Here is a 230,686-nt window from a genome sequence, read left to right on the forward strand (position 1 = left end):
TAAAAAAAGAAGAACTTTTTTATGATAATAATATTAAGAATTCAAATAAAAAGATTGAAGAAATTAATGAAGAAATAAAACAATCTGAATCACTTGATGCAATTGAAAAAATTGCAAGGGAAAAGTTAAATATGGTAAAACCAAATGAAATTATTTATATAATTCAAGATAGTGAAAAAAAAGAAGATAATAAATAAATTCTTTAATTGACATATATATTGTGGTGAATTATAATTTAATAAGTTGTATTATTATGGATAATAGGTTTTTCTAATTTTAAGGAGGAACAAAAAATTTATGGCTTTCGAAGTTGGTAGTGTTGTTGAAGGAAAGGTTACAGGAATTACAAATTTTGGCGCGTTTATTGAATTGTCTAATGGAAAGACGGGTTTATGTCATATTTCTGAGGTTGCAGATAATTATGTTAAGAGTGTAAAAGATCATTTGCAGGTTAATCAAGAAGTTAAAGTGAAGATAATTGGACTTGACGATAAAGGTAAAATGAATTTATCGATAAAAAAATCTGTAGAAAAATCAAATTCCAAAGCGAAGGCGCTAACAGATACTAAACGAAAAACAAATAATTATTCTAAATCTAATGAAAAATCAAATTATAAAAGCAACAAAAAATCTTTTTCTGCTAGACCTTCAAATGATTTTTCATCAAGAAATAAACCAAGAAAAGCTACAGGCTTTGAAGATTTACTTTCTGATTTTATCAAGGATAGTGATGATAAACAAAGAACCTTAAAGAAAAATATGAAATCAACTAGAAGAGGAAATGGTTTTAATGGAAAAAGGTAATAGTAACCACAAATATGCAGTAATTGATATTGGTTCAAATTCTGTAAGGTTGTTGTGTGCAAAAGTAAAAAATCAAAAAATAGTTGATTCGTATAAAAAACTTAGCATGACAAGAATGGGTTATAAGGTTAATGAAACTAAATTGTTATCAACTAAATCTATGGAACTTTCTTATAAAGCTATAAAAGAATATTATAAGAATTTATTGAAAGACAATTACAAGTTGGTAGATATTATTGCTACAAGTGCTGTAAGAGATTCATTAAATAAGAGTGAGTTTGTTAATATGTTTCAAAATATTGGCTTAAATATTAATATTATTTCTGGTAAAGAAGAAGCGCGTTTAGGGTATCTTGGAGTACTTTCAGGCATAGAGATTAATAATAAAAATATATTGATTATTGATATAGGTGGTGGATCAACAGAATTCATAGTTGGAAATAGTAGTGAAATATTATTTTCTGAAAGCATAGATATGGGTGCTGTAAGATTTAGCGAAAAATATATAGAATTAGAAATACCAAGTTTAAGAGAGATAAACAATCTTGAAGAAGATATTTTAGATAAGATAAATAATATATATGGAAAAATTATGGAGTTTAATCCTGAAATTTGTTTTGGAATAGGTGGAACTATTACAACTATGGGAGCTATTGATTTAAGCATGGAAAATTATGATAGCAATTTAATACATAATTACAATCTTAAATTAGAAAATTTGAATAAACAAATAGAAAAATTATCAAAAATTACTTTAGAAGAAAAGTATAAAATTCGAGGGCTTCAGCCTAAAAGGGCTGATATTATTTTTGCAGGTTCTAAAATACTATATCTTATTTTAAAACAGTTTAATTTTAATAAAATAACGATATCTGATTACGACAATTTAGAAGGAATATTAAAAGATAGAGGTTTAATTGTATAAAAAAGTAGCAAATAAGCAAATAATGTATTAAGTACAGGAAAGAATCGTTAAATATAAGATATTTATTTAAAAAGTATTAGTAATTCTATTGACAAAATACAGTTTTTCTTGTATTATTTATCATGTTGGTGTTGAAACGTATTCATTGTATACGTATCTTAATGCTACTATGGCCCAGTAGTTCAGTTGGTTAGAACGCTAGCCTGTCACGCTAGAGGTCGAGAGTTCGAGTCTCTTCTGGGTCGCCATATACGCCAGTGTAGCTCAATTGGTAGAGCAACTGACTTGTAATCAGTAGGTCGCGGGTTCGAGTCCCATCACTGGCTCCAAAAAATCTATTTCTTTAGGAAATAGATTTTTATTTTTTTGTTTATTGATTTGGTGATATACTTGTTTATAAAAGGTATATTATTTTTGATATTAACGAGGTGCACAATGAATAAACTCAATAAATTAATTGAACTTACAAGTATTAAGCTTCTATATTTAGAAGAAAAAGAGGAACTTTTAAGAAATAATTCTGAAAATGTCTCTACTAATAAAATTGACAAAAGGATATTAAAAATCGATTATGAATTCAATAATACTTTTTTTGATATAAAGAAAGAAAATAATATAAAAACTTTAGATGAACTTAAGATTAAATATTTTACTGAATTACAAGAATTAAAAAAAAATATTGATTTAATTATAAATATAGAGAAAAAAATAAATAAAATTAGTGCAAGTAATTTTTATAGAAGCAATTCAAATATAAGTAAAATAGATAAGGCACATAATGTTTATAAAAAAAATAAAAAATTTTAATAATGTGTTTATTCTTGTAAATGCAGGGTAACATATAAGTATCATAATAATAAGGAGGGGTTAAAAAATTAAAAGTTCATTTTGTTTCTTTTTTAAGAGATAAAATTGGATTTTATTATTTTTATGATACTAATAATTGGTAATTACCTAAAGGAGTTGGAGATATGAAAGTAAATGTAACTGGAAGAAATTTATCGCTAAGTGAGGCAATAAAAAATCATGTGGAATCAAAATTAGAAAAGTTTGATAAATTTTTTAGAAGTGATATAGAAGCACAAGTTACTTTAAGTCATAGTAAAAGAAAAAATAAAAACGTTCAAGTTATTGAGATATATATTCCACTTAAAAATGATGCAGCAATTAGGGTGCAAGAGGAATCAGAAGATATGTATGCTTCGGTTGATATGGCAATTGACAAATTGAACAAACAAATAGTTAAACATAAAACTAAACTAGAAAAAAGATATAGAGGACATGATACAATTAGATTTGAGCAAATTCCAACTTCGAAAGAAGAACAAGTTCTTGAAATTGTAAAAACAAAGAAATTTCCAGTAAAACCAATGGATCCTGAAGAGGCAGTATTACAAATGGAACTTCTAGGTCATGCATTTTTTGTATTTAGAAATGGTGATACTGAAGAAATAAATGTAGTCTATGCAAGAAAAGACGGAAAATATGGATTAATTGAACCTGGATTTTAATAGCAAAATTTTTTTAGAGATGCCTTTAAAGGCATCTCTTTTATGTTATAAAAAATAAATTAATTGAATTTTTTGTTTTTAATATGTAATTGTATTATAATAAAAATTGTAGTTAAATATATTTGGAATGAGAGGGCATAATGTATATAGAAGCTATTATTATAGGATTAATTATTGGTAAAATTAGAAAAGGTAGATTAGAAAATTTCGCAAATGTATATTTTAAGGGTCTTATTTTTATAATATTTTCTCTTGTTGTTGAAATTTCTCCTATTATTCTAAATAAATTTCATGTTTTATCAGAATATTATTACTTAGTTCCATTTATTTCAGTGATATTAATGATAATTGGAATTTTATTGAATATAAAAAAAAGTGGTATGAAATTTATTTTATTTGGAGCGATATTAAATATAGTAATTATGATATTAAATGGTTTTTATATGCCGATTAGCTATAAGGCACTCGAAATTGCTGGTAAAAAATCATTAATTTCGTATTTTGATAAAGAAATAATTATGGGATTTATCAATGCGGACCAACTTAGTGGATTAAAATTTTTCTTTAGTAAATTTATACCTATTCCCGCCTTTTATCCTCTTGCAAAAGTTATGAGCGTCGGAGATATACTTATTACAATAGGAATTATAATATTTGTACAAGCATCAATGATGAAATCTTCATTTGGGTTAAATAATAAAATGATTAGATTTTCATATAATTCAAGATTATAATAAATAAAGTTGAAAAAATCAGAATTTAGAAAAATTGAATTCTGATTTTCATAGTTTATTTATTTGTTTACACTTTTTACACAAATACGTAATTAAATTTCAATATAGTTCTTGTAAGGTTATGATATAATGATATTGGTAAATAATAAATAAATAATAAATAAATAATAAATTAATATATAAAGAGAGGATTTTGTTAATGGGAATAGTAAGTAAAATTATAAGTGGTTTCAATGATCGAGAAATAAAAAAATTATTTAAAACAGTAGATAAAATTGAAAAATATGATCAGCTAATGCAAAATTTATCAGATGAAGAGTTAAAAGACAAAACAATTGAATTTAAAGATAGAGTGAAAAAGGGTGAGAGTCTTGATGATCTTCTTCCTGAAGCATTTGCAGTAGTAAGAGAAGCTGCTGTTAGAACTCTTGGTTTAAAACATTATAGGGTACAGCTTCTTGGTGGGGTTGTTCTCCATAATGGTAGAATTGCCGAAATGAAGACAGGTGAAGGTAAAACTCTTATGGCAACTCTTGCAGCATATCTTAATTCTTTGGATGGAAAAGGCGTTCATGTTATAACTGTAAATGATTATTTAGCTAAAAGAGATAAAGAGTGGATGGGTAAAGTTTATAATTTCCTTGGTCTTACAGTCGCTTGTGTTATTCACGAAGTACAAGGTGAAGAAAGAAAAGCAGCTTATAGAGCTGATATAACATATGGGACAAACAATGAGTTCGGTTTTGACTATCTTAGAGACAATATGGTACTCTATAAAGAAAATAAAAATCAAAGAGAATTAAATTACGCAATAATTGATGAAGTTGATAGTATACTAGTCGATGAAGCTAGAACTCCACTTATAATTTCAGGTGAAGGTGCGAAATCAACTGATTTATATACACTAGCAGATAATTTTGCAAGAACTCTTAAAAATGAAATTGATTACACTATGGATGAAAAAGCAAAATCTGTAGTTTTAACTGACGAAAGTGGATTTGAAAAAGCTGAAAAATTTTTTGGTGTCACAAACTTAAGTGATCCTGAAAATATGGAAATTCAGCATCATGTTAATCAAGCCCTTAAAGCAAGAGTAATGATGAAAAGAGATGTTGATTACGTTGTAAAAGATGGCGAAGTTTTAATTGTTGATGAGATGACGGGTAGAATTATGCTTGGAAGAAGATATTCTAATGGTCTTCATCAAGCGATTGAAGCTAAAGAAGGTCTTAAAGTAAGAAAAGAATCTCAAACTCTTTCTACTATTACACTTCAAAATTACTTTAGAATGTATAATAAACTCTCTGGAATGACTGGAACAGCAAAAACAGAAGAAGAGGAATTCCTTCATATCTACAATATGGATGTTGTAGAAGTCCCAACTAATAAGCCAATAATTAGAGTTGATAAGCCTGATGTTATTTTTAAATCAGCATCAGGAAAATATAAGGCAGTTATTGAAGATATTATTGAAAAACATAGTACGGGTCAACCTGTTTTAGTTGGTACTATTTCAATCGAAACAAGTGAATATTTAAGTGGATTACTTAAAAAAAGAGGTATAAAGCATGAAGTGTTAAATGCAAAGCAACATGAGAGAGAAGCTGAGATAGTATCACAAGCTGGAAGATTTAATTCGGTTACTATAGCTACTAATATGGCTGGTAGAGGTACAGATATTGTTTTAGGTGGTAATCCAGACTTTATGACTGTAAAAGATATGCTTAAAATGGGATATGACGAAGAAATAATAAATTTAGCGACTAGTCCTTTAGAATATGATGATGAGAAAATTCATGAAGCAAGATCAACATATAATAAAATTTTAAAAGAACATAAAGAAATAACAGATAAAGAGGCTGAGAAAGTTAAAAGTATTGGTGGACTTCATATTATTGGAACAGAAAGGCATGAATCAAGAAGAATTGATAATCAGCTTAGAGGGCGTGCTGGTAGGCAAGGTGATAATGGCTCAACTCAGTTTTACATTTCCTTTGATGATGAATTAATGAGAATATTTGTAAGTGATAAAATAAAAGCAATGGTTGAAAAAATTGGAATGGACGACGAAACGCCTATAGAAGCTAATATTTTATCTAAATCAATTGAGGGTGCACAGAAGAAAGTAGAAGGTAGAAACTTTGGTATTAGAAAACACGTACTTCAATATGACGACGTAATGAATAAACAAAGAACAATTATATACAATGAAAGGGCAAAAGTACTTGAAGGTGAGGATGTAAAAGATCTTATTACTGGAATGATTGAAGAAATAGTTAAAAAGACTGTGGTTCTTTATACAGCTGAAGCTAAGTATCCTGAAGATTGGGATTTAAAAGGAATTACTGATCATCTACATCAATTTTTCTTAGCAAAAGATTATTTTGATGGAATAGATATTTTAGATATGACAACAGAAGAACTTGAAAAGAAATTATTAGAATATGCTTTTAATAAATACGAAGAAAAAGAAGAAGAAGTTACTTCAGAGAGAATGAGAGAACTTGAGAGATATGTACTTCTTAAAATTGTTGATTCTAAGTGGATTGATCATATAGATGCAATGGAACAATTAAAACAAGGAATTGGACTTCGTGCAGTTGGTAATGAAGACCCTGTTCGTGCTTATCAATTTGAAGGTTTTGATATGTTTAATGAAATGACTGAAAACATTCAAAGCGATACTGTTAGACTATTATATAATGTTAATGTAGAAACTGATACTACTAGAAAAAAAGTAGCTGTTATAACTAACGAAGGGCCCGTAGAAACTAAAAAACCGGTTAAAAGAGGCGTAAAAATTGGTAGAAATGATCCTTGTCCGTGTGGCAGTGGTAAAAAATATAAAAAGTGCTGCGGAGCCAATATAACATATTAAAATAAAGGGATTTTTAAAGTTTTAGAAGTGGTTTTTCCTTCTATTTAAGCTATAAAATACTAAAGAACGATATGAAAAAAAGTAGGGGCATATTATATGTCTCTATTTTTTAGAGGATACATATAAAGGGGTGAAAAGTTAGATGATACTATTTGAAAAATGCGTACTAGAAGCAAAAACACTTGATTCTAAACTTGAAGATTTGAGGGATTCACTTTGACATTGATTCAAAAGAAAATGAAATAAAAGAACTTGAAAGTAAAATGTTAAATCCAAAATTTTGGGATGATAATGAAAAAGCACAAAAAGTACTTCAAAGATCTAATAGTATAAAATTAAAAATAGATTTATATAATGTTCTTTTGGAAACACACGAAGATATAAATATTCTTATAGAAATGCTTTTAGAAGATGAAGAAGAAAATATGGTAAATGAATTAAATGAAAAAATAGAATATTTTAATAGTGAAATAGAAAAAAGTAAATTAGAATCATTATTATCAGGTGAATACGATCATTTAAATGCAATTCTATCTATTCATGCTGGAACAGGTGGGTTAGATGCTCAGGATTGGGCTGAGATGTTAATGAGAATGTACTCAAGATATGCTGATAAAAAGGGCTATAAAATTGAGATAATTGATTTAATTAGAGATACTGAAGCTGGTATAAAAACAGCAACTTTACTTATAAAGGGTTTAAATGCTTATGGTTTTTTAAAATCTGAAAAGGGAGTTCATAGGTTAGTAAGAATTTCTCCATTTGATTCTTCGGGAAAGAGACATACATCGTTTGCATCAATTGATATTATGCCAGAAATCGAAATGGATAATGAAGTATTAATTAATTCTCAAGATATAAAAATTGACACATATAGAGCATCAGGTGCAGGTGGACAGCATATAAATAAAACGGATAGTGCGGTTAGAATTACACATATTCCAACTGGAGTAGTAGTTCAGTGTCAAAATCAAAGAAGTCAGCATCTGAATAAAGAAACTGCTATGAAATATTTGATGGGAAAACTTATTGAATTAAAAGACATAGAGCAAAAAGAAAGAATTGAAGATATTCAGGGTGATTATTCTCAAATTGCATGGGGTTCACAAATAAGATCTTATGTATTTCATCCATATAATTTAGTAAAAGATCATAGAACGAATGTTGAAAATGGAAATGTACAGGCGGTTATGGATGGGGATATTAATCTGTTCATTGATTCGTATCTAGTGTATAAAATGAAGGAAAACCGAGGAGAATAGCATGAAGCTTATAATAAAAAAACTTAGTGAAGAATTAAGACTTAGAGTAAAACAAGTTGAAGATACCATAAATTTAATTGACGAAGGCAATACAATTCCTTTTATAGCAAGATATAGAAAAGAAGTTACTGGTGGCATAAGTGATGAAGTGCTTAGAGATTTTGATGAAAGACTTAAATATCTAAGAAATTTAAAAACAAGAAAAGAAGAAGTAATTAGATTAATTGACGAACAAGGAAAGCTTACTGAAGAGCTAAAGAAGAAAATTGAAGCGGCGAGTGTTTTAAATAAATTAGAAGATCTTTATAGACCATATAAACTAAAAAAAAGAACGAGAGCAACAATTGCAAAAGAAAAAGGATTAGAAAATCTTTCAAATATTATTTTAGATCAAGAAAATTCGCTTGAAGAAATTAGAGAGATTGCCAAAAATTATATATCTAAGGAAAAAGAAGTTGAAAATGTTGAAAATGCAATTAATGGGGCACTTGATATAATTGCTGAAAAAATTTCAGATAATGCAGATTATAGAGAATTTATAAGAAATTCATATATCAATAAAGGCATTCTTGAAACAAAAGCTGTAAAACTTGATGAGCAATCAGTTTATGAAATGTACTATGAATATAAAGAGCCTCTTATAAAAATAGCAAACCATAGAATTCTTGCAATAAACAGGGCTGAAAAAGAGAAATTTATAAAAGTAAAACTAATTTCCAAAGATGAAGAAATAATTGAGCATCTTTCAAAGAAAATTATTGCAAAAGAAAATTGTAGGGAATTACTAACTTTAGCTATTGAAGATTCATATAAAAGATTAATTGCTCCTTCTGTAGAAAGAGAAGTTAGAAATATGCTTTCTGAAAGAGCTGAAGAGGATGCGATAAAAGTATTTGCAAAAAATACAAAACCGTTATTTTTAATACCTCCAGTAAAAGATGCTATTACACTTGCTGTAGATCCAAGTTATAGAACAGGATGTAAACTAGCTGTTCTTGATAAAACAGGAAAATTACTGGACTACAAAACAATTTATCCAAATAAACCTCAAAACAAAATTGAAGATGCAAGAGTCACAGTAAAGGCATTAATAAATAAATATAAAGTAGATATTATTCCTATAGGAAATGGTACTGCTTCAAGAGAAACAGAAAAATTTATTGCTGATACAATTAAAGAAATTGATAGAAAAGTATACTATACAATTGTAAGTGAAGCGGGAGCGTCAGTTTATTCGGCTTCAAAACTCGCAACAGAAGAATATCCTGATATTGATGTTTCAATAAGAGGAGCGATTTCGATTGGTAGAAGATTACAAGATCCACTTGCAGAACTTGTTAAAATAGATCCTAAAAGTATTGGTGTGGGTCAGTATCAACATGATTTAAATCAAAAAAAATTAGATCAATCACTTACAAACGTAGTTGAAGACTGTGTTAACAGTGTAGGAATAGATTTAAATACAGCAACTCCATCACTACTTAAATACGTTTCAGGAATTTCTTATGCAATAGCAAAAAATGTTGTTCTTTATAGAGATGAAAATGGGAAATTCACATCGAGAAAAGAACTAAAAAAAGTTAAAAGATTAGGAGATAAGGCTTATGAGCAGTGTGCTGGATTTTTAAGAATTTTTGAAAGTGAAAATCCACTTGATAATACTGCAATTCATCCAGAGTCTTATGATAATGCTCTTAAACTTCTTAATGAATTAGGATATACAATTGATGATGTTAAAAATTCGAATTTAAATGATATTGAAAAAAGAATTACTGATATTGCACCTTTGGAAGTTAAAAAAGTGAAAAAAATTAGTTCGAGAGGTGGATTTGAAGCTTTAAGAGTTCTAAAAGAAAATAACAATTCGAAAAAAGATGAAGAACTTAGTAATATTAAAAGATTGGAAAATGGATATAAATTGCTTTCAGAAAAAGTAAACCTTGGTGTATTAACATTAAAAGATATAGTTGAAGAAATTAGAAAACCAGGAAGAGATCCAAGAGAAGATATGCCAAAACCTGTATTTAGAAGTGATGTACTTACATTAGATGACCTATCTGAAGGAATGGTACTTGATGGAACGGTAAGAAACGTTGTAAATTTTGGTGCCTTTGTTGATATAGGAATAAAAACAGATGGATTAGTACATGTTTCAGAATTAAGCAATAAATTCGTATCAAACCCAATGGCAATTGTATCGGTTGGAGATAATGTTACCGTAAAAATAATAAAAATAGATAGAGATAGAGGAAAAGTATCCCTATCTATGAAAATGTAAAGGTTAATCTTTATAGTATTTTCCTTGATATGAATCTCTTTTTGCTAATTCTTTATCTACTCCATTTAATATATACCGTTTATTAAGAATCCATTTAGGTTCAATTAATAAGTCTTTTGCACCGTCACCAGTAATTCGGTGAATAGAAATACTTGGATGAAGAATTTCAAGAGAGTCGCATATAAGATTAATATAATCGTCTTTTGACATAAATTCAAAAGGATGAATTTTATAATATGTTTCTAGATCAGTTTTTTTTAAAATATTAAGCATATGAAGTTTTATGCCATATGGTTTTAATTTTGAAACAAAATTTACTGATTCTAGAAACATTTTTTTGTTTTCAGTAGGTAAATTTGCGATTAGATGAACTACAGTTTTTATATTATTAGCTTTTAGAAGCTTATAAGACCTTAAGAAATCTTCTTTTGTATACATGGTTCTAAGTAATTTATGGGTTTTATTAAATTTTGTTTGAAGTCCAATTTCAACCCATAAAAAATGAGTTTTGTTAATTTCACTAAGTAATTTAATAACATTATCTGAAAGTTCATCTACTCTTGTTGCTATTACTATACCACTAATGTTATTATTGTTTAGTGCTTTATAATAAAGAGTTTTTAAATTAGTAATAGTATCATATGTGTTTGTGAAATTTTGAAAATATGCAAGGTATTTAGCATTTGGCCATTTATCCTCGTAAGATTTTATTTGCTTATTAATTTGTAGGTCTATGGAATCTTCTCTATTACCAGTGCCGGAAAATTCACCTGAACCAAGTTCTGAGCAAAATAAACACCCCTTGTTTGATTTTTTACCATCTCTATTTGGACATGTAAAATTTCCGTCTATTGAAAGTTTAATTACTTTTGTATTAAAAGTTTTTCGAAGTTCATAATTTAGTGAATGATATCGTTTATCTAAATAAAGCATTTTTTTATTCCTTTCCTAAGCTAATTCTAATAATGTTATTATATAATAAATTTTGGGGTATATAATATATTATTATGATAATATTTTGAAGGTGATATTATGATTACAAATTCAAATATATATGAAAAAGTTAATAATGATATAAAGAAAATTCAAGAAACTATATCAATTACTACTGATTTAAGTTTTTTAGTTAGTTTAATTGATACAGTTCCAAGTCCTCTTTATTTTAAAGATAATAAAGGTGTTTATAGGTACTGTAATGAATCTTTTGCTGAGTTTTTTGGTAAATCAAAAAAAGATATTATTGGTAAAAATGTTTATGAACTTCTTATTGACAGTGAAGCAATTGTTCATAAACTGATAGATAATGAGTTACTAAGTGAAAAAGGGAAAGAACTTTATGAAGATAAAATAACCTATAAAGATGGAAGTCTTCATGATGTACTATTCTATAAATCGAGCTTTGTAAATGATGTAGATGAAATTGTTGGTTTGGTAGGATTAATGGTTGATATTACTAAACAAAGAAAAAAAGAAGAAAAGATAGAGAAATTACTTAAGATAAAAGCTGCTATGCTTGAAATTAATCAAATTATGTTAAATGTAAATAATATGGAAGATTTGTTTGAAATAATTTTAAAAAAAATAGTTAAAATTATAAGTGCATCAGATTATGGAACAGTTTTTTTAAATAAAAATGATAAATTTTATAATATAGCGTCAGTAGGCTATAATGATAATTTATTAAATAATTTTTATTTGGATAAAGAGAAACTCTTCCTATATAAATCAACTGATGGTAAAATGGATGAATGTAAAATATCGAATAATATAAAAGGCATTAAAGATTTGGTTTTTCCAAAATTTGAAAAAGAAAATAGTGAATTTTATAATATATCGTCAGTTCTTTCAGCTCCTATAATAGTGGACAAGGAATTAATTGCTATTATTAATATTGATAGTATTTATAATAATATATTTGATAATCATGATCTTGAACTAATGAAATTAGTTAAATTTCAAATAGAAGTTGCTATTAAAAATTTCATGCTCTATGAAGAAGTTGTTAATTTATCAAAGTATGATAAATTAACGGGTGTTTTTAGTAGAAGATATTTGGAGGAGCATGTTGATCATATAGTTAAAAAATCAAGTAGATATAAAGAGAAATTTCTATTTGTTGTTTTTGATTTAAATGATTTAAAAATTATTAATGATAAATATGGACATGCTTCTGGTGACAAAGCAATAAATAAATTTGTTAAATTGATAAATGAGGTTATTAGAAAATCAGATATTTTTGCTAGGTTTGGTGGCGACGAATTTATAGGTGTTTTTTTTGAATCTAACAAGAAATTATTAAATGGGAAATTTATAGACTTGCAGAAAAACATTTATAAAAACTGTAGTGAGTATAGTTGTAATTTTAGCTATGGAATTAGTGAATATCCTAAAGACGGAGAAACATATGAAGAATTATTTAATAGTGCAGATAAAAAAATGTATAAAAATAAAAAGAAAATGAAAAGGAAAGTGAAATAATGTGTACAATAGTGTTTAATGAATTAAGAATATTGTTATGGATTCAGTATCATTTAAGAAGTGAATTTCTTGATAATGTAATGAAGTTTTTTACTACTATAGGAAACACGGGACTTGTCTGGATTTTTGTAGCAATTATAATGGTAGTAGTGAAAAAGACAAGAAAGAAAGGGTTTTTAGTATTACTAGCTTTAGTATTAAGTTATATTATTTGTAATCTGATATTTAAAAATATATTGATGAAACCAAGACCATTTGAAGTATACAAATATATCGATTTAATTATCAAAAAGCCTAGTGGATATTCATTTCCATCGGGACATACTTCTTCTTCAATTGCTGCAGCATATGTAATATATAAGAGTAGTTTGTTTTATAAAAAAATTAATTTAGGTTATTTGGCTTTTTTTGTTGCAATAATGATATCTTTTTCAAGACTATATTTATTTGTACATTATCCATCAGATGTTCTAGGAGGTATTCTTACTGGTATTATAGCTGGAGACCTTGCAATTTGGATTATGGGTAAATATGATTTAAGAAAATATAAAAAAATGTTATAGTGATTAAGGGAGGACTTATGAACCCTGTAATATTAATAGTTGACGACGATAATGAGATTAGAAAGCTTATAGATATTTATATGAAAAGCGAAGGTTATAATACTATATTAGCAGAAAATGGATTAATTGCACTTGAAAAGCTGAAAGAAAATTCAGTTGACGTAATAATTTTAGATGTTATGATGCCTATTATGAATGGTATAGAAACTTGTGTAAAAATAAGAGAAGATAGTATAACACCTATTATTATGCTATCGGCAAAATCAGAAGATCTGGATAAAATATATGGTTTAACTTCTGGTGCGGATGATTATTTGACAAAACCATTTAATCCACTTGAACTTACGGCAAGAGTTAAATCGCAAATAAGAAGAAATCAAATGAATAATATGACTAGTGAAGATGTGATAGAAATAGATAATCTTCATATTAACCTCTTAAATAGAGAAGTAAAAATAATAGGAGAACCTAGAGAAATAAAGTTAACACCAATAGAGTATGAAATTTTGGTATTGCTGGCAAAAAACAAAAATAGGGTGTTGACTAATAAAGTAATATACGAAAGTGTGTGGAATGAGGAATTTTATGGAGCAAAAAATTCTATAATGGTTCATATAAGAAAAATCAGAGAGAAGATAGAGAACGACCCTAAAAATCCAAAATTTATATCAACAGTTTGGGGTGTTGGCTATATGATTGAGGGATAGCAATATGAATGTAAATAAAAGAAAAACAAATCATTATTCAAAGTTTTTTAATAATTATAGGCAAAGCATAAGACTCAAAATACTAGTGATTGTATTTTTTTGCCTAATTGTAGGAGTAGTGTCCTATAGCTTTTTCTATGATTTAGTAGACAATATTACTACAGTTCCAATAGTTGATTATGTTGAAAGTATTAACAATATTGAAATGCTTGCTGTAAATACCTTTAATAAATTAGAAGATCAAGATTTTAATAGCTTCAATAAAGAAAAATTATTTAATGAGATAAAAAAATTATTAGTAAAACGACCGGAGCTTCCATTAATAGAAATTGTAGATATTTCTGGTAAAGTTATTATTTCAACGGATCCATATGAAACAAATAAATATATTAATATTGGAGATGTAATAGATAAAGTTAATTCGCAAAATAAAGCGGAATTTGATGAAAATGATTACACTGTTATGAAAACCTTAAAGTATGATGGAAAACTTGCTTATTATATTTATTCCGAAGTACCGGAAGGTAAAATTATTAAGATAAGTAATTCGGATAGTTTTATTCCGCTGATACTTAGTTTTTTAGTATCAATTGCTTTGTTTTTTTATTTAACAAATAAAAAAATGAAATATTTACTTAAAATAACTGAAGGAATTGAATATATATCTTCTGGAGATTTAGAATATAAAATTCCTGTACATGGTAAAGACGAACTTGCTAAGCTTGCTAGACGAGTTAATTTAATGAGTAAAAATTTAAAACAAAAGATTGAACTTGAAAGAAAGGCAGAAAATACTAAAAATGAACTTATAACTAATATATCTCATGATCTTAAAACTCCTTTAACGTCTGTTATAGGATATATTACCCTTATAAAGGACAAGAAATATACTACTAGTGAGGAATTTGATGAATACGTTGATATTGTTTATAATAAATCAGAAAGATTAAAAAAACTTATTGCCGATTTATTCGATTTTACAAAACTTTCTAATGTAGGCTTTAAATTAGAACTTGAAAAGATAAGTATTTTTGAACTAGTTGATCAGATTGTAGAAGAGTATAAAGATCTTTTTGAAAAACAGGAATTGAAGTTAAAAGTTACAGTTGAAGATATAAAAAAAGAGATTTATGCAGACCCAGTAAAAATAGTTAGGATGTTTGATAATTTAATTAGTAATGCTCTTAAATATAGTAATCCAAATTCGCTTGTTGAAATATGCGCAAAAGACAGTGAAGAAAATTTTATATTTTATGTTATAAATGATTCCCTAAATATGGATGAAGATAAAACTAATAAGATTTTTGATAGATTTTATAAAGTTGATGAGTCAAGAAATTCATCTAATCAAGGAAGTGGTCTTGGACTTGCAATAACTAAAAGTATTGTTAAACTTCATAATGGAGAAATAAAAGCTTTTTATAATGATGGAAAAATAAAAGTTATGATAAAGCTTCCATACTAATAAAAAAAGTTAATACATTAGTCACTTGACTAATGTATAATTTTTTTTATATACTTATTTTGTAAATATAATTGGATTGATTTAGCTTGCAAATAATGAAAAATACCCTATATAGATCTAATATAATTTAATAAAATATGGAGATGAGAATATGCTATTAATAAAAAACGGAAAAATAATTACTATGGAAGGTGAAATTTTAGAAAAAGCTTCATTACTTATTGAAGATGGTAAAATTAAAGAAATTGGACTTAATATTTCTGAGGAAGATGCTAAAGAAGTAATTGATGCAAGTGGAAAGTTAGTACTTCCAGGCTTTGTAGAGGCACATTGTCATCTAGGAATGTGGGAAGATGCAATAGGATTTGAAGGCGCAGATGGCAATGAAATGACGAATCCAATAACTCCAGAGCTTAGAGCAATAGATGCTATAAATCCTATGGATAGAACTTTTGAAGAAGCTTTAGAAGGTGGAGTAACTTCATGTGCAACAGGTCCTGGTAGTGCAAATGTTATTGGTGGACAATTTGCTGCTATTAAAACTTACGGAAAAAGAATTGATGATATGATAATAAAAGCACCACTTGCAATGAAATGTGCCTTTGGTGAAAATCCTAAAAGAGTTTATTCAGATAAAAAAACGTCGCCAAACACTAGGATGGCAATTGCATCTGAACTAAGAAATACTTTATTTAAGGCTTTTGAGTACAGAGATAAACTTGAAGAAGGTAAGAAAGATAGTTCTAAAAAACCAGGATTTGATTTTAAAATGCATTCTTTACTTCCTCTTGTAAATGGTGAAATACCTTTAAAAGCACATGCTCATAGAGCTGACGATATATTAACTTCTATAAGAATTGCAAAGGAATTTAATCTTGGATTAACTTTAGATCATTGCACGGAAGGTCACCTTATTGCTGATGAATTAGTTAAAGAAGGTTATAATGCAATTGTAGGACCTTCATTTGGGGATAGAAGTAAATTTGAACTTAAAAATTTAACTTTTGATACTCCAAGTATTTTATCTAAAGCAGGAGTTAAAATAGCAATAATGACGGATTCTCCAGTAGTACCACTTCAATATTTACCACTTTTAGCGTCCCTTGCAGTAAAGAATGGTCTTGATGAAATGGAAGCGCTTAAAGCTATCACAATAAATGCGGCTCAGATAATTGGAATAGACGATAAAGTTGGTAGTTTAAAGGTAGGAAAAGATGCAGATGTTGTAATATGGGATAATCATCCATTTGATATTATGTCAAGTGTAGAATACACAATAATAAATGGGAAAATTGTATATAATAAATAGTAGAAAATATAAGTGAGTGAGAGGTGTTTATGAACGATTTTGTTAGAGAAAAAAGCGATTATGAAATTGAAGGTTTACAAAGAAGTTTTATAAATAAGGTATTTTTATGGATGGCAATTGCATTATCTTTTACGGGAGTGGTTTCACTATATACAGTTAATTCTCCCTGGCTATTAAGATTTATTTTTAGTAGTAATATAACTTTTTCTGCACTTATAGGGCTTGAATTTTTTGCAGTATGGAAACTTACAAGAAGTTTAAGTACAATGAGTGCAGCAAAAGCATCAATAGGTTTGGTTTTATACTCTGTTTTAAATGGATTAACTTTATCATCTATTTTTTTAATGTATACGTCTAGTTCTATTGCTATGGTATTATTTATTTCAGCTGGAATGTTTGGATCAATGTTTATGATAGGTATGACAATAAAAGCAGATTTAAGTAAGATGAGATCAATTTTATTTATGGGCTTGATTGGTATAATATTGGCATCAGTTGCTAATATTTTTATGAGAAGTTCTTTTATGTATACAGCTATTTCTTATATTGGAGTACTTATATTTTGTGGTTTAACTATGTATGATGCATCTAAACTTAAAGCAATTAGCTTAAGAGGTATAAATAATGACGAATTAATGCAAAAATACGTCATTGCAGGTGCACTTATGCTATATTTAGATTTTATTAATTTGTTTTTATTTTTATTAAGAATCATGGGTAGAAGAAAATAGTAATAGTTAATATAAATATATGAGAATTAAATAAAAAATAATCAATAGAATTTATTTAGTAAATACAGTTATTAAGTAAAATTTCATTGGTTATTTTTTATTATATTCTAATGAAATGTTAATGAAACTTTTTTATCGTAGTATATAATATAAGAGGATTAGTATTTATAATATAAATTTAGTATACTTATCTAGTGAATGAATTTTAAATTTTGAGATTATAGAACATAATGTAAATATAAAACTGTTTTGAGGTGTTAAAGTGATAAAGATAATTACTGCTAGAGAAAAAGAAACATTTACTTTAGGTAGATGCATTGCAAAGGTATTAGAAAAGGGCGATATTGTTTGTTTAACTGGAGATCTTGGAGCCGGAAAAACAACAATTTCAAAATCTATTGCTAAAGAAATAGGAATAGACGAATATATAACGAGTCCAACCTTTACAATCGTAAATGAATATGAAGGTAAAGTTAAATTAAACCACTTTGATGTATACAGAATTTCTGATGTGGAAGAAATGTATGAAATCGGATATGAAGAATATTTTTTTTCAGATGCAATAAATATAATTGAATGGGCAAATTTAGTTGAAGAAATAATTCCAGAGAATAATATTTGGATTGATATAAGACTAGGTGAAGATTATAATCATAGAGTTTTTACAATAAAAAGCGGAAATTCTTTTGTGAAGGAAAAAGTTAATAAAATTCAAAACTTATGGAATGAATATAAAAATATGGAGGAAAGTAATGAAAATATTGTCTATTGATACATCAAGTATAATAGCAAGTGCATCTCTACTTGAAAACGATAAAATTATTGGAGAAATATCGATAAATAATCCAAAAACTCATTCTCAAAAATTAATGAGTATGATTAAAACATTGTTTGAATTAAGTGATATGAAAATCGAAAATGTTGATAGAATTGTTGTAGCAAATGGACCAGGCTCTTTTACAGGACTTAGAATTGGAATATCAACAGCTAAAGGATTGGCACATCCTCATAATATTAAAATTGCAGAAGTTTCTGCACTAAAAGGAATGGCATATAATATGGTTGATTTTGATGGAATAATATGCCCTATGATAGATGCAAGGCGAAATCAGATATATACTGCTATATATAGTTCTGAAAAAGATGGTCTTAAAAATGTTTTTGAAGATAAGTGTATATTGATTGATGAACTTATTGAATTGTTAAAAAAAGGACATAAAAAGATTGCTTTTTTAGGTGATGGTGTTAATTCTCATAAAGAAATAATAAAAGAAAATTTTGGTGATAATGCTATTTTTGTGAATGAAAATAACAAGTATCAACGCGCGAGTTCACTTGCCATAGCTTTTATTAAGGAAGGTATTGTTAGTAAAAAATATGACGAAGTATCAGCAATTTATTTAAGAAAAACTGAAGCTGAGACAAAATATGAACAAAATTTAACAAATAAAACACTTTAAGTATAAGTGTTTGTAATAATATTTCATAAGGGGACAAGGAAATGTCTAATATTGCTTTTAGAAAAATGAGAATTTCAGATATAGATATGGTATATCAATTAGAAGTTGAAAGTTTTTCAGTACCTTGGGGAGCAGAAACATTTGTTAGAGAATTAACAGAGAATAAATTAGCACATTATTATGTACTCCTTGATAATGATGAGGTTATTGGTTATGGCGGTATGTGGTTTATTGTTGATGAGGCACATATAACCAATATTGCTGTTAGAAAAAAAAGAAGAGGCTATGGATATGGGAAAAAAATAACAAGTTCTTTAATAGATGTTGCAAAAGAAAGTAATATGTTTAGAATTACTTTAGAAGTTAGAGAAAGTAATTCTATTGCAATAGGTTTATATGAAAAACTAGGTTTTATTTCAGTTGGAATTAGACCTAATTATTATCAAGATAATAAAGAAAATGCAGTTATTATGTGGAAAGAGTTATTGTAAGATTTACAAAAAGGAGGAAATAAAATTGACTAATGGTAAAAAATCTCGTAAGAATATTTTGATCGGAGTACTAATTGCAGCAGCTATTGTAGGATTTTTTGTTTTTGCGATAGTAAAAAGTAAAAATGGAGATTCTTCTATTGATGGTATTGTGTCTGTTAAAAAAGTAGTAAAACAAGACGTTGATTCAACAGTATTTACAAATGGAGTAGTTGTTGCAAAAGATTCTAGAACTCTTTATAGTGATTTGTCTGGTAAAATTACTAGTATTATAGGAAAAAAAGGTGATTGGGTAAAAAAGGGTGATATTCTTATAAAACTAGATTCAACAGATATTGAAAGAAATATTGAAGAGGCAAAAATTGCTCTTGAGATATCTAAAGAATCTCTTAGAGAATTAAATAAAAGTGGCAAAAGTAATTTTGATATTGCACTTAGAAATACTGAAAATGATCTTGAAGATGCAAAAAGAAACTATAATGACAATAAAAAACTCTATGAATCTGGTGCTATTAGTACAGCTGAATTAAATGCTGTTAAAAGCATTTATGAGAAAGCTAAAAATAATTATGCTTCAACTTTAAGAGAATACAAAGGGTATGGAAATGAATCAAAGATTAAAATTCAACAATTAAATATAAAATCAAATGAAATTAATTTAGAAAAATTAAATGAAATGCTTGAAAAAACGTATATTAAGGCTCCAATTGACGGGACTATAGTTGAGTTAAAATTGAAAGAATTTGATAATATAAGCCAAGGTACTCCATTATTAAAAATTGAAGATACTAAAGATTTAGTTGTAAAAACTAATATAAGCGAATATGATATTAATTCAATAAAACTTGGTCAAAAAGTTGTAGTGAAGAGTGACGGAACTTTAAAGGAATATAGTGGTAAAGTAAGCGAAATTTCTCCTAGCGCACAGTCGATTTCTAATGGACAGGGTTATGAAACAATTGTTCCTATTGAAATATCAATAGTTGGTGATATAAAAGGGCTAAAACCTAACTTTTCATCAAACGTAGAAATTAATACTGCGTTTGAAAAGGAAGCAAAAGTTATTCCTTATGAATCTATTTATACTTCAAAAGAAGGCGAAAAATATGTTTTTGTTGTAAATACAGAAGACACTCTATCTAAAAAAATGGTAAAACTCGGTATATCAGGGGATTTAGTTGTTCAAGTACTTAATAAAGATATTAATGAAGGAGATAAAATTGTGCTTAATCCTACAGATTCTTTGAAAGAAGGTAGCAAAGTTAAAGTTAGTGAGGCGATGAACTAATGATTAGGATAAACGAGCTTTGGAAGATATATGATACTGGAAAGATTAAGGTTCCAGCTCTTCGTGGAATTGATTTAACAATCGAGAAAGGTGATTTTATTGCAATAATAGGAGCTTCAGGTTCTGGAAAATCAACACTTATGAATATTTTAGGATGTCTTGATAGACCAACTAAAGGAAAATACGTTTTGGATGATGTTCAAACAGAAACTCTAAAAGACGAAGAATTTGCTCAAATAAGAAACAAAAAAATAGGTTTTGTTTTTCAATCGTTTAATTTAATTTCGAGAACGAGTGCACTTAAAAATGTTGAACTTCCACTTATATATGGGAAAGTGGATTCAAAAAAGAGACATGAATTGTCTAAAAAAGCTCTTGAAAGAGTAGGACTTCTTGATAGAATTGATCATAAACCAAATGAACTTTCAGGTGGACAAAAGCAAAGAGTTGCAATAGCAAGGGCTTTAGTTAGTAATCCTTCAATAATTTTAGCTGATGAACCCACAGGTAATCTTGATTCAAAATCTACAGAAGAAATAATAAGGATTTTTAAAGATTTAAATAATGAAGGTGCAACTATTATTATTGTTACACATGAACATGAAATAGCTGATCAGGCTAAAAGGATAGTTACATTTAGAGATGGAAATATTATTTCTGATGAAAGAAAAATTGATATTTTAGAAAAAATATAGGAGGAATATCTTGTGAATTTTTTTGAAAGTTTTGCTATTGCAATAAATGCAATAAGAATTAATAAAATGAGATCTCTTCTAACTATGTTTGGGATAATTATTGGAATCTCTTCTGTAATTGCAGTGGTTGCTCTTGGTAATGGAACAGAAGCAGCTATTGGAAAAGAATTTGAAAGTATAGGTGTAAAGAGGATATATATAACTACGGACTGGGATAAAGATATTTTAACCAAAGATTATATGAATCATGAAGATGTCAATGTAATAAAGAATGCACTTAAAAAAGATATTAAAGCAAGTTCAGTTTCCATTAATTTTAATGGCAGTGTTAACAATAAAACTACAAAAAAAGAAGTTAATGTATCAGCCAATGGAGTCTCTAGTAACTATCAAAAAATTGAAAATTTAAAAATTGTTAAGGGTAGATTTATAATTGAATCTGATATTAACTCGAAAAGATTTACTACAATTGTAGATGAGGGTCTTGCAAAGCAGATATTTGGTAGGACGGATGTAATTGGCGAAAAGCTTGTAGTGAAAAAAGGAACATCAAATTTAACATTTGTAATTGTAGGTGTTTATGAAGAGCCAAAATCAATGTTTAGTAATGCGTTTGGATATTCTCCGCCTAAAAATATTTATGTTCCATTTACCACTGTTGAAAAAGTATTAGGAATTGGCGATAGAGTTTATGGAATAGATATTAATTTGAATAAAGATGCTAAAGTTAAAGAAGTTATAAGTAATATAACGAATCTACTTGAGAGAAGACATAAAGTGATTGGTTCAGACAAATATAAAGGTTATTCGGCAGAACAAAATCTTGAATCCATTAGCAAAGTGTTAGGAATTCTAACTGCAGTTGTTGGTGCAATAGCAGCAATTTCATTATTAGTTGGTGGAATAGGTGTAATGAATATTATGCTAGTTTCTGTTACAGAACGAACTAGAGAGATTGGTATTAGAAAAGCACTAGGGGCTAGACATAAAGATATTTTAACTCAGTTCCTTGTAGAAGCTGTGATTATTTCAGCTATAGGTGGCATTATAGGTACATTGCTTGGAATATTGTTTTCTCATATTTTGTCGTCGTTTGTTAAAGTTCCACCGTCGACAGATATTAAGACTGTAGCTATAGCATGGTTGTTCTCTGCGGGAGTTGGAATAATATTTGGATTATATCCGGCAAATAAGGCTTCAAAATTGGATCCAATAGACGCTTTACGTTATGAATAAAAAAATATAAATATTGACAAAATCTAAACAAAGCAATATAATGTACAAGAAGCAAATAAAAAAATGTTAATGGAGGTATAAAATGGATTTGGAGAAAGATACTAGTGAAGTGAATAACGATATGGATTTTATTGAGATACCAGAAGAAGTTTTAGAAGAATTTAAAGAGGAAAATTTGCAGCCAAAGTTAAATATATTTGCTAGAATGGCTAAAATAATAACTTCGCCAAATGAAGTTATGGAAGATGTAAATAGAAAAACATATGTATGGATATATATACTTATATTTGCTGTAATAGCAGGAGCTATGTATTTTTTACAAATTGATGCATATAAAGATTTATTTTATAAGCAATTTGCAAAAAATCCAACAATTGATATGACTAATGCAGATGCAGTTGCTAAGATAATGAAAATATCTGTTATAAGTGGAGGCATAGGGTACTTATTATCTTTTGCAGTGATGGTTCCTTTATTTAAAGGTATAGTTTCTCACGTCTTAAGTATTTTTATGGGTTCAAAAGCTAAACTAAGTAAAAGTATTGGTGTTGTAATGAATGCTTACACAATTGTAGTAATAGGTGAAGTTCTTAGAACTGCATTAGTTTTAGTTACAGGAACAATTACATCTTCATTTTCACTTGCTATGATTTTACCAGCTTCTTCACAGCAAACAATTTTATATGCGTTCCTTGGAATGATTAGTCTATTTTCAATTTGGTATTTATATGTTTCTGTAAAAGGATTCAAAGTTGTTCATAAATTATCGACTGCAAAAGCTACTTTTGTGGTAGTTTCGCCATATGTATTATTATTTTTACTTTCAATTATTCCAATTTTATTAAAAAAATAGTTGCTTGTATTAGAAGTAAAATAAATAAATTTCAGTATTTGCAATCTATTGCATATAATACTTGGTTTTGAGTGTTTAAAATTATTAAATTAAATTGTATTTTAGGATATTGATAGATAATTAATCAATATCCTTTTTTATAATTGCTAAATAAGATATAATACTGTTATTATTAGGATAAATAAAAATAACAATTAAGAAGGGATTAACAGTGATTAATATGGAAAATAAAGATGTAATAATTATGTCAATAGAAAGTAGTTGTGATGAAACTTCATGTGCTCTTGTAAAAAATGGAAGAGAAGTTTTATCTAACATAATATATTCTCAAATAGATATTCATAAAAAATTTGGCGGGGTAGTTCCAGAAATTGCTTCTAGAAATCATCTAGAAAAAATAAGCCAAGTAATTGATGAGGCACTAGAAGGAGCAGATTTAACTTTTAATGATGTAAGGGCTATTGCGACTACCTATGGTCCGGGTTTAGTAGGAGCTCTACTAGTAGGAATGTCAAATGCTAAAGCTCTTGCATATTCATTAGGTGTGAAACTAATTCCTGTCAACCATATAGAAGGCCATATTTATGCAAATTTTATTGAGCATAAAGAATTAGAACCTCCTTTTGTATGTCTAATAGTATCTGGTGGTCATAGCCATCTTGTTTATATGAGTGATTACGGCAAATATGAAATACTTGGTAAAACTAGAGATGATGCGGTTGGAGAAGCATTTGATAAAGTTGCTAGAACACTTGGACTTGGATATCCTGGTGGTCCTAAAATAGATGCACTTGCTAAAAGTGGAAACCCGAATGCAATTGAATTTCCAAGAGTATATTTAGAAAAGGATTCGCTAGATTTTAGTTTTAGTGGAATAAAATCATCAGTCCTTAATTATATTAATTCGTGCAAAATGAAAAATATAGAAATTGTAAATGAAGATGTTGCAGCTTCTTTTCAACAAGCGGTTGTTGAAGTATTATCTGTAAAGCTAATTAGGGCTGCAAAATTAAAAAAAGTAAAAAATATTGTACTTGCTGGAGGAGTTGCTGCAAATTCAGGTCTTAGAAATTATTTGATTTCTTTAAGTAAAGAAAATGATTTGAAATTATATTTTCCTTCAATAGAATTATGTACTGATAACGCTGCAATGATTGGTTCAGCAGCATATTATGAGTATATAAGCGGTGCTGATGCAGATCTTAATCTTAATGCAGTTCCTAATTTAAAGCTTGGAGAAAAGAGATATGCTGGGTCAAAATAAGAAAAAAAATAGGCTTATGTTAACCAAATAATGATGTTTAAATTTTCTGAATTACCGGTTTGATTTGTGGATTAATCTGTGGACAATGTGGATAAAGCTTGTAATTATTTTATTTTCATAAAGTATATGTGGATAACTTTGCGAGTAATGTTTGTAAAATGTTAAAGTAAAATTCAAAAAAATGTTTAAGAATATAATTATGTGGTATACATAATAATGGCTAAAAATATTTACTATATAATTAAGAATTTCATTGTATTAAAGTTTGAGTAAGGAGTTATTATGAAAGTGAAAAAAAGAAATGTTTAATCTTGAACTTTAGAAAAAATAAAATGCCGATTACATAATTTTATATGTAATCGGCATTTTTAACGTTATAGTACTGTATGCAAATAGTCAATAATATTTTCAATAGTTTCAAATTTTTCAGCAACTTCATCTGGAATTTCTATATCAAATTCGTCTTCGATATTCATTACAATTTCAACTGCATCAAGTGAATCAGCATCTAAATCGCTGTGAATAGAAGTTTCATAAGTTATTAAATCAGGATCAGTTACATTAAGCTGCTCTACTATTATTTTTTTAATTATTTCAAACATTGTTATCTTCCTTTCTCTATTTTTTTGTACTGAATAGTTCATATAAATATTATATACAAAAATATTTATTTGTCTATATATTTATTATACTAATGATTCCCATTCTTCATATAATATATTTAAGTGCTGCCTTTTATCTTCAACCTCTTTAGAAAGTTTATAGGAAAGTTCATGATTTGAAAATATTTTTTCATCGCATAACTCTGATTCAAGGTCTTTTATTAGATTTTCGGTTATTAAAATATCGTTTTCTATAGCTTTAAGTTTATTTTTAAGTTTACTTTCTTCTTTCAGCTTTTCTTTTTCTCTTTTTCTTTCTTCTTTTATTTGAGTTTTTGTTTTAGTTTCTACTATAGGATTTTCTTGAAAATTATTCTCTTCTTTTTTCTTTTCTAAGTAGTAATCATAGTTGCCTAAAAACAAATTAATACCATTATTCGTTAATTCAAGTATTTTTGTGCATACTTTATTTAGAAAATACCTATCATGAGATATTGTAAGAACCGTTGCATTGTAGTTGAGTATTGCACTTTCAAGTGCTTCTTTACTTGAAATATCAAGATGATTAGTCGGCTCGTCAAGTAGTAGGAAATTTGAATTATTTAACATTAATTTTAATAGGGAAATTCTGCCTTTTTCGCCGCCGCTAAGGTTAGAAATTTTTTTAAATACGTCATCATTCTTAAATAGAAATGAACCTAAAAGAGTTCTAATTTGAGTAACAGAAAACATGGGTTTTAAATCAGATATTTCTTCTATTAGATTATTTTTTTCATTTAAGTTAAGTTGCTCTTGATCATAATATCCACATGTTACATTGTGTCCTATAGATATTTCTCCATCAGAACTAGTTAATGAATTTGTGAGTATTTTAAATAATGTAGTTTTACCAACCCCGTTAGCACCAATTATTCCAATTTTGTCACCCTTATATACATCAAAAGTTACAGAATTAAATATTTGTTTTTCGCCAAATGATTTTGAAAGCTCTTTGACTTTAAGAACATCATAGCCACTATCAGTTGTTGAAACAAGATTTAATTTGGTTTTTTCGTTAATAATTGTAGGTTTTTCTACTAGCTCTATTTTCTCTAATTGTTTCTCACGACTCCTAGCTCTTTTGGCAAGTTTTTCTGTTCCGTGCCCTTTAAAGCGCCTAATTATTTCTTCTTGTTTTTTTATATCTTTATCTTGTTTTTCAAATTCTCTTAATTTTGTAATATAAAGTTCTTTTTTAAATCTAATAAATTCCGAATAACTTCCTTCGTGTTCAAGGAGAGACTTATTTTCAAGTTCAAATATTTTAGTTACTACTTGATTTAAGAAAAATCTATCATGAGATATTAATATAACTGTTCCTTTATATTTTGAAATAAAGTTTTCGAGCCAAGTTACAGATTCAATATCGAGGTGGTTAGTAGGTTCGTCAAGAAGTAAAATATCAGGAGAAGAAAGAAGTAATTTTGCTAAATTAAGTTTTGATTTTTGTCCACCAGAAAGCTCATTTGCATTTCTAAAAAAATCTTCATCATTAAAGCCAATTCCTCTAAGTACACCTTTGATTTTACTTTCGTAACTATATCCTTCCTTTAAGGTAAATTCGTCAACTAGATTTGAATATGTTTCAAAAACATCCTTTGGAGGATCAAGGTTTTTTTGACCGTATTCTGAAATAGTATGTTCTAGTTTGCTTATTTTTTCTGCAATTGCTAAAATTTCTTTAAAAGTCGATTTACAGTATTCATAAAGAGTATCATTTATAGAAAATTTAAGTTCTTGCTCAAGGTAGCCTACAGTAAGATTTTTATTATAAAATATATCTCCACTATCATAACTAAGTTTATTTATTAGTATTTTAAATAAAGTAGTTTTTCCAGCTCCATTGTTTCCAATAAGACCGACTTTATCTCCCTCATTAATTGAAAAAGAAATATCTTTTAATACTGGAATTGTTCCGAAATTTTTTGTTAATTTACTGCATGAAATTGAAACCATATTAATGTCCTTTTTTATAATTATAATTAAACTTTTTAATGCTGTTTTATTATAATAATAGTTTTTTTTATTTACGTGATAAATTATACCACATATGAAAGATATGTGGTATAATTTGAAAAGAACCCCTTGCGAGGGGGGTTAAAACTGGTGATTTGGAGGTTTCTGTGGAAAAATTGTTAAAAAGTAGGAAAACAATACAGTTTCTTTTTGGATTTTTAACGTTATACGCTATTTATGTAAAAAATGTTAACTTAGGACTCATTATTGCTTTTGCTGCTATACTTGGAATTTTATTTGGAAAAGTGTTTTGTAAGTGGATGTGCCCAATTGGCTTTATTATGGAACTTATGACTAAGAACTTAAAAGATGATAAATTAAAACTTCAGCGCTATAATTACTTTAAAGTTGGTTGCCCAATATCTTGGATACAAGGATTTTTAAATAAACATTCAATGTTTAAAATAAAAGTGGATAGTAAAACTTGTACTTCTTGTGGAATTTGTGATGATATTTGTTATATAACAAGCGTTGATAAGAAAAAAAGCTTTTATAAAAATGGTAAAATGGATCCAGGAGTTGCATTTAACTGCGCGAGATGTATGGAATGTGTAGATAAGTGTCCTACTAATAGCATAAAATTTAAAATGTAATAAAGTTGTTTTAATGTAATAGTTAGATTGAATATGTAAAGTAAGCAGTGCAGTTCGTCTAAAGCTACGCTTTAGCCTTACCGCGTGCACTACGCACTATGCCAAAATATAAATAAGTTTCTTGGCTTCAGAGGAAGTTTTCTTCCACTGAAGGTTAGAAAGTATTATCCAGGGACTTTAGAATTCTTGATTTTCAACTTGAAAAGTTGAAAGCTTAGAATACTTAGTCATCGGATAAAATAATACGCTAATATGAGTAAACTCATTCGCTTCTTATTTATGTTTTGGTGTAAAGGCTTAAGCAGTGCAGTTAGTCTAAAGCTGTGCTTTAGCCTTACCGCGTGCATCCTGCACTATGCCAAAATATAAAATAATACGCTAATATGAGTAAACTCATTCGCTTCTTATTTATGTTTTGGTGTAAAGGGTTAAGCAGTGCAGTTAGTCTAAAGCTGTGCTTTAGCCTTACCGCGTGCATCCTGCACTATGCCAAAATATAAAATAATACGCTAATATGAGTAAACTCATTCGCTTCTTATTTATGTTTTGGTGTAAAGGGTTAAGCAGTGCAGTTAGTCTAAAGCTGTGCTTTAGCCTTACCGCGTGCATCCTGCACTATGCCAAAATATAAAATAATACGCTAATATGAGTAAACTCATTCGCTTCTTATTTATGTTTTGGTGTAAAGGGTTAAGCAGTGCAGTAAGTCTAAAGCTGTGCTTTAGCCTTACCGCGTGCATCCTGCACTATGCCAAAATATAAAATAATACGCTAATATGAGTAAACTCATTCGCTTCTTATTTTATATTTTGGCGCACTGCTTTCTTTGTCACAGATTTGACACTCTCTGTTACTGTTGGTATAATTTTTATATGATGTATAAATTAAAAAGGTGGAGTTGATTAGATGAGCGCAAATAAGATTTCAATGGCAGTTATTAAAAGATTACCTAAGTATCATAGATATTTAGCAGAACTTATTGATAAAGATATTAAGAGAATTTCTTCAAAAGAATTAAGTGAGATTATTGGATTTACTGCATCTCAAATTAGGCAAGATCTTAATAACTTTGGTGGATTTGGTCAACAAGGATATGGATATAACGTTGAAGATTTATATAATGAAATAAAGAAAATTATTGGGCTTACAAGAACGTATAATACTATTATTATTGGAGCAGGAAATTTAGGTCAGGCTTTAGCAAATTATACTAGCTTTGGCAAATTTGGTTTCAATTTGAAAGGTATTTTTGATAAAAATCCAAAAGTTGTTGGAATAACTATCAATGATATTGAAGTAATAGATGTTGAAAATGTAAAAGAATTTATTAAAAATAATGATGTTGAGATAGCATATATTTGTACAAGTAGATCAGGTGCTCAAGAAGTTGCTGATGTTTTAGTAGAAGCTGGTATTGAAGCAATTTGGAATTTTGCACCAGTTGATTTAGAAATACCTAAAGAAATAATTGTAGAAAATGTTCATTTAATTGATAATTTACTTACTTTATCATATTTTTTAAAGGATAATGATTAATAGTCAATATTACACTAAATAAGAAAAAAGCTATATTAATAATATTAATTATTAATATAGCTTTTTATAATTGATCTACTAAATGTGGGGGGATTACTTTGTACATTATATAGATTCAATTTTTAACTAAGAGTTCAGCATCTAAGAAAATATATTCGAGTAGTGATTTTTCTTTAGATTTAATTGTTAATGATGAAAATGTTTCGAGAGGATAAGCTTTTAGAATTTTTATATCGTTTATTTTAAATTCATGAGAATAAATTTTTGAGTTTATATTTAATTTTAAATAGAAATTATCATCTATTAAATAATCGGTGGTATATTCTTTTTTGGTAACTAAATTTGTTTTTGTTATTGTAAATTTTTTAACGGAGTTTATTTTGTTTTGATATAAAAGTTCTGTCTTATAATTTGAATTATAAGTGTTAATTTCAAGCACGTTTATTTTTAAAATATTTAGTATAATAAAAAGTAGTAGTAGTGATGATGTGATAATAATAATGTATCGAATTAAAATTTTAGGATTATCTGTATCGATTTTTTTTGTAAATTTCAAAATATCACCATTCTTTCACTAATATAACTTAATAATAATATTTAGACTACAATATACTACACTATTCTACAGTAAACTACATAGTAAAAAAAAATAAAACTAAGGAAATTTTTATAAATATAGAGTATAATGTAGGAATAGGGTAAGGTTGTGTATGGAGGTAATTATGAGAGAAGTAGTAATTGTAAGTGCAGTTAGAACTGGTGTTGGTTCATTTGGTGGAAGTTTAAAGAATATTACACCAATGGATTTAGGAGCAAAGGTAATCAAAACAGCAATTGAAAAAGCTGGAATAAAAGTGACTGACGTTGATGAAGTTTTATTTGGATCAGTACTTCAGGCTGGATATGGTCAGGGCGTTGCAAGGCAAGCTGCAATAAAAGCAGGATTACCTGTTGAAGTACCTGCTGCAACTGTTAATATGATTTGTGGATCGGGTCTTAAAACAGTTTCTTTAGCAGTTCAATCAATAATTTCTGGCGATAATGATATTGTTATAGCTGGTGGAACTGAAAATATGAGTATGAGTCCATATGTACTTAAAAATGCTAGATGGGGTCAGAAAATGGGTAATGGTGAAATGTATGATCCAATGGTTATGGATGGTCTTTGGGATGCATTTAATGACTACCATATGGGTATTACAGCTGAAAATATTGCAGAAAAATATAATCTTACAAGAGAAGCTCAAGATGAATTTTCTTACAATAGTCAACTTAGAGCGGCTAAAGCAAGAAAAGAAGGAAAGTTTAAAGACGAGATAGTAGCTATAGAAATACCTCAAAGGAAAAAAGATCCAATTATTTTTGATTATGATGAGTATATTAAAGAAAATGCAGATTTAGAAAAAATGAAAAAATTAAGAACTGCATTTAAAAAAGATGGAACTGTTACTGCTGCTAGTTCTTCTGGAATAAACGATGGTGCTGCTGCATTTGTAGTTATGAGTAAGGAAAAAGCTGATGAGTTAGGTGTAAAACCATTAGTTACATTAGTATCTCACGCATCTGCCGGTGTTGATCCAAGTGTAATGGGTCTTGGACCAATTCCTGCGACAAGAAAAGCTCTTAAAAAAGCTAATTTAACTGTAGAAGATATTGATTTATTTGAAGCTAATGAAGCTTTTGCTGCGCAGTCACTTGCTGTTATAAAAGATTTAGGATTAGATATAGAAAAAGTTAACGTAAATGGTGGCGCTATTGCAATTGGACATCCAATTGGGGCATCTGGAGCGAGAATATTAGTAACTCTTATTCATGAAATGCTTAAAAGAGAATCTACTTATGGAGTTGCAACTCTTTGTATTGGTGGTGGAATGGGAGAAGCAGTAGTTGTTAAAAGATAAAATATAAAAAATTAATTAAAAAGGTTTTGCGCTCTTTAGAGTGCAAAACCTTTTTTTTAAGAAACTTTTCTAATTTGTTTTATTATAATAAAAAAGTATATAAATATATATAATATTAAAATAATATAAAAATTGATTCTTAATTTACGTTATAGTAAATAATTATTGTATATAATATTTTGATGAGGTGGAAGATGATTAAATTAGTGGTATTTGACTTAGATGGAGTAATTACAGAAACTAGTGAACAACATTTTATTGCTTGGAAAACATTGGCAGATTCAAAAAATATTGTTATTGATAGAGAATTTAATGAAAGTTTAAAAGGTGTTTCAAGATATGATTCTATTGTGAAAATACTTAAATATGGAAATGTATTAGATGATTATTCTAAAGAAGAAGTTAAAAAATTAATGAAAATTAAAAACGATAATTATGTAAAACTAATTAGCAAATTTAATGAAGACAATATTAATGGTGGAGTAGAAGATTTATTTATATATTTTAAAAAAAATAATATAAAAATAGCAATAGGAAGTGCATCTAGAAATGCACCTTTCTTAATAAAAAATATGAAATTAGATGTTTATATTGATTATATTGTTAATCCGTTAAATTTAGATGGAAAACCGAGTCCAGATATATTTTTGGATGCAGCTAATCATTTTGGAATATCTCCCACTGAATGTATTGGCATTGAAGATGCTATTTCGGGAATTAAAGCAATAAATACTGCAGGTATGATTTCAATAGGCATAGGGGATAAAAAAATTCTTAAGGATGCTGATTATGTGTATGATTCAATTGGTGAAATTGATTATAAGGTTTTAGAGGAAATGGTTAAATAAAGTTCTAACTGAATAAATTTTAATGTATAATATAGTTAGTGATTTTATGCTAGCTATATTATATTTTGAGGTGAGTAAATGATAAAACAAGCTTTAAAAAAATTCATTAAAGAAAACTACAACAAACAAACACTAGTAGGCGAATTTTCAGGGCGTGATAGTGTTGGAGCTATTTTAAAGGCGTTTGAAAGTGAAGATATAAATTACGTTCTTCCAATAGCAAGTTTTTCTGGAACTGAATATGGAAATTTTGATGAGATATATTCAAATTATGAGCATTTATCTAAGAGAGTAGATAAATTGTATGGAGATAAAAAAGTATTATATCCACTTCTCGAGTACAATAGAGAAGATATTTGGTCTTTAATGAATGGAAGATTTATGACTGTATTGAATAAAAAATATGGATTCTATTCACATTGCATAGGTTGTCATTTGTATTTTCATTTAATAAAAATAAATTTTGCAAAATCTTTATCTGGAAAAATAATATCAGGAGAAAGAGAATCACATGATGGTAGATTAAAAATAAATCAATTAGGAATTACTTTAGATGCTTTTAAAAAGGTGATAAATAAATTTGATTGTGAATTAATTATGCCAATTAGAAATATTTCTGATGGGGACGAAGTTGAAAAACTTATTGGTTGGGACTGGAAAGAGGGAGAGGATCATCCAAAATGTGTTCTTAGTGGTAATTATAGAGATAAGGAAGGACATGCACTGATAAATAAAGTAAAGTTAGAATTATTTTTAAGTGAATATATAGAAGAAGTTGGTAAAATTATTGGAAGGTATTTAATTGAAGAAAGTAAGAATTTGAGAAAGATTAGTGATTTAAAAGAAGAGGTGAATGCGATTATATGAAGACAATAACACTTCTTTTAGATGGAGTAGGTGATAGAAGTTATAAAGAACTTGACTATAAAACTCCTCTGGAATATGCGAAAACACCAAATCTGGATAGAATAGCTAAAAATTCTCAGTGCGGTATTATGAATGTCCTTGAAGAAGGAAAAGCTCTTGGAACAGATTTAGCACATTTTATATTATTTGGATATACTCTTGATGAGTACCCTGGTAGAGCTGTTATAGATATGATTGGAGAAAAATTACATTGCCATGAGGAAAGTTTGATTTTAAGAATTTCATTTGCAAGTGTTATAAAAAGCGAAGGATTTTTAATTGAAGAGCGATTTGTAAAAGAAATTTCTAAGAAAGAAATAGAAACAATATGTAATAAACTTTCTTATAAAGAAGATGGTTATGAATTTAAGTTGATTCATTCTTATGATAGTCATGGATTTTTAATAGTAAAAAAAATAGATGGTGAAGTAGAATTATCTAGTAAAATATCAGATAGCGATCCATTTTATGAAAAACAATTTGTTATGAAAATAGAGCCGTTTGAGAATTATTCTCTAGAAAGTAAGTTTACTGCAAAGCTCTTAAATAAATATCTTATTAACTCATATAATATGCTTAATAATGACTATAAAAAAAATGCATGTAATTTTATTCTGACTAAGTGGGCAGGCTTTTATAAAAAACCAGAAAGTTTTTATAAAAGAAATGGTTTAAAGGGTTGCATTGTAGGTAAATCAAAGTTATTTAATGGAATTTCAAATATTACTTCCATGGATTATTATGAATACAAGAATTTTGATGAAGCAATTGAATTAGCTTTAACACTTGACTATGCTTACATTCATCTACATACAAAAAAAACTGATGAAGCTTCACATAAAAAAGATCCTTTACTAAAAGCTAAAGTTTTAGAAGAAATAGATAAAAAAATTAGTAGGTTGTTAGATTTTGAAGGATTGTTAATAGTTACAGCGGATCACAGTACTCCTTGCAGTGGAAAAATGATTCATTCGGGAGAAAGTGTTCCATTTATGGCAAAGGGAGAATTTATAAGAATAGATAAAGTAGAGAAGTTTGATGAAATAAGCTGTTTTAGAGGTTCAATTCATTTGTATGGAAAGAATTTTATGAACTACATTCAAAATGCAACAGATAGTGCAAACTTATATCATCTTAGAGCAGGTAATAAGAAAAAAAATTATATACCAAAAGAGGTAAATAAACTTATAGAATAAATATATTTTTAAATTTTAAGGAGCTTTGATATTGATATATATGCTATCTATTAATAGATGTATAAATTTTTTTTATAGTATAAAGTAAATTATTAAAAAAATTAATTGTTATTATTTGAATATATCATATAAAATTAAATAATCGTAGGCTTGACTATTTGATTTATTTATAAGTAATTGGAGAAAATAATGATATATGATATTCATGTACATCAAAGTGAGAATTCATTTGATAGTAAATTAAAAATTAAAGATGCTCTGCTAAGAGCAAAAAAAATAGGACTAGATGGAATTTGTTTTACTGATCACGATGATATTGGTCTAAGAAAGGATAAAGATAGAATAGAAAAGCTTATACTAGAATATGGTGTGAATATTATTGTAGGTGTAGAAATATTTACATTGGATGGCGATTTATTGTGTTTTGGAATTGATGAAATTCCAAAAGAACGTTTAAGTGTTAAGGAAACAATTAAATTTGTAGAGAAAAGAGGTGGTGTTTCTGTAGCGGCTCATCCCTTTAGAAATAGTAAACGTGGACTCAATGATAATATATATTTTAATAATATTAATGGAATTGAGGTCTTTAATGGAAGAACGGATGATCTATTAAATACTAAAGCTTTTAATGCATCAAAATTACTTAATAAAGCTATTCTTGGTGGAAGTGATGCACACACTGCTGAAGAAATTGGCAAGTATGCTACTAAATTTGAAAGTAAAATTAATTGTGAAGATGATTTTATAAAGGCTATTAAAGAAAATAAAACTACTGCAATATCTTTAAAAGATATTTTAAATACTAAAAAAATAATAAAAAAAATTATTTAAGTTGTAATGAAATTAAAAATCATTGCAACTTTTTCTATACTACTTATTAGGTATTATAGTATAATTAAATAGTAATAAAAATATGTATTGATGTAAGGATGATTAGCTTAGAAAAAAGATTAAATAATAAAATTAAAATAATATGATTGAGGAGGCAATATGATTAGTTTTTACTCTGAAATAGAAAATCTTGCCGTAAAATTACTTCATAAAATGGTGTCGTTTGATAAAAACAAAATAAAATATGCAAATAAAAACGAAAAATTTTCAGTGCTCGATCTTTTAATCTTAAATGAAGTTGGAGAAAATAAGTCAATTAGCGGGTTAGATCTATTAAAGAGGATAGAAATTGATAGAGGAATAGTTACTACATCTTTAAATCACCTTATAAATTTAAATTATATAATTAAAGAAAAAAATAATGAGGATAAAAGAAAATATAATTTGAATTTTACAAAAGAAGGTGTAAATATTTTTAATAAATTAAGTAAAAGACGTAGTGACACACTTGAGTTTGTTTTAAAAGATATGTCGGTTAATGAACAAAAAACCATTTTAAAATTTTTAAGTAAAGTGAATCAATTAACGGTTGAAAAATTTGATAGTTAAAAGAAAGAGTATATTACTATAAAATAAAAAATGTATAATATTATCGGATGATAATATTATACATTTAATAAATAAAAGTTATTATATTACTTAGCTTGTGGAGCGTCAACTGGACAAACATTAGCACAAGCTCCGCAGTCGATGCAAGCACTTTCGTCAATTACATAAATTGAATCACCAGCAGTAATTGCACTTACTGGACACTCAGCTTCACAAGCGCCACAAGATATACATGAATCATTAATTACATAAGCCATTTTAAATCCTCCTTATAAATATAAACAAATTGATTTACATAGAGAGTATATCTAAAACATTCAAAATAAACAATGGAAGAATAAAAAAAAATAAAGAAAACACCTAATTAGTAATGATTATCGTTATAATCAACTCTGACAGCGGTGCGATATTTTAATTATAATGTATAAAATAAGCTAGCTTATTTTTAATACATTATAATTAAAATATCATAGGGCTAAAAGCCCTTTACCAAGCGAATAGCGCGAAGCGCGGTAAGCACAGAGTGCGAATTCGCTAGGTAAAAGCACCGCGTGAATAAAGTAAGAATAAAAAATTGTATAGATAAATGAATTTCTTGGATTCAGAGGGAGTTTTTACTCCCACTGAATCTTAGAAAACATAATCCAGGGCCTTTTTAGAGTTCTTTTTCTCCCACTTTTTAAGAAGTGGGGATATTAGAACTCTAAGGCATCGGATAAATAAGAAAAACAGGGGGGGATTATTATGAAAGTATATGCTTTAGTTGGTAAAAGTGGAACTGGTAAAAGTCATAGGGCTATGAAAGTAGCATTTGAAAAAGATATTGATTATATAATTGATGATGGACTTTTAATAGAAGGAACAAAAAAAATTGCTGGAAGTTCTGCAAAAAGAGAAAATACAAAAATAGCTGCAGTAAAAAGAGCATTATTTTTTAATGATAATCATAGAGAAGAAGTGGTAAAAGTTTTAAAAAAAAATTTTGATAAAACTATATTAATTATAGGCACATCGATTAAAATGGTTGAAAATATAACTGAAACTTTAGAACTTACAAAAATAGATGAATTTGTTTTTATCGAAGATATATCTTCAAAAGAAGAAATAGAAAAAGCTCTTTCAGAAAGAGGCGATCATGGAAAACATGTAATACCGCTTCCGGCTATGGAAATTAAAAGCGATTTTTCTGGATATTTTTTAGATACATTTAAAACCGTTCTTAGAAGAAAAGATAACAGAATAAAAATTGGTGAAAAGTCGGTTGTTAGACCGACTTATAGTTATATAGGTAATTTTGTAATATTTAATAGAACAATTATTCAAATCATTGAAGGTGCATCTTTTGAAACAAATGGAATTGTAAAGATTATAAAGTCAAAAATTCGCAAGGTTGAAAATGGAATATTCATAGAAAGTGATGTTGTAAGTGAGTACGGATATAATGTGCTTGAAGTAGCTGAAAGACTTCAAAATACTATCAAATCAAGAGTAGAGTATATGTCTAATATCAATGTAACAGCTGTAAATATAGTTGTCAGACATGTTAAAACAAATGTTACAAAAAATTAATATTCTACATATTGTGCATTGTATTGTAAGAATATACGAAGAATTGAATGATTGTATACCATATGTAGAGAGATAATTTTGCAATAAAACTTTTAAAACTTCCAAAAAATAAAACTATTTACACAAATAATTTGATGTGTTAAAATAATTGTGTAAAAAAAAATGTTTTATTTTAACTTAAATTTAGGCATTTTCAATATGAATAGCGATTTTCTTCATAAGTATTATTTATAATATTTATGAAATATTTGTTGCAAAAACACATATATAAAGGGTTATATATGTAAGCGTTAAAAAAATGATTATTTCTTTTTTGTAACAAAAGAGAATTATTGAATTTTTATTGAATTCTAAGTTTATTAATTTCTAAAGGGAGTTGTTGAAATGAGAAAGTATATTGATGAAGTTTTTGGCCGTGTAAAAGCTAGAAATCCACATGAACCTGAATTTTTACAAGCTGTTGAAGAGGTTTTTGTATCACTTGAGCCTGTTCTTGAAAAACACCCAGAGTGGGTAAAGGCTAATCTATTAGATAGATTTGCTGAGCCAGAAAGACAAATTATGTTCAGAGTACCTTGGGTAGATGACAAAGGTACTCTTAATGTGAACAGAGGATATAGAGTACAATTTAATGGAGCTATTGGACCTTATAAAGGTGGACTTAGATTCCATAAATCAGTATACATTGGAATTATTAAATTCTTAGGATTTGAACAAATTTTGAAAAACTCATTAACTGGTCTTCCAATTGGTGGAGGAAAAGGTGGTTCAGATTTTGATCCTAATGGTAAATCTGACGGAGAAGTAATGAGATTTTGCCAAAGTTTTATGATGGAATTACAAAGACATATTGGACCTGATGTTGATGTTCCTGCTGGAGATATTGGTGTTGGCGGAAGAGAAATTGGATACCTTTATGGTCAATATAGAAGAGTTAAAAAAGTATTTGAAAATGGAGTATTAACTGGAAAAGGTTTAAGTTATGGTGGAAGTTTAATTAGACCAGAAGCTACTGGATTTGGAATTACTTATTTTGCACAAGAAATGCTTAAGACACAAGGTGAAACTTTTGAAGGAAAAACTGTTGCTTTATCAGGATTTGGTAATGTAACTTGGGGTACTGCAAGAAAAGTAACTGAATTAGGCGGAAAAGTTGTTACTTTATCAGGTCCAGATGGATATATTTATGATCCTAATGGTGTTAGTGGTGATAAAATTGACTACTTACTTGAACTTAGAGCAAGTGGAAATGATAGAATTAAAGATTACGCTGATAAATATGGTGTAGAATTCTTCGCTGGTGAAAGACCATGGGGAGTTAAAGTTGATGTTGTAATACCAACTGCTACACAAAATGAGATTAGAATTGATGATGCTAAGAAAATTGTTGCTAATGGAACTAAATTTGTTTGTGAAGGTTCAAATATGCCTACTACAAATGAAGCTCTTAAGTATCTTCAAGATAGTGGAATTATTGTAGGACCTGCTAAAGCTGCTAATGCTGGTGGAGTTGCTACTTCTGCTCTTGAAATGTCACAAAATAGTATGAGATTATCTTGGACTGAAGAAGAAGTTGATCAAAAATTACATGCTATTATGAAAAACATTCATGATGTATCTGCAGAAGCTTCTAAAGAGTATGGTTTTGGTTATGACTTAGTTGCTGGAGCAAATATTGCTGGTTTCTTAAAAGTTGCAGATGCTATGTATGCACAAGGAGACTACTAGAATTAAATAAATATAATATTTTGGTGCCCGTTTTACGGGAGAATAGGGAATAAAGTGAAAATCTTTAACGGTCCCACCACTGTAAAGATGAGTGATTTACAAATGCCACTGCTTAAGCGGGAAGGTGTAAACCATGTTGATTCTAAGTCAGGAGACCTGCCAAAAATATTTAACATGAATTAGGTAAGGTTCGTGATTCTCTTTTAAGGGGAATCACGAACCTTTTTTATATGATATAAAAGACATAGGGGGAATTATGTTAGAAAGTACATTAAGAAAAATAAAATCAGTAAATAAAAAAACTGCACTTAAATCAATTGAAAGAGTAGATAATCTTGTAAAACCCAAGGGTAGTCTAGGTATGCTTGAAGAAATCGTAGTTAAACTTTCCGCAATTCAAAACACAAAATTTCCTAAAATTTCAAATAAAGAAATAATAGTTTTCGCGTCTGATCATGGAATTTTTGAAGAGGGAGTTGCAATAACACCTAGAGAAGTTACATTAATACAGGCAGAAAATATGATACTTGGAGTTACAGGAGTATGCGCGTTAGCTAAAAATGCAAATTCGAAAGTTATAGTAGTAGATGTTGGTATCGATGCTGATGTTAAAAATAATAAAATAATAAATAAAAAAATCAGAAAAGGTACAAGCAATTTCACAAAAGGTCCAGCAATGTCTAGAGAAGAGGCAATTAGATCTATTGAAATAGGTATTGAAATTGCAAATTCAAGGATAGATTTGGGTGCGGATATACTTGGTACGGGAGAGATGGGAATTGGCAATACTACACCATCATCTGCAATTCTTTCTGTAATTGGTGGATATAAGCCCAGTGAGGTCACAGGAATTGGCGCAAATTTACCTCTCGAAAGACTTGAAAAAAAGATTGATGTAATCGATAAAGGCATTAAATTTAATAAGCCTAATAAAAATGATCCTATTGATGTTCTTTCAAAGGTAGGTGGATTTGAAATTGGAGCGATGGCGGGGGCAATGATAGGGGGTGCTTCTAGAGGAGTTCCGGTTATAGTAGATGGATTTATCTCATCAGCTGCTGCGCTTATCGCAATAAAATTAGAGCCTAAAGTAAAAGATTATTTATTTGCTTCACATTTTTCAAAAGAAAAAGGTGCATTTTTAGCATCAAAGGAACTTGGACTAAAAACACCACTTCATTTGGATTTAAGGCTTGGAGAAGGTACGGGAGCTGCAATTATGTTTAGCATTATTGAGTTTGCTCTAGCGATGAATAACAATATGGTTACTTTTGATGAAGGTGGCTTTAAATTATAGAAGTTCGTATAAGAAAACTTAGATAGTATACACAAGTATGTGTGTATGTCTAAGTTTTCTTATTTTTTTACATATATTTAAAAATTAAAATTTTTATAGAGTAATAGCACAAAAATATATATTGTTAATAGGGTATTATTATGATATTCTTATATTAAATTTATAAAAATTAAAATTATTATAGATTAATAAAAATCTTATTAAAGTCATATATGGTATTTTTGTTAGTTAAATTATTACATATTGAATATAAAGAGGTGAATGTTTTGATAAGAGAAACTGGTATAGCTATTAAAGATATTTTAAAGATGAAGTCTTTTGAAAAAAGTAATATTATTGCAGGTGAAGGTGGAATTAATAGGATTATTACTAGAGTTAATGTTATGGCAGATCCAGATATTTTAAATTGGGTAGATAAAGGTGAATTCTTATTAACAACAGGTTATTTTTTTAAGACAACCAAATTAGAAAATCAATTGAATTTAATTAGGGAAAGTAATTTTAAAAAACTTTCTGGTATGGGAATAAAAATTTTCCCTTATTTAGATAAAATGCCTGAAGAAATAATTAAATTAGCAAATGAACTTAATTTTCCAATTATTGAAATTGATTATGAAGTTCCTTTTACTGATATTATGACGCCGGTTTTTCAAGAAATTTTTAATAGACAATCATCGATTATTAATAAGGTTCAAATTGTTCATAAAGATACAATGAATGTACTTTTAAAAGGTGGAAGTATAAAAGATATAATTGGTAATTTATCCAAAACACTTGAAAATCCTATTGTTGTTGTAGATCATCATTTTGATGAAATTATTATTGACTCCTTAGGTGATAGTCAAATTTACAAAAAACTTGAAGATGACATCAATTTAACATTTTCAAAAAATAAACTTCGAGTAGATAAAAATAAAACTTCTCGAGACAAAATTAATATTGATGAAGATGATATTGATAGAATAATGGTACCAATAATGGTGAAAAACAATATTTATGGCCATCTAATTGCCTATGGCATGAAAAGTGACTTAAGCGATTTTGATGTTTTGTATATGGAATCAACTTCAACTGTAGTTGCAGTTGAATTTTTAAAGAGAATTTCTATTCAAGAAGTAGAAAACAAATATAAGGCAGAGTTCTTTGAAGATCTTATTTCATTTGATGAATTTAGAAAGAAGAAAGCAATTGAAAGGGCGAATTATTACAAACTAGACAAAGACGCTTCTTATTCTGTGCTTACGCTTAGACTAAGTAAAACAGAGTCAAGCATTGATTCTGATGAAGAATATAACCAAATGCTTGTAAAAGTAATGTATATGATAGACTTAATTTGCAAAAATGAATGCAATTCATATTTAACAGCGAATAAAGGAAAGAAAATAAATATACTTTTTATGTGGAAAAAATCTGAAGATTCAAATAAAAAGATTAATCTAATTGCTCAGATGATTAAAGAAAGTTTAAATGCTAAAGTTGCAAGCATTAAATTTAAAATGGGAATTGGAAGAGAAACAATGGGACTCGCTAATGTTTATAAAAGTCTTAAAGATGCCGAAAAGGCAGTAGATGCAACTAAAAATTATGTTGATGGTGATATAATTAATTTTGAGACTTTAGGAATTTATAAGATTTTTTGCCAAGATAATTTAAAAGAAGAATTAATAAGTTTTTATAAATCTACATTAGAACCTCTAGTTGAATATGATAGAAAAAGAGATACTGAATTAGTTAAATCGCTTAGAATTTATTTTGAAACAAATGGCAATTTAAAGAAAATGTCAGAAAAATTATTTACACACTACAACACCGTACTATATAGAATCAATAGAATACAAGAAATCACCAAAAGAAATTTAAACGATGAAATGGATAGATACGGCCTAGAAACATCAATGAAAATAATGAGAATCTTAAATTTATAAAAAAACAGCGGTGCAAAAAAACAATCAAAATACCTTGTAAGAAAAGCTTACAAAAGGTATTTTGATTGTTTTTTTATAGGGAGTGCATTTAAATGGAAATTTAAAATAATGTTATAATAAATATTTATTATAATAAATAATTTTGTAAAAAGTACACAACTATGTATACATAGTTGTGTACTTTTTAATTTTTTGCTATATTTACTCTTCAACTAATGCAACTGCCCTTATTGGCGAGCCAGAGCCATCTCTTATTTTAAGAGGTAAACCAAAATATAGGAATCTTTTATTTACGACTTTATCTAGATTGCACATATTTTCGGTGTTAGTAATATCGTATTCTCCACAAATTAAATGACCTGAAAAATCTAAATCATCTGGGTGATCAATTGCAGGAGCATCCACTCCAATGTTAACAATTCCAAGCTCTGCAAGATATTTAGCAGCTTCATAATTAAGTCCTGTATATTCAGTTTGCCATTTATCGCTTCCAAAATTTCTGTCAAAATGACCTGTATACATTAGTAGGATATCACCCTTACTTACAGTTTGGCCTGATTTTTTAATTGCAAGTTCAAGGTCTCTTGGTTCAATGGGACGGTTGTATCTTAAGTGTGACAAATCAATGCATATAGCACTTCCCCAAAAATACTCAAGTGGCATTTTATCTATTGTTTGACCACTTGGCTTATATTCCCAAACTCCATCTGAATGAGTTCCACCGTGTTCGCTAATTAGTAAATTTCGTGCAGAAAATCCTAGAGTTTTTGATCCAGTTAGCTTCATGTTATCTTCATGAGTCATATTGGTCATAATAAAAGTTGGTTGATGCATTGGAAATACAGACATTCCTTGGAAAATTTCTTGAGATAAATCAATTAATTTTAAAGCCATACAAATCTCCTTTCTATTGAAAAAAATATTTATTATCTTTTATAAGTTAATATTAAGTATATACTCTTAATTTATTAAAAAAAACTGATTTTTAATAAATTTATTGGGTAAGTAATAGTTGATGCAAAAATTGTGTTAAAAGTATCTAATAAAATTTAATAATAAAAATAGTATACTCTATAGTGTAGATTAAAATGTGCTCGATTTCAAATGAGCTATTAATAAATTAAAATTTTTAAGGAGGAACAAAAATGTCAGATGTTAAAAAGTATATTTTAGCTGTACCGAATTTTAGTAATGGTAGAGATGAAGATGTTATTGAAGCTATTGTGGATGAGGTAAGAAAAGTTGAAGGTGTAAAACTAATAAGTTATGAGCCAGAGCATGATTTTAATAGAACTGTTATTACTTGTATTGGTGAACCGGCTCCACTTAAAGTAGCTATGCTTAATATGGCGGCAAAATCTTATGAGTTAATTGATATGAGTGTTCAAAAAGGAACTCATCCAAGAATAGGTGCGCAAGATACTATTCCTCTTTATCCATTTAAAAATATTGAACTTGATGAAGTAAAGGAATTAGCAGAAGAAATAGGTAAAGAAATTTTTGATAAACATAAAGTTCCAGTGTATTTCTCGGGTGTAAATTCAAGAATTGATAAAAAGAAAGCTCTTGGATTTATTAGAAAAGGACAATATGAAGGACTTAAAGAACTTCTTAAAGATAAAAGTAATCCTGATTATGAAATGAGAAAACCTGATTATAGTACAAATGGTGAACTTGATGATAAAATGGGTGCAACAATTGTAAGTGCTGATATGGAAGGCTTAACTGCATATAATGTATTTTTAGATACTGAAGATTTATCAATAGCAAAGAAAATTGCGAAAGCAGTTAGAGGTCCATCAGGTGGATTTTCAACTGTTAAATCTGTAGGACTTAAATTCCCAGAACATAAAGGTGTAGTTGTTTCAATGAATATGTTTGATTGTGGAAAAACTCCTCTTTATAGAACATTTAATTTCGTTAAATCGGAAGCCGCAAGATATGGAGTTAATGTAACAGGTTCTGAACTTGTAGGACCAGTAAAATTAGAATATCTTCTTAATTCTTTAGAGTATTTCTTAGGTCTTGAAGGTTTTGATATGAATTCAATTATGGAAACTCATTTAATGGGATAATTTGAACTTAATAATTAACAGTGGAGGAATAAGATGAAAACAGATGTACAGATAGCACAAGAAGCAAAAATGCAACATATCGGAGATGTAGCAAGTAAAGTGGGTCTTAAGTTAGAAGATTTAGAATTATACGGTAATCATAAAGCTAAGATACATTTAGATGTAATGGATAGATTAGAAAAAGAAGAAGATGGAAAATTAATATTAGTAACTGCAATAAATCCAACAGCAGCAGGAGAAGGCAAGACAACTACAAATGTTGGACTTTCAATGGCGCTAAATAAAATAGGAAAAAGAACATTTACAGCACTAAGAGAGCCATCTCTTGGACCATGTTTTGGAGTAAAAGGTGGAGCAGCTGGTGGTGGATATTCACAAGTAGTACCAATGGATGATATAAATCTTCATTTTACAGGAGATATTCATGCGGTAACAACTGCAAACAACTTACTTGCAGCACTTATAGACAACCATCTACATCAAGGAAATCCATTAAATATTGATCCAAAAAGAATTGTTTGGAGAAGAGCAATTGACATGAATGATAGAGCTCTTAGAAGTATAACAGTAGGACTTGGACCAAAAGGAAATGGAGTAGTAAGACAAGATGGATTTGATATAGCTGTAGCATCAGAAATAATGGCTATTCTTTGCCTTGCAACAAGCATGAGTGACTTAAAAGAAAGATTAAATAAAATGATTATAGGTTATACTTATGATAAAAAACCTGTAACAGCAGGTGAGTTAGAAGCAACAGGATCGCTTGCCTTATTATTAAAAGATGCTATAATGCCAAACCTAGTACAAACTTTAGAAAATACACCAGCACTAATTCACGGTGGACCATTTGCAAATATAGCACATGGATGTAACTCGGTAGTAGCGACAAAAATGGCATTAAAACTTGGTGATTATGTAGTAACAGAGGCCGGTTTTGGAGCAGACTTAGGAGCTGAAAAATTCTTTAATATTAAATGTAGAGCAGCTTCACTTAAGCCATCAGCAGTAGTAGTAGTAGCAACAGTAAGAGCTCTTAAGAATCACGGTGGAGTAGCAAAAGCTGATTTAGGAAAAGAAAATATGAAAGCTCTAGCAGATGGATTTGAGAATTTAGAAAAACAAATAGAAAATGTGAGAAAGTTTGGAGTACCAGCAGTAGTAGCAATAAATGCATTTCCAACAGATACAAAAGAAGAATTGTCATATGTAGAAAAGAGATGTAATGAGCTTGGAGTAGATGTGGCACTTTCAGAAGTATGGGCAAAAGGCGGCGAAGGTGGAATTGCATTAGCTGAGAAAGTTGTAGAACTAGCAGAAAGTGGAAAAGCAGAATTCAAAGTACTGTATGATTTAAAAATGAGTGCAAAAGAGAAAATCGAAACTATTTGTAAAGAAATATACGGAGCAGATGGAGTAGATTTTACTACAAAAGCATTAAATGATATTAAAAAGTATGAAAATGATGGAATAGGAAGTTTACCAATATGTATGGCAAAAACACAATATTCTTTATCTGACAATCCAAAGTTACTTGGAAGACCAAAAGGGTTCAAGATAACAATAAGCGAAGTAAAAGCGTCAGCAGGAGCAGGATTCTTAGTAGCAATGACAGGTGCAATTATGAGAATGCCAGGACTACCAAGAGTACCAGCAGCAACAAAGATGGATATATTAAAGAGCGGAGAAATTATCGGCTTATTCTAAGATAAAGAAATGCTGGATTAATAGAGTGTGATACTAAAATAGAAGGAGGAAAATATAGTGAAATATGATGTAATATTAAAAAATGCACGTATACCTCAAGGTGAAGATACAATTGTAACAAATATTTTAATTAAAGATGAAAAAATCGCTGGCTTTTCAAATGATCTTGATTCTTTAGAAAGTAATCAGGTGATTGATGCTAAAGGATTACTTACTTTACCGGGTTGTATAGATTCACATACGCATTTAATGTCTCAAGGTTTTGATCATAGAGAAACAATTCTTTCTGGAACAGCAGCAGCTGCAAGTGGTGGAGTTTGTACAGTAATTGATATGCCTTGTTGTACAATTCCTTCAGTGAGAAGTGTAGAGCAACTTAATACTAAAGTTTCATTTTGGAGTAAACAAGCCTTAGTTGATTTTGCTTTATGGGGCGGAGTTACTGGAGAAGATGTTAGAGAAGGATTACTTGATAATGTTCAGAAGCAAGCAGATGCAGGAGTAGTTGCCTTTAAAGTATATATGACACCATCAGTTCCATCGTATCCAAGAGCTAATGATCCTGAAATGCTTGAAGCGTTTAAAGCTGTTGCTGAAACAGGACTTGCTGTTGGTATTCATGCAGAAAATTTTGCTATGTGTGATTTTTATGTTAAAAAATTCCGTGAAGACGGTAGAATGGATGCTCCTGCTTGGTCAGAAGCTAGAATGCCTCTTGCTGAAAAAGTAGCTATTCAATTAGGAATTAGTTTTGCTGAATTTACTGGAGTTAGACTTCATATTGTTCATATGGCTCTTGGTGAAGGTGCTGAGCTTGTAGCTGAAGCTAAGAAAAAAGGAATTGACGTAACATCTGAAACTTGTCCACATTATTTAACTACTAACTATAAAGAAGCTATGGGTGAATATGGTGCTCTTGCTAAAATTGCGCCTCCAATTAGATCAGAAGAAGATAATGATAAACTTTGGGAAGGGCTTAGAAATGGTAGCGTAAGTTTTGTTGCAACAGACCATGCTCCTTATGAAGTTAAAAGTGAAAAAGCAGGAAAAGATATTTGGACTGCATTCCCAGGAATCCCAGGTGTTGAAACAATGGTTCCAGTTATTGTTTCTGAAGGATATAATAAAGGAAGATTATCCCTTACTAGATTAGTAGAAGTTTTATCTAAAAATGCTGCAATTCATTATGGATTATATCCTAAAAAGGGTGCAATGTTCATTGGTTCTGATGCAGACTTTTCTATTATAGATTTGGATAAAGAATGGACAATTGACGCTGAAAAGCAAGTTACAATGGCTAAATACACACCACTACATGGAATGAAGTTAAAAGGAAAACCTTATATGACAATTATTCGTGGTAATGTTGTATTTAAGGGTGATGAAGAAGGAACGCTTCCTACTTATGATAATTATGACGTAGTATTTGATATTCCATCAGAAAATAGAAGTGCAGAGTTTAATGTAAGTTATAGAAAAGATCATGAAGATGAAGTTGTTGAAGAGTTAAGAGAAATAAAAGGAATAATGGTTAAACCTGGTTTTGGTACTTTTATTAAGAGACAAAGTATTCAAAAATTAGAGAGAACAATTCATTTCTAAAAAAATAAAAGAGATTATTACAGTAATAGCTTTAATAAATATTAGAGCTATTACATAAATTATTATATAATATAGAGGAGAGTATAAAAATGGCTAGACATGGTATAGTAGTTATTGATATGTTAAACGATTTTATTGGAGAGAAAGCTTCACTTAGATGTCCAGGTGGAGATAATATTATTGAGCCACTTCAAAGATTATTCAAATATGTAAGAGATAGAAATGCTAAAGGTAATGATGATATTCAACTTATTCACATTCATGAAGCGCATAGAAAAAATGATGCTGACTTTAGAGTTAGACCTCGTCATGCTGTGGTTGGAACTTGGGGATCTGATTTTATTCCAGCACTTGCTCCAGAAGGCGAAGAATATATTATTCCTAAAAGAAGACATTCATCATTTGCTCATACTGATTTAGATTTATATTTAAGAGAAGAAAATTTAGATACAGTTGTAGTTGTTGGTGTTTGGACTAACGTTTGTGTTCGTTCAACAGCATCAGATGCTCTTTACAATGCTTATAAAGTAATTACAATTGCAGATTGTTGTGCTTCTAAAACTGAAGAAATGCATGAATATGGTCTTAAAGATTTATCGATCTTTACAAAAGTTATGAATCTTGATGAATATATCGATGCTTGGGAAAAAGGCGAAGATCCATGGTTAGGTGGAGGAGACGCTGAGAATAAAGTAAAATAATAGGATAATATCTTCACTATAATTTAGAAAAGAATAAATCCTAAAAGGATGAAAATATGAAGAAAATTATTGTAGCAATTACTGGGGGCAGCTGTGTTATTTACGCAGTTGCTCTCTTAAAAACATTACAACAGATGAATATTGAAACGCATGTAGTTGTTTCAAAAATGGGAGAAAGCAACTTAAATTATGAATGTGATATGAATATTGGTGAAATTAAAGAAATTTCATCATATTATTATGACTATAATAATTTGGGAGCTGCTATTGCTAGTGGATCATTTAAGATAGATTCAATGGTTATAATTCCATGTACAATGAACACTTTAGGTGCTATTGCTAATGGACTTAGTTCTAATTTAATACATAGAGCTGCGGATGTTACAATAAAAGAGGGAAGAAAACTCGTAATAGTTCCTAGAGAAACTCCATTTAGTCCTGTTCATCTTGAAAATATGCTAAAATTATCAAAAATTGGAGTGACAATTATGCCAGCTGCTCCAGGTTTTTATCATATTCCTGAAACTATTTCAGATATTGTTGATATAATGGTAGGAAGAACTTTAGACCAACTTGGAATTGATAGTGAATTATTTAAGAGATGGGAGTAAGAAGTAAATAGGAACAAGGAGGTGAAAAAGTGGAGAAGCAAATGCTTAGGTCTTGTTTAAATAAATTAGAAGATAAATATGGAATGCTAAAATGTGATGTTCAAGTTGATCCTAAATTTGAACTTGGTGGTGTTCTTGAAAAACTTGGTAACACAAGACCAGTGCTATTTAATAATGTAAAAGGGAATAAGATGCCTGTTATAGGTGGAATGTTTGGAGATCGCGAGATGTTTTACGATTTTACAGGAACATCAAGAAAAGAAAGAATTTTTAAATATATGGATGCTCTTACAAATCCCATAAAACCAAAGTTGCTTTCTAGTGGACCGGTAAAAGAAAATATTATAAAAAGAAATATTGATCTTGGGAAATTTATGCCTATTCCTACTTTTCATGAGTATGATTCTTCGAGTTTTATAACAGCGGGTGTATTTGTTGTTAAAGACCCTGATACTAATAAAGTTTACACTTCTATAAGAAGGTTTCAGTATAATGGTGGAAATAATCTAAGTGCATTAGTAACATCACCTATGTTGTCGAATCAAATGAAAGAATTATTTAAACAAAAGAAAAAATTAGAATGTGCAGTTGTACTTGGTTATGATTATTACTTCTGTCTTGCATCTCAATACTCTTCTCAGCAGTATGGAGTGGATAAATATGAAATTGATGGAGGGCTACGCGGTGAACCACTTGAATTAGTAAAGTGTGAAACCATTGACCTTGAAGTTCCAGCTTATGCAGAAATAGTGCTAGAAGGTACAATATCATATAATGATGAAGTTATGGAAGGTCCTTTTGGAGAATTAATGGGTTACTACGGACAAGTTGCTAAACATCCCGTTATGAAAGTAAATGCAATACTTCATAGGAATAATCCTATACTTCAAATATCAGCACCGTGTAAAGAAGAACATTTGTCTAATGGAATTATTAGAGATATAGAAGTATATACTCATGTCAATAGATTAGTTGAATGTACAGATGTCAATGTTACTATTGGTGGTGGATGCAGATTTACGGCTTTTGTGAATATTAACAAGAAAACTGAAGGCGACGGTAAACAGGCATTGATTGGCGCTTTAAGTAGTTCAAAAGATATTAAACACGTTACAGTTTTTGATGAAGATGTAGATATTTTTGATTATAAGGATGTAGATGGTGCAATTGCATCAAGAGTGCAAGCTTCTAAGGATTTATTTATTATACCAGGAGCTATGGGTACAGGACTTGATCCGTCTCATTTAGTTGATGGAACTACTGATAAAGTCGGAATAGATGCTACAAAACCTCTTGGAGAAATATCAAAAGTCTTTGAAAAAACAGTAATTCCAGGTTATAAAGATATTGATTTAAAGAAATTCTTTCCAACTGTATCAAATTTAGATTGATATTAGTATAATACTATTATAAGGTTTTAAAATTATAGAGGTTGGAGGAGGTAAAAAGGTGAAGAAAGCTTTGGGTTTTTTTGAAATCAGGAGTATGGTAGCTGCAATATATGCCGCTGATGTCATGGTAAAAGCTGCAAACGTAGTTATAAAAGATTACAATGTAGTTGGATCAGGAGTAATTGCTGTTGTTGTCGAAGGCGATGTTTCTGCAGTGAAAGCTGCGGTTGAAAGCGCTGAGAGACTAGCTAGTCCTATGGCAGAAGTTATTTCAGTTAATGTTATTCCTCGTCCTGAAGAAGAATTAGATATTTTATTTGATGATAATTAGATAATTGCGAGGTGTATTATGGCAAATAGAATGACATCTATTATTATGAATAACATTGTAGATAAGTGCTTAGATTATAATAGAAAAGAAAATAATATAAGAGCAAATAAAGAAAATAGTACTCAAAATCATTTGTCAGAAAATGAGGTTAAAACTCTTTCAAGTTTAATAAATAAAGGAAAGACTGTTAAAGTAGTGAAAAATGATTCAAATAGTAAAGTGGCTACTAGATTAAATAAATCTGGTGTTATTAAATTAGAAGATATTATTGGGAAAAATAATAATGTTAAAACTTCAGGGTCCACAAATGAAAAAAGAAAAGTATCTGGAAAAGTAAATTTAGATGATTATTTAAAAAATCTAAAAAATAAATAAGTCCAGGAGGTGTATAATGACTTACAAAGGAGCTCTTGGTTTAATTGAAACAATTGGACTTTCTCCAGCAGCAGCTGCACTTGACGCTGCAACCAAAACAGCTGATGTTACATGTATTGGTGTTGAAAAAGTTATAGGTGTTGGTAAAGTAGTTAGTATAACTATTAATTTAGCTGGTGATGTTTCAGCAGTGCAGGCTGCAGTAGAATCTGGAGTTAATGCTGCTAATTTAGTTGGAACTGTTGTATCATCAAGAGTTATACCAAGACCACATTCAGATGTTGAAAAATTAATTTCAATGTTTGATAAATCAAAAGTTGAGAAAAAAGATGAAGAAAAAATAGAAGAGTCAAAAGAAAAGAAAGAAGTTAAGAAATCAAAAAAATAGAATTGTTTTATAGTTATTAATTTATAACATTTAGGAGGATTAATATGAGTCAAGCATTAGGATTAGTGGAAACTAAAGGTTTAGTTGGAGCAATTGAAGCAGCGGATGCTATGGTTAAAGCTGCAAATGTTACTATTGTTGGATATGAGAAAATTGGATTTGGTCTTGTTACTGTTATGGTAAGAGGAGATGTTGGTGCTGTTAAAGCTGCTACAGATGCTGGAGCAGATGCTGCTACAAGAGTTGGCGAACTTGTTTCTGTACATGTAATTCCTAGACCACACAGTGAAGTAGAAAGAGTAATTTTAGGAAATTTATAAAAATTACTTTAAAGGAGAATGGAAATGTCTAATATTGATAAGATGAGAAAAGCATTTGAAAAATTGGCATTTCCAGTCTATGATGGTTCACAGCTTAATGCGGAAAAAGTAGATATATTTTCCACGTTAAAAGACAAGAGAGTCACTGTAATTTTGACTGGAAGTGACACAGGTGTAGATGATGCACTTAAAAAATTTAAATTTTTAAAAGAAAAAGGTTTTTATATAACAGCTGTATTATCTAAAGCAGCAGAAAATATTATAACGAAAGAAAGAATTGAAAAAGAATTTATTCCAAATAGAATTATAAAAGGTGATAATTATGAAGGGCTAAAGAATTTAGTTTTAAATACTGATTATTGTATTTTACCTAATTTAACTCAAAATTCCTTGTCTAAGGTTTCTCTTGGGATTCAAGATGATTTAGTATCCATATTATTGTGGCAATATTTAGTATCTAATATAAAAACAATAATAAACACGGATGCAATATTTCATGGATGGTTTCCAATAGATGAAAATAAAAAAATGAAACAAGTTATGGAAAATCATTTGAAAAATATAGAAGATTTTGGAGCAATATTTGTAAATAATCAAGATTTTTTAGATTTTATAGATATTGAATATGAAGAAAATGATAATATTATAAATACATCAAAAAAAGAGATTAAAGAATCTAAATTGATAACAGAAGCAGCGATTAGAGATTTAGATAGAAATACTAGAGAAATTATTATCACTAAAGGAACGATTATAACACCTTTAGCAAAAGATTTAGCTAGCACTAGAAAGATAAAAATAATTGTCAGATAGGCTATAAATTTAAGGAGAGGTTATTTATGAAAACTGGAGTGATAATCGGAACAATAGTCGCAACAAGAAAAGATGATAGTATGGTTGGACATAAATTACTTGCTACTCAACAAGTGGATTTAAATATGAAGCCTATAGGACAAGTATTGATTGCAGTAGATGCAGTAGGAGCTGGAGTCGGTGATTATGTACTTTTTTCAACGGGTTCTGCTGCTAGAAATTCTGTTCAAAAACCTAAATCATCAATTGATGCGGCGATTGTTGGAATAATAGATGGAAAAGATATTCATTTTGATGTATTAGACGAAATAGGTGGTGATAAATAAGTGGATCCAAATATAATTAAAAAAGCAATGGAGTATAGAAGAATGATTGACGTTTTAATGGGCGACAATGAATTTGCTGACGTTGTTTTGATAAATGGTAATGTAATAAATACGATAACTAGAGAATCATATAGAGAAGATGTAGCTATTAAAGGTAAACATATTTTAGGTGTTTGTAATTCAGAAGGGTTAATAGGACCTAAAACTTTAGTGATAGATGTTTCAGGAAAATATATTTCTCCAGGATTTATGGACTCACATATGCACTTTGAAAGTTCAATGCTTACAATTTCTGAGTTTAGTAGATTTTCAATCCCTTCAGGAACAACTACTTTAGTTGCAGATCCTCATGAAATTGGGAATGCACTTGGACCAGTTGGAATGAAAGCGATGGCTGATGAAGCAGCTTTAGTTCCAAATCATGTAGATTTAGTAGTTCCAGCACTTGCACCAGACTGTCCTATGCTTGAGACAGCAGGTGTTGATATTAATTCGAAAGATATGGAAGATCTATTAAATTATAAACATATTATTGGAATTGGTGAACTTCAAGGTTTTAGTAATGCAACTCATGTGTATAATAATACACCAGAAATAATTACAGATTTAGTTGCATCAACTGCATATGCAAGAAGTATTGGAAAAACAGTTGATGGAAATGCACCAGATTTATTTGGAAAAGAATTAGCTGCACATATTATTTCTACTGGTGGTACTACTTCTTGTCATGAAACTACTGCAAAAGCTGAAAGCGTAGAGAAACTTAGACAAGGTGTTTATGTATTTATGCGTGAAGGTTCAACTCAAAGAAATATGGCTGAATGTATAAAAGCTATCACAGAAGAAAAACTTGATTCAAGAAGAGCGGTACTTGCTACGGATGATATGGTTTCTGAAGATTTAGAAAAACTTGGACATATGAATGAAATTCTTAAAAGAACAATAGCAGAGGGTGTTGATCCAATTGAAGCTATTCAAATGGTTACAATAAATCCTTGTACTTACTTTGGTTTCAAAGATAGAGGAGCTCTTCTTCCTGGTTATTTAGCTGATATTGCAATAATAAGTGATCTTAATAATATGGTTGTAGATGCTGTATTTATAGAAGGTGAGCTTGTTGCTGCTAATGGTGAGATGCTTATAGATATTCCTAAATATACTTACCCAAATACTGTTAAGAATTCAGTTAAGTTGTCGCCAGTAAAAGCTGAAGATTTAGAAATACATGCAGAGGGACAAAGTGCAAAAGTTAGAGTTATTGGTGTAATACCAGACCAAAACCTTTCTGATGCAGGAGATGCAAACCTTGTTGTTAAAAATGGTGTAGTTCAGCCGGATACAAAGCAAGATGTTCTTCCGATTATTTGCTTAGAAAGGTACGGTAGAAATGGAAACATCGGAAAAGGATTTGTTACTAATTTCGGACTAAGTTCAGGTGCAATTGCTGAATCAATTGCGCATGATACACATAATATACTGGTAACTGGAACAAACTATAAAGATATGGCACTTGCAGTTAACAGAGTTATTGAAATTGGCGGTGGAATTGCAATTTCTAACAATGGAAGAGTAGTAAATGACCTTCCGCTTCCTGTTGGTGGTCTTATTACTGATGAATTATCAGGACATGAAGTGAGTGAGAAAATAAGGGAACTTGAAGACGATGCATCTTCAAAACTTGGATGTAAAGTACATGCGCCCTTTATGCATTTATCTTTCCTTGGATTATCAACAAGTCCAAAATGGAAAATAACTGATAAAGGTATTGTAGATGTAGAAAACTTCCAAATACTTTCTCCGGTTTTTGAGTAATATAGCGTAATTATCAGAAAATTTGGATAAAAGTCACAAAGAAAAATATTCGCATTTAGATTAAAATAGAATCATAAGAAATTTATTTATTAAACTAGATGAATAATTAATCATTTATTCATCTAGTTTATAATAAAGATTTTGTCAACTTGTTATCTTTTTTTACGGAATAATTATTGTTAATAGTGTAACAAGTTGTAAAAATAAAAAATGGGGGTTCTTAAAATTATTTTTTTAAGAAAAACTAAAAAAATGGGGGTAAAAGTATGACAAGTGACAATGGTTTTTTTGAAAAGTTCTTTAAATTAAAAGAACACGGAACAAATGTTAGTACTGAAGTTATTGCTGGTTTTACAACATTTATGACAATGGCATATATTTTGATTGTAAACCCACTTACTTTGGCTGATGCTGGTATGAATTTTGGAGCAGTATTTACTGCTACAGCGCTTTCGGCAGTTATCGCAACACTAGTTATGGCATTTTTTGCTAACTTACCTTTTGTACTTGCTCCAGGAATGGGTCTTAATGCATTCTTCGCGTATTCAGTAGTACTTGGAATGGGTTATTCTTGGCAGTTTGCTTTAACAGCAGTATTTTTAGAAGGTATTATTTTCTTAATTTTAACTTTCTTTAATATTCGTGAAGCTATCGTTGATAGTATTCCAGAAAATATTAAGAAAGCAGTTTCAGTAGGTATTGGACTTTTTATTGCATTTATTGGATTAAAAGAAGCTGGTATTATTACAGCTAATCCTGCTACATTTGTACAATTAGGTGACTTAACAACTGCTGGACCTTTACTTACTTTAATTGGTCTATTTATTACAGGTGTTTTATTAGCTAAAAAAGTTAAAGGTTCATTATTTATTGGTATCGTAGTTACTACAATAATTGGATTCTTCTTTGGAGTAACTCATGCACCAAGCGCTATTGCGAGTGCACCACCAGCTCCAGTAATGTTTGCATTTGAATTTGATAAGGTATTTACATTTGATATGTTTATAGTATTATTTACATTCTTATTTGTTGATATGTTTGATACAATTGGAACTCTTATCGGAGTATCTACAAAAGCTAAAATGTTAGATGAAAACGGAAAACTTCCAGGAATTAAAATGGCTCTTTTCGCAGATGCTGTAGGTACTACAGTAGGTGCATGCCTTGGTACATCAACTGTTACAACTTATGTTGAATCAGCAGCTGGTGTTGCAGAAGGTGGAAGAACTGGATTAACTGGTTTAGTTGCAGCAGGTATGTTTGCGATTGCACTTTTCTTCTCACCATTATTCATTATGATTCCAGCACAAGCAACTGCTCCTGCACTTGTTTTAGTTGGATTATTTATGATGTCGCCTATCAAAGAAATTGATTTTGAAGACTTCACTGAAGCTATTCCAGCATTTTTAACAATTATTATGATGCCACTTACTTTCTCGATTGCAGAAGGTATCTTAGCTGGTATCGTTTCATATGCTATTCTTAAGCCTTTAAGTGGAAGAGGAAAAGAAGTTTCTGTAGTTACTTATATAGTTGCAGTATTATTTATATTAAAAATTATATTTAAGTAAATTTTATAGAGTTCTTATCTATTTTAGGTGAGAACTCTATTTTTGTATATTATTTGGTAATATAAATTAGTGATAGTTGTTTTATATTTGATTCTACTATTTTTAAAATTAGAGTTAAATTTAAGAAAATTAGTTTAATATAAAGAAATAAAGGAAGGATAATATGAAAATAAAAAAATTTATTAAAGCACATACGATTAATGAAGTTACAAAAGCTTTAGAAGAATTTAATGGTGAAATCCAAATTATTGCTGGTGGAACAGATTTATCAGTAAAAATTAGAGATGGAGAGAATGATAAAGCAGTTATCGTTGATATTAGTGATGTTAGTGATATGAATAAAATTGAATTTAGTGACAATAAATTGCTTATAGGAAGCGCAGTAAAATTTGCAGAAGTTGAAGAATGTATAGATATAAAAAATGAATTTAAAGGGCTTTGGGCAGCTGCTAAATCGGTAGGCGCACCTCAAATTAGAAATTTAGGAACAATTGGAGGAAATATTGCTAATGGATCACCAGCAGCTGATATCGTTCCGCCATTACTAGCTCTTAATGCGTGTGTTACGCTTGAAAGTAGTAATGGAAAACGTATACTAAATTTAAGAGATATTTATATCGGTAAAGGGAAAGTTGATATCAAGGAAGATGAAGTGCTTACCTTTATAACAATTGATAGAATTAAAGAAAAATATTATATAGAATTTGAAAAATTAGGACTTAGAAATGCACTTGCTATAGCAAGACTTTCTACTTCATTATATTTAGAAAAAGATGAAAATAACATTATAGAAAAAATTAGAGTTGCATCAGGTTCATTGGGCTTATATCCAATGAGGGAATTAAAGTTAGAAGAATTTATGGTTGGAAAAAAATTAGATAAAAATTTAATGATAGAGTCTGCTAATGTGTATTCGGGCATAGTATATGATCGTCTACATGAAAGAAGTACTTGTGAATTTAAAAAAGAAGCAGTTAAGGGTATTTTCTTAAAAGCAATTGAGAAGTGTTTGTAGTTTTTATATAAATAATTAAAGGAAAGGTGAATATGTATAATTTAAAAATTAATGTTAATAAGAAAGACTATGATATAGAAATTGATGATAATTTAAGACTTCTTGATTTACTTAGAGAAGAATTAGGTCTTATTGGTACAAAAGAAGGATGCGGTGAAGGTGAGTGCGGTGCTTGCACAGTTATTATGGACGGAAGAGCAGTTGATTCTTGTTTAGTTTTAGCTGCACAGTGTGAAGGAAAAAGTATATTAACAATCGAAGGTATGGAAGACATTGATGGTAATTTAGATCCTATTCAGACAGCATTTTTAAATAGTGGATCTGTTCAATGTGGATTTTGTACTCCTGGTATGGTCATGTCTTCAAAAGCGTTATTAGATAAAAATCCTAGTCCTTCTGAAAATGAAATTAAAGAAGCAGTTTCAGGAAACTTATGCAGATGTACTGGTTACACTAAGATATTAACAGCAATAGATGACGCTGCAAAAGAAGTGAGTAAAGGAAGTGTTAAAGATGAATAAATTTAAAACAATTGGAAAAAGCGTAGTTAGGCGTGACGCAAAAGATAAATTAAGAGGAAGAGCACTTTATCCTCAAGATATATATATGGAAGATATGGTTTTTGGATATACTTTAAGGTCTACAAAAGCACATGCAAAATTTAAAATGGATATAAGTGAAGCTGAAAAATATGAAGGTGTGCTTACAATTCTTGTAGCTAAGGACGTACTTAGCCATAATTCGCATGGAGTTGTATTTAAAGATCATGAAGTATTTTGTTCGAAAAAAGTTAGAAGAATAGGAGATCCATTAGCTTTTATAGTTGCGTCTACAGATGAAATTGCGAGAGAAGCTGCAAAATATATTAAAGTTGAATATGAAGAGCTTCCAGCAGTTTTTGATCCATATGAAGCGATGAAAAAAGATGCGCCTCGAGTTCATGATGATAAAGATAATTTAATATATCATTATAAATGTAATAGAGGTGATATAAAAAAAGGTTTTGAAGAATCTTTTATTGTGGTCGAAAATGAATATAAAACAAATTTTGCTGATCATGTATTTCTTCAAGTGGAGTCTGGGTTATCATATTTAGAAGAAGACGGAACACTGGTTGTAATAGCATCTTCTCAGTACCCTCATTTTGATAGATTAGAGGTGTCAGATGCTATTGGTATTGAAGAAGAAAAAATTAAAATAATTAATCCAGTTGTTGGTGGTGCTTTTGGTGGCAGGGAAGATATTACTTTACAAATACATCTTGCTTTAGCTACACTTAAACTTAAAAGACCTGTAAAAGCAACATTTACTAGAGAAGAATCGTTTTATGCTCATTCAAAGCGTCACCCAATAACAATGAAAGTGAAATCGGGTGTAGATAAAAACGGGAAACTACTTGCCTTCGAAGCTGAAATTGTTGGAGATACTGGTGCATATGCTTCTTGGGCAATCAATGTTATGAGAAAAGCAGGGATTCATGTAACTGGACCGTATTTTATTCCAAATGTTAAAGTGGATAGTTACGCTGTATATACAAATAATCCGTTTTCTGGTGCGATGAGAGGTTTTGGAGCTACACAAGTTCCAGTAGCATATGAACAGCAAATGGATATCCTAGCTGAAAAATTAGGCTTATCACCAGAGGAAATAAGAAGAAGAAACATGTATAGAAATGAATCAATTACTGCTAATGGACAAGTTCTTGTGGAAAGTGTTCCGCTTGACGAGTGTTTAGATAAAGTTGAAGAAGAAATGAGTAAAAAAGAATTTGTGAAAGATGAAAATTCTTCTATTAAGAAAGGAAGAGGTCTTGCTATAAGTTGGTATGGAACTGGTTATGGTAATGGATTTCCTGACGTATCAGTTGCAACTGTGGAACTTAGAGATGATGGAAATATTAATCTTAGAGTAGGTGCTGCAGAGGTCGGTCAAGGTGCCAGAACTATTATGCCTCAGCTCTGCGCTGAAGTTGTTGGTGTTAACCCTCTTAATGTGAATATGATAAGTTTTGATACAAGTACATTTGAAGACTCAGGAACGGCTGCTGCAACTAGACAAACTTACAATACAGGAAATGCTGTAAAACTCGCATCAGAATCTTTTGTAAAAAGAATATTTGAAGTTGCAAGAGATATTTTGGGATTAAATTCAACTGTCGGATTTTTTATAGAAGAAGGGGTCGTTTCACTTAAAATGCTTCCTTCTAAAAAAGTTTCTTTTAAGGAAATTGCTGAATATATGAATGAGAAAAATGAAATTCTGTCTGCTAGAGAAACATTTACTGCTCAAACTTGCCAAATGAATCCGGAAACAGGTGAAGGTGCACCTTACTGGCCTTATACTTTTAATGCATTTACAACTGAAGTAGAAGTAGATACAAGTACAGGACGAGTAGAAGTTAAAGAAGCATGGTGTGCACAAGACGTTGGAAGAGCTATTAATCCAAAGCTTTGTGAAGGTCAAATTGAAGGTGGTTATGTAATGGGTCTTGGTTACACCCTTTATGAAGACTTAAATGTAAAAAAAGGTGCAATCAAAAATAATAAATTTGCTAAATATATTATACCTACATCAATGGATATACCAAAAATAAATAGTTACTTAATTGAAGATCCTGAAAACACTGCTCCTTACGGTGCAAAAGGAATAGGTGAGCCTGTAATGGTACCTGTTGCTCCTGCTATTTTAAATGCAATATACGATGCGATTGGAGTTAGAATTTATATAATACCAGCTACACCGGATATAGTGCTAAAAGCCATTAAAGATGCTGAAAAAAATAATAATAATAACTAAATAGAAATTAAGATTTTCGTATAACTCCAATAATATGGTTTGGAGGTCTCTACCAGAAACCAAAAACTTCTGATTACGAAGAGTGCTGTCTTATGCATTCTTTGTAATCAGAAGTTTTTTATGTTATAAGCAAAAAAATAAGAAGGTGTATATTTCTTTATGTATTTAAAAATCATTACTCTTAACTTTGCCAACTTAAACAATTAAAATATTTAAAGTAAATGTTTACGATTTATTAAAATTAAGTATATATATAATAGGAGGAAAAAACTATGAAAAATGAAATAAAGAAAATAATTGATATAGCATCTGGAAGAAATAAAGCTGATTTAGTAATAAAAAATGCAAAAATAATAAATGTATTTACAGAAGAAATAATAGATGGAGATGTTGCAATTTCCAGTGGGAAAATTGTTGGAATAGGTGAGTATACTGGTATAGAAGAGATAGATTTAAAAGGAAAATACTTAGCTCCAGGTCTTATAGATGCTCATGTTCACATTGAATCTTCCATGGTAACACCAAGTCAATTTGCAAAAACGATTATTCCAAGAGGGACTACAACTATAATTGCAGATCCCCATGAAATTGGAAATGTATGTGGGCTAGACGGAATAAAATATATGCTTGATGATAGTAAAAACTTGCCTCTTGATGTTTATATAATGCTTCCTTCATGTGTTCCAGCTACGTCGTTTGAAAATTCTGGAGCTGTTCTATTAGCAGATGATTTAGAAAAATTAATTGATGATAAACGAGTTCTTGGTTTAGGTGAATTAATGGATTATCCTGCAGTTACAAGTGCAGAAAAAAATGTAGTAGATAAAATCAATTTAGCTAGAAATAGAGGTAAAATAATTGATGGACATGGTCCGATTCTTACTGAAAAAGATTTAAATGCATATGTTTCTGCCGGAGTAAAAACTGAACACGAATGTGAAACAGTAGAAGAAATGATTGAAAGACTTAGACTAGGAATGTATGTACTAATAAGAGAAGGTTCAGCTGCCAGGAATCTAGAAGCTTTAGTAAAAGGTGTTAATAAAGAGAATCTTAGAAGAGTAATGTTTTGTACAGATGACAGGCACCCTGATGATATATTAAAAGACGGTCATATTGATAACAATGTAAGATTAGCATTTCGCAGTGGAATACCCCTTATTTCTGCAATTAAAATGGCTTCACTTAACGCTGCAGAATGTTATAGACTTTATGATAGAGGTGCAATTGCACCAGGTTATAAAGCAGATATGATAGTTTTTAGTAATCTGAATACATTTAAAATTGAAAAAGTGTTTAAGGATGGAAAATTAGTTGCTAAAGATGGAAAATCATTGTTTAATGTAGAAAAAACAAATACAAGTAAAGTTACAGATACCGTGAATTTTATAGATGTTACAGAAAATGATCTTAAAATAAAATTAGATACAGGAATAGCAAGAGTGATAAAATTAATTCCACATTCTTTAGTAACAGAGAGTGTATATAGAAAAGTAGTAACTGAAAATGGATTTTTTAAATATCATAGTAAATTAGATATATTAAAACTAGTAGTAATTGAAAGGCATCATGCAACAGGCAATATTGGACTTGGGCTTGCAGAAGGGTTTGGTCTTATGGATGGTGCAATAGCATCTACTGTAGCCCATGATTCTCATAATTTAATAGTTATTGGTGACTGTGACATAAATATAGTTGAAGCAACAAAAGAAATAAAGAAAATTGGTGGAGGAATCGTTATTGTAAAAAACGGAAGAGTTATATATTCTCTTCCACTCGCAATTGGAGGTATTATGAGTGAAGAAAATATCGAAATAGTAAACAAAAAACTTAATGATATGCTTGAATTTGCATATAGAGAATTGAATGTAAGTAAAAATTTTGATCCATTTATGACATTAGCATTTTTAGCGCTTCCTGTAATACCAGAATTGAAGCTTACTGATGAAGGCTTGTTTGATGTTAATAAATTTGAATTTACTACTATAAATGTTGAATAATTTTACATTTACTTAATATTATAATGATTACAAATCTAAACTAATATTTAGTTAATTATGATATAATTAACTGAATATTAGTTGTTTTTGTTATATTTATTAATTATTGAGAGGTATTTATGAAATATTATTATTTGGATAAAGAAGTAATTGTAGAAAATTTAAAAAACTTTAATTTAAAGCATATATTTGAGTGTGGACAAGCCTTTAGGTGGAAATTAGAAGAAGATGAAAGTTATACATTTATAATAAAAAATAAAATTATTAATGTCTACGAGAAGGGTAATAAAGTGATTTTTAGAAATATTACTTTAGATGATTTTGAGAATTTATTAATAGATTATTTTGACTTGAAAACAGATTATGGTGTTATAAAAAAAAATCTAGAGAAGATTGATAATAATTTGAAAAAAGCGATTGAATTTGGCTATGGTATAAGAATTCTTAATCAAGATAAAATAGAAATGATTATAAGTTTTATTATTTCTGCAAACAATAGAATACCAATGATCAAAAGAGCAATTGAAAATTTAAGTGAAAAATTTGGAATTTACATAGGAAAGTACAAAGGTCGAGATTATTATCAGTTTCCTGATTTAGAAGTTTTAGCAAATCAAGATATAGAAAATCTTAGAGTTTCTGGAGTTGGGTTTAGAGATAAATATATAAGCAAAACTTCAAAAATGCTAGTGGAAAAAATAATTACACTTGAAGAAATTAAAAATTTACCAAAAGACGAATTAAAAAAAGAATTAACAAAACTTAGTGGCGTTGGTCCAAAAGTTGCTGATTGTGTTATGCTTTTTTCATTTAATAAGAGAAATTCTTTTCCAATTGATACATGGGTTAAAAAAGTTATGGAACATTTTTATTTGGGAGAAGATACTACCTTTAAAGAAATTGAAAAATATTCAAAAGATTATTTTGGTGAATTAGCGGGATATGCACAGCAATATCTATTTTATTATGCTAGAGAAAATAAAATATAGTTTTTTTTTATTTGTTTTGGGTATCATAATATAGAATAGATTTGGGGGAATTATAATGAAGATTTTTGTTGCAAGACAACCAATTTTTGATAGTAAACAAGATGTTTATGCATATGAACTTTTGTATAGGAATAGCGAAGAAAATAGAAGTAATATTGAATCACTTGATGGAGATAATGCTACTTCAAGCGTTATTACTAATTCTATTTTATTAGTTGGAATCGAGAATATGACCTATGGAAAAAGAGCATTTATTAATTTTACTAAAAAATTATTAATTGATGAAATACCAACCTTATTTTCAAATGAAATTGTTGTTGTTGAAATACTTGAAGATGTAATTCCGGATGAGTCAATAATTTCTGCAGTTAAAAATATGAAAGATAAGGGCTATTTGATTGCTCTTGATGATTTTGTTTTAGAATATGATTACTTAGAATTAATAAAACTTGCTGATATAATAAAGATAGATTTTATTCTTACGAGCAAAAAAGAAAGAAGAGAAATAATAAATAGATATAAAAAATACAATATTAAATTTTTAGCTGAAAAGGTTGAGACTATTGAAGAATTTAATGAAGCAAAAGAGATGGGATATTCATATTTTCAAGGATATTTCTTTTCTAAACCTACTATTATTACTTCAAATGACATAAAAACTATTTCTACAAGCTATAGCCAAATATTAAAAGAAGTTATAAAAGATGAGCCTGAATATGATTTAATATCAAATATTATAGAAAGTGATATTGCCTTAACATATAAACTATTAAAACTTATAAATTCACCAGCATTTTATACGTCAAAAAAAGTAACTTCAATTAGTAGAGCTCTTGTTATGCTAGGATTTAAAGAAATTAGAAAATGGATTTCTATAATTATGATGAGAGATTTAGGTAAAGATAAGCCAGATGAAATTATGCGTGTTTCACTAATTAGAGGGAAAATGGGCGAAGGACTTGCTAGGCTTTGCAAAATGAATAGCCGTAAAGATGAGATGTTTATTATTGGCATTTTTTCTATGATAGATACGCTTATGGATAGAACTTTATTTGATATACTAAGTGAAATGCCTTTTGAAACGGGTATAATTGAAGCTCTTTTAGGATATGATAATGAGCTTAGAAAGTTATTTAAAGTTATTTTGGCATATGAAGTGGGAGATTGGGATAAAATGCAAGAATATACTAGTAAATTGGGTATTGACGTTCATCAAATTCCAGACATATATTTTGAGGCTTTAAAATGGACAAACGAAATTTTTGAGGCATAAAAAAAGCTGTGGTACAGCTTTTTTTTATGCAAGTAAAATAGAATAAGTTGACTTTTAGCACTCTTTTTAAACGAGTGCTAAAAAAATGTTGAAAAAATTATTAATTTGCTTTATTATATAGTTGATAGAGAAATTAATTTCTTGAATTTGAATGGAATAATAGAAAGCTAGGGTATAGGATAAAAAAATAAATTTTTAGGAGGAATAGTATGAATATTAAACCATTAGGAGAAAGAGTAGTAATAAAAAAACTTGAAGCAAAAGAAAAAACAGAAAGTGGTATTCTTCTTCCAAGTCAAGCAAAAGAGAAACCACAAATTGCAGAAGTACTTGCAGTTGGACCTGGATTATTAGAAGATGGAAAAGTAGTTAAAATGGAAGTTAAAATTGGAGATAAAGTTATTTTTCCAAATTATTCAGGTACAGAAGTTAAAATTGACGGCGTGGAATTAATAATTATCGAGCAGTCAAAACTACTTGCAATAGTGGATTAGCAAATATAATATATAAATGAATTTCTTGGATTCAGAAGAAGTGTTAGAACTCTAAGGCATCGGATAAAAATTTAAAGTTGAATTAATAATAGAATTTTGGAGGTAAATATGGCAAAAGATATATTGTACGGAGAAGATGCAAGAAAAAAATTAGAAGCAGGTGTAGATAAATTAGCTAATACGGTTAAAGTTACTCTTGGGCCAAAGGGACGAAATGTTATATTAGATAAGCAATTTGGGTCACCTCTTATAACAAATGATGGAGTAACAATAGCTAGAGAAATAGAACTTGAAGATAAATTCGAAAATATGGGAGCTCAATTAGTTAAAGAAGTTGCTACTAAAACTAATGATGTTGCGGGTGACGGAACAACAACGGCTACAATTCTTGCACAAGCTATAATAAGAGAAGGATTAAAGAATATTGCAGCTGGTGCAAATCCTATGATATTAAAACATGGTATTGAAAAAGCTGTAGATATTGCAGTAAAAAATATTAAAAATTTAAGTACAATGATTGAGACAAAAGATGAAATTGCAGATGTTGCCTCAATTTCAGCGGGAGATAAAACAATAGGAACTTTAATATCTGAAGCAATGGAAAAAGTGGGTAAAGACGGGGTAATAACTGTTGAAGAATCTAAAACAATGGATACAGAGCTTGAAGTTGTTGAAGGAATGCAATTTGACAGAGGCTATTTATCACCGTATATGGTTACAGATACTGATAAAATGGAAGCGTCACTTGATAGTCCCTATATATTAATTACAGATAAAAAAATAACTAATATTCAAGATATACTTCCTATACTAGAGCAAATAGTTAAGCAAGGTAAAAAACTACTTATTATTGCTGAAGATGTGGATGGAGAAGCTCTAACAACAATTGTAGTTAATAAATTAAGAGGAACTTTTGATTGCGTAGCCGTTAAAGCACCAGGCTTTGGCGACAGGAGAAAAGCTATGCTTAAAGATATAGCTATTGTAACGAATGGTACTGTTATTTCTGATGAACTAGGTTATGAATTAAAAACAGTAACTCTTGATATGCTAGGGCAAGCAAAATCGGTTAAAATTAGCAAGGAAAATACTACAATAATTGATGGATTAGGAAATTCAGTTGATATTAAAGATAGGGTTGCTCAGATAAGAACTCTTATAGAAGAAAGTACATCAGAATTTGATAAAGAAAAACTTCAAGAAAGATTAGCAAAACTTTCAGGTGGAGTAGCTGTAATTAGAGTTGGAGCAGCTACTGAAGTTGAAATGAAAGATAAAAAACTTAGAATTGAAGATGCGCTTAATGCTACAAGAGCCGCAGTAGAAGAAGGTATTATTGCAGGTGGTGGAACAGCATTCATTATAACAATTCCAAAAATTGAAAAGCTTATTGAGAAACTAAGTGGAGATGAAAAAACAGGTGCAAAAATTATAAAAAGAGCTCTTGAAGAGCCTATTAGACAGATTTCGTTTAACGCTGGAATAGAAGGTTCTATTGTAGTAGAAAAAATTAAAACTTCTGAAATAGGAATAGGATATGATGCTCTAGAAGATAAATATGTAAATATGGTTAAAGCAGGAATTGTTGATCCTACAAAAGTTACAAGATCAGCTCTACAAAATGCAGCATCTATATCAGCAATGTTCTTAACTACAGAAGCGGCTGTTGTTGAAATAGCGAAGGATACTCCTGAAATGCCAGCGATGGGTGGAATGCCAGGGATGATGTAAGAAAAAAAATCAATGAAAAAACGCTTCACACCAAAATCAGGTGTAAGGCGCTTTTTTTTCATTGATTTTTTTTACCATGTAAGGTCAAAGTTAAGGAAGAAATGCTTCACGTCAGAAACAGACGTAAGGCGCTATTCTTCAATGATTTTTTTTTACCTTATAAACCAATTGTAAGTAAAAGGGACTGAAAAAACGCTTCACACCAAACCTAGGTGTAAGGCACTTTTTTTTCATTGATTTTTTTTACCATGTAAGGTCAAAGTTAAGGAAGAAATGCTTCACGTCAGAAACAGACGTAAGGCGCCATGAATTATTAATTAAATATTTGACAAATTTATAAATAAAGAATAATATAAAGATGAAAAGTGAATGCATTCATAAATGAATGTGTTCATAATCATCTTTATTTTTTTGAGGTGTTTATAATTATTAATTGTGACGAATATTGTAAAAAGGGTGATAATATGACGGGAAGACGTGAGAAAAAGAAGCGAGAGATAAAAGATAAAATAATTAAAGCTGCTGAAGTTGTTTTTTTTGAAGATGATTATGAAAAAATAACGGTGAGCGAAATTGCAAATAGGGCAGATATTGGTGTTGGAACAATTTATAATTATTTTAAATCTAAAGATGATATTTTTGTTTCAACTATGAAGACGATGTTTGATATAGACTATTCGGATATTAATATTAATAAGGAATTATTGAATAAGCCAAATGAAAATAATGAAGCGGTTGATTTAATAGTAAAATATAATTTTAAAATATTTTTAAAAATAAGTAAAATTCCAAAAGTAATTATAAAGAAACTTTTTCAAATTATGTTAAATGATGATGGAAAAACTAAAATTTTATCGGAACTTATAAAACTGGATTTCAAATATATTTATGAGATTGAAAAATTAATTAAATTTTCACAAGAAAAAGGAAAATTAAAATCAAATTTTGATGCATATTTAATGGCAGAAACGATTTACTCTATTGTAGGTATAAATTTTGCAATGTTTATGTATAATGTAAAAAATTTTGATGAAACAATGATTGATTTAGAAAAGAAAATTAGAATGGTTTTAAATGAATATGTAGCAAAATAAAAAAGGCATGGTGCATATATGGATAAGAAAAGTTTTATTAGAGTAAATAATTTAAAAAAAGAATATAAAATGGGTGACGTTGTAGTTGAGGCGCTAAAAGGAGCGTCGTTTGAAATTGAAGAGGGCGAATTTGTAGTTATATTAGGTCCAAGTGGATCAGGCAAAAGCACTTTACTAAACCTCATTGGTGGAATGGACAGTCCTAGTGAAGGGAGCATCATGCTTTCCCATAAAAATGTTACAAAATTATCAGAAAAAAAACTTACATCATATAGACGTGATGAAGTAGGTTTTGTATTTCAATTCTATAATTTAATGGCAAACTTAACTGCAAAAGAAAATGTTGAATTAGCTACTGAAATTTGTAAGAATCCACTCCCAATAAATGATGTTATGAAAAGTGTGAATTTATTGGATAGAATTGATCATTTTCCGTCTCAAATGAGTGGCGGAGAGCAACAAAGGGTTGCAATTGCAAGAGCTGTAGCAAAAAATCCTAAGTTGCTACTTTGCGATGAACCAACTGGGGCTCTTGACTTTAATACTGGAATTTCTATACTTAGTTTACTTTCAGATGTTAATAAAAAATACAATAAAACAGTTATGGTTATAACCCATAACTCTGGGATAGCAAAAATGGCTAATCGTGTAATTAAAATGAGAAGTGGAATAATTATTGATAATTATATTAATGATAAGCCGGTTTCTCCTGAAGGGATTGAGTGGTAATGAATAAATTAGATTTAAGACTTTTTAGAATGCTAAAAAATCATAAAGGACAATTCATCGCAGTCTCTCTTATTGTGATTATAGGATTATTTTCATATGTTGGATTTTCCATGGCAATGACAAATTTAAAAACAACTGTGAACTATTACTATGATGAAACAAATTTTGCTGATTTATTTGTAGAACTTGTAAAAATACCAAATAAAGAAATAACAAAATTAAAGAAAATAGATGGAATATCTGAAATAAGTGGACGAATTGTATATGATGTACCATTAGTTGTAAAAGAAAAAGATGAGAAGGTTCATGTAAGAATGATATCTGTAAATCCAGATAATAATCAAGTAAATAAGCTCTATAAAGTTAAAGGTGATTTAATTAAGGATGAAAAAAATGATGCACTTGTAATTCAAATGTTTGCTGAAGCTAGGGGAATAAATTTAAACAGTATTATAAAGGCTAAATTAAACGGAAAAGTAAAAGAACTTAAAGTAGCTGGAATTACAGCAAGTCCGGAATATATTTATTTAATAGAAAATGCTCAGACTTTAATTCCAGACTTAAAAAAATTTGGTGTTGTTTTTATTTCAAATAAATTAGCTGAAGATAGTTTTGGCATGCAAGGAAATAGTAATGAGTTATTAATAAAAGTTAAAAATAAAGAAGATATTCCAAGAATTAAAAAAGAACTAGAAGATAAACTTGATAAATTTGGAGTGAAAAGAGTATATGAAAGAAAAGAGCAACTTAGTAATAGTATGGTAGGTGAAGAGATAAAAGGTGGAGAAAAAAGTTCGAAAGCGATTCCTCTAATTTTTCTTGGTGTAGCTGCTGTTATTATATCAGTAATGATATCTAGACTTGTTTCTTCAAATAGAGTTTCAATTGGAGTTCTAAAAGCTATGGGATATTCTAATGCACAAATATTAATTCACTATACAAAGCTTTCAGTTATAATAGGACTCTTTGGTGCTTCTATTGGTATGATTGGTGGTACAATATTTTCTGGATTTATGGCGAAAATGTATACAACGTATTTTTTTAATATACCAATATTAAAAGCTAAAATTTATCCCAAATATATAATTCTTGGGATACTTCTTTCAATTACTTTTTGTATAATTTCCGGATTATTTGGAGCAAGAAAAGTAATAGGAATTCATCCTGCAGAATCTATGAGGCCTGAAGCGCCTAAGACAGGTAAAAGAATTTTAATAGAAAGAATAAATGCTATTTGGAAAAGAGTATCATTTACTCAGAAGATAGTGATAAGAAATATATTTAGATCTAAAAAGAGATTTTTATTTATAGCGATTGGAATTTCTCTAACTTACGGAATGACAATGCTTCCCTTAACAATGACTGAACAATTTTCTAGTATGTTTACAACGCAGTACGGAGAATTTCAAAAGGCTGAGTATAGTATAAATTTTAGAAGTCCAATAAATGAAAATAATATAATTGGGATAAAAGAATTAATTAATACAAAGGAAATTGAGCCGAAATTAGAATATCCTTTTGAGATAGTAAATGGATGGAAAGATAAAACTGTAGTGCTTGTAGGAGTTAGGACTAATACAAATTTATATGGATTTAAGAATACAAGAGGAGATAAAATAAGCGTCCCTAAAACTGGAATTTTATTATCACAGAATCTTGCAAAATCACTTGGGGTAAAAAAAGGTGACTATATTAAAATAAAAACTTTTGTTCCAGGAAGAGAGGATAAAAAGGTTTTAGTTAAGGATATTATAGAGCAGTGGCTTGGAATTAATGCATATATGAATATTGAAAATATGCAAGATTTATTCGTTGATAGAGGTATGATGACGAGCATAATGCTTAATTCTGATGATAATGTTAAAGGTAAATTAAAAAACTTAAACAATATAACTTCGATTCAATCTTTAAGTGATATATCAAGTGGATTTAAGGAATATATGAAATTTTCGATATTTTCAATTGGTATAATGCTAATATTTTCTGGTATTCTAGGATTTGCTATTGTTTACAATTCAACAATTATGAGCATAAATGAAAGACAATTAGAGTTTTCTTCACTTAGAGTAATGGGATTTCATAAAAATGAGATTTTTAGTATTATACTAAGAGAAAATGCCTATATGACAATTTTTGGCCTTGCTCTTGGTATTCCCTTATCTAAATTTTTCGTATATGGTTTAGCAGAATCTTTTAGTACGGATATATATACAATGTCATCTTATATCGCGCCGAATGAATATATAATTACTGGAGTATTAACCATTATATTCATTGTACTTGCACAGCTTGCGACTTATGGTAAAATACAAAAATTAGATTTTATTGAAGCTTTAAAAAATAGAACGGTATAGGAGGATAATATGTTTACTAAAAAAAGAATGATAATAATAGTGACTATAGTTATAATATTAATTTTGGGTGCAGTAGGTTATCTATCAATGAAGAAAGGAATTTCCGTAGATTTAGCAATTACGGAGAAAGGTGATGTTATTAAATCGATTGAAGAAACTGGAACAATAATTACTAAAAATAACAACACTATATATTCAAAAGCGAGTGGTCAAATTAGTGAAGTGAATTTTGAAATCGGAGATAAGGTAAAAAAAGGACAAATTTTAATTAAACTTGATACTGAAGACTTGTTACTTAAACTTGAAGGCATGAAAGCTACAAAAGAAGCGATGAATTATGAATATAAAGAAGCTCTAAAGGGTGCAGATATAGAGAGGGTGAATCAGCTTCTTACTAATGTAGAGAGCGCAAGAACGTCATATTTGGATTTGAAAAGAATTTATGAAAATAATTTAGTGCTTTATAATACTGGAGCATTAAGTAAGAATGATCTTGATTTGTCAAAGAGTTCATTAAGTAGAAGTAGTGATAATTTAAATTCAGCTACGGAAGAATTAAAACTGCTTAGAAAAGGTATATCAAAAAATGTACAAGAACGATATTTAAAGCAACTTGAAAATATACAGTATGAAATAGAAATATTAAATAATTCTATAAATAATAGTGAAATTAAAGCGTCTGAAGACTTTGTTGTAATTGAGAAGTACATGAGCTCTGGAGAATATTTGAATGTTGGCTCACCTATACTTAAGTATTCAAACGGAGAAGTAATAACAAGTGTAGATATACTAGCTAGTGAAAGTAGAAATATTAAAAGAGGAACAAAAGTATTTGTTACAGATGATAGTAATAAATTTAAATATGAGGGAAAAGTAACTAAGGTTTATCCAAGTGCTTTTACAAAAGTATCTGATTTAGGAATAGAACAAAAAAGAGTGAAAGTAGAAGTAACATTTCCCGAAATAAATGAATTTACTATTGGATATGATATTGATGTTGAATTTATAACAAATGAACTTACAAATGTTGTTAGACTACCTGATAGAGCAGTATTTGAAAAAAATAACAAAAAATATGTTTTCATTTCTAAAAATAATAAAGCTGTGTTAAATGAAGTAAAAATTGGACTTGAAGGAAATGATTACTATGAAATTATTTCAGGTGTAGCTATAGATGATTTAGTGATTCTTTCTCCAGCAAATGAAATAGAAGATGGAGTGCTTATATATAAAGAAAAGTAATAGTATACGAAAAAAATCCAATTAGAAATAATTTCTAATTGGATTTTTTTATCCGATGCCTTAGAGTTCTTTGTCCCCCACTTCTTAAAAAAAGTGGGGGACAAAGAACTCTAAAAAGGCCCTGGATTATGTTTTCTAAGATTCAGTGGGGGTAAAAACTCCCCCTGAATCCAAGAAATTCATTTATTTAACAGCTTTTTTAGGGTTAATAAAATCTATAACTACTCCTAGTAGATAAGAAAATAAAAACATATAACTTGTAAGAATAATAGTATATTTTAATCCAAAATAAATAACTAGTGCAGGTAAAAACGTTAATTTAATACCTCTTGAATATAAAAAAGATGAAATAGATCCGTCGGTAATACCTTTATTTTTTAAGTCTTTCATAAGAGGATACCAAGCATAAATAGGACCATGACTTAATGTTCCAAGAATTGTCATAACAATATACTGAGTATGTCTAGAGCTATTTTCAACCATTTTTTTAAATTTTTCTTCGTTAATTAAATTGAATAAAAACATAATAATAAGAACAATAAAAAGAACAGGAATTATGGATAAAAACAAATTAATAGAATAGTTAAATGCCTCTATAGTTTTCGATTTATTGAAAAAGAATAATGTGATGTATAAAATACTAACTAATGATAGCATTATCCATTTTATCTTACTAGATTTTTTATTTTTCATATTTTTTTTAGAGTTCATTTGCTTATTTAATTTCATATTATTTTCTTTTTTAATTTCATTTTTTTTATCCATTAGCCAATCACCCCCAAAGTTAAAACGGTTAATATTGCAATTATTATAGATAAAAGAGTACTTAGAATATTTCTAGTATAAGTAAATCTTTTCCCAAAAATTTCACTTTCAAGTGGCAGCTGAACTATACCTACAGTCACCCATGAAACGATAAAAGCAGTAATAGCAAAAAGTGATATATTTGCTAGGAGCATTTCTTTTCCTATCACATAACTATTTATTGCGTTTCCTGCTAATACACTTCCTAAAAGAGATCCGTAAATAGTATCTATAAAATAATTCCCAGTAAACAATTTAGCAAGAGCTTCAAAAGATATAAATGTTTTCATAATACCTATTAGAAACATAATACTAAGCATAGTTGGAATGTTTTTTACAAGAGCTTTACTAGTTTTTAAGAATATTTTTTTATATTGTTTTTTCTTCATAGTACCTCCAATAATTTATATAAATGGCGTATGCCGATAATAACACATATGCTTTATTATTGCAATACAATTTTACCAGAGGAGTATAGTTTAAACGTTTTGGATTCTATTAAGCAAAGTACAGAGAATCTTAAAGTTCGCAAATTATATTTTTTTAGCTTGACAATATAATAAAAGTAAAGTAATCTATAGATGAACACATGTTCATATGTAACAAAATATAAAACAAGAAGATTACAAAGGAGAAATTTATGAAAAATACAGGAATTGAAGTTTGTAAATCAAATATCATTCACAAAGATATTATAGAAAAAGTTGTAAAACATATGCCAAAAGAGGATGAAGCAATTAACCTTGCAGAGTTTTTTAAAGTCTTTAGTGATCCGACAAGAGTAAAGATTATTCATGCATTATTTCAATCTGAAATGTGTGTTTGTGATATATCGGCTGTACTTGATATGACACAATCAGCCATTTCACATCAACTTAGAGTATTAAAGTCCTCAAAGTTAGTAAAATATAGAAAAGAAGGTAAGTCAGTATATTATTCTTTAGACGATTATCATATTAGTGGTATTTTTGAAATGGCAGTTAATCACATAAAACATTCTAAAGGGAAATAAAGGAGGATGTTATGGAAAAAAAAGTTGTTATTTTAGATGGTCTTACATGTTCTAATTGTGCAGGTAAGATAGAAAAAGATGTGAAATTGATATCAACAATTGATAGTGCTTTTATTGACTTTGCTAATAGCAAGTTGATTTTTGAGAATGCCAAAGAACTATCAAAAGAAAATTTTGATAAAATAAAAGAAATAGTAAATAAATATGAGCCTGATGTTAATGTATTTTTTGAAGGAAATAAAAAGAAAGATGACGAAAATAAAGGTAATGTAGTATTAAAAAAAGAAAAACTTAGATTAATTATTTCTACAATTGTTTTTGTAGTTTCGCTCTTATATTTATACTTAGTAAAGGCTCCGAGTGAAATAGTAGAATTAGTATTATTTTTATCTGCATATATTATTTCTGGACAAAATGTTATTTTAAAAGCTTTAAGAAATATTAGACGAGGAAAAGTTTTTGATGAAAATTTCTTAATGTTAGTTGCAACTCTAGGTGCATTTTTTATAAAACAATACCCTGAAGGTGTTGCAGTAATGATATTCTATAATTATGGAGAATATTTTCAAAAGCTTGCGGTAAATAATTCAAGGAAGTCTATATCCAGTTTAATGAATATTAAACCTGAATACGCAAACCTTATAACAAGTAAAGGTCCAAAAAAAGTAGACCCAAGCGAAGTAAAACTGGGCCAATTAATAATTGTTAAACCAGGAGAAAAAATTCCTATTGATGGACTTGTAGTTTCTGGTAATTCAATGCTTGATACATCTTCAATTACAGGGGAATCTGTACCAAGGTCTATTGGTATGGGTGAGGAAATTGTGAGTGGAAGTATTAATTTAAATAGTGTCATAACTATAAAAACAAGTAAACTTTATGCAGATTCTACTGTGAGTAAAATAATTGAATTAGTTGAAAATGCTGCTAAAAATAAAGCGCCAACGGAAGAATTTATAAGTAAATTTGCGGCTTTCTACACGCCCATAATTGTAGTTTCGGCATTATTACTAGCTATTCTTCCACCAATTTTACTTGGAACAATGGACTTTAATGAATGGATATATCGTGCTTTAGTATTTCTAGTTATATCATGCCCATGTGCGCTTGTTGTTTCAGTTCCTCTAGGCTACTTTGGTGGAATTGGTGTAGCGTCTAAAAATGGAGTTCTTGTTAAAGGCGGCAATTATTTAGATGCATTAAATTCAATTGATGTGGTTATTTTTGATAAAACTGGAACTCTTACAAAAGGTGTTTTTAAGGTTGTTAATGTCGACATATTAATTGAAATGGAAAGAGAAGAATTTTTAAGATTAGTATCGCACACAGAGGCTTATTCAAATCACCCAATTGCTAAATCTATAATTGATAGCTATGGTCATAAAATTGATCATGCTATTATTGAAGAACATAATGAAATACATGGTAAAGGAATAAAGGCTAAAATTGAAGGAAAAGAAATTTTGGTAGGTAATGAAAAATTACTTGAAAGTAATAATATAGCTTTTGAAAAAAATAATGAAATTGGAACAGTTATATATGTAGCAATTGATGGCAAATATTGTGGTAGTCTCATTATATCAGATGAAATTAAAGAAGATTCAAAAACTACTATAGAAACTCTTAAAAAAATTGGAATTAAAAAAACAGTTATGCTTACTGGTGATAATGAGAATATAGCGAAAAAAGTTGCAAGTGAATTAGAAATTGATGAAGTTTATTTTGAATTACTTCCAGATGAAAAAGTTGAAAGAGTAAAAGAGATAAAAGATAAATTTTCTAATAAAGTAATATTTGTTGGTGATGGTACTAATGATGCACCAGTACTTGCACTTTCAGATGTTGGAGTAGCAATGGGGGCCTTTGGCAGTGATGCTGCAATAGAAGCGGCTGACGTTGTGTTAATGACAGACGAGGTAAGTAAATTAGTTGAAGGAATTAATGTTGCAAAAAGAACTAGAAAAATTGTTATAGAGAATATAGTCTTTGCCTTAGGTGTGAAAGGAGTATTTTTATTACTTGGTGCATTTGGTATGGCGACTTTATGGGAAGCCGTATTTGCTGATGTCGGTGTAACAGTTATTGCAGTTCTTAATACAATTAGAATTTTGAAAAAATAAATTATCGAACTTTAATAAATATATTATAGTAGTTTTATATAATATATTTATTTTTTTATTGACTTTGCTAAATAAGGGTATAAGATAAATGTTAAGAATTTTATTTATTTTTTTTAACATTTTTAGTATATAATAAAATTAATATAGTTATTCTTATTTAAGAAATAAGGTTGGGGGAGATTGGATGGATTTATTTAAAAAAGGCACTGATGAAAATTCAGAAAACAATGACAATTTAAAGGATTCTTATTTAAATGAAACAAACGAAATAAACGAAACAGAGGATACTTCAGATGACACTGAAGATATAAAATATTATTGGGAAGATGAAAAGTCAGACATGGTTGAAGATGATATTTTAAACGAAGATTTTTCGAGTGATAATATTGAAGATGAAGTTGATTTAAATGAAGAAGGCATTAGTTTTGAAGAAGAATTTAATGAAAGTAATCAATCATCAGATGAACTATTAATGGAAAATTCTATGAATGATCCAGAATTTAATGAAGAAATAATTCTTAGTCAAGAAAATGAAAAGACTGTAAACAAAGTTGATAATTCATCAGATAAGAAGTCTACAAAAGTAAAAAAGAAAAAAAAGATAAGAAAAAAGAAAAATGGTCGAAAAAATTCGAAATTTAGTATTACAAAATTATTTGGAAACGTAAAACTTAAAACTGTTATTAGAGTGGGACTCTCTCTTATGGTTCTGTTAATAGCAGTGCTTGGTTATTTTTCATATAATACTATTACAAATCTTAATAACGTTAGAATTCCATTAATAACTGCTAATGATAATTTACAAAATACTGTTCTTCAAATGAGAAAAGCAGAGAAAGATTTTTTGCTTAATGATCTGAAAAATGCAGATTATTTTGAAGTTGGTTCAAGTCAATATTTAAGTTCTTTTAAATTAAACTATGAAAAAGCGCAAAAATTGATTAAGCAAATTGAAGATTATCAAAAAATGGATAGTAAACTTGAAAACAGAAGTTACGCAGATGTTTCAAAAAGTTTAACTGAATATTTTGAATCAGTAAATAAACTTGCTGAAGCTTATAAAGTTAAAGGTTATGCTGATTTTGGTAAGGTAGGAACTCTTAAAGGCGTTTCTGATAATTTATTTAAAACCATCGAAAAATCAGATGTTTCTAATGAAATTATTAAACTTGCCTATGGCATTAGAATGGATGAAAAAGAGTATTTTTTAAGAAGCGATAAATCATACTTTTCTAAAATGAAATCTCAAAATAACACTTTAAAAACTATTATAAAAAATGATGCTGATATTCCATATAAAGATCAAATAAGACTTACTGCACTACTTGATGGATATTATTCAGAATTTAAAGATATTGTTAAAATTGATGAAGAAATTGGATATACTGATACTGAGGGTATAAGAGCAGATTATGCTAGCAAAATAAATAACCTTAATGGAGTTTTAAAAGCAAATCATAATTCTGTTGTTGAGGCAATTAATAAAGCTATTTTGGCTAGTATTAAAAGCATATTTATAATAACAGTAATAATAATTATTGCTTCAGCATTAATAGGAGTACTTATTCAAATTCTAATTATTAACCCTATTGTAAGTACTAGTGAGATTGTTGAAGATATAGCAGAAGGTGAAGGAGATTTAACACATGTTTTACCAATACTTGGTAAACACGAAATGGAAACTCTTAAAAAGGGAATTAACCTTTTTATTGAAAAAATTAGACTTATTATTGTAGATGTTCAGGATAGTGCAAATGTCATTGCAGATTCTTCAGGAGATTTATCTAAAGCTGTTGATGAGGCAAATAGAAGCATTGAAGTTATTTCAGAAGAAGTTGCTAATATTACATCTGAATTAGAGGGTAACTCAAGTTCAGTTGAAGAAGTAACAGCAGCAGTAGACGAACTTTCAAATAGTGCAATTGAGGTTAAATCAACATCAGATGAAATTAGTGAAAAATCAAAAGTAATGGTAGGTGCTGTTGAAAAGGGATCTGTTAAATTAGAAGAAGTTGTTGAATCGATTTCAAATGTTAAAGAAGTTTCAAAATTAGTGACTAAATCAATTGGAGAACTTGAAGATTATTCAAAAGAGATTGAAACAATTGTTGATATTATAACCGGAATTACTAAGCAGACAAGTCTACTTGCACTTAACGCCTCAATTGAAGCAGCAAGAGCGGGAGAGCATGGTAGAGGCTTTGCTGTAGTTGCTGAAGAAGTAAGAAAACTTGCAGATGAAAGTGGTTCTAGTACAAGTCAAATAGTTGGTTTAATTAATAAAATAAGACAAAAAGTTGAAGAAACTAGAAAAGGTATTGTAAATGAAGTTAAAGAAATAGATAAAACTTTTGAGTTTAGTGGAGTTGCAAAAGGTGAATTTGAAAATATTGAAGGCGTAGTTAAGGAAGTTTCATATGAAATTGAAAAGATTAACAGCTTAGCTGTTAAACAAGCACTTACAAGTGATCAAATTTCAAATGCAATGGATGAAATAGCAAAGGCAACTGAAAACAATGCTTTAAGTTCAAGAGAAATAAGTGGAAATGTTGAAGGACAAGTTGCAATATTTGAAGAAATAGGAGCGAGTTTAAATGAATTAACATCAATTGCAAATAACCTTAAAGATCATACTGATAAATTTAAAGTTTAGTATAATTACACACAAATGCAATGACTTTTAACTAAGTTGTTGCATTTGTATATTATATATAAAAAATATACCTATAAAACAGACTAAATTGTAGAAAATTTACATAGAAATAAAGTACTAATATAAATATACTAATAATATAGAAAGAGACAAAAGTCCTATATATATAAAAAAATAACTTTTGGGAAAGAAGTTAAAGGATTTTTATTTTAAACTATAATAAGATATATTAGTATACCCTGTTTATAAAATGTGACCCCCATATTTTGTTTAAGAATTTACTAAAATATTAAAAAATAAGTAAGTAGATGATGAAAGCTTTTTCAATATCTACTTACTTATTTTTCGTTTTTTCTAAGTATAAATATAGTGTTTTTTCTATTTCTATTAAATATTTAATTTCAGATAGAATATTTTTTTTGTTTTTTTTGAATTGCTTGATAATGTTATTTTCTAAAAATTCTATTGTACTATCTTTTTCTTTATAAAAAACCAGGTTAATAGATTTGATTACCATTAATTCCTTAAGCAAAGATTCATATTTGAACTCTAAGGATATAATTGTATCAATAAGTTCGTTTGTTTTAATATCATTGTTTAAATTTTCTAATAGGTTGAGATACGCAATAAGCGTTCTTATATTTTCAATCATAGAAAACAATGATTCTAAGTAATCAATTTCGACAAAATTAATTAAGTTTTGTATTTTTTTAATTGTTTTAAGTAATGAAAAGCAAATTTTTTTTGAAATTTCTTTGTTCGAAATAATTAAATTAGAGTAGCTTTTTTTTATATTTTCGGATAAAAAATTGATATTATAATTATTTACAAAATATCTTGTTTCAAGATTTAAATATTTTTCATATTTAATTAGAGCTTCAGAAGATTTTCTAATAAAATAATACTCTGAAAAATTACTATCTAAATATAAATTACTCTTTTGTAACATAGAAAGGACAATCATTTTTGATTTAATTGTTTTTAATTCTTTCAGAATTTGTTCACCTAGTAGCTTATTTGAATTTTCATTTAACTTATAAATTGTTTCTATATAAGGAACGATTTTATTTACAGATGTTGAAAGGTTCTCCATATTTGATAGTGTAAAGCTACTTTTAAGATTATTAAAATTAGTGTAAAAATTTTCGAGTTTTTTCATTAAATCTAAGTTTAATTTATTAATCATACAATCACCTATTATATATTACCCAATTATTTATAAAGTATGCTGATATTAATTAAAAATATAATTAATTAATAATATATATTATGGGTATACAGTTAATAATCTATAGTTGTAGTCGTTTTTTAAGGTTATTGAGTGGAGGTAGTAATGAAAAATAATGTATTTAAACTTAATATACAAAAAAAATTAATATTCGTTATTGGATCACTACTTGTAATTACTAATCTTATAGTTGGAATAATAAGCTACAATACAGCTAAAAGTGAAATTGAAAAAGCTGGTAAAATAAATATGATAAATACAGTGAATATGATAAAACAAATAATTGAACTTGAAAACTCTCAAGTACTTAGCGGAACAAAGACTCTGGAAAGAGCGCAAACTGATGTTAAAGAATACATTTTAGGTAAAATGGATGAGAATGGAGAAAGGCCAATCAATAAGAATATACTCTTAGGTAATTTGGGCTATGTATTCATTTTAGATAAAGAAGGAAATGAAATCGCTCACCCCTATATTGAAGGGGTAAATGTGTGGAATGCAAAAGATATGAAAACAGGAAAACAATTGATTGCAAGAGAGGTTATAAGTAAAGCCTATAGTGGTGGTGGATTTACTAGATTTTACTGGACACTTCCGTATTCAGAAAAAATAGGTGGAAAACTTGCCTTTTCAAATATTGATCCTTATTGGGGTTGGATTATTGTCGCAGCAGAATATGAAGAAGACCTAAATAAAGGATCACTTGTTATAATTAAAGTTATTTCTAACTTACTCGTTTTTGTATTTCTTTATACCTCGATTGCTGTAATATTATTTTCTTCTCATATTTCTGAACCTATTGAGCATATTACAAATGCAATAAAAAAAGTAGCTAACGGCGATTTAAATATTGAACCTTTAAAAATTAAAAATCATGATGAGACTGGAGATCTTAATAATTCTTTCGAATTAATGTTATTTAATTTAAAAAATGAAATTGATAAGAGAAAAACTGTTCAAATAGAACTTGAAACTTTAAACGAAAGTTTGGAAAAAACTGTAAAAAATAGAACGATAGATCTTAAAAAAAATAATAGTGAATTATTATTAACTAATAAGGAACTTGAAAATGCTATAAATGAATTAAAGCAAATGCAAAATCAATTAATAGAATCAGAAAAAATGGCAGCTCTTGGGAATCTTGTAGCAGGAATAGCACATGAAATGAATACGCCACTTGGCGTAGCAGTTACAACATTTTCTCATTTGGATAAAGAAAGTAAATTATTAGAAAAGTCATATAAAAATAATAAACTTAAAAAATCAGATATGACTAATTATTTTAGTATCTTTAGTGAAGCTTCTGAAATATTAATGTATAATATTAATAGAGCAGTCATGCTTATACAAAGTTTTAAAAGAATTGCAGTTGACCAAAATACAGAAGAAAAAATGAGTTTTAATATATATGAATATTTAAATACAATACTGCTAAGTCTTAAACATGAGTATAAAAGAAGAAAAATAGAATTTATTATTAATTGCGATGAAGAGTTAACTATTAATAGTGTACCAGGAGCATTTTCTCATATTTTCACTAATTTTATTATGAATTCAATTGTTCATGGTTTTAAAGATAGGCAAGGAGGTATTATTAATATTGATATCAAAGAAGAGAAAAATATATTAAAAATAGAGTATTCTGATAATGGTTCAGGCATAGAAAAAGAAAATTTAAAAAAAGTATTTGAACCTTTTTTTACAACGAATAGAGGTAATGGTGGAAGTGGGTTAGGATTAAATATTGTCTATTCAATTGTTACCCAGCAGTTAAAAGGAACTATAGTTGTTGAAAGTAAAAAAAGTATTGGTACAAAATTTATTGTTAGGGTTCCTATTAAAAGCTAGAAGTGATTGCTTGATTGGAGTTAATATGTTAGAAGAAATTTCAAAATATGAATTTATTGGTATATTAAAAAATGATAAAGAAAAAAAAGATATTGAATTTATAATGTATAATCATAATATACCTTATAAAATAGGTGAAGAAAAAGCTGATTTATATGTGGCTTATAAGTATAAAGAGCTAGGAAATATAATTTTTGAAAATTATAGAAAAAATAACTTAATATTCAAAAAAACTGTTGATGTAAGTTTCATTAAAAAGAGAGAACAACAAAGATATAAACATAAAAAGAAAAGTTATAGGCAATACTTTTTTTTATTACTATTACTTGGTTTGATTTTGCTTTTTTATAGAAGCCTTAGTTTACTTAATATTTTGTAAAAAATAATACCTATAATCGTTTGATTATAAGGTATTATTTTATGGAATATTTAGTAATAAGATCAATCATTTTGTCTTCAGAGATTACGACTACTAAGCAGTCGGTATAATCAGGATTCTTTGCAATGGTTTCAACGTACCTTACTGAAGAATTGTATCTAGCACCGCGCGACATATCACCCTTTAATGTAGCTAGACCATCTAATATTGTTCCGATACTATGACATACACAGTTAGTATCAATTAAAATAGCGCCATCTATTGAAGTTATAGATTTAATAATATTAGGGTTTAGTTCAATTGGTTTAACTAAAAAGCCTTGTGTTTTAAGTCTAGTAGCCTCAGATCGTGCATTACTTGAAATTACAATGATAGTTCCCTTTTCTTGTTTTGTTGCAGCGATTATTATTTTGTATAGATTTTTTATTTTTTCAAGCTCTAATTCTTTAAAAAGTTTACGAATTTGTTTTTTAAAATCTGTATATTTTATTACTTCTCTCGGTAGTGTAGCTCTATCATGAGAAACATTCATCATAGAAACATCCATATGATTTAAATTCCACGTTTGATAATTGGTAAATTCAATAATAAATATATTTTCATCAGAATAGTTATAGTTTTTGTTAATTCTGCCAATCCCCTTAATGTGTTTGGTGTCAGATATTAAATATAGATCGTCTCTAGTTATTTCAAGAAGTTTTCTAACATGTCTATAATTATTTTGTGAAAACCTATCATTAAATTCCATTATTAATTCAATACTCTGATGCATTGATTGTTTTTTAAGGTTACTAGAATCTGTAAAAATTATTTTACCTTTTATTGGTTTTCCCTCATAGTTTAACGAAGAAATTTTATTTAAATTATTATATATATTAATTGAACTTCCAGAGTATCCCAAAATTTGAAGCATGCTTATTGCCGAATGCTTTAAGGTTTCTTTAAAGTCAATCATGGAATCATAAGATTTTCTTTGATAATCATATAATAATTTGTTTATATCGCGAATATACTCATTACATACAGCGCCGAGAAAAGATTTAGGTATTGGATTAAGTATATTTTTTAAATGATAATATGAGTCAAATACGTCTTTATCAAGTAGTGTTACTATCGAAGTAAGAACATCTTCAATTAAATGAAAGTCGCTAATAAGTACAACTTTGTCTTTATATACATTATTGTTATTGAAATAAGACTCAGTAATTGGCATCATTAAATTAGTGTTTTTTTCAAGTGTATTTGTATTAATGATTGAATTTTGAAGCGAAAAAGCTTCCAAATCATTGTCGTTAAATAATTTTGATTTAATTTTATTTAGTGGAATAGTATTGTATTTAACTCCATTTTCATAAACATAGTAAAATATAAAAACTTCTGGATTTAGTTCTTTATCTAAACTATTGAAAGTTCCTTTCGCATATAAACGAATAAAACGAAGTAATTTTCGTAAGATGTCATCAGAATGTTTACTAATCATAGTATCACCTACCTTGAGTTATTATACTATAATTATACCACTATATTTTAGATATATTCATTAAGCTAAAGACTAAATTTTTTAGCAAATAATTTGATTACTTTTTCTTTATCGTATTCGTTAATAGTATATGATATGCTTATTTCTGAAGTAGTTACTTGATAAAATTCAATATTGTTGTTTGAAAGAGTTTCGAACAGAGCTGAAGCTACTCCAGACTGACTAATCATACCAATTCCTACTACACTTAGTTTTACAACTGATGATTCCATGATGTAATCTATAGTAGGAAATTCTTCAAGAAGATTGCTAATGATTTGTCTAACTTTAAATTTTTCATCTTCTCTTGTTGTAAATGATACATTTACAAATCCATTATAAGGTGCAGTTTGGCTGATCATATCTATATAAATATTTTCATTTGCAAGTTTACTAAAAATATTTGAAATATTTTTGCCTTCGAAAGGTACTAAATTTAATGAAACCATTAAGCAATCCTCATCAATAGTCATTCCTGTTATTAATTTTCTTTCCATATCTTCATCCATCTCCTTAATTAAAGTTCCAGTAGAATTGGAACTGCTTTTTTTTACATATAATGGTACATGATATTTATGTGCCATTTCAACAGCTCTAGTTTCGAGTACTTTTGCTCCTCTTGAAGCAAACTCTAGCATTTCTTCATAAGAAATTTTATCAAGCTTTTTTGCATATGGGTATAGCTTTGGATCTACAGTATAAACACCATCTACATCGGTATATATTTCGCAGGGAGCTTCTAAAACAGCAGCTAATGAAACAGCTGTGGTATCAGAGCCACCTCTACCTAGTGTTGTGATTTCACCACTCGGAGAAACACCTTGAAAACCAGCGATTACAACTATATTTCCTTTATTAAGTAGATTATCTATTTTTTCAGCATTGATTTTTGATATTCGTGCTCTTCTATGTGTTTCGTCAGTTTCTATACCTGCTTGAACACCAGTAAGTGAAACGCATTTATAGCCTAAATCTCTTATTGCGATACTTAATAGAGAAATAGAAACTTGCTCACCAGTAGAAAGAAGCATATCAATTTCTCTAGGAGATGGATTTTTAGAAATTTTATTTGCTAAAACAATAAGTTCATTTGTTGTTTTCCCCATCGCTGATACAACAACAACTATATTTTCTCCAATATCTTTTCTTTTAACAATATCATTTGCTATTTGTTTAATTTTATCGGTATTTTCTACTGATGTCCCACCATATTTAATTACGTAAGTATTCATATTCTCACCACCTATAAAGTATCATTTCTAATAATGTCATCATACGTTTCTCTTTTTACAACTACTTTAGATTTTCCGTTTTCAACGAAAACAACCGCAGGTTTTCTAAGTCTATTATAATTGCTGGCCATACTATAATTATAAGCCCCTGTAGATGCCACTGCTAAAATATCATTTTTATCAGCTTTTGGAAGAGTAATAGTTTTAATAACTATATCACCAGATTCACAACATTTGCCAGCTATTGTATATTCATTAGTATTTTCATTAGTCATTTTGTTTGCAATTGCACCTTCATATATAGCGTCGTATAAGGCTGTTCTTGGATTATCAGCCATTCCTCCATCTACAAAAATGAATGATTTTCCTCCAAAAGTATCTTTTGTAGCGCCAACTTTATATAGTGTTGTTCCGCTATTTGCCACAATACTTCTTCCTGGTTCAATTAAAAGCTTAGGAATAGTTATATTGTTTTCTTTAGAAATTTTATTTACTTCAGAAAGCATATTTTTAAGACATGAATTTAAATCAAGTTCACTGTCTTCTTTTGAATAGTAAACGCCAAAACCTCCACCAAGATTTAATTCTTTTGTTTCATATGAGCAGGTTAATTTAATTTTTTTTACAAAGTTCATCATAACTTCTATACCTTTAATAAATGAAACTTCATCAAGAATTTGAGAACCAATATGGTAATGAAATCCTTTTAAAGTCATATGATAACTATCAGTAATAGACGATATAATATCACAAATATTTTCATTAAAAATTGAAATTCCAAATTTCGAATCATTGTTAGCTGTTTGAATATATTCATGAGTATGAGCTTCAATTCCTGGATTGACTCTAAGAAGCACTTCAACATTTTGATCTAGCTCTGTGCATAAATAGTTAACGAGTTCAATTTCATATTCGTTATCAATAATAATTTTATTTACACCATAATTAAGTGCGAGTATAAGTTCTTCAATAGTCTTATTATTTCCATGAAAGTATATTTTGTTAGGAGGGAAATTAGCTTTTTTTGCAGTGTATAACTCTCCACCAGAAACAACATCGAGTGATAGTCCCTGTTCTTCAATTAACTTGCACATACCAATCGTAAGAAAAGCTTTTGATGCATATATAATTTCTGTTTCTATTTTAGGGTGTTTAAATCCAACTTTAAAATTATTGATATTATTTTTGATATTTTTAACATCAAAAACGTAAAGCGGAGTTCCATATTTTTTTGCAAGATTAACTGTGTCGATATTTCCAATTTCTAAATTACCCATTTCATTAATACTCATTGTTCCATGTAAATTCATTTATTATCCTCCTTTTACAAAAAATAAAAGCGCATTAAGAGTAAAAGAACTCAAAAATGCGCAAGAAATCACACGAAACTTTTACCCTGCGTGATAAAGCACTCCTATAGAAAATTGGGTATTAACTATAGACAGTATTATGTTTATTTAACATAATCCCAACGATTAACGTTTCGGCGAGTGCACCTTTCCTTAAAAAAAGTACTATTTACAACCCGCATCCTCTTAGATCACACTACACTATTTTTTTCATAAGTATATACTTATAAATCATATTTGTAAAGAAATAATTTGTACGGCTTTAATAATGGTAATATTTTAAAAAATAGATTATAATTAAATAAAAACAAGCGAGGGAATAAAATGATAAAAAACATTAAAGTAAATTTAGATTTAATTGAAAGTATGCTCTATTACTGGAAAGCAACAAGTGAAAAAGAAAAAGTAGGTGAGAAATATATTATTTCAATTGCAGAAGATAATAATATGAAGCAACTTTTTTCTGAAGATTTTGATAGTGAATCAGTTAGAAGAGCACTTAGTGCAATATCAAATAGAGAGATATTTAAGCCAAATTCAAAAAAAGAAGGAAGATTTTGGAACAACAATATGTGGATGTTAGAAGATTTAGAATTTACAAATATGATGGTAAAACCAGTTAAATTACTTAACTTAGATAGTGATAAAGAAAAAATACCTACAAGTAAAAATTTTGAACAAATAGAAGTTGTATTTTTACCAGGTCATATGGATGTATCATATATGGACAAAAATTTGGATAAGATATTTATTAATTTTTTTAGAGTTGCACCGTCATTATATGATGAAAGTGTGAAAATAGATGATGTTGAATTTAAAGACTATATTTTAAATAAAATAACAGAGTTGGTTAAATAAAATAAAAAAAACTGTTTGAATTTTATTTAGGATTTAAACAGTTTTTTATATTATATGATAATAAAGAATTTAGTTGGGTATAAAAATAGTGAAAAGATTATTTTGGAGGCTATTATGGGAAAAAGCATATTATTTGTGGATGATGAACAACAAATTATAAGAGCTTTAAGAAGGCTTTTTATACATAGTGAATATGATATGTTCTTTGCAAATAGTGCAGAAGATGCACTTCAAATATTAGAACAGAATGTAGTCGATCTATTGGTTACTGATATAAAAATGCCTAAGATGGATGGATTCGAATTATTAGAAGAAGCTAAAACGAAGTATCCGCTGATGCTTAGAGTTGCTCTTAGTGGATATACAGATAATAAAAAAATATATAGTGCTATTGAGAATAACATCGTTAAATTATATTTATACAAGCCTTGGGACAATAATGAAATAGTTGAAATTATAAATAAAATGTTTGAACTTGAAGACGTTTTAAAAGATAAAAAATTGCTAAATTTAATTAATAATTTAGATAAACTTCCTACAGTTTCTTCATTATATACATCGCTTTGTAAGCTTATTGAAGAAGATGCAAGTATGGATGTTATTTCAAAAAAAATAGAGGAAGATCCATCGATTTCATCTAAAATACTAAGGGTTGCAAATTCAGCATTTTATGGTGCGAAAACTGGTTCTATTTCACAAGCAATAATGTATATTGGTCTTATTAATGTTAAAAATATTGTACTTACAAATGGTATATTTGATAGCTCAAGAAATAACACTGACCACTATGAAAGACTTTGGAAGCATGTTAATTTATCGAATAAAATTATGCATTTATTATACCAAAAGTGCATATTTAAAAAAATACCAAATATTTATGCTTCTGCAGGGCTTCTTCATGATATTGGAAAAATAATTTTATTAGACTCATTTTCTAAAGAATACGATGAAATACTTATGGATATTAAAGAATCCTCTGCATCTATACATGAATTAGAACTTGAAAAAATAGGAATTGATCACCAAAAAATTGGCGGATATTTATTGAATTGGTGGGAGCTACCTTTTCCAATAATAGAATCAGCAATGTATCATCATGATCCACTTAATAAGAGCATAATAAATAAAGAATTAGTACAAATAGTTCATATAGCAGATTATTACTCTTGGCAAATAATAGATGCCGAAAGAAATAATGGTGTGCTTAATCTTGATGTTTTAAAGGAGCTTTCTATAGATATAGAATTAGTTGAAAAAGTTATTGCAGAAAATGTTAAAGAATAAATAATGCGAGGTGCCTTATGAATACTGAAAATAAAATTAAGAATAGCGTTTTATTTGTTGATGATGAAATAAATATCTTAAAGGCAATTAGGCGTGGACTATACAAAGAAACATATAATATGTTTTTTGCAAATTCCGCTAAAGAAGCATTAGATATTTTGGAAAAAGAAAATATAAGTGTTATAGTATCCGATATGAAGATGCCAATTATGACAGGGCTTGAATTACTTAAAATTGTAAAAGAAAAATATCCTAAAATTGTTAAGATAATTCTTTCTGGGTACACACAATTGCCTCAAATTCTTGTGACTATTAACCAAGTTGAGATATTTAAATTCATAACAAAACCGTGGGATATTGAAGGTGATTTTAAAAGAATAATAAATGAAGCAATAGATTATTACAACCTTCAAAATGAAAATATTGTTTTAAGAGATTCTTTAATTAAAAAAAATAACTTATATCAAAAACTAATTGTTTCAAGTGATCATAAAATTCACTTTTTCAAGAAACTTATCAGTATCAATAATAATATAAGTAATATGGTGATTTCAGATATATCGAATTCATTAAGTAACATGAAAACTAAAGAAGATATTGAATATATGAAGGAGAAATGTGAAGTTTCTAAGGAACTTTTAACATTATCTTCTGACTTGAGGAAATTTTCATCTAAATCACATTTAGTTGAAGATATAATTATAGAGTTAAATAAAGAATTTTCAAAACTTAATAATATTTTTGACGAAAATGGAGATAAAGAATTTGAAGATTGTAAAGTAGATATAATTAATGAAGAAGGAATTGAATTTAGCTTAAATGAAGAGTTTTATATTGTAATATATATATTGAAAACTATATTTATCAAACTTTATAAAGCTAGGTTTAGCAATGAATTTGATATTGTTTTAAAAGATGAAAATTATATTAATTCGTCAGAAACGAAAAAGAATGATGAAAATAAAAATGACATGAATAAAGATATTAAATTGATTATGATAATAAGTTCTGTGTTGAATAAATTTATTAAAAGTCAAAAAAAATTAAATTATTACTTAAATATACTAAATTATTACTTATCATATTTTGATGGAAGTGTAAAACATATTATTAAAAACGAAAAAAATATAATTGTGATAGAAATGAATATTAAGAGAAATAAGGCGGTGAAATAATAATGTACGAAAAATATATAAAAGATAATATAGTTATTGATATACTCCCAAGTGCAGTATTATTATTAGCCGATGAAAAAATTAAGTATGCAAATAAAAAATTTTATGAGATTTTTGATTGTGAGCCTAAAGACATAGAAAACAAATCAGTTTACGATTCATTAGATAAGGAAAATGCTAATAGATTAAAAAGTTTTATTAATGAGATTAAAGAGGGCGTTAAAAATGATTTTATAGAGATTTTTATTACTAGAAAAAATGGTATTAAGTATATAGAATTTGATGCTAGAAAAATTGATAAATTGAATATAGTGTGTACATTAAAAGATGTTACTTATAGTTCTGATGTAGAACTCGAAAATATTACCAATAAATCTGCATTAAAGAATATAACAAATAAACTAAAATTAACACATGATTTACTTTTAGATCAAGAGAAGATGGCGAATATTGGTCAACTAGCTACTGGAATTGTACATGAGATATTTAATCCTCTTGGTTTTGTAATAAGTAATCTTGATACTCTTAAAACATATTTTGAGGAAATGTTAACTATGTATAAAGAACTTAACAGATTAGACAGTATAGACAAAGAAATGCTTGAAGAAAAATTTAAAAGTCATGATTTAGAGTTTATACTCTCTGATGTTTCAGATTTATTTAGTGATGTAAATGAAGGAATTCAGAGAATTAACAATATAATTGATAATTTAAAAAGATTTTCAAGAAAACAAGAAGATGAACTATTGGAATATGATATAAATGAGGGAATAAAATCAACGCTTGTAATTGCAAAAAATGAATATAAATATTTTGCAAATGTAAAAACTGATTTTAAAAACGTTCCAAATATAGTAGCTAATGGAAGTAAATTAAATCAAGTAATATTAAATTTATTAATTAATGCAGTACATGCAATTAAGTATAAAAACCTTGAAAAAAAAGGGTTAATTACAATTAAAACATTTTCAGATGATGATTTTGTTATATGTAAAATCAAAGATAATGGTATAGGAATAAGTAAGGAAAATTTAGAGAAAATATTTAATCCTTTTTTTACAACAAAACCTATTGGTATTGGAACAGGACTTGGACTGAGCATAACACATGAGATAGTAGTAGTTCAGCATAAAGGAGAAATTAATGTTGAAAGCACTCTTGGAAAGGGTACAGAATTTACAATAAAACTTCCCAAAGTGAAGTAAAATGTATTTTAATAAGTTTTTAAAGTGAGGGTGAAAAATGAAACTTATCATTGTAGATGATTCAAAGTTGATAGTTGAGATGGTAAAAAATATAATTAATAATAGTGATATCATAATTGATATAGATACCGCTGAAAATGGCGAGATAGCTATACAAAAAATAGAAAAAAATTTTTATGATATTATTATGCTTGATATAATTATGCCAAAATTTAGTGGTATTGAAGTCTTAGAAATTATAAGCAAAAAAAAATATTTTACTAAGCTAAAAGTTATTATGTTTTCATCTTTATCAGGAAAAGATGCACTTAAAAAGTGTTTTAAACTTGGTGCATTTGATTATTTAACTAAACCGATTGATGAAGATGAGTGTGTATCAAGGCTTAAACATGCAATTGATGAACAAACTATGAAAAACGAACTTGAAAAATCATTTTGCATAATGAAAGATCAGAATAAAGAGTTACTTCACCTTAACAGTGAACTCTCAGAAATGAAAATGCAATTGCTTCAAAAAGAACAAATGGCAAGTATAGGACATTTAGCATCAGGAATTGCACATGAGATTAATAATCCTATGGGATTTATTAATAGTAATTTAGATATGCTAGGGATGTATTTTAACGATATATTTAAATATTATTTTAAAAGTCAAAATTCAATCAAAGCACTAGTGGAAGAAGACGATAAAATTTTACAAATTCCAATTATAGAATATTTACTTTCTGATGAATCTAAGTATATTTTTTCAGATTTTAGTGATTTAATTAAAGACACAAAAGAAGGAATAGAAAGAGTAAAAGAAATCGTAAATGCGCTTAGGAGTTTTTCAAGTGTTGATGAATTAAATGAAATTTCAGAATACGAACTAAATAGTGAAATTGATAGTGTTCTTTTAATGCTTGCAGGTAAAATAAGAATTACTTGTAAAATAGAAAAGAATTATGGTAATGTAGGCAAATTTTATGCATATTCTGGATTGTTAAATCAAGCTTTTTTTAATATTTTTACTAATGCAATAGATTCAATTGAACTTAAAAATTTAAGTAAGCTTGGGACTATTGAAATTAAAACATATAAAGATGAAGAATATATATATTGTGAAATTAAGGATAATGGTATTGGCATGTCTGAAAACGAAGTCGCTCAAATATTTAACCCGTTTTTTACTACTAAAGATGTTGGAAAAGGAAAAGGACTTGGTTTAAGTATAGTCTATGAAACTATTGTGAATAAACATAAAGGCTCTATAGAGTATGAGTGTTCCAAGGATTTAGGATGTAAAGCACTAATTAAATTACCAATCGAAATGTAAATTTAAGACTATAATATTAGATAAAACTTTTTTAAGTATTATTTAGTTTTATAGTTTTTTTAATTATTGAGTAACAATATATTTGCTGGGTATATAAAAAACAATGTATTTTTTATTTATAAATATTGAGGGTGATTAAGTGATTAATAAAAATCTAGATCCTATGACGGAATTATTTGTTTTAGAAACTTATGAGTTAATAAATGATTTAGAAAATCAAATAATTAGTGTTGAGGATGAACAAAATTTAAGTAAATATATCAATGAAATGTTTAGAATAGTACATACTCTTAAAGCTAGTTCAAGCATGATGCTTTTTACAAATTTAGCAACTTTGGCTCATAAAGCAGAGGATTTGCTTGATATATTTAATAGAAATTCAGATTGTATTCCAAATTTTGACTTATTTATAAAAATTATTTTAGAGTTTATTGATATTTTTAGAAATAAAATTGAATTAGTTAATTGCGAAAGTGATGAAATATCCGACTACAGCGTTTTAATTAATGAAATTGATAGTTTTATTAAATCAACTTATTTTTTTTATCCTACAATTAATATTAAAAGGACTAAAGCAAAACAAAATAATAAATACTATATTTCTCCGGTATCAACTGGTGAAAGTAGATGCAAAAAAAAGAGAGAATTGATCACCATAGACTCTTCAAAATTAGATTCAATAATTGAAATAATAAATGAAGTAGAAGTTTTAGATAATAATTTTATGGAGTATATTATTAAAAATAATTTAACTTTTAACGATAATAACATAATAAAACAATTAAATATAAAAATTGATGAACTGCGTTTACTTACATCTAGTCTTAAAAAGGTACCTATTATTAATATTTTTACTAAATTTGATAGAGTTATTAGAGACGTAAAAAAACAAATGGGGAAAAAAATAAAATTAGAATTATTAGGTGAAAATATTAGTATTGAAAGGTCCTATATAAAAGATGTTGAGGGTGCATTAATTCAACTAATAAAAAATTCTATAATACATGGCCTTGAAAATGTGGAAGAAAGAGAAAAATTAGGAAAGAATCACACTGGAATTATAATGGTAGAGGCTAGAGAAGAAATAAAAAACACAAGAATTTCTGTTAAAGACGATGGTAGAGGAATTGATAAATCTAAGGTAATTAAAAAAGCTATTGAAGTTGGTTTATTAGATAGAAAAAAAGTCCATGAAGTGGGAAATGAAATTTTAGATTTTATTTTTATGCCTGATTTTTCAACAGAAACTAAAATAACAGAATATTCTGGACGTGGCTATGGACTTAATATTGTTAAGGAAAATATTGAACGATTAGGCGGAACTATTACTGTGTTAAGTGAAGTTAATAAAGGTAGTGAATTTATAATTAAAATCCCCAGAATTTAGAGATTAATAAATTTATTAAATATTTGTATTATTGAAAGGGTGTGTGTAGCTTGTTTTATATAAAAACTATACTGGGTGATATATGAAAAAAATTAGAGTTTTAATAGTAGATGATTCAATTCTAATAAGAGGCGTATTATCAAGAAATCTAGTTTTATCAAATAAAATTGAAGTTGTAGGAACAGCTAGAGATGCTTTTGATGCAAGGGATAAAATATTAAAGCTTAAACCTGATGTGCTAACTCTTGATGTACAAATGCCAAGGATGAATGGAATAGATTTTTTAAGATTATTAATGCCACAGCATCCTATGCCAGTGGTAGTTGTAAGTTCATTAAGTGAAAGTGTTTTTGATGCGATGGAGGCAGGGGCAGTCGATTTTGTTGAAAAACCATCTGAAAAAGATAATAGAAGTCAAAAATACTTTATTAATGAACTCGTTGAAAAAATTCTAATAGCATCTACTTCAAATATTAAGAAAAGTACAAAGAGTATTAAATTAATTGAGAAGAAAGTTGTTAAAGAAAATAGTATTGACTTGATAGCAATTGGAGCTTCTACTGGAGGCACTGAAGCCTTATCATACCTTTTAAGCAATTTGTTTTTACCTTTGCCACCAATTGTAATTGTTCAGCATATGCCTGTAAAATTCACTAAATTATTTGCTGAGAGATTAAATCGTGAGAGTAATTTTACTGTTAAAGAAGCAGAAAATGGAGAACCGCTTAAGAGTGGACATGTGTACCTAGCAAAAGGAGATAATCACATTATAGTTGAAAAAATTGGAAATAAAGGTATTGTAAAAATAAAAAAAACAGATAAAGTTAATGGACATAAACCATCGGTAGATGTTCTTTTTAACTCAGTAGCTGAAAGTTTTGGAAGTAATTCTTTAGGTATCATATTAACTGGAATGGGAAAAGATGGGGCAAGAGGGCTACTTGAAATGAAGAAAAAGCATGCAATTACAATAGGACAAAACAGTGGAAGTTGTGTTGTGTATGGAATGCCGAAATCGGCATATAGAATAGGTGCGATTGATTATGAATTACATTTAACTAATATACCTGAAAAAATTGAGAATATCATTAGACAAAAAATTGAACTTGATAAGAAAAGCAAGCCAAAATAATGTTAATGGATTATGAGAAAAACAAGATGAAGGGGTATTTATGGAAGAAATAGATGATAAATATAAAGTTTTTGATAGCTTATTTGAAGAAGTTTTAATAATTAATTCAGATATGAAAATAATTTTTGCTAATAGAGAATGTAAAAAAAATATTGGGAAAGAATTTAATGAGATTCTATATAAAAATGTAAATGATGTACTTAATATTAAAAATAAAATAACAAATGAAATATATAAATTGCCAATAAGCAAAATTGATAATAATTTAAAGAAATTTGAACAAGCAAGAAATTTAATGATAACTAATTGTAGTGGGGAAGAAAGATGTGTTTTGATAAATATGTCTTATATCAAAGATAAGTCCCAAAAAGATAGAAAAATTATTTTAGTTATTAAAGATATAACAAAATTAAAGAATGCAGAAATTAAATTAAAAAAATATTCGAGTGCGATTGAATATAATCCAAATATTGTAGTTATTACAGATGATGATTTTAATATAGAATATGCAAATAGAAATTTTTATAAATATTATAATAGAAAACCAAAAGAATGTATCAGTAAAAGCATTAAACTATTTATAAGAGAGTTTTTTGCTGAAATTAATGATATAAAAATTGATGAAGAAATTAGAAAACATAGAAAAATTGTTAAAGAAATTCCATGTATAAAAATTACTGGTGAATTAGTTTGGGAATTAGTTTCTGTATCAAAGATAGAATATAAGGATCATAATTCGAAAAATTACGTTTTTGTTGTTCAAGATATTAGTAAAATAAAAAATCAAGAAAAACTTATTGATTTAGAAAGAAAACATTTGGAAACTATTTTTAAAAGCACACCACAAGGATTGATAATAATTGACAAGAATAGTAATGTAATTAATATTAATCAAAGTGCAAGTGATATTTTTATTAAAAACACTAGTGATTTTTTTGGAAAAAGTATTAATAGGTCTACTAATAATTTCAATTATGGGTTAATTGAAGCAAGTTATGTCAAAAGTAGAACAAGCGAATTATCATTTTTAAATTATTCAGTTCAACTTGTACTAGAATCTGGCGAATCAATTTTAAATAAAGATTATAGCTATAATGTAGTGATTAATAATAAAAATTACTGTAAATACATTAAGTATAGCGCTGTGCCTATCAGTGGTAAAAATGGTAAAGAGGTTTTAGTTGTAATTGAAGATATAACTGAAAAAATTCTTTTAGAAAATTCTTTAACTAAAAATGATGAAAGACTAAGGCTTATAACTAACAATATGGCTGATATAATAACCCAAGTTGAGTTAAATGGTGACATTATATATGCAAGCCCATCTCATAAAAAAATGATTGGTTACGATTCAGAGGAATTAATTGGCAAGAATATGTTTGACTATATTTACAAAAATGATATTTCAAAAGTTAAAAAATTATTTTCAGTAAGAAAAAAAAATAGAAGTAGCTTTACTTCAGAATTTAGAATAAAAAGAAAAGACAATGAATTAATATGGGTAGAAACTTCAGGTACAATTATTAAAGACGAAAAAAACTTTGATCCGACTATTATATATATAACAAGAGATATTTCAGCACAAATAAAAGCTAGAAATGAGCTTATAAAAGCAAAGGAAATTGCTATAGCTGCAAATAATGCTAAAAGTCAATTTTTAGCTAATATGAGTCATGAAATAAGAACACCAATGAATGGAATAATTGGAATGACAGATTTAACTCTTATGACAAATCTGACACCGAATCAAAAAGAAAATCTATTAATGGTAAAAAATAGTTCAATAAGCTTGCTTAATTTAATAAACTCAATCTTAGATTTGTCTAAAATAGAAGCTGGAAAAATTGTTGTTGAAAACATTAGATTTAATTTTATTAGTCTTATGGAAAATATATTTAAAATAGCTAATGTACAAGCTGGAAATAAAGAAATTGAATTTAAGTATTTAGTAGATAAAAAAATAAGGAAATATTTAAATGGTGATAGCAATAAGCTTAGGCAAATATTAAATAATTTAATCTCTAATGCTATTAAATTTACTTTTGAAGGGCAAGTATATGTTGAAATTAATTTGCTCTTAGATGAGGAAAGTAAACAAAGAATAAAATTTAGTGTTTATGATACTGGAATCGGAATATCAAAAACAAACTATAATTTAATATTTTCTAGTTTTTCACAAGCAGATGGTTCAATCACAAGGAAGTTTGGAGGAACAGGTCTTGGACTCACCATTTCCAAAGAATTAGTAGAAATACTAGGTGGGAAAATATATTTTGATTCTGAAGTTGGAAAAGGTAGTGCTTTTCATTTTGAAGTTGAATTTGATAAGAGCTATGTTATAAATAGTGAAATTGAAGAAGAAGATATATCAGATGATGTAAATAATATTAATATTTTATTGGTAGAAGATGATAAAATAAATCAAATATTAGCTGAAAAAATACTAAAGAAACAAAAAAATAATGTTGTTATAGCCAATAATGGACTTGAAGCATTAGAATTAATTACAGAAAACAAATTTGATATTATATTAATGGATATACAAATGCCTGAACTAGATGGAATGGAAACCACTAGAATTATTAGAGAAAAATTTAAAATTAATACACCTATAATTGCTTTAACTGCATATGCAGCTAAAGGAGATAAAGAGAAATTTATAAAAAATGGCATGAATGATTATATATCAAAACCCATATCTATTAGAGAATTCTATAAGGTTATAGATAGAAATTTAAATAAAAAAAATAAGAATAATGTTTTGAATAATATGATGAAAAGCTTTAATACAAATTATACTCTTAATTCAAAAGAATATTATTCCAAATTCAATCCTTATGTGAATTTACTAGAAAAGAATATAGAAAGCAGAAATTTTTTAGAAATCGAAAAATTATCTCACTATATTAATAATTTAGCTTCTAATTATAATCTTAAAAAAGTAAAAAATAATATTTTAAAAGTAAAATTATATTCAAGAAAAGAAGATATAGTTAATGTACAACTTTATTTTAGTAAAATGATTCACGAGTTTAATGAAATGTTTGAAAGTGAGGACTAATATGAAAATATTAATTGCAGAAGATGATTACGTTAGCAGAAAATTTTTATATAAATTCTTATCTAAGTATGGTGAGTGTGATATAACAATTGACGGTTACGAAACGCTAGAGGTATTTATAATGGCAATAGAAGAAAAAAAATATTATGATTTAATTTGTTTAGATATCATGATGCCAAAGCTTGACGGAGTAGAGGTACTAAAGATGATTAGAGAAATTGAAGAAAAAAATGAAATAAGTGAAAAAAACAAATCAAAAATAATTATGACTACTGCTTTAAATAGTACAGAAAGTGTGTTTAATTCATATGAAAATGGATCTGAAGCTTATGCAGTAAAGCCGATAGATACTGAAAAATTTGTCAGTGTTATGAGAAACCTTGGACTGATAGATATCTAAAGGAATAAATAAGTTAATAGCAAATAAACTTATGAAATAATGCTAAAAAACTTGACCAAAAGTTTTGGTTTGTTATAATTAGTTTGTTAGGCACCCATAGCTCAGTGGATAGAGTGCTAGACTTCGAATCTAGGCGTCGGGGGTTCGAATCCCTCTGGGTGTACCAATTTAAAGGAATACACAATTTTATATTGTGTATTTTTTTATTTTTTGTTTATATTTTACTAGCAGACTGCAATCTAACATTAATCTACGCACAATTTTTTCAGAAATAAAGATATTTTCTCTTTTTACTTTATAATATGGATGAAGACGGTATTTGGTTGTATTATTATATTTTTTCCTTGGTAATTTTTTTTAGATGATAATATATTTAGACTTTTTAATTTTTTGTAAAAAAAATATGAATTCTATTGAATTATCTTTTAAAAGTGTTATTCTATAAGTAAGAATTAGCACTCGATGACACAGAGTGCTAAAATATAAAAATAATAAGAGGTGAATAAGATGGATCAAAATAAATTTACAAAAAATTCTTTAGAAGCTCTAAACAAAGCTCAATTTATAGCTGATGAGTATAGCAACCCAGTCATAGATTCAGAACATATTATATATGCCTTACTTGAAAATGATAAGGGTTTAATTTCACAAATTTTGAGAAAGTTAGATGTTGAATTAAATTTAATAAAAAATGATATAGAAAATATAATAAGTAAAAAAACAAAGGTTTCATCTACAGAGCAAATTTATCTCTCTAATGATGGTAATAGACTTTTGATGAAATCTGAAAAATTAGCTAATAGATTAAAGGATCAATATGTTAGCGTAGAACATATTTTTATGTCTTCTATAGAAATAAGTGAAAGCAAAAATCCTTTATTGAAAGAAATTTATAAAAAATACAATATTACTAAAGATAGAGTAATGGATATATTAAAAGATATAAGAGGTAAAAGGAATGTAGATTCTTTAAATCCTGAAGATACTTATAATGTTCTTAGTAAATATGGAATGGATTTAGTGGATGAAGCGAAAAAAAATAAAATTGATCCAGTGATAGGAAGAGATGAGGAAATTAGAAGAACTATTAGAATATTATCAAGAAAAAATAAAAATAATCCTGTATTAATAGGAGAAGCTGGTGTTGGTAAGACTGCTATTGCAGAAGGGCTTGCTCAAAGGATTGTAAAAGGCGATGTCCCAGAAAGTTTAAAAAATAAAAAAATTTTCTCCTTAAATATGGGTTCTCTTGTAGCTGGAGCTAAATTTAGAGGAGAATTTGAAGAAAGATTAAAAGCGGTATTAGATGAAATAAAGAATAGTGATGGTCAAATAATTTTATTTATTGATGAACTTCATACCATAGTAGGAGCAGGTAAGACGGATGGTGCACTTGATGCAGGAAACATGCTTAAACCATTACTTGCTAGAGGGGAACTTCATTGTATTGGAGCAACTACATTAAATGAATATAAAAAATATATTGAAAAAGATAATGCATTAGAAAGAAGATTTCAGCCAGTTATTGTTGACGAACCTAGTGTTGAGGATACAATTACTATTTTAAGAGGAATAAAAGAAAGATATGAAATATATCATAAGGTTACAATAAGTGATCAGGCTTTGGTCCAAGCGGCTATGCTTTCAGATCGATATATTTCAGATAGATTTTTGCCTGATAAAGCAATAGATCTTATAGATGAAGCATGTGCTTTAGTAAAGACTGAAATAGAATCTATGCCTATAGAATTAGATGATATTTCAAGATATATTATTAGACTTGAAATTGAAGAGGCTGCGCTTAAGAAAGAGAAGGATAAGGTTTCTAAAGAAAAATTAAAAAAAGTTCAAAAGGAACTTGCTAATTTAAAAGAAGAATTTAATAGTAAAAAAGTTTTATGGGAAAATGAGAAAAGTAAAGTAGATAAAGTAAATGAAATAAAAGCGCAAATTGATGATATAAATAATAAAATAAATAAGGCAGAAAGAGAATACAACCTTGAGAGAGCAGCACAGCTAAAATATGGAGATTTACCAAAACTTGAAAAAGAACTTAGTGAAATTAATGATGCTATTAGTGAAAAAAGCGATGAAGATAAGATTATTAGAGAGACAGTTACTTCAGAAGAAATTGCTGGAATAGTATCAAAGTGGACAGGAATACCACTTGAAAAATTGGTAGAAGGAGAAATAGAAAAATTACTAAATCTAGATAGAGAACTTCATAAAAGAGTTATTGGACAAAATGAAGCTGTAAGTAAAGTTACAGATGCAATAATTAGGTCGCGCGCTGGAGTAAAGGATTTAGGAAAACCAATTGGAAGTTTTATTTTTATCGGACCTACGGGTGTTGGAAAAACAGAACTTGCTAAGTCGCTGGCTGAAGTTTTATTTGATGATGAAAACGCTTTGATAAGGATTGATATGAGCGAATATATGGAGAAACATTCTGTCTCTAAACTAATAGGAGCACCTCCAGGATATGTTGGATATGAAGAAGGTGGACAATTAACGGAAAAAGTTAGAAGAAAACCATATTCTGTTATTTTGTTTGATGAAATTGAAAAAGCACACCATGATGTATTTAATATTTTGCTTCAAGTATTAGATGATGGACGAATTACAGATTCAAAAGGAAGACAAGTAAGTTTTAAAAACACTATAATTATAATGACATCAAATATAGGATCAGATATACTATTAAATGAAATTAAAGAAGATGGAATTATTAGTGAATTTACAAGGACTGAAATAGATAATTTATTAAAGATTAATTTTAAACCAGAATTTTTAAATAGACTAGATGATATAATTTTGTACAAACCACTTAATAAAAATGAAATAAAAGATATAATAAAATTAATTGTAAATGAATTAAGTAAAAGATTAAGTGAAAAATTTTCTTCAATAAAAATAACAGAAAAGGCTGTAGAATTTATTGTTAAATCAGCTTTCGATATTCATTATGGAGCGCGTCCTCTGAAACGATATATACAAAAAAATGTTGAAACCATACTTGCAAAAAGTATAATAAAAGGTGAAATTAAAGAAGGAAAAGATTTGGTAATAGATGTAGAAGAAAACGAATTAATTATAAGTTAAAAAACTAAGTTTGAAAATTTAGATCTCCTAAATATAAATTAATAATTTTATATTTAGGAGATCATTTTTAATTTAGAAAAGAACATGTAATAGTATTTGTGTAAAATTTAAAAGTTTTTTTTAAATGAATTATCAGTTTATAAAATTGCTTAAAGTAAAATTTTAATTTATAATTTATAGTGGATATGTTAGGAAATTAAGTGTTTTTATGGAGGTAAAATTAGTGAAAGATATGAATTACATAAAGCTTTTAAGCGCTATTATTATAAATAGTTTTGGAGACATCCTATTTGATTTGTTTATCGTTTGGTCAATAACTGTTAATTCGGGTGATGTAATGAATGCTGTCTACTTAATTGGTGGATCAATTCTATTTCGCGCCTTATTATCTATGTTTATTGGAATATTGATAGACCGTTACAGTAAAAAATTACTAATGATTATTTCGAATATCAGTTCAGTTGTTGTTATAAGTGCTTTGTTTTTATTCTTGCGATTTGAATTGAGTACTCTATGGATTGGTATATTTTTTATCTTGATAAATGACATTAATAATGAAATATTTAGGCGAGGCTATGTAGCTATTAGTGCAGAGATTTTTGAAGAATCACTGTTTATTAAATTTCAATCTAGTTATTCTGTTATTGTAAAGGTGCTAAGTATTGGAGGCTCTGTAATTGTAGGATTAATGATTACGTATATGTCGCAGTCGTTGATTTTTTCTATAGATATACTAACTTTTATCATAGCTATTGTATTAGTATACCAGATTAAGTCAGATAAGATTTATGTAATAAAAGAGAAAGAAAAATTGAAAATCAAAGAATTTAGTTCGATTTATAATACTCTCATTTCAGAAGTTAAAGTTGCATTTACTGCAATATTTAAAGTGAAGTTTTTAAAACAATTTGTAATATTAATGTTTGTTCTGAACTTAGCTTATGGCTATATACCTTATATATTACCAGTTATTTTATCGTCGAAAATCAATAGTGCTCTTTTTTTAGGATTTATAAAGGCGGGAATTGCTGTTGGCGAAATTATTGGATTAATATTAGTAGTTAAGTTTGGAAATAATATTTCATTACTATTCAAATTTAGCATGATAGGATGCATAATAAGTATTGTGGTAGTTAATTTTATTGATGAATCAATTATTATTGTGCTTGGTTTTTCTATGTATGGCTTTTCCGATTCATTAACACAGCCATTATTTAGTCACACAGTATCCTCACTCGATGATAAAGATAGGGGAAAAATTTTAGGTGGTATTGACACAATTATATTACTTTCACCAAGCCTTGGCATGTTTATTGGTACTTTCTTACAAAAGATTAATATGACTTTCAGCGTAATATTCTTAGTTGGAGTATTTCTATTTGGATATTTTATTATAAGTAATAGTAGAGAATTCAAAAATATCAATATAAATAAAGCGATAGTTCGAGTTGATGAGAAATTAATTTGATGAAATTTATGATAAGACTGATTTGAAAGATAGTGAAATCAATACGTTGAAATTATAATTATATTATGATTAAATGACTGTGAATGATTTAGATAAAAGTATACGAGAAAATAAAAACATTTCCCTTAATTTTCCCTAATAAGTTCTCAATACGTATGTAATTTTATAGTGTACACTTATAGCTAAACATTATGATAAATCACATGTTATAGGGCGTTAAAGAATACAACGAGTAATGAACTAAACAAATCTAGGCGTCGGGGGTTCAAATTCCTCTGGGTGTACAAATATCAAATGCTACACAATTTTATAGTTGTGTAGTTTTTATTTTTTCAAGATATACTTAATGTAAATAAAAAAATATGAATTTAAAATTAACTGAATATTTAATGAAATAAAAGGAGGAAAAATGTTTAAATTAAAAGTATTAAATCATGAAGTTTTAAAAGAAGTGTTGGAAATGAAAATGGTACTTAAAGCTATTGAAAATGTTTATGTATTAAAAGCAGAAAGGAAAACTGAATTATTCCCTATGGTGTTTCATGAATTCAATCCGGGTGTATCAGATATGGATATAAAATCAGGACTTTTGAAAGATGTTGATATTTTTGGTCTTAAATTAGTATCCTGGTTTGGTGAAAACAAAGAAAAAAATTTGCTATGAAAATTAAAGATTTTGGTGTAGAAATATGGATGAATTTATATGAAAATAATTGTAAATATAATTTAGCTGAAACTTGTGTTAATTCTATGACTGTTAATGAACTTCTTGATATTGCTTCTAAAAGAGAAGAAATAATTGATCATATTTTAGAAATACAATTGAGTTATGGTGATATAGAAGGTTCACCTAAATTAATTGAAGGAATACAGTCACTTTATAAAAAGGTAAAAGCAAATCAAATTACTGTTTCACATGGGGCAATTGGAGCGAATGCACTTACTATATTTGCATTAGTAAAAGCGGGTGATAGAGTTATTTCAGTGCTTCCAACTTATCAGCAACATTATTCTATACCTGAAGCTTATGGTGCTGACGTAAAAATTCTTCAATTGAAATTCGAAAATAATTTTTTGCCGAATTTAGAAGAATTAAAATCATTGGTAAATGATAATACTAAACTAATTTGCATAAATAATCCTAATAATCCTACTGGTGCTTTGATGAATGAAGAATTTTTAAAAGAAATTGTTGAAATTGCTAAGAGTTGTGATTCCTATATTTTATGTGATGAAGTATATAGAGGATTAGATCATGAAGATTCGGGTTTTACTACTTCAATTGTAGACTTATATGATAAAGGAATAAGTACAGGAAGTATTTCTAAAACTTTTTCTTTAGCAGGTTTAAGAGTCGGATGGGTAGCGGGCCCAGAAGATCTTATTGAAACTGTAAACCGTAGACGCGATTATAATACAATAAGCTTAGGCAGAATAGATGACTATTTAGTAGGTATCGCATTAGAAAATAAAGATAAAATAATAGAAAGAAATCATTTGATTGTGCGTGAAAACATTAAAATTGTTGATGAATGGGTAAATAATGAGCCGAAACTTTCTTATATAAAATCAAAAGCAGGAACAACTGTATTTGTAAAATACGATTTTGATATTTTATCAGAAGATTTTTGTGTTAAATTATTAGATGAAAAAGGTGTTATGTTAGTGCCTGAAAAAGCATTAGATATGGAAGGATTTTTTAGATTAGGCTACGCATTTAGTCCAAGTGATTTAAAAATTGGATTAGAAAAAATTTCTGAATTTTTAAAAGAATTAAGTTAGGTAGGAGGAAATATGTTTACAAGTGATTTAATAATTGAAACTAAAAGACTTATAAGTGATTATATTAATACTCCAATGCTAGATAAATCAATTTATTTAAGTGCTGATAAATTAGAAGTATATCTAAAAAATGAAGGTTTACAGCATACAAAAAGTTTTAAACTTCGTGGTGCTTTAAGTAAATTGTTGAGGCTTACTAAAGAAGAAAAAGCAAATGGGGTAGTTGCAGTTTCTTCAGGGAATCATGGTATAGCAGTAAGTTATGCATGCAAATTATTAAAGATTGATAATGTACTTATTTTTGTACCTAAAAATACACCAAGCGCAAAAACAGAAAAAATAAAGTGGATAGGATATACTTAATTAGACAACAAATACTCGGACATGATAAACTAAAAATAATTAGAAAACGGAGGTAATCATGTCAAAAAAAAATAAGCATTATACAGATGAATTTAAAGTTCAGATAGTTAATTTAATTAAAAATGGTAAACCGCAAATAGAAGTTGTAAATGAATACAATATAGCACGTTCTACTGTTTATAAATGGATTACAGACTATAATACTACTGGATCATTTAAAGCTAAAGATAATAAAAGTGATGAAGATAAAGAACTTGATAAATTACGAAAAGAAAACCAACAGTTAAAAATGGAAAATGATATTTGCCCTAAAGGATAAGTTCCTCTAAGGTGCTAAAGCACCTAGAAATCACTTAAAAGCAAGCGGCGCTAATAATGGGACGAAAATAGCAGTAATAAATGCAAATAAAGATAGGTACAGTATTAGCGCCATGTGTAAGGTTCTTAAAATAGCAAGGTCAACTTATTATTACGAAAAAAAAACAATAAAAATAGATAGTATTTTAGAAAATAGAATTATAGAAATTTTCAAAAGTAATAGAAAAGCCTATGGTACAAGAAAAATAAAAAAAGAACTTTCAAAAGTAAATATGATAGCTTCAAGAAAGAAAATAGGCAAAATAATGAAAAAATACAACCTTATTTCATCATATACAATTAAGCAATATAAAGTAACAAAATCAAAAGTTAATGAAGATAAAATTGAAAATTTAGTTAAAAGAGAGTTTGATGACAAAAAGTGTCTTGAGGTAGTAGTAAGTGATTTAACTTACGTTAATGTAAATGGTAAATGGAATTATATATGCCTAATATTAGATTTCTTTAATCGTGAAATAGTAGGATATGCAGCAGGTAAGAATAAGACTGCAAAGCTTGTATATAAAGCTCTTACGAGAGTAAAAGAGCCATTACATAATATAGAAATTTTTCATACAGATCGTGGAAGTGAATTTAAAAATAAACTGTTAGATGAAGTATTATTAAATTTTAATATTAAGAGATCTTTGAGCAAAAAAGGCTGTCCTTATGATAACGCAGTAGCAGAAGCAACATATAAAATTATAAAAACAGAATTTGCATTTAATAGAATATTTAAGAGTTTTGAAGAATTGGAATTAGAGTTATTTTATTACGTAAATTGGTATAATAACAAGAGAATTCATGGGTCTTTAGATTATTTAACACCCATTGAATATAAAACTATAATGTCTGATAAAAAACTGTCTTAATTAATGTTGACAATCCAAAGTATTATGGAGCTAAGCTTATTATTGATGGTGAGACTTATGATGATGCTCATAGAATAGGTATGGCTTATGTAAAAAACCATAACATGACTTATGTCGATGCTTATGATAATGACCCATATATTTATGCAGGTCAAGGAATGATAGGAATTGAAATACTTGAGCAAATTTCTAATATAGATTCTATATTAGTTCCTATTGGTGGAGGAGGACTTATTACTGGTATTGGAACTATAGCAAAATCAATTAATACAAATATAAAGATAATTGGAGTTCAAACTGAAGCATGCCCAGCAATGAAAGCTGCTATGGATGAAAATGTTTTTTATGATGAGTATAAATCAAAAGATTCTGTATGTGAAGCGCTAATTGGTGGAATTGGGCATTTAGCTTATGAAAAATCTAAAACAATAATTGATGACATTTTGATAGTTAAAGAAAGTACAATAAAAAAAGCGGTTAAACATATGATATTAAAAGAAAAAATCATCTCAGAGCCTTCAAGTTGTACTGTTGTTGCAGCACTTATGGAATATCCTAATTATCATTTTGGTTCAAAAGTTGCTTTAGTTTTATCCGGTAGTAATATTGATGAAGAATTAATGAAAAATATATTACAGATCTAAATTTAAAATAGAAAATGAGGTTAAAAAAAGATGAAGTTTACAAATATCTTTTGCTAACCTCATTTTTAATTTTGTATATTGTATCAAACTGCCTTACTATTTTCTATGGTGATAGGATTCTACAGACTTTGCATTTATAGGGTCTTCACATAATGAAGTAATGAGTATCGAAATATTCGATCTATATAATCTAAATAATTCGCTTTTAATAAAAGAATTTATGCTTTACAGTGTAACTAGAAAAGCTTTTATTATAAATTATTTAGAGTTATCATTGCATTTCGTCTTTAACTAATTCTATAAAGTGTTTAATTTGTGTAGGTAAAATTCGGTCTTTTTTATAAGCTAAAGTAAGATCAATATAATATTTTTCAGGATCTAATAAGATGAATTGGAATGATTTATTTTTAATTTCGTCGTTAATGCACATTTGAGGTAAGATTGAATATCCTATTCCGCTTAATACACAATGTTTAATCATTTCGATTGACCATGATTCAATAGATGCTTTATATTGGATGTGATGATTGGTATGGAAATCTGAAAAAATAGCTCTGTATGAGCAACCAGGTTCAGAAATACAAGCTGTTAAATTATCAGCTAAGTACTGGTAACTTTTGAAATCAAAGTTGTTTGGATATATAAGGTACATTGATTCTCTTTTTAAGAGTGTTAGATTAAGTGTTGTATCGCTTAAATCAGGTTGAACAAAAAAAGCTAAGTCGATTGAATTATCTTTAATAAGATTGCCATGTTTATTGCTTGGACTACTATTCAATTGAATATTGACAGATGGGTGTATGGATTTAAACTTCTTAATCACATTACTTAATATATAAATTAGGAATGAGCCTACAGTTCCAATTTGAATAGGAGTATTAGTATTTTCAATATTAGATGTTAAATCTAGTAGATTATAATAATTATCTCTTAGTTGTTTACATGTGTTCAATATATGTTGACCTTCATATGTAATCTTCAAATTCTTTCCAACCCTTTCGAACAACCTGACATTAAGTTCTTTTTCTAAACTTTGAATATGAAATGATATAGTTGATTGAGAGTATTGTAGTTCTTCAGCTGTCTTAGTAAAACTATTAAGTTCTGCGACTTTTAAAAAAGTCATGATGTATTTAATATCCATAAGTACCTCCGTGTAATAATTATAGTATAGCCTAATATAAAAGTATATGCTATGACGTTCTTAATGAATAAAAAATTATTAACTTGTAAATGTTTTAACCTAATCTAATTGAGAGGAGTATCAAATGAAATTTTTAGATCTTGCAAAACAACGTTATTCAGTGCGCTCATACTTGCAAAAAAAAGTTGAAAAAAACAAACTAAATCTTATACTAGAAGCTGGAAATGTGGCTCCTACAGGAGGTAATAAACAACCTTATAGCATAGTTGTTGTAAAAAGTGATAGTGGCTTAGAATGCATAAAAAAAGCTGCTAATATCCATAATGCACCTTTAGCCATTGTTGTATGTGGAAAATCTTCTGATGCTTGGGTAAGATCTCATGATGATAAAAATCTTGCAGAAACTGATGCAACAATTGTAACTGATCATATGATGCTAGAAGCAACTGAATTAAATTTAGGCAGTCTTTGGGTATGTAACTTCAATCCTGCGATATTAAGAACTGAATTATCAATTCCGGAATATCTTGAGCCACTACATATTCTAGCAATTGGTTATTCAGATGAAACACCTTTAGCACCCAATCGTCATAAGAAAACACGTAAATCTTTAAGTCAGGATATATTTTATGAAAGCTTTGAATCTTAGTGTGAAAATGTAATATAAATAAAATCAAAACATATTTTCATAATACTAGAGATCAACGATACTAATCCATATTGCTAATAATAGTATAATTTAGAATGATAAATAAAAGGAGCGTTATATGTATAGTTTTAAAAATGATTACAGTGAAGGAGCTCATCCTCTCATATTAGAAAGTTTATTAAAAACAAATTTGCAGCAAGAACCCGGATATTGTTTAGATCAATATTCTAATCACGCAAGAGAATTAATTAAGAATACATTAGAGTGTGATAGTTGCGATGTTCATCTTATTGTTGGTGGTACACAAACAAATCTTATTGCAATAAGTTCTTTTCTTCGACCTCATGAAGCATGTATTGCAGCATATACAGGTCATATTGCCGTTCATGAAGCTGGGGCAATTGAGGCTACTGGGCATAAAGTAATTACAGTTAACGTAGCAAATGGAAAATTAGACTGTTCTGATATTCAAGCTGTAGTTGATGGACATCCAGATGAACATATGGTAAAGCCAAAATTAGTTTATATATCTAATCCAACAGAACTTGGAACACATTACACCAAAAGCGAGTTAGTTAAGTTAAAAGAATATTGTAGCAACAACAATTTACTATTGTATATTGATGGTGCAAGACTTGGTTCTGCTTTGGTAGCAAGTGATCTTGAGTTCAAAGATTTGGTACATTTAGCTGATGCTATTTTTATAGGTGCAACAAAAAATGGTGCATTAATTGGTGAAGCGTTGGTAATTTGTAATGATTATTTAAAAAAAGATCTAAGGTATCAGATTAAACAAAAGGGAGCATTATTATCAAAAGGTAGATTATTAGGACAACAATTCGAAGTTCTTTTTCAGAATAATCTTTATTTAGACTTAGCTATGCATGCAAAAAAGATGGCTGATAAGCTACGCTATGGACTAAAAAAACAAGGAATCAAATTATTAGTAGAGACAGAAACTAATCAGCTTTTTCCTATTTTCTCCAAAGAAGATATTAGAAACCTTGAATTCAATTTTTTATTTTACGTATGGAAAGAGATTGATGAGAATTATTCAGCAATACGATTAATAACATCTTGGGCTACAACAGAAGAGGCAGTAGATTCATTTTTGGAAACTACTAAAATTCTAGAAAAGAGCTAATTAAAAGTATAAGTCACTTCTAAAATATTCATCATCAATAAGGTTTTCAAGGTGTTTATTAGTATCAGCGATAATTCTGATGTCAATTGAAATGGAGGAAAAAATTAATACAAAGTATTCAACAAGAGATGGTGGACATTATTCACCGGGAGTTGTTCATAATGGATTACTTTACGTATCAGGACAGTTATCGGTTAATCCGGAAACCGCTAACAAGCCTTCTGGTGATATTAAAGAGGAGGCATAAGATGAAGATAATAAATCTAGATACTCCGGCACTACTTTTGGATCGAGATGTTGTTATTGATAACCTAAATAGGATGTAGGCATATGCTAATAAAAGAGGCGTGTCGTTGCGCCTTCACACTAAAACGCATAAGATGCTACAGCTAGCATTAAAACAGATTGAAATAGGTGCAAAGGGTATAGCTGTAGCAAAAGTTGGTGAAGCTGAGGTGATGGTTAGCCATGGAATTAATGATAACTTTATTGCTAATGAGATTGTCGGAAAAAAGAAACTAAAATCTTTGATTGAAATGATGAATATATTAATAATAATATATTCGATGGTAGGCAGTGGAAAGTAGAAATAGTATTAAAAAACAAAACAATAACTAAATATGGAATTAATGAATACCCAGAAAAATGGGAAAAGTTTTGCAGTACTATATCTCTAATAACTAGAGAAAAATTTTGTTAATAATTATAGAAAAAATTTTGGTGTTATAAATGATGAAGACATAAATAGTGAATATGCTAAAATTCTTATTAAAAGACTACTAAGTTGATTAGTAAAAAATAAATATGAAGTATTGAAAGGTCAGGTGGAAAATTACTTGATTTTTTTTGTTTTTATATCTATAATACTAAAATGTAAAAGGGTTGTAACCCTTGAATTTAAGCAAATTTAGAGTGATTAATGTAAGTGGAGATAAGTTGAAAACAAAGGAGTCTTTTATGATGAAAAAGCTAAATGATGGGTAATTATAATAAAAAATATACTTAGTAATAAAAAAACAATTAAGTTAGAAACTAAAAAATTGTTTTTTATAAGTAAAATTAAATTTGGAAAATATGTAGGGGAGATCACAATGGTTTTATAAAACTTAAAACAGATATGGAAGTATATGTTTATGTATAAGTTATAAAACAATGTGAACTCAATGTAATTATAATCTATAAAAAGTTTCGTTACAAGCAATAGTTTGTAAACTTGAAAAGACATTAGTAGTTTAAATAGTAGTGTAGAACATTTAGCTTTAGACAATATATTAACAACTGTTTTGTTATCTTATAAATTATGTTAAAATTAATTAATAATATGTTAAAGTTTAGAATATATAAAAAAATACTATTCTGGAAGATTATATGATTAAATGGAAAGAAACTTATTCAGTAGGCTATGAATTATTTGATGAGCAGCATAAAGAATTAATAAGATTAATTAATAAAGTAGAAAAATTGTTAAAAGATAAAGATATTGATGAGGATTCTTTATTTGATAATATAAATGGTGTTTTTACTGAAATTCTTGATTATACAGTATATCACTTTAAAAGTGAAGAAGATGTTTTTAAAGAAAAAGGTTATAAAAATCAAAAGGAGCATGAAGAGTCGCATAAGATTTTTGTAGAAAATGTGTTAGATTTAGTAGGAACTTTTGATACAGAAAGTGAAACACGTGATATAGCTTTTAAAATATATAATACATTAGTAGAATGGTTAATTAAACATATTTTAGGTGAAGATAAACTTTATATGAAAGAATTAGATTAATATAAATTGTAATTATATATTTATATAAAAAGTGGTGATAATTTTGGAAATAAAATCAGTTTTGAAACTGTTAAAATTTAACAGCTTATATATAGTTAGAATATTTCCTAATTCAGATAGAGTTTTTATTAATGATGAAAATATTAATAAAATTTTCAACTCTGAGTTTTTTTGTAATAAAGAGATGAGTTTTAATAAATTCCTAAAAAAATTATAATAAATGAATTAGTTCATTGTACATCAAGAGGATATAATGTTGAAGATATTATAAATTTAAAAATAAAATATGAGAATTTATTTTATTATACAGCAACGAAAGAAGAAATAAGAAAATCTTCAACAGAAACAAATGAGGTAATTATAGAAACTATATATATAACAGGTTTGCTTCATGATATAGGAAAAACTTTTATAAGTAATGAAATTTTAAATAAGAAAGGACCACTTACGGAAAAAGAATATGAAAAAATTAAAAAACATCCTTATACGGGATATAAACTATTAAAAAGAACTAGTGAATTACAAGAAATAGTAGATTATATTTTATATCATCATGAGAGGTTTGATGGATTAGGATATTTAAATAAATTAAAAGGCTATGAGATTCCCCTTATATCTAGAATTATAAGTGTTGCTGATGCATATGAAGCAATGACAAGTGGTAGAGCGTATAGATCTAAATATAGTAAAGAGTATGCTATGAATGAAATAATTAAATGTTCAGGTACGCAATTTGATCCAATTGTAGTTGAGTATTTATTAAAAGTATATAAGGAGAAAATAATTTAATAATGGTAGATTAGAAGGGTACGGAGGTTATATGAAGATAAATAATGATATTATTAATCAATTGGATTTTAAGACTGTTATCGATAATGCTGCTGAGGGTGTTTGTATTATTCAGGGCGAACGCATCGTTTACCATAATGATGCAGCTATTAAAATTACAGGTTATCCGTCTGAAATCTATATTCGTACGCCAATTCTTAATATATTTGATTCTGAGGACGCCAAACGAATGGTACAGCGTTACAAACAACGCCTTGCAGGTGAGCAAGTTCCACCGATAAGTGAGGCGCGCTTCATAAGATATGATGGATCACATGGATGGATGCAGAGTACTTCATCTCAGACTATGTGGAAAGGGAAATTAGCAACTGTAAACTTTTTCATTGATATAACTGATCGAAAATCATTAGAAGAAGAGCTTAATAATAAGAAAAAAGAAATTGAGTCGTTGCTAGTTTCTGATAATTTAACAGGATTATACAATAGACGTTATCTTGACAATCAAGTTGTAAAAGAAATTGAAAGGTCAAATAGATATAAATACCCAATGTGTCTAGCTATTATCGATATTGATAACTTTAAGAAAGTTAACGATACTTTTGGACATGATTGTGGAGATAAAGTTATAAAACAGCTTGCCAATTTACTTCAAACAAAAACAAGGTTATCCGACGTAGCTGCTCGATGGGGAGGAGAAGAATTTTGTCTAATATTACCAGAAACGAAATTAAAGAAGGCGCACTTTCTATTAGATAATTTGAGAAAAGAATTCCAAAATAAATATATATCATGTGTAAATTATGCAGTAACGTTTAGTGCTGGAGTTGCGGAATTGGATATTCATGATACTTCGATAACTTTATTTTCACGTACAGATAAAGCACTTTATAAGGCGAAAAATGAAGGTCGAAATAAAGTCATTTCATTTATCGATGATTAGTGTTATTAATGCTGCAGATGAAAAAATGTATGATGAGAAACAAAAGATTAAAGCTAGGTTAAAAGTTTCCAATACAATTTAATCCAATAAAAATAAAAGTAATTACTTCAAAAGGTGAAAATTTATATCTTTTAGACCTAATTGATAAAAATATGGTGAAACTTAAGAAAGATAAAGGGTCTATTTACTATCAAGGATTAAACAATTTATTGGGCATAGATACAAAAGTATTACTGTCTGAGAATCTTAAGAAAGGTATATTGTTATTAGTTATAGCTCTTACAGCCTCTATAATTGTTATAGTGTTTGCTAAAAGAGTGATTAATCAGCAACGTTCAGAATTAGTTGTTCAGAATAATAAATTAAAGACTTTGGTAAGACATATATCTGAGCTAACTGACATTAAAACAATGGATCAATTATTTTTAGTTTTAACAAGTCAGATAAGAGAAATCATGTCAGATAGAAGGATAGAATTAGTAAGTTTAATAGAATATTCAGATGGATTATATTTAGATTCTAAAGAATATATTACTGATAAGTATAAATTTTACGAGTTAAATAAGGTCGAATCAGTTAATTTAAAACGATTTAATGAGATAGATTTTTCAAAATTTAAAAAATCAGAAGAAAAAATTTGCTTTTGTGATTATTGTATTGTGGTAAAATTCAACAGTTCTTATAATCATCAAGGATTTTTGTATATAGAATTTGAAAACAAGTTTAAAGAACGAGATTGTTTGAAGATTTATTTAACTGATATTATAACTAATCTAGAAAAAATAATATCTAATATTAAACGTTTGAATGAAAAGACAAAGCTTTTTCTTTCTCTTGGAGAATTAATTGAAAAAAGAGATCATCAAGTTGCAAATCATGTTAAGAGAGTAGCAGGAGGAACTAAGCTTTTAGCAAAAGCATGTGGGTATTCTGATGAAAAACTAAATAACATTGTAATTGCAAGTTCTGTTCATGATATTGGTAAGATTTTTGTACCAGATTCAATACTAAATAAACCTGGAAAGTTGACTAATGATGAGTTTGAGTTGATTAAAAAGCATGCAACAGGTGAGTTGAGAATTATTGACGACGCTAGCGAAAGCTTATCTGAAATGGTACATAATGTTGTTAAATATCATCATGAAAATTGGGATGGAACAGGTTATCCCGAAGGACTTAGTAAGTCTTCTATTCCTTTAGAAGCACGGATTGTGAGTTTAATTGATGTATTTGAAGCTTTAACACATGAACGACCATATAAACAAGCTTGGAGTTTTGAAGATGGAGTGAAGTTTATTATAGAGAACAGTGGAATTAAATTTGATTCATTTATTGTTGAAAAGTTTAAACCAATATCAAAAGATATTTATAATTTATTTATTCAATATGAAGATCCAAGCACAGATTGATAGTATGTTTATAATCTTAATTATGCATTATCATATGAAAATATAATGTGACTATTGGATTATCATAAACACCACATCAACTTAAGGCGATGTGGTGTTACTATTTTGCATCATTATTAATTAAGCTTAAAAAACTTGAAAAAGAGCTTTTTGTGATTGAATTTTTGCTATAATTAAAATGTCTAGCCAACAGTTAAAATCAAAGAAAAAATATTAAATTTATTTCTAAGTATATTAAAAACTTTATGGTTTATTAAAATATTAATCTATAAAATTAAACGAAATAGAGATGTTATTTAAAATAAATATACTGTATAGGAGGGAATATGAGCGGATATATAGGAGAAATTGCGGCTATTGCAACAGCATTTTGTTGGGCAATTACTGCTACAAATTTCGAATCAGCAGGTAAAAAAATTGGATCAAAGCCTTTAAATCTAATAAGGTTGGTTATTGGATTTCTATTTTTAAGTGTATTTACGCTAATCACTAGAGGTCAAATATTACCGTTAGATGCAAGTCAAGAAGCATGGAAATGGTTGCTTCTTTCTGGATTTATTGGTTTTTTTATTGGAGATTTATTTTTATTTGAAGCATTTGTTAGAATTGGAGCGAGAATTTCAATGCTTATTTTTGCGAGCGTTCCACCCATGAGCGGTATATTGGCATATATTATTTTAGGTGAAACTATGAATGTTAAGCAAATAATTGGTATGACCATAACTTTAATTGGAATAGCTACAGTAATTTTAGTTAAAGGTGACGGTGGTAAAAAGATAAAATTATCTCATTCTATTTCGGGAATATTATTTGCATTTGGTGGAGCGTTTGGACAATCATTAGGATACATAGTTGGAAAATTAGGATTAAAAGATTACAATCCATTTGCTGCGACTCAAATAAGAATAATTGCTGCAATTATTGCATTTGTATTACTTTTTACTATAAAAAGTAATTGGTATTTGATATTTGATTCTCTTAAAGAGCGTAAAGCAATGGTCAAAGTTACGATTGGTTCATTTTTTGGACCATTTTTAGGAGTATCTTTATCACTGCTTGCTGTACAATATATAAATCCTGGAGTAGCTTCAACACTTATGGCTATAACTCCAATAATATTAATACCTATAGCAATATTTATAAAAAAAGAAAAAATATTTTTAAAAGAAATAGTAGGAGCTTTTATTGCTGTACTCGGTGTTAGTGTAATATTTTTGGGATAAAATAACTTTTATAAGTCATTATATGTTTTGTTAAGAAAGTTTTATTATACTTAATAATGGGTAATAATAACCGTGAAATAAAAAAATCTGTATTAAAATTTTGAATTTTACTAGCTAATTTTTCAAAAGGAGGCGCATATGAATGAAGCGAAAACAAGCATAATAAACACTATATTTTCAATGATGATTAATCCATCAAAGGCAATTAAAGAAACATTGAAAAAAACTAAATGGTATTTTGGATTAATTATTTCAGGGCTTGCCTTTGCAATGTTTTTTTTACAAACAGCTCTTGATTTATTAAGGACAGGTCAAAAAGGAATGGATTTTGTGTATTTTTCAGTCGGTATTGGGGCGATCTATGGTGTAATAGTTATACCGTTAATAAGTATAATTGTGTGGCTGCTATTAAAATTTACGAAATCAGATAAGAGTATAACATGGACTATATCGTCATTTTGTTTAAGCTACAGTGGTGCTCTTATTTATGGAACGATTGGCTTAATATTCTCCTTGTTTTTTTCTTGGAAAACAGCTATAGCTTTTGGAGTTACAGGAGTTTTATGGGCTATTGGACCGATGATAATTACTGTTAGAGAAATGACAAATAGTAAGATTGTCATAAGTGTTCCTATTGTAACTGTATTTTCAGGTTTGGTATTAGTTTCTTGGGCTTTTTTTAGTAATCTTTAAGGAGGAGTATATGTCAGAAAAATCAATAGAAAAAATTGGCGGATCTCATCTTTGGAGACTGCTAGCATTTTTAGCCTTTGGTGCAACAACTTTTACAACTGCATCTACAAGGTTTAATCCAGTTTATATAGGATTTGGATTTATTTTTCTTGTATTTGTAGGGTGGTTATATAGACATTTTTTAATAACTATACTTAAGATTTTTAATCCAATTATAAAGAAAGAAGTTGGTAAAAAAGCGATATCAATTGCTGTAGGAAATAGCATGCTATTTTTAATACCCTTTGCAGTAATGTCTTTAATTGCTACATATTATTTGAAGTGGTCAATGACTTCGGTATTTATTTCAACTGGAATAATGTCTGTAGGTACAGCGTCTTCAATAGAGCTAAATAAATTAAGAGAAAAATCAGTGCTTAGAAATACAGTATTAACAATGTTTGTGTCATTTTTATTTACTCTTTGTATCAATGTTTCTGTTCAGTTACTTAGTAAAGTACCGGCTTTAATAGATGGCGCAATTAAATTTATACCTGTACTTTTAGGTAAAGGTGGTGGTCTAGGATGAAGAAGTTTAATGCATGGATAATAATTATTATAATACTTGCATGGTCTATAGTTCCAGTTTTTGCCAATTCAAATATTGGAATAAATGATAAACCAACTAGACCATATGAAAAATTAATAGCGAAAAATGGGCCATGGATTAGTGAACAAATTAAAGCAGATAAAACATCAGATTTGATATTTACTTACGAAGGTGATTACAAAGTAGACGCTCAGATTCTCGCAAATCAAAGTGAAATGAAATTTAAGGTAAAAGAAGATACAGCACTATCTGGTATATTTATACCTTTTATAAATAATGAATATAAAAATGTGAATATAACTTTAACGGATGATGGTGGTAATATTTATGGTCCGTTTAAAATGAAAGTGGAATCTACTAATGATAATTTGGGTGATTCTAAGAATACTAGTTTTACAGCAAGTGCTACAAATTTAAAATGGATATATAATTTTATACCTAATCAAATGATTATACTTAAAAAAGGTATTTATAGTATGAAATTATCTGATTCAGAATTTCAAGTAAGGACTAGTAAAACAGGTGTAGAAGGTGCTTATGTTATACAAGGCATGCGTGCGGAGTCTTATTTAACATATTTAAACAAAATCAATAATACGGATGAAAAAGTTAAAGATAAAAAAGAACCATTTAAAGAGGAATCAAAAGATGATTTATATGGATATGAAAAACCACCAGAATTAAAACCTGCTAAATTTACTTTAGATAAAGAATCGTCTATTGATGAGATAATTGTTAATACAATAAATAAGGGATTAGGAGCAGCTCCTGGTACTATAGCTATATTAGATGAGTTTGGTGAGATTATCTATTCGAATCAAAGCTATGGCGAAGTTCTTTCTGATGTTCCTAATGGAATGTGGGTTTTGAATCCGGAAATAGTTCTTTCGCCAGGTAATTATCAGATTGGAGTGAGTAACCCAGAAGTTATTTCCTATAATAAATTTGGTGAACCTATGCTTTATATTAAATTGTCTGATCCACCTGTTTATAGAGAAAATTTTACAGGAACTTATAAGGTAAATCTTGACACTTATAAAAAAACTACACTTATGGGAACTGTCAACAAAGCGAAAAGTAGTTTTTCATTAAAAGATTTTGAACTTACAGTTATGGATCATGGTGATTGGATAGAACTTATTGGTAAATACAAAAATATGCCTTTTTCGCAAAATACAGATAGTATTGAGTTAACGTCTACAGGTATTAAGGGTGGATTTGATTTTAGTGCTGATATGACCGGGCTACCGGCTAAAACTAAAATTGGCGCATTTGGAGTAGTATATTTAGATACAGATAAAAGTGGTAATGTAAAACTTACTATAGATGGAGGTGCGTCCTATGAAAGAGCAAAATCCAAAGATAAGGGAGCAGATAGTAATACGTATTCTTTAAAAGTGGATGGCCTAAGGGTAAAAAAATCTTTACCACCATATGTTGTTGCAGCAGTTGGTGCATCTATGTCAGCAGGTACTGTACCTGGTCCTGATTCTGCAACTCAAGGTGCTGTTGGACTATTATTTCCACCATTAGTTGGTGTTGTTGTTCATGTAGTTCAGGAACTTCTTAAGAAAGCTGCAGAGAAAAAAGCAAAAATATCAAGTGAACATAATAAAGCTTGGTATAAAAGGAAATATCCGAAAGCAAGCGATGAAACTATTGCGATGATTATGTTAGGTGATGCTATGGCGAATACTGATAATCCGGATGATGATCCAGAGTCTAAGAGCGATGAAGTAGTAGAGAATACTTCTGATAGTAGCAGTTCAGTAAATGAAGAAAATGATGCTTCAAGTGATAATTCGGGTGATTATGAAGAAGCTGATGATGATTATGTTGAAGAAGCTGAAGATGATCTAGAAGAATCTGATCCATTAACTGATAGAGATTATATGTCTGAAGAAGAAAAAGCTGAACTCGATAAACAAACAGAAAATGATCTAGAAAATGATACAGAAACTGAAGAAGAACCAATTAAAGATATGGAACCAGAAACTAAGACTCTTGAAACTGGCATAGATGGTAGGACAAGCACTTATGAAAAAGACCCTGAAACTGGTGAATGGGTTAATCCTGAAACTGGTGGTGTTTTGGATATGGAGGCTTATGAAAAAATTGTAAAACCAAATATTGAAAAAGAACAAGCTTGGCAGGACAATGAGAGATTTAAAATTGCTTCTGGTGATACAGCACAAGATAGATCTTTGGCGAAGATGCTTAAAGATGAGAAAGATAATGCATATAAAGAGAAATTAATGAAGAAATATAATGCATCTAGTCCTGCTGAAGTTGAGCAAACAATTCGTAAAATGCAAGATGTTCAACAAGCTAGAGCAAACAAATGGAATGAAATAGGAGATTATGCTTCGGTAGCTGAAAAAGGAGCTACAGTAGTTGGAGTTTTAGCTGACACTACTATAGATTTTATGGGTGATCATACAGGTCCAGTTGGAAAAGGTATAAGAGCGGGATATAAAGTAATAAAAACTGTTGCAGGAGACGTTGCAGACAAAGGATATTCAGATAGAATTTTAACTGGAGCTTTAATTAAAGGTGGAACTGATGCTGCTAGTGATTTTATTCCAGGTGATTACGCTAAAACTAAAGGATTTTTAGGAGTTGCTAGTGAAACTGCTAGTGGATATCTTCAAGCAGATCCTACTAAAGGTGATAAAGGAAAATTTGAAGGAGCGATTGATGGTTTTATGGGTGGCGTTATAAAAGTTGGAGTAGGTAAGATTACGGATAAGATCGGCGGCGATGGATTTGGACATGATATGTCAATGATCAAAGTTGGTAGAAATCAAATTAGAGTAGCACTTAAAAATAATGGTAAATGGTCTAGTAGAGTTGTATCAGATACAACTGCCTATAAACATGCATTTAAGAAAATTGATGCACAAATTAAACAATCGGCTACAAAGGTTGCATCAGGACTTCTAGATAATTTCGTTGTAAAACCTGTTACTCAAGAATTAACAAATAGAGCTAGGTCATAGCAATATATAAAAGAAATTTGTTTTTTAATTGAAAGGAGCTTTGTATGCAATTTACGATAAATGAATTAAGCTTTATATCTAAACAATATGATACTTTATCAGATCTTAGTTTTTTTAGAAATGTTAAGGCTGAACTTCAAGGATCAGAAGAAAAAACTCTTAATGAAAAGGGCGTAATAAAAAATGGAAAATTAACTGAACCGATTAATACTATATTTGATGTTTTGGCAAAAGCGGATAAATCAGCAAGATTTGTTATGAAAATGACAAATGCAATTATGGAAAAAGGCGTATATTCAAAGGATGATAAAAGAATATTAGTTGAAAATATGCAAGGTGAGATAGTTCTAACTATGTATGATGATAAATCAGAATCTGTTAGACAAGAAATTGCGGAACAAACTGGTATGTCAATTCAAAAAAATAGTGTTATTGATATTCTAGTTAGTATTGAAGATGTTCTGTTAATAACTAATTTAGTGGATTGGCTAAGGAAAATGACTCTATTAGAATATTCAAGTGACATTGATATACCGGTTCTTAGCGTTGATAAATTTAAAGATTATCTTAAAAAACCTATGAGGAATAGTCTTGCAAAGATTATAGCGTCTCTTTATGAACTTAGTCCTATATCATCAGAAAATATAGAGGACAAGCTCAAAAAACTTGAACAGAATAATTTTATTGAAATTAAAAATAATGAAATAAGTATTTCACAGCCACTAGTTGATTTTGGTATGAGTTTTCTTATACCAGAAACACAAATAGTTTTAGAAACTTTTGATGGAAGTACTAGTGGACCAATAATTACCGCAAGTAGTGTAATCATTGGAGCTACGCCAAAGGATATATTGTCTTTAACAGCAACGGATGAAGGTATGGAAATGTCAACAATGAGTAGCGGTGAACTTTTAAGACAAATTGATGCATATCTTAAGTGTCCAAACCTTGAGTAAATAAATAAATTTCTAAGATTCAGAGGGAGTTTTTACTCCCACTGAATCTTAGAAAACATAATTCAGGGCCTTTTTAGAGTTCTTTATCCCCCACTTTTTTAAGAAGTGGGGATATTAAAACTCTAAGGCATCGGATAAATTAAAAATCAATTATAGATTGTATTTTGAGATTTTTTCAAAGTATGATCTATTTTTTTAATATATGAAAGAAATTAAAAAATATTCCCTATTTCAAATGATAACGAATATTAAATCAATACAAATGCAGAAAATTCAGACAGATTCCACAAGAGTAAGTTCTTTTATGATAAAATATAATAAATGTAAGAAAAAATAGTTAATAAGTTTTTTGATTTATAAATAATTCAAGGAGCCTAAATTAGATAGGAGTGATAATATGGGAAGCGAGTGGTCTGTTGGCAAATCGAAACTTAGAAAGGAAAGCTTAGAGAAAGTTACGGGACAGATTGTTTATGGCAATGATGAATTATCAAAACGTATGTTACATGGTGCTATTAAAACAAGTCCTCATGCATATGCAAAAATAGTATCTATTGATACAAATGTCGCAAAAAACATGACCGGGGTTAGAGCTATTCTTATAGGTGATGATTTTGATTTTAATTTTGGATTATATTTATGTGATAAACCTCCGCTTGCAAGAGATATAGTTAGACATTACGGTGAAGCAGTTGCCGCTGTTGTTGCGGATACCTTTGAACATGCCTTAAGAGCAGCTAGAGCTATTAGTGTGTCTTATGAAGTAATGACACCTATATTGTCTCCATTAAATGCTGTTAAGGAAGATGCAGAAATAATACATAAAAAAATGAATGACTATAGTCATATTGACCCTATTCATCCTGAACCGGGCTCTAATATAGCTAATCGAACAAAAATTAGAAAAGGAAATACTAAGGCGGCGTTTTTTGACTCTGATACACAAATTGAAGCATTTGTTGAAATTCCACTTGGAGATCATGTGGCTATAGAACCTAGAGTTTCCATAGCTGAAATTAAAAAAAACGGACAAGTATATATTGACTCTTCTACTCAAGCGCCTTTTGTTGTAAAAGGTTTAATGAGTACATTTTTTAATATTGATCCAGGTAAAATAACTGTTAAAACATCGTTTGTAGGTGGCGGATTCGGCGGTAAAGCAGGTATTCAACTTGAGGGACTTGCTTATCTTATGTCGAGGGCTGTTAATGGTAGACGTGTTAAACTAGTTAATTCTAGAGAAGAAGATTTAGTAACTTCTCCAGGACATATTGGTTTACAGGCAAAAGTAAAATTAGCTGTTGATAAAAATCATAAATTTACGGCCATGGATATGGATTATTATTTTAATAGTGGAGCCTATGCAGATTATGCAGTTAATGTTTCAAGAGCGGCTGCCATATCTTGTACAGGACCTTATTTTGTACCTAATATAAGATGTGACTCTATGTGTGTGTATACTAATATGCCTTTTTCAACAGCATTTCGAGGATTTGGTCATATAGAAATTGGGTATGCTATAGAAAGAGCAATTGATATTATGGCTAAGAAATTAGATGTTGATCCATATGAACTTAGGAGACTTAACGGTGTAAAAGTTGGTGATACAACTCCAGTACAAAGCACGCTTAGTAAAAGTACAGGCAATATTTTAAAATGCTTTGATGAAGTGAATGAAATGTTGGGCGGAAAGATTAAAGAGATAGAGCGGATTGATAAAAGAACAATTAGAGTAAAAGGAATTTCGGGTTTATGGAAAGCGCCAGCTATGCCTACAAATACAGATGCTGGAGCTATTATTACCTTTAATTCAGATGGTAGTATTAATATTAATACGGGAGTTGTTGAAATAGGTCAAGGGACTAAAACTGGCCTAGCACAAATTGCATCTGAAACATTAAAAATGCCTTTAGATAAAATTTATATTGAAATGTCAGTTAATACAAGAACAGCTCCGAGTGATTGGGCAACTGCAGCTAGTAGAGGTCTTTTTATGGCAGGAAACGCAGTCTATGAAGCATGTCTTGATATTATAGATCAGCTAAAGGGAGTTGCTTCACAGGTGCTTAGGGTACCATCATCAGATTTGATTGTTGAGAATGAGAGAATTTTTATTAATGATGAACCTGAGATTGGAATCGATGTTGGAAAAATTGGTCTTGGATATATTTATCCTAATGGAAATGCTATATATGGTCAAATTATTGGTAAAGGGAAGTACATTGCAAGGCATTTAACTGATATAGATAAAGAAACGGGAAAAGGTCATCCAGATTTAGAATGGACTCTTGGTGCAGAAGGTGTTGAAATTGAATTAGATGAAATTACTGGAAAATATAAAATTTTAAAAGCAGTTTGTTGTATTGATGTTGGTAGAGTCATTAATCCTCAAATTGCCACTGGTCAAATTGTAGGTGGTATGGGAATGGGAATTGGCTATACAACAATGGAAGGATTTAAGTTTAATAGTAGAGGTCAAGTTAAGAATGATACATTAAGAGATTTTAAAATAATGCGTTACAGCGATGCACCAAAATATCAAGTGAAATTTTTAGAAACTCCTCAAATGGATGGGCCATATGGAGCTAGAGGCTTAGGAGAGCAATCAGTTATTGGTATGCCAGGTGCTATTAGTAATGCACTATCAAGAGGAATAGGTAAAGAACTTACTACTTTGCCACTCACAAGTGAAGTAATTTGGAAAAAAATGATGGAGGATAAAGCATGATAAATTTTGATTTTGATTATTATAGACCTTCTAAGATTGAAGATGCGTATAATTTGATGAATAAGTTAGCAAATGATGGATTAAAAGCAGTTTATTATTCTGGTGGTACAGAATTAATAACATCATTTCGTAAAGGAACTGTAAAAGCAGATGCTGTTATTGATATAAAAAACATCGAAGGAATGACTATTATAAATAATAAATCAATTGAAGTAACTATAGGATCTTGTGCATCACTTAATAAAGTTATAGAAACGTTTAAGGATACTATTTTATCAGAAGTACTTGTAACTATTGCAGACCATACCGCTAGAAATGCTATAACTATTGGAGGAAATATACTTGGAAAATTAACTTATAAAGAAGCCTTACTGCCATTACTAGCACTAAAAGCATCGGTTCTTGTATACACAAAAGAAGGTATTAAAGAAATAACACTTGAACAGGTTTTTGATAAAAGAATTAAATTAGATAAAGCAGATATTTTATTTCAAATTAAGTTTAATAAGAATAATATGTCAACTTATCATACAAAGCGTTATACAGAATCTACTGAAGTAGATTATCCAATATTACACATCGTTTCTACAAAAATAGAAACTGGTTATTTTATAGGACTCTCAGGTTATAGTAACTTTCCAATCTATCAAAACTTTGAATTAAAGGAAACAATTGAAGAAGACATTTATAATTATTTTGAAGAATTTGCAAAAGAAGATATCAGAAGTTCAAAGGATTACAGACGACATCTCTTAAAAACTGTACTTAAAGATATGGAGATGGGATTGGAGGGATTTAATGATTAAATACACAGGTTATAATGAAGTTTCTCTCAATATTAATGGAATGTGTCATGTGGTACTCATTAAGCCTAATGAAACATTACTAAACGTACTAAGAGAAAAAATTGGGTATACGGGAGCAAAAGGTGGATGTGAAAATGGAGACTGCGGTGCTTGTACAATACTCTTAGATAAATTGCCAATGAAATCTTGCATGTTATTAGCTATTGAATGTATTGGAAAAGAAATTACTACCATTGAAGGCTTAGAAAGCACTGAAATTCAAAAGGCATTTGTTGATTTTAATGGTTTTCAATGTGGATATTGTACTTCAGGATTTTTACTTAATGCCTTTGCTATGCTGGATACAAATCCAGAAACTAGCGACTCTGATATGCATATTTGGCTTAACTCCAATCTTTGTAGATGTACAGGATATGAAGGCATAGAAATGGCTGTGAAGAGTGCGCAAAAGAAAATATTAGGGAAGAAATAAGTATAGGTACAATCAAAAATAATAGCATAGAAATCAAAATAAAAGATGCAGAGGAACCTTTTCATTTACTGAAAATAAATGAAAAGGTTCCTTTTTACTGTACTATCATTTTTAAAATTATAGCATTTAACTTGCAGGTTTCTCTCCAAAATTATCATTTAATATCCCTTTAATTTCTTTACTTTCAACAGGAATTTCAATAAAATCTATTGCCGAATCATCGAGTGGCATATAGAAAAATACAATTTGATTATTTTTATAATATATATTTATTTTTTCTGCTTCAAAATAATCTGAAGAATCTTTTTCAGAAATTTTCTTAGATAAAATTTGACGCATCTGTTTATCGTCTTTTATTAAATTATCATAGTTTATTTCATTAGTAGAATTTTTCATATCAATATTAACAGATTTTAGTATATTAAATTCCTTTTGTTTTTGAAATTTTCCCTTTCCTCTAAAAACTACGCTTAAAATATCATTGTCTTGTTTTGTAACTTCATAGGCGATTTTTAAATCTGTATAATATTCTGAATTGCCGTAAATATTAGTAATATTAGATAGGCTTTGATTTATATAATCTTGTAATAATTCACCTTTAAATCCTGTCATTTTTGGATAATGTATGATAATATTTTTGTCTGTATTTTCAAAGACAGTATCTAATAAGTTGTATGAAACATTATTTTTTTGCTCTTCATTTTGAACGTCTTTACTTGTTTCTACTTTAGATTCAACTACATTTTTAGTAGATTCCTTATTCACATTATCTGTGTTAAGCGGTACAGTGACTTCTTTTTTAGTACATCCTACTAAGTTTACAATAAGTAATCCTATAAGAAGTGTTATTAGTAACTTTTTCATAAATGTTTCTCCTTTTTAAGTTAAATATAATATATTTCAAATTAAGTTTTGATAATTTTGTTCGCTATAGGTAAGACGAGTAAATTAAAAAAAAGTTCCATATTTTTTGAAAATAATTAAAACAATTAAATTTATCCGATGCCTTAGAGTTCTAATACCCCCACTTTCTAAAAAAAAGTGGGGGATAAAGAACTCTAAAAAGGCCCTGGATTATGTTTTCTAAGATTCAGAGGGAGTAAAAACTCCCTCTGAATCCAAGAAATTCATTTATATCAGTTTTGCTCTTCTTGAATTATATCATAATATCTAAAGCTAAAAAAAATTAGACAGTTTTTAGACGGGTGTTCTTTATAATTATCATAATGAAAGTTTTCTGATATATTCTAATAATCAGAAAATATATTAACGTGAAAATACTAATGAAAGAGGTGCGACGATGTTAACAAATAACGAAATTTACGACGCAATGGATATTAAGCTAGATACAGTTTTACCTGAATATCCTAAATTTGATCCAAAGTATAGAAGAGCCCCTAAGAGAGAATTCACTTTGACAAAAGATCAAACAAAATTAGCACTTAAAAATGCTTTAAGATATGTTCCTGAGGAAATGCATGATGTTTTAGCTCCAGAATTTTTAGACGAGTTATTAACTCATGGACGTATTTATGGATATAGATTTAGACCAGAAGGTGCACTTTCTGGAAAACCATTTACTGAGTATAAAGGTAATTGTACTGAAGCAAAAGGCGTTCAAGTTATGATTGATAATAATCTTGATTTTAATATTGCTCTTTATCCTTATGAATTAGTTACTTACGGTGAAACAGGTAGAGTATGCCAAAACTGGATGCAGTATAGATTAATTAAAAAATATTTGGAAATTATGGATCAAGATCAAACATTGGTTGTTATGTCAGGACATCCTTTAGGATTATTCAGATCTACTCCAGAAGCTCCAAGAGTAATTATAACTAATGGTCTTATGATTGGTATGTATGATAATCCTGAAACGTTCAATAAAGCTGCTGCAATTGGAGTTGCAAATTACGGTCAAATGACTGCTGGTGGATGGATGTATATTGGACCACAAGGAATTGTTCATGGAACATTTAATACAGTTATGAATGCTGGTAGATTAAAATATGGTATAAAAAATGATGAAGATCTTGGTGGATATTTATTTGTAACTTCTGGACTTGGTGGTATGAGTGGAGCGCAAGGTAAAGCAGCTAAAATAGCTGGTTGTGTTGGTATTATTTCTGAAGTTGATGAGTCAAGAGTAATCACAAGACATGAACAAGGATGGATTGATAGTTATTCATCTTCAGCAGAAGAAGTCTTTAAAGAAGCCCAAAAATATATGGATAAAAAAGAAGGTAGAGCAATTGGTTTTCTTGGCAATGCAGTTGATTTACTGCAATATGCAGTAGACAATAATATCACTATTCATTTACTTAGTGATCAAACAAGTTGTCATGTTCCTTATGATGGAGGTTATTGTCCACAAGGTTTAACATTTGAAGAAAGAACTACAATGCTTGCAGAAGATAAAGAAACATTTGTAAAATTAGTTGATAAAACTCTTCAAAAACATTATGAATTAGTAAAAATATTATCTGAAAGAGGATCATATTTCTTTGATTATGGTAATGCTTTTATGAAAGCGATATATGATACTGGTGTTAGTGAAATTTGCAAAAATGGTGAGAATGAAATGGATGGATTTATTTGGCCATCATATGTTGAAGATATTATGGGACCTATGTTATTTGACTATGGATATGGACCATTTAGATGGGTGTGTTTAAGCGGAAAACCTGAAGATCTTAGAAAAACTGATCATGCTGCAATGAGCTGTATTGATCCAAATAGAAGAGGACAAGATAGAGATAATTATATTTGGGTTAGAGATGCTGAGAAAAACAAGTTGGTTGTTGGAACTCAGGCTAGAATTTTATATCAAGATGCGCTTGGTAGAATGAATATTGCACTTAAATTTAATGAAATGGTTAGAAAAGGTGAAGTTGGACCTATTATGCTTGGTCGTGATCACCATGATACTGGTGGAACAGATTCACCGTTTAGAGAAACTTCTAATATCAAAGATGGATCAAATATTATGTCTGAAATGGCAGTTCAGTGTTTTGCTGGTAATGCAGCTAGAGGAATGTCTATGATAGCACTTCATAATGGTGGTGGAGTTGGTACAAGTAAAGCGATTAATGGTGGATTTGGATTAGTGCTTGATGGAAGTACTAGAGTTGATAATATAATTAGAAGAAGTATCCCATGGGACGTAATGGTAGGTGTATCTAGAAGAGCGTGGGCTAGAAATGAAAATTCAATTTCGACTGTTGCAGAGTACAATGAAATGTATAAAGGATCGGATCATATAACAATGCCTTATATAACAAAAAAAGGATTAGTTGATGAATTAGTGGAAAAAGCTTTAAAAAGTAAATAGTAACTATAAAAGTTTTAAAGGTAGGTATCTTAGATATCTGCCTTTTTTGTTTATTTATTTAATATAAGAACAGATGAGTTTTTGAGTTAAAATGGAATTTATCCGATGCCTTAGACTTCTAATACCCCCACTTCTTTAAAAAGTGAGGGTATTAGTACTCTAAAAGGGCCCTGGATTATGTTTTCTAAGACTCAGTGGGAGTAAAAACTCCCTCTGAATCCAAGAAATTCATTTATATTTTTCTGAAGTTTAAAATACTAAAGATTGGAATAAATAATTCTGTATAACTCTGTAATTTTATATTATAATTAAGTTGTTATGTGTAGCTTAAAAGATTAATACACACAATATATTATTAAATATCAAGCGTGGTGAAAAAATGTTTGAAATCAAATTGTTCGGAATACCAGAAATTAAATATAATAATAAAAAAATTGTTTTTCCCTTTAAAAAAGCTGAGGGTATTTTTTACTACCTATTAATAAATAAAACAGTAACAAGAGATGAACTTATTAATTTATTTTGGGGTGACATCAGTGAAGATATTGCAAGAAAAAATCTTAGAAATGCTATTTATAGAATAAAAAAAGAGTTAAATAGTAGTATTATTTTATCCCCACAAAAGAATACCTTATGTATTGATGAACAAATTAAAATTAATTCAGATTACAATCAACTCTTTTTTAGCAACAATAACATTTTAGAAATTTCTGATGAAGAATTTCTTAAAGGATTTTATATAAAAAAAAGTATGTATTTTGAAGACTGGCTTTATGAGATAAGAGAAAATTGTAAAAGAGAAAGGATCTGTAAATTAAAAGCATATGCGCTTAAAATTCCAAATATTGAAGAAAAGATAGAAATTTATGAAAGAATACTTAAACTTGATAAATTGGATGAAGTTGCGTATTCAAATTTAATAAAAGTGTATAGTGATGATGGTAAGTATCATCAAGCAATAAAATGTTTTCATAATTTGACAGATGTTTTAAATGAAGAGCTTGGCGTTGAACCAGATGAGACTATAGTAAAATTTGTTCAAAAGATAATATTAAATAGAAAAAAATTTTTGAATGAAGAAAAAAAAGAGAATACTATAATTGGAAGAAAAAGAGAAAAAAATGTTATTTTAAATCAAATTAATATGTTTTTATCACATAATGAGTATAAAAATATATTAATTAGCGGCGAGGCAGGTATAGGAAAAACATCGTTATTTAATAGTATTCTAAATGAATTGACTTCTATGGAAGTACTTTGCTTGAAATCAGAATGTTATAAAGTTGATAAAGATTTTTATTTAAAGGCTTGGAGTAATGTTGTAGAAGGTATTTCAAAATATACGTTAAAAAATAATGTTTTTATTGAAGCTTCTTTAATTAACCCTTTAAGAAGAATTTTTCCAAGTTTTAGTTTGCAAAATAGAAAAAATGATAAGGAAGAAAACGTATTTGTGCCTAAGAAAGAAGAATTTAATGCACGTATTTTTAACAATACTATAGAAGAAGTATTAAAAAATATCCTAATAAAAATAACCAGTGAGAAAAAAATAATAATATTTTTTGAAGATATTCAGTGGATGGATAATCAGAGTTTATCGTTATTAATAAGGTTAGTACATGATTTAAAAGATAAAGTTATGTTAGTTTTAACTTTAAGAAATGATAATAGTGATCTACATAAAATAAAAAATTTATTTTATGATGAAAATATCCTTAAAAGTGTTGAATTAAAAGGTTTTTCTATGGAAGAAACTATGCTTTTTATTGATAAATTTAAAAAGGTAAAAAGTATTGAAAAGAAAGTAAAAGAAAAAATATATTTAGAATCAGAAGGAAATCCACTTTTTATATCTGAGTATCTAAAAATGGCAAATGAAAAATCAAATTTTAAATTAATTAATGAAAAAATAGCTAGTGTACTTGAAGGAAGATTTAGTGAATTGTCAAAAAATGCAAGGCAAATAATAAATATTATGTCTGTATTTTCAAGAGATGTTAGGTTTGATAGATTAATAGAAATAAGTAATAAATCTGAGCTTGAACTTTTAGAAATTACTCAGGAACTTAGAAACAATTATTTAATTAAAGATATTGGAACGGATATAGTTTCTTTTATATTTACTCATTCAAAACTTAAAGAATATATATATGATACTTTAAACTTTTCATTTAAGAAAATAATTCATAGAAAAATTGGCGATATAATTGAAAAAGACTATTTAAATAGTAATTTAAGAAATGATATTGATACGCTTTCTGATTTAATTTTTCATTATAAATGTTCAAATGAAAAACTTAAAATGCTTAAATACAAACTTGATTATGTAGCATATTATTTAGATTATGTTCATGAATTATATCCTAAAATAAAAAAAGAAAAATCTGTAGTAAAAAAATTGAGAATATTAGATAGAGAATCGGTGAAAACTGAATTTAAAGAAATAGATGGTTTGTTTAAAGAAATAGAAAAAATATATAGTGACGAATTGATTAATTTAGAAAATGCAAAATATTTATATATCAAGGGAAGGTATTTTATAAGAAATGGTGAATATGAAGAAGGCAAAAAATATATTAAAAGACAAATATTGATTTCGAATTCACTAGAGCAAAATGAGAATGCTATTAAGGGTTATAAACAATTGATATTTATGACTATTCAAAGGCATGATATTAATATGATGCGTATTTATTTAGAAAGTGCTATGAAACTTGAAAAAAAATGCAGTATTAAATATGAAAAAGGTGTACTTACTAGATTATTAGGATTATATTATTTAATGAATGGTAATTTTAAAGAATCACTTATTAGTTTTGAAAAAGCAATTAAGATTTTTAGAGAAGATATTTTAAATATTAGTAAATATGTTTTAAATATAGCTGCATGTTATAATTATATTGGTGAAATTAATAGAAGGGAAGGTCAATATATTGGTGCAGATACCAACTACCAGATGGCTATTAATATATGTGTTGATTCAAATGTAAGAAGAGGTCTTGAGATATTTTACACGAATTTAGGGCAAGTATCTATGGAAACTAATAATATAGAAAATGCATATAAGTATTTTGTCAATGCAACTGAATATTTTGACGAAAATGGTACACTTTGGCATAAGTCTATTGCTGTAGCATTTCTTTCTTACATTGAGCTAGTAAAAAATAAAAATGTAGAAGCTTCATTTGAAAATTTAAAAATTGCTATAAATCTTTCGGTTCAGCTTGGTAATCCATATGACATTGGACTTGTGAAATATATAGAGTTTATTGTAATGGAAAGAGATGAATTAATTTGTAATAAATGCATTAAAGAATTGGATGCTAATTTAAATGAATTAGAAAAAGAAGCAATTAGATATTTTAATGAAGCAAATGCAAGTTTTGAAATTGAAAGACTGGACAGATTGAGAGTGATTAATTAAAGGAATAGTTGACTAAAAGAGGAGAAAAAATTGAATTATAGAAGAAGAAAGAAAAATGGAATTATTAAGATGTTACTTATAAGTGTTTTAGTAGTATCACTAGTAGGATTTGGATTTTACAAACTAAAAAATAAATTGTTTTTAGCACCTGAAAAAAACGTATCAACTATTACTAATGAAAGTGTTAATAACACATCTGATGAAATAGAAAGCACTGAGGTTAATTCGGATGGAGATAATGTTTCAAGTAAAACTGTTGATACAGAAGAAAATACTGCTGCCGGTGATACGAGTGCTCAAGCAAATTCAAATGATTCTGATACAAGTACAATTGAAGTAGAAAAAACAAATGTAAATTCTAACGAAATAATAGATTCTCCTGTTTTTGCTAGAGTAAATTCTTCGGCGATAGCATATGATGGTTACTCAGATAAGAAAAAAACTATCGGAGAATTTAATGAAAATGATAAAGTTGAGATAATAAAAGACAGAGGAACTACTTGGTATAAATTAAAAAGGGAATCCGACGGATTTGTTGGATGGGTGTATAAAGATAAACTTGAAATTCCAAATGACCCTAAAACAAATGAAAATGAGCTTTCAACAGAGGAAATAGAAAACTTTATTAATAGTAAAAAATACAGTTCTAAAACAAATAATTTTATTTGGGTAAACATTGATAGGCAAAAAACATATATTTTTGATAGAAATAATGAGTCTTGGAAGTTAATAAAAACGTTTACTTCAGGAACGGGATTAAATATTTCTCCAACTGTAAGAGGACTATATGAAATAGGAGGAAGAGGAGATTCGTTTTATAGTGAAAGGTTTAAAAGTGGAGCAAAATATTGGACTAGATTTTATGGCCCGTATTTATTTCATTCAGTAACAATGGATAAGGACGGTAATGTTATTGATCCAACTTTAGGGAAAAGAGTATCTAATGGATGTATAAGATTAAGTGTAGATGATGCGAGTTGGATTAATAAAAATATTTTAGATAAAACGAGAGTTTATATAAATTAGTAGAGAAAATTAAGTAGCTCAATAATGTATTTAAAGTAACACTTAAAAATGGTGTATAAGCTTTGATATAAGTTAAAATTGATGAATCAAAGACCTAGATAAGGATAAGAAAAATGAACCCTATAGAGTATACAATTAAAAAAGTATACTTTATAGGGCATTTTTTTATCTATTTTAATCTAGATTGAATGTTAAATTTTTGTTTATAGTTGACATTATAAATAATAGCTCTTACAATGAAACTACACCCCCTGGGGTACGGGGGTAAAAATATGATGTATAAGGTGGTTTTTATGGAAAAATTAATTATTATTGGCGGTGTTGCAGCCGGTGCAACTGCTGCAGCAAAAGCGAGAAGACTTTCATCAGATGCTCAAATTACAATTCTTGAAGCTGGTGCAGATATATCATTTGCCAACTGCGGGTTGCCATATTATATTGGCGGAGATATTAAAAGTCGTTCAAAGTTGATTTTAGAAAGTCCTGATAGTTTTAAAGAGAAGTACAATACAATGGTTTATCTTCATACAGAAGCGAGAGAAATTGATAGATTGAATCAAGTCGTACATACTGTTGATTTGCAAACTGGTGAAAAGAAGCAACATGAATATACAAAGCTTATTCTTGCTCAAGGTGGAAAACCTATAGCTCCACCAATTCCTGGTGCTGAAAAAGATCATGTTTTTCAACTTTGGACATTAGATGATATGGATAAAATTGATTCATTTATAGCGGATAATGAACCAAAAACAGCTGTTGTTGTAGGTGGAGGATTTATTGGTCTTGAAATGACAGAAGCACTTTCAAAACGAGGTATGAAAGTTTCTGTAGTTGAAATGATGCCACATGTAATGGGAATTATGGAAGCAGAAATAGCAGGGATTATTCAGGAAGAATTAATTTCATATGGTGTTGATATTTATACAAGTAAAGCAGTTACTGAAATCGAAACTAATAGGGTAGTGCTTAATGATAACACAAAAATTGATGCGGATATGGTATTGTTATCAATCGGTGTTAGACCAACCTTAAAACTTGCGCAAAATTCTGGACTTAATATGGGAGAAGCAGGAGGATTATTAGTTGATTCAACACTAAAAACAAGCGATGATAATATTTATGCTGCAGGTGACATGGTTGAGTTGGAACACCGCGTATTAGGAAAAAAAGTGCGTATTCCACTTGCAGGCCCAGCCAATCGACAAGGTCGAATTGCTGCTGAAAATGCACTTGGTAAAAGACATGAATATAAAGGGTCGATTGGTACATCAATCGTTAGAGTATTTGAATCTGTAGCGGGTATTACAGGAATCTCTTTAAAGGCTGCAAGAAAAGAAGGTATTGACGCAGATGCTATTGTCATTCACAAAGAGAATCATACATCCTATTATCCGGGTTCAGAAATGGTGAGTGTACTTTTAGTTTATGATAAGGAAACTGGTAGGGTACTTGGTGGCCAGACTGCTGGTTATGATGGGGCCGATAGAAGACTAGATGTTTTGGCAACTGCTGTAGCAGCAGGGCTTAAAGTTTCCGATTTAGCTGATATAGATTTTGCATATTCACCACCACTTGGTAATGCAAATGATGCAATTAATATGGCTGCTTATGTTGCTGAAAATAGAATGTCGGGTTTTTCTCCTACATTGACAATTAGTGAGTTGGATGTCAATTTAATGGATAAAGAAGTACTGTGGATTGATGTTAGAGATGTTTTTTCATTCAAAAAAACACATGTCGAAGGTGCTATAAATATTCCTCTTGAAATTCTTCCTTCAGAACTTGAAAGTTTACCTAGAAATAAAATGATTCTTGTTTATGATAATACGGGTAAGAAAGGTCATCAGGCACTGCGTACTTTAATTGGTGATGGATTTGAGAATGTACTGAATGTGAGTGGTGGATTTATGAGTCTTTCTAACTACTCGAGATCAATTAAACCAGATAATTTTATTTTAGATTTAATTGATCCAGAGCGCAAGCAACTCGGAGAAGTTGCTACTGCTGAGACAGTAGAAAATTTGAAAGAAGAAGTTAAGCTTGAAGAAACAACTGAACCGTTAGTTATTGATGTGCGAACTAAGTATGAGTATGAATATGGGGCTTATCCAGGTGCAATCAATATTCCACTTGATGAATTAGGTGAGAAAATTTTTGAACTGAAAAAAACAGATAGACATATTATTCTTTACTGTGCATCTGGTGCAAAAAGTGCTTATGCATTAAGATTCCTTATGGACAACGGTATCACAAATGCTGAAAATGGTGGTGGAATTGCAAGAATGATGGCGACTTATAGAAATGAATAAATAAAGAATAAAAATTTCGTTTATAAAGTAGATTGATTTTTATTGATCTTGTTTGACGGTTGAAGAAGTTCTCTAAATTTAAACTCTATTACGTTTTGACAAATTATTAATTTGATGTTATTATACACATGTAAAGAGAGCATCTATATAATTGAAAATTTCTTCAGGGCAGGGTGAAATTCCCGACCGGCGGTATAGTCCGCGAGCCAATTGGCTGATTAGGTTAAATTCCTAAACCGACAGTACAGTCTGGATGTGAGAAGAATATTTATGTGTTAAACTTGCATATAATCCCTGAGAATTTTTTTCAGGGATTTTTTATTTTTTAATATTCCTGAATACTAAAATTTTAGGAGGAAGATTATGAGTAACAAATTTTCATTAAGTACTTTGCTTAAAATAACAATGCTAAGTGCAATCGCGTTTATTTTAATGTTTTTAGAACTGCAAGTACCATTATTTCCAGAATTTTTAAAGATTGATATTAGTGATTTGCCTGCATTAATTGGGGGATTTGCATTTGGGCCACTTGCTGGAGTAATCGTTGAGTTAATTAAGAATTTACTTCACTTATTTAGAACAACAACAGGTTCAGTAGGAGAGCTTGCAAACTTTTTAGTAGGATCAGCATTAGTATTACCAGCAGCATATATTTATAAGGTAAAGAAAAGTAAGAAAACCGCTTTAATAGGATTAATGGTCGGTACAATAAGTATGGCTATAGTTGGTGGATTAGCAAATTATTTTATTTTACTACCTTTCTATCAAAACTTTATGCCGCTAGATGCTATAATTGGAATGAGTAGCAAAGCTAATGGAGCAATAGTTGACATGAAAACGCTTATATTATATGCTATTGTACCTTTTAATTTATTTAAAGGAATAGTTGTAAGTTTTGTAACTTTACTATTATATAAACATATATCACAGCTCTTACATTCAAAATAAAAAAGTTATATTAATGATACGCTTCACCGGCGAAACCAGCCGGGAGGCGCCTGACTTTGGAACATCATTTAACTAAAAAAATGCTATAATCACTTGAAAATCAAGGTTTATAGCATTTTTAAGTTTTGTGCAAAACTCACTACATTTTATTAATTATTTTTGAAATTGTATCCTTAAATGTAATACTATCTTTAAATTTAAATATATTCTTATTTATATCACTTTTTAATAACTTATCTGATATCATATACAATTTGTCTATTCCATAATCTATTTCAGCTAATTTAAAATTTGATAATCCATTTATTATTTCATGTGTTGATAATTTAATTTCAACCTTCTTTAATTTGTATTCCAATAATCTTTGAAGGACTAGGGCTACATAACAAACAAGGAAATGTGATCTAATACGTCTTGATTTAAAGTGATATACAGGTCTTGCTTCTATGTTCGTTTTTAATATCCTAAACGATTCCTCAATTTTATAAAGTGACCTGTATGCTTTCATAATCGATACTGGATCCATAGCTAACTTGTTTGTAACTATATAAAAATATCCAAAATTTTCTCGTTCTGCTGATATTTTTCCTTCATCTATTTCTACTAGTATTTTTTCTTTAGGATTTTCAGTAGCTTTGTAATATCTACTCTTTGATTTGGCAGTTGCATTTTTTGTGAAGTCTTTTAAATTTTTCTGAGCCTTTTCAATTGTCTTTTTTTGCTTAATCATTTCACGTTCTTTGTATAAATCAGAATATTTCTTGATTACCAACTCTTTATAATTTTCACCTTCATGTGAAGCTGTTCGAATAGCTGTGATATAACCACTTCTATATTTAGAATCTTTCCCAGATGTAATATTCCAAGTTTGATCAAACTTTGTCTTTTTAATTTTATCAGGAACTGAACTAGACTTTGAACCAACAATATAATTTAAACCTTTGTCTCTAATCATCTTTAGATTTTTTTTTGAGTTTAAGCCTCTATCTGCAACAATGACAATATCCTTTATTTTATAATTATGGAGGACATCATCAATAACCTTTTCCATTGTATGAAGTTCATGTTCATTTCCTCTAAATAGCTTATATGAGATTGGAATCCCATCAGAATCAATTAATAATCCCATTACTACTTGTGTTTCATTTCTTTTATTGTCTTTACTCATTCCACGTTCTCTAAGTTCATCTTCAATAAATGACTCAAAGTAATAAGTTGTGCAGTCATAAAGAGCAAATGACATATTTCTTTCTGGTATAATTTTATCTATAGTTTTATTAAGATGCTTAAATAATTTGTTTTCAGTCAATTTAAAATTCTCATCATACGATTCTGTAAGTACATCAATCTCTTGTAAAGTATTGTTGATATTTGATTCTAGTATCTTTTTAACTTCATCATCTACAGTTGATATAAGAGCATTCATATCATTAATAACTGTACATTTTTCAGATAATTCTTTTGATTTATGTTTATTAAATCCAGAAAAAACATCTAGACTTGAGTAAATATTGTCATTATTTATGAAACTGAAATCATAAAGAAAATCATCTTTTCTTTTAGCTACTTCATGTTTACTAGCAGGATTAAATAATCGTCCTAATATTTGATAAAACATCATATCACTAAAGTTATACTCTAGTTTAGAGTCTTTAGTTAATTTGTTAAAAAATCTAGGTAACTTCAACTCATTAAAGATTGATAGATATGGTAAATAGCCAATATTTTTATTATTAAGAGAAAGTTTTTGATTAGCTATAAAATCTTTAAATGATTTAAATCCTTTAGCTTCTTTTTCGAACCTAATCATTTCTTTTAAATCAACTTCTGCTTTTGCTAAAGCTTTTTTTCCTTCTTTTGAATTTAAGTCATGTGAACCATAGCTTTTAATCATTATTTTTTTTGATTTTTTAGTTTCAGGATTTCTAATCCCTTTAGCAATAGAAATATAATATTTTCCATTTCTTGATTTAGATTTACTAATATACATACATATTCTCCTTTATATATATTATACATCATTTCTTTCCTCACGGCAAGTTGTGAGGAAAGAAATACAAAAAAATAATGAGAAATATTGAAATATCAACAATAACTCATTATTAGTTGCAAATTTATGTTCCAAAGTCAGGTTATATAAACATATATCACAGCTCTTACATTCAAAATAAAAAAGTTATATTAATGATACGCTTCACCGGCGAAACCAGCCGGGAGGCGCTAATCATTAATATAACTTTTTTTCCGTTTAGGTTCAAAACCTAAGAGAAAAATGCAAAGATGATACGCTTCACCGACAAAATTAGCCGGGAGGCGCTAATCATTAATATAACTTTTTTTCCGTTTAGGTTCAAAACCTAAGAGAAAAATGCAAAGATGATACGCTTCACCGGCAAAACCAGCCGGGAGGCGCTAGTCATTAATATAACTTTTTTTCCGTTTAAAGGTAGCAAAAAATAAAAAATAAGGGAAAGCGCCTTCCAGCCGAATTTGCTGGTGAAGCTTTCAACTATACAGTAAAAAAACTAGCAAAAAATAAATAATAAGGGAAAGTTCCTTCCAGCTGAATTTGCTGGTGAAGCTTTCAACTATGCAGTTAAAAAAACTGGCAAAAAATAAAAAATAACGGAAAGCGCCTTCCAGCCGATTTTGCTGGTGAAGCTTTCAACTATGCAGTAAAAAAACTAGCAAAAAATAAATAATAAGGGAAAGCGCCTCCCAGCTGAATTTGCTGGTGAAGCTTTCCCTTATTATTTATTTTTTATTCATTTGTGACATAAAAGCCATAGCCATTTCAAGTGCTTTAACTAACTCTTCTTTAACGAGTGTCATTGACTCTTCTTCAGTTCCTTCTTTAACAGTAAGGCGGATTATATTTTTACCAATTTCTAGTTGTATGAAATTTTCTTTTAGTATTTTTTCAGCGCCTTCTTTTAACATCTTTTTATTATCAGCTTCCGTTAGATAACTAATAAATTGATCTTGAATTGCCACAAGAATTCTTTTGTTTTCATCTAGCTTTATGTACTTTACAAACATATTCATTTCCATAATATCACTCCTATTTATATTTCTTTTTATTAAAAAATCATTAATACTTATAACTAACTAAGTATAGCATGAAAATATGAATAATTTTTTAATAAAATGATTATTAGGTATTTTCTTGGTGTATATATATTAAGTAGGCAATAAAATATATAGAATGGAGTGAACCCTTTGATAGAAATCGAAGAAGATCTAGTAAAAAAGAATGACAATTGGGAGATTTATTTAGTCGGATTAAGTGAATTAAATAAGAAGAATATCAGTGACAAACTTGAAACTAAAAAATATTTAAACAAAGATTTTTTAGTTAGAGATATTAATAATGAAAGTATATATGATGAAATAGGTAAATATTATCCGGCTGTTATTATTATTGAATTAACTGAATATCATAAAAAAAATAATTTATGTCTTGATATCATTAAATATATTAGAAGGAAAATTAAAAATAATTGTACTCAAATATTAATTAGTTTAAGCGAAGATAGTGAATTAATTGAAAGTGATGTAATTATAGAATATGATATTAATGGTATTATAAAACATGGCGATTTATTAAATGAAAATTTATTTATCTCTATTATTTCATCAATAAAAACGTATAAAGTTATGTTTGAACTTGGAGAATCTAGGAAAAAACTTTTGAAAGCACATAAAAAACTGATTGAAAACAATCAATTTAAAAGCAATTTTTTTGCTAAAATGAGTCATGAAATAAGAACACCTTTAAATGGTATTATGCTGACAACAGAATTATTAAAAGAAGAGAATTTAAGCGTTGAAGTTAAAGAATATGCTGATCTAATAGATAAATCAACTAAAAGATTACTTCCAATAATTAATAATATTTTAGATTATTCTAAATTGGAAGTAGGAAAATTAAAAGTTAATAATAAAATTTTTAATATTAAAGATGAATTTATAGAGCTAGTTAATAATTTTAGATTAAGTGCGGAATATAAGAATATAGAACTCTACTATTCATTAGATTTAGAAATGGACAAATCTCTTATTGGAGATGTAGGTAAGTTCAGGCAAATACTTACAAATTTATTAAGTAATGCATTAAAATTTACAGATAAGGGTAAAATTTCTATTGAATGCAAAAAAATATCAAGTAATAAAAAAAATGAACTTTATAGATTTTCGATTGAAGATTCAGGAATAGGTATTCCAAGTGAGAAAATAAATAAAATATTTAATTTGTTTGAGCAAATTGATTCAGATAGAAAGGGAACGGGGCTAGGACTCGCTATTTGCAAAGAATTAGTTTCGCTAATGGGAGGGAATATTAGAGTAGAGAGTTACTACGGAGTAGGAAGCAAGTTTGTGTTTGATTTACCATTTAAAGTTAATGAAAAAATTGATATTGATGAAAAAGAAGTAAAAATTTACAAACCAAATTACTACAATATGAATAAAATTCTTATTGCAGATGATGATGAGTGTAGTATTAAAGTACTTAAAAAGTTACTTGAAAAAATAGGTATAGCGTCTGATGTTGCATCTGATGGTTATGAGGTGATTGAAAAATTAGAAAAACATGATTATAAAATGATACTTATGGATATTGAAATGCCAAGATTAAATGGATATGAGGCAACGGATATAATTAGAAAAGACATGATGAATTATACTATACCTATAATTGCAATTTCTGCATATGCAAATAAAAAGAATTATGAAGAAGCCTTAATAAAAGGTCTTAATGGATATGTTGTTAAACCGATAATTCACACAGAATTAATTGAAATTATAGATAAATATATTAGATAAAGATTTTTTTTACCAAAATAAAAATATAATCTATAGAAAATTATTAATATTTTTTATAGATTATATTTTTTATTTTAAAGATAGAATACTTTATTAAATTAAACTTAAATTTATTTTGACTAGTTCTTTTTCTCTTTCAGATAAAGAGTTAATAATTATTTGTATGTGTTCGGTAATTTCTATTCCAAGTTCTTCAGCGCTCATAAGTATTTGATCCCTATCAACAGCACGAGCAAAAGCTTTATCTTTTAATTTTTTCTTAATAGATTTTACTTTTAATCCTTCAAATTTGGTTGGTCTTACCAAAACGCAAGCTATAACAAAGCTTGAAAGTTCATCGACTGCATAAAGAGTTCTTGCCATTTTTGTAAGCCTAGGTGTATTCATAGAATCTACATGGCCCATTACTGCATTTATTAAACTTTCGGGATAGCCTTCTTTTTTTAGTATTTTAATTCCTTCTTCAGGATGTTTATCGGGATATTTTTCATAATCTAAATCGTGAAGAAGTCCTACAATTCCCCAATATTCAACATCTTCTCCAAAATGTTTTGCGTATCCTCTCATACTAGCTTCAACAGCCAATGCATGTTTAATCAAGCTGTTTGATTCAACATGTTCATATAAAAGTGATATTGCTTTTTCTCTATTTTTTTTCATAATAAACCTCCACTTGCATTTCAAACTTCAAGGAACAAAATTTTACTAGAAGCTAAGAAATTAATGTGTTTTTAAAAATGTATTTTCCATTTGATTTTGAGATTGCTAGGTTTTTCTTATACAATTGATTATTTGGATTTTCAGAAACAACGTCAAGTATTTCTATATATTTTATTACAAAAAGTCTGATCGATAAGTTATTTATATCATACCCTTCTTTTTGATATGTAAGCAGCACCCAATTTTTTAAAGATTCTGCAGAAGTTTTCATTTCAAGAGGGTAAACTCTTGAGTAGACTTCCGCTATTTTTTCTGCTAATAATTTAAAATCAAGAAATGATAAGGGCGTTAATTTCATAATGGTACTTCTATAAGAAGTAAAATTATCTGTACCCGTATTTATACCAAGTCTCTGTGATAATGCAGGATATGATTTGAAACCTTTTTCTTCATCGTATAATAAAGTGTTAGTTGTGGTTAAAGCTAAGAATGTCTTTTCAATTTCGGAAGAAGAAATTAGGTCAATTAGTAACCTTAAATTTTGATAAGACGCGTTTCTTATAGTTATATTTTCATTTATTAGCAAGTCAAATTCATCTATTAATATTACTAACCCTTTATAACCCATTAAATCAATTAATTTTATAAATGCTTTTAAAAAATCAAGAGAATTCAAGTTATTAATTTGACCGACTAGATTTATTTCTTGTTTTAATTCGTATGGAATATTTTTTTCACCTGTAATCCATTCCATAATAGTGTTGGATATTTTTGTTTTCTTTTGAATTTTTGCTCTTATATAAGTTAAAAAAGCTCTAGCAAAAGCGCTATTATATCTTTCAAGTTCACCTACTACATAAGAAATTTCTTTTGAAGCACTACCTTTAAAAGGTGAATTTTGTAAATTGTTAATCCAAAGATTAAATAAATCATCAAAAGAAGTGTTTAAGCCTTCTCGTGATTTAACAAATAAATTATGCATTAAATTATAATAGAAATCATTTAAATTATTTAAATTGAATCCTTTTTTTATGTGAATATAGGATACAATAAAATCTTTATTTAATGCTTCTTTTTTTAGCATGTTTAAAAGAAATGTTTTTCCGCTTCCGTAGCTGCCAGAAATAACTTTAACTTCACTTACACCTTTAGAAGTGTTTGTTAAACATTTGTTAAGTTCGTTAATTTCTTTATCTCTGCCGGTTTCAAGTGGATTAATATGAATGAAAGGAACAACACCCATTTTATATGAATTTAGAATTTTTATATATTCTTTACTATTGTAATCCAAAAAATCACTCCAAAACTTATTGGTCATTATGTTATAAAATTATTATAACACTTTTTTATAATGTACTCCAAAAGTTATAGTATAATAATAGATAAATATAGAATAATAATTAAAAAGAAGGTAAATATGATGTATGATGTAATAATAATAGGTGGAGGAGCAGCGGGTGTTTTTTTAATGAATTTATTAAAACATAAGAATGTACTACTTATTGAAAAAGAGAACAAATTAGCAAAAAAACTACTTATATCAGGAAAAATGCAATGTAATTACACTCACGGTGGCGATATAAAAGAGTTTTACGAAAAATATGGGAAAAAAAGATCTTTTGTAAAAAAAGCTTTATATAATTTTTCAAATGAAAAAACTATTGAATATATGAGAGGACTTGGATTGGAATCAATTGTTAGAACTGATGGAAAAGTATTTCCTAAATCTCTAAATTCTAATGATGTCTTAAATGCATTAATTAATAATGTTAATACTAGTAAAATAAAACTTTCTGAAAATGTATTTAAAATTGAGAAAAAAAAAGACTCTTTTATTGTTGAAACTAATAAAGATAGATATATTTCCAAGAGTATTGTAATTGCAACAGGTGGTAAATCATACGCTCTAACAGGTTCAAGTGGCGATGGATACAAATTTGCAAAAGAATTTGACATAAAAGTTACAAATTTAAAACCAGCATTAACACCAGTTTATATAGATAACTTTGATTTGATTACTTACGCTGGAATAGCATTTAAAGATATTAATATTGAGCTTTTTTGTGGAGATAAGTTAAAAAATGAGATAAATGGAAGTCTATTAATTACCCACAAAGGATTTTCTGGTCCGGTAATTTTAGATAACTCAAGATATTTTGATTCTGGAGATATATTAAAAATAAATTTTTCTAAAATGACAAGTGAAAAATTTGAAAAAAAAATAATTAAGGAATCAAATGAAAATGGTAAAAAATTATTAATTACCTTTATGCGTGAAAATATAAAAAGTAGTAGATTGTGTGAATATATACTTGATAAGGCTAAAATTAAAAAGGATATAAAACTTTCTGAAATAACAAAAAAAGTTAGAAAAAACATTGTTAAATATTCGACTAAAATAACCTATAAAATAAAAAATATTGGTGATTATAATATTGCTATGACAACAAGTGGCGGAGTGGATCTTAGTGAGATTAATTCTAAAACAATGCAAGTAAAAAAAATTAATGGCTTGTACTTTATAGGAGAAGTACTTGACGTAGATGGTGATACTGGGGGATATAATATACAGTGGGCGTTTTCCAGTGCTAAATTATGTGCTAGTAATATAGAATAAAGCGTTTTAAAAAAAATTGTTAAATTCATAACTTGCTATTGACAATGACTCTCATTAGTATTACAATTAAGTTGAAGATAGATGATAATGAATATCATTTTAAAAGTCTTGGAGGTGTTATTATGCCATTAAATATGATTGATTCGGGAAAAAATGTTATTTTAAAAGGAATTACAAGAGGTTCAAGGTTAAAAAGAAAATTACAAGATATGGGATTAACACCTGGTGTTAAATTTAATGTAGTTTCAAATCATAGAAATGGTCCTATGATTGTGGATATTAGAGGAACTAGATTGGCTCTTGGTAGAGGTGTAGTTTCGAAAATTTTAGTTGATGAGTTTTAGTTTTAATTAAACTAATTATTATATACTATTAATCTTTTGTTATAACTTTAGATTTTTAGTATTTTTTATGCAAAATATGTGAGAATGATTCTCAAAATACAGAGGTGTGTTAATGGATAATATTAAATTAGCTTTATTAGGTAATCCTAATTCAGGAAAAACAACTTTATTTAATGCTCTTACAGGTGCGAATCATTATGTTGGTAACTGGGCGGGAGTAACAGTTGAAAAAAAAGAAGGAAATCTTAAATATAAGGATAATGAAATAGTGGTTACTGATCTCCCAGGTATTTATAGCATTTCTCCTTATTCCATGGAAGAAAAAATATCTAGAAATTTTATAATAAATGAAGGATGCGATATTGTTATTAATATTGTTGACGCTTCCTTTATTGAAAGAAATTTACTTTTAACACTTCAACTCTTAGAACTAAGAAGGCCCATGATAATAGCGCTTAATATGATGGATGAAGCAGAAAAGAAAAACATTAAAATAAATGTAAAAAAACTGTCTGAATTGATGGGCATTCCAGTTGTTCCTATTATAGCGAAAGATGAACATGGAATAGATGTTCTTTTAGAAACTATTGTTAATTACAATTATGACAAGAAAAGTGATTTTTTGATTCAATATGAAAAAATAGTAGAAAATGAAATTGATAATATTGCTCAAAGGCTTGAAAAACATGATTTAAAACATTATGAAAAAAGATGGCTTTCTTTAAAACTTCTTGAAAAAGATGAAGAACTTATTGATATATATCCAAATTTTAATGAAGATAAGGAAGTTGATTTTGAAGAGATAATAACTAAAACGAAGTTTGATTATATAGATTCGCTTCTAAAAAAAAGCACAAAAATTCCGGAAATTAAATTTGATGAAAAAAGTAATTTTGTAGATAAAATACTTTTAAATAGATTTTTAGGAATACCTATTTTTATGGCTATGATGGCTTTTGTATTTTATTTGACTTTTAATGTGGGCGGAATATTTCAAAATTGGTTAGATATATTTTTTAGTAGCTTTCTTTCAAATGGAGTCACAAGTATATTGACTTCACTAGGTGTTTCAAGTTTAGTAATTTCTCTTATTGTTGATGGGATAATAGCAGGTGTTGGTGGAGTTCTTTCCTTTGTACCTAACATTGCAATATTATTTTTAGCTATTTCAGTACTTGAAGACTCTGGTTATATGGCAAGAGTTGCTCTTATAATGGATAAATGGATGGTGAAAGTTGGTCTAAGTGGTAAAGCTTTTATACCTATGATATTAGGCTTTGGATGTAATGTTCCAGCAATTATGAGTACACGTTCGCTCGAAAATGAAAAAGATAGATTGCTTGCAATACTAATTAATCCATTTATGTCATGTGGTGCTCGTTTTCCAGTGTATGTATTATTTTCATCTATATTTTTTCCAGGTTATGAAACATTAGTTATGTTTTCTCTTTATGCACTAGGAGTGGTAATGGCACTGGTTTTTGCATATATTTTTAGAAGAACATTATTTAAAGGTGAACCAACTCCCTTTATTATGGAACTTCCGCCTTATAGAATTCCAACTTTAAAAGCACTTTATATCCATGTTTGGGAAAAGGTAAAAGATTATATTACAAAAGCTGGAACGGTTATTTTTGGTGCGGCAGTAGTTCTTTGGATCTTGTTAAATTTTAACTTTACAGGATTAGTACCAGTTGGAGAAAGTTTTGGAGCAAGTATAGGTAAATTGATTGCACCATTATTTATTCCACTTGGTTTTGGAAATTGGCAATCTGCACTTTCACTTTTGTCTGGTGTAGCAGCAAAGGAAGTAGTTGTAGCTAATATGTCTATATTATTTGGTGGTGCAGATGCTAGTATGGACGTTTTAAAAATTAATTTAAGTGGTTATTTTACTCAGCTTTCAGCATATTCTTTTATGGTTTTTGTATTACTATATACTCCTTGTATAGCGGTAATCGCTGTTATAAAGAGAGAAACAAATTCATGGAAGTGGACAGGATTTAGTGTGGTTTATCAAATTATAGTAGCATGGTTTAGTGCCATGTTAGTATATCAAATAGGAAGTTTATTTATTGCTTAGAAACATTATTGTATTTTTAATATGCAATTAAAAAGGAAGTGTTATTATGATAGGTACAATGATTAGTATTTTTATTGTAGTAGTTATATTAGGGTACGCAGCCTATACAATATATAATAATATAAAACTTCAATCAAAAGGAAAATGTGTAGGATGCTCTAAAGATTGTGGAACATGTAATATTGCTGAAGAATATATAAAAAAAGACTAGTTTGTATTTATTAATAATTCTAATAGTATAGTTGCTTATGCGACTATACTATTTTTTTGCTTTAATAAAAAACACTGACAAAAAAAATTAGGGTATGCTATAATTTAACTTGTTAGAATTGTAGTTAAATAACAAAGTATATGGAGATTATTATGAGTGATAAAAAAATTGGTTCAATAGCAATGCTTATAACAGTAATAATTTGGGGAGTTTCATTTGTAAATATTAAGGTAGCTGTAGCGGTGCTTCCTCCAATGACACTTGGTTTTCTTAGATTTTTATTAGCGAGTTTTCTTTTATTTATTTTTGTAAAAGTTAAGAAACAAAATTTATTTATTAATCGTAAAGATTATTACTTATTAGTTATAGCGGGAGCGATTGGAATAACTGCGTATTTTTATTTTGAAAATAATGGAGTAAAGATTACAACGGCTTCTATTGCTTCTTTAGTAATAGCTTCCATTCCTGTACTTTCAACAATTGCAGAGAGTGTAATATATAAAACAAAAATCACTTTTAAAAAATGGATGTGTTTAGTATTATCTATAATAGGAGTCTTACTAATAGTTGGTTTTGATTTTAAAGAACTTGTTTCATCCGGTTTTGCTAGAGGATACATTATGATGTTTATGGCAGCCATTACAGCGGTAATTTATGCAGTAGTTACAAAACCCTTGTTTAAAAAATATAATCAACTTTCTATTGTTTTTTATCAGTCTCTTATAGGAACTATATTTTTTATACCCTTTGCTGCAATTGAAAAGACAAATTGGTCTTTAGTTGATAGTAAAATTATATTAAATGTTTTAGCGCTTGGAGTATTTGCGTCTGCTATGGCTTTTTATCTTAATTTAGTTGGTTTAAAGCATCTTGGAATATCTAGATCAGCTGTGTATTTAAATATTATTCCAATTGTTTCAGTTGTTGTTTCAATGATTTTTTTAGGCGAAACGATTACATTAATGCAATTAATTGGTGGAATTTTGGTTATTATATCAGTTTATCTTATTAATAAAGTTGACGTAAAACACTTAGGGGTTTAATAGTAATAGATTTTAAACAATAATCCAAAAGACATATAAGCTTTTAAAAAGCTTATATGTCTTTTTTGCATAAATTAAGTAACAATTATTAAAATAGAACCGATATAGTAATTAGATAAAATCGTTTAATTATAGAGGTGGATATAATGAAAATTGCAAATAGCTTTTTAAATAAATTAAATATATTAAACTCTGAAAACAAAAATAATTCTGCAAAGAAAAATATAGATAGTGATAGCAGTTTTAAGTATAAAGATATTATAAATAATTTACAGAGTGAAAAACAAAGCGGCATAAAAGAAGCGCTTAGAAAAATGGATAGAGCAAATATAAGCGTTGATAAAACAAGTGCAAATGAAGTAAATAATTTTTTGAAAAATTCTAAAGGCTCTTTGGAGTCAAAGCTTAAAACTATTGATATGGCAATTTCAAAAGATGTTGATTTAACAGAAAAAAATCTTAGTTCAATGAACTCGGCTATAAACAGTGAAGCAAATAAAGCTGACATGATTGAGAGTTTAACTAATAGTAGTAGTGAAGATATTGCTAATTTAAAAAATGATGATGCTATAAAAGCGGTAAATAAATTAAATTTAGATGATAATATAAAAGAAAAAATTATATCAGAAATTAAAAACGGGTCTTCTTTAAAAGAGGCAACTGTAAAAGTATTAGAAAGTGAATATGGTCTTAAAATAGATCTTAAAGGTGAAATGAATATACTTATCAATGATTCAGGAAAAGAATCAAAAATTATATCGTTTAAAGATATGCTAAAACTAGTAAAAAGACTTGAAAAACTTAAAAGTATTGTAGATTCATTTGATATGGAAAAACTTAAAAAATTAATAGTAAACTCGAATATAACTAGTGATAAATTAATAAAAAGCTTAGATAAAATAATTAGCTTAAGTGAAAGTAATACTAAAATCTTAGAAAATAGTAAGGGTGATTTATTAAAAAACGAAGTTAATATTATCTTAAATGGATTAAAAAATATTAGTGATGATGTAAATTTGATAGTTAAAGAGACAGAAAATAAGTTAGATTCTATAGGAGAAAATAAAGAATTAGATAATATTGAGAATATGTATAATAATGACGAAACTAAGGAAAATGACTTTAATATCAAAGAAAATGAATTAGAAAAGAATTTAGAAAACATTGAAAATTTTATAGATGAGATTAATAATTTAATTGCTGATGATAGTAATGTACTTAATAATTTTATAGATGAAAGTAATCTTGAGAGAAAATCTGATGTAAAAATGTTTCTTAGAAAAGAGATAACAGCAAAAATAATAGAAGTTAAAGACGAGTTTCAAAAGAGCAAATCTTTAATATCAGATAATCTTGAAAAAGCAGTTAATTCAAACGCTACAAGTAAAGAAAAAATAACTGATATTATATCGAAAGCTATTGAAAAACTTGATAATATAGTTATGAAAAGCGATATAAATCTTTATACAAGCATGAAAAATGAAAGAGATTTAATAAAAATGTCAAGTGATCTTAGTGATGCTTTAAAATATCTAAATAAAGGTGATAAAGCAAAATCTCTAAGTATTATTAAAAATGTAAAAAAAAGCATAGATAAGATTATTTTTGATCCTTCAATTAAGAGAGTAGAAGTTCAACTTAACTTAAAAGCTAAAGAGTTATTAAGTAAACAAAATATAGAAACTACTCTGAATACTAAAAATGAAGTTGGTGCTAGAGAGATTGTTGAATTAATGCGCTCACTTGGTTTGAATCACGAATACGAAGTTAGTGAAAAAATGTACTATAATAAAGACATGGTAGACAATCTTGAAATTAAGGATAATCTTAAAATGGCTCTTTTAAAAATATTAAGTGATGAAAAACTTAGTAACACTATTGTTGAATCAGCTAAAGAGATGCTAGGAGATTTAACAGGCGAGCAGCTTCTAAATAAAAACAATCTCAATGCTCAAAAAGAAACGCTTATTTTCAATATTCCAATTACACTTTATGAAAAAAAAGAAAATGTGAAAATGTATGTCAACTCAAATAAAAAAGGTGGGAGAATTGATTGGAAAAACTGCAGTTTATATTTTGTGTTAGACTTACAAAGATACGGAGAAACTGGTATAAAAATTGATATTAATGATAAAAATATTAATGTTACAGTTAGTAATGATAATGACGAAATTGTTTCAAAAGTAGATCCACTTGTAGATAATTTGTTTAATGAATTTAAAAGTGTAGGCTTTAATCCTGTCAAAATTAATTATAAAAAACTTAATATAGTAAATAAAGATAATAAAAAAAATAATACAAAAACTGAAGAAAAAATACAAGCTAAAAACGAAGGATTTGATTTTAAAATATGATTAAAAGAAAGAATGATATAAATGAATATCTAAAAACAGATAAATACGATATGGAAGGAATCGCTGAAACTCTGATTAAAGATACAAAAGATAAGAAGATAGCTATAGAAGAGGATAAAAAAACTTTGAAAAATCAAATTGGAACTGACCTTAGAGAAAATATACCATCACAGCTATTTTCAGTTGTTTCAAGCATTATAAACATGATTTCAAAAATAGATGAGGTTACTAAACATGAAGATTAGTAAGACGAAAAAAGCAAAAGGTGTAGGTAAAAATACTAAAGCTAAGGCAAAAAAAACAGTGCCTTCAATTAGTTTTATAGAAGTTCTTAGTGCAAAAGAAGATGATGATGCAAGAGAGAAACTTGAAGAAATTCTTGATGTAATCGAAGAAAAAGGAAAAAATCTTTACGAAAAACGAACTGTTGAATCGCTATTAGATTATAAAAAGATGGTAAAAAGCTTTATTGAAGAAGCTGTAGAATTTGGGTTAAAAATTGAAGAAAAAAGAGGATTCTCAAGAGGTGGAAGAGGGAGAATACTTAGAACGGTATCAAATATAGATTCGAAATTAACTCAGTTAACGGATGCTATACTAAAAAAAGAGAAGAAACAAATAAATTTATTAGAAAAAATTGGTGAAATACAGGGGCTATTAGTTAGTATTTATTTATAATATCAAAAAACAATTTTTTTATAGAATTTATGTATAAGTAATGTGCAGTTTTTATCGTACGTAAAATTAAATTTTTATTCAAAAAAATCATTGACAAATAATTTAATTTGATCTAGAATGTAAAACAACATAAGAGTTATTAAAAGCGATGACGAGAAGAGTAAGAATACACTTATTGATTAAGCGAGCTAGTGAGGGTGAGAGTCTAGTATCAATAGTATTTCTGAAGAACATCTTTGAGCAGCTGATCGAAATCTTAATTGAGAGTAGACTCAGACGGAAACCAACCGTTAGAATGGGTACAGTATCGACTTTGGTCCGTACTGATTAAGAAACTATTACGTAATGTATGGGTGGTATAACGAAGTTTATCTTTCGTCCCTAGTGGATGAGAGATTTTTTGTTTTTGTCCTAAGGTAATAGTTCTTAATCCCAAGTAAACTATATTCTTCGTTTTGATCAAACGTATTAAAAGAATAAAACTTATTTGCATGCAAATTATAAATATTATTATTGGTTGGATTAAGACTAACAAAACATTATTTTAGGAGGATTATTATGTCAAAATTATTTGTACCAAAAGATTACAAAGCAACACTTGGATTATTAGAAACTGAAATAGCTATAAAAGAAATTAAAGATTTTTTTCAAGTAAAATTAGCAGAAGAGCTTAATTTAAAAAGAGTTTCAGCACCTTTATTTGTTAGACCTGAAACTGGACTTAATGATAACTTAAATGGAACAGAAAGAGCTGTAGGTTTTGATATTCCAGATGCAAAAAGTACTGTTCAAATTGTTCATTCTCTTGCAAAGTGGAAGAGAATGGCACTATATAGATATAAGTTTAATGTTGGAGAAGGTCTTTATACTGATATGAATGCAATAAGACGTGATGAAGAACTAGATAATCTACATTCTGTATATGTTGACCAGTGGGACTGGGAAAAAATAATTAGAAAAGAAGATAGAACAGAAGAAAAATTAAAAGAAATTGTTAAAGGCATTTACAAAGTTTTTAAGGAAACAGGTAAATACGTGCATTCTTTGTATCCTAAAATTGGTGAGACTCTGCCAGACGATATTTTCTTTATTACTACTCAAGAACTTGAAGATAAATATCCCGAAATGACTCCAAAAGAAAGAGAAGATATAATAACAAAAGAAAAAAAAGCAGTCTTTATTATGAAAATTGGTGGTGCATTAGTTTCTGGAGATAAACATGATGGACGTGCACCTGACTACGATGATTGGGAGCTAAATGGGGATATTATTTTCTGGAATCCGATGATGGATAGTGCATTTGAACTTTCTTCTATGGGAATTAGAGTAGATGAAAAATCTTTAGACAAACAGCTTACTATAGCAGGTTGTGATGATAGACGTGGAAGTGAATTTCATTCAATGTTACTAAATAGAGAGCTACCTTATACTGTTGGTGGTGGAATTGGACAATCAAGAATATGTATGTATTTCCTTCAAAAAGCACATATTGGAGAGGTACAAGCAAGTACTTGGCCTGAAGAAATGAAAAAAGAATGTAAAAAAGTAGGAATTGAGTTATTATAAAATAAAAAAAACAAATGTAAATGTGCTCCGGCGTCAGATCCAGCCGCTAGTCGCTCATTTACATTTGTTTTTTGAGCGTAAGAAATGCAATGTAAGATACGTCAGCGTCAAACCCAGTCGCGATACGTATCTTGCATTTTTTTTGAGCATATGAAGTGCAAGTTAAATATGTCAATGTAAAATGTAGGCTACGTGGAATCATAATTTTATATGTTATAATATTAATAGAATTGAATAATAAGAGGGGGAAAATAAATGTTTGATGCAACTAAAGAGTATGCTTTAAAACTTGATTTAGAAGATGAATCAAAAAAGTTTAGAGACAGGTTTTATATTCAAAATGATTTGATTTATATGGATGGAAATTCTCTGGGTATGATGTCAATTGATGCAGAAACATGTGTTAATAGAGTGCTTAACGAGTGGAAAACTCTTGCTATTAATGGTTGGTCAGACGCTAAAATTCCTTGGTTTTATTATGCTGAAGAATTGGCGAAAAAAATGAGTAAATTTATGGGAACCTCAGAAAATGAGATTATTATTCATAGTTCAGCCACAATAAATCTTCATATTGGATTATCTATATTTTATAAACCAGAAGGAATCAGAAGCAAAATAATTATGGACGAACTTAATTTTCCTTCTGATATTTATGCAGTAAAAAGCCATATTAAAAGTTTAGGATATGAAGTAGAAGAAGTGCTTGAGCTTATAAAAAGCAATGATGGTAAGACGATTAATGAAGATGATATTATAAATTCTTTTACGAATGAAATTGCGCTAGTAATTTTGCCGAGTGTTTTATACAGAAGTGGTCAGCTTTTAAATATAGAAAGAATTACAAAAGAAGCGCATAAGAAAGGAATCTATGTTCTATTTGATTTATGTCATTCTGCAGGAGCGTTTAGACATGAATTATCTAAATGGGATGTTGATTTTGCATTTTGGTGTGGATACAAATATTTTAATAATGGACCAGGTGGAGTAGCAAGTATTTATATTAATAAAAAACATTTTGATAGAGAAACCGGGCTTGCGGGTTGGTTTGGATATAAAAAAGAGAGTCAATTTGATATGAAATTAGACTTTGTTAAGTCAAAAAATGCGGGTGGTTTTCAAATAAGTACTCCACATTTACTAAGTATGGCGCCACTTGAAGGTTCTCTTAATATATTTGAAGAAGCTGGAATAGATAATTTAAGAAGTAAATCGTTAAAGCTTACGGATTATTTGATATTTTTGATTGAAAAAAAACTTAGTAAATTTGATTTTACAATAGGAACTCCAAAAGAACATTCAAGGCGTGGTGGACATGTTGCATTAGAGCATGATGACGCAATAAGAATAAATGAAGCAATTAAAAATAATAATATTATACCAGATTTTAGATTTCCAAATACAATCAGACTTGCACCGATTGCTCTATATACTTCTTTTTTTGAAGTGTGGAAAGTGGTTGATATAATAGAAAAAATTATGATGAACGAAGAATATAAAAAATTTGATGATAAAAGAAGTACAATTGCTTAATAATTTTGACTTAAAGAGGAGGTAAAAATGACTAGAGAAGACGTAGTTAAATATTTTTTAAGTAAGCCATATGCTATAGAATATTACCCATTTGATATGGTTACTGCTGTTTTTAAAGTAGGCGGGAAAATGTTTGCACTTATTAGCGATCATGAAAAAGATAGATTAAGTATTAATCTAAAAAATACACCGGAAGATAATATTGAACTTAGGGAAATGTTTAAAGAGATAATTCCAGGTTATCATATGAATAAGACTCATTGGAATACAGTCTATTTAGATGGTGAATTAGAAGAAACATTAATTAAAAGACTTATAGATGATTCTTATAATATTGTATATAAATCTCTTACAAAGAAGGTTAAAAAAGAATTAGAACTATAGGAATTTTATAAGGAGAAATTCAATGATTCATATAAACAAAATAATTACAATTTCAGTATTGATACTTATAATTTTACTAACAGTTTTGGGATGCTCTAAAAAAGAAATTTTTACTAATGAAGAAAATATTGATACTGACAATGAAGATACAAATGCTAGTAAAGAAAAAGTAGAAGTTCTAGGAAAATATAGATTGCCAGATGAAGCGGGTGAACATGAAGGAACTTGGCTTCAATGGCCCCATAATAACACTTATGGAAAAGGGTATAAAGAAGAATTAACTCCGATTTGGCTTGAAATGACAAAAAAATTAAGTGTGGGAGAAAAAGTTCATATAGTTACATATGATGAAAAAGAGGAGAAATATGTCAAAGAACTTCTTACAAATGTAAATATGGATAAAATTGATTTTAACATTTTTCAAACCGACGATGTATGGGCAAGAGATAATGGACCTATTTTTGTTTATGATACAAATAATGAACTTAAAATTATGGACTGGGGATTTAATGGTTGGGGAGAAAAAGTTCCTTATAATAAAGATCGTTTACTAAGAAGACATGTGGGTGAAAAATTAGGAATAGAAGTCATAGATTTAAATGACGTTGTAATAGAAGGTGGAGCAATTGAATTAGATGGAAATGGAAGTCTGCTTTTAACAAGGAGTGCTGTAGTTAATCCTAATAGAAATCCATTGCTAAGCGAAAAAGAGATAGAAATGTATTTAGAAGAAAATTATGGAGTTTCAAATTTTATTTGGCTTGATGGAGTAAAAGGTATGGAAATTACAGATTTTCATATAGACGGGTTTGCTAAATTTTATAATAAATCAACTTTAATTACATTATCTAAGGGTGATTTATTGGAGTGGGGAGTAAGTAAAAATGATATAGAAGTACTATTTAATGCTAAAAATAAAGATGGAATAAAATATAAATATATATATTTACCGCTTACTAAAAAAAATGTTATTCTAAAAAATGGCAAAAAATTAGGCTACAAAGGATCATATGCAAATTTCTATATAGGAAATAAAGTAATTTTAGTGCCAAATTACAATGATCCCAATGATGAAACTGCGAATGAAATAATAAGTAGCCTATATCCTAATCACAAAGTCGTAGGAATAGATGTAAGGGAGTTGTATAAATACGGTGGAATGATTCACTGCGTAACCCAACAGCAACCAATTGGTATTAGTGAGTAACTTAGTAAAAGAAAAATTATTTAGTTTTTACTAATTAAATCTACTAATTCTTCAAAAGTATTCTTAATGTATACACCTTTTCTGTAAAGCATTTTTTTTACAATTACTTCTTGCTGGGGAGAATTATTTTCAATGTTTTCTATAAATTTTGGCGTTCGGTTCCACTGCCAAAGGACAGAGTAATTTTCATCTAAGCCTACTAGAATTGGCGTAGCGATGTTAGTAAATTTATTTTTAATAATATCTTCATTAATGATTACTTTGACAACAATATTGCTATTTTTATCAAAACATTTTAATGCGTTTAAATTTACAATGCTATCAATACAAAATCTATATGCAAAAGCAATAATGTATTTTGTTTTTGATTGATTAAAATCAATATTACTACTAGTACAATAATCTTGATTTTCTTTTTCTATTTTTGCATAGTAGTGACCTTGTAAAACTGGTAGATTATTATAAAATTCTTCTAGTGACATTGAAAAATCATGTATTAGTGTTTTCATGTAAGTCTCCTTGTATAATTAGGTTAGAAATATTGCTTAAGTTTCTTGCGAATATTCTTACCTAATTCATTTATATTGTTTGTGATTAAAAATAAGTTCAACCACTTAACATACTGTAATTTTTCTATTATAGTTATCTCATAAAGAGTATATGCGTCTTCTCCTTGAATGACTCATTTCTTGAGTTTATATTCGTAACAAAGCTTGCATTATTGTGAGATTCTTTGATTTAGCTGGTTGAATTTCTCTTTGATCATAAATATTATTAGAGAATTATTCGTGTCACTTACAAGGTTAATTGACTCACTAATTATTGTTACTCTTTATTATTTTAAATGGGGGTTATTTTATGTCTAACTATTACCATTTGCCTGTTGTAGGCATTGATGTTGCTGCTAATTTTTCAGTAGTTACTGCTTTAAAACCTAATGGCGACGTATTCCGTAAGAACCTTAAAATTAGCCATACACTTGGGGGCTTCAATAAACTTCTTCTTTTTCTACAAAAAATTGAAGAAGAGTTTAACGATAGTCCCAAAGTATTTTGCGAATCCACGGGAATATATCATCTTACTCTTCTTCATTTTCTTGTTAAAAATCAGATTGATATACATGTAATAAATCCTCTGATAACTAATTCTAACAAGAATTCGAACATAAGAAAAGTAAAAACTGATAAATTAGATTCTCTTTCCATCGCAAAAATTTGTAAATTTGATAATGTAAAGACTTCAACATTCACTAGTGAGGAGTTTTTACACCTTAAACTCCTAGTTCGTGAGTATTACAAAGTTGTTGATTTAAAGGCAAATTTGAAAAAAACTTTCTCAAATAATATTTATATTAACTATCCAGGACTTCAAAATGCATTTGCTAATATAACAGGTAAGACACCTTTAATATTTATTAGAAAATATCCAACACCTAAACATCTTCTTAACGCTGAGCCCAAAGTTGTTATTGAACTTCTAACAAAGTCATCAAGACGTGGTTCTAGTTGGGCTAATAATAAATATAACAAACTTATAAAAATCGCTAATAGTGCCAATATCATTGGTATTACTCCCTTGCTTTTTGAATCTAAAGTAATACGTTTTAGCGAAAGTTTTGATTTTTATACAAATCAACTTAGAAATATTGTAGATGAAATTCACCAATATATTGACAATGCCTCTTTTGGAGAAGTATTTAAACAAAATATTAATCTTCTTAAAAGTTTCAAAGGTCTTGGTGATATAACTGCAATTACTTTGTTAGTTGAAATGGGTGATATTAATAATTTTTCTAAGCCTCAACAACTTGTAGCTTTTTTCGGTGTAGATCCTAGCGTTAATCAATCTGGCAATTTTAGCGGTGATCGCAATAAAATGTCCAAACGTGGTACTGCTATAGGTAGAAGAGCTTTGTACACAGTCGCTCTTGCTTCAATACGTACAAGTAAAAATAAAAAGCCAATAAATCTTGTTTTGTATGAATATTATCACATAGCCCTTGATAAGAAAAAGAAAAAAGTTAAACTTGTAGCTGTTATGAATAAACTACTTCGCTATATTTTTTCAATACTAAAAAATCAAAAACCATATGAAGTTAGAAATCCACTCGTCCACAAAAGGATGTTTTTAGAATCTAAACTTCATAATCCTGTTGCTGCTTAATAAATATTTTTACAGTAAATAATATTGAATGTTCATTTTTACTCGAGCATTATTTAGTATGCTCATTTTTAATAAGAACTTTTTTTATTAAATTACTTGACTATTACTAGCTGGTCTTTTAAAGTTTTTAAGAATAGTTATTGTCTAACTATTTTCTTTTTACCCTATAAAAGTTCCGTAAAACTATGAATATATCTAATAGATTTTTTTTCAAGTTCATTTTTATATTCTTTTGAAGTTTCGTCGTAAATAGCGATAACATCCATTCCGGCGCGCCTAGCAGCATCAACTCCAGCTTCAGTATCTTCAAATACAAGACATTTTGAGGGCTCTACATTTAAATCTTTAGCAACTTTTAAGTATATATATGGAAAGGGTTTGCCTTTTTCAACTTCACATGAAGTTGAAACAGTATCAAAAAAGTGATTGATATTATTACCTTCGATTGCGAGTTTAGTTAATTCTTTTGTATTACTTGTTCCAATTCCTAGAGGCATATTTATTTCTTTTAAATATACTAAGAAGTCATAGACTCCTTCTTTTAGTTTTACCTTTTCTCTAAAATAATGGCTAGCCATTTCTCGCCATATTATTTTTAATTCTTCTACACTTTCACTTAAATTAAATTCATTAATAAAGTAATTTGCAGTTTCAGTAAAACTCATACCTTCAATGTTCTTTTGTAGATTTTTAGGAACTTTTTTTCCTTTGCTTGCTAAGAAATCAATATCGATTTGCAGCCACATCCACATTGAATCTACTAGTGTTCCGTCTAAATCAAATATTACTGCATCGTATTTACTAAACATATTTCTCCTTTATGAATCATATATACTTTAAGCATGATAAATCTAAATTTATATATGATGGTATAATTATTATTATAAAAAATTCTAAGACTTTATTTTTTAAATAAAGTCTTAAAGTATAGTTCTACTATTTAAATTTAAAAACTGCAGTTACTGGATTATGATCAGTATGTTCAAATCCTAAATCATGACCTTTAACAGATAAAACTTCGATATTGTTTGAAACGTAGAATCCATCAATAACAGTTTCGAATGAAGTTCCTTTTTTATAAGGTGTAGTTGTTGAACGTATTGTCATTGTGCTTTCATCAGTGGCTAAAGTGAAATCTTCTTTAAATAATTCTTCGGGTAAAAGTGCTAACCAATCTGGAAGTTTTCCTTTGTAAGTGTCAAGAAATGTTCTACTAAGTAAATGATTCCAGTCGCCGGATAAGACAACATAGTTTCCATCGGTATATTTTGCCTTTATATATTTTAACAGAAATTCTAATTGCTGAGCTTTTATAAGCCCACCTTTGTCAAAAGCAGATAGATGAAGGTTTACAAAGATTAAATTTTTTCCATTGGATAGAGGTACAGTATTTTCTATAATACATCTATCAAGCATAAAATACCTTCTTGGAAAGGTTTCTTTTCCAGGAAGTGCATACCTAAGTGATTTAGATGTTTTATACTTTGAAAGTGTAAGTAATCCTGATTCAACGTGCCCCATAGGATCAGTTAATGGAACTGGAACCCATTTTGATATATAGTTGTAAGCGAATGTCTGTGAATAATCTTTAAACTCATTTTCTATAGCTTTCTTTTCATCAATATGATAACTTCTTGTTGAATTTGTATCAACTTCTTGAATTGAAATAAAATCAGAATTTGTGCTTTTTAAAAAATCTAAAACAGAGTCTAAATTTTCTTTAGTTTTTTCTTTGCTAGATGATTTTGACATTGTGCCGCCATCCATAAAGAAATCTTGATATTTATCTAGACCACAGTATCCAATATTGTATGTAGTAACTGAGAAATTCTTATCAATTGGCATTATTTTTTCACTCTTACCATCAATTGTTGCGTTTTCAATTTCTTTTGGACTATAATCAGTGATAATAATATATGATAAGTATATTATAAATAGCGTAGCTAATAGGGCAATAATAGCTAATGAAATTTTAAAAATTTTAAACATTAGAACCTCCATTTAATATGATTTTTAAGTCTATTTATGGTATTATTATATCAAATATATATAATAAAAAATAGCAAAAATAATCACTTGTAATTACTTTTGTAAGCTGAATACCATAAATTAATTAAAAAATGTTTTTTAATTAATTAAGTTATGTTATAATTCTAATGCTATATTTTAATATCACATTTGAACAAAAGGAGAAACTAAATGAACGACAAATTAAAGTTGTATGGCTTTAATAATTTAACTAAAACTTTAAGTTTTAATATTTACGATATTTGTTATACAAAAACAAAAGAAGATCAACAAAAATATATTGAGTATATAGATGAGCAGTATAATGCTAAAAGGCTTACAGATATACTTATTGAAGTTACACGTATTATTGGGGCAAGCGTTTTGAATATTGCTAAACAAGATTATGATCCGCAGGGTGCTAGTGTAACACTTCTTATATCTGAAGATCCGCTTCGTGAAAGTGAAATTGATTCTTCTTGTAATAAAGGTATATTAGACTATAGGGATTCGGTTGTAGCACATCTTGATAAAAGTCATATTACAGTTCATACTTACCCTGAAACCCATCCAAGTAAAGGAATAGCAACATTTAGAGTTGATATAGATGTTTCGACATGTGGTGAAATATCACCGCTAAAAGCATTAAATTATCTTATAGAATCTTTTGATTCAGATATATTAAATTTGGATTATAGAGTTCGAGGCTTTACAAGAGATTTTGTTGGAAATAAACTTTTTATTGATCATAAAATAACTTCTATTCAAGATTACATTTCGGATGAGGTTTTGGCAAAATATAGTGCGATTGATATAAACGTATACCAAGAGCATATATTTCATACAAAAATGATGCTTAAGAATTTTGATCTTGATGATTATTTGTTTTCTACAGAAAAAATTGATTTAGAAGTAGAAGAAAGAAATAGTATGAATAAAGAATTAAAAATAGAAATGCAAGAAATTTATTATGGAAAGAATTATATAGAATAAATAAATATAAAAGCCTATAACTTAAACTGTAGTTATAGGCTTTAATTGTATTTAACTGCTGTAAATGGTTAGAGACTATATTGAAAATTATTTAACTTAGTGAGTATCTTTTTTTAATATTACTGAGGCGGATAACATAACAATTGAAACTAAAATGAAGGTAAAATAGAAGCCAAATAAATTTATTACAATACTTCCAAAGATGGGGAGTAAAACTACAAAAATATTAAGCGAACCTCTTATTCCAAGATATTCAGTTCTACGATTGCTTGGTGCTATATCGAGTAGATACGGTTCGAATCCAATTCTTCTACCACTAAGAATAAATCCTATTAAAAAAAACAATAAACTATATACGTTTGGACCAAAAAATGAAAGTATAATGGCGAGTAGTGGAATTATTCCTCCAAGTCTAATACAGACATTAACTATCTGTTTAGAGCTATGTTTTTTAGCTAAATAGCCCCATACGATATTTGAAAGAATGGTTCCAATTATTTGAAACATCAAATATTTGCCGATGAAACTTTTATCAATGTTAAAATGCTCTTTTGCAAAAATGATATAAAAAGGAAGTAACATTATACTAAAACTTGCCATGTTTTCAACAATTATAAATTTTCTAAAATGTAAATCGTTTTTTAAATAGATTGGTACTTCTTTTAAATAACTAAAAAACGAAGAGCTCGTTGACTCTTTTATTTCTGAATCAGGTTCTTTTATTAGAATAAATCCGATTGAAGCAATAACTAATCCTATAAACCCAATAAAAAGATTTACTGAATAATTGAGAGGAAATAGCAAATTTTTTAATCCGAAAATTTTACTTACTAATAGTCCACCTCCAAAAGCTGCAATACTAGAAAAAAATTGTTTTGAAGCGTATAATTGAGTTCTATCTTTGCTCGGTAGTAATTTTCCTATAATATCGGCATATGAAATTCCAGCAAATCCTGCGCTAATAGAAAATAGGAATACCCAAAAATAGAAACTGATAATAGTTAAATTAGGGTTATTAACGCTGAAACGATAAGTAAAAAAAGCCATGCCAAGAAAAGAAATTGCCCTTAGATATATTCCAAGTAGTAGAAATTTCTTTTTCCTTTTATATTTTTTTAAAAAATGGCTGAATATTATATTAAAAATTAGTGGAACTCCAAGCATAATAGAATACAAAGATGCAAATAATAGTTTTGAATTAGAAAGCTTAGAAATAAGTGATGGAAATACAGTGTTTAAATCTAGCATTGACATTGTAAGAGCAAGAAAGAATCCATGCCATATAAATGCGAAATATATAGATTTTTTTGATTTGTTAATATTTAATTTAGTGTTCATATACACCTTGCCTTTTAATATTAAAATAATTGTGATAATAACTAAAATACATAATAACATAGAGTTTTGACATTGCCAAAGGTTGATAATTAATTAGCAAAAATAAAATAAACCTAATAATCAAAATTTATATGAATAAAATTTTTTTTAAGAAAAATATTTATAATAAAATAACAAATAGTATGAAAGTTTACATATAATAAAATCTATTCGTATGCATTTTTCTGTATGGATGGATTTTAAAATTAAAAGTGTCTAAAAAGAAATATTTATAAGAAAACGCTCCTGAAAAATTAACAAAACGCAATAATATATACGTTGCTAATAAATGTATTACGAATTTATAAAAAAATGGCATATAAATTTTATTGTATTAAGTAGTATTAACAATTAAGATGGATTTTGTTAAATTAAAAATTATCGCAATAGTTTGACAATTGCAAGGAAAAAAGTTATATTATACGTAGTTTTAGTAATAAATAATAAATAGAATATACGAAAATAATTTTTAAAATTATTTATAATAGGAGTTTTTGTATATATTATTTTTACTAAAAACATTTATTGTTTTTTACATAAATGAATTTTATACCTCTTTTATGAAGTGAGTATTGGGGTAGAAAATATCGGAAAAAGAAGTAATAGTACAAAAAATTTAAGGGGTGAAGTATGCCAGATAACGTATTATTAAAAGTGAATAATTTGAAAACGCATTTTTACACAGATACAGGAGTTGTTAAGGCTGTTGATGGAATTAGTTTTGATTTAAAAAAAGGCCACACAATTGGAATTGTTGGTGAATCCGGATCTGGTAAATCTATTACAGCGATGTCTATAATGCGTTTGATACCAGTTCCACCTGGAAGAATTGTTGATGGAGAAATACTTTTTAAGGGTAAAGATTTTGTTAAATCAACTCAGAAAGAAATGATGAAAATTAGAGGAAATGAAGTTGCAATGATTTTTCAAGACCCTATGACGTCACTTAATCCTGTTTTGAAAGTTGGAGAACAAATTGCAGAGGCTATTAGACTTCATCAAAATTTGGATAAAAAAAAGGCTTGGTCTAAATCAATTGAGATGTTAGAAAAAGTTGGAATTCCTGAAGCTGCAGATAGAGCTAATAGGTATCCACATGAATTTTCTGGGGGCATGAGACAAAGAGCAATGATTGCAATGGCTCTTTCTTGTAATCCAGAACTTCTTATTGCAGATGAACCTACTACAGCTCTTGATGTTACAATACAAGCTCAGATATTAGATTTAATGCTAGATTTAAAAAATGAATTTAATACTGCAATAATTATGATAACTCATGATCTTGGTGTTGTGGCGGAGGTTTGTGATGAAGTACTTGTGATGTATGCAGGTAGACCGGTTGAAAAAACTGATGTAAATACTTTATTTGAAAGTCCAAAGCATCCATATACATGGGGACTACTTAATTCTATTCCATCTATTGATGATGATAAAGAAAGATTAGAACCAATTCATGGTCTTCCGCCTGATTTACGTCATTTGCCAAAGGGTTGTAGTTTTGCTGATAGATGTGATCATTCAAAAGATATATGTTTTGAAAAGAAACCAGAATTAGTAGAAATAGCAAAAGGACATTTTGTAGCTTGTAATTTATATGGAGAGAGGGATTAGATGGCGGCAATATTAGAAGTAAAGGACTTAAAAAAATATTTTCCAATAAAAAAAGGTGGATTTTTTTCAAAAAAAATAGACTATGTAAAGGCGGTAGAAGATGTATCTTTTACTTTAAATAAAGGAGAAACTTTAGGTGTTGTTGGAGAGAGTGGTTGTGGTAAATCAACTACTGGAAGATGTATTCTACAATTAATAAAACCTACTGGAGGGGAAGTATTATTCGAAGGGAAAAATTTAGTTGATTTAACAAAAAAAGAACTTCGAAATATGAGACGAGATATGCAAATAATTTTTCAAGATCCATATGCATCATTAAATCCAAGATTAACAGTAGGTGATACTATTATGGAACCTATGAAGAATTTTGGTATTGGAACTGAGAAAGAAAGAATAGCAAAAATGGAAGAACTGCTTGATACTGTAGGATTAAGTCCTTATCATGCTAAAAGATATCCACATGAATTTTCTGGTGGACAAAGACAAAGAGTTGGCATTGCAAGAGCTCTAAGTACGAATCCTAAATTAGTGATATGTGATGAACCGGTTTCAGCACTAGATGTATCGATTCAAGCGCAGACTATAAACTTATTAAAAGATTTACAAGAAAAATATAACCTTACTATGGTCTTTATTGCTCATGATTTAAGTGTAGTAAAACATATTAGTGATAGGGTAGCTGTAATGTATTTAGGCTCAATAGTTGAAATTTCAGAGTATAAAGATTTATACAAAAATCCTACTCATCCTTATACAAAAGCATTATTATCTGCTATTCCTGTGCCAAATCCTAAGGCCAATAAGAATAGAATTATACTAAAAGGGGATATACCTAGTCCAACTAATCCACCTAAAGGGTGTAAATTCAACACTAGGTGTACTTATGCCACTGATATTTGTAGAAAAGAAAAACCTATTTTGAGAGAAGTGTCAAGTGAGCACAAAGTTGCATGTCACAATGTTTAATAAACTAATGTTTTTACTTTAATTAGAGCAAGAATATAGTTTTTTAAAATAAAAAGGGGGATAAAAAAATGAAGAAAAGATTTTACGTATTATTACTTATTTTAGTTATGATTGTTTCTTTCGGTTTAACTGGATGTTCTTCGCCAGCAACTGAAAAAACTGAAGCACCATCTGACGATGCTGCTAAAACTACTGAAACAACAGATACTGCACCTGCTCCTGCAAAAGAAAAAGTTTTAATTTTTGCAAGAAGTGGAGATAGTGTCAGCTTAGATCCATCGAACGCTACTGATGGAGAATCATTTTATGTAGCTAGAAATGTTTTAGATACTTTAGTAGATTATGCTGAAGATAGCACTGCTATTATTCCAGCATTAGCTACAAGCTGGGAAACTAAAAACGAAGAAGGAACTATTTGGGAATTTCATTTAAGAAAAGGTGTTAAGTTCCATGATGGAACTGATTTTAATGCTGATGCTGTTGTATTTAACTTTGATAGATGGATGAATGAAGATAATGAATACAGATTCGATGGTGAGAATTTTGAGTACTGGGGATATATGTTTGGTGGATATCCTGGTATTGTAAAATCAGTTACAGCTGTTGATGAAAATACAGTAGATGTTGAACTTAATACTCCAAATGCACCATTTATTAGTAATCTTGCAATGCCTAGTTTTGCTATTTCTAGTCCAACTGCTATTAAAAAATACAAAGGTGATATATTTAAAAATCCAGTTGGAACTGGTCCATTTAAATTTGTTGAATGGTTAAAAGACGACAAAATTGTTTTAGAGAAAAATGAAAATTATTGGGGAGAAGGACCAAAACTTGATAAATTAATTTTTAGAAGTATTCCTGATAACTCAGCTAGACTTTTAGAACTTCAAGCAGGAACAATTGATATGATGACAGGGGTTAGTCCTGATGATGCTCAAATTATTAAAGATGATCCTAATCTACAGCTTTATTTAAGACCGAGTATGAATGTTGGGTACTTAGCTATGAATATGATGAAAAAACCTTTTGATGATGTAAGAGTAAGACAAGCGCTTAATTATGCTGTTGATAAAGATAGTATTATTAAAGCTTTCTATGGTGGACTTGCAGAACCTGCAAAGAATCCAATTCCGCCATCACTTTGGGGATATAATGATGATATTACAGCTTACGAATACAACCCAGAAAAAGCAAAAGCTTTACTAGCTGAAGCTGGATATCCAGACGGATTTAAAACTACATTATGGGCTATGCCAGTTGCTAGACCATATATGCCTCAACCAAAAGAGATAGCAACAGCTCTTCAACAACAATTTGCAGCTATTGGAGTAGATGCTGAAATAGTAACTATGGACTGGGCAACTTATTTAGCTAAAGGTGAAAATGGAGAACATGACACCTATCTACTAGGTTGGACAGGCGATAATGGTGATCCTGACAACTTTATGTATGTATTATTAGATAAAGATAATGCTAATGTTGGTTCAGCAGGAAATGTTGCTTTTTATAAGAGTGAAGCAGTTCATAAACTTTTAATTGAAGCTCAACAAGAATCTGATCAAGCTAAAAGAGCTGAACTTTACAAACAAGCTCAAGTTATTATTCATAACGATGCTCCTTGGGTTCCACTTGTACATTCAACTCCACCAATTGCAGCAAAAAAATCAGTTAAGAATTATGTACCTCATCCTACTGGAGGAGAGTCAATATTCTGGAAAGTTGATATAGACAATAATTAATCAAAAATGGAATTAAACTATTAGGGAGCGAAAGCTCCCTAATAAAATTATTGTAAAAGAAAAAAGGAGGAAAAAAGGATTATGGGACATACTATTTTGAAGAGAATCTTACTAGTGATTCCTGTTTTAATAGGCGTAAGTATTTTAGCGTTTTCTATTCTTCACTTAATCCCTGGAGATCCTGCTAGAGTAATATTAGGAGAAAGAGCCACACATGATGCAGTAATAATGCTACAAGAAAAGCTTGGTTTAAATAGGCCTTTATACATACAGTATTTTAGTTTTATGAAAAATGTATTAAGTGGTGATCTTGGAACGTCAATTATTACAAATGAATCAGTTACAACAGAATTGTTTACAGCTTTTGCAGCTACTCTTGAACTTACAGTTTTATCGATGATAATTGCAGTAGTTGTAGGAATACTTGCAGGTACAATTGCAGCTGTAAAACAATTTTCTGTGTTTGATAATGTTAGTATGGTAGGAGCCTTAGCTGGAGTATCTATGCCAATATTTTGGTTAGGTCTTTTAATGATTTGGCTTTTTGCATATAAGTGGGGTATTTTCCCGGCTTCCGGAAGGCTCGCTGTTAGTTTTGATATACCAAGGGTCACCAATGTGATGCTAATAGATACGCTCTTAGCTGGGAATTTTGCAGCTTTTAAAGATGCAATTATGCACTTAATAATGCCTGCGTTTGCACTTGCTACAATACCAATGGCGATAATAGCAAGAATGACAAGGTCAAGTATGCTTGAAGTTATGAGGCAAGACTATATAAGAACAGCTAGAGCAAAAGGCTTGTCTGAAAAAGTGGTTATATTTAAACATGCTATAAAAAATGCATTTTTGCCGATTGTTACAGTTATAGGACTTCAAATAGGACTTCTTTTAGGAGGAGCTGTAATGACAGAAACTGTATTTTCTTATCCAGGACTTGGAAGAAAATTGTATTTATCAATAATGGCTAGAGATTATCCAATGGTACAAGGAGGGATTTTAATAGTTGCATTTTTCTTTGTATTTGTTAATTTAATTGTTGATATATCATATATGTTTATCGATCCAAGAATTTCGTTAGATTAGGAGGATATTGTGGCAGAAGAAAATATTAAATTAGATAGAAGTTCAGAGAGAATGGATGAAAAATCTGGACTTTGGTTAAATGTATTTAAAAGACTTAGAAAGAGTAAAACATCTATGTTTGGACTTTTTATAGTGGCAGTACTAGTATTTTTAACAGTGTTTGCACCACTAATTGCACCACATGATCCAATTGTTGGACAATTAGCATTAAGGCATAATGCACCTTCAGCAGATTATTTATTTGGAACAGATTCTCAGGGACGGGATGTTTTTAGTAGAATATTATATGGTGCAAAAATAACTGTCCAAATTGGGGTTATATCAGTAGGAATTGCACTAATAATAGGTACTTTACTTGGGGTATTAGCAGGATATTATGGAAAAAAAATAGATATGATAATAATGCGACTAATGGATATAATGCTTGCATTTCCAACTATCTTACTAGCACTTGCTATAGTATCAATACTAGGACCAAGCTTAACGAATGCAATGATTGCAGTTGGTGTTGTAAATATACCGAAATTTGCAAGGATAGTAAGATCATCAGTACTTTCGGTAAAAGAAAGTGAGTATGTAGATGCAGCAATATCAATAGGATGTACAGATCTTCAAATAATAACAAGACATATACTTCCAAATTGCCTAGCACCAATAATTGTACAAGCAACACTAACAATTGGTACAGCAATACTAGAAGCAGCAGGACTGTCTTTCTTAGGACTTGGAGCACAACCTCCAATGGCAGAGTGGGGAGCAATGTTATCAGATGCAAGAGGATATATGAGACAAGCACCGTGGTCAGTAATATACCCAGGTGTTGCAATCATGATAACAGTACTAGGATTCAACCTACTAGGCGATGGATTAAGAGATGCACTAGACCCAAGACTAAAGGAATGATCGCGAATAAAATAAGCAGTGCGCAAAAACATAAAAAACACGGAACAGTGAATTTATTCACTAGGGCCGTGTTTTTTATGTTTTTGCATAGGGCTAAAAGCCCGTGTAGAGGCGAATGCGAAGCATTTGACTCTAGAGCACTGCGTATCTGCGACAGATTAATTTGATTATTTGAAACAAAACGGTGAATTTATTCACTAGGGCCGTGTTTTTTATGTTTTTGCATAGGGCTAAAGACCTAAGTAGAGGCGAATGCGAAGCATTTGACTCTAGAGCACTGCGTATCTGCGACAGATTAATTTGATTATTTGAAACAAAACGGTGAATTTATTCACCAAGGCCGTGTTTTTCTGTTTTACATAGGGCTAAAGACCTAAGTAGAGGCGAATGCGAAGCATTTGACTCTAGAGCACTGCGTATCTGCGACAGATTAATTTGATTATTTGAAACAAAACGGTGAATTTATTCACTAGGGCCGTGTTTTTTATGTTTTTGCATAGGGCTAAAGACCTAAGTAGAGGCGAATGCGAAGCATTTGACTCTAGAGCACTGCGTATCTGCGACAGATTAATTTGATTATTTGAAACAAAACGGTGAATTTATTCACCAAGGCCGTGTTTTTCTGTTTTTGCATAGGGCTAAAGACCTAAGTAGAGGTGAATGCAAAGCACTCGTATTTCGAGGTAGAGAAAGAAAATGAGTTGAAAATCATTTAATAACTATAAATATGTTATTTTTCAAGGGTTTGTGGTATTAAGAATATATAGATTAAGCATAATTTTGAATAAATAGAGGAGAATATAATTATGACAAAAACTAAATATACTGCTATAAAAGTAACGAATTTGATACGCTGGACTGCTCGTATCTTAGCTACTGTAATTATTACACTCGCTCTATTTATGGTCATTGCCTCTATATGGAACTACCTTACAACTGGTAAAGCAGATCCGTATGCTATAGAAAATTATCCAGCTATTGAAAATTTAATCCCAATCACTTTGGGACTAAGTATTGTGGGGCTAGGAATTGCTTGGCGTTGGGAGGGAATTGGAGGAACAATCACTCTTGTTTTCCAAGTACTAACTTTTGCAGTGCACCACTGGCTACTTACTCCTAGACCCTATCCCTATCCATTGACGATAATAATCTCTGCTACGGGAATATTATTTATAGTGTGTTGGTGGCTTACGAGAAAGAGGATCATTTCAGAAAATAGCGTCTAATGGGCTAATTTAACTTTAATTTTTATGCCAAAAATAATAAATGATACATATGATGCAATGTGTCCAAAAAGTATACACTTTTTAATAATTGTGAATTTATATCTTTAATAGTAAATAATATAGTATAAATAACAAATAAATAATAATTAAAAAGTGAGGTCGTAAAAATGAAGTATAATTTTGATTCAAATGTTGATGTTGAAAAAACGAATGCGTATTTAGTGGGAGGAGGAATTGCATCTCTTAGCGCAGCTGTATATTTAATAAGAGATGGCCATATCCCAGGAAAAAATATTCATATTTTTGAGCAAAGTAAAATTACTGGTGGTAGCATGGATGGCGGTGGTAATCCTGATAGTGGATATATAATTCGCGGTGGAAGAATGTTTGATGAAGAAGCTTATCAATGTATATTTGGAATTATGGAAAGTATACCATCGTTAACTGATCCAAAAGTGTCTATTAGAGATGAATTTCGTGGATTTAATAAAAAAATTAAAACTTTATCAACCGCTAGATTAATAGATAATGAAGCAAATATAATTGAATCATCAAAACTTGGATTTAATCGTGAAGATAGATTGGCTTTAATGGATATAATTATTACACCAGAAGAAGAATTAGGAACGAAAACAGTGGTTGAATGTTTTCCAGAGTCGTTCTTTCAGACAAATTTTTGGTATCAATGGACTACAAGTTTTGCCTTTGAGCCATGGCATAGTGCAATAGAATTTAAGAGATATCTTCATAGATTTATGCATGAGTTACCAAAAGTAAGCGATTTTTCAGGTGTACGCCGTACTCCTTATAATCAATACGATTCAATTATTTTGCCAATTACAGAATGGCTTAAATCACAAGGTGTAGATTTTGAGTATAATTGTTCGGTAAATAGTTTAGAATTTGAACCAAATGAAGAAGAAAAAAAGGTTATTGGAATTAATTGTACAAAAAATAATGTAGATGAAAATATAATTATTAAAGATAAAGATTTTGTCTTTGTTACTATTGGATCTATTACAGCAGGAGCGAGTCTTGGTTATACAAGGACTGCACCTGTAATAAATGATAAGAATGTTGGTTCAGACTGGAAACTTTGGGAAAGTATAGCTAAAGAATCGCCGGAATTTGGGAAGCCACAAATTTTTAATCAAAATGTAGAAAAATCTTTATTTGAAACATTTACTGTGACTTTAAAAGACCCAACAATGTTTAAGAGAATTGTAGAATTTTCTGGAAATCAACCTGGAACAGGATCGCTTATGACTTTCAAAGAATCAGGATGGTTTATGTCTATATGTTTACACAATCAACCTCATTTTCTTAATCAACCAGACAATGTACAAGCGCTATGGGGGTATTCATTGTTTCCATATAATAAAGGCGATTATGTGAAAAAAAGAATGGTAGATTGTACCGGTGAAGAAATACTTACGGAATTGCTAGGTCATTTAAGATTTGATGAAGATAAAGAAAAAATACTAAATACCTCTATATGTATACCATGTATTTTGCCATTTGCAACAAGTCAATTTCTACCAAGAACTAAGGGTGATAGACCAAAAGTAATACCGGAATGTTCTAAAAATTTAGCTTTTCTGGGTCAATTTTGTGAAATTGAAGATGATGTAGTATTTACCGTAGATTATTCATCACGATCTGCACAGACTGCAGTATATAAATTTCTTGATTTAGATAAAGAAGTAACTCCTATATATAAGGGACAATACGATGTAAGAATTCTATTTAATTCAGCTATGTCTATGATGAAAGATGACAATTTAAGTAAAGAAATCGGAATGCTAAAAAAAATGATGTTCAAATAATTCTAAAAAAAACGACAAAACCCAAGATTAAATCAAGATTCTATTGATTTAATCTTGGGTTTTGTATTTATTTAGTGCATGAGGCATACTTCCCTCGATAACGTTATTAATGCCTTCTACAAGATCGCTTGGAGAATCTTTCATTCCATTTTTTACCCACTGGATGGTAATTCCTACAAATGCGTGAGTATAAAAGTCAGCAATAAATTTTTTGTCAATACTTGGAATAATCATATTAATAGATAATTCACTAATTGCGCACATTAAAATATCAAAGCAAAAATTATAAAAACATTCATCGAATGAATTTTGTCCGGGAGTGTTAAAAGCGTTTACATAAAAATATTTATTTCTCATAAGATATTCAAGAGTTCTATAAGTACCTTCTGTCCAATTTTCATAGTGATTGCAATTAGCAATTTTCTTAGATATTTCTGTAATGAAAATCCAATTAACAAGGTCAAATTTATCTTGAAAATGATAGTAAAAGGTTTTTCTACTAAGATTACAATTACTTACTATTTTTTGAATAGAAATTTTTGCCAAAGGGTGAGTTTTCATCAATTGTTTTATAGAATCTGCAAGTGCCTTTTTTGTTATAAGTGATTCAGACATGTTTTTCTCCTAGTGATATTTTATGTGATTTTACAAATATAATTGCAAAAGAATTATTATAAAATCTATAATAATTTTATCAAACATATAGCTTAAATAGTAGTTTTTTATCAGGCAATTTAATTTTTTATAAAATTATGATAAAATATAGATAAAGTTATATAAGTTTAAAATATTTGATTGTTTAAGCATTCAAGTTTAATATTGTATTGAATTTTGAATACTGGAGGTAAATAAATGAAAACTATAGTTGTGTACAAATCTAAGTCAAATTTTGTAAAAAATTATGCTGATTGGATTGCAAAAAATCTTTCAGCTGATATTTTTGAAGCTTCAACTGTGACTAGCGATAAATTATTAGAATATGACACCATAATTTATGGCGGTGGTTTATATGCAGGTAGAATAAATGGAGTTAAACTTATTAAGAAAAATATCCATGACTTAAAAGGGAAAAATATAGTTGTTTTTTTCTCTGGAGCATCCTCACCTAATGAAAAAGCAATTAATGAAGTAAAAAACAATAATTTTGATGAAGAAATGCAAAAAAACATTAGATTTTTTTATTTAAGGGGAGGATTTGATTATAATAAGTTAAAAAGTTTTGATAAATTACTAATGAATATGCTTAAATTTACTTTGAAAAGAAAGAAAAATTTATCAGCAGATGATAGGGGAATGCTATCGGCATATGATAATCCTGTAGATTTCACTAAAGAAAAAAATATAGATGAGTTGATTAGCTATGTAAATAGCAAGGCTAAGTAAATTTATATTGTCAAAGAATATTTGGACTCAATATTGAGAGTATATAAGGAGGTTTTATAAATTGTTTAAAGCAAGCACATCTACATGAGGATCGATTTCAAATTCTAGTATAGAAGAAAAAAATATAAAGTGTCCAGTGTGTGGGATGCTAGGAAAAGCTGTACCAAACGAAACAGTAGCAAATCTTGTTAAAATGAATAAAAGCCCAATTAATGAATGTAAGGACTATACAATCTGTTTAAATTCTAAATGTAAAGTTGCATATTTTTCTGAGGAAGATATGTTATTGACAAAAGATATTAAGGTACCTATATGGTATAAAGATGATGCTACAGAAAAGTATGCATGCTACTGTAATCGAGTTACGATTGATGAAGTTAAAAATGCTACTATAGAAAATAATGTAAAAAATCTTAAAGAGTTAATGAATTATACAAATGTTATGAAAAATGGACAATGTAAAAAAAATCATCCGTTTGGAAAATGCTGCTCAACTGAGCTTAATAAATTAATTGAAAAATATAAAAATTAATGAGGGATAGAGTTTATCTTTGAATAGTAAATCGTGAGCATTTTATCCGATGCCTTAGAATTTTAGTACCCCCACTTCTTAAAAAAGTGGGGGATAAAGAACTCTAAAAAGGCCCTGGATTATGTTTTCTAAGATTCGGTGGGAGTAAAAACTCCCTCTGAATCTTAGAAATTCATTTATGTTCATGATTTTTTTTATTCAAGTATTATTGAATATAATGATATACTGAAATTAATACAGAAAATTATTTTCAATTAATAAAAGGAGAAAAAATGGAAAATCAAGATAAACCTCATAAAAGAAGAGTTAGATACAAAGGGACTCATCCAAAAAAATATTCTGAAAAATATAAAGAACATGATCCAAATAAGTATTCAGATACTGTAGCGAGAGTTATTTTAAAAGGAAGTACACCAGCTGGTATGCATATTTCGATTTGTGTAAAAGAAATCTTGGAATTTTTACAAATAAAGCCAGGTCAAACTGGTCTTGATGCAACGCTTGGGTATGGGGGACATTCTCTCGAAATGTTAAAGTGTTTAAATCATACCGGTCATCTTTACGCACTTGATGTTGATCCTATTGAACTTCCTCGTACAAGAGATAGATTAGAAAAACAAGGATATGGTCCAGAGATATTAACTATTAAGCAGTTGAATTTTTTAGAAGTTGATAAAGTTGCGTCTGAAGCAGGTTTATTTGATTTTGTTCTAGCAGATCTTGGTGTTTCATCAATGCAGATTGATAACCCCAAAAGAGGTTTCTCATATAAAAAAGAAGGGCCACTTGATCTTAGACTTAATCCTAAAAAGGGTATTTCAGCTTCTGAAAGATTAAGAAATATTTCAGAAGCTGAACTTGAGGGGATGCTTATTGAAAATTCAGATGAACCTTATGCTGCAAAAATTGCTAAAGCTATTATTATAGAAAACAAGAAAGGAAAATATATTTCTACAACGACTCATCTTCAGCAAATAATAAAAAGTGCATTAAAATTTATTCCTGAAAACGAGAGGGAAGAAGCTGTTAAAAAATCTTGTCAAAGATCTTTTCAAGCACTTAGAATAGATGTCAATGAAGAATTTGAAGTTTTATATGAGTTTCTAGAAAAATTACCAAGTTCTCTTAAAAGTGGCGGAAGAGTTGCAATTCTTTCTTTTCACTCTGGAGAGGATAGACTTGTAAAAAAATCTTTTAAGCGTTTATTTAAAGAAGGAATTTATAGTGAAGTTGCCTCAGAAATAATTAGGCCTTCTAAAGAAGAATGTAATATCAATACACGTGCGCGTTCTACTAAAATGCGATGGGCTATAAAAGCGTAATCAAACAAATAAAGTAAAATGATAGGTGGAATATGAAAGCAACTAAAAATTATGTATATATTCTGAAGTGTAGTGACAATACTTTGTACACTGGTTGGACAGTAGATTTAGATAAAAGAATGAAAACTCATAACTCTGGAAATGGTGCCAAATACACAAGGGGTAGAACGCCGGTGATTCTTAAATATTATGAAGAGTTTGAAACAAAATCTCAAGCTTTAAAAAGAGAAATAATAATAAAAAAACTGACTAGAAAAGAAAAAATTTCTTTAATAGGCAGTTTCAAAATTGACTTTTAATGAAGTATTGACTTAAAAATAAGTAATACTAGGAATCCTATTCCAAAGAACAATAAAATTGGAATAAGTAGTGCAATTGAAATTGGAATTATTACAAATAATACTCCAATAAATATAAGTGTAAGAATTATTTTTATTATCCCAAATCCTAAAGACAATAAAAATTTCCCTAAAAGAATTAATACGAGTATAAATAGAAGATTACCAAGCATAATTTGCCTCCTTTTGTACTTTATTTATATCTGCATCTACATAATAATATACTTCTATTAATATAAAATAGAAGTAAGATTAAAAAACAATTAGAGATTGATAAAAAAGGGTTACATTTATTAAATAATAGTTGTAATTTCTGATTTTGAGTATATTATTAGTATGTAAATACATAGATATTAATATATAAAATGGGAGATAATATGAAAAAAGGAATAGTAGTAGTTTTAGCAATCACTTTATTATTAAGTGGTTGTTCTTTAAAACAAGTAAATGAAGAAAATATAGACCTCAGTAAAGAAAATGCAAATAACGTGGAAGTAAGTACAAAAAATGTTGACGTTAAAAATGTAGAAAATGACAAAGATACAGAAAATGTTGAAGCTAAAGAAATAGAAAAAAATATTGATAATACTACAAAAATCGAACCTAATAGTACAAATGTAGAAACTACAACTAGCAAAGAAGATTCAAATAAAGAAGATGTAAAAGAAGCTACTAATTTTACTGAGCTAAGCACGAAAGAACTTAAAAAAATTAAAGCGAACGAACTCGGTGAAATTATGGTTATTATGTATCATGGATTAAGTAAAAAAAATGCAACGTATTCTAGAACAGCTGAAAGTTTTAAGAAAGATCTTCAAGAGCTTTATGATAGTGGATTTAGACTACTTAGCCTTAAAGATTTTGTTAATGGAAATATTACAACTAAAGCGGGATATACACCTGTTGTTTTAACTTTTGATGATGGAAATAGGTCAAATTTTAATATATTAATTGATGAAAATGGTGATAAAGAGATTGATCCAAATTCGGTTGTTGGAATTATGGAAGATTTTTATGATAAACATAATGATTTTGGGCTTGAAGCAACGTTCTTTTTAAATGGTGGAACTCCATTTGGACAAAAGAATTTGGTTAAATATAAATTAAATCATATCATAAATGTAGGTATGGATATCGGAAATCATAGTTATCATCATGGACATTTTAAAACAATGGATGCAGATAAAATTGAAAATACTCTTGCAAATGTTGTAAAAGAATATGAACCACTTATGAATGGATATAAAATCAACACTCTTGCTCTTCCGTTCGGAGAAAGACCAAAGAATGACGCAGCTAAAGAAAAACTTGTATCCGGAAGCTATGACGGAACTAAGTATAATAATATTGCAATTTTAAATGTAGGATGGCGACCTTCTTGGTCAGCTTATAGTAAAAGATTTAATCCAAAAAGCATTTTAAGAGTACAAAGTGGAGATGGAAAATTACAATTAAGACATTGGCTTGATTTATACAAAGAAAAGCCAAGACTAAAATTTATTAGTGATGGCAATCCTAAAACTATCACAATAAGAGAAGGAAATGAAAAATATCTTTCTAAAGAGTCTTTGGATGAGTATAAAATAGTAACTTATTAGCGATTAACTTATTAACTAGGTTTGAATAAGCGAATTCTGGCTTAGTGATAAAGGCATATATTTTAACTAGTGTAAGGGATGTGAATTTATGAATAATCAAATAATTATATTTATTTTAATAGTATTTTTTATAATTTTAATTTCTATTCAATATTCTATAAATAAAATAATTGTTATACTAAAAAAAATAAGCGATCAATTAAGTATTATTAGTATGAAAAGTAAATAATTTTTTGTATTTACTTGCTTAAATCTTTTTGATAGGATGTAGTTAATAATTGAATATTAGATAATAGGTGCCTAAGTTAGAGTGATTCTAATGAGAGGATAATAGGGAAGACAGTTAAAATCTGTCGCAGCCCCCTGCTACTGTGAATACTACCGTTAAACAATACGTCACTGGATTTCTGGGAAGACGTTTAATGGGCTACGTATGAGCCAGGAAACCTGCCTACTATTGTTAAACGAGATACTTCAGGCGGGAAGACTACGAATTAAAACGGCCTTTTGGGCTGTTTTTTGTATATATAGGTATAAAATTCTTGCTTTTTTACCTGAAATGTAAATTTGAATAATACCTAGATAATATTGCGGAGGAATAAATGAGTAAATATCTTGAAGATTATATTAAAAACCCAATGAAAATTGAGGAAAGAAGTTTTGAAATTATATTAAGTGAATTAGGTAAACATAATTTTGATGAAAGAGAAATTAAAATAGTTCAAAGAGTGATCCATACGACTGCAGATTTTGAATATGCTAATTTAATAGAAATTCATCCTAAAGCTATTGATATACTTATGGACAGTTTGAGAAATGGAAATGATATATATGCTGATACTAAGATGGTTATGGCTGGTACAAATAAAAGAATACTAAAAGAATATAATTCAAAAATATATAATTTAGTTCACGAAGAATCAGTATTCAAAATCGCAAAAGAAAAAAATATTACTAGATCGATGGCGGCTATTGAAATTGCGGCTAAAGACAAAAATACTTCGATATATGCAATAGGTAATGCCCCAACAGCAATTTATAAACTACTTGAATTAGTTAAAGAAAAGAAAGCAAATCCATCTTTAGTAATCGGAGTTCCAGTAGGTTTTGTAGGTGCTGCTGAATCAAAAGAAGCTCTTAAAAATTCGGGTATACCTTATATAATTATTAATGGAAGAAAAGGTGGTAGTCCAGTTGCTGCAACTATTATTAACGCAATAATGTATCAAATGTAATGACTATTAATGAATTGACTAAAAGTAGGTGAAGTTTTGGAAAGGTATATAGAGAAAAACGGTAAAAAATTAAAATATGGTTATACTACAGGCTCTTCAGCAACTGCAGCTTCTAAAGCTTCGGCTATTATGTTGTTAAATAGAGAAAATGTAAATACAGTAAAAATTGATACACCTAAGGGATGGCCTCTAACTATTGATATTTACAATCAGGAAATAAATGATGATTATGCTCTTTGTTCAGTTATAAAAGATGGCGGAGATGATCCTGATATGACCAATAAAATGACTATATTTTCAAAAATTTCATTTAGAGATGATAAAGAAATTAATATATATGGTGGAATAGGCATTGGAAAAGTAACAAAAGAAGGTTTGAGTATTAAACCGGGAAATAGTGCAATTAATCCAGTTCCGCTAAGAACTATAGAAAAAGAAGTTAGAAGTGTTATAGGTGAAAATAGAGGTGCAAACGTTGAAATTTACGCACCAGATGGCGAAAATATTGCTAAGAAAACTTTTAATCCTAAACTCGGAATTGTTGGAGGTATTTCTATAATCGGGACTTCTGGCATCGTTGAACCTATGAGCGAAGATGCTTTAATTGAAACTTTAAAAATTGAAATGAGAATATTTAAGAAAAAACATTATGATAAAATTTTGCTAATATCACCCGGAAATTATGGAAGAGACTTTAGTAGAAAAATGGGTCTAAATATTGAAGAAATAATTAAATGTAGCAATTATGTAGGTCAAGTAATTGACGAAGCGCTTAAACTTGATATAAAAAAAATTCTTTGGGTTGGACACGCTGGTAAAATGGTAAAAATCGCAGGTGGTATATTTAATACTCATAGTAAAATAGCAGATGGAAGAATGGAAATTATTATGAGTCAACTCGCCTTAATTGGTGCTGAAACTGATCTTATTAAACTAATTAGTATATCAAATACAACTGATGAAGCATTTAAATACATTAAAGAATATAAGATGGATAAAGTATTTGATAATATCAGTAATAAAATCTCTGAAAAATTAAATAAGAGGGCATTTGATGAAATTCAAAACGGAGTTGTCTTATTTACAAATGAGCATGGGCTACTAAGTGTTTCTGATTTAGGTAATAAGATAATGGAGGAATTTAATATTGAACAAATTTAATATAGTGGGAATCGGACCAGGAAATCCAAAATATATTTTACCTATAGCAACTGAAATTATAGAAAACTCTGATATTTTGATTGGTGGAAGAAGAAATCTTGATTCTCTTAAATATTTAAAAAAAGAAGAATTTATTATTACTGGAGATTTAACTAAAACGATTGAATTTATAAGCGCGAATTATCAAAGAAAAAGAATATCTGTAATTTTATCAGGTGATACGGGATTTTATAGTATGCTTAATTTTTTAAGTAAACATTTTGATAAATCAAGTTTTAACGTTACAGCTGGGATTAGTTCACTTCAATATATGTATTCAAAACTAGCTCTTACATATCATAATGGCATATTAACTAGTGTTCATGGTAGACAAAATGATTTTTTAAATTTAATAAATGAAAAAGAAACGCTAGGGCTTCTTACAGATAAAAAGAATAATCCAAGCTTTATAGCAAAAGAGATGAAAGAAAATCTAATAGATATAGGTCAATTTGAAATTTATGTAGGAGAGAATTTATCCTATGAAAACGAAAAAATAACTGTGTATGCTGTGGATGAACTTGCAAAAGAAAAATGCGAATTTAGTGACTTAAATGTAGTTATTATTATAAATAAAAATGAATTGGAGAAAAAATGATAGGAATAGAAGATAAAGAATTTTTAAGAGGCAAAGTTCCCATGACAAAAGAAGAAATAAGAGTAATTTCACTTTCAAAACTTAGACTAAAGAAGAATTTTGTGGCTCTTGATATTGGAAGTGGCACTGGTAGTGTTTCGATTGAAATGGCAAAATTTTTAGAAGATGGATTAGTATATTCTTTAGAAAAAAAAGAAGAAGCATATAGTCTTTTTTTAAAAAACATAGAAAAGTTTAAAATTTACAATTGTAAAGCATCTTTAGGTGAAGCACCTAAAGACTTACCTAAAAATATAAAATTTGATGCTATTTTTATAGGTGGTTCTGGGGGAAATATTGAAGAAATTATTGATTATTCATATTTGAATTTAAATGAAACTGGAAGAATTGTCCTTAATTTTATTACTATTGAAAATACTTATAAAACACTAGATAAGTTAAACAAATCTAATTTTAAAGAAGTAGATATTATTTCTGTTAATATTGCAAGAGGTAGAAAAGTTGGCGGATTAACGCTTATGGAGAGCAATAATCCAATTTATATTATTTCAGCAACAAGGTAGAATAAGTATCTATATAAAATAAAAATAAATTATATAAGGATGGTATTATGAAAAAAGTATATTTTATTGGTGCGGGTCCTGGGGATCCTGAATTAATGACATTAAAAGGAAAAAGAATTGTTGAAACTTCAGATATTCTTATCTATGCAGGTTCTCTTGTAAATCCAGAGGTAATGAAATGGAGAAAAAAAGAATCAGATGTTTATAATAGTGCGTCTATGACTCTTGATGAAGTAATTGGAGTTATGCTTGAAGGTATAAAATTAAATAAGAAAATTGTTAGAATTCATACTGGTGATCCTAGCATTTATGGGGCTATTAGAGAGCAAATCGATAGATTAAGTAAAGAAAATATTGAGAGCGAAGTAGTTCCAGGCGTTAGTTCGTTTGTGGCTTCAGCTGCAGCACTTAATATGGAATTTACACTTCCGGATATAACACAAACAGTTATTTTAACAAGAATGGAAGGAAGAACTCCAGTTCCAGAGGAAGAATCTTTAGACAAACTAGCTTCACATAAGGCTTCAATGGCTATATTTTTATCAGTTCAAATGATTGATAAAGTGGTTGATAAACTTCTTGTGCATTATCCACTTTCGACTCCAGTGGCAGTTGTACAAAGAGCATCTTGGCCAGATCAATTGACTGTTTTAGGCAATTTAGAAAATATTTCTCAAAAAGTTAAAGAAGCAAACATAAGCAAAACTGCTCAAATTTTAGTTGGTAACTTTTTAGGAAATGAATATTCACTTTCAAAATTATATGATAAGAGTTTTTCTCATGAGTATAGAGATGCAAAATAAAAAAGTCGCAATATTTACTTTAACAAGAAAAGGTTATAGTTTGGGAAAAAAAATCTTAAATTTATATAATAATTCTAAACTTTATACTCTAAAAAAATATTCAGATGATATGAATTTAATTTATGATGAAGGATTTAAAGAAAGCGTAAAAAAAGAATTTTTAAATAGTGATTTACTTATATTTATTTCGGCAACAGGTATTGTAGTTAGAACGATTGCAGAGTTTATGGTAAGTAAAAAAACAGATCCTGCAGTTATTGCTATTGATGATAATGGAAATAACGTTATAAGTTTACTATCAGGGCATATTGGAGGAGCTAACTATTTTGCTAAACAAATTGCAGATTATATTAAGTCAAATCCTGTTATAACTACAGCTTCTGATGTTAACGGAAAACCTTCGGTAGATATGATAGCGATAGAAAACAACTTAATTCTTAAAGACTTTGAAAAAGCAAAGCTAATTACATCTATGTTTGTAAATGAAGAAGATGTACTTTGTATTTGTAGTGATAAAACTTTGAGTGATACTATTCAAAAAAAATATAATTTAAAAATTATTAAGAACAATGAATTAAACAATTCATTAACTAAAGTTGGTAAATTATTTATTACAAATGAAGAAATCGTAGAAGGTTGCGATGAGATTTCATCTATATTATATATTAAAAATTTAGTTATAGGACTTGGATGCAAAAGGGATACTTCTAAAGAAGATATTATTTCTTTTATTAAGGAAACATTTAAGAGTAATAATAAGTCGCTAAATTCTATAAAACATATTGCTACTGTTGATATAAAAGAAAATGAGATTGGAATTATTGAAACTGCAAAAGAATTTTGTAGAGATTTAATTATAGTTTCAAGAGATGAGATTAGAAATATTCAAGACAGATATATTGGATCTGATTTTGTATATAAAACAATAGGAGTTAGGTCTGTAAGTGAACCAGTAGCTGAATTGACTTCATTAGAAGGTAGATTTTTAATTAAGAAAAAAATTAAAAATGGAATTACTTTAAGTGTTTGGGAGGAAATAAATGAATAACAAAGGTAAAATATATGTAGTTGGAATCGGTCCAGGAAATTATGAACATATGACGGGTATGGCTATTAAAGCAATTGAAGAATCGGATATAGTGGTTGGTTATTCGACTTATCTAGATATTATTAAAGATTTAATTAAAGATAAAAAAACTGATACATCAGGTATGAAAAAAGAGAGAGAAAGATGTCTACTTGCGATTGATTACGCTAAAGAAGGTAATATAGTTGCAATGGTTTCAAGTGGTGATCCTGGAGTATATGGAATGGCTGGGCTTATTCTTGAACTTATTTCCGATGAAATTGAAGTTGAAATAGTACCAGGTGTTTCTGCGGCAAATGCCTCTGCTGCGGCCTTAGGCGCACCACTTATGCATGACTATGTAGTTATTAGTTTAAGTGATTTACTTACAGATTATGAATTGATAAAAAGAAGAATTGATGCGGCTGGAAGAGGCGACTTTGTAGTTGCAATTTATAATCCTAGAAGCAAAAAGAGAGTAAAGCAAATTGAAGATGCTAGGGAAATACTACTTAAATATAAGAAGAAAAATACGCCTGTTGGTATTGTAAAAAATGCAAAAAGAGTCGGTGAAAATGTTGTAATAACAACACTAGACACTATGTTAGAACATGAAATTGACATGTTCACAACCGTTATAGTTGGAAATAATAATTCCTATATAAAAGATGGGAAGATGGTTACTCCTAGGGGGTATAAGATTTGATTTTAGTAATGTCTGGTACATCGGATGGAAGAATAATTTCAGAAAAATTATCTAAAAAATTTAAGGTTATTTCTAGTGTTACTACTGATTACGGAGAAAAATTACTTAAAGACAGAGGTGTATCTGTTCATAAAGGAAAAATGAATTCAGAAGATATTATGAATTTTATAAATGTAAATAAAGTAAAGCTAGTAATAGATGCAACCCATCCTTATGCAAAAGAAGTTAGCCAAAATACCATTACTGCGTGTAAAAAATTAAATACTGAATATATTAGATATGAGAGGCCAAAAGATTTTACTCTAAGTGAAGACTATTTTTATTCGTATGAAGATGCACTAGAAGAGTTAAAAGAGACTAAAGGAAATATACTTTTAACAGTTGGAAGCAATAACCTATATAGATTTATGAGTGAAGATTTAAGACAAAGAATATATGCGAGAATTTTGCCTACCAGTAGCGTTTTAGAAATGTGCGAAAAACTTAAAATAAGTCCGGATAAAATAATTGCGATGAAAGGTCCTTTTACAAAAGAAATGAATAAACTTATTATAAAAGAATTTGATATAAAAACACTTGTAACAAAGGAAAGTTCAATTGCTGGTGGATTTCCTCAAAAGGTTGAATCAGCTCTTGAAAGTAAAATAAATCTTATAGTTATTAATCGCCCAGTAGTTGAATATCCGAATGAAATAAATGATATAAACGAACTTTTAGAATTAGTTTGTAGTAGAAATTCTTAGATAAGTAAAAAACACAATGGATTTGAAAGACTATTCATCTATCAAATTCATTGTGTTTTGTTAGTATTAATCTAATAAATGTGGTTAAAAATCTTTTATTTACCAACCAAAGTATGAATCATTTCATCAAGTGTCATATCGGTTTTTAAATTAAAATCTCCAGCTCTTAGGCTGACACCGAGTTTTAATTCTTCTACACGTTTTATAAAAGTTGTTGTATTATCTATCAATCCGTTTTGTTTTAGAAGTTTTGCAATGCCATATCCGCTTGTTCCACTTTTTATATGAATTTTAACTACTGAAGCGGCTTTTGTAGTAGTAACATTTGTAGAAGTATCATTACTTTCGGTAGAAGTGTTCTTGTCTGAAGTCATATCAGGTTTTGCATCTAAATTTTCAGAATTAGTTTTCTCTGTATCATTTTGAGTACTTATATTTGTAGTTTCTGAAGAACTATCATCTGCTTTAGTAGAATCTTTAGTAGAGCTATCTGTGTTATCAACTGTTATAACATCTATTAAATTTTCTTCGGATTTGTTATTACTTGCTGGCTCATTATTTTCTGCAACTAATGTATTGGTTGACTGAGCTACACTTATCTCAGGTAGATCTAGTGATGTTGATATTTTCCACGTTACAATTGTAAATATTGCTGCAATTATTAATAAAGAAACCACTATATCGCTAATATCATATAGAAAATCTTTAATTTTTTCCATTTTTATACCCCCGTCCGTTTTACATATTAAGAATAACATATTTTATATTTATTATGAAGTAATTATTGTTTTTGTAATTATAAATTAATAAATAGCTTAGTGTAAATTTAATAGAAATATTCTCTATTAATTGGTAGATAGTGTATAATAGTTATAAAAGAAATATTATATTAAAACAAGGTGGAGTAATGGAAGAAATAATAGAGTTAAAAGATAAAGATTTGAAGGAGCTTGTGTACTTTATTTATAAAAATATTGATAAGGCGGTGTACTTGCTTCAGGGTATTGAATGGAGCAAAGAAAGAGGTTTTAAAAAAATCAGAGAGAATAATCATTTTTATGGATTTTACAGGGAAAATATTCTTAGTGGAATATTTTTGTTTTCTTCTTCTAATGTTTTATTTCCTTATAATGAAGATATTGAATTAATAAAAAAAATAGATATGCTTAGAATTATTAAAAAACATAACCCTTTTATGATAAAGGGCAGTAAATTATCAGTTGATATTATATGGAAGATGATAGAGAGAATTTCTTCTAATTTTAAAATGCATGATTGCTTTTTAATGAAGAATATGACTAGAGATCCTTTTGAATTAGATACTGTAAAAACAAAAGTATTAGAATACAAAAATATGAATTTTAATAATTCGATTAAGTTCTTGCTTGACGTAGAAAAAGAATTTAATCGAAATCCACTTTCAATTAATAGATTAAAAATAAAACTTCAAGATAAAATGATGTTAAATGAATACGTGGCTATTGGAAATGATAACAATGAGATAATTTCTCAAGGAATAATTGAATTTTCTTCATATGAAATTTGTGTTATTGGTGGGATTTATACAAAAATGAATGAAAGACAAAATGGATATGCAAGTTTTGTTACTTTAGAGCTTATAAATAGATCAATTAGTAGGAGGCAGATTCCTTACTTAACAGTATTAGAAGATAATTACAATGCTATTAACATGTATAAGAGATTAAACTTTGTAAACACAGAACAGTTTAAAATAATTGAAATGATTTTGTAGGGAGAAAAAAATGAGAGAAATAATTATTGGAACTAATGAAAATGGTCAAAGATTAGATCGATTTTTAACAAAATATTTAAATAATTCTTCTAGGAGTAATATTTATAAATTAATTCGAAAAAAAGTTTTTAAGGTAAATGGAAAACGAATTAAAGAAGAGTATTTTCTTAAAGAAGGCGATGTATTAGAAATTTTTCTTGCAGAAGAAAGTTTGGAAAAGTTAATAAAGGAAGAAGAGTTTATTTCTGCATCTACTCTTGATTTAGATATAGTTTTTGAAGATGAAGATATTTTAATAGTTAATAAACCTAAAGGGTTATTAACTCATCCTGATAAATCAGAATATAAAAATACGCTTTCGACAAAAGTAAATACCTACTTAAAACATTTATGCACTAGAACATTTAAGCCCGCTTCTATTCAAAGACTTGATAAAAACACAAGTGGACTTATTATCTTTTGCAAAAACTATGAATCATTAAAAAACTTCAATGAAATTATGAGAGAGAGAAAAATAAAAAAATTCTACTTAGCAGTAGTTGAGGGTATTATAAAAGAAAGCGGTGAAGTAAAAGGATATATTGAGAAGGACTCTGATAAAAACAAAGTATATATGAGTAAAAATAAAAGAAGTGAAGAAGCAAAGCTTTGTCATACAAAATACAAGCCACTTAAGATAATTAATAATAATTATACGCTACTTGAAGTGGAACTTCTTACGGGAAGAACTCATCAAATTAGAGTTTCTATGAGCTATATTAAGCATCCAATTGTTGGAGATAAAAAATATACTGGCAAAAAATTAAAAAATGTAAATAGTCAGCTTTTACATGGGTATAAAGTAATAATAGATGATGAAATATTTATTAATACGCATTCGACAAACGAATTTACGTGTGTGTCGAAAGAAATAGAACTTTTTCTAAAAAATTAAGTGACGTCAAAACTATGGAGATGAATTTATGATAGATTCGTTAAATATAATTTACAAGTTAATAGATAGATATGATTATGGCGGGGCACTTGAACTTATGATTGAAGAAGAACTCGAAAATACTGATGCTGCAATACTTATTGATTCGTGTAGATATGCAATTAATTTTGATTTTAAGAAAGCGAAAAGAAAATTATATGCACTTCCAAGTGAAGTCAAAAACGTTAAAGAAATAAAAGAAATTGAATTAAATTTAAAAGAACTTATAAAAGGATCTCCTGAGGCTATGTTTTCTGAACTTCTAGAGAGTATAAAATTTCAAATTGTAAATGAAGAATTCATTGATTTTTTAGGTAGAGTTTATAGATTTAAAGAAGCAATTTTTAAATATATGTTTATTAGAAAGCATTTAAATAGAACCAATTTTTATTTGTTATCCAATTTAGTTTCAAAACGAAATATATTAAAAATATTACGTAAACAATATCGAATATACAATTCAAATTTAGTTTATGCTTTAACCACTTATTTTAATAGAAGTCAAAAAGATGATTATAAATACGTAAAAATTATTAAAACTCTAAATAGTGAAAAGATGACAAGTTTAATAGAGTTAAGAAATGAATCAGTTGTAGGACATGGATTTGTAGGAGTAAGTGTCGATGAGATATATAAGCATTATGGTAATCCATATAATGTACTAGATGATTTTAGAAACTGTCTTGATATGCTTGATATAAAAATAAACAGATATAAATATTCAAATATAAATGATTTAATTAAGAAAAGATTAGAATTTCTAAATAATAGGTATGCTCCAAGTAAATCAAATGCAAAATTTTATTTTGAATAAAAACAGAGGCGATTAATATGAAAAAAGAGATATTTGATTTTTTAAAAACTATCATAATTGCAGGAGTTATAGCAATTTTAATTACTTTTATTTTAAAACCAACTTTAGTTAAAGGAAATTCTATGAATCCCACTTTAGATTCAAATAATTACTTAGTAATAGAGAAAACTTTTTCTTTCATAAATAATATAAAAAATGATGATATTATTGTCTTTAAAACTGATTTACTAAATATTGATGGAAGCAGAAAAGATTTGATAAAACGTGTGATAGGAATTCCGAATGATAGGATAGAAATTAAAAATGGAAATGTATATATAAACAAGAAGAAAGAAGATGTATTTTTTAATAAAGACGTAAACACATCAGGTGATATCAAATTAACAGTTCCTAAAGATAAATTTTTTGTACTTGGTGATAATAGAGCTAATAGCTTAGATTCAAGAAGTGAAGAAGTGGGACTAATTGATAAAAAAAGTATTGAAGGAAAAGTAATTGTAAGATTATTTCCATTTAATAGAATTGGTAGGGTTAAATAAGGGAGGATGCTATGAGTAAAATTAATATTTCAATTGGAGAAAAAATCGAAATTGTTGATAGGGGAATTAGACTTGAAGTTATTGCAGATGCTCATCAAAAAGAAGATAAACCATTAATAGTTGCAGCTATTGTAAACAATAAACTTAGAGAGCTTACCTTTAGATTGGAAAATGACTCTGTAATTGAATTTATTGATATTAAAGGTCTAGACGGAGCAAGAATTTATCGAAGAAGTTTAACTTTTGTTCTTCTTAGAGCTGCAATGGAATGCTTTGAAGATATTAGATTGACTGTAGAGCATTCATTAAATAAAGGACTTTATTTTGAATACAAATTTGAAAGAAGGTTAAATCAAAATGATGTTGATAAAATAAAACAAAAAATGAAAGAAATAATAGATAATGACGAACCAATAGTTAAATCACAAATATCAAAAGATAAAGCTAAAGAAATTTTCAATAAGTATAAAATGTATCCAAAGGTTGAACTATTAAAATATAGAGAATACGATTATGTAAATATATATTCTTTAGGTTGGTTCAAAAATTATTTTTATGGATATATGGTTCCGTTTACAGGATTTTTAAAGGTATTTGACTTAAAGCCGTACGATTCAGGTCTAATTCTTTTATATCCTGGAAGACAATTGTATGATAAATTACCTGAGTATGTAGAACAACCACATTTGGCATCAATTTACAAAGAATCTGAAAACTGGGGAGAAATCTTGGGTGTTGAATACGTTTCAAATTTAAATAAATCTATTGAAGATGAGACATACGGGGAACTTATGCGTATTTCTGAGGGCTTGCATGAAAAAAAAGTTGCAAATATTGCAGATATTATTACTGAAAGTAAAAAAAGGTTAGTGTTAATTGCAGGACCGTCATCTTCTGGAAAAACAACTTTTGCAAACAGACTAAAAATACAACTTAAGGTAAATGGGTTAAAGCCAATAACTCTTTCAACTGATGATTATTTTGTAGATCGTGAAAATACACCGCGTGATGAAAATGGTGACTATGATTTTGAAACAATTAAATCTGTTGATGTAGATTTATTTAACAAAAATCTTTCGGATTTACTTTCGGGTAAAGAAGTTGAACTCCCTACTTTTAATTTTAAACTTGGAAAAAGAGAGTATTTAGGTAATAAATTAAAAATAAGAAAAGAACAGATGATTATTATTGAAGGAATACATGGCTTGAATGAAATACTTACAAAAGCAATTGATAAAAAAGACAAGTTTAAAATATATATAAGTGCTCTTACTCAGCTTAATATAGATGATCATAATAGAATTCCTACGACTGACACAAGACTAATTAGAAGGATTGTAAGAGATTCAAAATCAAGAGGACATTCTGCAGAAACAACAATAAAGCTTTGGCCATCGGTAAGAAGGGGCGAAGAAAAGAATATATTTCCTCATCAAGAAAATGCAGATATTATGTTCAATTCAGCACTCGTTTATGAGCTTGGAAGCTTAAAAAAACATGCTGAGCCACTTTTAAGTGCAATAGAAGAAACAAGTCCAGCCTATAGTGAAGCAAAAAGATTATTAAAATTCTTAGGTTATTTTATGTCAATTGATGACGACGGATTAATTCCGTGTACATCCATATTAAAAGAATTTGTCGGCGGAAGCTGTTTCAACGTATAATTTTTTAATACTAGAGCATTACAAAACCTGCTACTTATTACAAGTGGTGGGTTTTCTAATGTATGTATTAGATAATAAATTATTTTATAATAAAATTTTTACATATAGATTATTAAAATACAAAGGAGAATTGATTTTTACATAGAATAATAGTATTATGTGTAGTAAATTTTTTTTGACGTGAGGTTATTATGGATAAAACAAATAATTTAATAAAATATAATAATATAAATAATAAATTTAATAAATTACTACTAAGTATATTTTTAATTATAGTTACTAGTATAAGTTTTATTATTTTTTTTGTATTCAAAAGTAGTATATCTAATTTAATTATTATGAATAATATTAAAATTGCATATTCTATGGTTGCGTTTTTAACAATAATTTTAATGATGATGATTTTTTTAATAAGTTATATTGCGTTTGTTAATTCAAGAAACAAAATGCTATACATTGAATTAAAAATATTTTATATTGTTTCAATAATTCAGATTTACTTATACTCTTATTTAATAAGCAATGGTTTGTTTTTTGCTTATCAAAACAAATTTGCGAATTTATTGCTATTAGTTACAAATATTGTTTTAGTGATTGGATTAGTTCTTTGTCTTAGAATTGATCCGTCAGTTCAAGTAAAGAAGTTTAAAAAAAATTGGCTTATTTTTGGTACATTTTACTCAATTGCTATAATTTTATTAACTTACCTAATTAATAAAGCTATGGTAAATGTTTTTTCAATTTTTATTTATGATTATATTGAAATGGGGATATATTTCTTAATCACATTAGTATATTTTTTAGGGATTCTTAAAATTTATAAAATATACAAATATAAGAGTGGGTTTTTTTTAAGTTTTATACTTATGGGTGTATTGCTACTCTTTTTTTCAAATCTAAGTTTTGTTGTTTTTAAAAACAAGGAGTATTTTGTTCTTTGTTTAAGTTTATTTTATAGATTTCTAGGATTATTACTACTTTTTATTGCAATACTTATTAATAATGTTAATAAAGGAAACTTAGATATAAGAAGACAAGAAGAACAATTAAGTTTATATGCTAAAAATTTAGAAAAAATCATTATTAAAAGAACTGATAAAATAAATAATGTTAATAGACAATTTATAAAAGAACTTGAATATGCAAGATCAATTCAGCAATCCTTACTTCCGGAGAGAAGAATACATTTTAAAAATGGGGTTAATTTTACAAGTGAATATTTTCCTTGTGAAAGACTAAGTGGAGACTATTTTGATATATACAAAATTGATGAAAACAATGTTGCTATGTATATTCTTGATGTTTCTGGTCATGGAATTTCAGCAGCACTTATGACAATGTTTTGTAATAACTTCGTAAAATCGACTGAAAGATTGATTAAAAGATATAGAGGTTTAAAACCACATAGAAATCTAAAACATTTTTATGATGAATTTAATAAAATGAATTTTCCTGATGAAATGCATATGGTTATATTTTTTGCTACTTATAATGTTGTTGATAGAGTTTTGACATATTGTTCGGGTGGAATGAATTGTCTGCCTATTCTTGTAAAAAAAGATGGTGAAATTCAGTATCTTGACCAAAGTAGCGGTTTCCCTATATGTAAAATGATGGATTTCTTTGAACCAGAGTATATTAGTGTAAAAATAACACTTGAAAAAGGAGACAAACTCCTATTTTACACAGATGGACTTACTGATGAGGAAAAAAATAATGTTTTTAATCATAAAGAACTCATTGAATTACTTAGAATTAACTCGAAGTTAAATGGAAAAGAAATAAATGATCTGATAATAAATAATATTTTTCCGCATATTGAAAGACTTGAAGATGACATATCTTATTTTATCATGGACATTTAATGTTCGTGTTTATAATAGTATTAATTATATGGCCAACTTATTGACATATAAGCGATTAAAACATATAATGATTGTATAATTATAAATATAGCGAAAGTTTTTCGTAGAAAATGGGAGAAATTATGGATAATATTAAAGATGTTTTAGTCGTAAAAGAACTTGATAAAATTAAAGCTCTTTCAAATGTATATAGAATTGGTATTATAGAAGCATTTGATAGTAAACCAGCTACTGCAAAGATAATATCAGTAAAACTGGGTGAGCCACATGGTAAAGTAAATTATCATATGAAGATGTTAGCAAAGGTTGGTATACTAAGATTAGTTGAGATATCAACAAAACTTGGTGTAGTTGAAAAGTATTATATGCCAGTTGCTAAAAACTTTATTATTGATAGTAGTGCTATTCAAGGCTCTGGTGAAGAGGCGAAGAATTCATTAAATAAGTACACAAATGCACTTCTTAATAGAATTTCTAAAGATTTTTATAAAAGTATTGAAGATAAGGATATAGAAGGTCAAAGAAAAATACTTTATTACGGTGAGTATTATATGACAACTGAGGAAGCTCAGGAACTTCATAAAAAGTTTGCTGAACTTGCTGATGAATATTTAAAAGAGAAAAAATCAAAACGTGAAGGTGCTGAAAGATATAGTATATCTTCACTAATTATTCCTGTTGATAAGGACTAATTATAAATTAGAGTAGAATAAAATAAAGCTCTTTGTCATTACTTGTGTGAGATATAATAAATCTTGTTCAGTTTTGACAAAGGGCTTTTTGTGTTATGAATAAGTATATTCTGCTGAGTTTTGGTATCTAATTATATTTTTCACAACTGTGTCCATCACCCGAATACAAAAAAATGAATACGGAAAAATTTTTTTATATATAAGTGTTAAGAAATCGTAATAGTACACATAGAATACATATGAAAGCTATAAAATAAATGTTGTACGGAGGAATCGTGAAAATTGTTAGAAAATTCTTTCATACACAATACTCACAGATATCTGTGAAAACCATGTTCTTAAATGAACAAATAAAAAATAGGGGGATAATATGAAAAAAGTAATTATGTTACTGTTAATTTTAATGTTAACAGTAGGAATGATGGCAGGATGCGGTGCGCCTGCAAAAACTGATGCTGCTAGTACAACTCCTGCAGTTTCGGATGATCAGAAGGATGCAACAGAGTCAACAGTAGTTGAAAGCGATACAAGTATTCCAAATCCAGCAAAAGAAAGAGCTGGTTCAGACAAAACTCTAGTAGTTGGTATGAGCGAAGCAAAAGGTGAATTCTTACCTACTTACTACTCAACTACTTATGATGGATATGTAGTTGGTCTTATATTTGATCAATTAATGTCAAACAATGCAGAAGGCGAATTAGTTCCAAGTCTTGCAACTGGATATGAAATGTCAAATGATAATAAAACTTATACATTTAAATTAAGAGATGATGTTAAATTCTCTGATGGAACTCCATTTACTGCAAATGATGTAGCTTTTACTTTTACATCAATATCAGATCCAAAATATGATGGAAGATATAACTCAGCAGTTATGGAGCTTGAAGGATATGATGCATACCACGAGGGAGATGCAAAATCTGTTTCTGGTATTAAAGTAATAGACGATTATACAATTTCTTTTACATTTACAAAAGCTAAAGTTGACAATATCTTCAATTTACAATTGGGTATATTACCAGAAAAAGTTTATGGATTTGAAAAAGGTAATGTTCAAGTAATGAAAGATAAAATGACTAATTTAGAATTAGTTGGTACTGGTAAATATAAATTTACTAAATTTGAGCCAAAACAATTTGTTGAATTAGATGCAAATGATAACTGGTTTGGTGGAAAGGTAAATATTCCAAAATTAATTATTAAATTTACTACAATTGATACTTATTTCCAAGAACTTCAAGCTGGAAACATTGATATGCAAATTCAAGTTCCTGCTAAAAGTGATAATAAACAACAACTTGATGAAATGGGATTTGCTGATATTAATGCCTATCCATCAAATGGATATGGATATATGGGCTTTAACTTAAGAGATCCTAGACTTGCTGATAAAACAGTAAGACAAGCGTTAACTTATGGTTTTAATAGAGAAGCTTTTGTTCAGTTATACTACAACGGAAATGCAAGCGTTTGTAATACTCCAATTTCACAAGTATCTTGGGCTTATACAAATGATGTAAATAAATACGAATACAATCCTGAAAAAGCTATAAAAATGTTAGAAGATGATGGATGGAAATTAAACGCTGATGGCGTTCGTGAAAAAGATGGAAAAAAATTAAGTTTTGTATGGGATACTTATACAGATTCTAAATATGTAGAAACAATGATTCCAATGTTAAAATCAGATTGGGAAAAACTTGGTGTTAAAGTTGAACCAAACTTAATGGACTTTAACTCATTAGTTAATAAAGTTTATACTGAAAGAGACTTTGATCTTTACAATATGGCTTGGTCAATGACTATTGATCCTGGTGATAACTATTCTACTTTCCATTCAAAATTTGATGTTCCAGATGGTAATAACTCAGTAGGACTTAGAAATCCTGAAATTGATAAGTTACTAGAAGAAGGATCTGTTGAATTTGATAAAGCAAAAAGAGTTAAAATTTATCAAGAGTTTGCTTTAAAAATGAATGAGGAACTACCATATATGTTCTTAACTCAAAATACACAATGGGATGTTTCAAACAATAGAGTTAAAGGATTAAAAATTAGTCCTTATTGTGATTGGACTTACTTTATTGAAAATGTAACATTAGATAATAATTAGTATTAAGAAAAGTAAATAATTAAATAAAGGACTTCAGTTAATCTGAAGTCCTTTAATATGAGATATTATGCCTTTTATTTAGGAGGATTTAAATTGATTAAGTACATTATTAAAAGACTTCTACATATGATACCAGTAATTCTACTAATATCAATATGTATATTTACCATTATAAAATTAACCCCCGGAAACCCGGTAGGAACAAGGCTTGACCCCAAAGCTACACCGGAGCAAAAACAAATGGAAAAAGAGAGACTAGGCCTCGATAAACCTATGTATATTCAATACATTATGTGGCTTGAGAGATCAGTACACGGTGATTTTGGTGAATCTTATATTTATAAAAGACCAGTTAGTGATGTAATCAAACCATTTATTAAAAACACATTTATATTGAATGTTGGAGTGTTTTTATTATCATTTTTAGTTTCAATTCCTATAGGAATTGTTTGTGCGGTAAAAAAATATTCAAAAACCGATAACTTTTGGACAGTATTTTCTTTATTTGGAATATCAATGCCATCTTTCTTCTTTGGACTTTTACTGATATATGTTTTTTCTGTAAAGTTAAAAATCACTCCTATTAGTGGAATGATTGAAGCTGGGACAAGAACTGTTGGATTTGGACGTGCTATTGAAGTGAGTAAACATCTTATATTACCAGGTTTAGTTCTTTTAATAGGAAGTTTAGCAGGTTTAGTTAGATATACAAGAAATGGTATGCTTGAAGTATTAAATCAAGATTATATAAGAACAGCAAGATCTAAGGGACTTAGTGAAAAAGTTGTTATATATAGACATGCCTTTAGAAACGCACTTATTCCGATTATTACTATTTTAGGATTTTCTATACCTGGACTTTTTTCAGGTGCAGTTATACTAGAATCAACTTTTAACTGGCCAGGAATTGGTAGAATTATGATAGATGCTGTAAATGCTAGAGATTATAATATGCTTATGGCTGTTATGATGCTGTTTGCAATTCTTACACTATTAGGAAATCTACTTGCAGATATAGGCTATGCAATGGTAGATCCAAGAATAAAAGTTGACTAGGAGGAAGAGATGATTACAAATGTTGAAAATGAACCAAAAGTAAAAATTAATAAAAGAGAGAAAATTGAAACTCCTAGTGCTATGATTATCCATAGATTTAAAAAAAATAAAGTTGCTGTGTTTGGACTTGTTATTTTTGCTATTTTAGTTCTAGCAACAGTCTTTGCTCCAATTTTAACACCATATGGTGTGGATCAAATGGACTACACTCATGTTAATTTAGCACCATCAGCTCAGCACTGGTTAGGTACGGATGAACTTGGAAGAGATTATTTAACAAGAATGCTTTATGGCGGAAGAGTTTCACTGACTGTAGGACTCTTTGCAGTATTTATTAGTGTTGTTATAGGAGCGCTTGTTGGTGGAGCTTCTGGTTACTACGGAGGCTTTGTTGATAATATTCTTATGAGATTTACAGAAGTAGTTATGTCTTTTCCATTTTTACCTCTTGCCATAACAATATCTGCTGTTGTTGGAACAGCAGTACCTTCAGAATATAAGATTTTTATAACAATTTCTGTTATAGGTATTATTGGATGGACTGGACTTGCAAGAATGATTAGAGGGCAAATACTTTCTTTAAGAGAGCAGGAATTTATGGAAGCTGCGACTGCTCTTGGACTTTCAGATAGAAGAAAAATATTAAAACATTTACTTCCTAATACTATTGGATTTATTATTGTTTCAGCAACGCTTGGTATGGCAGGGGCAATTATGACAGAGTCTGCTCTGTCGTTTTTAGGACTTGGAGTTACGCCTCCAACACCTAGCTGGGGAAATATGGTTCAATATGCTAGAGATTTCTTTGTACTTAAGAATAGACCATGGCTTTGGATGCCTCCAGGGATTGCAATACTTCTTGCAGTAATGAGTATTAACCTTGTTGGTGATGGACTAAGAGATGCATTTGACCCTAAATCGAGATAGTTATATAGGAGGATAGACAATGTCAAAGAGAATTCTTGAGGTAAAAAACTTAAAGACTCAGTTTTTTACAGATAGAGGTGTTGTAAAGGCAGTAGACGGAGTTAGTTTTAATGTTGATGCTGGAAAAACACTTTGTATAGTTGGAGAGTCTGGTTGTGGTAAAAGTGTAACTTCTATGTCTGTTATGAGATTAGTATCAAATCCAGGAAAGATTGTGGAAGGTCAAATGTTCTATAATGGACAAGATATGGTTAATTTAGATGAATCGGAAATGAGAAGCATTAGAGGAAATGAAATTTCTATGATTTTTCAAGAACCTATGACTTCTTTAAATCCAGTTTTTACAATTGGATATCAAATTCAAGAAATACTGCTTCTTCACAGAAATATAACAAAGAAAGAAGCTAGAGAAAAATCAATAGAAATGCTAAATTTAGTTGGTATCCCAAGAGCTGAAAAAATTGTTGACGAATATCCTCATCAACTTTCAGGTGGAATGAGACAAAGGGTTATGATTGCAATGGCGCTTTCATGTGAACCTAATGTTCTTATTGCAGATGAACCGACAACAGCACTTGATGTAACAATACAAGCACAAATACTTGATCTAATGAATGGCTTAAAGAAAAAACTTAATACAGGAATTATGATGATTACGCATGATCTTGGTGTTGTTGCAGAAATGGCAGATTATGTTGTAGTAATGTATGCTGGAAAAGTTGTTGAAGAGGCAGAAGTAAAAGAATTATTCAAAAAACCTACGCATCCGTATACAATTGGACTACTTAAATCAATACCAAAATTAGAAGGTAATTCAGATATTCTTGATACAATTGAAGGATCAGTGCCAAATCCACTTCATTTACCAGAAGGATGTTATTTTGCTCCTAGATGTAAATTTGCGACAGAAAAATGTAGGACTACTATGCCAGAATTAAGAAATATGGGAAATGGCCATAAAGTTAGATGTTTTTTAGTTGAAGGGGAGGAAGCATAGTGAAAAAGAAAATATTAGAAGTTAAAAATCTAAAAAAATATTTCCCTATAAAAGCTGGTTTTATTAAAAGAACAGTAGGACATGTAAAGGCCTGTGATGATATTTCTTTTGATATATATGAAGGTGAAACTTTAAGTTTAGTTGGAGAATCAGGTTGTGGAAAATCTACAACAGGAAGAGCCGTATTAAAGCTTTTTGAACCAACAGATGGCGAAGTTTTATTTAAAGGGAAAGATGTATTTAATCTTAAACACAAAGAACTTATTGAATTAAGACAAGATATGCAAATTATATTTCAAGATCCATATAGTTCATTAAATCCCAAAATGTCTGTTGGAGATACTATAGGTGAACCATTACTTCAGCATAAATTGTATAAAAAAGGACCAGAACTAGATAAAAGAATTTCTGAAATAGTAAGAATGTGTGGACTAGATGATTACCATATAAATAGATATCCACATGAATTTTCAGGCGGGCAAAGACAAAGAATTGGAATAGCAAGAGCACTTGCTATGAACCCTTCTTTTATTGTTGCAGATGAACCAGTATCAGCACTTGATGTGTCAATACAATCACAAGTAATAAACCTACTAAAAGGTCTACAAAATAAAATGGGATTATCATTCCTTTTTATATCACATGACCTTAGTGTAGTAAAACATATAAGTGATAGAATAGGCGTTATGTATCTAGGATCGCTAGTTGAACTGACAACATCGGATGAGTTATTCAAAAAACCAACACATCCATATACAGAAGCACTACTGTCAGCAATACCAGTAGCAGATCCAGAATACAAAAAGAAAAGAATCCTATTAAAAGGTGATATACCATCACCAGCAAATCCACCAAGTGGATGCAAATTCCATACAAGATGTGTATATGCAACAGACATATGCAAAACAAAAGTACCAGAATTTAAAGAGATAGAAACAGGCCATTACTGCGCATGTCACTATCCGCTAAAATAAAGCCGTGCGAAAAAAATGAAACTTTATGCCTTGCAAGCTTTTCTTGCAAAAGGCATAAAGTTTCATTTTTTGCATAGGGACTGAAAGGACCGACGAGGCTAACCGAAGGATAGCCGGTCACGGCTTAAATACAATTGCAAGCACAAAAAAGATAATAAGACCTTGCAAGCTTTTCTTGCAAAAGGCATAAAGTTTCATTTTTGCATAGGGAGTGAAAGTTATCCGGTCACGGCTTAAATACAATTGCATATAAACATAGCTATAAAGCATAAATTTTAAATATTATTAAAACAATAATATATTTTTATCATTGTAAAAATGATATAATAAAATGAAAAAGTAAAGGAAATTAACGATAATCTACTTGTGAGGTAAATATGTTTAAAGTTTTTTCAAGAGGAATTATGCCAGATGAAACAGAACTAAATATGGGTAAGGAAAAGAAACTTTATGAAAGTGATGATAGACCAGAACTTGACTTAAAGTTTTCAGATTATGTTGCAATCTCAATTGCTCTATTTAGATCTCTTCTTCCGTTTGTCTTATTAATTGGGATTGTTTACAGCATTTTTGTGTATTTTTTCTTAAATGTTTGGCTTTCTTAACTAATAACATTTGACTAATGAAAATTTAAAAGAGGTACTTTATGACAATTAAAATAATAACGGACAGTACATCGTACATACCGAATGAAATAAAAGAAAAATACGGTATTGGTATTGTTTCTTTAAGTGTAACTTTTGGCGACGAAGTGTTTAAAGAAGATGAAATTACTAATGAAGAATTTTATAAAAAATTAGATTTATATAAAAAAATACCTAAGTCTTCTCAACCTTCAATTGATGAAATTTATGATTCGTTCGAAAAAGCTGTGATTGAAGGAAAAGAAGTGATAGGAGTTTTTTTATCATCAAAAATGAGTGGTACTTGTTCTACAGCAAATTTAGTAAAAAAAATGATACTTAATAAATATGAGAATGCAAATATAAGAATTATTGATTCTGCCACAAATTGTATGCAACTAGGGTTTTCAGTAATTGAGGGAGCAAAGTGTATTATCAAAGGTAGTGATTTTAATGCAGTTATAAATGCAGTCCAAGACAATTTAAAAAAGAGTAAATTTATTTTTATGCCAAACACACTTGAATATTTAAAAATGGGTGGAAGGATTGGTAATGCAGGTGCTTTAATAGGCGAACTTTTAAAAATAAAACCAATATTAACTGTTAAAAATGGTCTTACAACTTCTCTAATTAAAGTTAGAACTATGAAAAAGGCTACATTAAAACTAATAGAAATATTTGAAAATGATATTTTAAAGTATGGGTTTGGTGACGCAATTATTCATCATATAAATTGTTACGATGAGGCGGAAAAATTAGCGAAATTAATCGAAGAAAAAGTAAATAAAAAAATAGATATTGTTTCAATTGGACCAGTTATAGGCACACATGTTGGTCCTGGATCAATTGGTATAGCATATTTTACGAAAGAAGAATTTGATGAAGAATAACTACGAAAATATAATGTTGTTTTTAAAGAAAGAGTTTAATAAGCTAAATATTGATAAATTTGAAGTGCTATCAAAAAAAGATATTTTAAAATATAAAAACGATTATACTAACAAAGTAATGCAATATGAACTTGGAAATAATTTAGAGTTTAGCAATTACTCTTATAAAGAAAGAATGGATATTGAAAACCAACTTAAAAACACTAAATCTATAATAGTAGCCATAATTCCCTATAATCATAAAAATATGTATTCTATTGAAAAAAATGAGGAAGAAATTTATGGTTATGTAACTAATTCTGCGTGGGAATATGATTATCATACATTGTTAAACTCTAAACTTAATTTTGTTGTGAATGAATTAAGTAAGAGAAATCCTAACGATGAATTTAAAGTTATAACTGATACTTCGCCGCTTGTGGATAGAGCTATTGCAAAACTAGCGAATTTTGGAGACTACGGGAAAAATACTTTCTTAATTAATAAAGAATATGGTACGTCTTTTTATATTGGATATATACTTACAACTATTGATATAGAAAAGAATAAAAATTTTAATTTTAAAATAAAAACTGATATATGTCAAAATTGTAGTAAATGCGTTGACGTATGTCCTAGTGGTGCTCTTAGTGGAAACTTTACAATAGAAGCTGAAAAGTGTATTTCGTATTTAACTCAAAAAAAAGGCGATTTATCAGTTAAGGAGAAGAAACTAATTAAAAACAATATTTATGGCTGTGATATCTGTCAAAATGTATGTCCTTTAAACAATGATAAAAAAGAAATACCTATAGAATACACAAGAGAAACTAATAATGAAATAGAGATACATAATTTGCTTGAATTAAGTAATAAAGGCATAATAAAAAAATATAAAAATCATGGATTTGTTTGGCGTGGTGCTAACGTAATAAAAAGAAATGCGATTATCTCACTAGGAAATGTTGGTTTTTCAAGTGACATTGACTTTTTAAAAAACATTTATAATCACGTAAGTGATAATAATAAAAATTATGTTTTATGGGCTATTAATGAAATAAAAAACCGGGAGGGAAATATGAAAAACATACATGAACTTGATTTTCTTAAAGAAAATATCGACGATTTAAAGAAGCAGGGTGTATATAGAAAACTACCTATTCTAGAAGGTGCTAATGATGCAGAAATTATTCTAAATGGTAAAAAAGTGATTAATTTATCATCAAATAATTATTTAGGACTTGCCAATCACCCTAGACTAAAAAAAGCAGCAATTGCAGCTGTTGAAAAATATGGTGTTGGTGCAGGTGCTGTAAGAACAATTGTAGGAAATATGGATATTCACGAAGAACTTGAAAAAAAATTAGCAGAATTTAAAAGAGAAGAAGCAGTTATGGTTTATCAATCAGGCTTTAACTGCAACGCTGGAACTATTCAAGCTATTACTGAAAAAGGTGATCTTATAATATCAGATTCACTGAATCATGCATCTATTATTGATGGAGTTAGGCTTTCAAGAGCGGATAGAGCTGTATTTGAACATAGCAATATGGAAGATTTAGAAAGAGTATTAAAAGAGAAAAGAGATAATTTTAAAAACTGCTTAATTATTACTGATGGAGTATTTAGTATGGATGGAGACCTTGCCAAACTTCCAGAGATAGTTGAACTTGCGGAAAAGTACAACTGTATGACTTATGTTGATGATGCTCATGGTTCTGGGGTACTTGGAGAAAGTGGTAGAGGAACAGTAGATCACTTTGGACTTCACGGCAGAGTAGATTTTTCAATTGGAACTTTATCAAAAGCTATTGGTGTTATTGGTGGTTATGTTGCTGGAAAAGCTGTAAGTAAAGATTGGTTAAGTCATAGAGGAAGACCTATACTTTTCTCAACTGCACTTCCACCTGCTGCAGTAGGTGCAATAATTGAATCCGTTTCAATGCTTATGGAATCAACAGAATATACTGATAGATTATGGGATAATGCGAAATTCTTTAAAGAAAAATTAGGAAAACTTGGATTTGATACTGGAAAAAGTGAAACTCCTATTACTCCTGTAATTATTGGAGAAGAAGCTAGAGCAATGGAATTTTCTAAAAAACTTTTTGAAAATGGTGTATATGTTTCAGCTATTGTATTTCCGACTGTTCCAAAGGGAACTGGTAGAGTAAGATGTATGGTTACTGCCGGACACACAAAAGAACAACTAGAAAGAGCTGTTGATACATTTGAAAAAGTAGGAAAAGAGATGGGTCTTATTAAATAAGAAAAAAATAAAAAGTTTTGCACAAAAAAATATTTTGGGTGCAAAACTTTTTTTGTTATAATATTATTATAAATAAGAGTATTGTTGATATTCTTGGGTATAGTCTATAAATAAGTGGATACATAAGAAAAAATATAATGGAGGTAATAATATGAAAGATGATAATGGAATTTTACTTGAAACGGGTACAGGCGAATTAGAAATATTACATTTTATAGTTAAAGATGAGCATTATGCAATTAATGTTGTAAAAGTTAAAGAAATATTAGAAATTGAAAATCTTTCTAAAGTACCAAACTCACATCCGTCGGTTGCTGGAATTTCTCTTATTAGGGGAGATGTAATTTCTATAGTAGATATGAAACACGTCTTAGAAAATGAAAAAAATGAAGATATTAAAAAAAGCATGGTTTTAGTATGTGAATTTAATAAAATTAAAGTTGCTTTTGCAATCGATGAGGTTCTTGGAATTGCAAGAATAAAATGGAGTGATATTCATAAGCCTAGTGCTATTACATCAGATACTTTAGTTATTGGTAATATTAACTTAAAGGATGAAATTATTATGCTTCTTGATTTTGAAAAAATTGTAATGGATATTAGCCCGGCTGCTGGAATTAACGTTGATAGGATGGCTGATGTTGAAGAAAATTCTGCTAGAAAAGATGTAAAAATTGTTTTAGCTGATGATTCGCCTCTTATTAGAACAGTTTTAAAAAACACTCTTTCTATGGCAGGCTTTGACGAATTAAGATTTTTTGATGATGGAAAACAGGCGCTTGATTATATTATGAAAATTTATGATGCAAAAGGAAAAGATTTTATTAATGATATTAATCTTTTAATAACAGATATAGAAATGCCACAACTTGATGGGCATACTTTAACTAGAACTATTAAGGAACATAAAGATCTTAAAAAGCTTCCAGTTATTATTTTCTCATCTCTTATTACAGGAGATTTAAGACATAAAGGAGAAGCTGTTGGTGCCGATGCACAACTTAGTAAACCAGAAGTAGCGGGTCTTGTAGAATTGATTGATTCAATTATGATGGTAATAAAAAACAAATAAAATTTTAATGAAAATATTTTTAGATTCAAATAATATAATCCTTTAAAATATTAGTCTATGACAATTGACTACTGTTTTAAAGGATTTTTTATTTGATAAATTACATATAATTATATGTAGAATTTAACATATATATAGTTTATCTTAATAAAATCTTAATAATTATCTTATATAATATTGTTATAGCATGATAATCATGTGAATTTGTTTTAAATGGAGTTAAAAAGAGGTGAACAATATGAAAAAAGTTATTATTTTAACTGCATCTACTGGTGCAGGCCATAATGCGGCTGCAAAATCACTAGAAGAAAAATATAAAGAATCAGGATACGAAACATTTATTGTAGATATTTTTAGAGAAACAAGCAAACCACTAAATACAATTGTCACTGATGGTTATAAAATACTTGCTAATAGTTTCCCTGCATTTTATGGTACACTTTATGATGCTGCTGACACTTATACATTTTCAAATAAAATTTTAAAAACAACACTTATGGTTTTAAAAAGAAGATTATTAAAAATAATTAATCAAGTTGAACCAGATATTATAATAGGTACACATCCATTTGCAGTAGGACTTATAAGTAGCTTTAAAAGAAAGAAATTAACAGATGCATTGTTTATTTCCGTAGTTACAGATTTTAAAGCACATTATGCTTATATTAATGAGAATGTAGATGCTTATATTACTGGTAGCGAATATACTAAGGAAACATTGATAAATAGAAACATAGATAAAAATAAGATTTTTAATTATGGAATCCCAATTAAAGAAGAGTTTTTATGTAAATCAGAAAACCATGATAGTGTTATAAATAAATTTAGAGTCCTTGTAATGGGTGGTAGTATGGGATCTAAAGATATTGCAAAAGTAGTTGAAAATTTGGCGATAGATTCAGACAAGTTTAGAATCACAGTTATTTGTGGAAATAATAATAGCTTGAAAAATGCACTTGAAAAAAAATACGAAGATGAAATTATTTTAAATAAATTAAAAGTCTATGGTTTTACTAGTGAGGTATCTTATCTTATGGATAATTCTGACGTAATTGTTACTAAACCGGGTGGACTTACTTCAAGTGAAGCTTTAGCTAAAGAACTTCCTATGATTATTCCTTTTGCAATTCCAGGACAAGAAACTGAAAATACTGAATTTCTTGTAAATGCTGGAGTAGCAATTCACGTAAAAAATATGAATAAAATTAGAGAAAATTTAGATGAATTAATTGATAATAAAACTAAGTATATTAATATGAAAAAAAGTATGAAATCTATATCTTCTTCTTATTCAATTTCCAATATAGTTAATTTATCAGATGATTTGATTATTAATAAAAACATTGCACTAATCTAATAAAAGTGATTGTAGTAATAACTAAAACGTAGCTTTTAATAAAATATAAAAGAGGTAACATTATGAGTGAGAAATCAAATATATTGATATTTACTACATCTTTTGGAATGGGACATTTAAGTGTAGCTAATGCAATAAAAGAACAACTTATAAATGAAAATAAAGAAAATATAATTGAAATAGTTGATATTTTAGATGTTTCTAATCCCAAAACCAAAGATATATTTTTTAACACATACAAGTTTTTAACAAGTAAACATGAAAATATATATAATTATTTTTATAAAATAAAAAAAGATGTGCCAAACAATTATATAGATGGTATTATGTATAATATGTATTTAAAGAAAGTTGCAAAATATATTATGCATAAGAATCCAGATTTAATTATTTCTACTTTTCCAATGTGTTCAGGATTTGTTTCAAAAGCAAAAGCAAAATACGATTTGAAAATTCCACTTATTACTTCTATTACTGACGTTGTTGATAGTTGGGAGTGGATTCATAGTAACACTGATATGTATTTCGTGCCTTCTAAAGTAGTTGGAGAGAAACTAGTTGGAAAAGGAATTGATGAAAAACAAATTAAAGTCACTGGAATTCCGGTTAAAAATGAATTTTTACAGTATTTAAAAAAGGAAAATTCAAAAAAACAATTATTAATTATGGGCGGAGTTATGGATAAGCTTGGGATTGATCAAGTTGTCCTTGATAAACTTGATGGATTATCTAATGTAAAAACTGTTATTGTTACTGGTAATAATAAGGTACTTTATGATAAACTAAGTAAAAATAGCGATTATAAAAATATTGAAATATTAGGATATACTACTGAGATTGCTAAATTTATGAGTGAATCAGATGTTCTTGTAACAAAGCCTGGTGGTGCAACACTATTTGAAGCTATAAATAAAGGTCTTCCAATGATTATAAAAAATTCAAATGTTGGTCAGGAAGAAGAGAATATTAAGTATATAAGAGAAAAAGGAATTGGTATATTAATTGAAGATAGTGAATCTATTGAAGATATAATTATTGATTCCCTTAGTAATACATCTGTTCTAGAATTATTAAGATTGAATATTTCTAATATTAAAAATGAAATAAATCCACATTTAATTGGAAAATATGCTTTAGAGTTAATATAGAAAGTGAGGAATTATGAAGAAGAAGTGGAATAGTGTTTTATTTATTGTTTTAATAGTAGTAACGTTTTTGACTATTTATACAAAAATAGATATTAAATTATTTGAAAATGCACTATTAAATGCAAATATTAAATTTTTAGTACTTGGCTTAATATGTATGTTCGTTTATTGGGGGATAGAAGCTGGTTTAATTGATATGCTTATAAAAAAAGTATCACCTAAAACAAAATTTTGGACTTCGATAAAGACGACAGTTATTGGTCAATATTATTCTTCTATTACACCTTTTGCAAGTGGCGGTCAGCCAGCGCAACTTTATGAAATGTCTAAAGACAATATTCCTGGTGGCAAAGCAACTGCTGTTTTAGTAAGCAAATTTCTTTTATTTCAAGTATCGGTTACACTTTATTCACTAATGTTAATAATTGTTAGAATGAAACATTTACTATTAGGACTTAAGAGTGCATCGGGATTTGTATTTACAGGATTATTTATTAATACAATAGGGCTTAGTGCGATTATTTTATTGGCATTTAAACCTAACTTATTAAAGAGAGTGGCAAATTTTATTATATATAAATTAGAAAAATTTAAATTAATAAAAAACGCGGAATTAAAAATTAAAAAATTTGATCATTATGTATCTGAATATTTAGTTAGTATAAACTATATGAAACAAGACGTTATTAGCACTATATATATGTTTTTACTTACAATTATTCAATTAACAGCATTCTTTTCAATAACATATTTTATATATAAAGCACTTGGTCTTAGTGGCACTTCTATTATAGATATTGTTTCACTTCAAGCTCTTCTTTATATGGCAGTATCTTTTATTCCTGTTCCTGGAACTGTTGGGGCTAGTGAAGTTGGATTTTCATTACTACTCGGATCAATATTTTCTGCAAATTTAGTTGCAGTTGCTTTAATACTTTGGAGAGGTATTAGTTATTATTTTGGATTGATATTTTGTGGAATTTTCACATTTTTAATTTATTCTTTTGATAAAAGTAGAAATGAAAAAATTGCATCATAGTTAAAATATAAGAAAAATAAAAGCATTTAAAGTGAAACTATCGCTTTAAATGCTTTTATTTTTCTTTAAGATTCAAATGATATTTTAAGTTTTAATGAATTAAAACTTAAAGCTCGTATAATCGTAAAATATTACTAAGAATAATCTAATTGTTATTACTTTGTTACCCATAGATACAAAAAAAAATATATGATTTTATAGAAGAGAGCTTTAGCTTACATTAGATACTTTTATAGAGTATAATTCAAGATATAAGTTATTTAGTTTTAAGTATATGTTATAAGTAATCAAAAATAATATTAACTTAAAGAGGAGAAAACATGAGAAAAATATTTATGCTACTAATTCTATTCTCGTCTATTTTAACAGTGGGGTGTTCAAATAATTTAGAGGGAGATAGTTTGCTACTAGCGCCTAAATTACCAATTGAGGTTGAAGAAGTAAAATCTATTTTAAGTGAGAATTTTTCAAAAGAACTAGATTTAATTAATCCAATAATAGGTGAGAGCAATAATTCAATACAATTTGTTGATCTAGACAATGATGGAAAAGATGAAGTTCTTGTTTTTCATAAAGTAAAAGATGATAAATTTCCAGTAAGAATTGCAATTCTTACAAAAATAAGTGATACGGAATGGATTGTAAATAATACAATTAAAGGCATTGGATATGATGTAAATAAAATTGTATATTCTGATATGGATAATGATGGTATAAAGGAAATAATTGTGGGCTGGCAAGGTGGAACAATTCTTAATAAGGGCTTGTCTATTTATTCTTACTCTAAGGGAGATATAAGTGAAACTTATGAAGATACATATACTGAATTTGATGTGAAAGATTTTACTTCTGATGGTACAAAAGAACTTATGATAATAAAATTAAATAGAAGTGAAGGAGTATCTAAAGCGTTTTTATATGACTATAAAAATTCAGCAGTTAGTTTTATAGATGAAACATTAATGGATGGATATATTAATAATTATTATCATGTCACTTCAGGAAATGCGTATAATGGTTTGAATGGAATGTTTTTAGATGCGTCAGTAGGCGCACATTCAGCATTTACCGATCTTCTTGTCTATCAAAATGGAGAGCTTAAAAACATTTTTTATGATGAAAATTGGAGTTCTACCAATACAACATTTAAAGCGTATCCTAGAAAAAGTAAAGATATTGATTCTGATGGAACGATAGAAATTCCAATACTTATTGCGCCGAAAGGTTATGAAAATGCGTCTATGAGTGATACTCCGTGGTTAACCGTGTGGTATAAATGGGATGGAAAAAAAGACTTGATTAGATCAAATGAGAGTTATCAAGACTTTAAACATGGATTTGAATTTGTATTTCCAAATGACTGGGATAAGCATGTTACTTTAGAATTTGCAAGAAAAAATAATTCTCTTATTAAATTCACTTTAGATGATGATGAAAAAACTCAGATTCTTGATATTTTAATTCTTTCAAGTGAAGAATATGAATCAATGAAAGAAAAACCCGAAATAAAATTATATAAGAAAATTAAAACAACGTTTAAGAAAGTATATTTACTTAGACAATATATTTATGATAATAGCAATAAATATTATTTAGATGAAGATAGATTTAAAGAATTACTTAAAATAAATTATGAAAATAATAAAAATTAATGGAGGCTTACTTTGGAAGGCAATGTGTTAGTATTAGAAGATCAAATAGAAATTAGAGAGTTTATTGTTATTAATATTAAAAGGGCAGGTTACAATATATTCGAAGCAAAAAATGGTGAAGAAGCTCTTAAAATTGTAAATGCAAATAAAATTGATATTGCTGTTTTGGATGTTATGTTGCCAGGAATTAGTGGCTATGATGTGTGCAGGGAAATAAGAAAACATAATAAATATATGGGTATAATAATGTTAACAGCAAAATCACAGGAAAAAGACAAAATAGAAGGACTTATAAGTGGTGCTGATGATTACATTGTTAAACCATTCAGTCCAAAAGAATTGGTGGCAAGGATAGATTCGCTTTATAGACGTGTAAAACTCTTAGAAGATGATTCAACTGAAAAATGCGAAAGTGGAGCATTTATTATTGATTATAAAAATAGACAAATTTTTAAAGACGATATTGAACTTGATTTAACACAACTAGAATTTGCAATAGTAGCAACACTTATTAAAAATGAAGGAAGACCACTTAGTAGGGAATATATTCTAGATCATGTATGGGGTGAAAATTTTTTTGGAAGTTTCAAAATTGTCGATGTTAACATTAGAAGATTAAGACAAAAATTAGAGAAAGATGCTTCGAACCCTGAATATATAATTACAGTTTGGGGATTTGGTTATAAGTGGCGAAAGGGAGAGTAAATGACGGGTATAAAGAGAAGATGGGTAAAAACTTACGTTATTACTATAATCCTAATTGCAATAATTTTAGGACTTGCTTTCCTTTTCACTATAAAGAATTTTTATTATAATTCTGCTCACCAAAGTTTATTAAGTAAAGCTACTATTTCTTCTGAATTTTACAATAAATATTTGCTTCGTGATAATTATTCCTTCGATGAATTATCTAAACTTATAATAAACGATTTCAAGGATTACAATATAATGGAACTTCAACTTATTAATAATAATGCGAAACTTTCTTATAGTTCAACTGGATTTAACACTGCTCTTATTATTAAAAGTGGAGATGTATTATCGGCACTTCAAGGTAAAAAAGGATATACGGTTGGTAAAAGTAAATTAACAAATGAAAAAATAATGGCTGTATCAGTTCCGCTTATAAACTCTGAAGAAAATATTATTGGTGTATTAAGACTTATTTCGAGTACTTCAAAAATAGACACAATTATAAATTTGTACACCTTTTATGCTATAGGCGTTTTAGCTATTATAATACTCATATTAATGATTCTAAGTATTACTTTTAGTCAATCTATTCTTAAACCGATTCAAGAAATAATAAACGTTGCTGAAAAAATGTCAGAAGGAAAGTTAAGTAATAGAATTGAAAAAAGTTATAATGACGAACTTGGAGTACTTGCTGAGACAATTAATCATATGGCAGATGAGATTCAAAAAAGTGAGGTACTAAAAAATGATTTCATTTCTTCTGTTTCACATGAGATAAGGACTCCCTTAACCGCTATAGCTGGATGGGGAGAAACTATTATAACTGGAGATATAAATAATAGAGAAGAAGTTGAAAAAGGACTTTCTATAATAGTTAGAGAAACAAATAGGCTTTCAAATATGGTTGAAGAGCTTCTTGATTTTTCAAGAATGGAAAGCGGTAGACTATCACTATATTTAGAAAAAACTATGCTTGAAAATGAAGTAGATGAAGTTGTTGAAATATATTGTCATAAAGCTGAACTTAAAAATGTAAAAATAGTTAAAGACTATAGGTTAGAAGGTATCGAGATTGAAGCGGATAGAAATAGATTAAAGCAAGTTTTTATAAATATAATAGATAACGCAGTAAAATTTACGGATAATGGTGGTCAAATAAATATTTGTGTAAAAAAAATAAAAAATGATGCTTTTGTTATTGTTAAAGATAACGGAATTGGAATAAAAAAAGATGAAATCGAACTTATAACAAAAAAATTCTATAAAGGTAATACTAATAATGCTGGCAGTGGACTTGGACTGTCAATTACAAATGAAATTATTAATTTGCATGGTGGATTTTTAAAAATTGATAGTGAATATGGGAAAGGAACGGAGATAACAATCCGCTTTGAATGTTTACCGTTAATAGAATAACAACCCTTGAAATCTTAATAATAATAATATATTATGATAATGTAATATCTCGTCTTTGACAGTTGTAGAGCAGAAAAACCGTGATATCTATTGCAAACAGTAGTTTATCACGGTTTCTTAATGTAGTAAAAAGTGCGTACCTTTTTTTACTTTTTCGTTTGTTTTAATATTTTTTTCATTTTAGCATTACTAATTATTTGGGTATCCGTTCTAAATCCAAATTTATCATGTAATTCATCTGTTATATCAGTTCGTGTGTATGTCGGAATATATCCTTCGCCTTTTAACTCCATAAAGTTATGATTTTTTAACGTTTCTATTAATTCTTTTGTAGTGTATTTTTCATCAAGCTTCTTTTCTAAAAGCCTATATATCAGTAAAGAAAGAAAACATGTTGTAAAATGAGCTTTTATTCTATCATCTCTACTTAAATATACTGGTCTTGCTTTAAACTCAGTTTTTAGAATTCTAAATGATTCTTCTATTTCCCATCTTCTTTTATTTACTTTAATAATTGTTTCAGCATTATCATCAAGATTTGTACATACTCCGTAGAATCCATCATATTTTTCTTCATCAGAAATAGTGTCTCTATTTATTGTAAGTACCTGTTTTTCAGCGATTTCACCTTCATTAGTGCAGTGAATAGAATCTATAAATCTCTTTGGATCATTCTGTTTCTTTTTATTGATACTAGAAGGTTTTTTAACAAGTTTTTCTGCACGTTGTATTTGAGTGCTTCGAATGTACTCTTGATAAGCTCTATATTTTGGTGAATATGTTACTATTAATTTTTGTGGTAATTCATTTTCATTTATCCAACGTTCTTTGTAATAAATAGCTTTATTGTTTGAAGAATGATCTATATTTTCTAAATTAATATTTTTTGTCTCATTTGATAAATGCCATCCATTTGGGGCAAGAGCCCAATCTTTAAGATGTTTTTTAAGCTTTTTTAATGATTGTGTAACAATAAAAGCTCTATCGTTTTTATTATTAAATATTCTATTGGTATTAGATGCTAATCCTGCATCTGTACATACAACAAATTTAGATAAATCAAAATCAGATAATATGCGCTTTTCTAGTGGTTTTAAACTTGGCTGTTCATTTTTATTTCCATCAAATATAGAAAATGCAAGTGGTATGCCATCCCCATCCATAAATAATCCCATTTGTACAATTGGATTAGGGCGATGTTCTTTGGAAAGTCCATATTGTTTTAACCCATCGGCTTTTTCAGTTTCAAAGAAATAATTTGTACAATCGTAATAAAGCACTTTTGTATTTCTTTTAGATAATTTTAAACTATTTTTATAAACAGTTGATTCAATAAAATCAGATTCTTTAGAAATTATTTCTAAAGCTCTATAAATATGCTGTAATTCAAAATTAGGCTGTTCAATAAAGTCATTAGAGGCTTTAAAAGAAGAAAGCTTAGAAGACGGATTAAGCATTCTAGTATAAATGAGTCTAGAAAGAATACTGTTTAAATCAAAAGAAAATTTATATTTATCAGAAATTTGCTTTGAAATTTTATGAAGGCCTAAATCATAATAAATATCTTGTAAAAAAAGATATCCACCATTGAAATGAACCTTAGAATCCATTGGTATTTGTTTAGTTTCAGAAAATTTAGCAATAATCTCAACTTTATTTTCTTTTTCTTTTTTATTAAGTTCACTTATATATTTTTTTGCCCATTCATAAGGATCTTGTCCATTTAATTTTTCACGTAATTGTGCTTCAGTACCAAGTTTTTCTACAATTTTAGTTGTTCGTTTATTTTTAATAGTAATATCTTTAATAACGTAAAGTGAAGTAGCATTTTTTGATTTAGAAGTTGAAAGTCTCATAAGCATAATACCTCCTGTTCCTTACATTATACCACAATACGACAAACTACGCAATAGTAAAACGGAAAATTTGACAAAAAAATAAGCCTATAATTGGCTTTGAGGTAGAATTTTGTTTATGCAACTGTCAAACTTCCGTGTTTACCGTTAATAGAATAACAACCCTTGAAATCTTAATAATAATCTCGTCTTTGACAGTTGTAGAGCAGAAAAACCGTGATATCTATTGCAAACAGTAGTTTATCACGGTTTCTTAATGTAGTAAAAAGTGCGTACCTTTTTTTACTTTTTCGTTTGTTTTAATATTTTTTTCATTTTAGCATTACTAATTATTTGGGTATCCGTTCTAAATCCAAATTTATCATGTAATTCATCTGTTATATCAGTTCGTGTGTATGTCGGAATATATCCTTCGCCTTTTAACTCCATAAAGTTATGATTTTTTAACGTTTCTATTAATTCTTTTGTAGTGTATTTTTCATCAAGCTTCTTTTCTAAAAGCCTATATATCAGTAAAGAAAGAAAACATGTTGTAAAATGAGCTTTTATTCTATCATCTCTACTTAAATATACTGGTCTTGCTTTAAACTCAGTTTTTAGAATTCTAAATGATTCTTCTATTTCCCATCTTCTTTTATTTACTTTAATAATTGTTTCAGCATTATCATCAAGATTTGTACATACTCCGTAGAATCCATCATATTTTTCTTCATCAGAAATAGTGTCTCTATTTATTGTAAGTACCTGTTTTTCAGCGATTTCACCTTCATTAGTGCAGTGAATAGAATCTATAAATCTCTTTGGATCATTCTGTTTCTTTTTATTGATACTAGAAGGTTTTTTAACAAGTTTTTCTGCACGTTGTATTTGAGTGCTTCGAATGTACTCTTGATAAGCTCTATATTTTGGTGAATATGTTACTATTAATTTTTGTGGTAATTCATTTTCATTTATCCAACGTTCTTTGTAATAAATAGCTTTATTGTTTGAAGAATGATCTATATTTTCTAAATTAATATTTTTTGTCTCATTTGATAAATGCCATCCATTTGGGGCAAGAGCCCAATCTTTAAGATGTTTTTTAAGCTTTTTTAATGATTGTGTAACAATAAAAGCTCTATCGTTTTTATTATTAAATATTCTATTGGTATTAGATGCTAATCCTGCATCTGTACATACAACAAATTTAGATAAATCAAAATCAGATAATATGCGCTTTTCTAGTGGTTTTAAACTTGGCTGTTCATTTTTATTTCCATCAAATATAGAAAATGCAAGTGGTATGCCATCCCCATCCATAAATAATCCCATTTGTACAATTGGATTAGGGCGATGTTCTTTGGAAAGTCCATATTGTTTTAACCCATCGGCTTTTTCAGTTTCAAAGAAATAATTTGTACAATCGTAATAAAGCACTTTTGTATTTCTTTTAGATAATTTTAAACTATTTTTATAAACAGTTGATTCAATAAAATCAGATTCTTTAGAAATTATTTCTAAAGCTCTATAAATATGCTGTAATTCAAAATTAGGCTGTTCAATAAAGTCATTAGAGGCTTTAAAAGAAGAAAGCTTAGAAGACGGATTAAGCATTCTAGTATAAATGAGTCTAGAAAGAATACTGTTTAAATCAAAAGAAAATTTATATTTATCAGAAATTTGCTTTGAAATTTTATGAAGGCCTAAATCATAATAAATATCTTGTAAAAAAAGATATCCACCATTGAAATGAACCTTAGAATCCATTGGTATTTGTTTAGTTTCAGAAAATTTAGCAATAATCTCAACTTTATTTTCTTTTTCTTTTTTATTAAGTTCACTTATATATTTTTTTGCCCATTCATAAGGATCTTGTCCATTTAATTTTTCACGTAATTGTGCTTCAGTACCAAGTTTTTCTACAATTTTAGTTGTTCGTTTATTTTTAATAGTAATATCTTTAATAACGTAAAGTGAAGTAGCATTTTTTGATTTAGAAGTTGAAAGTCTCATAAGCATAATACCTCCTGTTCCTTACATTATACCACAATACGACAAACTACGCAATAGTAAAACGGAAAATTTGACAAAAAAATAAGCCTATAATTGGCTTTGAGGTAGAATTTTGTTTATGCAACTGTCAAACTTCCGCGACAAACTACGCAATAGTAAAACGGAAAATTTGACAAAAAAATAAGCCTATAATTGGCTTTGAGGTAGAATTTTGTTTATGCAACTGTCAAACTTCCGTGTTTACCGTTAATAGAATAACAACCCTTGAAATCTTAATAATAATAATATATTATGATAATGTAATATAAAATAAAAATATTTTGAATCCAAATGATTATTTTGTGAGATATCTTTAAATAGATAGCCGAAGATGCAATGAGTGTTTTGCCAAAAACATTTAGAACCTTTCAGGCAAATGGAACATAATATGATGGATCTCTGAAGAGTCATTTAATTGGCGCCGAAGGAGTAAATCTCTCAGGCAAAGAAAACAGAGAAGGTTAGGCTAAAGCTGACCTTCTTTTTTGTTTTTGTTAAATAGGTAACATTGTAAAGTGAGAAACAATTTCTACGAATTTACTATTTTATTAGTATAAAATTAATTAATGGGTATATAAACTAAAGTGACTTAAATATTAAAAGTAAAACCGTCAATTTGGCGGTATTATTGATAAATGAATTTCTTGGATTCAGAGAGAGTTTTTACTGCCACTGAATCTTAGAAAACATAATCCAGGGCCTTTTTAGAGTTCTTTATCCACCACTTTTTTAAGAAGTGGGGGTATTAGAACTCTAAGGCATCGGATAAAGTTTTTTAGAAACAAACAATTGACGAGGGGGTTACAAATTGAGTAATTTACAAAGAACGGCTTTATATGAAGAACATGTTAAAAATGGTGGCAAAATTGTTGATTTTGCAGGATGGGAATTACCCATTCAGTACGAAGGGTTAGTTGTTGAACATGAAGCTGTAAGAAATGATTGTGGTATGTTTGACGTTTCTCATATGGGTGAAGTAACAGTTGATGGAAAAGACGCTGAAGCTTTCGTTCAATACTTAGTAACAAACAATGTTAAAACTATGAAGGAAAAACAAGTTATATATGGACAAATGTGCTATGAAAATGGTGGAATTGTAGACGATCTACTTGTTTATAAATATAATACTGAAAAATATTTATTAGTAATAAATGCATCAAATGTAGCAAAGGACTTTGCTTGGATGCAAGAAGTAGTGAAAAAATTTGAAGTTAAATTAGTAAATATTTCAACTGAAACATCTGAAGTTGCACTTCAAGGACCAAAAGCTGAAAAATTGCTTCAAAATTTAACTGATAAAGATTTAAGTGAAATTGGATTCTTTTTCTTTGAAAATCCTGTAGTTATTGCAGGCGTTGAATGTATTGTTTCTAGAACAGGTTATACTGGTGAAGACGGTTTTGAAATTTATGCGCCAAATGATAAAATTACAATAGTATGGAACGCAATTATTGAAAAAGGCGGAGACTATGGTCTAAAACTTTGTGGTCTTGGTTGTAGAGATACACTTAGATTTGAAGTTGCACTTCCTCTTTATGGAAACGAAATGAGCAAAGATATTTCACCACTTGAAGCAGGACTTGGTTTCTTTGTTAAACTTGATACTGATGATTTTATTGGAAAAAGTGCATTAGTTAAACAAAAAGAAGAAGGTCTTAAAAGAAAAACAATTGGTTTTGAAATCGAAGGAAGACCAGTTGCAAGACATGAATATAAAGTGTTAAAAAATGGAAAAGAAATTGGCTTTGTAACAACAGGATACAATTCTCCTTCAGTAGGTAAAAGTGTAGGTATTGCAATTGTTGATGCTGAGTATGCTGTAAAAGGTGAAGAGATTGAAATTCAAATTAGAAAGAAAACAGTTAAAGCTATAGTTACAGCAAAAAGAGCATACAAAAAAAGTTATAAAAAATAGATAAATAAATTATACTAAGTAATCTTATAAATTTTTAGTTTTTAATATCATAAAAGTGGTATTAACATAATAGAGTAAAAAATTTAAACAAAAATATTAGGAGGTATTATTAATGAAAGTTGTTGAAGGTTTATTATACGCAGAGGATCACGAGTGGGTTAAAGTTGAAGGAAATGTAGCTACAATTGGATTATCAGATTTTGCACAACATGAACTTGGAGATATTGTATTTTTAGAATTACCAGAAGTTGATGATGAATTAGCTGCTGGAGATGTTTTTGGTGTTGTTGAATCAGTAAAAGCTGCTTCGGATTCATTTACTCCTGTTTCGGGAAAAGTAATTGAAGTGAATGAAGATTTACTAGATGCTCCAGAAGGAGTTAACTCTGATGCATTTGGAAGTTGGATGTATAAAATTGAATTATCAAATAAAGAAGAATTAGATGGATTAATGGATTCAACTAAATACACAGAATTTTGTTCAAAATAATACTAACCTAGTAAATTCTTGACTTCAAAGAGAGCATTAGCTCTCTTTGAATTATAAAAGGAGTGATATAGTGCATAGATATATACCTAATACTGAATCTGACGTAAAAGAAATGCTTAGCGATATTGGAGCAAAGTCTATAAATGATTTATTTGTAGATATTCCTGAAAAAATTAGATTTAGTGGTGAACTTAATTTAGAACCTTCAAAATCAGAACTTGAAGTTACAAATATATTAAAAAAATTAGGTGATGAAAATAAAAGCTTAGATGAGTTAGTGTGTTTTTTAGGCGCAGGGGCATATGATCATTTTGTTCCAACGACTGTAAAACATATGGCTTCAAGAAGTGAATTTTTTACTGCTTATACACCTTACCAACCAGAGATAAGTCAAGGAACTCTTCGTGCAATTTTTGAATACCAGTCACTAATATGTGAACTTACGGGTATGGATAATACTAATGCTTCAATGTATGATGGACAAACTGCGGTTGTTGAGGCGGCTATGATGGCAGTAGCATCTTCAAGAAAAGCAAATAAAATCTTAGTATCAAAAGGTCTTAATCCTGAAGCTAGACAGGTTCTTAACACATATATTCAATTTAGAGATATTGAACTTGAAGAAATTAGTCTAGTAAACGGTGCTACTAATTTAGATGAATTAAAAGAAAAATTATCTGCTGATGTTGCAGGTGTTATTGTTCAAAGTCCTAACTTTTTAGGAGTTATTGAAGATGTAAAAAAAGCAAGTGAACTTGTACATGAAACAAAAGCTGTTTTAATTGATTACGTTGATCCGATTTCACTTGGTATTCTTGAATCGCCAGGAAATCTTGGAGTGGATATTGTTTGTGGTGAAGCGCAGTCGCTTGGTAATGGCATGAACTTTGGTGGTCCATATATTGGATTTCTTGCTTCAAAGAGTAAATATGTAAGAAAACTTCCAGGAAGAGTTGTTGGTCAAAGCACTGATGTTGATGGAAAAAGAGCTTTTGTATTAACACTTCAAGCGCGTGAACAACATATTAGAAGATATAAGGCAACATCCAATATTTGTTCTAATCAAGGACTTAATGCTCTTATGTCATCAATTTATATGGTTACTATGGGAAAAGAAGGTCTTAAAGAAGTGGCTTATCAGTCAATGGCAAAAGCTCATTATGCTTATGATAAATTAATTGCTAGTGGTAAATATAAACCTGCTTTTGAAGGACAATCTTTCTTTAAAGAGTTTGCATTAATTGGCCAGGAAAAAACTTCAGAGGTAAATGAAAGACTTCTTAAAAACAATGTATTAGGTGGTTACGATTTAGAAAAAAGCTATGATATTGAAAATGGCGTTTTACTTGCAGTTACAGAGAAAAGAACTAAAGATGAAATTGATAATTTAGTTAAGCTTATGGAGGTGAAATAATGAGAAATTATGATAGTTTGATATTTGAAATCTCAAAGCCGGGTAGAAAGGCTTATTCACTTCCAAAGCTTGATGTCGAAGATATAAATGTTGAAGATTATATTTCTTCTGATTTTCTTAGAAAAGAAGATTTAGCATTTCCAGAGGTAAGTGAAGTAGATGTTATTAGACATTATACAAATTTATCGCAACTTAACTATGGGCTTGATACAGGTTTTTATCCACTTGGTTCTTGTACAATGAAATATAATCCAAGGATCAATGAAGATGCTGCTGGTATGACTTCACTTAATCATTTGCACCCTTATCAACCAGTAGAAACAGTACAAGGTTCATTAAAGATGATGTATAAAGTTGATGAAATGCTTCGTGAAATTTCTGGAATGGATAGAGTAACTCTTCAGCCAGCTGCAGGAGCTCATGGTGAATTAACTGGTATTATGCTTATAAAAGCATATCATAGAGATAGAGGAGATTTAAAAAGAACAAAAATTATTGTTCCAGACTCTGCTCATGGTACAAATCCATCTACATCTGCAGTTGCAGGGTTTGACATTGTAGAAATCAAATCAAATGCTGATGGGTCAGTAAATATGGATTCATTAAAAGAAGCACTTAGTGATGAAATTGCAGGTTTTATGCTTACAAATCCAAGTACTCTTGGATTATTTGAGAAAAATATAGTTGAAATAGCTGAGCTTATTCATGAGGCTGGTGGACTCCTTTATTATGATGGTGCAAATATGAATGCTATTATGGGTAAAACTAGACCTGGAGATATGGGATTTGATGTAATGCACTTTAATCTTCATAAAACATTTTCTACACCACATGGTGGTGGAGGACCTGGTAGTGGACCAGTTGGAGTTAAAGAATTTTTGGTTAAATATTTGCCTGTACCAGTGATTGATAAAAAAGATGATAAATATATACTAGATTATGATAGACCTAAAACAATTGGAAAAGTAAAAGGTTTCTATGGTAATTATAGCGTTATTCTTAGAGCGTTCACATATTTAGAAACTATGGGTAGTGATGGAATTAATGAAGTTAGTGAACTTGCAGTACTTAACGCTAACTATATGATGAACAAATTAAAGGAAAACTATAAACTACCGATGGATCAAATTTGTAAACATGAATTTGTACTTGATGGAGTTAAAAATGGAGATTTAATCGTTTCAACTTTAGATGTTGCAAAACGTTTATTGGACTTTGGTTATCATCCACCTACAATTTACTTCCCACTTATAGTTCATGAAGCAATTATGATTGAGCCTACAGAAACTGAAAGTAAAGAAACGATGGATGCTTTTATTAATGTTATGAATAAAATTTCTGATGAAGTAAAAGAAGATCCTTCTATTCTTAAAAATGCACCAACTTTAGCTTCAGTTAGAAGAATAGATGAAGCTAAAGCTGCTAGAAGTTTAATTCTAAAATATTCTGATAATTTTAAATAGGTGAATTTGAAGAGTAATTTACCTTTTGACATTATATACTTTATAAGGTAAGTGCATAATGTTTCTAAAATGGGATAATAGTTGAGAGTACGATATTTGAAGAGGATGCAATATGATTATTGCATCCTCTTTGATTAAATAAGATTAATTATAATAGTTGTTTATTAAAATAGTTATTTGTTATATTTTATAATAGGAAATAAAGATAATATATGATAATATATTTTACATAATATTTTTAAAAGGGGGAGAAGTTATGCAATTACTAGAAGGTAAAGTAGCGGCAAAACATATAAAACAAAATTTAAAAGAAGATATTGATCTATTAAAGAAAAAAGGATTAGTGCCAAATCTTAGAGTTGTAATAGTGGGAAATAGTCCAGCATCACTTGCCTATGTAAATATGGTGAGAAAAAGTTTTAATAAGGAAGGTGTAAATGCAGATGTATTAAAACTTGATGAATCGATTTCAGAAGATCAATTTATTAGTGAACTTGAAAAGCTTAATAATGACAATAAAGTTAGTGGTATTTTGATACAATTGCCACTTCCTAAGCAAATTAATACATCGAAAATTATAAAATTGATTAATCCTAATAAAGATGTTGATGGATTTCATCCGTTAAATGCTGGTAAATTACTTATTGGTGAAGATACTTTTATTCCATGTACACCATATGGAATGATTAAAATGCTTGAAGAATATGATATTGATATTGAAGGAAAAAATGCTGTAGTTCTTGGAAGGAGCAATATTGTTGGCAAACCAATTTCCCTGCTTCTTATGGAAAAAAATGCTACAGTAACAATATGTCATTCAAGAACAAAGAATATTAAAGAGATTGCAAGTAAGGCAGATATTTTAGTAGCAGCAATAGGAAAACACAATTTTGTTGATGAAAGCATGGTAAAAGAAGGTGCCATTGTTTTAGATGTTGGAATTCATGTAGTTGATGGTAAGCTTAAAGGTGATGTTGATTTTGAAAATGTAAAAAACAAGGTAAGTTATATTACTCCAGTTCCAGGAGGTGTTGGAACTACGACTATTGCTATGCTAATGTATAACACAGTTAAAGCTTGTAAGTTAATAAATAAGACTAATTAACCTGATTTATTTGACCTATTGCTATTTGTATTGATATACTAATAGCGATATATACAAAAAATAATATATGGATAGGTGTGATAGTGTTAATGATAATTATTGGTAGTGTGGTAGTAGTTGGTTTACTTGCAGGAGGTATTTTCGCATTTAGTAGAAGTAATAATTCTAAACTTGACAATATTGACGTAATTGGTGATTATACTATTTATAAATCTGCTTTACTTAAATTTAGAAAATCAGAAAAAAGAAAATGTGAAAATCTTAAGGATTTGGTTAAATACATTGAAACAGATAAAGAATTACCTTATGAAAGATATAATATAACAGTTGATGAAAAGTATTTTGTTGTTAAGAATACTAAAAATTTAGATGTTGCTAGTATTATAAAACGCATTGGAGGTACTTCATACCAAAATGGTAATAAACTTTATCTAAGTTTCTTAAGCTTAACTAAAGTAAGTAAAATTGAGCCTGTAGCAAGCTTTAAGGTTATTCCTAGTGAAAACATTTTTACTACTACCAATATTGAGTATGATACGTCTGGTGTTGTTGCTGAGGATGGTAAAGTAGCTGATTATAAATGGGAAGGAAATGAAGTAAGATTTTCAGAAGAAGGTACTTACATTGTTAGGCTAAAAATTAAAGATATTAACGGAAATTGGTCTGATTGGTATGAAAAAGAGCTATTAGTTCAAGAAAAAAAGGGATTAAAATCTGTTTCATGTGGATATGAATGTGCTTATATTGTACATGAAAATGGAAAAGTAGATGTTCTTGGTAGAAATGAATTAGGTCAACTTGGAACGGGAACTAATGAATCTCTAAGTAAAAGAACATATGCTATAAATCTAGATAATGTGGAGTCGCTTTCAGCTGGCGAAGAACATGCAGTCTTTAAAACTTATAATGGTAAAATTTTTTCAATAGGTAGCAATAAAAAAGGCCAACTAGGTCTTGGAACAAAAATTAATTCAAAAATTCCGAAAGAAATTTGGGGACTTGAGCATATAAAGCAGGTTGAATCTGGTAAAAGTTTTAGTGGTGCTCTTTCTGTAAGTGGTAGTGTATATACTTGGGGAGATAATGACTATGGTCAGCTTGGAAACGAAAAAAATCTTATGAGAAACATTCCTAAAAAGATTGAGCTTCTTAGCAATATAAAACAAATATCATTTGGAAATAAACATGCACTTGCCCTTACCTATGATGGTATGGTATATTCTTGGGGTAGCAATGAAAATGGTCAACTAGGAGTAGGATTTAAGGGCAAAAGTCTTGAACCTACACTTTCTGAATTTAAAAATGCGAAATTTGTTTGTGCGGGAAAGGATGCTTCATACGTTATAAATGAAGTAGGGAGAGTTTTGGTTTGTGGAAGAAATACATCAAATCAGCTTGGAATTGTTGGTGAAAAAGAAATTGTTTTTCCGATTGAAAATATGAATTTAAAAAATATTGTATATATATCGTCTGTAGGAGATTTTGCTGTTGCACTCGATAACATAGGAAAGGTATATTCTTGGGGAAGATATAAACACTCAGATGAAGACTATAATCAAAAACCTTCTTTAATTGATGGCGTAAAATATACAAAATCAATATCAACTACAGTAGATAGTGTATTTATAATTAATGAAAAAAACAATGTCTATACTTGGTCAAGTGTTCTTGAAAAAAGAGATAAATTAGAATTAATTATTGAAGATGACGAACTTTAAAAAATCTGTATTTTTACAGATTTTTTTTTGTTTAAATTTAATGCGAAAAAATATTAGGTGTAAGAAAAAGCGTCCTTTAATTTTTAAGGTATTTAGGTTTCGAATAAGTGTTTTCTTTGTTAAAACATAGTTAAACTTATAAAAAAATTAAAAAAATTAAGTGGAGTTTAATAAAAATATAAAAAAAAAGCCTTAAATCCTTGTAATCTCAAATGTAAGCTGATATATTAATATGAATAGTGTAAATAATATAAAATTGCTTTAAATAAGATTAATGAGTATGCAAAAAAACTCGAAGATTCATACGAATAATTAACAAAAAGTTCGTATAAAACAAGGAGAGAATATGAAAAAATTTAAGAGAATCTTGGTAGCAAATAGAGGAGAAATAGCGATAAGAATTTTCAGAGCTTGTCATGAATTAAATATTAGAACAGTAGCAATTTATTCTGAAGAAGATAAAAATTCTTTATTTAGAACTAAAGCGGATGAATCATATTTAATAGGGAAAGGTAAAAGTCCAGTAGATGTATATTTGAATATTAATGAAATAATAAAAGTGGCTCTAAAGAAAGGTGTTGATGCAATACATCCGGGCTATGGATTTTTATCTGAAAATCCTGAGTTCGCAAAAAAATGTGTAGAAGCTGGAATTGCATTTATTGGCCCAACCAGTGAAATGATGGAAAAAATGGGAGATAAAATCAAATCAAAAATTGTTGCTTCAAAGGTAAATGTTCCAACTATACCTGGTGTTGAAAAACCAATTGAGAGTGATGAAGATGCAATCGAATTTGCAAATTACTGTGGCTACCCAATTATACTAAAAGCCGCTGCTGGCGGTGGTGGTCGTGGTATGAGAATAGTTAGGGAAGAAAGTGAACTATTAGATAGTTTCAGAAGTGCAAAATCTGAAGCGAAAAAAGCGTTTGGAATCGATGATATGTTTATTGAAAAGTTCTTAGAAAATCCTAAACATATTGAAGTACAAGTGATTGGCGATAAATATGGAAATTTAGTTCATTTGTATGAAAGAGATTGTTCAATTCAAAGGAGACATCAAAAGGTTATAGAATTTACTCCGGCAATATCGCTTTCTGTAGAAAAAAGAAATGAGATATGTGCTGACGCTTTAAAAATAGCGAATGCTGTAAATTACAAAAGTGCTGGAACTGTAGAATTTTTAGTGGATAGTGGTGGAAGACATTATTTTATTGAGATGAATCCAAGAATTCAGGTTGAGCATACGGTTACTGAAATGGTTACTGGTATTGATATTGTCCAAACTCAAATTATGATTGAAGAGGGACACAAACTTGATTCACACGAAATAGGCATATATTCGCAAAATGATATTAGAGTTAATGGATATTCTATTCAGTGTAGAATAACAACAGAAGATCCATCAAATAATTTTGCTCCAGATACTGGTAAAATGGACGTTTATAGAACGGGCTCAGGATTTGGCATTAGACTTGATGGAGGAAATGGTTTTACGGGATCAATAATTAGTCCATATTATGATAGTTTACTTGTAAAATCAACTTCTTGGGCAAGAACTTTTCATGATGCAATAAGAAAACAGATTCGTGCAGTAAAAGAAGTTAAGGTTAGTGGTGTAAAGACTAATACTGCTTTTTTAATAAATGTATTAAATCATCCAATTTTTCAAAAAGGGCTATGTGATACTAATTTTATATCAAGTAACAAAGAATTATTTGATATTATTCCAAAAGAAGATCATGAACTTAAAGTGCTAAATTATATAGGAGAAAAAATTGTTAATGAAACAAAAGGCGTTAAATTTGATTTTGATGTTCCTTTAGTTCCTAAATATGATAAAAATATTATATTAAGTGGAACTAAAAATATACTTGATAATGATGGATCAAAAGGACTTATAGATTGGATTAAATCTCAAAACAAACTTTTATTAACTGATACGACTATGAGAGATGCACATCAATCTTTAATGGCTACAAGAGTGCGTACAAAAGATATGACGAAAATAGCGAGAGCTACTTCTCATTTGGCAAAAGATTTGTTTTCTCTTGAAATGTGGGGTGGTGCAACTTTTGATGTTGCTTATAGATTCTTAAAAGAATCACCTTGGGATAGACTTGAAAAAATAAGATCGAAAGTACCTAATGTATTACTCCAAATGCTAATTAGGGGTTCAAATGGAGTGGGTTATAAAAACTATCCTGATAATGTTATAAAGCATTTAATTAAAGAGTCAGCTAATAAAGGTATAGATGTATTTAGAATTTTTGATTCATTGAATTGGTTTGAAGGCATGGAACTTTCAATTGATGAAGTTTTAAATACTGGAAAAATTGCAGAAGCATGTATTTGCTATACTGGAGATATCTTAGATGAGTATCGCGATAAATATACTTTAGATTATTACGTAAAAATGGCAAAAAAAATTGAACGTTCTGGTGCGCATATATTAGGTATAAAAGATATGTCAGCTCTACTTAAACCGTATGCTGCACATAAATTGGTAGCTGCATTGAAAAACGAAATAGATATTCCGATTCATCTCCATACTCACGATACAACAGGAAATGGAGTTTCAACTATTTTGCTTGCGGCTGAAGCTGGAGTTGATATTGTTGATACTGCATTTAATTCAATGAGTGGACTTACAAGCCAGCCAGCTCTTAATTCGGTTGTTGCAGCTTTAAAAAATACAGATAGGGATACTGGAATTAAATTAGATGAAATACAGAAAATTTCTGATTATTGGTCATCTGTAAGACCTGTATATAGCAAGTTTGAGTCTGGGCTTAAGTCTTCTAGTGCTGAGATTTATAAATTTGAAATTCCAGGTGGTCAATATTCTAATTTAAAACCACAAGTAGAAAGTTTTGGACTTGGTCATAGATTTACTGAAGTAAAAGAAATGTATAAAGATGTAAATGAAATGTTTGGAGATATTATTAAGGTAACTCCTTCTTCAAAAGCAGTTGGTGATATGGCAATCTTTATGATACAAAATGATTTAAGTAAAGAAAATATATATGATAAAGGGAAAGACTTATCGTTTCCTGACTCTGTAGTATCGTTTTTTGAAGGTATGATGGGTCAAGTTGAAGGTGGATTTCCAAAAAAACTTCAGAAATTAGTATTAAAAGATATTAGACCAATAACATCTCGCCCAGGTGAGTTGCTTGAAGATGAAGATTTTGATAAAATTAGAGAACATTTAACTGAAAAATTTAATATTGAAGTTAAAGAAGAAGATATAATTTCTTATGCATTATATCCAAAAGTTTTTGATGAATATTTAACTTATATTAAGGAAAATGGCGAATTTTCAAGAATGGGTAGCGACATTTATTTTCATGGACTTAGAGAAGGTGAAACATGTGAAGTTGAGGTTGACGATGGAATAATACTGGTTGTTAAATATCTTGAAACTTCTAAAATTGACTCTAATGGTTTTAGAAGAGTCGTATTTGAAGTAAATGGTAATAGACGAGAAATAAATATAAGAGACAAAGCGACAAAAAACGAAAAAAGTGGTGATTATGTTCATATGGTTGATAAATCGAATCCGTATGAAATAGGATCTTCAATACCAGGTATTGTATCAAAATTATTTGTTAAAGAAGGGGATGTTGTTTTAGAAAACGACAAACTATTAGTTATTGAAGCCATGAAAATGGAAACAAACATTTCTTCTTCAGTTAGTGGCGAAATCGAAGAAATCTTAGTAAAAGAAGGAAAAGAAGTGAAGCCAGGAGAATTAATAATAAAAATTAAAAAATAATAAATAAAATCCAATAATAATTATGATTATTATTGGATTTTTATTTTGTCAAAAATATAGTATAATAAAATAAAGTGATAATATTAGAATAATTCAGATAATAATGGGTAAAATTAAAATAGATGGTGAATAAATGTATCTGAGGTGGACATATGATATTAAATGGTAATAAAATTAATGAAAAATTAAATACAACAGATTTGTCTACAGAAGAAGATCTTTTCTTTCTTGAAGAAGATAGTGATATTACTCTAAGTGAGAATTTATCTAATCCATGGAAAATTATTATAGCCGATGATGAAGAAGAAGTTCATGTTATGACTAAGATGGTTCTTAAAAAGTTTTTTTTTGAAGGACGACCACTTAAGCTTATTAGCGCATATTCTGGAAAAGAAACAATTGAAGCTATGATAGAAAACGATGATGTTGCTATGATTATTTTAGATGTAGTTATGGAAACTGAGAATTCAGGACTTGATGTTGTTAGGGAAATTAGAGATAAAATTAAAAATCCATTTGTAAGGATAATTTTAAGAACGGGTCAGCCAGGTCAGGCGCCTGAAGAAGATGTTATTAAGAACTATGATATTAATGACTACAAATCGAAAACTGAATTAACTGTTCAAAAACTTTATACCGCAGTAATTTCATCGTTAAGATCATTTAGAGATATGAAAACAATTGAAAAAAATAAAGTCGGTCTTGAAAAAATCATTTCTTCATCAAAAGATATATTTGAAATTAAATCGATTGAAAAGTTTTCAAATGGTATCTTAAAACAATTAGAAAGATTACTTGATTATTGTGATGGGAGAGAAACTAGAATAGACGCAGCAATTATTAATTATACATACGGAGTAATTTCTAGTGTAGTTGGCTCTGGAAAGTATAATGATAGTAGTGCTCTAAGTTTAGAAGACGAAATAGATGAGAGTTTATTAATGTCTATAAAAAAAGTAATTAGAGAAAAAAAATCAATATTTTTTGATAATATATTTATTGGATATTTTACCTCACTTGGTATACATGAAAATGTTATTTTACTTGAAGCGAGTAGAGAACTTGGACAATTTGAAATTGATTTACTTAAAATTTTTTCTTCAAATGTTTCTATTGCACTTGAAAATATCTATTTGAATATGGAGATCATTGATACACAAAAAGAAGTTATTTTTACATTAGGTGAGATTGTTGAAACAAGATCAAAAGAAACTGCAAATCATGTTAGAAGAGTTGCTGAATATTCTTATATATTAGCAAAAGCATATGGAATCACTGAAGAAAATGCAAAGATTCTTAGACTAGCATCGCCTATGCATGATATTGGAAAAATCGGGATTCCTGATAACATATTAAATAAGCCTGGAAAGCTTACTGAAGCTGAATTTGAAATTATCAAAACACACTCTATGATAGGATTTGAAATATTAAAACAATCAAGTAGAAGGATAATGAAGACTGCTGCAATGATTGCACTTGAACATCATGAGAGATGGGATGGATTAGGATACCCAAGTGGTAAAAAAGCTGAAGAAATAGAAATTTTTTCTAGAATAACATCATTGGTAGATGTATTTGATGCACTTGGACATAAAAGAGTGTATAAAGAAAAATGGATAATGGATGATATTCTTGAATATATAAAAAATGAAAGAGGCAAGATGTTTGATCCTTTAATTGTTGATATTTTCTTTAAGCATATTGATGAAATATTAGAAATTAGAGCTAAATACCCAGATAATGATTAATAAGTTTTGGGGAATAAAATTACTAAATAAATAGATTATTTTACTTAAAGAGGAGTGAGTTTATGTTAGAAAAAAGACGTGCAGAAAGATTGCCTTTTATGATGACTTTAAGAGTTGAGTCGCTTTATAAGCAGAACAATGAGGTTATTGATGATATAAAAGAAGATCTTGAAATAACAGATATTTCGAAAACGGGGATTGGTTTTTCTTCTCATGTAGAAATGCCGTTGGGTTATTACTTTAATGCAAATATTCAGTTAGAAGAAGAAAAACATTTTTTTAGTGTTCTAAAAATTATAAGAAAAAATGATGGTAAAGGTGAGTTTCATTATGGTTGTGAATTTGTAGGACTTGCTGATATATTATCTAGTGCAGTTGATGAGTATAAGGAAGATAAAAATCTTTAAAAATAAGTAACATGGAGGATTCCTTCATGTTACTTATTTTTTTAAGAAAGTTAATAAAGGAGAAATTATGAAAGTAACTTTTACGTATGATTATGGTGAAGAAAATATAAATAAAATTAGAAAACTTGGTTATGAAGTAATTGTAATCAATGAAAAAGAAATTACAAATAACGAATTTGTTAATGATTCGGACATATTAGTTTGTTATAATCCTTTTGATAAAATAAATTTAGATGAAATGAAAAATTTAAAGTATATTTTACTCTCAAGTATAGGATTCGATCAACTACCTTTAGAAAAAATTATAAGTAGAGATATTATAATTACAAATAATAAAGGTGGATATAGTATCCCTATGGGCGAGTATATTGTTTTAAGTATGTTAGAAATGTATAAAAATAGCAAATCAAAATTCAAAAATCAAAGTATGAAAAAATGGAAAATAGATACAAGTATTTTAGAATTATATGATAAAAATGTTCTTTTCGTGGGTACTGGTACCATTGCAAAAGAAGCTATAAAACGTTTATATGGATTTGATATGAATGTATATGGGGTAAATACAAGTGGTAAAAATATAGAAAATATAAAAAAATGTTTTAAATTTAGCCAAATAGCTAGTATTATTAGTGATATGGATTTTGTGATTCTTACTCTTCCTTATACACAAAAAACTCATCATATATTTAATTATGATTTATTAAGTAAAATGAAAAATGATTCATGCTTAATCAACGTTTCAAGAGGAAAGGTAATTGATGAAAAAGATTTGATAATTCATTTAGAAAATGGAAAATTCAAAGGGATATCATTAGATGTTTTTGATGAGGAACCTTTAAGTGAAACAAGTAAATTGTGGAATTTTGAAAATGTTAATATATCTTCTCATAGTTCATGGATATCTGAAATGAGAAATATAAGAAGGTTTAAGTATACTTATCAGAATCTTAAAAGTATAATAGAAGGAAAAAAATTAATAAATGTTGTTAATATCGAAAGGGGTTATTAATATGAAGTATTGTTTGGATACGCATGTACATACTATGGCGAGTGGTCATGCATATAGTACATTGCTTGAATATGTAAAAAGAGCAAAAGAGATTGAACTTGACTTAATTGCCATAACAGATCATGCTCCTAAAATGCCAGGTTCTTCAAATATTTTTCAAATTGCGAATCAGACTATTATACCTAGAGTTATCGAGGGAGTGAAAGTTCTTAGAGGTGTAGAAGCAAATATTATAGATTTTGATGGTAAAATTGATGTCGAAGAAAAATATCTTAAAAGACTAGATCTAGTAATTGCAAGTTTTCATGATGTATGCTTAGTACCTTCAACGGTAGAGAAAAATACCAATGCATTTTTAGGTGCAATTGAAAATCCATATGTTGATGTAATTGGTCACCTTGGAAACCCTAAAATTCCAGTAGATTATGAAACTATTGTTAAAGCATGTGTAAAGCATAATAAAATTATTGAGATTAATAATAGTTCCTTTAAGTCAGAGTCAAGAAAAGGTAGTGATGCTAATTGTAATGTAATTGCTCATCTTTGTGAAATTTATGGTGCAAAAATTATTGCTGGTAGTGACTCTCATATTATTTTTACTTTAGGTGAATTTGATGAGGCTATTAAAGTTATTGAAAATGCAAATATTAAAGAAGATAATATTATGAATAGTTCAGTAGAAAAGTTTATTAACTATTTAAATAAAAAAGGAAAACCAGTTAGTATGGAGGATTTTAATGAGTAGTAAATTTAAAGATATTCGTTCATATGAAATATCTGATTTAGAAGAATTTCTAATTAATAATAATGAAAAAAAATTTAGAGCCAAACAATTATTTGAATGGATACAAAAAGGCGTAGAAAATTTTGATGATATGACTAATATATCAAAGGAATTAAGATTAAAATTAAAAGAAAAATTTATATTAAATAATGCTAAAAGTTTAAAAGTACTAAGCTCGGAGAACGATGGAACAAAAAAATATCTTTTTAAACTAAATGATGGTAATATAATTGAGTCTGTATTAATGAGATATAAGCATGGTAATACAGTCTGTGTATCGACTCAAATTGGGTGCAAGATGGGTTGTACTTTTTGCGCCTCAACAATAGGTGGTATGGTTAGAAATTTAACTGCTGGAGAGATTATTGGACAAATTTTTGCGATACAAAATGACATTAAAGAAAGGGTAAGTAATATTGTGCTTATGGGAAGCGGAGAACCTCTTGATAATTATGATGAAGTTATTAAATTTTTAAGATTAGTAAATCACCCTAAGGGACTTAATATAGGAATGAGATCGATTACACTTTCAACTTCTGGAATAGCACCAAAAATTAAAAAACTTGCAGATTTAAATTTACAGTTAACGCTAGCAATTAGTCTTCATGCACCAAACGATGATCTAAGATCGTCTACAATGCCTATCAATAATAAATATCCAATAAAAGAATTAATTGAAGCTTGCAAATATTATATTGATACTACAGGAAGAAGAGTGACTTTTGAATATGCTTTAATAGAAAATGTAAATGACAATGATTTAACGGCACAAGAACTTGGAAAATTATTAAAAGGAATGCTTTGTC

Annotated in this window: 200 protein-coding genes, 3 tRNA genes, 1 pseudogene and 6 riboswitches (2 of these 210 running past the window's edge); of the genes and pseudogenes, 176 read left to right on the top strand and 28 right to left on the bottom strand. The window is 28.6% G+C overall.

Going from position 1 to position 230,686, the window contains the following annotated elements:
• From AACH12_RS01185 to AACH12_RS01235, 11 genes are all read left to right on the top strand, one after another.
• Positions 1-197, top strand: partial view of an FtsB family cell division protein gene (locus AACH12_RS01185; RefSeq protein ID WP_338536262.1) — the 3' portion only. 115 nt of this gene lie to the left of the window's left edge; 197 of the gene's 312 nt are visible here — the last part of the coding sequence; the start codon falls outside the window, past its left edge; it ends in the stop codon at positions 195-197.
• Between the two features lie 100 nt (positions 198-297).
• Entirely contained in the window at positions 298-804 is a 507-nt protein-coding gene (locus tag AACH12_RS01190; RefSeq protein WP_338536263.1) for a S1 RNA-binding domain-containing protein, read from the top strand.
• Positions 791-1,729: a Ppx/GppA phosphatase family protein gene (locus AACH12_RS01195; protein ID WP_338536264.1), complete on the top strand. Its 939-nt coding sequence runs from the start codon at positions 791-793 to the stop codon at positions 1,727-1,729. The genes AACH12_RS01190 and AACH12_RS01195 overlap by 14 nt, the downstream gene beginning before the upstream one ends.
• Before the next feature lie 171 nt (positions 1,730-1,900).
• Positions 1,901-1,977: transfer RNA gene (locus AACH12_RS01200), tRNA-Asp, on the top strand.
• Between the two features lie 5 nt (positions 1,978-1,982).
• Positions 1,983-2,058, top strand: a tRNA-Thr gene (locus AACH12_RS01205).
• Between the two features lie 106 nt (positions 2,059-2,164).
• Entirely contained in the window at positions 2,165-2,536 is a 372-nt protein-coding gene (locus AACH12_RS01210; protein WP_338536265.1) for a hypothetical protein, read from the top strand.
• 164 nt (positions 2,537-2,700) lie between these two features.
• Positions 2,701-3,240: a ribosome hibernation-promoting factor, HPF/YfiA family gene (gene hpf / locus AACH12_RS01215; protein WP_338536266.1), complete on the top strand. Its 540-nt coding sequence runs from the start codon at positions 2,701-2,703 to the stop codon at positions 3,238-3,240.
• Positions 3,241-3,380: 140 nt separating this feature from the next.
• Positions 3,381-3,974: a DUF5317 family protein gene (locus AACH12_RS01220; protein ID WP_338536267.1), complete on the top strand. Its 594-nt coding sequence runs from the start codon at positions 3,381-3,383 to the stop codon at positions 3,972-3,974.
• Between the two features lie 199 nt (positions 3,975-4,173).
• On the top strand, positions 4,174-6,852 hold the full coding sequence (secA, locus tag AACH12_RS01225; RefSeq protein WP_338536268.1) for a preprotein translocase subunit SecA: 2,679 nt from the start codon (positions 4,174-4,176) through the stop codon (positions 6,850-6,852).
• 142 nt (positions 6,853-6,994) lie between these two features.
• Positions 6,995-8,114 (top strand): peptide chain release factor 2 gene (gene prfB / locus AACH12_RS01230; RefSeq protein WP_338536269.1). Its coding sequence is split into 2 segments (ribosomal slippage): positions 6,995-7,069 and positions 7,071-8,114, totalling 1,119 coding nucleotides; the frame shifts between segments, so codons are not numbered across the junction.
• A gap of 1 nt (position 8,115) precedes the next feature.
• The gene (locus AACH12_RS01235) at positions 8,116-10,392 is read left to right on the top strand and encodes a Tex family protein (protein ID WP_338536270.1); all 2,277 of its coding nucleotides are present in this window, start codon (positions 8,116-8,118) and stop codon (positions 10,390-10,392) included.
• 3 nt (positions 10,393-10,395) lie between these two features.
• Here the strand turns inward: AACH12_RS01235 and mnmL are convergent, their stop codons facing one another.
• On the bottom strand, positions 10,396-11,325 hold the full coding sequence (gene mnmL, locus AACH12_RS01240; protein WP_338536271.1) for a tRNA modification radical SAM protein MnmL/YtqA: 930 nt from the start codon (positions 11,323-11,325) through the stop codon (positions 10,396-10,398).
• 99 nt (positions 11,326-11,424) lie between these two features.
• Here mnmL and AACH12_RS01245 point away from each other — a divergent pair, with 99 nt between their 5' ends.
• From AACH12_RS01245 to tsaD, 14 genes are all read left to right on the top strand, one after another.
• A complete protein-coding gene (locus tag AACH12_RS01245; protein WP_338536272.1) occupies positions 11,425-12,870 on the top strand; it encodes a sensor domain-containing diguanylate cyclase in 1,446 nt (481 codons plus the stop codon).
• Positions 12,871-12,881: 11 nt separating this feature from the next.
• Complete coding sequence (locus AACH12_RS01250; RefSeq protein WP_338536273.1) at positions 12,882-13,433, top strand: phosphatase PAP2 family protein; 552 nt, start codon at positions 12,882-12,884, stop codon at positions 13,431-13,433.
• Between the two features lie 17 nt (positions 13,434-13,450).
• Positions 13,451-14,140, top strand: coding sequence for a response regulator transcription factor (locus tag AACH12_RS01255; protein ID WP_338536274.1), 690 nt, complete (start codon positions 13,451-13,453; stop codon positions 14,138-14,140).
• Positions 14,141-14,144: 4 nt separating this feature from the next.
• Complete coding sequence (locus AACH12_RS01260) at positions 14,145-15,605, top strand: HAMP domain-containing sensor histidine kinase (protein WP_338536275.1); 1,461 nt, start codon at positions 14,145-14,147, stop codon at positions 15,603-15,605.
• Between the two features lie 151 nt (positions 15,606-15,756).
• Positions 15,757-16,914: an amidohydrolase gene (locus AACH12_RS01265; RefSeq protein WP_338536276.1), complete on the top strand. Its 1,158-nt coding sequence runs from the start codon at positions 15,757-15,759 to the stop codon at positions 16,912-16,914.
• A gap of 29 nt (positions 16,915-16,943) precedes the next feature.
• A complete protein-coding gene (locus AACH12_RS01270; protein ID WP_338536277.1) occupies positions 16,944-17,645 on the top strand; it encodes a Bax inhibitor-1/YccA family protein in 702 nt (233 codons plus the stop codon).
• Between the two features lie 265 nt (positions 17,646-17,910).
• A complete protein-coding gene (gene tsaE, locus AACH12_RS01275) occupies positions 17,911-18,417 on the top strand; it encodes a tRNA (adenosine(37)-N6)-threonylcarbamoyltransferase complex ATPase subunit type 1 TsaE (protein WP_463671007.1) in 507 nt (168 codons plus the stop codon).
• On the top strand, positions 18,398-19,105 hold the full coding sequence (gene tsaB, locus AACH12_RS01280) for a tRNA (adenosine(37)-N6)-threonylcarbamoyltransferase complex dimerization subunit type 1 TsaB (protein WP_338536279.1): 708 nt from the start codon (positions 18,398-18,400) through the stop codon (positions 19,103-19,105). The genes tsaE and tsaB overlap by 20 nt, the downstream gene beginning before the upstream one ends.
• Before the next feature lie 41 nt (positions 19,106-19,146).
• On the top strand, positions 19,147-19,596 hold the full coding sequence (gene rimI / locus AACH12_RS01285; RefSeq protein ID WP_338536280.1) for a ribosomal protein S18-alanine N-acetyltransferase: 450 nt from the start codon (positions 19,147-19,149) through the stop codon (positions 19,594-19,596).
• A 25-nt stretch (positions 19,597-19,621) separates the two neighbouring features.
• Positions 19,622-20,884 carry an efflux RND transporter periplasmic adaptor subunit gene (locus tag AACH12_RS01290; protein ID WP_338536281.1) on the top strand — a complete coding sequence of 421 codons (1,263 nt, stop codon included), beginning with the start codon at positions 19,622-19,624 and terminating at the stop codon, positions 20,882-20,884.
• On the top strand, positions 20,884-21,579 hold the full coding sequence (locus AACH12_RS01295) for an ABC transporter ATP-binding protein (RefSeq protein ID WP_338536282.1): 696 nt from the start codon (positions 20,884-20,886) through the stop codon (positions 21,577-21,579). Before AACH12_RS01290 ends, AACH12_RS01295 begins: the two co-directional genes overlap by 1 nt.
• Before the next feature lie 12 nt (positions 21,580-21,591).
• Positions 21,592-22,815, top strand: coding sequence for an ABC transporter permease (locus tag AACH12_RS01300; RefSeq protein WP_338536283.1), 1,224 nt, complete (start codon positions 21,592-21,594; stop codon positions 22,813-22,815).
• Positions 22,816-22,897: 82 nt separating this feature from the next.
• Positions 22,898-23,668, top strand: a complete 771-nt coding sequence (locus AACH12_RS01305) for a YIP1 family protein (RefSeq protein WP_338536284.1) — start codon at positions 22,898-22,900, stop codon at positions 23,666-23,668.
• A 220-nt stretch (positions 23,669-23,888) separates the two neighbouring features.
• Positions 23,889-24,932 (top strand): tRNA (adenosine(37)-N6)-threonylcarbamoyltransferase complex transferase subunit TsaD, encoded by a 1,044-nt coding sequence (tsaD, locus tag AACH12_RS01310; protein ID WP_338537324.1) that lies wholly within the window; start codon positions 23,889-23,891, stop codon positions 24,930-24,932.
• 374 nt (positions 24,933-25,306) lie between these two features.
• On the opposite strand, the gene acpP is transcribed toward tsaD, so the two are convergent.
• Entirely contained in the window at positions 25,307-25,534 is a 228-nt protein-coding gene (gene acpP / locus AACH12_RS01315; protein ID WP_338536285.1) for an acyl carrier protein, read from the bottom strand.
• Positions 25,535-25,618: 84 nt separating this feature from the next.
• Positions 25,619-27,529: a ribosomal protection-like ABC-F family protein gene (abc-f, locus tag AACH12_RS01320; RefSeq protein WP_338536286.1), complete on the bottom strand. Its 1,911-nt coding sequence runs from the start codon at positions 27,527-27,529 to the stop codon at positions 25,619-25,621.
• A 167-nt stretch (positions 27,530-27,696) separates the two neighbouring features.
• On the opposite strand from abc-f, the gene AACH12_RS01325 reads away from it, so the two are divergent.
• Positions 27,697-28,182 carry a 4Fe-4S binding protein gene (locus AACH12_RS01325; protein ID WP_338536287.1) on the top strand — a complete coding sequence of 162 codons (486 nt, stop codon included), beginning with the start codon at positions 27,697-27,699 and terminating at the stop codon, positions 28,180-28,182.
• A 906-nt stretch (positions 28,183-29,088) separates the two neighbouring features.
• Positions 29,089-29,718, top strand: a complete 630-nt coding sequence (locus AACH12_RS01330) for a redox-sensing transcriptional repressor Rex (protein WP_338536288.1) — start codon at positions 29,089-29,091, stop codon at positions 29,716-29,718.
• Between the two features lie 115 nt (positions 29,719-29,833).
• Here the strand turns inward: AACH12_RS01330 and AACH12_RS01335 are convergent, their stop codons facing one another.
• The gene (locus tag AACH12_RS01335; protein WP_338536289.1) at positions 29,834-30,274 is read right to left on the bottom strand and encodes a hypothetical protein; all 441 of its coding nucleotides are present in this window, start codon (positions 30,272-30,274) and stop codon (positions 29,834-29,836) included.
• Positions 30,275-30,440: 166 nt separating this feature from the next.
• On the opposite strand from AACH12_RS01335, the gene AACH12_RS01340 reads away from it, so the two are divergent.
• The 6 genes from AACH12_RS01340 to AACH12_RS01365 all read left to right on the top strand — a co-directional run bounded on the left by AACH12_RS01340 (position 30,441) and on the right by AACH12_RS01365 (position 36,009).
• Positions 30,441-31,619, top strand: a complete 1,179-nt coding sequence (locus AACH12_RS01340; RefSeq protein WP_338536290.1) for an acetyl-CoA C-acetyltransferase — start codon at positions 30,441-30,443, stop codon at positions 31,617-31,619.
• Positions 31,620-31,813: 194 nt separating this feature from the next.
• Positions 31,814-32,467, top strand: coding sequence for a beta-phosphoglucomutase (gene pgmB, locus AACH12_RS01345; protein WP_338536291.1), 654 nt, complete (start codon positions 31,814-31,816; stop codon positions 32,465-32,467).
• Between the two features lie 78 nt (positions 32,468-32,545).
• Entirely contained in the window at positions 32,546-33,334 is a 789-nt protein-coding gene (locus AACH12_RS01350; RefSeq protein WP_338536292.1) for a hypothetical protein, read from the top strand.
• Positions 33,331-34,569 carry an alkaline phosphatase family protein gene (locus tag AACH12_RS01355; RefSeq protein ID WP_338536293.1) on the top strand — a complete coding sequence of 413 codons (1,239 nt, stop codon included), beginning with the start codon at positions 33,331-33,333 and terminating at the stop codon, positions 34,567-34,569. Before AACH12_RS01350 ends, AACH12_RS01355 begins: the two co-directional genes overlap by 4 nt.
• 189 nt (positions 34,570-34,758) lie before the next feature.
• The gene (locus AACH12_RS01360) at positions 34,759-35,400 is read left to right on the top strand and encodes a PHP domain-containing protein (protein ID WP_338536294.1); all 642 of its coding nucleotides are present in this window, start codon (positions 34,759-34,761) and stop codon (positions 35,398-35,400) included.
• Positions 35,401-35,559: 159 nt separating this feature from the next.
• Positions 35,560-36,009: a MarR family winged helix-turn-helix transcriptional regulator gene (locus AACH12_RS01365; protein ID WP_338536295.1), complete on the top strand. Its 450-nt coding sequence runs from the start codon at positions 35,560-35,562 to the stop codon at positions 36,007-36,009.
• Between the two features lie 86 nt (positions 36,010-36,095).
• Here AACH12_RS01365 and AACH12_RS01370 read toward each other — a convergent pair whose 3' ends face one another.
• Positions 36,096-36,266, bottom strand: coding sequence for a DUF362 domain-containing protein (locus AACH12_RS01370; protein WP_338536296.1), 171 nt, complete (start codon positions 36,264-36,266; stop codon positions 36,096-36,098).
• Positions 36,267-36,753: 487 nt separating this feature from the next.
• Between AACH12_RS01370 and AACH12_RS01375 the strand changes: the two genes are divergently transcribed.
• The 4 genes from AACH12_RS01375 to AACH12_RS01390 all read left to right on the top strand — a co-directional run bounded on the left by AACH12_RS01375 (position 36,754) and on the right by AACH12_RS01390 (position 42,528).
• Entirely contained in the window at positions 36,754-37,578 is an 825-nt protein-coding gene (locus tag AACH12_RS01375; RefSeq protein ID WP_338536297.1) for an Asp23/Gls24 family envelope stress response protein, read from the top strand.
• Positions 37,579-37,962: 384 nt separating this feature from the next.
• Complete coding sequence (gene gdhA, locus AACH12_RS01380) at positions 37,963-39,306, top strand: NADP-specific glutamate dehydrogenase (RefSeq protein WP_338536298.1); 1,344 nt, start codon at positions 37,963-37,965, stop codon at positions 39,304-39,306.
• 4 nt (positions 39,307-39,310) lie between these two features.
• A riboswitch (cobalamin riboswitch) is annotated at positions 39,311-39,484 on the top strand.
• A gap of 78 nt (positions 39,485-39,562) precedes the next feature.
• Entirely contained in the window at positions 39,563-40,603 is a 1,041-nt protein-coding gene (gene cobT, locus AACH12_RS01385) for a nicotinate-nucleotide--dimethylbenzimidazole phosphoribosyltransferase (protein WP_338536299.1), read from the top strand.
• 221 nt (positions 40,604-40,824) lie between these two features.
• Entirely contained in the window at positions 40,825-42,528 is a 1,704-nt protein-coding gene (locus AACH12_RS01390) for a PucR family transcriptional regulator (RefSeq protein ID WP_338536300.1), read from the top strand.
• Positions 42,529-42,729: 201 nt separating this feature from the next.
• On the opposite strand, the gene AACH12_RS01395 is transcribed toward AACH12_RS01390, so the two are convergent.
• Positions 42,730-43,422 (bottom strand): cyclase family protein, encoded by a 693-nt coding sequence (locus tag AACH12_RS01395; protein WP_338536301.1) that lies wholly within the window; start codon positions 43,420-43,422, stop codon positions 42,730-42,732.
• A 251-nt stretch (positions 43,423-43,673) separates the two neighbouring features.
• Here AACH12_RS01395 and ftcD point away from each other — a divergent pair, with 251 nt between their 5' ends.
• From ftcD to AACH12_RS01525, 26 genes are all read left to right on the top strand, one after another.
• Positions 43,674-44,603 (top strand): glutamate formimidoyltransferase, encoded by a 930-nt coding sequence (gene ftcD / locus AACH12_RS01400; protein ID WP_338536302.1) that lies wholly within the window; start codon positions 43,674-43,676, stop codon positions 44,601-44,603.
• Positions 44,604-44,636: 33 nt separating this feature from the next.
• A complete protein-coding gene (locus AACH12_RS01405; protein WP_338536303.1) occupies positions 44,637-46,307 on the top strand; it encodes a formate--tetrahydrofolate ligase in 1,671 nt (556 codons plus the stop codon).
• 57 nt (positions 46,308-46,364) lie between these two features.
• Positions 46,365-47,909: a dihydroorotase gene (locus tag AACH12_RS01410; RefSeq protein WP_338536304.1), complete on the top strand. Its 1,545-nt coding sequence runs from the start codon at positions 46,365-46,367 to the stop codon at positions 47,907-47,909.
• An 89-nt stretch (positions 47,910-47,998) separates the two neighbouring features.
• The gene (locus AACH12_RS01415; RefSeq protein ID WP_338536305.1) at positions 47,999-48,610 is read left to right on the top strand and encodes a cysteine hydrolase family protein; all 612 of its coding nucleotides are present in this window, start codon (positions 47,999-48,001) and stop codon (positions 48,608-48,610) included.
• Between the two features lie 56 nt (positions 48,611-48,666).
• Positions 48,667-49,221: a UbiX family flavin prenyltransferase gene (locus AACH12_RS01420; protein ID WP_338536306.1), complete on the top strand. Its 555-nt coding sequence runs from the start codon at positions 48,667-48,669 to the stop codon at positions 49,219-49,221.
• 29 nt (positions 49,222-49,250) lie between these two features.
• Positions 49,251-50,612: a UbiD family decarboxylase gene (locus tag AACH12_RS01425; RefSeq protein ID WP_338536307.1), complete on the top strand. Its 1,362-nt coding sequence runs from the start codon at positions 49,251-49,253 to the stop codon at positions 50,610-50,612.
• Between the two features lie 58 nt (positions 50,613-50,670).
• Entirely contained in the window at positions 50,671-50,943 is a 273-nt protein-coding gene (locus AACH12_RS01430) for a BMC domain-containing protein (RefSeq protein WP_338536308.1), read from the top strand.
• An 18-nt stretch (positions 50,944-50,961) separates the two neighbouring features.
• Positions 50,962-51,318 carry a hypothetical protein gene (locus AACH12_RS01435; RefSeq protein ID WP_338536309.1) on the top strand — a complete coding sequence of 119 codons (357 nt, stop codon included), beginning with the start codon at positions 50,962-50,964 and terminating at the stop codon, positions 51,316-51,318.
• 16 nt (positions 51,319-51,334) lie between these two features.
• A complete protein-coding gene (locus AACH12_RS01440; RefSeq protein WP_338536310.1) occupies positions 51,335-51,706 on the top strand; it encodes a BMC domain-containing protein in 372 nt (123 codons plus the stop codon).
• Between the two features lie 44 nt (positions 51,707-51,750).
• Positions 51,751-52,026 carry a BMC domain-containing protein gene (locus AACH12_RS01445; protein WP_338536311.1) on the top strand — a complete coding sequence of 92 codons (276 nt, stop codon included), beginning with the start codon at positions 51,751-51,753 and terminating at the stop codon, positions 52,024-52,026.
• Positions 52,027-52,050: 24 nt separating this feature from the next.
• A complete protein-coding gene (locus AACH12_RS01450) occupies positions 52,051-52,839 on the top strand; it encodes a flavoprotein (RefSeq protein ID WP_338536312.1) in 789 nt (262 codons plus the stop codon).
• A 26-nt stretch (positions 52,840-52,865) separates the two neighbouring features.
• Entirely contained in the window at positions 52,866-53,165 is a 300-nt protein-coding gene (locus AACH12_RS01455; protein WP_338536313.1) for a EutN/CcmL family microcompartment protein, read from the top strand.
• The gene (gene ade, locus AACH12_RS01460; protein ID WP_422388904.1) at positions 53,166-54,977 is read left to right on the top strand and encodes an adenine deaminase; all 1,812 of its coding nucleotides are present in this window, start codon (positions 53,166-53,168) and stop codon (positions 54,975-54,977) included.
• Between the two features lie 266 nt (positions 54,978-55,243).
• Positions 55,244-56,548 carry an NCS2 family permease gene (locus AACH12_RS01465; protein ID WP_338536314.1) on the top strand — a complete coding sequence of 435 codons (1,305 nt, stop codon included), beginning with the start codon at positions 55,244-55,246 and terminating at the stop codon, positions 56,546-56,548.
• Positions 56,549-56,711: 163 nt separating this feature from the next.
• Positions 56,712-57,563: an FAD binding domain-containing protein gene (locus tag AACH12_RS01470; protein WP_338536315.1), complete on the top strand. Its 852-nt coding sequence runs from the start codon at positions 56,712-56,714 to the stop codon at positions 57,561-57,563.
• A 32-nt stretch (positions 57,564-57,595) separates the two neighbouring features.
• Positions 57,596-58,084 (top strand): (2Fe-2S)-binding protein, encoded by a 489-nt coding sequence (locus AACH12_RS01475; protein ID WP_338536316.1) that lies wholly within the window; start codon positions 57,596-57,598, stop codon positions 58,082-58,084.
• Positions 58,077-60,359, top strand: coding sequence for a xanthine dehydrogenase family protein molybdopterin-binding subunit (locus tag AACH12_RS01480; RefSeq protein ID WP_338536317.1), 2,283 nt, complete (start codon positions 58,077-58,079; stop codon positions 60,357-60,359). The genes AACH12_RS01475 and AACH12_RS01480 overlap by 8 nt, the downstream gene beginning before the upstream one ends.
• A riboswitch (purine riboswitch) is annotated at positions 60,356-60,455 on the top strand. Its footprint overlaps the gene before it by 4 nt.
• A 176-nt stretch (positions 60,456-60,631) precedes the next feature.
• Complete coding sequence (gene ade / locus AACH12_RS01485; RefSeq protein ID WP_338536318.1) at positions 60,632-62,359, top strand: adenine deaminase; 1,728 nt, start codon at positions 60,632-60,634, stop codon at positions 62,357-62,359.
• A 119-nt stretch (positions 62,360-62,478) separates the two neighbouring features.
• Positions 62,479-63,348, top strand: a complete 870-nt coding sequence (locus AACH12_RS01490; RefSeq protein ID WP_338536319.1) for a DNA-3-methyladenine glycosylase family protein — start codon at positions 62,479-62,481, stop codon at positions 63,346-63,348.
• Between the two features lie 55 nt (positions 63,349-63,403).
• Positions 63,404-64,621 (top strand): EAL and HDOD domain-containing protein, encoded by a 1,218-nt coding sequence (locus AACH12_RS01495; RefSeq protein WP_338536320.1) that lies wholly within the window; start codon positions 63,404-63,406, stop codon positions 64,619-64,621.
• 209 nt (positions 64,622-64,830) lie between these two features.
• Positions 64,831-65,115 (top strand): co-chaperone GroES, encoded by a 285-nt coding sequence (locus AACH12_RS01500; protein ID WP_338536321.1) that lies wholly within the window; start codon positions 64,831-64,833, stop codon positions 65,113-65,115.
• A gap of 108 nt (positions 65,116-65,223) precedes the next feature.
• Positions 65,224-66,846 (top strand): chaperonin GroEL, encoded by a 1,623-nt coding sequence (gene groL, locus AACH12_RS01505; protein ID WP_338536322.1) that lies wholly within the window; start codon positions 65,224-65,226, stop codon positions 66,844-66,846.
• 416 nt (positions 66,847-67,262) lie between these two features.
• Complete coding sequence (locus AACH12_RS01510) at positions 67,263-67,940, top strand: TetR/AcrR family transcriptional regulator (RefSeq protein ID WP_338536323.1); 678 nt, start codon at positions 67,263-67,265, stop codon at positions 67,938-67,940.
• An 18-nt stretch (positions 67,941-67,958) separates the two neighbouring features.
• On the top strand, positions 67,959-68,669 hold the full coding sequence (locus AACH12_RS01515; protein ID WP_338536324.1) for an ABC transporter ATP-binding protein: 711 nt from the start codon (positions 67,959-67,961) through the stop codon (positions 68,667-68,669).
• Positions 68,669-71,023 (top strand): ABC transporter permease, encoded by a 2,355-nt coding sequence (locus AACH12_RS01520; protein WP_338536325.1) that lies wholly within the window; start codon positions 68,669-68,671, stop codon positions 71,021-71,023. The genes AACH12_RS01515 and AACH12_RS01520 overlap by 1 nt, the downstream gene beginning before the upstream one ends.
• A gap of 9 nt (positions 71,024-71,032) precedes the next feature.
• Positions 71,033-72,265 carry an efflux RND transporter periplasmic adaptor subunit gene (locus AACH12_RS01525; RefSeq protein ID WP_338536326.1) on the top strand — a complete coding sequence of 411 codons (1,233 nt, stop codon included), beginning with the start codon at positions 71,033-71,035 and terminating at the stop codon, positions 72,263-72,265.
• Between the two features lie 183 nt (positions 72,266-72,448).
• Here AACH12_RS01525 and AACH12_RS01530 read toward each other — a convergent pair whose 3' ends face one another.
• Positions 72,449-73,030 (bottom strand): cation-translocating P-type ATPase, encoded by a 582-nt coding sequence (locus tag AACH12_RS01530; protein WP_338536327.1) that lies wholly within the window; start codon positions 73,028-73,030, stop codon positions 72,449-72,451.
• On the bottom strand, positions 73,030-73,458 hold the full coding sequence (locus AACH12_RS01535) for a hypothetical protein (RefSeq protein ID WP_338536328.1): 429 nt from the start codon (positions 73,456-73,458) through the stop codon (positions 73,030-73,032). The genes AACH12_RS01530 and AACH12_RS01535 overlap by 1 nt, the downstream gene beginning before the upstream one ends.
• A gap of 251 nt (positions 73,459-73,709) precedes the next feature.
• Here AACH12_RS01535 and AACH12_RS01540 point away from each other — a divergent pair, with 251 nt between their 5' ends.
• The 3 genes from AACH12_RS01540 (at position 73,710) to AACH12_RS01550 (ending at position 78,854) form a co-directional block, all read left to right on the top strand.
• On the top strand, positions 73,710-74,081 hold the full coding sequence (locus AACH12_RS01540) for an ArsR/SmtB family transcription factor (protein WP_338536329.1): 372 nt from the start codon (positions 73,710-73,712) through the stop codon (positions 74,079-74,081).
• A gap of 11 nt (positions 74,082-74,092) precedes the next feature.
• Complete coding sequence (locus AACH12_RS01545) at positions 74,093-76,201, top strand: heavy metal translocating P-type ATPase (protein WP_338536330.1); 2,109 nt, start codon at positions 74,093-74,095, stop codon at positions 76,199-76,201.
• A 184-nt stretch (positions 76,202-76,385) separates the two neighbouring features.
• On the top strand, positions 76,386-78,854 hold the full coding sequence (locus tag AACH12_RS01550; protein WP_338536331.1) for a methyl-accepting chemotaxis protein: 2,469 nt from the start codon (positions 76,386-76,388) through the stop codon (positions 78,852-78,854).
• Positions 78,855-79,188: 334 nt separating this feature from the next.
• Here the strand turns inward: AACH12_RS01550 and AACH12_RS01555 are convergent, their stop codons facing one another.
• Positions 79,189-80,040 (bottom strand): hypothetical protein, encoded by an 852-nt coding sequence (locus tag AACH12_RS01555; protein WP_338536332.1) that lies wholly within the window; start codon positions 80,038-80,040, stop codon positions 79,189-79,191.
• 147 nt (positions 80,041-80,187) lie between these two features.
• On the opposite strand from AACH12_RS01555, the gene AACH12_RS01560 reads away from it, so the two are divergent.
• Together AACH12_RS01560 and AACH12_RS01565 are read left to right on the top strand one after the other, a co-directional pair.
• Positions 80,188-81,930, top strand: coding sequence for a cache domain-containing protein (locus AACH12_RS01560; RefSeq protein ID WP_338536333.1), 1,743 nt, complete (start codon positions 80,188-80,190; stop codon positions 81,928-81,930).
• 25 nt (positions 81,931-81,955) lie between these two features.
• Entirely contained in the window at positions 81,956-82,309 is a 354-nt protein-coding gene (locus AACH12_RS01565; RefSeq protein WP_338536334.1) for a hypothetical protein, read from the top strand.
• 34 nt (positions 82,310-82,343) lie between these two features.
• Here the strand turns inward: AACH12_RS01565 and AACH12_RS01570 are convergent, their stop codons facing one another.
• The 3 genes from AACH12_RS01570 to lysA form a co-directional block, all read right to left on the bottom strand.
• Positions 82,344-83,789 (bottom strand): DNA integrity scanning protein DisA nucleotide-binding domain protein, encoded by a 1,446-nt coding sequence (locus AACH12_RS01570; protein ID WP_338536335.1) that lies wholly within the window; start codon positions 83,787-83,789, stop codon positions 82,344-82,346.
• A gap of 65 nt (positions 83,790-83,854) precedes the next feature.
• Entirely contained in the window at positions 83,855-85,060 is a 1,206-nt protein-coding gene (locus AACH12_RS01575) for an aspartate kinase (protein WP_338536336.1), read from the bottom strand.
• Between the two features lie 11 nt (positions 85,061-85,071).
• Positions 85,072-86,370: a diaminopimelate decarboxylase gene (gene lysA, locus AACH12_RS01580; RefSeq protein ID WP_338536337.1), complete on the bottom strand. Its 1,299-nt coding sequence runs from the start codon at positions 86,368-86,370 to the stop codon at positions 85,072-85,074.
• An 88-nt stretch (positions 86,371-86,458) separates the two neighbouring features.
• A riboswitch (Lysine riboswitch) is annotated at positions 86,459-86,605 on the bottom strand.
• A gap of 128 nt (positions 86,606-86,733) precedes the next feature.
• On the opposite strand from lysA, the gene AACH12_RS01585 reads away from it, so the two are divergent.
• The 17 genes and pseudogenes from AACH12_RS01585 (at position 86,734) to AACH12_RS01665 (ending at position 106,814) form a co-directional block, all read left to right on the top strand.
• On the top strand, positions 86,734-87,267 hold the full coding sequence (locus AACH12_RS01585) for a TDE2712 family protein (RefSeq protein ID WP_338536338.1): 534 nt from the start codon (positions 86,734-86,736) through the stop codon (positions 87,265-87,267).
• A 114-nt stretch (positions 87,268-87,381) separates the two neighbouring features.
• Positions 87,382-88,551 carry a response regulator gene (locus AACH12_RS01590; protein ID WP_338536339.1) on the top strand — a complete coding sequence of 390 codons (1,170 nt, stop codon included), beginning with the start codon at positions 87,382-87,384 and terminating at the stop codon, positions 88,549-88,551.
• A 17-nt stretch (positions 88,552-88,568) separates the two neighbouring features.
• Positions 88,569-89,726, top strand: coding sequence for a response regulator (locus AACH12_RS01595; protein ID WP_338536340.1), 1,158 nt, complete (start codon positions 88,569-88,571; stop codon positions 89,724-89,726).
• 2 nt (positions 89,727-89,728) lie between these two features.
• Positions 89,729-90,931: a sensor histidine kinase gene (locus AACH12_RS01600; protein WP_338536341.1), complete on the top strand. Its 1,203-nt coding sequence runs from the start codon at positions 89,729-89,731 to the stop codon at positions 90,929-90,931.
• A gap of 37 nt (positions 90,932-90,968) precedes the next feature.
• Entirely contained in the window at positions 90,969-92,246 is a 1,278-nt protein-coding gene (locus tag AACH12_RS01605; RefSeq protein ID WP_338536342.1) for a response regulator, read from the top strand.
• 139 nt (positions 92,247-92,385) lie between these two features.
• Positions 92,386-93,633: a chemotaxis protein CheA gene (locus AACH12_RS01610; protein WP_338536343.1), complete on the top strand. Its 1,248-nt coding sequence runs from the start codon at positions 92,386-92,388 to the stop codon at positions 93,631-93,633.
• Between the two features lie 82 nt (positions 93,634-93,715).
• Positions 93,716-94,765 (top strand): protein-glutamate methylesterase/protein-glutamine glutaminase, encoded by a 1,050-nt coding sequence (locus tag AACH12_RS01615; protein WP_338536344.1) that lies wholly within the window; start codon positions 93,716-93,718, stop codon positions 94,763-94,765.
• A 40-nt stretch (positions 94,766-94,805) separates the two neighbouring features.
• Positions 94,806-97,826, top strand: coding sequence for a PAS domain-containing hybrid sensor histidine kinase/response regulator (locus AACH12_RS01620; RefSeq protein ID WP_338536345.1), 3,021 nt, complete (start codon positions 94,806-94,808; stop codon positions 97,824-97,826).
• Between the two features lies 1 nt (position 97,827).
• Complete coding sequence (locus AACH12_RS01625) at positions 97,828-98,226, top strand: response regulator (protein ID WP_338536346.1); 399 nt, start codon at positions 97,828-97,830, stop codon at positions 98,224-98,226.
• A gap of 90 nt (positions 98,227-98,316) precedes the next feature.
• Positions 98,317-98,392: transfer RNA gene (locus tag AACH12_RS01630), tRNA-Arg, on the top strand.
• 341 nt (positions 98,393-98,733) lie between these two features.
• Positions 98,734-101,328: an ATP-dependent chaperone ClpB gene (clpB, locus tag AACH12_RS01635; RefSeq protein WP_338536347.1), complete on the top strand. Its 2,595-nt coding sequence runs from the start codon at positions 98,734-98,736 to the stop codon at positions 101,326-101,328.
• 232 nt (positions 101,329-101,560) lie between these two features.
• Positions 101,561-102,796 carry an MFS transporter gene (locus AACH12_RS01640; protein ID WP_338537326.1) on the top strand — a complete coding sequence of 412 codons (1,236 nt, stop codon included), beginning with the start codon at positions 101,561-101,563 and terminating at the stop codon, positions 102,794-102,796.
• Positions 102,797-103,205: 409 nt separating this feature from the next.
• The gene (locus AACH12_RS01645; RefSeq protein ID WP_338536348.1) at positions 103,206-103,460 is read left to right on the top strand and encodes a hypothetical protein; all 255 of its coding nucleotides are present in this window, start codon (positions 103,206-103,208) and stop codon (positions 103,458-103,460) included.
• Positions 103,457-104,578 (top strand): aminotransferase, encoded by a 1,122-nt coding sequence (locus AACH12_RS01650; RefSeq protein WP_338536349.1) that lies wholly within the window; start codon positions 103,457-103,459, stop codon positions 104,576-104,578. The genes AACH12_RS01645 and AACH12_RS01650 overlap by 4 nt, the downstream gene beginning before the upstream one ends.
• A gap of 12 nt (positions 104,579-104,590) precedes the next feature.
• Positions 104,591-104,941: a pyridoxal-phosphate dependent enzyme gene (locus tag AACH12_RS01655; protein ID WP_338536350.1), complete on the top strand. Its 351-nt coding sequence runs from the start codon at positions 104,591-104,593 to the stop codon at positions 104,939-104,941.
• Between the two features lie 58 nt (positions 104,942-104,999).
• Positions 105,000-106,170, top strand: a pseudogene (locus tag AACH12_RS01660) (IS3 family transposase).
• A complete protein-coding gene (locus tag AACH12_RS01665; protein WP_338537327.1) occupies positions 106,170-106,814 on the top strand; it encodes a pyridoxal-phosphate dependent enzyme in 645 nt (214 codons plus the stop codon). The pseudogene AACH12_RS01660 and the gene AACH12_RS01665 overlap by 1 nt, the downstream one beginning before the upstream one ends.
• 271 nt (positions 106,815-107,085) lie before the next feature.
• Here AACH12_RS01665 and AACH12_RS01670 read toward each other — a convergent pair whose 3' ends face one another.
• On the bottom strand, positions 107,086-107,958 hold the full coding sequence (locus AACH12_RS01670) for a LysR family transcriptional regulator (protein WP_338536351.1): 873 nt from the start codon (positions 107,956-107,958) through the stop codon (positions 107,086-107,088).
• 124 nt (positions 107,959-108,082) lie between these two features.
• On the opposite strand from AACH12_RS01670, the gene AACH12_RS01675 reads away from it, so the two are divergent.
• Together AACH12_RS01675 and AACH12_RS01680 are read left to right on the top strand one after the other, a co-directional pair.
• Positions 108,083-108,607 carry a nitroreductase family protein gene (locus tag AACH12_RS01675; RefSeq protein ID WP_338536352.1) on the top strand — a complete coding sequence of 175 codons (525 nt, stop codon included), beginning with the start codon at positions 108,083-108,085 and terminating at the stop codon, positions 108,605-108,607.
• A gap of 118 nt (positions 108,608-108,725) precedes the next feature.
• A complete protein-coding gene (locus tag AACH12_RS01680) occupies positions 108,726-109,751 on the top strand; it encodes a threonine aldolase family protein (RefSeq protein WP_338536353.1) in 1,026 nt (341 codons plus the stop codon).
• Here the strand turns inward: AACH12_RS01680 and AACH12_RS14250 are convergent, their stop codons facing one another.
• Complete coding sequence (locus tag AACH12_RS14250; protein WP_422388911.1) at positions 109,752-109,856, bottom strand: sigma 54-interacting transcriptional regulator; 105 nt, start codon at positions 109,854-109,856, stop codon at positions 109,752-109,754.
• On the opposite strand from AACH12_RS14250, the gene AACH12_RS01685 reads away from it, so the two are divergent.
• The 14 genes from AACH12_RS01685 (at position 109,831) to AACH12_RS01750 (ending at position 125,131) form a co-directional block, all read left to right on the top strand.
• Positions 109,831-109,998: a RidA family protein gene (locus AACH12_RS01685; protein WP_338536354.1), complete on the top strand. Its 168-nt coding sequence runs from the start codon at positions 109,831-109,833 to the stop codon at positions 109,996-109,998. The two genes, AACH12_RS14250 and AACH12_RS01685, sit on opposite strands and share 26 nt — an antisense overlap.
• Before the next feature lie 133 nt (positions 109,999-110,131).
• On the top strand, positions 110,132-110,338 hold the full coding sequence (locus AACH12_RS01690) for a hypothetical protein (RefSeq protein WP_338536355.1): 207 nt from the start codon (positions 110,132-110,134) through the stop codon (positions 110,336-110,338).
• A gap of 781 nt (positions 110,339-111,119) precedes the next feature.
• Positions 111,120-111,527, top strand: a complete 408-nt coding sequence (locus tag AACH12_RS01695) for a bacteriohemerythrin (protein ID WP_338536356.1) — start codon at positions 111,120-111,122, stop codon at positions 111,525-111,527.
• Between the two features lie 357 nt (positions 111,528-111,884).
• Entirely contained in the window at positions 111,885-112,316 is a 432-nt protein-coding gene (locus AACH12_RS01700; protein WP_338537328.1) for an HD-GYP domain-containing protein, read from the top strand.
• Between the two features lie 31 nt (positions 112,317-112,347).
• Positions 112,348-113,256: a sensor domain-containing diguanylate cyclase gene (locus AACH12_RS01705; RefSeq protein WP_338536357.1), complete on the top strand. Its 909-nt coding sequence runs from the start codon at positions 112,348-112,350 to the stop codon at positions 113,254-113,256.
• 152 nt (positions 113,257-113,408) lie between these two features.
• Complete coding sequence (locus tag AACH12_RS01710) at positions 113,409-114,665, top strand: HD-GYP domain-containing protein (protein ID WP_338536358.1); 1,257 nt, start codon at positions 113,409-113,411, stop codon at positions 114,663-114,665.
• A 326-nt stretch (positions 114,666-114,991) separates the two neighbouring features.
• Complete coding sequence (locus AACH12_RS01715; protein WP_338536359.1) at positions 114,992-115,888, top strand: DMT family transporter; 897 nt, start codon at positions 114,992-114,994, stop codon at positions 115,886-115,888.
• 138 nt (positions 115,889-116,026) lie between these two features.
• Positions 116,027-116,581, top strand: coding sequence for a hypothetical protein (locus AACH12_RS01720; RefSeq protein ID WP_338536360.1), 555 nt, complete (start codon positions 116,027-116,029; stop codon positions 116,579-116,581).
• A gap of 10 nt (positions 116,582-116,591) precedes the next feature.
• On the top strand, positions 116,592-117,149 hold the full coding sequence (locus tag AACH12_RS01725; protein ID WP_338536361.1) for a hypothetical protein: 558 nt from the start codon (positions 116,592-116,594) through the stop codon (positions 117,147-117,149).
• The gene (locus tag AACH12_RS01730; RefSeq protein ID WP_338536362.1) at positions 117,146-120,169 is read left to right on the top strand and encodes a hypothetical protein; all 3,024 of its coding nucleotides are present in this window, start codon (positions 117,146-117,148) and stop codon (positions 120,167-120,169) included. Before AACH12_RS01725 ends, AACH12_RS01730 begins: the two co-directional genes overlap by 4 nt.
• 44 nt (positions 120,170-120,213) lie before the next feature.
• The gene (locus AACH12_RS01735) at positions 120,214-121,125 is read left to right on the top strand and encodes a hypothetical protein (protein ID WP_338536363.1); all 912 of its coding nucleotides are present in this window, start codon (positions 120,214-120,216) and stop codon (positions 121,123-121,125) included.
• A gap of 397 nt (positions 121,126-121,522) precedes the next feature.
• On the top strand, positions 121,523-123,853 hold the full coding sequence (locus AACH12_RS01740; RefSeq protein WP_338536364.1) for a xanthine dehydrogenase family protein molybdopterin-binding subunit: 2,331 nt from the start codon (positions 121,523-121,525) through the stop codon (positions 123,851-123,853).
• The gene (locus tag AACH12_RS01745) at positions 123,850-124,659 is read left to right on the top strand and encodes an FAD binding domain-containing protein (RefSeq protein ID WP_338536365.1); all 810 of its coding nucleotides are present in this window, start codon (positions 123,850-123,852) and stop codon (positions 124,657-124,659) included. Before AACH12_RS01740 ends, AACH12_RS01745 begins: the two co-directional genes overlap by 4 nt.
• Positions 124,652-125,131, top strand: a complete 480-nt coding sequence (locus AACH12_RS01750) for a (2Fe-2S)-binding protein (protein ID WP_338536366.1) — start codon at positions 124,652-124,654, stop codon at positions 125,129-125,131. The genes AACH12_RS01745 and AACH12_RS01750 overlap by 8 nt, the downstream gene beginning before the upstream one ends.
• Before the next feature lie 126 nt (positions 125,132-125,257).
• Here the strand turns inward: AACH12_RS01750 and AACH12_RS01755 are convergent, their stop codons facing one another.
• Complete coding sequence (locus tag AACH12_RS01755; protein WP_338536367.1) at positions 125,258-125,995, bottom strand: hypothetical protein; 738 nt, start codon at positions 125,993-125,995, stop codon at positions 125,258-125,260.
• A gap of 436 nt (positions 125,996-126,431) precedes the next feature.
• Between AACH12_RS01755 and AACH12_RS01760 the strand changes: the two genes are divergently transcribed.
• From AACH12_RS01760 to AACH12_RS01780, 5 genes are all read left to right on the top strand, one after another.
• Positions 126,432-128,462, top strand: coding sequence for a urocanate hydratase (locus tag AACH12_RS01760; protein ID WP_338536368.1), 2,031 nt, complete (start codon positions 126,432-126,434; stop codon positions 128,460-128,462).
• Between the two features lie 379 nt (positions 128,463-128,841).
• Positions 128,842-131,886, top strand: a complete 3,045-nt coding sequence (locus AACH12_RS01765) for an AAA family ATPase (protein ID WP_338536369.1) — start codon at positions 128,842-128,844, stop codon at positions 131,884-131,886.
• A gap of 30 nt (positions 131,887-131,916) precedes the next feature.
• Positions 131,917-132,912 carry a L,D-transpeptidase family protein gene (locus AACH12_RS01770; RefSeq protein ID WP_338536370.1) on the top strand — a complete coding sequence of 332 codons (996 nt, stop codon included), beginning with the start codon at positions 131,917-131,919 and terminating at the stop codon, positions 132,910-132,912.
• Between the two features lie 293 nt (positions 132,913-133,205).
• Positions 133,206-135,221, top strand: a complete 2,016-nt coding sequence (locus AACH12_RS01775) for an FAD-dependent oxidoreductase (RefSeq protein ID WP_338536371.1) — start codon at positions 133,206-133,208, stop codon at positions 135,219-135,221.
• Between the two features lie 155 nt (positions 135,222-135,376).
• Positions 135,377-135,490, top strand: a riboswitch (FMN riboswitch).
• 94 nt (positions 135,491-135,584) lie between these two features.
• Positions 135,585-136,169 (top strand): ECF transporter S component, encoded by a 585-nt coding sequence (locus tag AACH12_RS01780; protein ID WP_338536372.1) that lies wholly within the window; start codon positions 135,585-135,587, stop codon positions 136,167-136,169.
• A gap of 139 nt (positions 136,170-136,308) precedes the next feature.
• Here AACH12_RS01780 and AACH12_RS01785 read toward each other — a convergent pair whose 3' ends face one another.
• Entirely contained in the window at positions 136,309-138,159 is a 1,851-nt protein-coding gene (locus tag AACH12_RS01785; protein WP_338535970.1) for an IS1634 family transposase, read from the bottom strand.
• A gap of 764 nt (positions 138,160-138,923) precedes the next feature.
• On the bottom strand, positions 138,924-139,220 hold the full coding sequence (locus tag AACH12_RS01790) for a hypothetical protein (RefSeq protein WP_338536373.1): 297 nt from the start codon (positions 139,218-139,220) through the stop codon (positions 138,924-138,926).
• A gap of 168 nt (positions 139,221-139,388) precedes the next feature.
• Here AACH12_RS01790 and AACH12_RS01795 point away from each other — a divergent pair, with 168 nt between their 5' ends.
• Positions 139,389-140,993: an ATP-binding protein gene (locus AACH12_RS01795; RefSeq protein WP_338536374.1), complete on the top strand. Its 1,605-nt coding sequence runs from the start codon at positions 139,389-139,391 to the stop codon at positions 140,991-140,993.
• Positions 140,994-141,086: 93 nt separating this feature from the next.
• Here AACH12_RS01795 and AACH12_RS01800 read toward each other — a convergent pair whose 3' ends face one another.
• Both AACH12_RS01800 and AACH12_RS01805 read right to left on the bottom strand, forming a co-directional pair.
• A complete protein-coding gene (locus AACH12_RS01800; RefSeq protein WP_338536375.1) occupies positions 141,087-141,653 on the bottom strand; it encodes an HD domain-containing protein in 567 nt (188 codons plus the stop codon).
• A 52-nt stretch (positions 141,654-141,705) separates the two neighbouring features.
• On the bottom strand, positions 141,706-142,944 hold the full coding sequence (locus AACH12_RS01805) for a BREX system ATP-binding domain-containing protein (RefSeq protein ID WP_338536376.1): 1,239 nt from the start codon (positions 142,942-142,944) through the stop codon (positions 141,706-141,708).
• A 126-nt stretch (positions 142,945-143,070) separates the two neighbouring features.
• Here AACH12_RS01805 and AACH12_RS01810 point away from each other — a divergent pair, with 126 nt between their 5' ends.
• The 12 genes from AACH12_RS01810 to AACH12_RS01865 all read left to right on the top strand — a co-directional run bounded on the left by AACH12_RS01810 (position 143,071) and on the right by AACH12_RS01865 (position 155,670).
• The gene (locus AACH12_RS01810) at positions 143,071-144,270 is read left to right on the top strand and encodes a BaiN/RdsA family NAD(P)/FAD-dependent oxidoreductase (RefSeq protein WP_338536377.1); all 1,200 of its coding nucleotides are present in this window, start codon (positions 143,071-143,073) and stop codon (positions 144,268-144,270) included.
• A 122-nt stretch (positions 144,271-144,392) separates the two neighbouring features.
• Positions 144,393-144,614 carry a FeoA family protein gene (locus tag AACH12_RS01815; RefSeq protein WP_338536378.1) on the top strand — a complete coding sequence of 74 codons (222 nt, stop codon included), beginning with the start codon at positions 144,393-144,395 and terminating at the stop codon, positions 144,612-144,614.
• 112 nt (positions 144,615-144,726) lie between these two features.
• Positions 144,727-146,697: a ferrous iron transport protein B gene (gene feoB, locus AACH12_RS01820; RefSeq protein WP_338536379.1), complete on the top strand. Its 1,971-nt coding sequence runs from the start codon at positions 144,727-144,729 to the stop codon at positions 146,695-146,697.
• A gap of 46 nt (positions 146,698-146,743) precedes the next feature.
• Positions 146,744-146,908, top strand: coding sequence for a FeoB-associated Cys-rich membrane protein (locus AACH12_RS01825; protein ID WP_338536380.1), 165 nt, complete (start codon positions 146,744-146,746; stop codon positions 146,906-146,908).
• A 152-nt stretch (positions 146,909-147,060) separates the two neighbouring features.
• Positions 147,061-147,951 (top strand): DMT family transporter, encoded by an 891-nt coding sequence (locus AACH12_RS01830; protein ID WP_338536381.1) that lies wholly within the window; start codon positions 147,061-147,063, stop codon positions 147,949-147,951.
• 146 nt (positions 147,952-148,097) lie between these two features.
• Entirely contained in the window at positions 148,098-150,305 is a 2,208-nt protein-coding gene (locus AACH12_RS01835; RefSeq protein WP_338536382.1) for a hypothetical protein, read from the top strand.
• Positions 150,302-150,550: a hypothetical protein gene (locus AACH12_RS01840; protein ID WP_338536383.1), complete on the top strand. Its 249-nt coding sequence runs from the start codon at positions 150,302-150,304 to the stop codon at positions 150,548-150,550. The genes AACH12_RS01835 and AACH12_RS01840 overlap by 4 nt, the downstream gene beginning before the upstream one ends.
• Positions 150,540-150,983 (top strand): YaaR family protein, encoded by a 444-nt coding sequence (locus AACH12_RS01845; RefSeq protein ID WP_338536384.1) that lies wholly within the window; start codon positions 150,540-150,542, stop codon positions 150,981-150,983. The genes AACH12_RS01840 and AACH12_RS01845 overlap by 11 nt, the downstream gene beginning before the upstream one ends.
• A 558-nt stretch (positions 150,984-151,541) precedes the next feature.
• Positions 151,542-152,549 (top strand): aspartate--ammonia ligase, encoded by a 1,008-nt coding sequence (gene asnA / locus AACH12_RS01850; RefSeq protein WP_338536385.1) that lies wholly within the window; start codon positions 151,542-151,544, stop codon positions 152,547-152,549.
• 255 nt (positions 152,550-152,804) lie between these two features.
• Positions 152,805-154,079 carry a kynureninase gene (gene kynU / locus AACH12_RS01855; protein WP_338536386.1) on the top strand — a complete coding sequence of 425 codons (1,275 nt, stop codon included), beginning with the start codon at positions 152,805-152,807 and terminating at the stop codon, positions 154,077-154,079.
• A gap of 27 nt (positions 154,080-154,106) precedes the next feature.
• On the top strand, positions 154,107-154,463 hold the full coding sequence (locus AACH12_RS01860; RefSeq protein WP_338536387.1) for an MmcQ/YjbR family DNA-binding protein: 357 nt from the start codon (positions 154,107-154,109) through the stop codon (positions 154,461-154,463).
• Positions 154,464-154,485: 22 nt separating this feature from the next.
• Complete coding sequence (locus AACH12_RS01865; RefSeq protein WP_338536388.1) at positions 154,486-155,670, top strand: agmatine deiminase family protein; 1,185 nt, start codon at positions 154,486-154,488, stop codon at positions 155,668-155,670.
• A gap of 20 nt (positions 155,671-155,690) precedes the next feature.
• On the opposite strand, the gene AACH12_RS01870 is transcribed toward AACH12_RS01865, so the two are convergent.
• Entirely contained in the window at positions 155,691-156,179 is a 489-nt protein-coding gene (locus tag AACH12_RS01870) for a thioredoxin family protein (protein ID WP_338536389.1), read from the bottom strand.
• Between the two features lie 349 nt (positions 156,180-156,528).
• Here AACH12_RS01870 and AACH12_RS01875 point away from each other — a divergent pair, with 349 nt between their 5' ends.
• Positions 156,529-157,833 carry an IS110 family RNA-guided transposase gene (locus AACH12_RS01875; protein WP_338534762.1) on the top strand — a complete coding sequence of 435 codons (1,305 nt, stop codon included), beginning with the start codon at positions 156,529-156,531 and terminating at the stop codon, positions 157,831-157,833.
• A gap of 164 nt (positions 157,834-157,997) precedes the next feature.
• Here the strand turns inward: AACH12_RS01875 and AACH12_RS01880 are convergent, their stop codons facing one another.
• Positions 157,998-158,642, bottom strand: coding sequence for an HAD family hydrolase (locus AACH12_RS01880; RefSeq protein ID WP_338536390.1), 645 nt, complete (start codon positions 158,640-158,642; stop codon positions 157,998-158,000).
• A 127-nt stretch (positions 158,643-158,769) separates the two neighbouring features.
• Entirely contained in the window at positions 158,770-159,822 is a 1,053-nt protein-coding gene (locus tag AACH12_RS01885) for an endonuclease/exonuclease/phosphatase family protein (RefSeq protein WP_338536391.1), read from the bottom strand.
• A 210-nt stretch (positions 159,823-160,032) separates the two neighbouring features.
• Here AACH12_RS01885 and speD point away from each other — a divergent pair, with 210 nt between their 5' ends.
• A complete protein-coding gene (speD, locus tag AACH12_RS01890) occupies positions 160,033-160,833 on the top strand; it encodes an adenosylmethionine decarboxylase (RefSeq protein ID WP_338536392.1) in 801 nt (266 codons plus the stop codon).
• A 96-nt stretch (positions 160,834-160,929) separates the two neighbouring features.
• Here speD and AACH12_RS01895 read toward each other — a convergent pair whose 3' ends face one another.
• Positions 160,930-162,171, bottom strand: a complete 1,242-nt coding sequence (locus tag AACH12_RS01895; protein ID WP_338536393.1) for an MFS transporter — start codon at positions 162,169-162,171, stop codon at positions 160,930-160,932.
• 669 nt (positions 162,172-162,840) lie between these two features.
• Here AACH12_RS01895 and AACH12_RS01900 point away from each other — a divergent pair.
• The 7 genes from AACH12_RS01900 to AACH12_RS01930 all read left to right on the top strand — a co-directional run bounded on the left by AACH12_RS01900 (position 162,841) and on the right by AACH12_RS01930 (position 171,567).
• Positions 162,841-163,821: an ABC transporter ATP-binding protein gene (locus tag AACH12_RS01900; RefSeq protein WP_338536394.1), complete on the top strand. Its 981-nt coding sequence runs from the start codon at positions 162,841-162,843 to the stop codon at positions 163,819-163,821.
• The gene (locus AACH12_RS01905) at positions 163,822-164,787 is read left to right on the top strand and encodes an ABC transporter ATP-binding protein (RefSeq protein WP_338536395.1); all 966 of its coding nucleotides are present in this window, start codon (positions 163,822-163,824) and stop codon (positions 164,785-164,787) included. It begins immediately after the preceding gene.
• A gap of 68 nt (positions 164,788-164,855) precedes the next feature.
• Positions 164,856-166,526: an ABC transporter substrate-binding protein gene (locus tag AACH12_RS01910; RefSeq protein ID WP_338536396.1), complete on the top strand. Its 1,671-nt coding sequence runs from the start codon at positions 164,856-164,858 to the stop codon at positions 166,524-166,526.
• An 81-nt stretch (positions 166,527-166,607) separates the two neighbouring features.
• Positions 166,608-167,612, top strand: coding sequence for an ABC transporter permease (locus AACH12_RS01915; protein WP_338536397.1), 1,005 nt, complete (start codon positions 166,608-166,610; stop codon positions 167,610-167,612).
• Positions 167,613-167,621: 9 nt separating this feature from the next.
• Positions 167,622-168,515 (top strand): nickel transporter permease, encoded by an 894-nt coding sequence (gene nikC, locus AACH12_RS01920; RefSeq protein WP_463670995.1) that lies wholly within the window; start codon positions 167,622-167,624, stop codon positions 168,513-168,515.
• Between the two features lie 806 nt (positions 168,516-169,321).
• Positions 169,322-169,741, top strand: coding sequence for a DUF7670 domain-containing protein (locus tag AACH12_RS01925; protein WP_338536398.1), 420 nt, complete (start codon positions 169,322-169,324; stop codon positions 169,739-169,741).
• Between the two features lie 167 nt (positions 169,742-169,908).
• Positions 169,909-171,567: an oleate hydratase gene (locus AACH12_RS01930; protein WP_338536399.1), complete on the top strand. Its 1,659-nt coding sequence runs from the start codon at positions 169,909-169,911 to the stop codon at positions 171,565-171,567.
• A 48-nt stretch (positions 171,568-171,615) separates the two neighbouring features.
• Here AACH12_RS01930 and dhaS read toward each other — a convergent pair whose 3' ends face one another.
• Positions 171,616-172,182, bottom strand: coding sequence for a dihydroxyacetone kinase transcriptional activator DhaS (gene dhaS, locus AACH12_RS01935; RefSeq protein ID WP_338536400.1), 567 nt, complete (start codon positions 172,180-172,182; stop codon positions 171,616-171,618).
• 237 nt (positions 172,183-172,419) lie between these two features.
• Here dhaS and AACH12_RS01940 point away from each other — a divergent pair, with 237 nt between their 5' ends.
• From AACH12_RS01940 to AACH12_RS01955, 4 genes are all read left to right on the top strand, one after another.
• Positions 172,420-172,950 (top strand): flavodoxin domain-containing protein, encoded by a 531-nt coding sequence (locus AACH12_RS01940; protein ID WP_338536401.1) that lies wholly within the window; start codon positions 172,420-172,422, stop codon positions 172,948-172,950.
• Between the two features lie 136 nt (positions 172,951-173,086).
• Positions 173,087-173,482: a (2Fe-2S)-binding protein gene (locus AACH12_RS01945; protein WP_338536402.1), complete on the top strand. Its 396-nt coding sequence runs from the start codon at positions 173,087-173,089 to the stop codon at positions 173,480-173,482.
• A gap of 272 nt (positions 173,483-173,754) precedes the next feature.
• Entirely contained in the window at positions 173,755-174,804 is a 1,050-nt protein-coding gene (rsmH, locus tag AACH12_RS01950; RefSeq protein ID WP_338536403.1) for a 16S rRNA (cytosine(1402)-N(4))-methyltransferase RsmH, read from the top strand.
• A gap of 32 nt (positions 174,805-174,836) precedes the next feature.
• The gene (locus AACH12_RS01955) at positions 174,837-175,103 is read left to right on the top strand and encodes a GIY-YIG nuclease family protein (protein WP_338536404.1); all 267 of its coding nucleotides are present in this window, start codon (positions 174,837-174,839) and stop codon (positions 175,101-175,103) included.
• On the opposite strand, the gene AACH12_RS01960 is transcribed toward AACH12_RS01955, so the two are convergent.
• Entirely contained in the window at positions 175,100-175,315 is a 216-nt protein-coding gene (locus tag AACH12_RS01960; RefSeq protein WP_338536405.1) for a hypothetical protein, read from the bottom strand. The genes AACH12_RS01955 and AACH12_RS01960 overlap by 4 nt on opposite strands.
• A 204-nt stretch (positions 175,316-175,519) precedes the next feature.
• Between AACH12_RS01960 and AACH12_RS01965 the strand changes: the two genes are divergently transcribed.
• The 10 genes from AACH12_RS01965 (at position 175,520) to cobK (ending at position 183,654) form a co-directional block, all read left to right on the top strand.
• On the top strand, positions 175,520-176,740 hold the full coding sequence (locus tag AACH12_RS01965) for a polysaccharide deacetylase family protein (protein ID WP_338536406.1): 1,221 nt from the start codon (positions 175,520-175,522) through the stop codon (positions 176,738-176,740).
• Between the two features lie 88 nt (positions 176,741-176,828).
• Positions 176,829-176,969 (top strand): hypothetical protein, encoded by a 141-nt coding sequence (locus AACH12_RS01970; protein WP_338536407.1) that lies wholly within the window; start codon positions 176,829-176,831, stop codon positions 176,967-176,969.
• Positions 176,970-177,017: 48 nt separating this feature from the next.
• A riboswitch (cobalamin riboswitch) is annotated at positions 177,018-177,209 on the top strand.
• A gap of 133 nt (positions 177,210-177,342) precedes the next feature.
• The gene (locus AACH12_RS01975; RefSeq protein ID WP_338536408.1) at positions 177,343-177,975 is read left to right on the top strand and encodes a precorrin-8X methylmutase; all 633 of its coding nucleotides are present in this window, start codon (positions 177,343-177,345) and stop codon (positions 177,973-177,975) included.
• A 36-nt stretch (positions 177,976-178,011) separates the two neighbouring features.
• The gene (gene cbiD, locus AACH12_RS01980) at positions 178,012-179,136 is read left to right on the top strand and encodes a cobalt-precorrin-5B (C(1))-methyltransferase CbiD (RefSeq protein WP_338536409.1); all 1,125 of its coding nucleotides are present in this window, start codon (positions 178,012-178,014) and stop codon (positions 179,134-179,136) included.
• A complete protein-coding gene (gene cbiE / locus AACH12_RS01985) occupies positions 179,123-179,773 on the top strand; it encodes a precorrin-6y C5,15-methyltransferase (decarboxylating) subunit CbiE (RefSeq protein WP_338536410.1) in 651 nt (216 codons plus the stop codon). Before cbiD ends, cbiE begins: the two co-directional genes overlap by 14 nt.
• Positions 179,770-180,336, top strand: coding sequence for a precorrin-6Y C5,15-methyltransferase (decarboxylating) subunit CbiT (gene cbiT, locus AACH12_RS01990; protein WP_338536411.1), 567 nt, complete (start codon positions 179,770-179,772; stop codon positions 180,334-180,336). The genes cbiE and cbiT overlap by 4 nt, the downstream gene beginning before the upstream one ends.
• A 47-nt stretch (positions 180,337-180,383) precedes the next feature.
• Positions 180,384-181,139, top strand: coding sequence for a precorrin-4 C(11)-methyltransferase (gene cobM / locus AACH12_RS01995; RefSeq protein ID WP_338536412.1), 756 nt, complete (start codon positions 180,384-180,386; stop codon positions 181,137-181,139).
• Positions 181,117-182,187 (top strand): cobalt-precorrin 5A hydrolase, encoded by a 1,071-nt coding sequence (gene cbiG / locus AACH12_RS02000; protein WP_338536413.1) that lies wholly within the window; start codon positions 181,117-181,119, stop codon positions 182,185-182,187. Before cobM ends, cbiG begins: the two co-directional genes overlap by 23 nt.
• Positions 182,180-182,911, top strand: coding sequence for a precorrin-3B C(17)-methyltransferase (gene cobJ / locus AACH12_RS02005; RefSeq protein WP_338536414.1), 732 nt, complete (start codon positions 182,180-182,182; stop codon positions 182,909-182,911). Before cbiG ends, cobJ begins: the two co-directional genes overlap by 8 nt.
• Complete coding sequence (cobK, locus tag AACH12_RS02010) at positions 182,908-183,654, top strand: precorrin-6A reductase (protein WP_338536415.1); 747 nt, start codon at positions 182,908-182,910, stop codon at positions 183,652-183,654. Before cobJ ends, cobK begins: the two co-directional genes overlap by 4 nt.
• Positions 183,655-183,749: 95 nt before the next feature.
• Here the strand turns inward: cobK and AACH12_RS02015 are convergent, their stop codons facing one another.
• On the bottom strand, positions 183,750-184,373 hold the full coding sequence (locus AACH12_RS02015) for an MltG/YceG/YrrL family protein (RefSeq protein ID WP_338536416.1): 624 nt from the start codon (positions 184,371-184,373) through the stop codon (positions 183,750-183,752).
• A 188-nt stretch (positions 184,374-184,561) separates the two neighbouring features.
• Here AACH12_RS02015 and AACH12_RS02020 point away from each other — a divergent pair, with 188 nt between their 5' ends.
• From AACH12_RS02020 to AACH12_RS02130, 22 genes are all read left to right on the top strand, one after another.
• Positions 184,562-185,407: a GNAT family N-acetyltransferase gene (locus AACH12_RS02020; protein WP_338536417.1), complete on the top strand. Its 846-nt coding sequence runs from the start codon at positions 184,562-184,564 to the stop codon at positions 185,405-185,407.
• A 10-nt stretch (positions 185,408-185,417) separates the two neighbouring features.
• The gene (locus AACH12_RS02025) at positions 185,418-186,341 is read left to right on the top strand and encodes an RluA family pseudouridine synthase (RefSeq protein ID WP_338536418.1); all 924 of its coding nucleotides are present in this window, start codon (positions 185,418-185,420) and stop codon (positions 186,339-186,341) included.
• Between the two features lie 28 nt (positions 186,342-186,369).
• The gene (locus AACH12_RS02030; RefSeq protein ID WP_338536419.1) at positions 186,370-187,194 is read left to right on the top strand and encodes a hypothetical protein; all 825 of its coding nucleotides are present in this window, start codon (positions 186,370-186,372) and stop codon (positions 187,192-187,194) included.
• A gap of 17 nt (positions 187,195-187,211) precedes the next feature.
• Positions 187,212-187,733, top strand: a complete 522-nt coding sequence (gene lepB / locus AACH12_RS02035; RefSeq protein WP_338536420.1) for a signal peptidase I — start codon at positions 187,212-187,214, stop codon at positions 187,731-187,733.
• An 11-nt stretch (positions 187,734-187,744) separates the two neighbouring features.
• Complete coding sequence (locus tag AACH12_RS02040; protein ID WP_338536421.1) at positions 187,745-189,397, top strand: nucleoside kinase; 1,653 nt, start codon at positions 187,745-187,747, stop codon at positions 189,395-189,397.
• A 191-nt stretch (positions 189,398-189,588) separates the two neighbouring features.
• Positions 189,589-191,262, top strand: coding sequence for a PP2C family protein-serine/threonine phosphatase (locus tag AACH12_RS02045; RefSeq protein WP_338536422.1), 1,674 nt, complete (start codon positions 189,589-189,591; stop codon positions 191,260-191,262).
• 122 nt (positions 191,263-191,384) lie between these two features.
• Complete coding sequence (locus AACH12_RS02050) at positions 191,385-191,954, top strand: winged helix-turn-helix domain-containing protein (protein ID WP_338536423.1); 570 nt, start codon at positions 191,385-191,387, stop codon at positions 191,952-191,954.
• Between the two features lie 370 nt (positions 191,955-192,324).
• The gene (locus AACH12_RS02055; RefSeq protein WP_338536424.1) at positions 192,325-194,067 is read left to right on the top strand and encodes an ABC transporter substrate-binding protein; all 1,743 of its coding nucleotides are present in this window, start codon (positions 192,325-192,327) and stop codon (positions 194,065-194,067) included.
• Between the two features lie 93 nt (positions 194,068-194,160).
• Positions 194,161-195,123, top strand: a complete 963-nt coding sequence (locus tag AACH12_RS02060) for an ABC transporter permease (RefSeq protein ID WP_338536425.1) — start codon at positions 194,161-194,163, stop codon at positions 195,121-195,123.
• 9 nt (positions 195,124-195,132) lie between these two features.
• A complete protein-coding gene (opp4C, locus tag AACH12_RS02065; protein WP_338536426.1) occupies positions 195,133-196,050 on the top strand; it encodes an oligopeptide ABC transporter permease in 918 nt (305 codons plus the stop codon).
• Between the two features lie 19 nt (positions 196,051-196,069).
• On the top strand, positions 196,070-197,047 hold the full coding sequence (locus tag AACH12_RS02070) for an ABC transporter ATP-binding protein (RefSeq protein ID WP_338536427.1): 978 nt from the start codon (positions 196,070-196,072) through the stop codon (positions 197,045-197,047).
• Positions 197,047-198,021 (top strand): ABC transporter ATP-binding protein, encoded by a 975-nt coding sequence (locus AACH12_RS02075; protein WP_338536428.1) that lies wholly within the window; start codon positions 197,047-197,049, stop codon positions 198,019-198,021. Before AACH12_RS02070 ends, AACH12_RS02075 begins: the two co-directional genes overlap by 1 nt.
• Before the next feature lie 377 nt (positions 198,022-198,398).
• The gene (locus AACH12_RS02080; RefSeq protein WP_338536429.1) at positions 198,399-198,626 is read left to right on the top strand and encodes a hypothetical protein; all 228 of its coding nucleotides are present in this window, start codon (positions 198,399-198,401) and stop codon (positions 198,624-198,626) included.
• Positions 198,627-198,667: 41 nt separating this feature from the next.
• Complete coding sequence (locus tag AACH12_RS02085; protein WP_338536430.1) at positions 198,668-199,534, top strand: DegV family protein; 867 nt, start codon at positions 198,668-198,670, stop codon at positions 199,532-199,534.
• Positions 199,524-201,782 carry a glycine C-acetyltransferase gene (locus tag AACH12_RS14285; RefSeq protein ID WP_463670996.1) on the top strand — a complete coding sequence of 753 codons (2,259 nt, stop codon included), beginning with the start codon at positions 199,524-199,526 and terminating at the stop codon, positions 201,780-201,782. Before AACH12_RS02085 ends, AACH12_RS14285 begins: the two co-directional genes overlap by 11 nt.
• Before the next feature lie 151 nt (positions 201,783-201,933).
• Positions 201,934-202,854 carry a chemotaxis protein gene (locus AACH12_RS02100; RefSeq protein WP_338536431.1) on the top strand — a complete coding sequence of 307 codons (921 nt, stop codon included), beginning with the start codon at positions 201,934-201,936 and terminating at the stop codon, positions 202,852-202,854.
• A gap of 238 nt (positions 202,855-203,092) precedes the next feature.
• Positions 203,093-204,211: an MGDG synthase family glycosyltransferase gene (locus AACH12_RS02105; protein ID WP_338536432.1), complete on the top strand. Its 1,119-nt coding sequence runs from the start codon at positions 203,093-203,095 to the stop codon at positions 204,209-204,211.
• 62 nt (positions 204,212-204,273) lie between these two features.
• Positions 204,274-205,359: an MGDG synthase family glycosyltransferase gene (locus tag AACH12_RS02110; protein ID WP_338536433.1), complete on the top strand. Its 1,086-nt coding sequence runs from the start codon at positions 204,274-204,276 to the stop codon at positions 205,357-205,359.
• Positions 205,360-205,372: 13 nt separating this feature from the next.
• Entirely contained in the window at positions 205,373-206,398 is a 1,026-nt protein-coding gene (locus AACH12_RS02115; RefSeq protein WP_338536434.1) for a lysylphosphatidylglycerol synthase transmembrane domain-containing protein, read from the top strand.
• Positions 206,399-206,718: 320 nt separating this feature from the next.
• Complete coding sequence (locus AACH12_RS02120; protein ID WP_338536435.1) at positions 206,719-208,050, top strand: hypothetical protein; 1,332 nt, start codon at positions 206,719-206,721, stop codon at positions 208,048-208,050.
• Between the two features lie 12 nt (positions 208,051-208,062).
• Positions 208,063-208,755, top strand: a complete 693-nt coding sequence (locus AACH12_RS02125; protein WP_338536436.1) for a response regulator transcription factor — start codon at positions 208,063-208,065, stop codon at positions 208,753-208,755.
• Positions 208,756-210,162 (top strand): sensor histidine kinase, encoded by a 1,407-nt coding sequence (locus AACH12_RS02130; RefSeq protein ID WP_338536437.1) that lies wholly within the window; start codon positions 208,756-208,758, stop codon positions 210,160-210,162.
• Between the two features lie 146 nt (positions 210,163-210,308).
• On the opposite strand, the gene AACH12_RS02135 is transcribed toward AACH12_RS02130, so the two are convergent.
• Together AACH12_RS02135 and AACH12_RS02140 are read right to left on the bottom strand one after the other, a co-directional pair.
• Positions 210,309-212,018, bottom strand: coding sequence for an IS1634 family transposase (locus tag AACH12_RS02135; RefSeq protein WP_338537331.1), 1,710 nt, complete (start codon positions 212,016-212,018; stop codon positions 210,309-210,311).
• Between the two features lie 282 nt (positions 212,019-212,300).
• Positions 212,301-214,010 (bottom strand): IS1634 family transposase, encoded by a 1,710-nt coding sequence (locus AACH12_RS02140; protein ID WP_338537331.1) that lies wholly within the window; start codon positions 214,008-214,010, stop codon positions 212,301-212,303.
• Positions 214,011-214,340: 330 nt separating this feature from the next.
• Positions 214,341-214,443, top strand: a riboswitch (glycine riboswitch).
• 414 nt (positions 214,444-214,857) lie between these two features.
• Here AACH12_RS02140 and gcvT point away from each other — a divergent pair.
• From gcvT to rlmN, 12 genes are all read left to right on the top strand, one after another.
• Complete coding sequence (gcvT, locus tag AACH12_RS02145) at positions 214,858-215,964, top strand: glycine cleavage system aminomethyltransferase GcvT (RefSeq protein ID WP_338536438.1); 1,107 nt, start codon at positions 214,858-214,860, stop codon at positions 215,962-215,964.
• A 112-nt stretch (positions 215,965-216,076) separates the two neighbouring features.
• On the top strand, positions 216,077-216,454 hold the full coding sequence (gene gcvH, locus AACH12_RS02150; RefSeq protein ID WP_338536439.1) for a glycine cleavage system protein GcvH: 378 nt from the start codon (positions 216,077-216,079) through the stop codon (positions 216,452-216,454).
• A 70-nt stretch (positions 216,455-216,524) separates the two neighbouring features.
• Positions 216,525-217,868, top strand: a complete 1,344-nt coding sequence (gene gcvPA / locus AACH12_RS02155) for an aminomethyl-transferring glycine dehydrogenase subunit GcvPA (protein WP_338536440.1) — start codon at positions 216,525-216,527, stop codon at positions 217,866-217,868.
• Positions 217,868-219,331: an aminomethyl-transferring glycine dehydrogenase subunit GcvPB gene (gene gcvPB / locus AACH12_RS02160; protein WP_338536441.1), complete on the top strand. Its 1,464-nt coding sequence runs from the start codon at positions 217,868-217,870 to the stop codon at positions 219,329-219,331. The genes gcvPA and gcvPB overlap by 1 nt, the downstream gene beginning before the upstream one ends.
• A gap of 256 nt (positions 219,332-219,587) precedes the next feature.
• The gene (locus tag AACH12_RS02165) at positions 219,588-220,436 is read left to right on the top strand and encodes a bifunctional 5,10-methylenetetrahydrofolate dehydrogenase/5,10-methenyltetrahydrofolate cyclohydrolase (protein WP_338536442.1); all 849 of its coding nucleotides are present in this window, start codon (positions 219,588-219,590) and stop codon (positions 220,434-220,436) included.
• 89 nt (positions 220,437-220,525) lie between these two features.
• On the top strand, positions 220,526-222,154 hold the full coding sequence (locus AACH12_RS02170; protein WP_338537332.1) for an RCC1 domain-containing protein: 1,629 nt from the start codon (positions 220,526-220,528) through the stop codon (positions 222,152-222,154).
• 346 nt (positions 222,155-222,500) lie between these two features.
• The gene (locus AACH12_RS02175) at positions 222,501-225,932 is read left to right on the top strand and encodes a pyruvate carboxylase (RefSeq protein ID WP_338536443.1); all 3,432 of its coding nucleotides are present in this window, start codon (positions 222,501-222,503) and stop codon (positions 225,930-225,932) included.
• 152 nt (positions 225,933-226,084) lie between these two features.
• On the top strand, positions 226,085-227,680 hold the full coding sequence (locus tag AACH12_RS02180) for a DUF3369 domain-containing protein (RefSeq protein ID WP_338536444.1): 1,596 nt from the start codon (positions 226,085-226,087) through the stop codon (positions 227,678-227,680).
• A 62-nt stretch (positions 227,681-227,742) separates the two neighbouring features.
• Positions 227,743-228,087 (top strand): PilZ domain-containing protein, encoded by a 345-nt coding sequence (locus tag AACH12_RS02185; RefSeq protein WP_338536445.1) that lies wholly within the window; start codon positions 227,743-227,745, stop codon positions 228,085-228,087.
• A 67-nt stretch (positions 228,088-228,154) separates the two neighbouring features.
• A complete protein-coding gene (locus tag AACH12_RS02190) occupies positions 228,155-229,096 on the top strand; it encodes a phosphoglycerate dehydrogenase (protein ID WP_338536446.1) in 942 nt (313 codons plus the stop codon).
• Position 229,097: 1 nt separating this feature from the next.
• Positions 229,098-229,841 carry a phosphatase gene (locus AACH12_RS02195; RefSeq protein ID WP_338536447.1) on the top strand — a complete coding sequence of 248 codons (744 nt, stop codon included), beginning with the start codon at positions 229,098-229,100 and terminating at the stop codon, positions 229,839-229,841.
• Positions 229,834-230,686: the 5' portion of a dual-specificity RNA methyltransferase RlmN gene (rlmN, locus tag AACH12_RS02200; protein WP_338536448.1), read on the top strand. The gene runs 203 nt beyond the window's last position; 853 of the gene's 1,056 nt are visible here — the first part of the coding sequence; it begins with the start codon at positions 229,834-229,836; its stop codon lies off the right edge, out of view. Before AACH12_RS02195 ends, rlmN begins: the two co-directional genes overlap by 8 nt.

The sequence above is a fragment of the Helicovermis profundi genome (assembly GCF_033097505.1).
In the GTDB taxonomy this organism is placed as follows: domain Bacteria; phylum Bacillota; class Clostridia; order Peptostreptococcales; family Acidaminobacteraceae; genus Helicovermis; species Helicovermis profundi.

Bases quoted from the DNA above. Each gene is read 5' to 3' on its own strand.
- AACH12_RS02175 (WP_338536443.1), top strand. From the start codon at position 222,501: ATGAAAAAATTTAAGAGAATCTTGGTAGCAAATAGAGGAGAAATAGCG.
- AACH12_RS01435 (WP_338536309.1), top strand. From the start codon at position 50,962: ATGGCAAATAGAATGACATCTATTATTATGAATAACATTGTAGATAAG.
- AACH12_RS01305 (WP_338536284.1), top strand. From the start codon at position 22,898: ATGGATTTGGAGAAAGATACTAGTGAAGTGAATAACGATATGGATTTT.
- AACH12_RS02025 (WP_338536418.1), top strand. From the start codon at position 185,418: ATGAGAGAAATAATTATTGGAACTAATGAAAATGGTCAAAGATTAGAT.
- AACH12_RS02180 (WP_338536444.1), top strand. From the start codon at position 226,085: ATGATATTAAATGGTAATAAAATTAATGAAAAATTAAATACAACAGAT.
- AACH12_RS01255 (WP_338536274.1), top strand. From the start codon at position 13,451: ATGAACCCTGTAATATTAATAGTTGACGACGATAATGAGATTAGAAAG.
- AACH12_RS01195 (WP_338536264.1), top strand. From the start codon at position 791: ATGGAAAAAGGTAATAGTAACCACAAATATGCAGTAATTGATATTGGT.
- AACH12_RS01760 (WP_338536368.1), top strand. From the start codon at position 126,432: ATGTTAACAAATAACGAAATTTACGACGCAATGGATATTAAGCTAGAT.
- AACH12_RS01540 (WP_338536329.1), top strand. From the start codon at position 73,710: ATGAAAAATACAGGAATTGAAGTTTGTAAATCAAATATCATTCACAAA.
- AACH12_RS01355 (WP_338536293.1), top strand. From the start codon at position 33,331: ATGAAGACAATAACACTTCTTTTAGATGGAGTAGGTGATAGAAGTTAT.
- gdhA (WP_338536298.1), top strand. From the start codon at position 37,963: ATGAGAAAGTATATTGATGAAGTTTTTGGCCGTGTAAAAGCTAGAAAT.
- AACH12_RS01545 (WP_338536330.1), top strand. From the start codon at position 74,093: ATGGAAAAAAAAGTTGTTATTTTAGATGGTCTTACATGTTCTAATTGT.
- gcvH (WP_338536439.1), top strand. From the start codon at position 216,077: ATGAAAGTTGTTGAAGGTTTATTATACGCAGAGGATCACGAGTGGGTT.
- AACH12_RS01620 (WP_338536345.1), top strand. From the start codon at position 94,806: ATGGAAGAAATAGATGATAAATATAAAGTTTTTGATAGCTTATTTGAA.
- AACH12_RS01520 (WP_338536325.1), top strand. From the start codon at position 68,669: ATGAATAAATTAGATTTAAGACTTTTTAGAATGCTAAAAAATCATAAA.
- AACH12_RS01245 (WP_338536272.1), top strand. From the start codon at position 11,425: ATGATTACAAATTCAAATATATATGAAAAAGTTAATAATGATATAAAG.
- gcvPB (WP_338536441.1), top strand. From the start codon at position 217,868: ATGAGAAATTATGATAGTTTGATATTTGAAATCTCAAAGCCGGGTAGA.
- AACH12_RS01640 (WP_338537326.1), top strand. From the start codon at position 101,561: ATGAATTACATAAAGCTTTTAAGCGCTATTATTATAAATAGTTTTGGA.
- AACH12_RS01495 (WP_338536320.1), top strand. From the start codon at position 63,404: ATGAAGATTTTTGTTGCAAGACAACCAATTTTTGATAGTAAACAAGAT.
- tsaD (WP_338537324.1), top strand. From the start codon at position 23,889: ATGGAAAATAAAGATGTAATAATTATGTCAATAGAAAGTAGTTGTGAT.
- AACH12_RS01725 (WP_338536361.1), top strand. From the start codon at position 116,592: ATGTCAGAAAAATCAATAGAAAAAATTGGCGGATCTCATCTTTGGAGA.
- AACH12_RS01455 (WP_338536313.1), top strand. From the start codon at position 52,866: ATGAAAACTGGAGTGATAATCGGAACAATAGTCGCAACAAGAAAAGAT.
- AACH12_RS01860 (WP_338536387.1), top strand. From the start codon at position 154,107: ATGACTAGAGAAGACGTAGTTAAATATTTTTTAAGTAAGCCATATGCT.
- mnmL (WP_338536271.1), bottom strand. From the start codon at position 11,325: ATGCTTTATTTAGATAAACGATATCATTCACTAAATTATGAACTTCGA.
- AACH12_RS01930 (WP_338536399.1), top strand. From the start codon at position 169,909: ATGAAGTATAATTTTGATTCAAATGTTGATGTTGAAAAAACGAATGCG.
- AACH12_RS02050 (WP_338536423.1), top strand. From the start codon at position 191,385: ATGGATAATATTAAAGATGTTTTAGTCGTAAAAGAACTTGATAAAATT.
- AACH12_RS01530 (WP_338536327.1), bottom strand. From the start codon at position 73,030: ATGGATAAAAAAAATGAAATTAAAAAAGAAAATAATATGAAATTAAAT.
- AACH12_RS02105 (WP_338536432.1), top strand. From the start codon at position 203,093: ATGAAAAAAGTTATTATTTTAACTGCATCTACTGGTGCAGGCCATAAT.
- AACH12_RS01705 (WP_338536357.1), top strand. From the start codon at position 112,348: ATGAAGATAAATAATGATATTATTAATCAATTGGATTTTAAGACTGTT.
- AACH12_RS01350 (WP_338536292.1), top strand. From the start codon at position 32,546: ATGATAAAACAAGCTTTAAAAAAATTCATTAAAGAAAACTACAACAAA.
- AACH12_RS01415 (WP_338536305.1), top strand. From the start codon at position 47,999: ATGGCTAGACATGGTATAGTAGTTATTGATATGTTAAACGATTTTATT.
- AACH12_RS01615 (WP_338536344.1), top strand. From the start codon at position 93,716: ATGAAAAAAATTAGAGTTTTAATAGTAGATGATTCAATTCTAATAAGA.
- AACH12_RS01910 (WP_338536396.1), top strand. From the start codon at position 164,856: ATGAAGAAAAGATTTTACGTATTATTACTTATTTTAGTTATGATTGTT.
- AACH12_RS01550 (WP_338536331.1), top strand. From the start codon at position 76,386: ATGGATTTATTTAAAAAAGGCACTGATGAAAATTCAGAAAACAATGAC.
- AACH12_RS02130 (WP_338536437.1), top strand. From the start codon at position 208,756: ATGACGGGTATAAAGAGAAGATGGGTAAAAACTTACGTTATTACTATA.
- AACH12_RS01765 (WP_338536369.1), top strand. From the start codon at position 128,842: ATGTTTGAAATCAAATTGTTCGGAATACCAGAAATTAAATATAATAAT.
- AACH12_RS01650 (WP_338536349.1), top strand. From the start codon at position 103,457: ATGAAAATTAAAGATTTTGGTGTAGAAATATGGATGAATTTATATGAA.
- AACH12_RS02170 (WP_338537332.1), top strand. From the start codon at position 220,526: ATGATAATTATTGGTAGTGTGGTAGTAGTTGGTTTACTTGCAGGAGGT.
- AACH12_RS01720 (WP_338536360.1), top strand. From the start codon at position 116,027: ATGAATGAAGCGAAAACAAGCATAATAAACACTATATTTTCAATGATG.
- AACH12_RS02055 (WP_338536424.1), top strand. From the start codon at position 192,325: ATGAAAAAAGTAATTATGTTACTGTTAATTTTAATGTTAACAGTAGGA.
- AACH12_RS01220 (WP_338536267.1), top strand. From the start codon at position 3,381: ATGTATATAGAAGCTATTATTATAGGATTAATTATTGGTAAAATTAGA.
- AACH12_RS01585 (WP_338536338.1), top strand. From the start codon at position 86,734: ATGATAAAAAACATTAAAGTAAATTTAGATTTAATTGAAAGTATGCTC.
- AACH12_RS01575 (WP_338536336.1), bottom strand. From the start codon at position 85,060: ATGAATACTTACGTAATTAAATATGGTGGGACATCAGTAGAAAATACC.
- AACH12_RS01675 (WP_338536352.1), top strand. From the start codon at position 108,083: ATGAAATTTTTAGATCTTGCAAAACAACGTTATTCAGTGCGCTCATAC.
- AACH12_RS01395 (WP_338536301.1), bottom strand. From the start codon at position 43,422: ATGGCTTTAAAATTAATTGATTTATCTCAAGAAATTTTCCAAGGAATG.
- AACH12_RS01375 (WP_338536297.1), top strand. From the start codon at position 36,754: ATGAAAGTATATGCTTTAGTTGGTAAAAGTGGAACTGGTAAAAGTCAT.
- AACH12_RS01475 (WP_338536316.1), top strand. From the start codon at position 57,596: ATGTATAATTTAAAAATTAATGTTAATAAGAAAGACTATGATATAGAA.
- AACH12_RS01730 (WP_338536362.1), top strand. From the start codon at position 117,146: ATGAAGAAGTTTAATGCATGGATAATAATTATTATAATACTTGCATGG.
- AACH12_RS01570 (WP_338536335.1), bottom strand. From the start codon at position 83,789: ATGATTAGTAAACATTCTGATGACATCTTACGAAAATTACTTCGTTTT.
- AACH12_RS01880 (WP_338536390.1), bottom strand. From the start codon at position 158,642: ATGTTTAGTAAATACGATGCAGTAATATTTGATTTAGACGGAACACTA.
- AACH12_RS01845 (WP_338536384.1), top strand. From the start codon at position 150,540: ATGAAGATTAGTAAGACGAAAAAAGCAAAAGGTGTAGGTAAAAATACT.
- AACH12_RS01785 (WP_338535970.1), bottom strand. From the start codon at position 138,159: ATGTATATTAGTAAATCTAAATCAAGAAATGGAAAATATTATATTTCT.
- AACH12_RS01940 (WP_338536401.1), top strand. From the start codon at position 172,420: ATGAAAACTATAGTTGTGTACAAATCTAAGTCAAATTTTGTAAAAAAT.
- AACH12_RS02165 (WP_338536442.1), top strand. From the start codon at position 219,588: ATGCAATTACTAGAAGGTAAAGTAGCGGCAAAACATATAAAACAAAAT.
- rsmH (WP_338536403.1), top strand. From the start codon at position 173,755: ATGGAAAATCAAGATAAACCTCATAAAAGAAGAGTTAGATACAAAGGG.
- rimI (WP_338536280.1), top strand. From the start codon at position 19,147: ATGTCTAATATTGCTTTTAGAAAAATGAGAATTTCAGATATAGATATG.
- AACH12_RS01865 (WP_338536388.1), top strand. From the start codon at position 154,486: ATGATTCATATAAACAAAATAATTACAATTTCAGTATTGATACTTATA.
- speD (WP_338536392.1), top strand. From the start codon at position 160,033: ATGAACGACAAATTAAAGTTGTATGGCTTTAATAATTTAACTAAAACT.
- pgmB (WP_338536291.1), top strand. From the start codon at position 31,814: ATGATTAAATTAGTGGTATTTGACTTAGATGGAGTAATTACAGAAACT.
- AACH12_RS01445 (WP_338536311.1), top strand. From the start codon at position 51,751: ATGAGTCAAGCATTAGGATTAGTGGAAACTAAAGGTTTAGTTGGAGCA.
- AACH12_RS01655 (WP_338536350.1), top strand. From the start codon at position 104,591: ATGTTTACAAGTGATTTAATAATTGAAACTAAAAGACTTATAAGTGAT.
- AACH12_RS01490 (WP_338536319.1), top strand. From the start codon at position 62,479: ATGAAATATTATTATTTGGATAAAGAAGTAATTGTAGAAAATTTAAAA.
- AACH12_RS01365 (WP_338536295.1), top strand. From the start codon at position 35,560: ATGATTAGTTTTTACTCTGAAATAGAAAATCTTGCCGTAAAATTACTT.
- AACH12_RS01825 (WP_338536380.1), top strand. From the start codon at position 146,744: ATGATAGGTACAATGATTAGTATTTTTATTGTAGTAGTTATATTAGGG.
- AACH12_RS01750 (WP_338536366.1), top strand. From the start codon at position 124,652: ATGATTAAATACACAGGTTATAATGAAGTTTCTCTCAATATTAATGGA.
- AACH12_RS01210 (WP_338536265.1), top strand. From the start codon at position 2,165: ATGAATAAACTCAATAAATTAATTGAACTTACAAGTATTAAGCTTCTA.
- AACH12_RS02140 (WP_338537331.1), bottom strand. From the start codon at position 214,010: ATGAGACTTTCAACTTCTAAATCAAAAAATGCTACTTCACTTTACGTT.
- AACH12_RS01905 (WP_338536395.1), top strand. From the start codon at position 163,822: ATGGCGGCAATATTAGAAGTAAAGGACTTAAAAAAATATTTTCCAATA.
- secA (WP_338536268.1), top strand. From the start codon at position 4,174: ATGGGAATAGTAAGTAAAATTATAAGTGGTTTCAATGATCGAGAAATA.
- cbiT (WP_338536411.1), top strand. From the start codon at position 179,770: ATGATAGGAATAGAAGATAAAGAATTTTTAAGAGGCAAAGTTCCCATG.
- AACH12_RS01715 (WP_338536359.1), top strand. From the start codon at position 114,992: ATGAGCGGATATATAGGAGAAATTGCGGCTATTGCAACAGCATTTTGT.
- AACH12_RS01560 (WP_338536333.1), top strand. From the start codon at position 80,188: ATGAAAAATAATGTATTTAAACTTAATATACAAAAAAAATTAATATTC.
- AACH12_RS01800 (WP_338536375.1), bottom strand. From the start codon at position 141,653: ATGAAAAAAAATAGAGAAAAAGCAATATCACTTTTATATGAACATGTT.
- AACH12_RS01840 (WP_338536383.1), top strand. From the start codon at position 150,302: ATGATTAAAAGAAAGAATGATATAAATGAATATCTAAAAACAGATAAA.
- AACH12_RS02100 (WP_338536431.1), top strand. From the start codon at position 201,934: ATGAAAGATGATAATGGAATTTTACTTGAAACGGGTACAGGCGAATTA.
- AACH12_RS01420 (WP_338536306.1), top strand. From the start codon at position 48,667: ATGAAGAAAATTATTGTAGCAATTACTGGGGGCAGCTGTGTTATTTAC.
- AACH12_RS02045 (WP_338536422.1), top strand. From the start codon at position 189,589: ATGGATAAAACAAATAATTTAATAAAATATAATAATATAAATAATAAA.
- AACH12_RS01235 (WP_338536270.1), top strand. From the start codon at position 8,116: ATGAAGCTTATAATAAAAAAACTTAGTGAAGAATTAAGACTTAGAGTA.
- AACH12_RS01450 (WP_338536312.1), top strand. From the start codon at position 52,051: ATGTCTAATATTGATAAGATGAGAAAAGCATTTGAAAAATTGGCATTT.
- AACH12_RS01440 (WP_338536310.1), top strand. From the start codon at position 51,335: ATGACTTACAAAGGAGCTCTTGGTTTAATTGAAACAATTGGACTTTCT.
- AACH12_RS01830 (WP_338536381.1), top strand. From the start codon at position 147,061: ATGAGTGATAAAAAAATTGGTTCAATAGCAATGCTTATAACAGTAATA.
- AACH12_RS01735 (WP_338536363.1), top strand. From the start codon at position 120,214: ATGCAATTTACGATAAATGAATTAAGCTTTATATCTAAACAATATGAT.
- lysA (WP_338536337.1), bottom strand. From the start codon at position 86,370: ATGAATTTACATGGAACAATGAGTATTAATGAAATGGGTAATTTAGAA.
- AACH12_RS02185 (WP_338536445.1), top strand. From the start codon at position 227,743: ATGTTAGAAAAAAGACGTGCAGAAAGATTGCCTTTTATGATGACTTTA.
- AACH12_RS02030 (WP_338536419.1), top strand. From the start codon at position 186,370: ATGATAGATTCGTTAAATATAATTTACAAGTTAATAGATAGATATGAT.
- AACH12_RS01690 (WP_338536355.1), top strand. From the start codon at position 110,132: ATGCTACAGCTAGCATTAAAACAGATTGAAATAGGTGCAAAGGGTATA.
- AACH12_RS01270 (WP_338536277.1), top strand. From the start codon at position 16,944: ATGAACGATTTTGTTAGAGAAAAAAGCGATTATGAAATTGAAGGTTTA.
- AACH12_RS01340 (WP_338536290.1), top strand. From the start codon at position 30,441: ATGAGAGAAGTAGTAATTGTAAGTGCAGTTAGAACTGGTGTTGGTTCA.
- AACH12_RS01685 (WP_338536354.1), top strand. From the start codon at position 109,831: ATGTCAATTGAAATGGAGGAAAAAATTAATACAAAGTATTCAACAAGA.
- AACH12_RS01895 (WP_338536393.1), bottom strand. From the start codon at position 162,171: ATGAACACTAAATTAAATATTAACAAATCAAAAAAATCTATATATTTC.
- AACH12_RS01875 (WP_338534762.1), top strand. From the start codon at position 156,529: ATGTCTAACTATTACCATTTGCCTGTTGTAGGCATTGATGTTGCTGCT.
- tsaB (WP_338536279.1), top strand. From the start codon at position 18,398: ATGAAAATATTGTCTATTGATACATCAAGTATAATAGCAAGTGCATCT.
- opp4C (WP_338536426.1), top strand. From the start codon at position 195,133: ATGATTACAAATGTTGAAAATGAACCAAAAGTAAAAATTAATAAAAGA.
- AACH12_RS01680 (WP_338536353.1), top strand. From the start codon at position 108,726: ATGTATAGTTTTAAAAATGATTACAGTGAAGGAGCTCATCCTCTCATA.
- AACH12_RS01835 (WP_338536382.1), top strand. From the start codon at position 148,098: ATGAAAATTGCAAATAGCTTTTTAAATAAATTAAATATATTAAACTCT.
- AACH12_RS01925 (WP_338536398.1), top strand. From the start codon at position 169,322: ATGACAAAAACTAAATATACTGCTATAAAAGTAACGAATTTGATACGC.
- kynU (WP_338536386.1), top strand. From the start codon at position 152,805: ATGTTTGATGCAACTAAAGAGTATGCTTTAAAACTTGATTTAGAAGAT.
- AACH12_RS01965 (WP_338536406.1), top strand. From the start codon at position 175,520: ATGAAAAAAGGAATAGTAGTAGTTTTAGCAATCACTTTATTATTAAGT.
- AACH12_RS01600 (WP_338536341.1), top strand. From the start codon at position 89,729: ATGTACGAAAAATATATAAAAGATAATATAGTTATTGATATACTCCCA.
- AACH12_RS01605 (WP_338536342.1), top strand. From the start codon at position 90,969: ATGAAACTTATCATTGTAGATGATTCAAAGTTGATAGTTGAGATGGTA.
- AACH12_RS01960 (WP_338536405.1), bottom strand. From the start codon at position 175,315: ATGCTTGGTAATCTTCTATTTATACTCGTATTAATTCTTTTAGGGAAA.
- feoB (WP_338536379.1), top strand. From the start codon at position 144,727: ATGGATAATATTAAATTAGCTTTATTAGGTAATCCTAATTCAGGAAAA.
- AACH12_RS01900 (WP_338536394.1), top strand. From the start codon at position 162,841: ATGCCAGATAACGTATTATTAAAAGTGAATAATTTGAAAACGCATTTT.
- AACH12_RS02085 (WP_338536430.1), top strand. From the start codon at position 198,668: ATGACAATTAAAATAATAACGGACAGTACATCGTACATACCGAATGAA.
- AACH12_RS01975 (WP_338536408.1), top strand. From the start codon at position 177,343: ATGAGTAAATATCTTGAAGATTATATTAAAAACCCAATGAAAATTGAG.
- ade (WP_338536318.1), top strand. From the start codon at position 60,632: ATGAAAAATGAAATAAAGAAAATAATTGATATAGCATCTGGAAGAAAT.
- AACH12_RS01915 (WP_338536397.1), top strand. From the start codon at position 166,608: ATGGGACATACTATTTTGAAGAGAATCTTACTAGTGATTCCTGTTTTA.
- AACH12_RS02070 (WP_338536427.1), top strand. From the start codon at position 196,070: ATGTCAAAGAGAATTCTTGAGGTAAAAAACTTAAAGACTCAGTTTTTT.
- AACH12_RS01775 (WP_338536371.1), top strand. From the start codon at position 133,206: ATGGAAAAATTAATTATTATTGGCGGTGTTGCAGCCGGTGCAACTGCT.
- AACH12_RS01330 (WP_338536288.1), top strand. From the start codon at position 29,089: ATGAGCGCAAATAAGATTTCAATGGCAGTTATTAAAAGATTACCTAAG.
- AACH12_RS02015 (WP_338536416.1), bottom strand. From the start codon at position 184,373: ATGGAAAAAATTAAAGATTTTCTATATGATATTAGCGATATAGTGGTT.
- AACH12_RS02195 (WP_338536447.1), top strand. From the start codon at position 229,098: ATGAAGTATTGTTTGGATACGCATGTACATACTATGGCGAGTGGTCAT.
- cobM (WP_338536412.1), top strand. From the start codon at position 180,384: ATGAAAAAAGTATATTTTATTGGTGCGGGTCCTGGGGATCCTGAATTA.
- cobJ (WP_338536414.1), top strand. From the start codon at position 182,180: ATGAATAACAAAGGTAAAATATATGTAGTTGGAATCGGTCCAGGAAAT.
- AACH12_RS02115 (WP_338536434.1), top strand. From the start codon at position 205,373: ATGAAGAAGAAGTGGAATAGTGTTTTATTTATTGTTTTAATAGTAGTA.
- AACH12_RS01295 (WP_338536282.1), top strand. From the start codon at position 20,884: ATGATTAGGATAAACGAGCTTTGGAAGATATATGATACTGGAAAGATT.
- hpf (WP_338536266.1), top strand. From the start codon at position 2,701: ATGAAAGTAAATGTAACTGGAAGAAATTTATCGCTAAGTGAGGCAATA.
- AACH12_RS01695 (WP_338536356.1), top strand. From the start codon at position 111,120: ATGATTAAATGGAAAGAAACTTATTCAGTAGGCTATGAATTATTTGAT.
- AACH12_RS01810 (WP_338536377.1), top strand. From the start codon at position 143,071: ATGATGTATGATGTAATAATAATAGGTGGAGGAGCAGCGGGTGTTTTT.
- cbiG (WP_338536413.1), top strand. From the start codon at position 181,117: ATGAGTATAGAGATGCAAAATAAAAAAGTCGCAATATTTACTTTAACA.
- AACH12_RS01370 (WP_338536296.1), bottom strand. From the start codon at position 36,266: ATGGCTTATGTAATTAATGATTCATGTATATCTTGTGGCGCTTGTGAA.
- asnA (WP_338536385.1), top strand. From the start codon at position 151,542: ATGTCAAAATTATTTGTACCAAAAGATTACAAAGCAACACTTGGATTA.
- AACH12_RS01625 (WP_338536346.1), top strand. From the start codon at position 97,828: ATGAAAATATTAATTGCAGAAGATGATTACGTTAGCAGAAAATTTTTA.
- AACH12_RS01515 (WP_338536324.1), top strand. From the start codon at position 67,959: ATGGATAAGAAAAGTTTTATTAGAGTAAATAATTTAAAAAAAGAATAT.
- AACH12_RS01740 (WP_338536364.1), top strand. From the start codon at position 121,523: ATGGGAAGCGAGTGGTCTGTTGGCAAATCGAAACTTAGAAAGGAAAGC.
- AACH12_RS01645 (WP_338536348.1), top strand. From the start codon at position 103,206: ATGTTTAAATTAAAAGTATTAAATCATGAAGTTTTAAAAGAAGTGTTG.
- AACH12_RS01265 (WP_338536276.1), top strand. From the start codon at position 15,757: ATGCTATTAATAAAAAACGGAAAAATAATTACTATGGAAGGTGAAATT.
- AACH12_RS01670 (WP_338536351.1), bottom strand. From the start codon at position 107,958: ATGGATATTAAATACATCATGACTTTTTTAAAAGTCGCAGAACTTAAT.
- AACH12_RS01480 (WP_338536317.1), top strand. From the start codon at position 58,077: ATGAATAAATTTAAAACAATTGGAAAAAGCGTAGTTAGGCGTGACGCA.
- AACH12_RS02110 (WP_338536433.1), top strand. From the start codon at position 204,274: ATGAGTGAGAAATCAAATATATTGATATTTACTACATCTTTTGGAATG.
- AACH12_RS14285 (WP_463670996.1), top strand. From the start codon at position 199,524: ATGAAGAATAACTACGAAAATATAATGTTGTTTTTAAAGAAAGAGTTT.
- AACH12_RS01405 (WP_338536303.1), top strand. From the start codon at position 44,637: ATGAAAACAGATGTACAGATAGCACAAGAAGCAAAAATGCAACATATC.
- AACH12_RS01790 (WP_338536373.1), bottom strand. From the start codon at position 139,220: ATGGAAATGAATATGTTTGTAAAGTACATAAAGCTAGATGAAAACAAA.
- AACH12_RS01555 (WP_338536332.1), bottom strand. From the start codon at position 80,040: ATGATTAATAAATTAAACTTAGATTTAATGAAAAAACTCGAAAATTTT.
- AACH12_RS01470 (WP_338536315.1), top strand. From the start codon at position 56,712: ATGAAAATAAAAAAATTTATTAAAGCACATACGATTAATGAAGTTACA.
- AACH12_RS01755 (WP_338536367.1), bottom strand. From the start codon at position 125,995: ATGAAAAAGTTACTAATAACACTTCTTATAGGATTACTTATTGTAAAC.
- AACH12_RS01780 (WP_338536372.1), top strand. From the start codon at position 135,585: ATGAGTAACAAATTTTCATTAAGTACTTTGCTTAAAATAACAATGCTA.
- clpB (WP_338536347.1), top strand. From the start codon at position 98,734: ATGGATCAAAATAAATTTACAAAAAATTCTTTAGAAGCTCTAAACAAA.
- AACH12_RS01970 (WP_338536407.1), top strand. From the start codon at position 176,829: ATGAATAATCAAATAATTATATTTATTTTAATAGTATTTTTTATAATT.
- ftcD (WP_338536302.1), top strand. From the start codon at position 43,674: ATGTCAGATGTTAAAAAGTATATTTTAGCTGTACCGAATTTTAGTAAT.
- lepB (WP_338536420.1), top strand. From the start codon at position 187,212: ATGAAAAAAGAGATATTTGATTTTTTAAAAACTATCATAATTGCAGGA.
- dhaS (WP_338536400.1), bottom strand. From the start codon at position 172,182: ATGTCTGAATCACTTATAACAAAAAAGGCACTTGCAGATTCTATAAAA.
- AACH12_RS01565 (WP_338536334.1), top strand. From the start codon at position 81,956: ATGTTAGAAGAAATTTCAAAATATGAATTTATTGGTATATTAAAAAAT.
- acpP (WP_338536285.1), bottom strand. From the start codon at position 25,534: ATGTTTGAAATAATTAAAAAAATAATAGTAGAGCAGCTTAATGTAACT.
- AACH12_RS01260 (WP_338536275.1), top strand. From the start codon at position 14,145: ATGAATGTAAATAAAAGAAAAACAAATCATTATTCAAAGTTTTTTAAT.
- AACH12_RS01590 (WP_338536339.1), top strand. From the start codon at position 87,382: ATGGGAAAAAGCATATTATTTGTGGATGATGAACAACAAATTATAAGA.
- AACH12_RS01535 (WP_338536328.1), bottom strand. From the start codon at position 73,458: ATGAAGAAAAAACAATATAAAAAAATATTCTTAAAAACTAGTAAAGCT.
- AACH12_RS01710 (WP_338536358.1), top strand. From the start codon at position 113,409: ATGGTGAAACTTAAGAAAGATAAAGGGTCTATTTACTATCAAGGATTA.
- AACH12_RS01745 (WP_338536365.1), top strand. From the start codon at position 123,850: ATGATAAATTTTGATTTTGATTATTATAGACCTTCTAAGATTGAAGAT.
- AACH12_RS02080 (WP_338536429.1), top strand. From the start codon at position 198,399: ATGTTTAAAGTTTTTTCAAGAGGAATTATGCCAGATGAAACAGAACTA.
- abc-f (WP_338536286.1), bottom strand. From the start codon at position 27,529: ATGGTTTCAATTTCATGCAGTAAATTAACAAAAAATTTCGGAACAATT.
- AACH12_RS01465 (WP_338536314.1), top strand. From the start codon at position 55,244: ATGACAAGTGACAATGGTTTTTTTGAAAAGTTCTTTAAATTAAAAGAA.
- AACH12_RS02040 (WP_338536421.1), top strand. From the start codon at position 187,745: ATGAGTAAAATTAATATTTCAATTGGAGAAAAAATCGAAATTGTTGAT.
- AACH12_RS01955 (WP_338536404.1), top strand. From the start codon at position 174,837: ATGAAAGCAACTAAAAATTATGTATATATTCTGAAGTGTAGTGACAAT.
- AACH12_RS02020 (WP_338536417.1), top strand. From the start codon at position 184,562: ATGGAAGAAATAATAGAGTTAAAAGATAAAGATTTGAAGGAGCTTGTG.
- AACH12_RS01190 (WP_338536263.1), top strand. From the start codon at position 298: ATGGCTTTCGAAGTTGGTAGTGTTGTTGAAGGAAAGGTTACAGGAATT.
- AACH12_RS01525 (WP_338536326.1), top strand. From the start codon at position 71,033: ATGTTTACTAAAAAAAGAATGATAATAATAGTGACTATAGTTATAATA.
- AACH12_RS01870 (WP_338536389.1), bottom strand. From the start codon at position 156,179: ATGAAAACACTAATACATGATTTTTCAATGTCACTAGAAGAATTTTAT.
- AACH12_RS02135 (WP_338537331.1), bottom strand. From the start codon at position 212,018: ATGAGACTTTCAACTTCTAAATCAAAAAATGCTACTTCACTTTACGTT.
- AACH12_RS01885 (WP_338536391.1), bottom strand. From the start codon at position 159,822: ATGTTTAAAATTTTTAAAATTTCATTAGCTATTATTGCCCTATTAGCT.
- groL (WP_338536322.1), top strand. From the start codon at position 65,224: ATGGCAAAAGATATATTGTACGGAGAAGATGCAAGAAAAAAATTAGAA.
- AACH12_RS01815 (WP_338536378.1), top strand. From the start codon at position 144,393: ATGCCATTAAATATGATTGATTCGGGAAAAAATGTTATTTTAAAAGGA.
- AACH12_RS01500 (WP_338536321.1), top strand. From the start codon at position 64,831: ATGAATATTAAACCATTAGGAGAAAGAGTAGTAATAAAAAAACTTGAA.
- cobT (WP_338536299.1), top strand. From the start codon at position 39,563: ATGTTAGAAAGTACATTAAGAAAAATAAAATCAGTAAATAAAAAAACT.
- AACH12_RS02190 (WP_338536446.1), top strand. From the start codon at position 228,155: ATGAAAGTAACTTTTACGTATGATTATGGTGAAGAAAATATAAATAAA.
- AACH12_RS01360 (WP_338536294.1), top strand. From the start codon at position 34,759: ATGATATATGATATTCATGTACATCAAAGTGAGAATTCATTTGATAGT.
- AACH12_RS02120 (WP_338536435.1), top strand. From the start codon at position 206,719: ATGAGAAAAATATTTATGCTACTAATTCTATTCTCGTCTATTTTAACA.
- AACH12_RS01595 (WP_338536340.1), top strand. From the start codon at position 88,569: ATGAATACTGAAAATAAAATTAAGAATAGCGTTTTATTTGTTGATGAT.